The sequence below is a fragment of the Methylobacterium sp. 1973 genome (genome assembly GCF_040545035.1).
Lineage (GTDB): Bacteria > Pseudomonadota > Alphaproteobacteria > Rhizobiales > Beijerinckiaceae > Methylobacterium > Methylobacterium fujisawaense.
The window spans coordinates 164,158-384,655 of sequence record NZ_JBEPLA010000001.1; the positions used below are offsets into that span (position 1 = coordinate 164,158).

217 protein-coding genes and 2 tRNA genes (2 of these 219 running past the window's edge) are annotated in these 220,498 nt (G+C 70.8%); 99 read left to right on the top strand and 120 right to left on the bottom strand.

Features of this window, described 5'->3' with window-relative positions; genetic code table 11:
• Positions 1-440: the start of a marine proteobacterial sortase target protein gene (locus ABIC70_RS00825; RefSeq protein ID WP_354438619.1), read on the bottom strand. The gene continues 1,753 nt to the left of window position 1, outside the view; 440 of the gene's 2,193 nt are visible here — the first part of the coding sequence; its start codon is at positions 438-440; its stop codon lies off the left edge, out of view.
• 251 nt (positions 441-691) lie between these two features.
• Here ABIC70_RS00825 and ABIC70_RS00830 point away from each other — a divergent pair, with 251 nt between their 5' ends.
• From ABIC70_RS00830 to ABIC70_RS00865, 8 genes are all read left to right on the top strand, one after another.
• Positions 692-1,423 carry an NUDIX hydrolase gene (locus ABIC70_RS00830; protein ID WP_354438621.1) on the top strand — a complete coding sequence of 244 codons (732 nt, stop codon included), beginning with the start codon at positions 692-694 and terminating at the stop codon, positions 1,421-1,423.
• Between the two features lie 10 nt (positions 1,424-1,433).
• The gene (locus ABIC70_RS00835; protein ID WP_354438622.1) at positions 1,434-2,420 is read left to right on the top strand and encodes an SPFH domain-containing protein; all 987 of its coding nucleotides are present in this window, start codon (positions 1,434-1,436) and stop codon (positions 2,418-2,420) included.
• An 11-nt stretch (positions 2,421-2,431) separates the two neighbouring features.
• Positions 2,432-3,325: a hypothetical protein gene (locus tag ABIC70_RS00840; protein ID WP_354438623.1), complete on the top strand. Its 894-nt coding sequence runs from the start codon at positions 2,432-2,434 to the stop codon at positions 3,323-3,325.
• Positions 3,326-3,347: 22 nt separating this feature from the next.
• Entirely contained in the window at positions 3,348-3,893 is a 546-nt protein-coding gene (locus ABIC70_RS00845) for a GNAT family N-acetyltransferase (RefSeq protein ID WP_053611087.1), read from the top strand.
• A 461-nt stretch (positions 3,894-4,354) separates the two neighbouring features.
• Positions 4,355-5,407 carry an ABC transporter substrate-binding protein gene (locus ABIC70_RS00850; RefSeq protein WP_043760248.1) on the top strand — a complete coding sequence of 351 codons (1,053 nt, stop codon included), beginning with the start codon at positions 4,355-4,357 and terminating at the stop codon, positions 5,405-5,407.
• A gap of 4 nt (positions 5,408-5,411) precedes the next feature.
• On the top strand, positions 5,412-6,338 hold the full coding sequence (locus tag ABIC70_RS00855; protein WP_345822435.1) for an ABC transporter permease: 927 nt from the start codon (positions 5,412-5,414) through the stop codon (positions 6,336-6,338).
• On the top strand, positions 6,328-7,134 hold the full coding sequence (locus tag ABIC70_RS00860; RefSeq protein ID WP_179697676.1) for an ABC transporter ATP-binding protein: 807 nt from the start codon (positions 6,328-6,330) through the stop codon (positions 7,132-7,134). Before ABIC70_RS00855 ends, ABIC70_RS00860 begins: the two co-directional genes overlap by 11 nt.
• A 25-nt stretch (positions 7,135-7,159) precedes the next feature.
• The gene (locus ABIC70_RS00865) at positions 7,160-8,701 is read left to right on the top strand and encodes an amidohydrolase family protein (protein WP_342141411.1); all 1,542 of its coding nucleotides are present in this window, start codon (positions 7,160-7,162) and stop codon (positions 8,699-8,701) included.
• A gap of 22 nt (positions 8,702-8,723) precedes the next feature.
• On the opposite strand, the gene gudD is transcribed toward ABIC70_RS00865, so the two are convergent.
• The 3 genes from gudD to kdgD form a co-directional block, all read right to left on the bottom strand.
• Complete coding sequence (gene gudD, locus ABIC70_RS00870) at positions 8,724-10,073, bottom strand: glucarate dehydratase (RefSeq protein WP_354438624.1); 1,350 nt, start codon at positions 10,071-10,073, stop codon at positions 8,724-8,726.
• A 79-nt stretch (positions 10,074-10,152) separates the two neighbouring features.
• Entirely contained in the window at positions 10,153-11,508 is a 1,356-nt protein-coding gene (locus ABIC70_RS00875) for an MFS transporter (RefSeq protein ID WP_043386722.1), read from the bottom strand.
• 98 nt (positions 11,509-11,606) lie between these two features.
• Positions 11,607-12,521: a 5-dehydro-4-deoxyglucarate dehydratase gene (gene kdgD, locus ABIC70_RS00880; RefSeq protein ID WP_354438625.1), complete on the bottom strand. Its 915-nt coding sequence runs from the start codon at positions 12,519-12,521 to the stop codon at positions 11,607-11,609.
• A 108-nt stretch (positions 12,522-12,629) separates the two neighbouring features.
• Here kdgD and ABIC70_RS00885 point away from each other — a divergent pair, with 108 nt between their 5' ends.
• Positions 12,630-13,532, top strand: a complete 903-nt coding sequence (locus tag ABIC70_RS00885; protein WP_043357021.1) for a LysR family transcriptional regulator — start codon at positions 12,630-12,632, stop codon at positions 13,530-13,532.
• A 115-nt stretch (positions 13,533-13,647) separates the two neighbouring features.
• The gene (locus ABIC70_RS00890) at positions 13,648-13,935 is read left to right on the top strand and encodes an MTH1187 family thiamine-binding protein (protein ID WP_043357022.1); all 288 of its coding nucleotides are present in this window, start codon (positions 13,648-13,650) and stop codon (positions 13,933-13,935) included.
• A gap of 249 nt (positions 13,936-14,184) precedes the next feature.
• Here the strand turns inward: ABIC70_RS00890 and ABIC70_RS00895 are convergent, their stop codons facing one another.
• Complete coding sequence (locus tag ABIC70_RS00895; protein WP_043357024.1) at positions 14,185-14,358, bottom strand: metallothionein; 174 nt, start codon at positions 14,356-14,358, stop codon at positions 14,185-14,187.
• Between the two features lie 156 nt (positions 14,359-14,514).
• On the opposite strand from ABIC70_RS00895, the gene ABIC70_RS00900 reads away from it, so the two are divergent.
• Positions 14,515-16,833 carry an FdhF/YdeP family oxidoreductase gene (locus ABIC70_RS00900; RefSeq protein WP_354438626.1) on the top strand — a complete coding sequence of 773 codons (2,319 nt, stop codon included), beginning with the start codon at positions 14,515-14,517 and terminating at the stop codon, positions 16,831-16,833.
• 45 nt (positions 16,834-16,878) lie between these two features.
• The gene (locus ABIC70_RS00905) at positions 16,879-18,249 is read left to right on the top strand and encodes a pentapeptide repeat-containing protein (RefSeq protein ID WP_354438628.1); all 1,371 of its coding nucleotides are present in this window, start codon (positions 16,879-16,881) and stop codon (positions 18,247-18,249) included.
• A 62-nt stretch (positions 18,250-18,311) separates the two neighbouring features.
• Here the strand turns inward: ABIC70_RS00905 and ABIC70_RS00910 are convergent, their stop codons facing one another.
• Entirely contained in the window at positions 18,312-18,782 is a 471-nt protein-coding gene (locus ABIC70_RS00910) for a MarR family winged helix-turn-helix transcriptional regulator (RefSeq protein WP_043760232.1), read from the bottom strand.
• 123 nt (positions 18,783-18,905) lie between these two features.
• Positions 18,906-20,348, bottom strand: coding sequence for an L-seryl-tRNA(Sec) selenium transferase (gene selA, locus ABIC70_RS00915; protein ID WP_354438630.1), 1,443 nt, complete (start codon positions 20,346-20,348; stop codon positions 18,906-18,908).
• Positions 20,349-20,535: 187 nt separating this feature from the next.
• On the opposite strand from selA, the gene ABIC70_RS00920 reads away from it, so the two are divergent.
• From ABIC70_RS00920 to ABIC70_RS00935, 4 genes are all read left to right on the top strand, one after another.
• Positions 20,536-21,966, top strand: a complete 1,431-nt coding sequence (locus tag ABIC70_RS00920; RefSeq protein WP_179697668.1) for a mannose-1-phosphate guanylyltransferase/mannose-6-phosphate isomerase — start codon at positions 20,536-20,538, stop codon at positions 21,964-21,966.
• 130 nt (positions 21,967-22,096) lie between these two features.
• Positions 22,097-23,110, top strand: coding sequence for an SDR family oxidoreductase (locus tag ABIC70_RS00925; protein ID WP_354438632.1), 1,014 nt, complete (start codon positions 22,097-22,099; stop codon positions 23,108-23,110).
• 72 nt (positions 23,111-23,182) lie between these two features.
• Positions 23,183-24,022, top strand: coding sequence for an alpha/beta fold hydrolase (locus tag ABIC70_RS00930; RefSeq protein ID WP_354438633.1), 840 nt, complete (start codon positions 23,183-23,185; stop codon positions 24,020-24,022).
• A 437-nt stretch (positions 24,023-24,459) separates the two neighbouring features.
• Entirely contained in the window at positions 24,460-26,148 is a 1,689-nt protein-coding gene (locus tag ABIC70_RS00935) for a methyl-accepting chemotaxis protein (RefSeq protein ID WP_354438634.1), read from the top strand.
• 466 nt (positions 26,149-26,614) lie between these two features.
• Here ABIC70_RS00935 and ABIC70_RS00940 read toward each other — a convergent pair.
• The 7 genes from ABIC70_RS00940 to ABIC70_RS00970 form a co-directional block, all read right to left on the bottom strand.
• Positions 26,615-26,690 (bottom strand) — tRNA-Val (locus ABIC70_RS00940).
• Positions 26,691-26,751: 61 nt separating this feature from the next.
• Complete coding sequence (locus ABIC70_RS00945; RefSeq protein ID WP_354438635.1) at positions 26,752-27,471, bottom strand: aspartate/glutamate racemase family protein; 720 nt, start codon at positions 27,469-27,471, stop codon at positions 26,752-26,754.
• A 71-nt stretch (positions 27,472-27,542) separates the two neighbouring features.
• Positions 27,543-29,969 carry an endopeptidase La gene (gene lon / locus ABIC70_RS00950; protein WP_043357208.1) on the bottom strand — a complete coding sequence of 809 codons (2,427 nt, stop codon included), beginning with the start codon at positions 29,967-29,969 and terminating at the stop codon, positions 27,543-27,545.
• Positions 29,970-30,217: 248 nt separating this feature from the next.
• A complete protein-coding gene (gene clpX / locus ABIC70_RS00955; protein ID WP_043385521.1) occupies positions 30,218-31,489 on the bottom strand; it encodes an ATP-dependent Clp protease ATP-binding subunit ClpX in 1,272 nt (423 codons plus the stop codon).
• A gap of 186 nt (positions 31,490-31,675) precedes the next feature.
• On the bottom strand, positions 31,676-32,302 hold the full coding sequence (locus ABIC70_RS00960; protein WP_012322036.1) for an ATP-dependent Clp protease proteolytic subunit: 627 nt from the start codon (positions 32,300-32,302) through the stop codon (positions 31,676-31,678).
• A 127-nt stretch (positions 32,303-32,429) separates the two neighbouring features.
• On the bottom strand, positions 32,430-33,839 hold the full coding sequence (gene tig / locus ABIC70_RS00965; protein WP_043347496.1) for a trigger factor: 1,410 nt from the start codon (positions 33,837-33,839) through the stop codon (positions 32,430-32,432).
• Between the two features lie 131 nt (positions 33,840-33,970).
• Positions 33,971-34,055 (bottom strand) — tRNA-Leu (locus tag ABIC70_RS00970).
• Between the two features lie 148 nt (positions 34,056-34,203).
• On the opposite strand from ABIC70_RS00970, the gene ABIC70_RS00975 reads away from it, so the two are divergent.
• Positions 34,204-35,688: a multicopper oxidase family protein gene (locus tag ABIC70_RS00975; protein WP_354438637.1), complete on the top strand. Its 1,485-nt coding sequence runs from the start codon at positions 34,204-34,206 to the stop codon at positions 35,686-35,688.
• Here the strand turns inward: ABIC70_RS00975 and ABIC70_RS00980 are convergent.
• Positions 35,681-37,180: an NAD(P)H-hydrate dehydratase gene (locus tag ABIC70_RS00980; protein WP_354438639.1), complete on the bottom strand. Its 1,500-nt coding sequence runs from the start codon at positions 37,178-37,180 to the stop codon at positions 35,681-35,683. The two genes, ABIC70_RS00975 and ABIC70_RS00980, sit on opposite strands and share 8 nt — an antisense overlap.
• Before the next feature lie 194 nt (positions 37,181-37,374).
• Between ABIC70_RS00980 and ABIC70_RS00985 the strand changes: the two genes are divergently transcribed.
• Positions 37,375-37,713 carry a P-II family nitrogen regulator gene (locus tag ABIC70_RS00985; protein ID WP_003600526.1) on the top strand — a complete coding sequence of 113 codons (339 nt, stop codon included), beginning with the start codon at positions 37,375-37,377 and terminating at the stop codon, positions 37,711-37,713.
• 163 nt (positions 37,714-37,876) lie between these two features.
• Entirely contained in the window at positions 37,877-38,056 is a 180-nt protein-coding gene (locus tag ABIC70_RS00990; RefSeq protein ID WP_043347490.1) for a DUF2735 domain-containing protein, read from the top strand.
• A 196-nt stretch (positions 38,057-38,252) separates the two neighbouring features.
• On the opposite strand, the gene ABIC70_RS00995 is transcribed toward ABIC70_RS00990, so the two are convergent.
• Positions 38,253-39,287, bottom strand: a complete 1,035-nt coding sequence (locus tag ABIC70_RS00995; RefSeq protein WP_043347488.1) for a glutamine synthetase beta-grasp domain-containing protein — start codon at positions 39,285-39,287, stop codon at positions 38,253-38,255.
• A 335-nt stretch (positions 39,288-39,622) separates the two neighbouring features.
• On the opposite strand from ABIC70_RS00995, the gene glnA reads away from it, so the two are divergent.
• The gene (gene glnA / locus ABIC70_RS01000) at positions 39,623-41,032 is read left to right on the top strand and encodes a type I glutamate--ammonia ligase (RefSeq protein WP_238194911.1); all 1,410 of its coding nucleotides are present in this window, start codon (positions 39,623-39,625) and stop codon (positions 41,030-41,032) included.
• Positions 41,033-41,251: 219 nt separating this feature from the next.
• Entirely contained in the window at positions 41,252-41,890 is a 639-nt protein-coding gene (locus ABIC70_RS01005; RefSeq protein WP_354438640.1) for a VOC family protein, read from the top strand.
• A 164-nt stretch (positions 41,891-42,054) separates the two neighbouring features.
• Here ABIC70_RS01005 and ABIC70_RS01010 read toward each other — a convergent pair whose 3' ends face one another.
• Complete coding sequence (locus ABIC70_RS01010) at positions 42,055-42,678, bottom strand: ribonuclease D (protein WP_043760216.1); 624 nt, start codon at positions 42,676-42,678, stop codon at positions 42,055-42,057.
• 98 nt (positions 42,679-42,776) lie between these two features.
• Between ABIC70_RS01010 and ABIC70_RS01015 the strand changes: the two genes are divergently transcribed.
• On the top strand, positions 42,777-43,205 hold the full coding sequence (locus ABIC70_RS01015) for a cupin domain-containing protein (RefSeq protein ID WP_078947133.1): 429 nt from the start codon (positions 42,777-42,779) through the stop codon (positions 43,203-43,205).
• Here ABIC70_RS01015 and yddG read toward each other — a convergent pair.
• The gene (gene yddG, locus ABIC70_RS01020; RefSeq protein ID WP_051976168.1) at positions 43,202-44,116 is read right to left on the bottom strand and encodes an aromatic amino acid exporter YddG; all 915 of its coding nucleotides are present in this window, start codon (positions 44,114-44,116) and stop codon (positions 43,202-43,204) included. The two genes, ABIC70_RS01015 and yddG, sit on opposite strands and share 4 nt — an antisense overlap.
• 97 nt (positions 44,117-44,213) lie before the next feature.
• Here yddG and ABIC70_RS01025 point away from each other — a divergent pair, with 97 nt between their 5' ends.
• Positions 44,214-45,440, top strand: a complete 1,227-nt coding sequence (locus ABIC70_RS01025; RefSeq protein ID WP_043385537.1) for a glycerophosphodiester phosphodiesterase family protein — start codon at positions 44,214-44,216, stop codon at positions 45,438-45,440.
• Positions 45,441-45,612: 172 nt separating this feature from the next.
• Here the strand turns inward: ABIC70_RS01025 and ABIC70_RS01030 are convergent, their stop codons facing one another.
• The 4 genes from ABIC70_RS01030 to ABIC70_RS01045 form a co-directional block, all read right to left on the bottom strand.
• Entirely contained in the window at positions 45,613-45,852 is a 240-nt protein-coding gene (locus tag ABIC70_RS01030) for a hypothetical protein (protein WP_043347471.1), read from the bottom strand.
• Positions 45,853-45,873: 21 nt separating this feature from the next.
• Positions 45,874-46,305 (bottom strand): hypothetical protein, encoded by a 432-nt coding sequence (locus tag ABIC70_RS01035; RefSeq protein WP_081948722.1) that lies wholly within the window; start codon positions 46,303-46,305, stop codon positions 45,874-45,876.
• A 529-nt stretch (positions 46,306-46,834) separates the two neighbouring features.
• Positions 46,835-47,563 (bottom strand): acetoacetyl-CoA reductase, encoded by a 729-nt coding sequence (gene phbB / locus ABIC70_RS01040; protein ID WP_043347469.1) that lies wholly within the window; start codon positions 47,561-47,563, stop codon positions 46,835-46,837.
• Positions 47,564-47,677: 114 nt separating this feature from the next.
• Positions 47,678-48,862 (bottom strand): acetyl-CoA C-acetyltransferase, encoded by a 1,185-nt coding sequence (locus ABIC70_RS01045; RefSeq protein WP_043347468.1) that lies wholly within the window; start codon positions 48,860-48,862, stop codon positions 47,678-47,680.
• A gap of 325 nt (positions 48,863-49,187) precedes the next feature.
• Between ABIC70_RS01045 and phaR the strand changes: the two genes are divergently transcribed.
• Entirely contained in the window at positions 49,188-49,778 is a 591-nt protein-coding gene (gene phaR / locus ABIC70_RS01050) for a polyhydroxyalkanoate synthesis repressor PhaR (protein ID WP_043385545.1), read from the top strand.
• Positions 49,779-49,873: 95 nt separating this feature from the next.
• Complete coding sequence (locus tag ABIC70_RS01055; RefSeq protein WP_043385547.1) at positions 49,874-50,188, top strand: hypothetical protein; 315 nt, start codon at positions 49,874-49,876, stop codon at positions 50,186-50,188.
• A gap of 19 nt (positions 50,189-50,207) precedes the next feature.
• Here the strand turns inward: ABIC70_RS01055 and rpmF are convergent, their stop codons facing one another.
• Positions 50,208-50,396 (bottom strand): 50S ribosomal protein L32, encoded by a 189-nt coding sequence (gene rpmF / locus ABIC70_RS01060; RefSeq protein ID WP_003601373.1) that lies wholly within the window; start codon positions 50,394-50,396, stop codon positions 50,208-50,210.
• A gap of 225 nt (positions 50,397-50,621) precedes the next feature.
• Here rpmF and ABIC70_RS01065 point away from each other — a divergent pair, with 225 nt between their 5' ends.
• A complete protein-coding gene (locus ABIC70_RS01065) occupies positions 50,622-50,981 on the top strand; it encodes a helix-hairpin-helix domain-containing protein (protein WP_043385549.1) in 360 nt (119 codons plus the stop codon).
• A gap of 3 nt (positions 50,982-50,984) precedes the next feature.
• On the opposite strand, the gene ABIC70_RS01070 is transcribed toward ABIC70_RS01065, so the two are convergent.
• Together ABIC70_RS01070 and ABIC70_RS01075 are read right to left on the bottom strand one after the other, a co-directional pair.
• A complete protein-coding gene (locus ABIC70_RS01070; protein WP_274926329.1) occupies positions 50,985-51,668 on the bottom strand; it encodes a hypothetical protein in 684 nt (227 codons plus the stop codon).
• Positions 51,665-51,967 (bottom strand): hypothetical protein, encoded by a 303-nt coding sequence (locus ABIC70_RS01075; protein WP_043385555.1) that lies wholly within the window; start codon positions 51,965-51,967, stop codon positions 51,665-51,667. Before ABIC70_RS01075 ends, ABIC70_RS01070 begins: the two co-directional genes overlap by 4 nt.
• A gap of 140 nt (positions 51,968-52,107) precedes the next feature.
• On the opposite strand from ABIC70_RS01075, the gene ABIC70_RS01080 reads away from it, so the two are divergent.
• A complete protein-coding gene (locus ABIC70_RS01080; protein ID WP_043357361.1) occupies positions 52,108-54,987 on the top strand; it encodes a phosphoenolpyruvate carboxylase in 2,880 nt (959 codons plus the stop codon).
• A gap of 75 nt (positions 54,988-55,062) precedes the next feature.
• Entirely contained in the window at positions 55,063-55,434 is a 372-nt protein-coding gene (locus ABIC70_RS01085) for a thiol-disulfide oxidoreductase DCC family protein (RefSeq protein ID WP_043385558.1), read from the top strand.
• Between the two features lie 23 nt (positions 55,435-55,457).
• Here the strand turns inward: ABIC70_RS01085 and ABIC70_RS01090 are convergent, their stop codons facing one another.
• Positions 55,458-55,913: an NfeD family protein gene (locus ABIC70_RS01090; protein WP_043385561.1), complete on the bottom strand. Its 456-nt coding sequence runs from the start codon at positions 55,911-55,913 to the stop codon at positions 55,458-55,460.
• A gap of 8 nt (positions 55,914-55,921) precedes the next feature.
• A complete protein-coding gene (locus ABIC70_RS01095; RefSeq protein WP_179697653.1) occupies positions 55,922-56,902 on the bottom strand; it encodes an SPFH domain-containing protein in 981 nt (326 codons plus the stop codon).
• A 332-nt stretch (positions 56,903-57,234) separates the two neighbouring features.
• Here ABIC70_RS01095 and ABIC70_RS01100 point away from each other — a divergent pair, with 332 nt between their 5' ends.
• The 3 genes from ABIC70_RS01100 to ABIC70_RS01110 all read left to right on the top strand — a co-directional run bounded on the left by ABIC70_RS01100 (position 57,235) and on the right by ABIC70_RS01110 (position 60,568).
• Positions 57,235-58,329, top strand: coding sequence for a glycosyltransferase family 4 protein (locus ABIC70_RS01100; RefSeq protein ID WP_053609530.1), 1,095 nt, complete (start codon positions 57,235-57,237; stop codon positions 58,327-58,329).
• 113 nt (positions 58,330-58,442) lie between these two features.
• The gene (locus ABIC70_RS01105; protein ID WP_043760205.1) at positions 58,443-59,537 is read left to right on the top strand and encodes a glycosyltransferase family 2 protein; all 1,095 of its coding nucleotides are present in this window, start codon (positions 58,443-58,445) and stop codon (positions 59,535-59,537) included.
• Positions 59,534-60,568 (top strand): glycosyltransferase, encoded by a 1,035-nt coding sequence (locus tag ABIC70_RS01110; protein ID WP_354438645.1) that lies wholly within the window; start codon positions 59,534-59,536, stop codon positions 60,566-60,568. The genes ABIC70_RS01105 and ABIC70_RS01110 overlap by 4 nt, the downstream gene beginning before the upstream one ends.
• Positions 60,569-60,691: 123 nt before the next feature.
• Here ABIC70_RS01110 and ABIC70_RS01115 read toward each other — a convergent pair whose 3' ends face one another.
• Complete coding sequence (locus tag ABIC70_RS01115; RefSeq protein WP_043353351.1) at positions 60,692-60,874, bottom strand: hypothetical protein; 183 nt, start codon at positions 60,872-60,874, stop codon at positions 60,692-60,694.
• A gap of 177 nt (positions 60,875-61,051) precedes the next feature.
• On the opposite strand from ABIC70_RS01115, the gene ABIC70_RS01120 reads away from it, so the two are divergent.
• The 4 genes from ABIC70_RS01120 to ABIC70_RS01135 all read left to right on the top strand — a co-directional run bounded on the left by ABIC70_RS01120 (position 61,052) and on the right by ABIC70_RS01135 (position 66,789).
• A complete protein-coding gene (locus ABIC70_RS01120; protein WP_354438647.1) occupies positions 61,052-62,338 on the top strand; it encodes an efflux RND transporter periplasmic adaptor subunit in 1,287 nt (428 codons plus the stop codon).
• Between the two features lie 21 nt (positions 62,339-62,359).
• Positions 62,360-65,497: an efflux RND transporter permease subunit gene (locus ABIC70_RS01125; RefSeq protein ID WP_043385575.1), complete on the top strand. Its 3,138-nt coding sequence runs from the start codon at positions 62,360-62,362 to the stop codon at positions 65,495-65,497.
• 83 nt (positions 65,498-65,580) lie between these two features.
• The gene (locus tag ABIC70_RS01130; RefSeq protein WP_043385577.1) at positions 65,581-66,138 is read left to right on the top strand and encodes a DUF4337 domain-containing protein; all 558 of its coding nucleotides are present in this window, start codon (positions 65,581-65,583) and stop codon (positions 66,136-66,138) included.
• A gap of 123 nt (positions 66,139-66,261) precedes the next feature.
• Positions 66,262-66,789, top strand: a complete 528-nt coding sequence (locus ABIC70_RS01135) for a phosphate-starvation-inducible PsiE family protein (protein ID WP_043353367.1) — start codon at positions 66,262-66,264, stop codon at positions 66,787-66,789.
• Positions 66,790-66,855: 66 nt separating this feature from the next.
• On the opposite strand, the gene ABIC70_RS01140 is transcribed toward ABIC70_RS01135, so the two are convergent.
• Complete coding sequence (locus ABIC70_RS01140) at positions 66,856-67,374, bottom strand: TspO/MBR family protein (RefSeq protein WP_354438648.1); 519 nt, start codon at positions 67,372-67,374, stop codon at positions 66,856-66,858.
• 134 nt (positions 67,375-67,508) lie between these two features.
• On the opposite strand from ABIC70_RS01140, the gene ABIC70_RS01145 reads away from it, so the two are divergent.
• The 4 genes from ABIC70_RS01145 (at position 67,509) to ABIC70_RS01160 (ending at position 71,683) form a co-directional block, all read left to right on the top strand.
• Complete coding sequence (locus tag ABIC70_RS01145; protein WP_043385580.1) at positions 67,509-68,711, top strand: trans-sulfuration enzyme family protein; 1,203 nt, start codon at positions 67,509-67,511, stop codon at positions 68,709-68,711.
• A 92-nt stretch (positions 68,712-68,803) separates the two neighbouring features.
• The gene (locus ABIC70_RS01150) at positions 68,804-69,283 is read left to right on the top strand and encodes a hypothetical protein (RefSeq protein ID WP_078947130.1); all 480 of its coding nucleotides are present in this window, start codon (positions 68,804-68,806) and stop codon (positions 69,281-69,283) included.
• Positions 69,284-69,411: 128 nt separating this feature from the next.
• The gene (locus ABIC70_RS01155; protein ID WP_043350509.1) at positions 69,412-70,341 is read left to right on the top strand and encodes an AEC family transporter; all 930 of its coding nucleotides are present in this window, start codon (positions 69,412-69,414) and stop codon (positions 70,339-70,341) included.
• Positions 70,342-70,453: 112 nt separating this feature from the next.
• The gene (locus ABIC70_RS01160) at positions 70,454-71,683 is read left to right on the top strand and encodes an acyl-CoA dehydrogenase (RefSeq protein WP_354438651.1); all 1,230 of its coding nucleotides are present in this window, start codon (positions 70,454-70,456) and stop codon (positions 71,681-71,683) included.
• A 176-nt stretch (positions 71,684-71,859) separates the two neighbouring features.
• On the opposite strand, the gene addB is transcribed toward ABIC70_RS01160, so the two are convergent.
• On the bottom strand, positions 71,860-75,024 hold the full coding sequence (gene addB / locus ABIC70_RS01165) for a double-strand break repair protein AddB (protein WP_354438652.1): 3,165 nt from the start codon (positions 75,022-75,024) through the stop codon (positions 71,860-71,862).
• A gap of 261 nt (positions 75,025-75,285) precedes the next feature.
• On the bottom strand, positions 75,286-76,782 hold the full coding sequence (gene tcuA, locus ABIC70_RS01170) for an FAD-dependent tricarballylate dehydrogenase TcuA (RefSeq protein ID WP_043385585.1): 1,497 nt from the start codon (positions 76,780-76,782) through the stop codon (positions 75,286-75,288).
• A 116-nt stretch (positions 76,783-76,898) separates the two neighbouring features.
• Here tcuA and ABIC70_RS01175 point away from each other — a divergent pair, with 116 nt between their 5' ends.
• Positions 76,899-77,552, top strand: coding sequence for a GntR family transcriptional regulator (locus tag ABIC70_RS01175; RefSeq protein WP_043357372.1), 654 nt, complete (start codon positions 76,899-76,901; stop codon positions 77,550-77,552).
• A 13-nt stretch (positions 77,553-77,565) separates the two neighbouring features.
• Here the strand turns inward: ABIC70_RS01175 and ABIC70_RS01180 are convergent, their stop codons facing one another.
• From ABIC70_RS01180 to ABIC70_RS01215, 8 genes are all read right to left on the bottom strand, one after another.
• Positions 77,566-78,873: an MFS transporter gene (locus ABIC70_RS01180; protein ID WP_354438654.1), complete on the bottom strand. Its 1,308-nt coding sequence runs from the start codon at positions 78,871-78,873 to the stop codon at positions 77,566-77,568.
• A gap of 24 nt (positions 78,874-78,897) precedes the next feature.
• The gene (locus ABIC70_RS01185) at positions 78,898-80,280 is read right to left on the bottom strand and encodes a 2-hydroxycarboxylate transporter family protein (RefSeq protein WP_354438655.1); all 1,383 of its coding nucleotides are present in this window, start codon (positions 80,278-80,280) and stop codon (positions 78,898-78,900) included.
• A gap of 312 nt (positions 80,281-80,592) precedes the next feature.
• A complete protein-coding gene (locus ABIC70_RS01190) occupies positions 80,593-82,239 on the bottom strand; it encodes a porin (RefSeq protein WP_354438656.1) in 1,647 nt (548 codons plus the stop codon).
• Positions 82,240-83,234: 995 nt separating this feature from the next.
• Positions 83,235-84,887, bottom strand: coding sequence for a porin (locus ABIC70_RS01195; RefSeq protein ID WP_043357381.1), 1,653 nt, complete (start codon positions 84,885-84,887; stop codon positions 83,235-83,237).
• Between the two features lie 392 nt (positions 84,888-85,279).
• Entirely contained in the window at positions 85,280-85,969 is a 690-nt protein-coding gene (locus ABIC70_RS01200; RefSeq protein ID WP_043385596.1) for a hypothetical protein, read from the bottom strand.
• Positions 85,970-86,093: 124 nt separating this feature from the next.
• Complete coding sequence (locus tag ABIC70_RS01205) at positions 86,094-86,372, bottom strand: winged helix-turn-helix domain-containing protein (RefSeq protein WP_342142342.1); 279 nt, start codon at positions 86,370-86,372, stop codon at positions 86,094-86,096.
• 107 nt (positions 86,373-86,479) lie between these two features.
• Positions 86,480-87,088: a HupE/UreJ family protein gene (locus ABIC70_RS01210; protein ID WP_051045111.1), complete on the bottom strand. Its 609-nt coding sequence runs from the start codon at positions 87,086-87,088 to the stop codon at positions 86,480-86,482.
• A gap of 115 nt (positions 87,089-87,203) precedes the next feature.
• Entirely contained in the window at positions 87,204-87,743 is a 540-nt protein-coding gene (locus ABIC70_RS01215; RefSeq protein ID WP_354438657.1) for a PilZ domain-containing protein, read from the bottom strand.
• A 393-nt stretch (positions 87,744-88,136) separates the two neighbouring features.
• On the opposite strand from ABIC70_RS01215, the gene ABIC70_RS01220 reads away from it, so the two are divergent.
• The 6 genes from ABIC70_RS01220 (at position 88,137) to ggt (ending at position 95,454) form a co-directional block, all read left to right on the top strand.
• On the top strand, positions 88,137-89,624 hold the full coding sequence (locus ABIC70_RS01220) for an ABC transporter substrate-binding protein (RefSeq protein WP_354438658.1): 1,488 nt from the start codon (positions 88,137-88,139) through the stop codon (positions 89,622-89,624).
• A 13-nt stretch (positions 89,625-89,637) separates the two neighbouring features.
• Complete coding sequence (locus ABIC70_RS01225) at positions 89,638-90,582, top strand: ABC transporter permease (RefSeq protein WP_043385603.1); 945 nt, start codon at positions 89,638-89,640, stop codon at positions 90,580-90,582.
• Positions 90,583-90,796: 214 nt separating this feature from the next.
• Positions 90,797-91,711 carry an ABC transporter permease gene (locus tag ABIC70_RS01230; protein WP_342142339.1) on the top strand — a complete coding sequence of 305 codons (915 nt, stop codon included), beginning with the start codon at positions 90,797-90,799 and terminating at the stop codon, positions 91,709-91,711.
• Positions 91,708-92,736 (top strand): ABC transporter ATP-binding protein, encoded by a 1,029-nt coding sequence (locus ABIC70_RS01235; protein ID WP_502915930.1) that lies wholly within the window; start codon positions 91,708-91,710, stop codon positions 92,734-92,736. The genes ABIC70_RS01230 and ABIC70_RS01235 overlap by 4 nt, the downstream gene beginning before the upstream one ends.
• Positions 92,733-93,656: an ABC transporter ATP-binding protein gene (locus ABIC70_RS01240; protein ID WP_354438660.1), complete on the top strand. Its 924-nt coding sequence runs from the start codon at positions 92,733-92,735 to the stop codon at positions 93,654-93,656. The genes ABIC70_RS01235 and ABIC70_RS01240 overlap by 4 nt, the downstream gene beginning before the upstream one ends.
• A 196-nt stretch (positions 93,657-93,852) precedes the next feature.
• Positions 93,853-95,454: a gamma-glutamyltransferase gene (gene ggt / locus ABIC70_RS01245; protein WP_354438661.1), complete on the top strand. Its 1,602-nt coding sequence runs from the start codon at positions 93,853-93,855 to the stop codon at positions 95,452-95,454.
• A gap of 218 nt (positions 95,455-95,672) precedes the next feature.
• On the opposite strand, the gene prfB is transcribed toward ggt, so the two are convergent.
• Positions 95,673-96,801 (bottom strand): peptide chain release factor 2 gene (gene prfB, locus ABIC70_RS01250; RefSeq protein WP_100794053.1). Its coding sequence is split into 2 segments (ribosomal slippage): positions 95,673-96,731 and positions 96,733-96,801, totalling 1,128 coding nucleotides; the frame shifts between segments, so codons are not numbered across the junction.
• A 199-nt stretch (positions 96,802-97,000) separates the two neighbouring features.
• Here prfB and ABIC70_RS01255 point away from each other — a divergent pair.
• Positions 97,001-97,339, top strand: a complete 339-nt coding sequence (locus ABIC70_RS01255; protein WP_043385613.1) for a DUF3140 domain-containing protein — start codon at positions 97,001-97,003, stop codon at positions 97,337-97,339.
• Between the two features lie 21 nt (positions 97,340-97,360).
• Here ABIC70_RS01255 and ABIC70_RS01260 read toward each other — a convergent pair whose 3' ends face one another.
• The 4 genes from ABIC70_RS01260 to ABIC70_RS01275 all read right to left on the bottom strand — a co-directional run bounded on the left by ABIC70_RS01260 (position 97,361) and on the right by ABIC70_RS01275 (position 99,896).
• Positions 97,361-97,720 (bottom strand): hypothetical protein, encoded by a 360-nt coding sequence (locus ABIC70_RS01260; RefSeq protein ID WP_043357408.1) that lies wholly within the window; start codon positions 97,718-97,720, stop codon positions 97,361-97,363.
• Positions 97,721-97,833: 113 nt separating this feature from the next.
• Positions 97,834-98,046, bottom strand: coding sequence for a hypothetical protein (locus ABIC70_RS01265; RefSeq protein WP_020090818.1), 213 nt, complete (start codon positions 98,044-98,046; stop codon positions 97,834-97,836).
• A 134-nt stretch (positions 98,047-98,180) separates the two neighbouring features.
• The gene (locus ABIC70_RS01270) at positions 98,181-99,398 is read right to left on the bottom strand and encodes an LL-diaminopimelate aminotransferase (protein WP_043357422.1); all 1,218 of its coding nucleotides are present in this window, start codon (positions 99,396-99,398) and stop codon (positions 98,181-98,183) included.
• Positions 99,399-99,518: 120 nt separating this feature from the next.
• A complete protein-coding gene (locus tag ABIC70_RS01275; protein WP_236952783.1) occupies positions 99,519-99,896 on the bottom strand; it encodes a hypothetical protein in 378 nt (125 codons plus the stop codon).
• Positions 99,897-100,112: 216 nt separating this feature from the next.
• Between ABIC70_RS01275 and ABIC70_RS01280 the strand changes: the two genes are divergently transcribed.
• Complete coding sequence (locus ABIC70_RS01280; RefSeq protein ID WP_043761696.1) at positions 100,113-101,894, top strand: PHA/PHB synthase family protein; 1,782 nt, start codon at positions 100,113-100,115, stop codon at positions 101,892-101,894.
• Positions 101,895-101,976: 82 nt separating this feature from the next.
• Here the strand turns inward: ABIC70_RS01280 and ABIC70_RS01285 are convergent, their stop codons facing one another.
• Entirely contained in the window at positions 101,977-103,290 is a 1,314-nt protein-coding gene (locus tag ABIC70_RS01285) for an OmpP1/FadL family transporter (RefSeq protein WP_354438923.1), read from the bottom strand.
• A 413-nt stretch (positions 103,291-103,703) separates the two neighbouring features.
• Here ABIC70_RS01285 and ABIC70_RS01290 point away from each other — a divergent pair, with 413 nt between their 5' ends.
• The 3 genes from ABIC70_RS01290 (at position 103,704) to bioB (ending at position 106,114) form a co-directional block, all read left to right on the top strand.
• Positions 103,704-104,588, top strand: coding sequence for a fumarylacetoacetate hydrolase family protein (locus tag ABIC70_RS01290; protein ID WP_043357420.1), 885 nt, complete (start codon positions 103,704-103,706; stop codon positions 104,586-104,588).
• Between the two features lie 157 nt (positions 104,589-104,745).
• Positions 104,746-105,069, top strand: a complete 324-nt coding sequence (locus ABIC70_RS01295; protein ID WP_053610828.1) for a hypothetical protein — start codon at positions 104,746-104,748, stop codon at positions 105,067-105,069.
• Between the two features lie 31 nt (positions 105,070-105,100).
• Positions 105,101-106,114 carry a biotin synthase BioB gene (gene bioB, locus ABIC70_RS01300; RefSeq protein WP_043386070.1) on the top strand — a complete coding sequence of 338 codons (1,014 nt, stop codon included), beginning with the start codon at positions 105,101-105,103 and terminating at the stop codon, positions 106,112-106,114.
• A gap of 107 nt (positions 106,115-106,221) precedes the next feature.
• On the opposite strand, the gene ABIC70_RS01305 is transcribed toward bioB, so the two are convergent.
• From ABIC70_RS01305 to mnmA, 4 genes are all read right to left on the bottom strand, one after another.
• The gene (locus tag ABIC70_RS01305; RefSeq protein ID WP_053610827.1) at positions 106,222-107,709 is read right to left on the bottom strand and encodes a sensor histidine kinase; all 1,488 of its coding nucleotides are present in this window, start codon (positions 107,707-107,709) and stop codon (positions 106,222-106,224) included.
• Between the two features lie 210 nt (positions 107,710-107,919).
• The gene (locus ABIC70_RS01310; RefSeq protein ID WP_354438664.1) at positions 107,920-108,714 is read right to left on the bottom strand and encodes a TVP38/TMEM64 family protein; all 795 of its coding nucleotides are present in this window, start codon (positions 108,712-108,714) and stop codon (positions 107,920-107,922) included.
• A complete protein-coding gene (locus ABIC70_RS01315; protein WP_354438666.1) occupies positions 108,711-109,364 on the bottom strand; it encodes a class I SAM-dependent methyltransferase in 654 nt (217 codons plus the stop codon). The genes ABIC70_RS01310 and ABIC70_RS01315 overlap by 4 nt, the downstream gene beginning before the upstream one ends.
• A gap of 25 nt (positions 109,365-109,389) precedes the next feature.
• Entirely contained in the window at positions 109,390-110,544 is a 1,155-nt protein-coding gene (mnmA, locus tag ABIC70_RS01320; RefSeq protein ID WP_043760175.1) for a tRNA 2-thiouridine(34) synthase MnmA, read from the bottom strand.
• Positions 110,545-110,877: 333 nt separating this feature from the next.
• Here mnmA and ABIC70_RS01325 point away from each other — a divergent pair, with 333 nt between their 5' ends.
• The 8 genes from ABIC70_RS01325 (at position 110,878) to flbD (ending at position 119,006) form a co-directional block, all read left to right on the top strand.
• Entirely contained in the window at positions 110,878-112,365 is a 1,488-nt protein-coding gene (locus ABIC70_RS01325; protein WP_287091302.1) for a flagellar hook-length control protein FliK, read from the top strand.
• A gap of 95 nt (positions 112,366-112,460) precedes the next feature.
• The gene (locus ABIC70_RS01330; protein WP_043386058.1) at positions 112,461-113,150 is read left to right on the top strand and encodes a flagellar hook assembly protein FlgD; all 690 of its coding nucleotides are present in this window, start codon (positions 112,461-112,463) and stop codon (positions 113,148-113,150) included.
• A 91-nt stretch (positions 113,151-113,241) separates the two neighbouring features.
• On the top strand, positions 113,242-113,517 hold the full coding sequence (gene sciP / locus ABIC70_RS01335) for a CtrA inhibitor SciP (RefSeq protein ID WP_007569077.1): 276 nt from the start codon (positions 113,242-113,244) through the stop codon (positions 113,515-113,517).
• Between the two features lie 370 nt (positions 113,518-113,887).
• Positions 113,888-115,516: a flagellar basal-body MS-ring/collar protein FliF gene (fliF, locus tag ABIC70_RS01340; RefSeq protein WP_043347402.1), complete on the top strand. Its 1,629-nt coding sequence runs from the start codon at positions 113,888-113,890 to the stop codon at positions 115,514-115,516.
• A 25-nt stretch (positions 115,517-115,541) separates the two neighbouring features.
• Positions 115,542-116,600, top strand: coding sequence for a flagellar motor switch protein FliG (locus ABIC70_RS01345; RefSeq protein ID WP_043347401.1), 1,059 nt, complete (start codon positions 115,542-115,544; stop codon positions 116,598-116,600).
• Positions 116,597-117,208, top strand: coding sequence for a FliH/SctL family protein (locus tag ABIC70_RS01350; protein ID WP_043347399.1), 612 nt, complete (start codon positions 116,597-116,599; stop codon positions 117,206-117,208). Before ABIC70_RS01345 ends, ABIC70_RS01350 begins: the two co-directional genes overlap by 4 nt.
• Positions 117,209-117,218: 10 nt before the next feature.
• Positions 117,219-117,551 carry a flagellar motor switch protein FliN gene (fliN, locus tag ABIC70_RS01355; RefSeq protein WP_012321962.1) on the top strand — a complete coding sequence of 111 codons (333 nt, stop codon included), beginning with the start codon at positions 117,219-117,221 and terminating at the stop codon, positions 117,549-117,551.
• A gap of 93 nt (positions 117,552-117,644) precedes the next feature.
• A complete protein-coding gene (flbD, locus tag ABIC70_RS01360; protein ID WP_043386056.1) occupies positions 117,645-119,006 on the top strand; it encodes a sigma-54-dependent transcriptional regulator FlbD in 1,362 nt (453 codons plus the stop codon).
• 109 nt (positions 119,007-119,115) lie between these two features.
• On the opposite strand, the gene ABIC70_RS01365 is transcribed toward flbD, so the two are convergent.
• Together ABIC70_RS01365 and ABIC70_RS01370 are read right to left on the bottom strand one after the other, a co-directional pair.
• The gene (locus ABIC70_RS01365) at positions 119,116-119,400 is read right to left on the bottom strand and encodes a hypothetical protein (protein ID WP_354438669.1); all 285 of its coding nucleotides are present in this window, start codon (positions 119,398-119,400) and stop codon (positions 119,116-119,118) included.
• 102 nt (positions 119,401-119,502) lie between these two features.
• Entirely contained in the window at positions 119,503-120,813 is a 1,311-nt protein-coding gene (locus ABIC70_RS01370; RefSeq protein ID WP_043386053.1) for a KpsE/RkpR family capsule polysaccharide export protein, read from the bottom strand.
• A gap of 219 nt (positions 120,814-121,032) precedes the next feature.
• Between ABIC70_RS01370 and ABIC70_RS01375 the strand changes: the two genes are divergently transcribed.
• The 3 genes from ABIC70_RS01375 to fliP are packed head-to-tail and all read left to right on the top strand — an operon-like array spanning position 121,033 to position 123,339.
• The gene (locus ABIC70_RS01375) at positions 121,033-121,437 is read left to right on the top strand and encodes a hypothetical protein (protein WP_286962585.1); all 405 of its coding nucleotides are present in this window, start codon (positions 121,033-121,035) and stop codon (positions 121,435-121,437) included.
• Between the two features lie 55 nt (positions 121,438-121,492).
• Positions 121,493-122,560: a flippase-like domain-containing protein gene (locus ABIC70_RS01380; protein WP_274926341.1), complete on the top strand. Its 1,068-nt coding sequence runs from the start codon at positions 121,493-121,495 to the stop codon at positions 122,558-122,560.
• Positions 122,557-123,339, top strand: a complete 783-nt coding sequence (gene fliP / locus ABIC70_RS01385) for a flagellar type III secretion system pore protein FliP (RefSeq protein WP_446720942.1) — start codon at positions 122,557-122,559, stop codon at positions 123,337-123,339. Before ABIC70_RS01380 ends, fliP begins: the two co-directional genes overlap by 4 nt.
• A gap of 124 nt (positions 123,340-123,463) precedes the next feature.
• On the opposite strand, the gene ABIC70_RS01390 is transcribed toward fliP, so the two are convergent.
• From ABIC70_RS01390 to ABIC70_RS01405, 4 genes are all read right to left on the bottom strand, one after another.
• Positions 123,464-123,625, bottom strand: a complete 162-nt coding sequence (locus ABIC70_RS01390; protein ID WP_274926342.1) for a hypothetical protein — start codon at positions 123,623-123,625, stop codon at positions 123,464-123,466.
• A complete protein-coding gene (locus ABIC70_RS01395) occupies positions 123,622-127,008 on the bottom strand; it encodes a hypothetical protein (RefSeq protein WP_354438671.1) in 3,387 nt (1,128 codons plus the stop codon). Before ABIC70_RS01395 ends, ABIC70_RS01390 begins: the two co-directional genes overlap by 4 nt.
• 127 nt (positions 127,009-127,135) lie before the next feature.
• A complete protein-coding gene (locus tag ABIC70_RS01400; RefSeq protein WP_279901024.1) occupies positions 127,136-127,843 on the bottom strand; it encodes an invasion associated locus B family protein in 708 nt (235 codons plus the stop codon).
• A 102-nt stretch (positions 127,844-127,945) separates the two neighbouring features.
• Positions 127,946-128,122, bottom strand: coding sequence for a hypothetical protein (locus tag ABIC70_RS01405; RefSeq protein WP_164706345.1), 177 nt, complete (start codon positions 128,120-128,122; stop codon positions 127,946-127,948).
• Positions 128,123-128,498: 376 nt separating this feature from the next.
• Here ABIC70_RS01405 and ABIC70_RS01410 point away from each other — a divergent pair, with 376 nt between their 5' ends.
• Positions 128,499-129,944, top strand: coding sequence for a homospermidine synthase (locus ABIC70_RS01410; protein ID WP_043760165.1), 1,446 nt, complete (start codon positions 128,499-128,501; stop codon positions 129,942-129,944).
• A 227-nt stretch (positions 129,945-130,171) separates the two neighbouring features.
• Here the strand turns inward: ABIC70_RS01410 and ABIC70_RS01415 are convergent, their stop codons facing one another.
• From ABIC70_RS01415 to ABIC70_RS01425, 3 genes are all read right to left on the bottom strand, one after another.
• Positions 130,172-131,065 carry a transporter gene (locus ABIC70_RS01415; RefSeq protein ID WP_111473438.1) on the bottom strand — a complete coding sequence of 298 codons (894 nt, stop codon included), beginning with the start codon at positions 131,063-131,065 and terminating at the stop codon, positions 130,172-130,174.
• Positions 131,066-131,205: 140 nt separating this feature from the next.
• A complete protein-coding gene (locus ABIC70_RS01420) occupies positions 131,206-132,057 on the bottom strand; it encodes a metallophosphoesterase (RefSeq protein ID WP_354438672.1) in 852 nt (283 codons plus the stop codon).
• A 22-nt stretch (positions 132,058-132,079) separates the two neighbouring features.
• Positions 132,080-132,685 (bottom strand): cation efflux transmembrane domain-containing protein, encoded by a 606-nt coding sequence (locus ABIC70_RS01425; protein WP_182591268.1) that lies wholly within the window; start codon positions 132,683-132,685, stop codon positions 132,080-132,082.
• 189 nt (positions 132,686-132,874) lie between these two features.
• Here ABIC70_RS01425 and croR point away from each other — a divergent pair, with 189 nt between their 5' ends.
• The 6 genes from croR (at position 132,875) to ABIC70_RS01455 (ending at position 138,831) form a co-directional block, all read left to right on the top strand.
• Positions 132,875-133,348: a 3-hydroxybutyryl-CoA dehydratase gene (gene croR, locus ABIC70_RS01430; RefSeq protein WP_354438673.1), complete on the top strand. Its 474-nt coding sequence runs from the start codon at positions 132,875-132,877 to the stop codon at positions 133,346-133,348.
• Between the two features lies 1 nt (position 133,349).
• Entirely contained in the window at positions 133,350-134,177 is an 828-nt protein-coding gene (locus tag ABIC70_RS01435; RefSeq protein ID WP_354438675.1) for a TrmH family RNA methyltransferase, read from the top strand.
• Positions 134,178-134,587: 410 nt separating this feature from the next.
• Positions 134,588-136,177, top strand: a complete 1,590-nt coding sequence (gene crtI, locus ABIC70_RS01440; RefSeq protein ID WP_043350165.1) for a phytoene desaturase family protein — start codon at positions 134,588-134,590, stop codon at positions 136,175-136,177.
• Between the two features lie 47 nt (positions 136,178-136,224).
• Positions 136,225-136,644 carry a DUF2141 domain-containing protein gene (locus ABIC70_RS01445; RefSeq protein ID WP_043350167.1) on the top strand — a complete coding sequence of 140 codons (420 nt, stop codon included), beginning with the start codon at positions 136,225-136,227 and terminating at the stop codon, positions 136,642-136,644.
• Positions 136,645-136,648: 4 nt separating this feature from the next.
• Positions 136,649-137,626 carry an ABC transporter ATP-binding protein gene (locus ABIC70_RS01450; RefSeq protein ID WP_043350168.1) on the top strand — a complete coding sequence of 326 codons (978 nt, stop codon included), beginning with the start codon at positions 136,649-136,651 and terminating at the stop codon, positions 137,624-137,626.
• Positions 137,623-138,831, top strand: a complete 1,209-nt coding sequence (locus tag ABIC70_RS01455; RefSeq protein ID WP_043386036.1) for an ABC transporter permease — start codon at positions 137,623-137,625, stop codon at positions 138,829-138,831. The genes ABIC70_RS01450 and ABIC70_RS01455 overlap by 4 nt, the downstream gene beginning before the upstream one ends.
• 32 nt (positions 138,832-138,863) lie before the next feature.
• Here the strand turns inward: ABIC70_RS01455 and ABIC70_RS01460 are convergent, their stop codons facing one another.
• Entirely contained in the window at positions 138,864-139,316 is a 453-nt protein-coding gene (locus ABIC70_RS01460; RefSeq protein WP_236952780.1) for a cache domain-containing protein, read from the bottom strand.
• A 78-nt stretch (positions 139,317-139,394) separates the two neighbouring features.
• Complete coding sequence (locus ABIC70_RS01465; RefSeq protein ID WP_354438677.1) at positions 139,395-139,736, bottom strand: hypothetical protein; 342 nt, start codon at positions 139,734-139,736, stop codon at positions 139,395-139,397.
• Between the two features lie 543 nt (positions 139,737-140,279).
• Between ABIC70_RS01465 and ABIC70_RS01470 the strand changes: the two genes are divergently transcribed.
• The 4 genes from ABIC70_RS01470 (at position 140,280) to ABIC70_RS01485 (ending at position 144,815) form a co-directional block, all read left to right on the top strand.
• Positions 140,280-141,122: a type 1 glutamine amidotransferase gene (locus ABIC70_RS01470; protein WP_345822465.1), complete on the top strand. Its 843-nt coding sequence runs from the start codon at positions 140,280-140,282 to the stop codon at positions 141,120-141,122.
• Between the two features lie 105 nt (positions 141,123-141,227).
• Entirely contained in the window at positions 141,228-142,757 is a 1,530-nt protein-coding gene (locus ABIC70_RS01475; protein ID WP_354438679.1) for a phytoene desaturase family protein, read from the top strand.
• Positions 142,758-142,852: 95 nt separating this feature from the next.
• Complete coding sequence (locus ABIC70_RS01480) at positions 142,853-143,611, top strand: lysophospholipid acyltransferase family protein (RefSeq protein ID WP_075381265.1); 759 nt, start codon at positions 142,853-142,855, stop codon at positions 143,609-143,611.
• Positions 143,612-143,678: 67 nt separating this feature from the next.
• Positions 143,679-144,815 carry a glycosyltransferase family 2 protein gene (locus tag ABIC70_RS01485; RefSeq protein WP_075381264.1) on the top strand — a complete coding sequence of 379 codons (1,137 nt, stop codon included), beginning with the start codon at positions 143,679-143,681 and terminating at the stop codon, positions 144,813-144,815.
• A 45-nt stretch (positions 144,816-144,860) separates the two neighbouring features.
• On the opposite strand, the gene ABIC70_RS01490 is transcribed toward ABIC70_RS01485, so the two are convergent.
• The 3 genes from ABIC70_RS01490 to cutA all read right to left on the bottom strand — a co-directional run bounded on the left by ABIC70_RS01490 (position 144,861) and on the right by cutA (position 146,508).
• Complete coding sequence (locus tag ABIC70_RS01490; RefSeq protein ID WP_354438681.1) at positions 144,861-145,358, bottom strand: cupin domain-containing protein; 498 nt, start codon at positions 145,356-145,358, stop codon at positions 144,861-144,863.
• A 176-nt stretch (positions 145,359-145,534) separates the two neighbouring features.
• Positions 145,535-145,681, bottom strand: a complete 147-nt coding sequence (locus tag ABIC70_RS01495) for a hypothetical protein (protein ID WP_354438682.1) — start codon at positions 145,679-145,681, stop codon at positions 145,535-145,537.
• Between the two features lie 473 nt (positions 145,682-146,154).
• Positions 146,155-146,508, bottom strand: a complete 354-nt coding sequence (gene cutA, locus ABIC70_RS01500) for a divalent-cation tolerance protein CutA (protein WP_043350188.1) — start codon at positions 146,506-146,508, stop codon at positions 146,155-146,157.
• A gap of 143 nt (positions 146,509-146,651) precedes the next feature.
• Here cutA and ABIC70_RS01505 point away from each other — a divergent pair, with 143 nt between their 5' ends.
• Together ABIC70_RS01505 and ABIC70_RS01510 are read left to right on the top strand one after the other, a co-directional pair.
• Positions 146,652-147,419 (top strand): NAD kinase, encoded by a 768-nt coding sequence (locus ABIC70_RS01505; RefSeq protein WP_043350190.1) that lies wholly within the window; start codon positions 146,652-146,654, stop codon positions 147,417-147,419.
• Between the two features lie 2 nt (positions 147,420-147,421).
• Positions 147,422-147,904, top strand: coding sequence for a GNAT family N-acetyltransferase (locus tag ABIC70_RS01510; RefSeq protein WP_043761689.1), 483 nt, complete (start codon positions 147,422-147,424; stop codon positions 147,902-147,904).
• A gap of 12 nt (positions 147,905-147,916) precedes the next feature.
• On the opposite strand, the gene ABIC70_RS01515 is transcribed toward ABIC70_RS01510, so the two are convergent.
• The 6 genes from ABIC70_RS01515 to ABIC70_RS01540 all read right to left on the bottom strand — a co-directional run bounded on the left by ABIC70_RS01515 (position 147,917) and on the right by ABIC70_RS01540 (position 151,170).
• Positions 147,917-148,117 (bottom strand): hypothetical protein, encoded by a 201-nt coding sequence (locus ABIC70_RS01515; RefSeq protein ID WP_043350192.1) that lies wholly within the window; start codon positions 148,115-148,117, stop codon positions 147,917-147,919.
• 35 nt (positions 148,118-148,152) lie between these two features.
• On the bottom strand, positions 148,153-148,521 hold the full coding sequence (locus ABIC70_RS01520) for a DUF6481 family protein (RefSeq protein WP_043350195.1): 369 nt from the start codon (positions 148,519-148,521) through the stop codon (positions 148,153-148,155).
• Positions 148,522-148,644: 123 nt separating this feature from the next.
• Positions 148,645-148,854 carry a cold-shock protein gene (locus tag ABIC70_RS01525; protein ID WP_010683690.1) on the bottom strand — a complete coding sequence of 70 codons (210 nt, stop codon included), beginning with the start codon at positions 148,852-148,854 and terminating at the stop codon, positions 148,645-148,647.
• Positions 148,855-149,224: 370 nt separating this feature from the next.
• Positions 149,225-150,352 carry a beta-ketoacyl-ACP synthase gene (locus tag ABIC70_RS01530; protein ID WP_354438684.1) on the bottom strand — a complete coding sequence of 376 codons (1,128 nt, stop codon included), beginning with the start codon at positions 150,350-150,352 and terminating at the stop codon, positions 149,225-149,227.
• A gap of 7 nt (positions 150,353-150,359) precedes the next feature.
• The gene (locus ABIC70_RS01535) at positions 150,360-150,839 is read right to left on the bottom strand and encodes a 3-hydroxyacyl-ACP dehydratase FabZ family protein (protein ID WP_043350198.1); all 480 of its coding nucleotides are present in this window, start codon (positions 150,837-150,839) and stop codon (positions 150,360-150,362) included.
• A 22-nt stretch (positions 150,840-150,861) separates the two neighbouring features.
• Positions 150,862-151,170 (bottom strand): acyl carrier protein, encoded by a 309-nt coding sequence (locus tag ABIC70_RS01540; RefSeq protein WP_010683687.1) that lies wholly within the window; start codon positions 151,168-151,170, stop codon positions 150,862-150,864.
• Positions 151,171-151,472: 302 nt separating this feature from the next.
• Between ABIC70_RS01540 and ABIC70_RS01545 the strand changes: the two genes are divergently transcribed.
• A complete protein-coding gene (locus ABIC70_RS01545; RefSeq protein WP_043350201.1) occupies positions 151,473-152,591 on the top strand; it encodes an AI-2E family transporter in 1,119 nt (372 codons plus the stop codon).
• Between the two features lie 13 nt (positions 152,592-152,604).
• Here ABIC70_RS01545 and ABIC70_RS01550 read toward each other — a convergent pair whose 3' ends face one another.
• Positions 152,605-153,108, bottom strand: coding sequence for a thermonuclease family protein (locus ABIC70_RS01550; RefSeq protein WP_043386014.1), 504 nt, complete (start codon positions 153,106-153,108; stop codon positions 152,605-152,607).
• Positions 153,109-153,317: 209 nt separating this feature from the next.
• Here ABIC70_RS01550 and ABIC70_RS01555 point away from each other — a divergent pair, with 209 nt between their 5' ends.
• Entirely contained in the window at positions 153,318-153,578 is a 261-nt protein-coding gene (locus tag ABIC70_RS01555) for a hypothetical protein (RefSeq protein WP_043386011.1), read from the top strand.
• 46 nt (positions 153,579-153,624) lie between these two features.
• Here the strand turns inward: ABIC70_RS01555 and ABIC70_RS01560 are convergent, their stop codons facing one another.
• Positions 153,625-154,305, bottom strand: coding sequence for a L,D-transpeptidase (locus ABIC70_RS01560; protein WP_043349444.1), 681 nt, complete (start codon positions 154,303-154,305; stop codon positions 153,625-153,627).
• 171 nt (positions 154,306-154,476) lie between these two features.
• Here ABIC70_RS01560 and ABIC70_RS01565 point away from each other — a divergent pair, with 171 nt between their 5' ends.
• Positions 154,477-154,917, top strand: a complete 441-nt coding sequence (locus tag ABIC70_RS01565) for a VOC family protein (RefSeq protein ID WP_043386008.1) — start codon at positions 154,477-154,479, stop codon at positions 154,915-154,917.
• Here the strand turns inward: ABIC70_RS01565 and ABIC70_RS01570 are convergent, their stop codons facing one another.
• Positions 154,918-155,361, bottom strand: a complete 444-nt coding sequence (locus ABIC70_RS01570; protein WP_043349450.1) for a cyclic nucleotide-binding domain-containing protein — start codon at positions 155,359-155,361, stop codon at positions 154,918-154,920.
• A gap of 79 nt (positions 155,362-155,440) precedes the next feature.
• Between ABIC70_RS01570 and ABIC70_RS01575 the strand changes: the two genes are divergently transcribed.
• A complete protein-coding gene (locus tag ABIC70_RS01575; protein ID WP_354438686.1) occupies positions 155,441-156,256 on the top strand; it encodes a thioredoxin domain-containing protein in 816 nt (271 codons plus the stop codon).
• Positions 156,257-156,274: 18 nt separating this feature from the next.
• Here ABIC70_RS01575 and ABIC70_RS01580 read toward each other — a convergent pair whose 3' ends face one another.
• Positions 156,275-156,481, bottom strand: a complete 207-nt coding sequence (locus ABIC70_RS01580) for a hypothetical protein (protein WP_053609227.1) — start codon at positions 156,479-156,481, stop codon at positions 156,275-156,277.
• 243 nt (positions 156,482-156,724) lie between these two features.
• Here ABIC70_RS01580 and ABIC70_RS01585 point away from each other — a divergent pair, with 243 nt between their 5' ends.
• Positions 156,725-156,913 carry a con-10 family general stress protein gene (locus ABIC70_RS01585; protein ID WP_043349455.1) on the top strand — a complete coding sequence of 63 codons (189 nt, stop codon included), beginning with the start codon at positions 156,725-156,727 and terminating at the stop codon, positions 156,911-156,913.
• A gap of 147 nt (positions 156,914-157,060) precedes the next feature.
• Here the strand turns inward: ABIC70_RS01585 and ABIC70_RS01590 are convergent, their stop codons facing one another.
• Together ABIC70_RS01590 and ABIC70_RS01595 are read right to left on the bottom strand one after the other, a co-directional pair.
• A complete protein-coding gene (locus tag ABIC70_RS01590; RefSeq protein WP_354438689.1) occupies positions 157,061-157,558 on the bottom strand; it encodes a hypothetical protein in 498 nt (165 codons plus the stop codon).
• A gap of 346 nt (positions 157,559-157,904) precedes the next feature.
• Positions 157,905-158,708, bottom strand: coding sequence for a response regulator (locus tag ABIC70_RS01595; protein ID WP_043349459.1), 804 nt, complete (start codon positions 158,706-158,708; stop codon positions 157,905-157,907).
• Positions 158,709-158,881: 173 nt separating this feature from the next.
• Here ABIC70_RS01595 and ABIC70_RS01600 point away from each other — a divergent pair, with 173 nt between their 5' ends.
• On the top strand, positions 158,882-159,229 hold the full coding sequence (locus tag ABIC70_RS01600) for a NepR family anti-sigma factor (RefSeq protein WP_236952776.1): 348 nt from the start codon (positions 158,882-158,884) through the stop codon (positions 159,227-159,229).
• Between the two features lie 185 nt (positions 159,230-159,414).
• Here ABIC70_RS01600 and ABIC70_RS01605 read toward each other — a convergent pair whose 3' ends face one another.
• On the bottom strand, positions 159,415-159,591 hold the full coding sequence (locus tag ABIC70_RS01605; RefSeq protein WP_007568853.1) for a DUF1328 domain-containing protein: 177 nt from the start codon (positions 159,589-159,591) through the stop codon (positions 159,415-159,417).
• A 205-nt stretch (positions 159,592-159,796) separates the two neighbouring features.
• On the opposite strand from ABIC70_RS01605, the gene ABIC70_RS01610 reads away from it, so the two are divergent.
• Positions 159,797-159,973, top strand: a complete 177-nt coding sequence (locus ABIC70_RS01610) for a hypothetical protein (protein WP_164706346.1) — start codon at positions 159,797-159,799, stop codon at positions 159,971-159,973.
• A 228-nt stretch (positions 159,974-160,201) separates the two neighbouring features.
• Entirely contained in the window at positions 160,202-161,122 is a 921-nt protein-coding gene (locus ABIC70_RS01615) for an MBL fold metallo-hydrolase (RefSeq protein ID WP_043386003.1), read from the top strand.
• 13 nt (positions 161,123-161,135) lie between these two features.
• On the opposite strand, the gene ABIC70_RS01620 is transcribed toward ABIC70_RS01615, so the two are convergent.
• The gene (locus ABIC70_RS01620; protein WP_043349473.1) at positions 161,136-161,915 is read right to left on the bottom strand and encodes a DUF1499 domain-containing protein; all 780 of its coding nucleotides are present in this window, start codon (positions 161,913-161,915) and stop codon (positions 161,136-161,138) included.
• 67 nt (positions 161,916-161,982) lie between these two features.
• Positions 161,983-163,815 (bottom strand): AsmA family protein, encoded by a 1,833-nt coding sequence (locus ABIC70_RS01625; protein ID WP_354438692.1) that lies wholly within the window; start codon positions 163,813-163,815, stop codon positions 161,983-161,985.
• A 307-nt stretch (positions 163,816-164,122) separates the two neighbouring features.
• Here ABIC70_RS01625 and ABIC70_RS01630 point away from each other — a divergent pair, with 307 nt between their 5' ends.
• Positions 164,123-164,863: a CoA transferase subunit A gene (locus ABIC70_RS01630; RefSeq protein ID WP_053609231.1), complete on the top strand. Its 741-nt coding sequence runs from the start codon at positions 164,123-164,125 to the stop codon at positions 164,861-164,863.
• Positions 164,864-164,887: 24 nt separating this feature from the next.
• The gene (locus ABIC70_RS01635; RefSeq protein WP_043349486.1) at positions 164,888-165,550 is read left to right on the top strand and encodes a 3-oxoacid CoA-transferase subunit B; all 663 of its coding nucleotides are present in this window, start codon (positions 164,888-164,890) and stop codon (positions 165,548-165,550) included.
• A 269-nt stretch (positions 165,551-165,819) separates the two neighbouring features.
• Here the strand turns inward: ABIC70_RS01635 and ABIC70_RS01640 are convergent, their stop codons facing one another.
• The 17 genes from ABIC70_RS01640 to ABIC70_RS01720 all read right to left on the bottom strand — a co-directional run bounded on the left by ABIC70_RS01640 (position 165,820) and on the right by ABIC70_RS01720 (position 181,898).
• Complete coding sequence (locus tag ABIC70_RS01640) at positions 165,820-166,113, bottom strand: formate dehydrogenase subunit delta (protein WP_053609232.1); 294 nt, start codon at positions 166,111-166,113, stop codon at positions 165,820-165,822.
• A gap of 9 nt (positions 166,114-166,122) precedes the next feature.
• Positions 166,123-168,996, bottom strand: coding sequence for a formate dehydrogenase subunit alpha (fdhF, locus tag ABIC70_RS01645; protein WP_043349489.1), 2,874 nt, complete (start codon positions 168,994-168,996; stop codon positions 166,123-166,125).
• Between the two features lie 10 nt (positions 168,997-169,006).
• Positions 169,007-170,566 (bottom strand): formate dehydrogenase beta subunit, encoded by a 1,560-nt coding sequence (locus ABIC70_RS01650; protein ID WP_043760140.1) that lies wholly within the window; start codon positions 170,564-170,566, stop codon positions 169,007-169,009.
• On the bottom strand, positions 170,563-171,036 hold the full coding sequence (locus ABIC70_RS01655) for a formate dehydrogenase subunit gamma (RefSeq protein ID WP_010684574.1): 474 nt from the start codon (positions 171,034-171,036) through the stop codon (positions 170,563-170,565). Before ABIC70_RS01655 ends, ABIC70_RS01650 begins: the two co-directional genes overlap by 4 nt.
• A gap of 456 nt (positions 171,037-171,492) precedes the next feature.
• Positions 171,493-172,149 carry a glutathione S-transferase family protein gene (locus ABIC70_RS01660; protein WP_043349495.1) on the bottom strand — a complete coding sequence of 219 codons (657 nt, stop codon included), beginning with the start codon at positions 172,147-172,149 and terminating at the stop codon, positions 171,493-171,495.
• A gap of 97 nt (positions 172,150-172,246) precedes the next feature.
• The gene (locus ABIC70_RS01665; protein ID WP_043388082.1) at positions 172,247-172,711 is read right to left on the bottom strand and encodes a cytochrome c-type biogenesis protein; all 465 of its coding nucleotides are present in this window, start codon (positions 172,709-172,711) and stop codon (positions 172,247-172,249) included.
• Positions 172,711-174,711 carry a heme lyase CcmF/NrfE family subunit gene (locus ABIC70_RS01670; protein WP_354438695.1) on the bottom strand — a complete coding sequence of 667 codons (2,001 nt, stop codon included), beginning with the start codon at positions 174,709-174,711 and terminating at the stop codon, positions 172,711-172,713. The genes ABIC70_RS01665 and ABIC70_RS01670 overlap by 1 nt, the downstream gene beginning before the upstream one ends.
• A 10-nt stretch (positions 174,712-174,721) precedes the next feature.
• Positions 174,722-175,234: a cytochrome c maturation protein CcmE gene (ccmE, locus tag ABIC70_RS01675; protein ID WP_043388080.1), complete on the bottom strand. Its 513-nt coding sequence runs from the start codon at positions 175,232-175,234 to the stop codon at positions 174,722-174,724.
• A 184-nt stretch (positions 175,235-175,418) separates the two neighbouring features.
• Positions 175,419-176,909, bottom strand: coding sequence for a c-type cytochrome biogenesis protein CcmI (gene ccmI / locus ABIC70_RS01680; RefSeq protein ID WP_043760134.1), 1,491 nt, complete (start codon positions 176,907-176,909; stop codon positions 175,419-175,421).
• Between the two features lie 189 nt (positions 176,910-177,098).
• Entirely contained in the window at positions 177,099-178,517 is a 1,419-nt protein-coding gene (locus ABIC70_RS01685) for an ATP-binding protein (RefSeq protein WP_043349505.1), read from the bottom strand.
• A gap of 16 nt (positions 178,518-178,533) precedes the next feature.
• Positions 178,534-178,899 carry a PrpF domain-containing protein gene (locus ABIC70_RS01690; RefSeq protein ID WP_354438698.1) on the bottom strand — a complete coding sequence of 122 codons (366 nt, stop codon included), beginning with the start codon at positions 178,897-178,899 and terminating at the stop codon, positions 178,534-178,536.
• Complete coding sequence (locus ABIC70_RS01695) at positions 178,896-179,573, bottom strand: response regulator transcription factor (protein WP_012321897.1); 678 nt, start codon at positions 179,571-179,573, stop codon at positions 178,896-178,898. Before ABIC70_RS01695 ends, ABIC70_RS01690 begins: the two co-directional genes overlap by 4 nt.
• A 35-nt stretch (positions 179,574-179,608) precedes the next feature.
• Entirely contained in the window at positions 179,609-179,980 is a 372-nt protein-coding gene (locus ABIC70_RS01700; RefSeq protein WP_043354854.1) for a PepSY domain-containing protein, read from the bottom strand.
• A gap of 197 nt (positions 179,981-180,177) precedes the next feature.
• Positions 180,178-180,399, bottom strand: coding sequence for a hypothetical protein (locus ABIC70_RS01705; RefSeq protein WP_043354856.1), 222 nt, complete (start codon positions 180,397-180,399; stop codon positions 180,178-180,180).
• Position 180,400: 1 nt separating this feature from the next.
• Positions 180,401-180,760, bottom strand: a complete 360-nt coding sequence (locus tag ABIC70_RS01710) for a hypothetical protein (RefSeq protein WP_354438699.1) — start codon at positions 180,758-180,760, stop codon at positions 180,401-180,403.
• Between the two features lie 40 nt (positions 180,761-180,800).
• On the bottom strand, positions 180,801-181,322 hold the full coding sequence (locus tag ABIC70_RS01715; protein ID WP_182591279.1) for a hypothetical protein: 522 nt from the start codon (positions 181,320-181,322) through the stop codon (positions 180,801-180,803).
• 66 nt (positions 181,323-181,388) lie between these two features.
• A complete protein-coding gene (locus ABIC70_RS01720) occupies positions 181,389-181,898 on the bottom strand; it encodes a phage tail tip lysozyme (RefSeq protein ID WP_179697622.1) in 510 nt (169 codons plus the stop codon).
• A gap of 113 nt (positions 181,899-182,011) precedes the next feature.
• Here ABIC70_RS01720 and ABIC70_RS01725 point away from each other — a divergent pair, with 113 nt between their 5' ends.
• Positions 182,012-182,545, top strand: coding sequence for a GDSL-type esterase/lipase family protein (locus ABIC70_RS01725; RefSeq protein ID WP_043356586.1), 534 nt, complete (start codon positions 182,012-182,014; stop codon positions 182,543-182,545).
• A 39-nt stretch (positions 182,546-182,584) separates the two neighbouring features.
• On the opposite strand, the gene ABIC70_RS01730 is transcribed toward ABIC70_RS01725, so the two are convergent.
• Genes ABIC70_RS01730 through ABIC70_RS01785 form a run of 12 tightly spaced genes read right to left on the bottom strand, consistent with a single transcriptional unit; the run spans position 182,585 to position 192,839 of the window.
• Positions 182,585-183,841, bottom strand: coding sequence for a DUF2793 domain-containing protein (locus ABIC70_RS01730; protein WP_354438701.1), 1,257 nt, complete (start codon positions 183,839-183,841; stop codon positions 182,585-182,587).
• An 18-nt stretch (positions 183,842-183,859) separates the two neighbouring features.
• Positions 183,860-187,768 (bottom strand): baseplate multidomain protein megatron, encoded by a 3,909-nt coding sequence (locus ABIC70_RS01735; RefSeq protein ID WP_354438703.1) that lies wholly within the window; start codon positions 187,766-187,768, stop codon positions 183,860-183,862.
• Entirely contained in the window at positions 187,756-188,331 is a 576-nt protein-coding gene (locus ABIC70_RS01740; protein ID WP_354438705.1) for an NlpC/P60 family protein, read from the bottom strand. Before ABIC70_RS01740 ends, ABIC70_RS01735 begins: the two co-directional genes overlap by 13 nt.
• The gene (locus tag ABIC70_RS01745; protein WP_354438707.1) at positions 188,328-189,203 is read right to left on the bottom strand and encodes a phage/gene transfer agent baseplate hub protein; all 876 of its coding nucleotides are present in this window, start codon (positions 189,201-189,203) and stop codon (positions 188,328-188,330) included. The genes ABIC70_RS01740 and ABIC70_RS01745 overlap by 4 nt, the downstream gene beginning before the upstream one ends.
• 14 nt (positions 189,204-189,217) lie before the next feature.
• The gene (locus ABIC70_RS01750; RefSeq protein ID WP_354438708.1) at positions 189,218-189,859 is read right to left on the bottom strand and encodes a phage distal tail protein, Rcc01695 family; all 642 of its coding nucleotides are present in this window, start codon (positions 189,857-189,859) and stop codon (positions 189,218-189,220) included.
• A 43-nt stretch (positions 189,860-189,902) separates the two neighbouring features.
• Positions 189,903-190,475, bottom strand: a complete 573-nt coding sequence (locus ABIC70_RS01755) for a phage tail tape measure protein (protein WP_354438710.1) — start codon at positions 190,473-190,475, stop codon at positions 189,903-189,905.
• A gap of 9 nt (positions 190,476-190,484) precedes the next feature.
• Positions 190,485-190,688, bottom strand: a complete 204-nt coding sequence (locus ABIC70_RS01760) for a phage tail assembly chaperone (RefSeq protein WP_075382066.1) — start codon at positions 190,686-190,688, stop codon at positions 190,485-190,487.
• 14 nt (positions 190,689-190,702) lie between these two features.
• Complete coding sequence (locus ABIC70_RS01765) at positions 190,703-191,035, bottom strand: gene transfer agent family protein (protein ID WP_043387351.1); 333 nt, start codon at positions 191,033-191,035, stop codon at positions 190,703-190,705.
• A 5-nt stretch (positions 191,036-191,040) separates the two neighbouring features.
• Positions 191,041-191,451 carry a phage major tail protein, TP901-1 family gene (locus tag ABIC70_RS01770; protein WP_043349538.1) on the bottom strand — a complete coding sequence of 137 codons (411 nt, stop codon included), beginning with the start codon at positions 191,449-191,451 and terminating at the stop codon, positions 191,041-191,043.
• 11 nt (positions 191,452-191,462) lie between these two features.
• The gene (gene gp17 / locus ABIC70_RS01775) at positions 191,463-191,891 is read right to left on the bottom strand and encodes a tail completion protein gp17 (protein WP_043349542.1); all 429 of its coding nucleotides are present in this window, start codon (positions 191,889-191,891) and stop codon (positions 191,463-191,465) included.
• Positions 191,888-192,241 carry a head-tail adaptor protein gene (locus ABIC70_RS01780; RefSeq protein ID WP_043349544.1) on the bottom strand — a complete coding sequence of 118 codons (354 nt, stop codon included), beginning with the start codon at positions 192,239-192,241 and terminating at the stop codon, positions 191,888-191,890. Before ABIC70_RS01780 ends, gp17 begins: the two co-directional genes overlap by 4 nt.
• 34 nt (positions 192,242-192,275) lie before the next feature.
• Positions 192,276-192,839, bottom strand: a complete 564-nt coding sequence (locus ABIC70_RS01785; protein ID WP_043349547.1) for a head-tail connector protein — start codon at positions 192,837-192,839, stop codon at positions 192,276-192,278.
• A gap of 25 nt (positions 192,840-192,864) precedes the next feature.
• Between ABIC70_RS01785 and ABIC70_RS01790 the strand changes: the two genes are divergently transcribed.
• The 3 genes from ABIC70_RS01790 to dps all read left to right on the top strand — a co-directional run bounded on the left by ABIC70_RS01790 (position 192,865) and on the right by dps (position 195,343).
• Positions 192,865-193,635: a S1 family peptidase gene (locus ABIC70_RS01790; RefSeq protein ID WP_043760114.1), complete on the top strand. Its 771-nt coding sequence runs from the start codon at positions 192,865-192,867 to the stop codon at positions 193,633-193,635.
• Positions 193,636-193,761: 126 nt separating this feature from the next.
• Positions 193,762-194,685, top strand: a complete 924-nt coding sequence (locus ABIC70_RS01795; protein WP_078947095.1) for a S1 family peptidase — start codon at positions 193,762-193,764, stop codon at positions 194,683-194,685.
• A gap of 112 nt (positions 194,686-194,797) precedes the next feature.
• A complete protein-coding gene (dps, locus tag ABIC70_RS01800; protein WP_043353382.1) occupies positions 194,798-195,343 on the top strand; it encodes a DNA starvation/stationary phase protection protein Dps in 546 nt (181 codons plus the stop codon).
• Between the two features lie 248 nt (positions 195,344-195,591).
• Here dps and ABIC70_RS01805 read toward each other — a convergent pair whose 3' ends face one another.
• From ABIC70_RS01805 to ABIC70_RS01815, 3 genes are all read right to left on the bottom strand, one after another.
• Positions 195,592-196,884: a phage major capsid protein gene (locus tag ABIC70_RS01805; protein ID WP_354438711.1), complete on the bottom strand. Its 1,293-nt coding sequence runs from the start codon at positions 196,882-196,884 to the stop codon at positions 195,592-195,594.
• A gap of 26 nt (positions 196,885-196,910) precedes the next feature.
• On the bottom strand, positions 196,911-197,423 hold the full coding sequence (locus ABIC70_RS01810; protein ID WP_354438712.1) for an HK97 family phage prohead protease: 513 nt from the start codon (positions 197,421-197,423) through the stop codon (positions 196,911-196,913).
• Positions 197,424-197,516: 93 nt separating this feature from the next.
• A complete protein-coding gene (locus ABIC70_RS01815; RefSeq protein ID WP_053609249.1) occupies positions 197,517-198,710 on the bottom strand; it encodes a phage portal protein in 1,194 nt (397 codons plus the stop codon).
• A 30-nt stretch (positions 198,711-198,740) separates the two neighbouring features.
• Between ABIC70_RS01815 and ABIC70_RS01820 the strand changes: the two genes are divergently transcribed.
• Positions 198,741-199,718, top strand: a complete 978-nt coding sequence (locus ABIC70_RS01820; protein ID WP_354438713.1) for a hypothetical protein — start codon at positions 198,741-198,743, stop codon at positions 199,716-199,718.
• A 322-nt stretch (positions 199,719-200,040) separates the two neighbouring features.
• Here ABIC70_RS01820 and ABIC70_RS01825 read toward each other — a convergent pair whose 3' ends face one another.
• From ABIC70_RS01825 to ABIC70_RS01835, 3 genes are all read right to left on the bottom strand, one after another.
• A complete protein-coding gene (locus ABIC70_RS01825; protein ID WP_193376707.1) occupies positions 200,041-201,342 on the bottom strand; it encodes a DNA-packaging protein in 1,302 nt (433 codons plus the stop codon).
• Positions 201,308-201,946, bottom strand: coding sequence for a helix-turn-helix domain-containing protein (locus ABIC70_RS01830; RefSeq protein WP_043760106.1), 639 nt, complete (start codon positions 201,944-201,946; stop codon positions 201,308-201,310). Before ABIC70_RS01830 ends, ABIC70_RS01825 begins: the two co-directional genes overlap by 35 nt.
• A gap of 121 nt (positions 201,947-202,067) precedes the next feature.
• Positions 202,068-202,301, bottom strand: coding sequence for a DUF3761 domain-containing protein (locus ABIC70_RS01835; RefSeq protein WP_078947098.1), 234 nt, complete (start codon positions 202,299-202,301; stop codon positions 202,068-202,070).
• A gap of 495 nt (positions 202,302-202,796) precedes the next feature.
• On the opposite strand from ABIC70_RS01835, the gene ABIC70_RS01840 reads away from it, so the two are divergent.
• On the top strand, positions 202,797-203,888 hold the full coding sequence (locus ABIC70_RS01840; protein ID WP_170861828.1) for a sensor histidine kinase: 1,092 nt from the start codon (positions 202,797-202,799) through the stop codon (positions 203,886-203,888).
• A gap of 80 nt (positions 203,889-203,968) precedes the next feature.
• Positions 203,969-204,397, top strand: coding sequence for a SufE family protein (locus ABIC70_RS01845; RefSeq protein WP_043355266.1), 429 nt, complete (start codon positions 203,969-203,971; stop codon positions 204,395-204,397).
• 6 nt (positions 204,398-204,403) lie between these two features.
• Here ABIC70_RS01845 and ABIC70_RS01850 read toward each other — a convergent pair whose 3' ends face one another.
• The 3 genes from ABIC70_RS01850 to ABIC70_RS01860 all read right to left on the bottom strand — a co-directional run bounded on the left by ABIC70_RS01850 (position 204,404) and on the right by ABIC70_RS01860 (position 207,235).
• A complete protein-coding gene (locus ABIC70_RS01850) occupies positions 204,404-205,255 on the bottom strand; it encodes a DUF6456 domain-containing protein (protein ID WP_279900096.1) in 852 nt (283 codons plus the stop codon).
• A 93-nt stretch (positions 205,256-205,348) separates the two neighbouring features.
• Positions 205,349-205,585 (bottom strand): hypothetical protein, encoded by a 237-nt coding sequence (locus ABIC70_RS01855; RefSeq protein WP_052083757.1) that lies wholly within the window; start codon positions 205,583-205,585, stop codon positions 205,349-205,351.
• Between the two features lie 162 nt (positions 205,586-205,747).
• Positions 205,748-207,235 carry a PAS domain-containing protein gene (locus tag ABIC70_RS01860; RefSeq protein WP_052083755.1) on the bottom strand — a complete coding sequence of 496 codons (1,488 nt, stop codon included), beginning with the start codon at positions 207,233-207,235 and terminating at the stop codon, positions 205,748-205,750.
• A 525-nt stretch (positions 207,236-207,760) separates the two neighbouring features.
• Here ABIC70_RS01860 and ABIC70_RS01865 point away from each other — a divergent pair.
• On the top strand, positions 207,761-207,931 hold the full coding sequence (locus ABIC70_RS01865; protein WP_164706349.1) for a hypothetical protein: 171 nt from the start codon (positions 207,761-207,763) through the stop codon (positions 207,929-207,931).
• Positions 207,932-208,219: 288 nt separating this feature from the next.
• Here ABIC70_RS01865 and ABIC70_RS01870 read toward each other — a convergent pair whose 3' ends face one another.
• The 3 genes from ABIC70_RS01870 to ABIC70_RS01880 all read right to left on the bottom strand — a co-directional run bounded on the left by ABIC70_RS01870 (position 208,220) and on the right by ABIC70_RS01880 (position 210,968).
• Entirely contained in the window at positions 208,220-208,603 is a 384-nt protein-coding gene (locus tag ABIC70_RS01870) for a nuclear transport factor 2 family protein (protein ID WP_043760103.1), read from the bottom strand.
• A gap of 328 nt (positions 208,604-208,931) precedes the next feature.
• Positions 208,932-209,090, bottom strand: coding sequence for an STAS domain-containing protein (locus ABIC70_RS01875; protein ID WP_158498480.1), 159 nt, complete (start codon positions 209,088-209,090; stop codon positions 208,932-208,934).
• A gap of 186 nt (positions 209,091-209,276) precedes the next feature.
• Positions 209,277-210,968, bottom strand: coding sequence for a methyl-accepting chemotaxis protein (locus ABIC70_RS01880; protein WP_354438716.1), 1,692 nt, complete (start codon positions 210,966-210,968; stop codon positions 209,277-209,279).
• Positions 210,969-211,735: 767 nt separating this feature from the next.
• On the opposite strand from ABIC70_RS01880, the gene ABIC70_RS01885 reads away from it, so the two are divergent.
• The 3 genes from ABIC70_RS01885 to ABIC70_RS01895 all read left to right on the top strand — a co-directional run bounded on the left by ABIC70_RS01885 (position 211,736) and on the right by ABIC70_RS01895 (position 215,060).
• The gene (locus ABIC70_RS01885) at positions 211,736-212,089 is read left to right on the top strand and encodes a putative quinol monooxygenase (protein ID WP_051976024.1); all 354 of its coding nucleotides are present in this window, start codon (positions 211,736-211,738) and stop codon (positions 212,087-212,089) included.
• A 77-nt stretch (positions 212,090-212,166) separates the two neighbouring features.
• Positions 212,167-213,918 carry an LLM class flavin-dependent oxidoreductase gene (locus ABIC70_RS01890; protein ID WP_354438717.1) on the top strand — a complete coding sequence of 584 codons (1,752 nt, stop codon included), beginning with the start codon at positions 212,167-212,169 and terminating at the stop codon, positions 213,916-213,918.
• Positions 213,919-214,202: 284 nt separating this feature from the next.
• Entirely contained in the window at positions 214,203-215,060 is an 858-nt protein-coding gene (locus tag ABIC70_RS01895; RefSeq protein WP_354438719.1) for a DUF6662 family protein, read from the top strand.
• Between the two features lie 316 nt (positions 215,061-215,376).
• On the opposite strand, the gene ABIC70_RS01900 is transcribed toward ABIC70_RS01895, so the two are convergent.
• Positions 215,377-215,940 carry a TetR/AcrR family transcriptional regulator gene (locus ABIC70_RS01900; protein ID WP_354438720.1) on the bottom strand — a complete coding sequence of 188 codons (564 nt, stop codon included), beginning with the start codon at positions 215,938-215,940 and terminating at the stop codon, positions 215,377-215,379.
• Positions 215,941-216,051: 111 nt separating this feature from the next.
• Between ABIC70_RS01900 and ABIC70_RS01905 the strand changes: the two genes are divergently transcribed.
• The 3 genes from ABIC70_RS01905 to ABIC70_RS01915 all read left to right on the top strand — a co-directional run.
• Positions 216,052-216,750, top strand: coding sequence for a glutathione S-transferase family protein (locus ABIC70_RS01905; protein ID WP_075381235.1), 699 nt, complete (start codon positions 216,052-216,054; stop codon positions 216,748-216,750).
• Positions 216,751-217,303: 553 nt separating this feature from the next.
• Positions 217,304-218,218, top strand: a complete 915-nt coding sequence (locus tag ABIC70_RS01910) for a manganese catalase family protein (protein ID WP_043355261.1) — start codon at positions 217,304-217,306, stop codon at positions 218,216-218,218.
• 314 nt (positions 218,219-218,532) lie between these two features.
• Positions 218,533-220,498, top strand: the 5' portion of a protein-coding gene (locus tag ABIC70_RS01915; RefSeq protein ID WP_354438722.1) for a S9 family peptidase. 170 nt of this gene lie beyond the right edge of the window; only the first 1,966 of its 2,136 coding nucleotides appear in the window; it begins with the start codon at positions 218,533-218,535; its stop codon lies beyond the right edge, outside the window.

Consider the following 220,498-nt stretch of genomic DNA (forward strand, 5'->3'; position numbering starts at 1 on the left):
TCCTGCGCGGTCAGGGCCGCCGACTGCCCGGCCGCCTTCGCGGCCTCGTAGGCGCGCTTGGCCGCCGCCCGCTCGCGGATGTCGGCCACGATCACGCGGTTGCCGACGACGAGCTTCATCCCGTCGACGGCCGCGTCCTCCGGCAGGGGGTACACGTAGGTGCCCTCGACCCACTCCGCCGTGGTGTTGCGGAAGGCCTGGGTGACCGTGGCCCGGGCGGTCGGGCCGCTGACATCGACGCTGATGTCGGTGGCGAGCTGGACGGCCTCGGCCGGCGCGGCGCCGGCCGGCCCGCGCAGCGTCAGGCCGCCCCGCGCCGGCCCCGGCGCCGCGTGGGCCGAGGCGAGCATGATGAGGAGCGCCAGCAGCGCGAGGAAGAGCGGTGACAACGCGGCGTTGCGGAGGGGCTCGACCGCGGATCGTGGAGCGAAGAACGGCATCGGGGAAACCTCCTGCGCCGGCGGATCGGGGCCGGCTCGCCGCTGAAGCTCCCGCGCCCGCCCCTCTGCCGCCACGAGAAGCTTCGCCCTTTTCCAGGCTCGGCCCGCACCCGCCGGCCGCGCCGCGGCGGATCTGTGCGGAGCCGGTGCGGAGCTGTGCGCCCGGCGGCGCGTCCTGACGGATCCGCCGCCGCCTTGACATATGCGCAACCTGCGTCTTAGTTATGCTCAACCTGAGTAGAAATCGAGCGATGATCGAATCCGAGTTCGTGGCAGGCTACGATCCTGCGGCCTACGAGCGGCCCGCCCTGGCGGTGGATCTCGTCCTGCTGGGGATCCGGGCGGGGCGGCTCGCCGCTCTCCTGCTGCGGCGGAGCCAGCAGCCGCAGGCGGGCCTCTGGGCCCTGCCGGGCGGGTTCGTGGGCATCGCCGAAACCCTCGACGCCGCCGCGGAGCGCGTCCTGCGCGACAAGGCCGGGATCGGGCGGGCGCGGCTCGAGCAGCTCTACACCTTCGGTGCCGTGGACCGGGATCCGCGGATGCGCATCGTCTCGGTCGCCTATCTGGCGCTGCTGCCGGAGGCGGCCTTCGCCGAGGCCCTGGCGGGCGGCGCCGCGCTGACGGCGGCGACGCTGGTCGTGCCCTGGGCGGGCGAGGCCGGCGGCCCGGTCTCGGCCGTCACGGAGGACGGCGCCCCCCTCGCCCTCGCCTTCGACCACGCCGACATCCTGGCGCTCGCCGTGAAGCGGCTGCGCGGCAAGCTCGACTACACGGATGTCGGCTTCGCGCTGCTCCCGGAGCACTTCACCCTCCGCCAGCTCCAGGACGTGCACGCGGCGATCCGCGGCGCGCCCCTCAACAAATCCGCCTTCCGCCGCCGCATGCGCGACCGGGGCTGGATCGCGCCGACGGGCGCCCGCGAGGCCGGGACGGCGTTCCGCCCCGCCGAACTCTTCCGCTTCGACAGGTCGGGTCAGTTTTGAGGAGACCATCATGGCCACGGTCCGCAACATCGGTGTGATCGCCCAGCTCCGGAGCGAGGCGAGCAGCCACATCATCCGCTTCCGCAACGGCCGGGTCCGGCAGAGCGGGCGGGGGCTGGTCTTCTGGTTCCGGCCCGAGACCGCCAGCATCAGCGAGGTGCCGGTGGACGACCGCGAGATGACCCTGTTCGTCCGCGGCCGCAGCCGGGACTTCCAGATCGTCGTGGTCCAGGGGACGATCGGCTGGCACGTCGTCGATCCCGAGCTGCTGGCGAGCCGGGTCGACTTCTCGATCGACCTCCGCACCGGGCGCCTGCAGGGCGAGCCGATCGAGCGGATCGAGGCGCGCCTCGGCGGCATCGCCGGCCAGGCGGTGCTGCAATATCTCGGGGCGAGCCCGATCGGCGCCCTCCTCGACGCGGGGCCGGAGCCGCTGCGCGCCGTTCTGGAACGGGTGCTCTTCGCCGCCCCGGCGCTGGCCGAGATCGGCATCGCGGCCGTGGCGGTGCGGCTCACCAACCTCGCGCCGACGAGCGAGCTGGAGCGCGCCCTGCAGACGCCGACCTTCGAGGCCCTGCAGCAGAAGGCCGACGAGGCGACCTTCGCCCGGCGCGCCCTGGCGGTCGAGAAGGAGCGCGCCATCGCGGAGAACGAGCTCGCGACCAAGACCGAGCTGGCCCGGCGCGAGACCGTGCTGATCGCGCAAGAAGCCGAGAACGCCCGCGACCGCGCCGCCGGCGTCGCGGAGGCCCGCGGCCTGGAGGCCGCCGCGGAGGCCGAGCGGATCCGGCTCGTCGAGGGAGCCCGGGCCGAGGCGGAGCAGCGCCGCGCCGCAATCTACCGGGACATGCCGCCCGCCGTCCTGCTCGGTCTGGCGGCCCGGGAACTCGCCGGCAAGCTGGAGACCATCGAGCACGTCAACGTCACGCCCGACCTGCTGGCGGCCGTCCTCGGCGAGTTCCGCGGCGCGCTGCCCGCGCGGCTCGCGCCGCGCTGAGGAGGCCCGCCATGCCGGCCATCACCCCCCGGGTCGTCTTCGTGATCCGCGACACGGATTACGAGTTGCTCATCGCCCGGCACGCGACCCGCGGCCAGGTCCGGTTCTTCCTGGAGAGCCGGCGCCAGACGCTCGCGGAGGTCGAGGCGCGCCACGCCCAGTTCCAGGCCGTGCTCGCCGAGGCGCGGTCCGCCGTGCCCCTGGACTGGCGGCAGGCCCTGGTGCGGCGCCCCGACCTCGACCGCTTCCTCTTCGCCCCCGAGGACGTGGTCGTGGCCGTGGGGCAGGACGGGCTCGTGGCCAACGTCGCCAAATACCTCGACGGGCAGCCGGTGGTCGGCGTCAACCCGGCGCCCGACCTCTACGACGGCGTGCTGGCCCGGGCCCGGGTCGAGGCCCTGCGTGCCCTGCTGCCCGCCAGCGCGGCCGGCGCCGCGCCCCTGCAGCGGCGCACCATGGTGCAGGCGACCTTCGATGGCGGCGAGCGGCTGCTCGCCCTGAACGAGATCTTCATCGGCCACCGCAGCCACCAATCGGCGCGCTACCGCATCGACGACGGGGCGCGGGCGGAGGACCACTCGTCGAGCGGGCTGATCGTGGCCTCGGGCACCGGCCTGACCGGCTGGGCGCGCGCGATCAGCGAGGCGACGCACCTCACCGTTGAGGTGGGCATCGAGGAGGCGGCCTTCGGCTACTGGGTGCGCGAGCCGTTCCCGAGCGTCGCCACCGGCACCGACCTGCGCGGCGGCAAGTTCGCCGGATCGCCCCTCACGGTGGTGTCGCGGATGAACGAGGGCGGCGTGGTGTTCTCGGACGGGATCGAGCAGGATTTCGTCGCCTTCGACTGGGGGCGGCGGGTGAGCCTCGCGCCGGCCGACCGCACCTTCAACCTCGTGGCCGCGTAGGGCGGCGCCGACCGGGAGCCCGATGATCGCCATCCGGACCGACCGCCTCATCCTGCGGCGCTTCAGGCCGGACGACGCCGCCGACCTGTTCGCCTACCTGCACCGGCCGCGGGCACGCTGCTTCCTGAGCAGCCGCCTCGATACGCCGGCGGACGCGGAGGCGGAGGCCGAGCGGCGCGCCAGCGACGACGAGCACGTGGCCGTGTGCCTGACCGCGTGCGGCCGGCTGATCGGCGACCTGTTCTGCCTCCCCGAACCGCCCGACACCTTCTCGGTCGGCTGGAACTTCAACGCCGCGTATGGCGGCGCGGGCTACGCCCATGAGGCCGCGGCCGCTCTGTTCGGGCACCTGTTCTGCGAGCGGCAGGCGCGGCGCCTCTACGCCTATGTCGAGGAGGACAACGCCGCCTCGCACCGCCTGTGCGCGACGCTGGGAATGCGCCTCGAGGGCCTGTTCCGCGAGTTCGTCACCTTCGTGGACGACGATCAGGGCAACCCGATCCTCGAGAACACGATGCAGTACGCCATCCTGCGCCGGGAATGGGCAGAGCGCTCCGCGCGCGGCTGAGGCCGGTCCGGCACTGTCCAAAGACCCCGGCTGAATACGCCGGCGGCATTCAGCTGCTTTCGCGGGCGTCGGACCGGTCGAATCACGGCGCGAAGACGGTGTCCGTCATCACGAGCGCAGCGAAGTGACCCAGGGCAGCGCGACGTTCGGAGGCCTGGCGCTGCTGGATTGCTTCGCTCCGCTCGCAATGACGGCGGTGCAGTTCTTCGACAGCGGCGACGGGCAAGGCGCGCCGCCAATACGGTCGGTCCCTGCATCTGGCACGCTTCTTGGTTCGTCTTCACCAGCGCAGCGTCGCCCCGGCGGCGGCTAGAGGTTGGCGTGCCGTCGATGTGGTGAGGTGCCGGGCGACCGGATCTCCGCGACTGCCTTGAGCCTGTCCCGAGCTCCGATCCCTCCGTTTCAGCACCGGCACGCGCCGTCCGGCGGATCGCACGATCCGCCCTCTGAGGAGAGTCGATATGTGCGACCGTCACGGCGATTATCGCGTCCCGGATTTCACGCGGTTCAAGCCCAGCCGCAGGCGTTTTCTCGGAGGGACGGCCGCCGCGCTGACCCTGGCGGTGGGTCCGGGCCTGACCGGCCCGGCCGCGGCGGCCACCGGCATCCGCGCGACCCACGGCACCGGCTTCTGCAACCTGAACTTCTTCCTCGCCGAGGCGATGCAGCTTGCCAAGGATGACGGCCTGACCATCGACTTCGTCAACACGCCGACCTTCTCGGATCAGGTCACCTTCCTCGGCATGGGGCAGGTCGATGCCGGCGTGATGCCCTACACGAGCTTCATGGCGCTCTACGACGCGGGGGCCCCCGTGAAGATCGTGGCCGGCGGCGGCATCGAGGGCTGCGTGCTGGTCGCCCAGCCCGGCCTCGACAGCCCGGAGAAGCTCAAGGGCAAGACGCTCGGCACCTTCCAGCTCGATACGCTGGAGGTGCTGCCCTACGACTGGCTGAAGAAGAACGGCGTCGCCTTCAAGGACATCACGGTCCGCTACATGGGCTCGACCCCGGAGGCCGTGGAGGCGTTCCGCGCCGGGGCGCTGGACATCATCTCGACCATCGAGCCCTACGGCACCGCGCTCCTCACCGACGTGAAGGGCGCCGTGAAGCTCTCCGACGGCACCGACATCTACGGCAAGGGCTACACCGACTGCGTGCTGGCGGTCCGCAATGAGCTGATCGCCAAGAACCCGGCCGCCGTGAAGGCGCTGATCAAGGGCATGATGAAGGCCCAGGCCCTGGCCGAGGGCGATCCCCAGGCCGCCCTGAACAAGCTCGTCGGCTCCTACTACAAGACCTCGATGAGCAACGCCCAGCTCGCCATGGGCCGGCAGCCCTCGGTGGTGGACGCCCGCAACCAGACGCAGTTCATCCTCGACCGGACCGATTCCGTCGCCGAGATGGGCTACATCAAGAAGAAGCCCGGCCGCGACGCGATCGACTGGACCCTGCTGGAGCAGGTCATCGCCGAGAACCCGGATCTCTACGGCAAGCTCAAGCTGAAGTCGGCCTGAGCGGATGGCCGTCGATCTCGCCCGCGCCGCCGTCCCGCACATCCGGCCGCGCGTGCCCTTCGGTCAGCGCCTCGCGCTGCCCGACGGGCTCGTCCCGCTCCTGCAACGGACCGGCTGGATGCTGGTCTCGGTCGGCTGCTTCGCCGGCCTCTGGGAGCTGCTCTGGGCGCTCGGCATCGCCGACGCCAAGCTCCTGCCGCCGCCGCACATCTTCCTCGGCAACCTCGCCGAGCAGGCGCGCTTCTTCAACACCGCGCAACGCTGGCAGATCGGCACCGGGATGAATGCCGGCCCGAGCCCCGCCATGGCGGTGCTGATCACCGTGCTCGCCTCCACGGGCCGGGTTCTGGCGGGCCTCGCCCTGGCCGCGACCCTGTCGATCCTCGTCGGCGTGGCGATCCGCTACGTCGTGCTGTTCGAGCGGCTGACCCTGCCGACCATCACGCTGCTGGCCCCGGTCTCGCCGATCGCGTGGCTGCCGGTGGCGATCTTCATGTTCGGGATCGGCAACGCCCCGGCGATCTTCATGGTGTTCATCGCCCTGTTCTTCACGATGGTCCTCTCGACCATCCACCAGATCGACGGGGTCAACCGGAACTACATCAACGTCGCCCGGACCATGGGGGCGACGAAGCGCCAGATCTACGCGCGGGTGATCGTGCCGGCGATCCTGCCGGGGCTGCTCGCGGTTTTGCGCCTCAACCTGTTCGGCGCCTGGATGGTGGTGCTCGTCGCCGAAGCGACCGGCGTCGGCTACGGGCTCGGCCAGGTGATCATGCTGGCGCGCAACACCTTCAACCCGTCGCTCGTCTTCTTCACCATCACGCTGATCGGCCTCCTGGGCTTCGCCTTCGACCTGCTGTTCCGGCTGGTCCAGCGGCGGATGCTCTACTGGCTGCCGCGCGACGCGGGGTCCTCCCTTGGCCTCTGATCCCGCATCCCAGGACGCCGTCTCCTGCCGGGGCGTCGCCAAGGTCTGGGCGGCCGGCACCGCTCGCGCCCACGAGGCCCTGCGCGACATCGACCTCACCGTGCGGCCCGGCGAGTTCGTGGTGTTTCTCGGCCCCTCGGGCTGCGGGAAGAGCACGCTGCTCTACCTGATCGCCGGGCTCGAACCCGCCTCCGGGGGCGCGCTCCTGGCCTTCGGCGAGGCCGTCACCGGCCCGTCGCCGGAGCGCAGCCTGATCTTCCAGGAGACCTCGCTGCTGCCCTGGCTCAGCGTCTGGCAGAACGTCAGCTTCGGCCTGTCGCTGAAAGGCGTGCCGGAGGTCGAGCGCCGGAGTATCGCGCGGGCCGCCCTCCAGCGGGTCGGCCTCGCCGAGGCCTTCGACAAGCGGCCGGACGAATTGTCCGGCGGCATGCGCCAGCGCGTGGCCGTGGCCCGGGCGCTCGCCATGCGTCCCAAGGTCCTGCTGATGGACGAGCCCTTCGCGGCGCTCGACGTCCAGACCCGCCAGAAGATGCAGGACTTTCTGCTCGACGTCTGGCGCGACAGCGGCGCCTCGGTGCTGTTCGTGACCCACCACATCGACGAGGCGGTGGCGCTCGCCGACCGGGTGGTGGTGTTCACGGCCCGGCCCGGGCGGATCAAGACCATCGTCCGCAACGACCTGCCCCGCCCGCGCGACCCGTTCTCCCCCGAGGCCGAGGCGATGCGGCGGCACCTCACCGAGCTTCTGCGCGACGAGGTCGACCGGGCCTTCGCCGAGCAGGAAGCGCTCGTCTGACCCCCTCCCCAACACGGACACGACCATGGCCACATCGCTGATCCGCAGCCGGCGGATGATCACCCGTACCCTCGATCACGACCGTTGGGAGGAGATCGCCGACGGCGCGGTCCTGCAGAAGGACGGCGTGATCGAGGCGGTCGGCACCTACACGGACCTGCATGCCCGCTACCCCGACGCCCCCGTGATCGGCTCCGGCCGCGAGATCCTGCTGCCGGGCTTCGTCAACGGCCACCACCATGTCGGCCTCACGCCGGTGCAGCTCGGCTCCCCCGACATGCCGCTGGAACTGTGGTTCGTCACCCGCATGGTGGCGCGCAACCTGAACCTCTACCTCGACACCCTGTACTCGGCCTTCGAGATGGTCGGCTCCGGGATCACCACGGTCCAGCATATCCACGGCTGGATGCCCGGCAGCCTGGAGGAGGTCGAGGCGCGCTCCAACGAGGTGCTGCGCGCCTATCGCGACATCGGCATGCGGGTTTCGTACTGCTTCGCGGTCCGCGACCAGAACCGCCTCGTCTATCAGGCCGACTTGGATTTCGTGGCGAGCCTGCCGGCGCCGCTGCAGGACCCGATGAAGCGCTGGTTCGAGCGCTTCCAGATGTCCCTGGAGGACAACTTCTCCCTGTTCCGCAGCCTGCATGCCGGACAGGCCGGGGCGTCGCGGTCCAAGATCCAGCTCGCGCCCGCCAACCTCCACTGGTGCTCCGACGCGGCCCTCGAAGGGATCGCCGGCCTGTCCGAATCCTACGACGTGCCGATGCACATGCACCTCGTCGAGACCGCCTACCAGAAGGCCTATGCGGAGAAGCGCGGCGGCGGCACCGCCGTCGAGTATCTCGATCGGTTCGGCATGCTCGGTCCGCGCCTGACCCTCGGCCACGGGGTCTGGCTGAACGAATCCGACATCGAGCGGGTCGCGGCGACCGGCACCTGCATCTGCCACAATTGTTCGTCGAACTTCCGGCTGCGCTCCGGCGTGGCGGCGCTCAACCGGTTCGAGGCGAAGGGGATCAACACGGCGATCGGCCTCGACGAGGCCGGCATCAACGACGACCGCGACATGCTCCAGGAGATGCGCCTCGTGCTCCGCGCCCACCGGGTGCCCGGCATGGACGAGGCCGACGTGCCGAGCATGGCGCAGGTGCTGCGCATGGCGACCGTCGGCGGTGCCCGCACCACGCCCTATGGCGATAGCCTGGGCACGATCGAGGTCGGCAAGGGCGCCGACCTCGTCCTGATCGACTGGGACCAGATCGCCTACCCGTATCTCGACCCGGAGACGCCGCTCCTCGACGCCGTGATCCAGCGGGCCAAGACCGGCGGCGTGACCACGGTGCTGTGCGAGGGCGAGGTGCTCTACGCCGACGGCCGCTTCACCCGGGTCGACAAGGATGCCGCCCTGAAGGCGCTCCACGACGACCTGTCGCGGGCGCTGTCGGACGACGAGGTCGAGCGGCGCCAGCTCTCGAAGGCGCTGCTGCCCCACGCGCGGCGCTTCTACGCCGATTACATCGACCCGTCGCGGCACGAGCCGTTCTACCGCCCGAGCTCGCGCGTCTGACGGCGCGGGCCCGGGCCGGGCTTCAGCGGACCAGGCAGGGCTTCTTGTTGTCGAAGCTCCAGCCGGGGATCAGGAACTGCATGGCGGCCGCGTCGTCGCGGGCGCCGAGGCCGTGGTCGCGGTAGAGGGCGTGCGCCTCCTCCACCGCCGCCATGTCGAGCTCGATGCCGAGGCCCGGCCGCTCCGGCACCCGCACGAGGCCGCCGCGGATCGCCAGCGGCTCCTTGGTCAGGCGCTCGCCGTCCTGCCAGATCCAGTGGGTGTCGATCGCCGTGACGTTGCCCGGGGCCGCCGCGGCCACGTGGGTGAACATGGCGAGCGACACGTCGAAATGGTTGTTCGAATGCGAGCCCCAGGTCAGGCCGTGGTCGCGGCACAGCTGGGCCACCCGGACCGAGCCGGCGAGCGTCCAGAAATGCGGGTCGGCGAGCGGGATGTCGACGGCGCCGAGCTGGATCGCGTGGTTAATCTGCCGCCAGTCGGTGGCGATCATGTTGGTGGCGGTGGGCAGGCCGGTGGCGCGGCGGAACTCGGCCATGATCTCGCGGCCCGAGAACCCGCCCTCGGCGCCGCAGGGATCCTCCGCGTAGGCCAGCACGTGGCCCTGGCCCTTGCAGAGGCGGATCGCCTCGTCGAGGGACCACGCGCCGTTCGGGTCCAGCGTCACCCGCGCCTTGGGGAAGCGCGCGTGGATCGCGGTGACGGCGGCGATCTCCTCCTCGCCCCGCAGCACGCCGCCCTTCAGCTTGAAATCGTTGAAGCCGTACTGGTCGTAGGCGGCCTCGGCGAGCCGGGCGACGGCCTCTGGCGTCAGCGCCGCCTCGTCGCGCAGGCGGAACCAGCCGTCGCGGGCAATCGGTGCGCGATAATCGAGATCGGTGCGGGTGCGGTCGCCGACGTAGAACAGGTAGCCCAGCATCTCGACGGCGTCGCGCTGCTGGCCCTCGCCCAGGAGGGCGGCCACCGGCACGTCGAGGTACTGGCCGAGCAGGTCGAGGAAGGCGGATTCGACCGCCGTCACCGCGTGGATGGTGATGCGCAGGTCGAAGGTCTGCAGCCCGCGCCCGCCGGAATCGCGATCCGCGAAGCGCGTCCGCATGGCGTTCAGCACCGCGTTCCAGGCGCCGAGCGGCTGCCCGACCACGAGGTCCCGGGCATCCTCCAGGGTCTTGCGGATGCCCTCGCCGCCGGGGACTTCGCCGAGGCCGGTGGCGCCGGTGGAGTCCGTGAGGATCACGAGGTTGCGGGTGAAGTACGGGCCGTGCGCGCCCGAGAGGTTGAGGAGCATGCTGTCGTGGCCGGCGACCGGCACGACCTTCATCTCGGTCACGGTGGGCGTGTTGCGCGCGGCATGACGGCTGTCGTTCGGCATGGCGTCCTCCTCGAAGATCCCCGGCCGGCCTGAGCCGGGCGCGGGGCGGGTTCGGAACGGGGCCGGTCCGGCCCGCGGGTCAGTGGGCCTTCAGCTCGACGCGGCGGATCTCGCCGACCACCACGAGGTAGCAGAAGCAGGCGACGAGGGCGTTCAGGCCCACGAAGACCAGGGCGCCGTTGAACGAGCCCGTGCTCTGGACGATGTAGCCGATGGCGATCGGCGTGGTGATGCCGGCGGTGTTGCCGAAGGTGTTGAACAGGCCGCCCGAAAGGCCGCCGCTCTCCCGCGGGGAGGTGTCGGCGACGACCGCCCAGCCGAGCGCGCCGATCCCCTTGCCGAAGAAGGCGAGCGCCATCAGCCCGACCACGAGGGCATCCGCCTGGACGTAGTTGCAGCCGATGATGCTCATCGACAGCAGCATGCCGCCGACGATCGGGATCTTGCGGGCCGCCGTCAGGGAGAAGCCGCGGCGCAGGAGCAGGTCGGAGATCACGCCCCCGAGGATGCCGCCGATGAAGCCGCAGAGCGCCGGCAGCACCGCGGCGAAGCCAGCCTGGAGGATCGACAGGCCGCGCTCCTTGACGAGGTAGACCGGGAACCACGTCAGGAAGAAGTAGGTCAGCACGGTGATGCAGTACTGGCCGATATAGATCCCGAGCAGCATGCGGTTGGCGAGCAGCTGGCGCAGCGTCCGGCCGGCATCGCCCTGCCTGGTCCGGCTCTGCCCGTCCATGTCGAGCAGGGCGCCGCCGGCCTCGATGTAGTCCCGCTCCGCCTGATTCATGGACGGGTGGTTCTTCGGGCTGTCGACGACGCGCAGCCACACCACCGCGAAGGCGAGGCCGAGCAGGCCCATGCTGGTGAAGACGTGGTGCCAGCCGAAATTGTGGACGATCCACGCCATCAGCGGCGTGAACAGCACCGTGGCGAAGTACTGCGCCGAGTTGAAGAACGCCGACGCCATGCCGCGCTCCCGGGTCGGGAACCACGCGGCGACGATCCGGGCATTGGCGGGGAAGACCGGCGCCTCGGTGAGGCCGACGGCGAGCCGCAGGGCGAACAGCAGCACCACGGCGGTGAGGCCGGAGAAGAAGCCGACGGCCCCCTGGACCAGGGTGAAGCCGGACCAGAGGGCGACGGCGGCGGCGTAGACCCATTTGACGCTGTAGCGGTCGAGGAGCCAGCCGCCCGGAATCTGGGCTAGAACGTAGGACCACGCGAAGGCCGAGAAGACGTAGCCCATCTGGACCGGAGACAGGCCGAGTTCCTTGGCCATGTCGGGTCCGGCGATCGAGATGGTCGCGCGGTCGGCGTAGTTGATCGTGGTGGCGGCGAACAGCATCGCGACGATCAGCAGGCGGACGCGGGTGCGGCGACCCGCATCGGCGGCGTCGAGCAGGGTGCTCGCCGCGCCGCTCGAACTGGCACTCATGGACGTTCTCCCTGGCTCGTCGCCGCCCGGTTGATCCAGGAGGCGGGTCGTGGCCGCCGTTGGCTCGGCGGGTCTGTCGTTGGTCGTCTCGTGGGGGCTCAGCGGCGGTCGCCGATCAGCGCCGTCAGCTCGGCGCGCTCGGCCGCGTCCAATTCGGTCAGCGGCGGCCGGACCGGGCCGGCGTGGCGGCCGACGGCGCTCATCCCCGCCTTGACGATCGAGACCGCGTAGCCGCGCTTGCGGTTGCGGATCGCGATGTAGGGGAGGACGAAGTCGCGCAGCTCCCGGTAGACGGCATCGCGGTCCCGGCGGCGCACGCTGTCGTAGAAGGACAGCGCCCATTCGGGCAGGAAGTTGAAGATCGCCGAGGAGTAGGTGGTGACGCCCATCTCCAGATACGGCAGCGCGAAGGTCTCGGCGGTGGGCAGGCCGCCGACATAGGTCAGGCGGTCGCCCAAAGCGGCGTAGATCCGGGTCATCAGCTCGACATCGCCGACGCCGTCCTTGAAGCCGACGAGGTTCGGGCAGCGCTCGCACAGGTCGGCGAGCGTCTGCTCGTTGAGCTGGGCGTTGGCGCGGTTGTAGACGATGATCCCGAGAGAGGTCGCGCGGCAGACCGCCTCGATATGGGCGGCGAGACCGGCCTGCTCGGAGCCGACGAGGTAGGGCGGCAGCAGCAGAATTCCGTCCGCGCCGGCGGCCTCGGCGGCCCGGGCCATCTCGACCGCCAGGGCGGTGCCCTGGCCGGCGGGGGCGATGACCGGCGTGCGGCCGCGGGTCTCCGCGACGGCGGCGCGCAGGACCCGGTCGATCTCGGCGGGCGTCAGCGAGAAGAACTCGCCGGTGCCGCCGGCCGCGAACAGGCCCGAGACCTTGTAGTCGGCCAGCCGCCCGAGATTGTCCCGATAGGCGGTCTCGTCGAAGCCGAGATCGTCGCGGAAATGCGTGACCGGGAAGGACAGCAGGCCGGAGCCCAACACGCGCGCCATCTCGGCCGGGGTCATCCGCGCCATCGATTCCTCTCCCTGATGCGCACCGTTCGGTGTCGCGTCCGGGGTTAGGCGCAGGCTTTCGATGCGTCCAACGTTGATTTTGGCTGGATTATCCCGGATCCTGCATCAATGTTCGATCTCGGCCACGCCCGCAGCTTCATCGCCGTCGCCGAGGAGATGCATTTCGGTCGGGCCGCGGCACGGCTGAACCTGACCCAGTCGCCCCTGTCGCGGCAGATCCAGATGCTGGAGCAGACGCTGGGCGTGACGCTGCTCGAGCGGACCACACGGGCGGTGCGCCTGACCCCGGCGGGCCGGACCTTCCTGGCGGAGGCCCACCGGGTGCTGGCGGCGGCCGAGAACGCCGCGCGCATCACGCAGCGCGCCGACCGGGGCGAGAGCGGGGTGCTGCGCCTCAGCTTCACCGCCGCCTCGGCCTACCGGACGCTGCCCCAGGTCGTCGCCCATGTCCGCCGGACCCTGCCCGAGGTCGACCTCGTGCTGGAGGAGATGGTCTCGGACGAGCAGATCCTGGCTTTGGGCGAGAACCGCACCGATCTCGCGATCCTGCGGCCAAGTCCGGTCCTGCAGGATCCGAAATCCGCGATCGCGACGGCGCCGCTCGCACGGGAACGGCTGCTGCTCGCGGTCCCGCGCGGACACCGCCTGGCGACCGCCCGCACCCCGACCCTGCGGGATCTCGACGGCGAGGCCTTCGTGACGTGGTCGCCCCGGGGTGGCCGCTACTTCATCGACCTCCTCGACAGGCTGTTCGAGGCCGGGGGCGTGCAGCCGCGGATCGTGCAGCGGGTGAATCAGGTCCACGCGATGCTGGCGCTCGTCGGCGCGGGCATCGGCGTCGCGCTGGTGCCGGGCAGTGCCCGGGGCAACAGCATGGCCGATATCCGGCTCCGGCCGATCGCCCTGCCCGCCACGACCGGGCCGGAGCTGTGGCTCGCGTGGCGCACCGACAATGCCAATCCGTGCCTGCCTTCCGTGCGCGCCGCCGCGCTCGAAACCGGCGAGGCGTGACGGCCGGCTCGGCAGCGCCCTGGAAAGTCGATGCGGCCGGCGATAGCCTGCCGGCCCGCCCCGCGTCCGGTCGCAGAACCGTGCGGGGCCGCTTCCCCCGGATCAGGCAGGCACCATGAAAGTTTCGGCCGACCTCTGCATCGTGCCGATGGGCGTCGGCCCGTCGGTCTCGCCCTACGTCCGGGCGATCAAGGACATCATCGAGGCGAGCGGGCTCACCGCTACGATGCATCCCAACGGCACGAACATCGAGGGTGAGCTGTCGGAGATTTGCGCGCTGGCCGAGCGATGCGAGGCGAAGCTCGCCGAACTCGGCGTCCAGCGGACCTTCTTCACGCTGATCTTCTCGACGCGCCGCGACAAGGACCAGTCGATGGCCGACAAGCTCGCGGCGGTCTCCTGACCGCGAGGTCGGGCACGGACGCAGAGCCGCGGCCGATCAGGTCGGCAGGGTGACGACAGCCGAGCCCGCGCCGAGCGAGGCGCGGGTCCCCTCTCCCGTGCGGGAGAGGGACAGGATGAGGGGCGAGAGCTTTCCGGAAAGACCTGATCCCTCACCCCAACCCTCTCCCGCACGGGAGAAGGGGCGCGTCGCAGCTGTCTCGACCAAAGATGCCTTCTCCAGACCGTCGCAGCGCGATTGGGAGCGGCCTCAGCCGTGGCAGGCGCAGCCGGCGTGCTCGCAGCCGGCGTGATTCTTGTGGCCGTCCGCGCAGTCGTCGCAGCAATAGGCCTTGCCGTCCCGCGACACGGCCTTGGAGACCGGAATCACGCAGACGCAATCCTGGCACGCACACTTCACCATCTCGACGTCGACGCTGGCCATGGTTTCCTCCTCCGGCGGTCGGTCCGCGGCTCGACGTTAGATCCGCGCCATCGGCAAGGAAAGCCGTCCAAGAACGCGGTGACGCGCCCGTGATCCCATTCGCTCCCTCGTGCGTTCCCTTCGTCCGGTGATCGATGCGCCGGATGGGAGGACGGCATGGCCGATCAGAAGACCGACGACGTCCGGATCGAGCCCTATGACGGCCCGGCGGGCGGCTGGGGCTCGGCCCGCTCCCTCGTCGAGATCCTGACCCGTGAGGGCGTGCCGATCACCGGCTCGGCGATGCTGCTGAAGCAGAACAAGCCGGACGGCTACATGTGCACGTCCTGCGCCTGGGCGAAGCCCGCCAAGCCCCTCGCCTTCGAGTATTGCGAGAACGGCGCCAAGGCGACCGCCTGGGAGCAGACGCGGCGGCGGGCGACCCCAGACTTCTTCGCCGAACACACGGTGACCGAACTCCTCGGCTGGAGCGACTACGCCCTCGAAGAGCAGGGACGCCTCACCCATCCGATGCGGTACGATCCGGAGACGGACCGCTACCGGCCCGTCGCCTGGGCGGAGGCCCTCGCGGAGATCGGCCGGGAGCTGAAGGACCTGCGCGCGCAGGACCCGAAATCGGTGGTGTTCTACGCCTCGGGACGGGCCTCCCTCGAGACCAGCTACATGTGGGCGCTGCTCGCCCGGCTCTACGGCAACAACAACCTGCCGGATTCCTCCAACATGTGCCACGAGCCGACCTCGGTGGCGCTGCCGCAATCGATCGGCGCCCCGGTGGGCACGGTGCTGCTGGAGGACTTCGAGACCACCGATCTGATCTTCTTCTTCGGCCAGAATGTCGGGTCGAATTCGCCGCGGATGCTGCACCCGCTCCAGGAGGCGCGGCGCCGGGGCGCGCAGATCATCACCTTCAACCCCCTCCGGGAACGCGGGCTGGAGCGCTTCACCGACCCGCAATCGCCGGTGGAGATGCTGACGCGCTCCTCCACCAAGATTTCGACGCAGTATCATCAAGTGAAAGCCGGCGGGGATCTCGCGGCGCTCACCGGCCTGTGCAAGGCGCTGCTCGCCCTCGACCGGGCGGCGGACGCCCCCGGCCGGCCGGGGGTCCTCGATCGCGCCTTCATCACCGAGCACACCCACGGCTTCGAGGCCTTCGTCCGCTTCTGCGACGGGCAGGATTGGGCCGCCCTGGAGCGGCGCTCCGGCCTGACCCGGACGGCGCTGGAGGCGGCCGCCGGCGTCTACGCCCGCGCGAAGGCGGTGATCGGCATCTACGGGATGGGCCTGACCCAGCACCGCAAGGGCACCGAGACCGTCCGGATGCTCGTCAACCTGCTGCTTCTGCGCGGCAATATCGGAAAGCCCGGCGCCGGGATCTGCCCGGTGCGGGGCCACTCGAACGTGCAGGGCCAGCGTACCGTCGGCATCACCGAGAAGCCCGAACTGGCACCGCTCGACCGGCTGAAGGAACTCTACGACTTCGAGCCACCGCGGGAGAAGGGGCTCAACACGGTGGAGACCTGCGAGGGGCTCCTCGATGGACGCGTGAAGGCGTTCATCGGGCTCGGCGGCAACTTCCTGCGGGCGATCCCCGATACCGGCCGGATGGAGCCGGCCTGGCGCCGGCAACGGCTCACGGTGCAGGTCTCGACCAAGCTCAACCGCTCCCACCTCGTGAACGGCGCCGTCGCCTACATCCTGCCGTGCCTCGGCCGGATCGAGATCGACCGGCAGGCGAGCGGCCCGCAGGCCGTGTCGATCGAGAGCTCCACCGCGCAGTTCCATGGCTCGCGGGGGGTGGCCGATCCGGTCGGTCCGCATGTGCGCGCCGAACCCTGGATCGTGGCGGAGATCGCCAAGGCGACCCTGCCGCCGAATCCCCGCATCGACTGGGATGCCTGGGTCGCCGACTATGCGCGGGTGCGCGACGCGATCGAAGCGACCTACCCGAGCGTGTTCCACGACCTGAACGGTCGGATGTTCCAGCCCGGCGGCCTGCTGAAACCGCTGGGCGCCCGCGACCGCAAGTGGGAGACCGAGACCGGGAAGGCGAATTTCGCGGTCCCCGAGGGCCTCGAGGCCGATCCGGACCTTCCAGCCCGCGGCCCGGACGTGCTCGACCTGATCACCCTGCGGTCGAACGATCAGTTCAACACCACGGTCTACGGCTACGACGACCGCTTCCGCGGGGTGAAGGGCACCCGCGACGTGCTGTTCATGAACCGGCGGGACATCGCCCGGCTGGGGCTGAGGGACGGCCTCACCGTCGCCGTGGAGACCGAGGCCGAGGACCAAGTGCCGCGGCGCGTCGGCGGCCTGCGCGTGGTGGCCTACGACATCCCGGAGGGCAACTGCGCCGGGTATTATCCGGAGCTGAACGTGCTGCTACCGCTTTGGCACCATGACGAGCAGTCCAAGACGCCGGCCGCCAAGGCGATCGCCGTGCGGGTGGCTGCCGCGACCCAGGGCCCGTGAGCGGCGTGTCTGGCGTCCGGTCGCGCGTTCCGGCAAGGAACGACCATGGACCAAGCGACCCCACCCGATGCACGACCGGACACTCCGGTGGAGTCGCGGCTGCGCGCCCTCCTCGACCGGATCGCCGGCGGGGCGCCCCTGCATGAGCCGGGCGCGGACCTGTCGCAGCTGAGCGCCGGGCCGGACGCGCTCGCCGCACAGCCGGACGCCGGCATCGGCACGGACGTCGAGTCCGGCGGACTGGCGCTGGCCGGTGCGGACCTGTCCCGTGCCCGCATGGAGCAGGCCGACCTCTCCGGCGCCAACCTGCGCCGGGCACGCCTCGCCGGCGCCGTCGGACGCTCGACGCGCTTCACCGGCGCGATCCTGGAGGAGGCCGACCTGTCCGAGGCCGACCTCTCGGGGGCGGACTTCACCGGCATCGTCGCCGGTCAGGTGAAGTTCGCCGGGGCGATGCTGGAGGATGCCCGCTTCGGGCACGCCGCGATGCGCTTCGCCGACCTGTCCGGCGCCCTCCTGGACGGGACCGATTTCGCCGAGGCCGACCTCTGGGGTGCGGATTTCTCCGGGGCGGATGCGGACGACACGGTCTTCCGCGGGGCGCGGCTCGACGAGGCCAAGCTCACCGACGCCAATCTGACCCATGCGGATTTCGCCGAGGCGAGCCTGACCAAGGCGTCGCTCGCCGGCTCGCGACTGCGGGGGGCGCATTTCACCGGGGCGAAGCTCGACGGTGCCGATCTTTCGGGCGCGGATCTCTCGGACACCGACCTCGTACGGCTGAACCTCGGCACCTGCCGCCTGCGGCATGCCCGCTTCGCCGGCGCCTGGCTCAACGGAACGCGGATGAGCGTGGAGCAGCTCGGCGGGGCGGTGGGCGAGGAGGTGGCCGGCGCCTACGAGGCCGCCCAGGCGAGCTATCTCGCCCTGGAGCAGAACTGGAAGAGCATCGGAAGCCACGACGCGGCGAGCTGGGCCTACAAGCGCGGCCGGCGGATGGGCCGCTTCCATGCCGGCCAGCAGGCCCGCGCCGCCTGGGGCGCCCGGGACGGGGCCGGCTTCCTGCGCCACGGCTATCGCTGGACCGCGGACCGCTTCGTCGAGTGGCTGTGCGATTACGGCGAGAGCCTGTCGCGCATCGCCCGGGCCTTCGCCCTGCTGATCGTGGTGTTCGCGGGCCTCTTCGGGCTCACCGGCGGCCTGTTCATCCTGGAGGGGCCGGAGGCGGGGCCGACCTACAATCCCCTCGACCTCCTGAGCTACAGCGCGCTCAACATGATGACCGCCAACCCGCCGGAGATCGGCCTCAAGCCCACCGGCCGCGTCACCAACCTGCTGGTCGGCATCGAGGGCGGCGTCGGCATCATCCTGATGGGGCTCTACGGCTTCGTCCTGGGCAACCGCCTGCGGCGGTGAGGCCGATCGCTCCGGCGCGGCGCAAGCGGCTCATCGCGGCTCATCGCGGCTTCGAGGGCACCTCAGTCGCTCACGCTGAGCCGCTCGATGACGAGGCTGAGATCCTTGCGGAGGGCGCGGATCTCCGGCTCGCTGAGTTCGAGCTGGCACATCACGCTCTCGCGGACGGACACCGCGTCGGCGCGCAAAGCGGCGCCCTCGGGCGTCAGGGCGATCTCGACCTCGCGCTCGTCGGACTGGCGGCGGGTCCGGAGCAGGAAGCCCGCGCCCTCCAGGCGCTTCAGCACCGGTGTCAGCGTGCCGGAATCCAGACGCAGGCGCCGGCCGATCTCCGACACGGTGACGCCGTCCTGCTCCCACAGCACCAGCAGGACCAGATATTGCGGGTATGTCAGTCCGAGCCGCTCGAGCAGGGGCCGGTACGACTTGGTCATTCGATGCGCGGCAGCATAGAGCGCGTAGCAAAGCTGGTTATCGAGAAGCAGCGGATCCGTCTCCGGCTCCGCCTCAGCCGTATCGGCAATATACGCCATATCGTTCGCCCATCGCGGTCCACGCACCGCCACTCTCGACCGCGACCGCAGGTCCGTCATCATACCATAACACGGGATGCCGGCGCGCAAGATCCAGACGTGTGATCCGTTCTCTCAACAACCCTATGTGGTTCGTCGCCCGTCTTCGGCGCGCGTCAGCGCCGCCAGGGCGGCGAGGAAGCCGGCCTCGTCCTCCAGGGTCCGGAGGTCGAGGCGGACGGCCTCGTCGCTGATGCGGCCGATCACCGGCACCGGAAGCCGGCGCAGATCCTCGGCGAGCCGCCGGCACCGCCCGCCGCCGCCCCGTCCCCCCGGGGCGTTCGGCGTCAGGACCAGGGCGGCGCTGGGAAGCGTCTCCACCGGCAGGGCGCCGGATCCGATCTGACTGATGCAGTCGGCGACCGAGACCGTGGCCCGGCCGGCGACCCGCTCCGCCACCGCGGGGGCGAGGCGCTCGGCCTGTGCGGCGATCGCGTCCCGCTCGCGGGTGAGGAGCCGCAGGGTCGGCAGCTCCGCACGCAGCCGCTCGGGATGCAGATAGAGCCGCAGCACGGCTTCGAGGGCCGCGTAGGTCATCTTGTCGACGCGCAGGGCGCGCTTCAGGGGGTTCTTGCGCACGCGGGCGATCAGGTCCTTCCGGCCGGCGACGATGCCGCACTGGACCGCGCCGAGCAGCTTGTCGCCGCTGAAGGTCACGACATCCGCCCGCTCCAGGGCGGCCCGGACCGTGGGCTCGGGGGGCAGGCCGTAGGCCGCGAGGTCGACGAGGCTGCCGCTGCCGAGGTCGTCCGCCAGCGGCACGCCCCGCTCCCGGCAGAGGGCGTGGAGGGCGACGGGATCCGCCGCCGCGGTGAAGCCCGCGATGGCGTAGTTGCTCGGATGCACCTTCATCACCAAGCCGGTGCGGGGCCCGAGGGCCTCCGCGTAGTCGCGCAGGTGGGTGCGGTTGGTGGTGCCGACCTCGCGCAGGCGGCAGCCGGCCCGCACCATCACGTCCGGCACCCGGAACGAGCCGCCGATCTCCACGAGCTCGCCGCGGGAGACCACCACCTCCTTGCGCATGGCGAGCGCGTTCAGCACCAGCAGGACCGCCGCCGCGTTGTTGTTGACGACCACCGCGGCCTCGGCGCCGGTCAGGCGGCAGATCAGCGCCTCGACATGGTCGTCGCGCTCGCCGCGGGCGCCGGTCGCCAGATCGAATTCGAGGTTGCTCGCCTGCACCATCACGGCGGCCACCGCCTCCGCGGCCGAGCGGGGCAGCAGGGCGCGACCGAGATTGGTGTGGAGCACCGTCCCGGTCAGGTTGAAGACCGGCCGCAGGGACGGGCGGCGCTCGGCGGCGAGCCGCGCGGACGCTTCGGCCCGGATCACCGCCGCGTCCGGGACGGGGCCGCCCCCGGCCCGGATTCCCGCCAGAACCGTCCGGATGGCGTCCGTGAAGGCCGTCCGTCCGTAGGTCTCGAGTTCCGCGGGCGACGCGGCGCCGACGAGGCGCTCCACCGAGGGGATCCGGCGCGGGGACGGCACCGGATCGTCGGCCGGGGGGGTGGGGACGGGCGCATTCATGTCAGGTCAGAAATAACCATCCCCCGGCACGGAGCCAGTCCGTTCCGGCGCGGATAATGCGCGCAGGTTGTTCAGTCTCCGCCCCGACGGTAAGGGCAGATCTGGAAATCGGCGGCCGAGAGTCCATCGCACCCGCGCGGGGCGGGCTCGGCCGCGCCCCCGCCGAGCCCTCTCGGGAGACGCCGCCATGTCCCGATCTTCGATCCAGATCCACCCGATGATCCTGTGCGGGGGGACGGGGACGCGGCTGTGGCCGGCGTCGCGGGAGAGCATGCCCAAGCAGTTCGCCCGGCTGGTGGATGCCGAGCGCTCGACCTTCCAGGCGACGCTGGCGCGGGTGTCGGACGCGTCCGTCTTCGCCAGGCCCACGGTCATCGCCTCGGCGGAGGCCCGCTTCATCGTCGCCGAGCAGCGTGACCAGCTGGGTCTTGCCGCCGACATCCTGCTGGAGCCGCAGGGCCGCGACTCGGCCGCCGCCGTGGCGGTGGCCGCACTGCATGCCGCCGCCGCCGACCCGCAGGCCGTGGTGCTGATCCTGGCCGCCGACCATGTCGTGCCCGACACGGAGGCCTTCGTCGACGCGGTGCGGCGCGCGGCCGCCGGCGCCCAGGCCGGCTACACCATGACGCTCGGCATCGAGCCGGACCGGCCCGCCACCGATTACGGCTACATCCGCCGGGGCGAGCCGATCGCCGAGGCGCCCGGCGCGGCCCGGGTCGCCCGCTTCGTCGAGAAGCCCGACCGGGCCGGCGCCGAGGCGCTGATCACGGACGGCGCCCTGTGGAACTCGGGCTACTTCCTGTTCCGCGCCGACCTGATGCTGGCCGAGCTGGAGGCATTCGTCCCCGAGGTGCTGGCGGCCGCGCGCGCGGCGCTGGAGGCGGCGGTGACCGACCTCGACTTCGTGCGCCTCGATGCGGCGGCCTTCGCCCGGGCGCCCAAGATCTCGATCGACTACGCGGTGATGGAGCGGACCGCCCGGGCCGGGGTGCTGCCGGTGTCGTTCTCGTGGTCGGATGTCGGCACCTGGGACGCGGTCTGGCAGGTGCTGGACCACGACACGGAAGGCAACGCCGTGCGGGGCCGGGTGTCGCTGATCGGCACGAAGAACAGCCTCGTGCACAGCCAGGGCGAGGGCCTGACCGCGGTGGTGGGCCTGGAGGACGTGGTGGTGGTCTCCACCCCCGACGCGGTGCTGGTGGCCTCCAAGGCGCATTCGGGCCAGGTGAAGGATCTGGTCAACGCCCTGCGGGCCTCGGGCGCACCGGAGGCGGACGCGCATCTGCGGATGTACCGGCCCTGGGGCTGGTACCAGCGCATCGACATCGGCGAGCGCTTCCAGGTGAAGCGGATCCAGGTGGTGCCGGGCGGGCGCCTGTCGCTGCAGAAGCACTACCACCGGGCGGAGCACTGGGTCGTGGTGCGCGGCACCGCCGAGGTGACGATCGACGACCGGGTGGTGCTGGTCCACGAGAACGAGGCGGTCTACCTGCCGATCGGCTCGATGCACCGGCTGGCCAATCCGGGGAAGATCCCGCTGGAGCTGATCGAGGTCCAGGTCGGCTCCTACACCGGCGAGGACGACATCATCCGCGTCGAGGACATCTACGGACGCTGAGCGCGCAGGACCCGACGTCCCTGCGACCCGATCGCCCGCAGACGCGCTCGGAACATGCGGCCTCCCCGATCGATAGCACAGCGTGTGGCCGCTTCCGTGCGGCCGCGCCGGGCAGCATCGGGGATACCGCATGACGCATAAGCCGCTCCGCGCGCAGGTGATCGTGATCACCGGCGCCTCGTCGGGCATCGGCCTCGCCACGGCCCGTATGGCGGCCGAACGCGGCGCCCGGGTGGTGCTGGCGGCGCGCAGCGGCGACGCCCTGGCGCGCATCCGGGCCGAGATCGAGGGCGTCGGCGGCAAGGCGATCGACGTCGTGGCCGATGTCGGCCGGCGGGCCGACGTGCAAGCGGTCGCCGACCGGGCCGTGGCGACCTTCGGCGGTTTCGACACCTGGGTGAACGTCGCGGGCGGCTCGATCTACGGCCGGCTGCGCGAGATCAGCGACGCAGACCATGAGCGCCTGATCCAGACCAACTTCTGGGGCACCGTCTACGGGTCCCTGGTGGCGACCGAGCACCTGCGGCAGCACGGTGGCGCCCTCATCAACGTCGGCAGCATCGCCTCGGATCTCGCCTTCCCGTACCAGGGCATGTACGCGGCCTCGAAACACGCCGTGAAGGGCTTCACCGATGCCCTGCGCATGGAGCTGATGGACGAGAAGGCGCCCGTCTCGGTGACGCTGGTCAAGCCGGCCTCGATCGACACGCCCCTGCCCCAGCGGGCGCGCAACTACATGGACCGCGAACCGAGCCTGCCGCCTCCGATCTACCCGCCGGAGGAGGTCGCCAACGCCATCCTGCACGCGGCTGTGCACCCGCAGCGCGACATCATCGTGGGCGGGGCCGGCAAGGCCTTCGTGGCCGGCAAGGAATTCGCACCCGGGGCCTACGACCACCTCAGCTCGGCGATCATCGCCCTGCAGAAGCGGAGGGACGCGCCGCGCAATCCGGATGGCGCCCTGCATGCGCCGGTGGCGGCCGGCGAGACGCGGGGCGACCCGCCCGTCCCGGTCATGCGGACCAGCGCCTATACCCGTGCGAGCCTGCACCCCCTCGCCGCCGCGGTCGGTCTCCTCGGCGTCGGCGCGGTCACGGCCTTCGCGGTGCTCGGCCCATCGTCCGGGCGCCGGCGGCGCCTGTAAGTGGCCGCTGCCACGGAAGCTCTACCCGGCGCCGCTCGGCCGGCGCAGGGAGCCGGGGCCGATCCCCGGATCGTGCCGCGCCGGATCGTCGCTTTGGCGCAGGACCGGACGATCGCCTACGCGGAGACCGGCACCGGACCGGATCTCGTGGCGATCCACGGCACGTTGATGTGCCTGGAGGACGTCTGGCTCGGCCCCGTGCCGGCACTGGCCGAGCATTTCCGCGTGGTCGCCGTCGACCGACCGGGCCACGGCTTCAGCCGACGCCCGCGGGGCGCCGCCGCCGACATCTGGGATCAGGCCGCGAGCATCCGGGAAGCCGTGCAGCGCCTCGGCCTGCGGCGGCCGGTGATCCTGGGTCACTCGTTCGGCGGGGCCGTCGCCCTGGCGTACGGGATGCTCCATCCGGAGGAGATTGCCGGCGTCGTGGCCCTGGTGCCGATCTGCTTCCCGGAGCCGCGGCTGGAGCAGGTGCTGTTCGGGCCGCGGGCGCTGCCGTTCGGCGGCGACGCTCTGTCGGCCCTCCTGGCCGCGAGCAGCGACCGGATGCTCCTGCCGCTCCTGTGGAACGCGATGTTCTTTCCCGAGGCGATGCCGCCGCGCTTCGCCCGGGACTTCCCGTTCGATCTCGCGGGTCGCCCGGGGCAGATCACCGCCGAGGGGGAGGATGCCGGCTGGCTCTGGCCGGCGCTGACCCGCAGCGTCCTCGGCTACCCGTCGCTGCACCGGCCCGTCCGCATCCTGGGCGGCAGCGCCGACCTGGTGGTGAACACCACCCTGCACGGACAGCGGGCGGCCGGGATGATCCCCGGCGCGCGGTTCGAACGTCTGCCGGACGCCGGCCACATGCTCCATCATTTCCAGGCCGCTGCGGTCGTGCGCGCGGCCTGCGCGGTGCAAGCCTGCGCCTGACGCGTCCGGCGGCCCCGCGCGTGGCGAGGGTGCTTGAAGATGCTGCCCCGTGCAGATCCCGATCAGTCCACCGGACATGGCCCGATCACGGCCCGATCACGGCCCGCGACGGGAATGTTCCGATCCAACGACGCGCCGTTCACCTCGATCCAGCCCGTTATCGCTGCCCGTCGCTGCCCGTCGCCGCCGCCGTCGCTTTGACCGCCCGGCTTCCCGCGCAATAAATCTCAGCCGACCCGGAACTTTTCGCCTTCGCATGCGTCGGGCACGCGGATGCGGTGCCGCCAATCCCTGCGCGCGCCCGAAACCTCTTGCGCACACAAGTCGAAAATCGCGACACCAAGGAAAAAAACGCGCGATTAGGATTTTCTTTATCCGATACGCCGAAGATTGAGCACGTAATTCCAGCTCAATCACCTCGGATACTGGCGATCCACATGCCCCGCCTGACAATCGGCCGCAAACTGATTTTGTCGTCCGCCGTGACGGCCTTGTTCGCTACTGGCGTGATCTACAACCAATGGAACAGCGACCGTCGGATCGCGGAAGCGACCGACGCCGTCGCCCGGGAGCAGACGATCCTGACCGGGATCTCGCAGGCGCAGGTCGCCCTGAACCGGATCCAGCTGAGCTTCAAGGCCGTCGATCTGGCCCGGACCGCTTCCGAGGCCGACGCGGCCGTCACCCGGGCGGCCAAGGAAGCCGAGCAGGCGTCACGCGGCCTCGAGCGCCCGATCGCCATCGCGTTGAAGCCGCAGATCCTGCGTGACAGCGGGACGGCGTTGCAGGATCTGGCCGGCGCCGTGAGGACCTATGCCGACGCCGGACGGACGGACCTGCGCGGCGGCGCGGTCGATCCGGACGCGGCGAACGCGGCACGACGGTCGATCACGGAGCAGATCGCCCGGGCCGAGGGCATGATCGATCAGGCCGTGGCCAACGCGCGCGGCTTCACCGACAAGGCCATGGAGACCACGACCGAGCAGGTCAGCGCCGCGACGCGCTTCGGCCTCTTGGCGGGTGCGGCCATGCTGCTGAGCCTGCTCACGGCCGCGATCCTGCTGATGCTCAACATCCAGCGCCCGATCACCCGCTTGGTGGCGGTGCTGGAGCGCATGGCCGCCGGCGAGATCGACGCGGAGATCCCCGAAAGCCAGCGGGGCGACGAGATCGGCGCGCTCGGCCGCGCCGTCGACAACATCAAGACCATGGTCGCCCGCAAAGCCGCCGAGGAAGCGGAACTCCGGCAGATCGCCGATGCGGCCGCCGCGGCGGAGCGCCGGCGCACGATGGTCGAACTGGCCGACAGCTTCGAGCGGGCGGTCGGCGGCATCGTCAGCATGGTCTCTTCGTCCTCCACGGAGTTGCAGGCCACGGCGGAGCAGATGACCGCCAATGCGAGCCAGACGGCCGCGCAATCGACCACGGTCGCCGCGGCGGCCGAGGAGGCGGCGGCCAATGTCGGGACCGTGGCGGCAGCCGCCGAGGAATTGGGCACCTCCGTGCAGGAGATCGGCCGGCAGGTGGCCGGCTCGGCCGGGCTCGCCCAGGCTGCGGTGGCAGAGGCGGACCAGACCACGCGCCTCGTGCAGGAACTCAGCCAGGCCGCCGAGCAGATCGGCGCGATGGTGGGAATGATCTCGAACATCGCCGGCCAGACCAACCTGTTGGCCCTCAATGCGACGATCGAGGCCGCCCGGGCGGGAGAGTCGGGCCGCGGCTTCGCCGTGGTGGCGGCCGAGGTGAAGGAGCTGGCCAATCAGACGGCACGGGCCACCGAGGAGATCGGCCGGCGGATCGGGCAGGTGCAGGGCGTGACCGACCAGGCCGTTTCGGCCATCGGTGGGATCACGGGGCGGATCCGCGAGATCAACGACGTGGCCTCCAGCATCGCGGTGGCCGTCGAGCAGCAGAGCGCCGCCACGCAGGAGATCGTGCGCAACGTGGCGCAGGCTTCGAGCGGCACGGCCGAAGTGACCGGCAACATTGCGGGTGTGGCCCGCGCCTCCGAAGACACGGGCGCAGCCGCCGCGCACGTCCTCACCTCGGCGTCCGAGCTGTCGCAGCAATCCGAACATCTGTCGGCCGAGGTGCGGCGCTTCCTGACCACCGTCCGGGCGGCCTGAGCCAGCCCGGCAGGCCTCCTCGCGATGCCCTATCGGGTCGCGCCTGGCGGTGCGACCCGATCGGCCGAAGCGTAAGGCCGGCCTCGAGGTCGCGCTTCACACGACGTGCGCTGATCGGCCCTCGATACGCCAGACCGGCACATGGCTCTCAAACGGTTGCAATCATTGACGTTCGGACGCGCTGCCGCTCAGCCCACAGATCGATGCTCCACCCCGGGCCAAGTGGCGCGCGGACAGATGCGCAGGATCGAAAGGTGCGCATTGGCCCTAGGTCCTGCCGCAGAAGACGCCGTCGAAACCGACGCGCCGCCGGACCGCGCGTGATCCCCTCCGGGACCTCGTAACGAGGCCGGCTCGCCCCCTGGCGCGCTTTGCCGGCTCGGTGGCGTGGCGGTGCCGTCAGAACGGTCCCCGTGCAGGACGTGCGACCGGTGAAACGGCCAGCTCCGCGAAAGAGGGAGGTTTCTGGTGGGCGGTGAGGGACTCGAACCCCCGACCCTCTCCGTGTAAAGGAGACGCTCTACCAACTGAGCTAACCGCCCGGCCGGCGACCGTTACGGCATGGCGCCGGTGCGGTGCAAGGGGCTCCGTTTCGGATCGGCGTCAGGGATCGACGAGCCGCGCCGCCAGTGCCGGCGCCAAGCCAACGCTCTCCACGGGCTCTGGCCTGAACCGGACCGTCCCGGTCGCACCCGCTGCCAGAACCGCACGGGTTCCCGCCTCGACCGAGCAGATCAGCGGAACGGGAACCTGCGCCGCGATCCGCCGCGCCAGTCCCGCGAGGCCGGCACCCCCGAGAATGACGCGCTCGGCGCCGGACGCCGCGCAGGCGCGGCAGGCCTCGGCCAGGGTCGCCAGGGCGGCGTCCGGATCACGGGCGATGGCGCCACCGCTCGGAGCCACCGTGTGGAGCGCCGCCAGAGCATCGGACAGGCCGAGGGCCGCCACGAATTCCCGCAGCATCGGCGCCCAGGCCGCGCCCCCAGTGACGATGCCGAAACGGCCCGCCGCGGCGGCCTCGCGACAGGCGGCTTCCGCCATGCCGATGACCGGCACGCGCGACAGCTCCCGTAGGGCGAGGAGACCCGGATCGCCGAAGCAGGCCAGATACACCGCGTCGCACTCAGCCCCATGCTCCGCGAGGGCGTCGAGCGCCGCATGGCCGGCGATGGATGCGGCAGCCCGGCTCGCGATGTAACGCGCCCCGAAGCGGCCTGTGACGGCGCGCAGTTCCGCTTGGTCACCGAGTTGCGCACGGACATGGGCGGCGACGAGGTCGGTGACATGCGCGCTGGTGTTCGGGTTGATCAGCAGGACGCGCATCCAAGCCTCCACGCATGAAAAAGCCCCCGGGGCGCGAAGCTCCGGGGGCTCGTCTCATTCGGACGTCTTCGTCAGTGGGCCACGAAGGCGGCGCCGTCTTCCTCGGTCCGGGCAGGCTTGGCCACCGGCAGCGGCTCTTCCCACTCGATTGCCTCGGGCTGACGGACCAGCGCCTTCTCCAGCACCTGATCCATCCGCGAGACCGGGACGATCTCCAGCCCGTTCTTCACGCTGTCGGGCACCTCGGCGATGTCCTTGGCGTTCTCCTCGGGGATCAGCACCGTCTTGATGCCGCCGCGCAGCGCGGCGAGCAGCTTCTCCTTCAGGCCGCCGATCGGCAGGACCCGACCGCGGAGCGTCACCTCGCCGGTCATCGCGACGTCGCGGCGGACCGGGATCCCGGTCAGCGTCGAGATGATCGCGGTGGCCATGGCGATGCCGGCCGACGGACCGTCCTTCGGGGTCGCCCCCTCCGGAACGTGGACGTGGATGTCGCGACGCTCGAAGAGCGGCGGCTCGATCCCGAAGTCGATCGCCCGGGAGCGGACGTAGCTCGCCGCCGCCGAGATCGACTCCTTCATCACGTCCTTCAGGTTGCCGGTGACCGTCATCTTGCCCTTGCCGGGCATCATGACGCCCTCGATCGTCAGCAACTCGCCGCCGACCTCGGTCCAGGCCAGACCCGTGACCACACCCACCTGATCGTCCGCGTCGATCTCGCCGTAGCGGAACTTCGGCGGGCCGAGGAAGACCGGAAGGGTCTCCGTCGTCACCGCGACCGACTTGGTCTTGGTGATCAGGATCTCCTTCACCGCCTTGCGGATCAGGTTGGACAGCTCGCGCTCCAGGTTCCGGACGCCGGCCTCCCGCGTGTAGCGGCGGACCAGCATCATCAGCCCGTCATCGTCGATCGACCACTCGTGCGTCCCCAGCCCGTGCTTCTTCAGGGCGTTCGGGATCAGGTGCTTGCGCGCGATCTCGACCTTCTCCTCCTCGGTGTATCCGGCGATGCGGATCACCTCCATCCGGTCCATGAGCGGGCCCGGGATGTTGAGGGTGTTGGCCGTGGTCACGAACATCACGTTCGAGAGGTCGTAATCCACCTCCAGGTAGTGGTCGTTGAAGGTGCTGTTCTGCTCAGGGTCGAGCACCTCGAGGAGCGCCGCCGACGGATCGCCGCGGAAGTCCATGCCCATCTTGTCGATCTCGTCGAGCAGGATGAGCGGGTTCGAGGTCTTGGCCTTGCGCATCGACTGCACGATCTTGCCGGGCATCGAGCCGATATAGGTCCGGCGGTGACCGCGGATCTCGGCCTCGTCACGGACGCCGCCGAGCGACATGCGCACGAACTCACGACCCGTCGCCTTGGCGATGGACTTGCCGAGCGAGGTCTTGCCGACGCCGGGGGGACCGACGAGGCACAGGATCGGACCGGTAAGCTTATTCGCCCGCTGCTGCACGGCGAGGTACTCGACGATCCGCTCCTTGACCTTATCGAGGCCGAAATGGTCCTCGTCGAGCAGCGCCTGGGCGCCGAGGAGGTCCTTCTTGATCTTCGAGCGCTTGCCCCACGGGATGCCGAGCATCCAGTCGAGGTAGTTGCGCACGACGGTCGCCTCGGCCGACATCGGCGACATCTGGCGCAGCTTCTTCAGCTCCGCCGTCGCCTTGTCGCGGGCCTCCTTGGAGAGCTTGGTCTTCTCGATCTTCTCTTCCAGCTCGGCCAGCTCGTCGCGGCCATCCTCGGAGTCGCCCAGCTCCTTCTGGATCGCCTTCATCTGCTCGTTCAGGTAGTACTCGCGCTGGGTCTTCTCCATCTGCCGCTTGACGCGGGTCCGGATGCGCTTCTCCACCTGCAGCACGGAGATCTCGCTCTCCATGAGCGACAGCACGCGCTCGAGGCGCTGCGCCACCGTGGGGGTCTCCAAGATGCCCTGCTTGTCGGAAATCTTGACGAGCAGATGCGAGCCGATCGTGTCGGCGAGCTTGGACGGCTCGTCGATCTGGGTCACGGCGGAGACGACCTCGGGCGAGATCTTCTTGTTCAGCTTGACGTAGTTCTCGAACTCCGAGAGCACCGAGCGCGCGAGCGCCTCGGCCTCGACGCGGTCGCCGAGTTCGTCGTGCAGGGCCTCGGCGGTGGCCTCGTAGTACTCGTCCGAGCGGGTGAAGCCCGTGACCTTGGCGCGGCCGACGCCTTCCACCAGCACCTTCACGGTGCCGTCGGGCAGCTTCAGGAGCTGGAGGACGGAGGCAAGGGTGCCGATCTTGTAGATCGCATCGGTGGCCGGATCGTCGTCGCCCGCGTTGATCTGGGTGGCGAGCAGGATGTGGCGGTCGGTGCGGACCGCTTCCTCAAGGGCGCGGATCGACTTCTCGCGCCCCACGAACAGGGGCACGATCATGTGCGGGAAGACGACGATGTCGCGCAGGGGGAGGACGGCGTAGGTGCCCGTCGTGCCCGGGACCACCGGCTGGCGCGATTTCGACTGTGACATGCTGACTTCCTCTCAGGGACGCCCGGGTTCGGCACCTCCAAGCATGGAGCGCGCCTACAGCCAGGGGCCGACCGGGCCGCGAGGGTCGGAATTTCGAAAACTTTGCGGCTGGTGACGCGGACCGGACCTCGAAGGAGCGTGCGGCCACCGCGCTGAGCCTGAGGTGGCTGCGGGGCGCAGCGTTTTCAAGATGTTCCCCGCAGCGCGCCCGGCCGGAGCCGGGCGCTTAACGCAACCCTACCAAGCGCTTACGCGCTGACGCTGGCGGGCGCTTCCTTGTTGCGGTCGCCGTGGATGTAGAGGGGACGCGACTTGCCCTCGACCACCTCCGGACCGATCACGACCTGCTCCACGGACTCGAGGCCCGGCAGGTCGTACATCGTGTCGAGCAGGATCGTCTCCAGGATGGAGCGCAGGCCGCGGGCGCCGGTCTTGCGCTCGATCGCCTTGCGGGCGACGAGCGACAGCGCGTCGTCCTGGAACGTCAGATCGACGTTCTCCATCTCGAACAGCCGCTGGTACTGCTTGACCAGGGCGTTCTTCGGCTCCTGCAGGATCTTCTTCAGCGCGGCCTCGTCGAGATCCTCGAGGGTCGCCAGGACCGGCAGGCGGCCGACGAACTCGGGGATGAGGCCGAACTTCAGGAGGTCCTCCGGCTCGACCGAGCGGAAGATCTCGCCGGTGCGGCGGTCGTCCGGGGCCTGCACGGTCGCGCCGAAGCCGATCGAGGTGCCCTTGCCGCGCTGGGAGATGATCCGCTCCAGCCCCGCGAAGGCGCCGCCGCAGATGAACAGGATGTTGGTCGTGTCGACCTGCAGGAATTCCTGCTGCGGGTGCTTCCGGCCGCCCTGGGGCGGAACGGAGGCGACCGTGCCCTCCATGATCTTCAGGAGCGCCTGCTGCACGCCCTCGCCCGACACGTCGCGGGTGATCGACGGGTTGTCGGACTTGCGGGAGATCTTGTCGATCTCGTCGATGTAGACGATGCCGCGCTGCGCCCGCTCGACGTTGTAGTCCGAGGCCTGGAGCAGCTTGAGGATGATGTTCTCGACGTCCTCACCGACGTAGCCGGCCTCGGTGAGGGTCGTGGCATCCGCCATGGTGAACGGCACGTCGAGGATGCGGGCGAGCGTCTGCGCGAGCAGCGTCTTGCCCGAGCCGGTCGGCCCGATCAGCATGATGTTGGACTTGGCCAGCTCGACGTCGTTGTGCTTCGTCGCGTGCGCGAGCCGCTTGTAGTGGTTGTGCACGGCGACCGAGAGGACCTTCTTGGCGAAGTCCTGGCCGATGACGTAGTCGTCGAGGACGCGGCGGATCTCCTTCGGGGTCGGCACCCCGTCGCGGCTCTTCACCAGCGAGGATTTCGACTCCTCGCGGATGATGTCCATGCACAGCTCGACGCACTCGTCGCAGATGAACACGGTCGGGCCAGCGATCAGCTTGCGGACCTCGTGCTGGCTCTTGCCGCAGAACGAGCAATACAGCGTGCTCTTCGAGTCGTTGCCGCCAGTCTTGCTCATATCGGTCTCCGATTCCTCGCGTCCGCAGCCGGCAAGGGGGCGGACGCGCATCGTTTGAATGTAGGGGGCCCGTTTAAAGAAACAGTGTGCTGCGCGCCTTTGACCGAAGGGCCCGATCTCGGATGCAAACACGCTGCCGCGGCGGGATCAAGGCCGCGCCGCGGCGGTCAGGCGTCGCGGATCCGATCAGGCGGCTGCCGGCTCGGGGCGCTTCTCAATCACCTCGTCGATGAGCCCGAACTCCTTGGCCGCGTCCGCGGTCATGAAATTGTCGCGCTCAAGGGCGGTGTGGATCGTATCGTAGTCGCGACCCGTGTGCTTCACGTAGATCTCGTTCAGGCGCCGCTTCAGCGCCTCGATCTCGCGGGCATGGATCAGGATGTCGGTCGCCTGGCCCTGGAAGCCGCCCGACGGCTGGTGGACCATGATCCGGGCGTTCGGCAGGGCGAAGCGGTGGCCGGGCTCGCCGGCGGTGAGCAGCAGCGATCCCATGGAGGCGGCCTGGCCGACGCACAGCGTCGTCACCGGGCAGCGGATGAACTGCATCGTGTCGTAGATCGACAGGCCCGAGGTGACCACGCCGCCGGGGGAGTTGATGTAGAAGGAAATTTCCTTCTTCGGGTTCTCCGCCTCGAGGAACAGCAGCTGCGCCACGATCAGCGACGCGCCGTAATCCTCCACGGGGCCGGTGAGGAAGATGATGCGCTCGCGCAGCAGGCGGGAGTAGATGTCGAAGGCGCGCTCGCCGCGGCTCGATTGCTCGACGACCATCGGCACGAGCGCATTGTTGTAGACGTCGATCGGATCTCTCATCTCGTCCTGCCCAGGAGTGAGGCCCGGGGCTGCCGCGAATCAGGGCAGCCCCGGGCATGTCAGCGAACACCGGCGATGCTTAACCATCGCCTAACCCTTGCCCGCCGTCGCTCGGACAGGGCGGGACTCAGTCGGCCTTTGCCTCGGTCTTGGCCTCGGCCTTGTCTGCCGGCTTCTCGCCGGTCGTGTCGTCGTCATCTTCGTCTGCGAAAAGCGCCTCTTTCGAGACAGGCTCCTCGACGAGTTTGACCTGCCCGAGGACGTGGTCAACGACCTTCTCCTCGAACAGGGGCGCGCGGAGTTCCGCGAGCGCCTGCGCATTCTTCCGGTAGAAGTCCCAGACCTGCTGCTCCTGGCCCGGGAACTGCCGGACCCGGGCGATGAGGGCCTGGTTCACCTCCTCATCCGAGACCTTGATATCGGCGCTCTCGCCGACCTGCGCAAGCACGAGACCGAGACGGACGCGCCGTTCCGCGATCTTCCGGTACTCGGCCTGGGCCTTCTCCTCGGTGGTGTCCTCATCCTCGAACGTCTTGCCGCGCGTCTTGAGGTCCTGCTCGACCTGGGCCCACACCGCGGCGAATTCCTGCGCCACCAGGGACGGAGGCAGCTCGAAGGCGTACTTGCCGTCCAGGGCGTCGAGGAGGTCCTTCTTGAGGCGGCGGCGTGTGGCGGCTTCGAAGTCGCGGCCGATCGCCTCCGACACGGCCTCGCGGAGCTTCTCCAGCGACTCCATGCCCATGGACTTGGCGAACTCGTCGTCCACCTTGGCCTCGCCCGGCGCCTGGATCTTCGTGACCGTCACGTCGAACTCGGCGTCCTTGCCGGCGAGGTGCTCGGCCCCGTAGGATTCGGGGAAGGTGACCTTCACGAGCGGCTTGTCGCCGACCTTGGCGCCGACGAGCTGGTCCTCGAAGCCCGGGATGAACGAGCCGGAGCCGAGCTCCAGATCGATGCCCTCGCCCTTGCCGCCCTGGAACTCCTCGCCGTCGATGCGGCCGACGAAGTCAATGGTGACGCGGTCGCCGCTCTGGGCCTCCGCGCCCTCGTCGCGCTCGGCGAACGGGCGGCCCTGGCCGGCCATGCGCTCCAGGGCCTCGTCCACCTCCGCGTCGGAAGGCTTGGCGACGCGCTTGGTCAGGCTGACGTCGGAGAGGTCGGCGAGTTCGAAGCTCGGCATCACCTCGAGGGCGACCTTGAAGGCGAGGTCACCCTTGGCGTCCAGCGCCTTCTCGACCTCGGCCTGATCGCTCGGGAACTCGACCTGCGGCTCCAGGGCGAGCTTGAGGCCGTTGTCGGCGACGATCTGGCGATTGGCCTCGTTGACGGCGTTCTGCACCACCTCGGCCATCACGGAGCGGCCGTAGACCTTGCGCAGATGCGCTACCGGCACCTTGCCGGGGCGGAAGCCCTTGAGCTGCACCTTGTCCTTCATGCCGGACAGCTCGTTGGTCAGGCGCTCCTCGAGTTCCTGGGCGGCCAGCAGAACCTGAAACTCGCGCTTCAGCCCCTGGGCGTTGATCTCGGTCACCTGCATCGTCGTCGTCGCTCTTCAAAGAAACCTGGGTTCGCCGGGCGGGCCGGCGTCGTGCTCGCGCGGACCGGGATGCCGAGATGTCGGGTACGGGACGGAGGGTCCCGAGGGGACCGCTACCGCAGCAGACGTCCTGGTGCGGGCGGAGGGGCTCGAACCCCCACGTCTTGCGACACTGGAACCTAAATCCAGCGCGTCTACCAGTTCCGCCACGCCCGCGCGCGCCGACATCCGGCGCATCGCCGGCCGCCGGAAGCGCGCCCTATAGCATGGGCCGGCCGGCCCGCAGCAAAAAACTTACCCCTGTGGCGCGGGAGCCGACACGCCGCTATGGAGCGAACCCGTCGCGAGCCGCAGCCGAGATCCCATGCCGCCATCCCGCCCCGTGCCGCCGACCGATTCGCGCGCCGGCTCGCCGTCGCGCCGGAGCCTCCTCGCCACCGCCGCCGCCTTCGGGCTGGTGCCGGACGCGGCGCGGGCCCAGGCGCCGAGCCTGACCCCCGGCAACGGGGCGGCGTCTCCGGTGCAACCGGAACCGGCCGCCCTGCCGGCGGCCCCCGGCCGGGCTCGGTTCCGGCCGGAGCCCGCGCCCGAAACGCCGGTCTGGTGCTTCGACGGCAAGGCCCTGCCGCCCGTCGTCCGGGTCAAGCTCGGCCAGCCGGTGCGGCTGAAGGTCGAGAACCGGACCGACAAGCCGCTCGCTCTGCACTGGCACGGGGTGCGCAACGTCAACGCCATGGACGGCGTCGGCGGGGTGACCCAGGCGCCGATCCCGCCGGGCGGCGACTTCCTCTACGCGTTCACGCCGCCGGATGCCGGCTCCTACCTGATCCGGCCGTTGGTCGTCGGGGGGTCGAGCGAACCGTCGGGGCGCGGGCTCGCGGGCATGCTGGTCGTCGAGGAGGCGAATCCGCCCGCCGTGGATGCCGATGTCAGCGTCGTCCTGCAGGATTGGCGGCTCGAGGATGACGGCACGCTCATGCCCTTCGGGCAGGTTCCGCTCGCCGCCGCACACGGGCGCCTCGGCAACCTCGTCACGGTCAACGGCAAGCCGGTGCCGGGCATCTTCGAGGCCCGCCCCGGGGCCCGGGTCCGCCTGCGCCTCGGCAATGCCTGCAACGCCCGGGCGACGCGCATCAAGTTCGAAGGCGTCAAGGTCTACGTGGCGGCGGTCGACGGGCAGCCCACCGACACGTTCGAGCCGCTCCGGGCCACCCTGCCCTTCCCGCCGGGAACCCGCTACGACCTGCTCGTCGACCTGCCGGAGGAGGAAGGCGCCACCTGCGCGATCCACGCGCTGATCGGCAAGGGCCTCATCCTGGCCAGCGTCACCACGAAGGGCGCCAAGATCACCGAGAAGCGGCCGCCGATCGGGCCGATCGGCGAGAACAAGCGCCTGCCGGCCGAGGTCAAGCTCCAGAACGCCCTGCGCCGCGACGTCGTGATCACCGGCGGCGCCTTCGTGCCGAAGGACAAGGGAGGCGCCAAGGACGGTCCGGCGCCCGATTCCGTCTATACGGGCGATCCGCAGAAGATCTGGTCGGTGAACGGTGCGAGCGGCACCACGGGCCTCCAGCCGATCTTCTCGGTGAAGCGCGGCCAGGTCGTGGTGCTGGCCCTGCGCAACGATACCGCCTTTCCCCAGGCCCTGCACCTGCACGGCCATTGCTTCCGGCTGCTCCACCCCCTCGACGATGGCTGGGAGCCCTACTGGCTGGACACGTTCCAGCTCCTGGAGGGCAGGACCGCACGGATCGGCTTCCTGGCCGACAATCCGGGGCGCTGGCTGATCAGCGCCACGGTGCTGGAGCGGTTCGACACCGGCCTGTGGACCGTCTTCGAAGTCACCTGAGCGCGGATTCGACGAGGTCCCGGAGCACCGCCGGCATCAGCTCCGGGATGTCCTCGGCGATCAGGCCGGGACCGTGGCGCAGGCCGGCATCGCCGTGGAGCCACACCCCGGCGGCGGCGGCCTCGAAGGGGTCCATGCCCTGGGCCATCAGGCCGGCGATCAGGCCACCCAGCACATCCCCGGAGCCCGCAGTGCCGAGATAGGGGCTGCCGTGGTCGTTGATCGCCGCGCGGCCGTCCGGGGCGGCGACGACGGTATCGGCGCCCTTGAGGACCACGACGGCGCCGGTGAGTTCCGCCGCCGCGCGGGTCCGCTCGACCTTGTCGGCGCCGCCTGCCGCCGCCGTACCGTCGAAGAGCCGCGCGAACTCGCCGGCATGGGGGGTCAGGACGGCCCGGGCATCGCCATCCGCCAAATGGGCGGCGAGAAGGCGCGCCTGCCCGGCGAAGCTCGTCAGCGCGTCGGCATCGAGAACGAGGCCGCGCCCGGCCGCCGCCGCCACGGCGACGCGTTCCCGGGTGGGCTCGCCGGTCCCGAGTCCTGGCCCGGCCAGAACCACATTCAGCCGCTCGTCGGTGAGCAGGTCGTCGAGGTCATCGGCACTCTCGCAAGGCCGCAGCATGATCGCCGTGAGATGCGCGGCGTGCTCGGCGAGCGCCGCGGGCGGCGACGCGACGGTCACGAGCCCGGCGCCGACCCGCAGGGCACCGCGGGCGGCCAGCCGGGCGGCCCCGGTCTTCGTGGCCGGCCCGGACAGCACGAGGGCGTGGCCGCGGGTGTATTTGTGGCTCAATCCGCTGAGCCGCGGGAAGGCTCCGGCCCACAGGTCGGGCCCGTTCCGATGGAGCGGCGGGCCGACGGCCAGACCGGCCGCGAGCGCCTCCGGTCCGGTCCCGATATCCGCGAGGCTGAGTTGCCCGCAGAGGCTGCGCCCGGGTTGGAGCAGGTGTCCGGGCTTGAACGCCACGAAGGTCACGGTCTCCACCGCCCGGATCGCGACACCGCGCACCGCACCGGTATCGCCGTCGATCCCGCTCGGCACGTCGACCGCGAGCACCGGGACCCCGGCGGCGTTCACCGCCTCGACGAGCGCGCGGGCGGCGCCGTCGAGATCGCGCGACAGACCGGCCCCGAACAGGGCGTCGATCACGAGGTCGCAGGACGGCAGCGGGTTGCCGTCGGCCTGACGCACCGGTCCCGTCCAGGCCTCGGCGGCCAGGGCGGCGTCCCCTTTCAGCGCCGCACGCTCACCAAGAAGGACGAGGTCGACGCCGTAGCCGGCCTCCGCCAGCAGGCGCGCGGCCACGAAGCCGTCGCCTCCGTTATTGCCGGGTCCGCACAGGACGACCGTCTTTCCGCCCGCCGGCAGGCGAGCCCGAGCGCGGGCGGCGACCGCGGCGCCGGCAGCCTCCATCAGCCGGAGGCCCGGCACGCCGCCGTCGATGGCTGCCGCATCGACCCGCCTCATCGCCGCGACCGTCAACAACCGCATGTCCGCCCTCCCCTCTGCCCGTGCACCGATCAGCCCTGACTAAAAACGCGCCAAAAACCGGAGAAGCGCCTGAAGGATGTGCGTGGATCGCACATGAAATAGGCACTATGGTTGGGCACGCCGCGAAAACGGCATGGCGGAGGCGTCACGAGGATGTTAGAAATGCCCGGCACCGCAGCGCAGGCCCGAGCGGCATGAAGAAGATCGAAGCGATCATCAAGCCTTTCAAGCTCGACGAAGTGAAGGAGGCGCTCCAGGAGGTCGGTCTCCAGGGCATCACCGTCATCGAGGCGAAGGGTTTCGGCCGTCAGAAGGGCCATACGGAGCTCTACCGGGGCGCCGAATACGTGGTCGACTTCCTGCCCAAGGTGAAGCTGGAGATCGTTCTGTCCGACGCCCTTGTGGAGGGCGCCGTCGAGGCGATCCGCAAGTCGGCCCAGACCGGCCGCATCGGCGACGGCAAGATCTTCGTCTCGACCATCGAGGAAGCGATACGCATCCGCACCGGCGAGACCGGAACGGACGCGATCTGACGCGGGCCGTCCCGCTCCCGCAACGCTTCTCTGCCTAAGATTTCGCACTGCGCGAATGTCCGGCATCGGCGCGCTCCGCACTGGAGCGCCGCCTTCCACACCCCACATCATCGGGAACGGCTGGCCTGATCGGCCGCTTGAACCCGATGCAGGAGGATGTGCGATGGCCGCGACGGACCCGCGCGAGAGCGCCAAGATCTACGATCTGTCCGCGTTCCGGCGCTCGCGCCTGACCGCGCGGGCCGCTCCGGACGCGAAACCCGCACCCGTGCCGAGCCTCGGCGGCGGCGCGTGGTACCACGAGGCGGCGATCCGCGACGACGAGCGCCCGCGCCGATCCTGAGACCCGAAACTCGGGCGTTCCGCCCGTCCACGCACCCCGCGATACCCATACGTTACAGGGCCGCCGAGCGGAGCTCGCTATCCTGGAGCGCTGGCACGGGTCACGGACCGGCCCACCCGATCCGGAAACGGCGAAGCCGGACCCGAGGGCCCGGCTTCGTTCGTTCTGTGAGAAGCTCTGACGCTTCCGACGCGTCTTACGCGGCTGCAGCGGCCTCGGCCGGCACGGAAGCGATCGTCTTCAGCACCTGCGAGGCGATCTGGTAGGGGTCGCCCTGGGAGTTCGGACGGCGATCCTCGAGGTAGCCCTTGTAGCCGTTGTTCACGAAGGAATGCGGCACGCGTATCGAGGCGCCGCGATCGGCCACGCCGTACGAGAACTCGTGGATCGAGGCGGTCTCGTGCTTGCCGGTCAGGCGCATGTGGTTGTCCGGACCGTAGACGGCGATGTGCTCCTCGCGGGCGTTCTTGAACGCCTCCATGAGCTTCTCGAAATACGCCTTACCGCCGTGCTCGCGCATGAACGCGGTCGAGAAGTTGCAGTGCATGCCCGACCCGTTCCAGTCGGTGTCGCCGAGCGGCTTGCAATGGTACTCGACGTCGATGCCGTACTTCTCGCAGAGGCGCTGCAGGAGGTAGCGGGCCATCCACATCTCGTCGGCGGCCTTCTTGGAGCCCTTGCCGAAGATCTGGAACTCCCACTGGCCCTTGGCCACCTCGGCGTTGATGCCCTCGTGGTTGATGCCGGCATCGAGGCAGAGGTCGAGGTGCTCCTCGACGATCTTGCGGGCGACGTCGCCGACGTTCGAGTAGCCGACGCCGGTGTAGTACGGGCCCTGCGGCGCCGGGTAGCCGGAGGCCGGGAAGCCGAGCGGGCGGCCGTCCTTGTACAGGAAGTACTCCTGCTCGAAGCCGAACCAGGCGCCGGCATCGTCCAGGATGGTGGCGCGCTTGTTGGATTCGTGCGGGGTCACGCCGTCCGGCATCATCACTTCGCACATCACCAGCACGCCGTTCTTGCGGGCCGGGTCGGGGAAGTGGCGCACGGGCTTCAGCATGCAGTCGGAGCTGCCGCCCTCGGCCTGCTTGGTGGACGAGCCGTCGAAGCCCCACATCGGGAGCTGCTCGAGGGTCGGGAAGCTGTCGAATTCCTTGATCTGCGTCTTACCGCGGAGGTTCGGGGTCGGCGTGTACCCGTCGAGCCATATGTACTCGAGCTTATATTTGGTCATTCCGGTTCTCTCGTCCGTATCGATGCGCGACCTGGGCAACCCGGGAAGACGCGAACGGCTTGCCGCCTCGTCGACGGCTGCGGCCGCCTTCGCATGGATCGTGCCAGCAGGGCCATTGCCGGAGAACAACGGTGCCCTAGAAACGGTATGGCGCGATCACGGTTTCGAGATCGGACGCAATCGCGGACCGATCGTTCTATCCGGCCGCCGATTCCGGGGCCCGGCGGGTGGCAAGGCACGCCCGCGCCGGATATCAAGCCCCGCTTGCCGGCGCACGCGACCGCGTGCGGGTGCGCCCCGAGAGACGATTCAGAGATCCCTGGAGGATGCCCACGATGACCACTGCGGCCGAGGTGCTGAAGACGATCCGGGACAACGACGTGCGCTACGTGGACTTCCGGTTCACCGACCCGCGCGGCAAGTGGCAGCACGTCACGTTCGACGTGTCGCTCATCGACGAGGAGATCTTCGACGAGGGCACCATGTTCGACGGCTCCTCGATCGCCGGCTGGAAGGCGATCAACGAGTCCGACATGCTGCTGATGCCGGATCCGGTGACCGCCACCCTGGATCCGTTCTTCTCGGCCGCGACCATGTCGATCGTGTGCGACGTGCTGGAGCCGGCCACCGGCGAGCCCTACGGCCGCGACCCGCGCGGCACCGCCAAGCGCGCCGAGGCCTACCTGCAGCAGACCGGCATCGGCGACACGATCTATGTCGGCCCCGAGGCCGAGTTCTTCGTGTTCGACGACGTGAAGTTCGGCGCCGACCCCTACCGCACCGGCTTCGAGCTCGACTCCACCGAGCTGCCGACCAACGGCTTCACCGATTACGAGGGCGGCAACCTCGGCCACCGGGTGCAGACCAAGGGCGGCTACTTCCCCGTCCCGCCGCAGGATTCGGCGCAGGACATGCGCGGCGAGATGCTCGCGGCCATGCAGTCCATGGGCGTGAAGGTCGAGAAGCACCACCACGAGGTGGCCTCGGCCCAGCACGAGCTCGGCATGAAGTTCGACACGCTGACCCTGCTCGCCGACCACATGCAGATCTACAAGTACTGCATCCACAACGTCGCGCAGAGCTACGGCAAGTCCGCGACCTTCATGCCCAAGCCCGTCTACGGCGACAACGGCTCGGGCATGCACGTCCACCAGTCGATCTGGAAGGACGGCAAGCCGGTCTTCGCCGGCGACAAGTATGCCGGCCTCTCCCAGGAGTGCCTCTGGTACATCGGCGGCATCATCAAGCACGCCAAGGCGCTGAACGCCTTCACCAACCCGTCGACCAACTCGTACAAGCGCCTGGTGCCGGGCTACGAGGCGCCGGTGCTGCTGGCCTACTCGGCGCGCAACCGCTCGGCCTCCTGCCGCATCCCGTGGACCAAGAGCCCGAAGGCCAAGCGCGTGGAGGTCCGCTTCCCCGACCCGATGGCGAACCCCTACCTCGCCTTCTCGGCGCTGCTGATGGCCGGCCTCGACGGCATCCGCAACAAGATCGACCCGGGTCCGGCCATGGACAAGGATCTCTACGAGCTGCCGCCGCGGGAGCTGAAGAAGATCCCGACCGTGTGCGGCTCGCTCCGCGAGGCGCTCGCCAGCCTCGACAAGGACCGGGCCTTCCTCAAGGAGGGCGGCGTGTTCTCGGACGACCAGATCGACTCGTTCATCGAGCTGAAGATGACCGAGGTGCTGCGCTACGAGATGACCCCGCACCCGATCGAGTTCGTGCAGTACTACTCGCTGTAAGGGGATTGCGGGCCGGGCACGATGCCCGGCCCGGATCTCTCCCAGGCCGGGGCCTCTCGCGGGGCCCCGGCCTTTTTCTTGGGGACGTTCCGGAGTTACCCATCCCCTCCTGATTTTGCGGCGCCCATCAGCACGAAGGCCGGGTCGGGACCCGCGCGGCCCCGGGAATGCCCGGGCCGCCGGCCGCCCAGGCGCTAGCGGTCACACGGAGCCCGCCCGATGCTTACCCTCGACCACCTCGTCGTCGTCGCGCCCGATCTCGCGGAAGGCGTGGCGCATGTCCGGGATTGCCTCGGCCTGACGATGCCGGAAGGCGGGCGCCACCGCGAGATGGGCACCCGCAACCATCTGATGCGTCTCGGCGACGCCACGTTCCTGGAGGTGATCGCTGTCGATCCCGAGGCGCCGGTCCCGCCGCGGGCGCGCTGGTTCGGCCTCGGCGATGCCGCACGGGTGCGGGCCGACTGGGATTCGGGCCGGCGGCTGCGCGGCTTCGTCGCCCGCACGGACGATCTCGACGGCGTTCTCGCCGCCCATGGCGCGCTCCTCGGCGCGGCGGCGACGATGACCCGCGGCGACCTGTCCTGGCGCTTCGCGGTGCCCCCGGGCGGGGCGTGGCCGGCGGACGGGGCAGCGCCGTGCGTCATGGATTGGGGGCCACGCGGGAACCCGGCGGGGCGGATGCCGGATCTCGGCGCCGGTCTGGAGGCGCTCGTCCTGACACATCCGGATCCCGACGCCGTCACGGAGCTGCACGCCGCGCTCGGCCTCGCCGATCCGCCGCGGGTCGTGGCGGGCCCCGGCCCGCGCTGGACCGCCCGGATCACGACGCCGTCCGGCCCGCGGACGCTGACCTGAGCACGACGGACCCTCCTCGCCGGCCTGATCGGGTGGGTGACCGGCGAGGAGGGACTGGCCGGGACCCGGAAGCCCTGGCAGCCACAACTTACCAGCGACACATCGCGGTGCGGTGACAGGAAAGTCTCACTCCGCACAGGAAGTGTGCAGAATCCTCCGCCTCCTCAAGTATGCGCGAAGATGTCGGTCTCGGGCCAGCCGTCGAGGTCGAGGCGGGCCCGGGTCGGCAGGAAGGCGAAACAGGCGGCCGCGAGATCGCTGCGCCCTTCCCGGGCCAGCATCGCGTCGAGCCGGTCGCGGGCCGCGTGGAGGTGGAGCACGTCCGACGCCGCGTAATCGAGCTGGGCCTGCGACAGATTCTCGGCGCCCCAATCCGAGGATTGCTGCTGCTTCGACAGGTCGACGCCGACGAGTTCGCGGACCACGTCCTTCAGGCCGTGGCGATCCGTATAGGTCCGGGCGAGCTTCGAGGCGATCTTGGTGCAGTAGACCGGCATCGGCATCACCCCGAGCGCCCGATACAGGACCGCCACGTCGAACCGCGCGAAGTGGAAGATCTTGAGGATTTCCGGATCGGCCAGGACGCGCTTGAGCATCACCGGCTCCGGACCGTCTTGCGGGATCTGGACCACGTCGGCCGTCCCGTCGCCGGTGGAGAGCTGCACCACGCAGAGACGATCCCGATGCGGGTTGAGCCCGAGCGTCTCTGTGTCGATGGCCACCGCCCGGCCCGCATCGTAATCGGCGGGCAGGTCGCCGCGGTGGAGACGTACGGTGGGGCTCGGCATCTTTTTCGGACCTTACGGGTTTTTCGGCCGGTAGCATCGGCGTCCAGTGCCGGCAAGCGGCCGGCCGGACGCCGGCGCGGCGGATGGAGAGGCGGATCATGACGGCAGCCGAGGTGATCGCGACGCTGGGGCTGAAACCCCATCCCGAGGGCGGCCATTACCGCGAGACCTTTCGCGATCCCCGCACGGTGGAGGGGCGCTCGGTCGGCACGGCAATCTACTTTCTGCTGGATCTCGGCGAGGTCTCGGCGTGGCACCGGGTCGACGCCACCGAGATCTGGCACTGGCATGCCGGCGCGCCGCTCGTGATCACCACGAGCCCCAACGGGCACGACGCCACGGCCCAGCATCTCGGCCCGGATCTCGCCGCGGGGCAGCGCCCGCAATGCGTCGTGCCGACCGGCCACTGGCAGACCGCCACCAGCCTGGGCGCCTGGACGCTCGTCGGTTGCACGGTCTCGCCGGGCTTCGACTTCGCCGGCTTCGAGATGGCGCCGCCGGACTGGCGGCCGACGCCGCGGCGCTAGCCTCGCTTCGGCGCCGTCCGCGACGTCCGCACCGCCGTGAGCGCCCCCGCCACGATGAGCAGGCAGGCGACCGCCAGGGCGGGGCTCGGGCTGGCATAGCCCGCCGCCACCAGGATCAGCGTCGAGAGGACCGGCGCCGCGTAGGCCGTGACTCCGAGGAGCCGGACGTCGCCGCGCTTGCAGCCGATATCCCAGAGATAGAAGGCCGCCCCCACGGGCCCGAGACCCAGCAGGAGTACGGCGCCCCATTGCACCGCATCGGCCGGCCAGACCGTCGCCTCGAAGGCCAGATGGCACGCGAGGCTGAGCGCCGCCGTGGCGAGGCAGAACCCTGCGACCGCGTCGGTCGGCACCTGCCCGACCCGGGCCGAGAGCACCGAGTATCCGGCCCAGACGAAGGCCGCCGCCAGGGAGGCCGCGTAGCCCGGCAGCGCGCCCGCAGCGAAGGTGAGATCGGCCCGTCCGGCGAACAGGGCCGCGACGCCGGCGAGACCGAGGACCGCCCCGATGAGATGGCCCGGGCGCAACCCGCCCGAGCCCGGCAGGCGGGCCGAGAACAGGACGATCAGCAGCGGCCAGAGATAGTTGATCAGCCCGGCCTCGGCCGGCGGCGCGAGGCGCAGGGCGCTGAAGTAAAGGGCGTGGTAGCCGAACAGGCCTCCGACCCCGAGCAGCCAGACCGGCCAGGGCTGGATCAAGGCGCGGGCGCGGCTCGGCCGGACGATCCAGGTCGCGCAGCCGCACAGGCCGCCGATCAGGAAGGTCATGGCGGCGAGCTGGAACGGCGGCACCGTCCCGGAGGCGGCCGTGAACAGGGCGAGCAGCGACCACAGCAGGATCGCACCGAAGCCCGCGACAGTGGCGGTTGCGCTCTGCGTGCGCAGGGTCGAGATCGATGCAGGCGCGGTCATGGCGTGCCGCTATCACGCCGCTTCCGAGTCGGCGAGACCGGGGTCACGCCGCTGTCACCGTGGCCCTCTACCGGCGACCTGAAACGGGAGGTTCGCGATGCGTGCGTTCATGATCGGGCTGGGGCTGCTCCTGGGGCCGGGACCCGGCCTCGCCGGCGAGGCCGCCCAGCTCGGGCCGCGGCCCTTCTACCTCGTCGACCAGCTGAAGCCCGGCCCGCTCAAGGACACGCTCGCCGCCTGCGGAATCGACCGGACCTACACGCCCAGGGCCTTCTCGATCTCGCATCGCGGCGCACCGCTGATGTTTCCGGAGCATACACGGGAGGGGGTGCTCGCCGCCGACCGGATGGGCGCCGGGATCATCGAGTGCGACGTGGCCTTCACCAAGGATCGCCAGCTCGTCTGCCGTCACAGCCAGTGCGATCTGCACACGACCACCGACATCCTGGCCCGGCCCGAGCTCGCGGCGAAATGCACGCAGGGCTTCACGCCGGCCGATCCGGCCACCGGCCGCAAGGCCTCGGCCAAGTGCTGCACCAGCGACCTGACGCTGGACGAGTTCAAGTCGCTGAACGGGAAGATGGACGCCGCCGATCCGGACGCCACCAGCGTGACGGCCTACATGAACGCGACCCCGCGCTGGCGTACCGATCTCTACGCGGGCACCGGCACGCTGATGTCCCACAAGGAGTACATCGCGCTGGTGAAGGGGCTGGGGCGGAAGTTCACCCCCGAATTGAAGGCCCCCCAGGTGCCGATGCCGTTCGACGGCACCTACACCCAGGACATGTACGCCCAGCAGCTGATCGACGAGTACCGGCAGGCCGGCATCCCGGCCTCCGACGTCTATCCGCAGAGCTTCCAGCTGCGGGACATCCTGTACTGGCTGGAGAAGGATCCGGATTTCGGCCGCCAGGCGATCTTCCTCGACGACCGCGACGAGACCGCGAAGGGCTTCGACCCGGAGAAGCCCGCCACGTGGCAGCCCGGCATGGCCGAACTCGCGCAGAAGGGCGTGAAGATCCTGGCGCCGCCGCTCTGGATGCTGGTGCGGCCGGGGCCTGACGGGACGATCGAGCCCTCGACCTACGCCCGGGAGGCGAAGAAGGCCGGCCTGGGCCTGATCGCGTGGTCCCTGGAGCGCTCGGGCCCCCTGAAGGGCGGCGGCGGGTACTATTATCAGTCGATCAAGCCGGTGGTGACCGGCGACGGCGACATCCTGCGGCTGCTCGATGTCCTGCACGGGCAGGTGGGCGTGCTGGGCGTCTTCTCCGACTGGCCTGCGACCACGACCTTCTACGCCAACTGCGTCGGCGCGCCCTAAGGGGTGCGGCTCAGTCGGCCCACAGGGCCACGAGGGAGAAGACGCCGGCCATCATGAAGTTGACGATGAGGAAGCCGGTGATGATCAGGGCGAGCGTCATGAGCGTTGTCTCGGGGTGAGCGATCCGGAGAACCGGCAGCAGCCCCTCGGGGCGCTGCCGGGGATGGGCGTCTCAGAGCGGGGAGAGCAGCAGGACGAGATGACCCAGATGGCCGAAATCGAGCGGCTTCCAGCCGAACCATCGTTGAAGCGGCATGTAGATCACGCACTGCACCCCGGCACTTCCGAGCATCGCCAAGACGAACCATCCCCAGTCCTGCGTGACCATCCCGATCGTGGCCGCGAACATCGCCGTCGTGGCGAAGATGAACGTGCTGGCGTTCCCCGGCCGCGGCGTGATGACGTCCGACATCGTCGATCTCCCTGATAGCGGTCAGCGGGCGCGGCAGTTCGGGCCGTACCAAGTCATGGTCCGGCGATCCATGCCGCCATCGGACGAGGCGCCGCAGATGGGGAAGCGGGGGTCGCCGCTCCGCTGCAGGCTGGCGATCTTGTAGAGATCCTGCCGGGCCTCGCGGCGGCGGTTCTGCTCGGCGAGCTGCGCCTGCCAATACAGGTTGCTATTGGCCTGGGCGACGGCGCGCTGCTGATGGAGGCCCATCATGCACTCGGCAAAGCCGTCAGTGTCGGGCTCGAAGCCGAAGGCGTAGCACTGGTTCTGATCCATCGCGTGGCGCTCCTGCGGCGTGACGCAGGCGGCCAAGCCCAGGGCGCAGGCCGCGGCGAGACCGAGCTTCGCGACGGTGGGCAGCGTGCGGTTGAGGCTGCCCTCGCTCTGGCCGGCACGCGAAGCCGTATCGCGCAAAGAACTGTCCTGGCCGCCACCGATAAAATGATCGCCGAATTTACCGTGAAACCAGTTGTTCATGACGCCCGGGACCTCGATTTCTGTCGGCAGGACCATCCGCGAGCCGATGAAAGAAGGTCTATACGAGGCAGGTCGAATTGTTCGTGTCGCAGAACACGCGGGCGCCGGGGCCGATCGCTGCCCGCAATGCCCGTTATCCCGAAGCCGCGCGGAGACCGGGCAGGCCAGGTAGGACTTTCGTCAGGCTTGCCGGGTCGGATCGTCCGCGTCGCCGATCTGCGGGATCCGCGCGACGTCTGGCACTCGGGCGATCAGCGGGCGCCGCCGGACTCTCTCCGCGGCGACGGTCTGCACGGGCGAAGCGCGTCCCGATGGGGAACGGGCGGCGCGCCGGCTGCGCGGCGCACGCGATGAGGCGCAGCCCGAGGCGGCCGTCATCGAAGCGATCGGGCGCGAGAGGGACCGGCCGCGGGGGCCTCGGCCCTGCGTCGGGCGCGCCGGATCGATCCGGCGCGCCCGCTGGCGATCAGACGAAGTGCTGGCCGCCGTTGATGGTCAGCGTCGAACCGTTCACGAAGCCGGCCTCGTCGCTGGCGAGGTACTCGACCGCGTGCGCGATCTCGCTGGCTTCGCCCAGGCGACCCGTGGGAATCGTGGAGATGATCTTATTGCGGATCTCCTCCGGCACCGCCATCACCATCTCGGTGGCGATGTAGCCCGGCGCGATCACGTTCACCGTGATGCCCTTGGACGCGCTCTCCTGCGCCAGGGCCTTGGCGAAGCCGATCACGCCGGCCTTGGCGGCCGAGTAGTTGGTCTGGCCGGCCTGGCCCTTCTGGCCGTTGATCGACGAGATGATGATGATGCGGCCGAAGTTGCGGCTGCGCATGCCCTCGATCAGCGGACGCGTGCAGGTGAACATCGAGTCGAGGTTGGTCTTGATGACCGCCTGCCACTTGTCGAAGGTCATCTTGTGGAAGGCGCCGTCCCGCGTGATGCCGGCGTTGTTCACCAGCACCTCGATCGGCCCCAGCTCGGCCTCGACGGCCTTGATGCCGGCCTCGCAGCTCGCGAGATCGCCCACGTCGAACTTGAAGACCGGGATGCCGGTCTCGGCCTTGAAGGCGTTGGCCGCCTCGTCGTTGCCGCCGTAATTGGCCGCAACCCGATAGCCCTTGTCCTTGAGCCGCTTCGAGATCGCCGCGCCGATACCGCGAGTGCCGCCCGTGACCAGGGCGACGCGTCCTTGAGCCATTGTTTCCTCCTGTTCGCATCCCGTGATGCCGCGTGCGGATGGCGTCCGCACGCGAATTTTTGTGATCTCGGCCTTAAGTCTAAGTTGTCCAGCGGGGCTGACGCCCCGCTGCGCTCAGGTCCGCTCGATGCACATCGCGACGCCCATGCCGCCGCCGATGCAGAGGGTGGCGAGGCCCTTCTTGGCGTCGCGGCGCTTCATCTCGTGCAGCAGCGTGACGAGGACGCGGGCGCCGGACGCGCCGATCGGGTGGCCGATGGCGATGGCGCCGCCGTTGACGTTCACCTTCGCGTCGTCCCAGCCCATGTCCTTGTTCACCGCCAGCGCCTGGGCCGCGAAGGCCTCGTTGGCCTCGATCAGGTCGAGGTCGGAGGGCTTCCAGCCGGCCTTCTCCAGGGCCTTGCGGGAAGCCGGGATCGGGCCGGTGCCCATCACCTTGGGATCGACGCCCGCGGTCGCCCAGGACTTGATCTTGGCGAGCGGGGTCAGGCCGCGGCGCTCGGCCTCCGAGGCCGACATCAGCACGAGGGCGGCGGCGCCGTCGTTGAGGCCCGAGGCGTTGGCGGCCGTCACGGTGCCGTCCTTGGCGAAGGCCGGCTTCAGCTTGGCCATGGCCTCGATGGTGGCGCCGTCGCGGATGTACTCGTCGGTGTCGACGACGGTGTCGCCCTTCTTGCCCGGCACGGTGACGGGGACGATCTCGTCCTTGAAGCGGCCCTCCTTGCGGGCGGCCTCGGCCTTGTTCTGCGAGCGGGTCGCGAACTGATCCTGCTGCTCGCGGGTGAGCTGGAAGGCCTGGGCGACGTTCTCGGCGGTCTGACCCATGTGGTAGCCGTTGAAGGCGTCCCAGAGCCCGTCCTTGATCATCGTGTCGACGAGCTTGACGTCGCCCATCTTCTGGCCGCCGCGCAGGTACTGCGCGTGGGGCGAGAGCGACATCGACTCCTGGCCGCCGGCGACGATGACCTTGGCGTCGCCGTTGGCGATCTGCTGCATGCCGATCGCGACCGTGCGCAGGCCCGAGCCGCAGACCTGGTTGAGGCCCCAGGCGGTGGCCTTCTCGGGAATGCCGGCCTTGATGGCCGCCTGACGGGCGGGATTCTGGCCGGCGCCCGCAGTGAGGACCTGGCCAAAGATCACCTCGTCCACATCGTCGGGCGAGACCTTGGCCCGCTCCAGGGCGGCCTTGATGGCGGTCGCACCGAGCTCATGGGCCGGCACCGCCCCGAAGGCGCCGCCGAACGAGCCGACCGGCGTGCGCGCGGCCCCGACGATGACGATCTCTTCGCTGCCTGCCATGTGAACGTTCTCCTCTCGCGAGCCGGCGCGCCTTCCACGTTTTGGGGCGCGCTCTGTGCCGGCCCTGGGATGAAGGGCTTGAGATGGGCGAAGTCAAGGTTGTCTATCAAAGCGCCAAAACGTGCCGATGACGCGTCCGCGAAACTGAAATGGCGCTCCGGCCCCACACCCTCTGCATTATTCTGCGTTGAAGAGGTGCAGTTTGCTGTTTTCTGCGCCCGGGGAAGGCTTTAAGGATCGTGCTGCGGGCGCGAAGACAGCCCCGCCAGACTGCACCGCGCGTCTGCAACGCCCCCCGGTCCCGAGTCCAGAAAGGCCGTTCCCGATGGCGGATACCGTCAAGGCCACCCAGACCGTCATCAAGAAGTACGCCAACCGGCGCCTCTATCACACAGGTACCTCGACCTACGTGACGCTGGAGGACCTCGCCACGATGGTCCAGAACGGCGAGGATTTCGTCGTGTACGACGCGCGCACCGGCGACGACATCACCCGCTCGGTCCTCACGCAGATCATCTTCGAGCAGGAGAACAAGGCCGGCGCCGAGAACCTGCTCCCGGTGGCCTTTCTGCGCCAGCTGATCCGCTTCTACGGCGACAGCATGCGCACAATGGTGCCGAGCTTCCTCGAATTCTCGATGGCGAATTTTGCCAAGGATCAGGACGGGCTCCGCGAGAAATTCGCTCAGAGCTTCGGTCCGTCGGCGTTCCAGAACGCGATCGAGCAGCAGGTGCGCACCAACATGAACTTCTTCGGCGACGCCATGAAGATGTTCACGGGCTTCGGGCCGCCCGCCCCCGGGACGCAGCCGCCGGCGCCGACACAGCCCACGCCCTATGCCGGGGGCGAACTGGACGATCTCAAGCGCCAGATGCTGGAGATGCAGCAGCGGCTCGAAGCGCTGGCGAAAAAGTAAATTCCCGTCGGCGCGAGCGAACAAAGGGTTGACGATTAGTAAACACCGGCCCCACCTTTGCGACATCGGCACGGAAACGTGCGAAAGGTGTGCGCATGGTGCGTATCGGAACAGTCAGCCGTCTCGGCCCGACACAGGTCCGCTCCACCCGGCGCAAGCCGGTGTCGGAGCCGGACGCGTCTCCGGAGCCGGCCGAGACCGCAGCCCAGGCGCTGGTGGTGATCGACGGGGGGCGGTCCGAGGGGGAACCGGAGGGTCGGCCGGCGGATCGCGCGGGCCGAGGAAGACCCCGCGCCGGCTTTGTCGCCCAGCTGCTCACGGCCGACGATCCGACGCTGCTGCCGTCACGCCTGACACGGACCCAGATGGCCGCCGCGCGCTACGCGGAGGCCGCGCGGCGCCTCGCCTGAGGCGCCGCCTTCGCGAGGCTCAGGCCTCGGCGGACTTCACCTTGAGAACCTGACGGCCGCGATACATGCCGGTCTTCAGGTCGATGTGGTGCGGACGGCGCAGCTCGCCCGAATCCTTGTCCTCGACATAGGTCGGCGCCTTCAGGGCGTCGGCCGAGCGGCGCATGCCGCGGCGGGAGGGGGAAGTCTTTCGCTTCGGAACGGCCATGGCAGGATCCTTCGTGACGCCGCGGACAAAGCGGCGCGCGGGCGGCTCCTCAATCGAGGATCGCCACGCACACCGCGGGATACGGATGAGGGCGGGCTTATAACTCCGGCGCCGGCCCGTGGCTAGGGGTGCAGAACCACAACCGTTAAGCGCGGGTTCAAGCAGGCCGTCGCAGATCTGCCACGACGGCACCGCGCAGCGGGCCGCGTCCTTCGGGAGAACGCCATGGCTTCCTCCACCAAGACCCTCGCCCTTCTCGCCCTCCTGTCGAGCCTCGTGGCGGCCCCCGCGCTGGCGCAGGCGCCCCAGGCGCCGACGACCGCAGCGCCGACGGCCCCCGCGAAGCCCATGGCACCGAGCGCACCGGTGGCCGGATCGCCCAACGCCGCAAAGGGCGCGCTCATCGACCTCAACAGCGCCAGCACCGAGGAACTCGACGCCCTGCCGGGTATCGGCGCGGCGCGCGCGGCCGCGATCATCAAGGGGCGGCCGTATCGCGGGAAGGACGATCTCGTCTCCAAGAAGATCATCCCGAAGACCGTCTACGACGGCATCAAGGACAAGGTCATCGCCAAGCAAAAGTAGCCGCTACTCGGCGATCGCCCCCTGAGGCATGGAGAAGCCGGGGGGCGTCTTCGGGGCCGCGGCGGCCTTCGGCGCCGCGTGCCGGGGCGCCTTCTTGCGTGCCTCGGCCTTCGGCTCCTTCGGCGCCTTGACGGCGGGCGGCGTCTCGCAGGCGCGGAAGGTGAGCTGCGCCAGCGGCGTGCCCTCCTCGGTGACGATCGCGATCGGATCGGGGAAGGTCGGCAGCGTCGGCTGCCAGCGAATCGGGCCGCCGAGCATCGCCTCGATCCCCGCCGGGGCGCCGCCGCGCCGCAGCGTCGTGAAGTCAGGCCCGTAGGCGGTGGCGACCTTCCCGGCAATCACGACCTGGAGCACCTCGTTCAGTTCGGGCGTCAGCGGCCTGAGCGGGTTCGTCGTGCGGATCTGCCCGGACCGCGTGATCACCATCTTGAAGCCCTTGCCGCTCTCGAAGCGGGCCGCCTGGGTCCCACAGGGCTGCTCGAGGGCCGGGCCGGCCGCCGGCGTCGGGCTCGTCGCCTGAGGGGCACTCGGCTCCGGGGCGGGAGCCGGCGCAGCGGGCGCGGTCTGTGCCGGAACGTCCGGCGCAGGCGGCTTTCCGCCCGGCGCGGCCGAAACGGACTGCGCCATCGTCAGGTAGAGGGGGCCGGCCAGCAGCAGACCGGCCGCCCCGCGCAGGCTCACCGTCATCGGCTGCCTCCGGGCGGATCGCGGTGGAGCGCCTCGCTGCGCTGCGTCCTGTCGAGGGCGCGGATCGGTTCCAATTCCATCGCTTCCAGATCCAGCACTCGCGGATCGAGCACCTGTGCGCTGCGGTCGATCGGGCTCCTGCGGGGACCGACCGAGCCGATGAGCAGATCCTCGTCCTCAAGATCGAGGTCGGAGCCCATGCGCAGGGGCTCGCGCCGGCCGCGAGCCACCATCGCGGCGACGGCGACGACGGCGATGGCGAAAACCAGGATGGCCAGGATGATGAACAGGCGCTCCATAAGGCGGCAAGCTCTAACCTGCGGTTCAGGCCGCCGCCACCCCGTCGCGTGTCCGATCGCGTCCCCGATCGCGGCGGAACGCTCCTTGCGTGCGCCGCCGGACCGGGTAGATGCGGGCAGACCGGAGCCGGGACCGACCGATGCAGCACGAGCCGAGCCGCGAGCCCGAGGAACTGGAGGCGCACCTCCTCGGACTGATTGAGGCTGCCCGGGAACAGGCCCGGGAGGACCCGTTCCGCAATCCCGTCCTGGCGGTGACCCTGGCGATCACCCGGCGGTTCGACAGGAACGAGATCTCGGCAGGCGACCTGGACGGCCTGTTCGTGCGCCTGCGCGCCGAAGCCCTGGCGGCCCGGGCGGAGCGGCTGCGGGCCTATGTCGGGCTCGATGCCAGCCCCGAGGATCCGCAGGCGGGGATTCCCGCCCGTCTCGTGGCGGCAATCCCCGACCGGTCGGACAGCGTCGAGGCCTTCGCGGCCCTCATCCACCGCACCGCCTTCGCGGTGGTGTTCACCGCCCATCCCACCTTCGGCATGCCCCGGGCCGTCGCCGGCCTCCTCGCCGAGGCCGCGAGCCTGCCCGACGCTGCGGCCCGCGCCGGGCTGATCGAACGGGCGGCGACTTTGTCCACGCGGCCGGACGCGCCGATCACCCTCGACGTCGAGTTCGAGCAGGCCTGCGCGGCGGCCAATAACGGGCGGCTCGCCCTCGACGCCTTCAACGGCGCCCTGCTCGACGCCGCCCGCGCCCGCTGGCCCGACCGCTGGACCGAACTGACGCCCCGCCCCTTCGCCATCGCCAGCTGGGTCGGCTGCGACACGGACGGGCGGACCGACATCGGATGGTGGGACACCCTCCGCTACCGGCTGATCTCGAAGCGGATGCAGTTCGACCGGGTGATGCGCGATCTCCCCGCGAGTCCCGCTTGCCGGGAGGTCCGTGCCCTCGCCGAGAACGCGCTGGCGGCGGTGAACCGCCAGCTCACCGTGGCGCCGCGCCTCGGCGACCAGCCGTCCCTTGAGGCGGTGCACCGCTTCGCCCTGGCCCTCATCATCGAGCGCGAGCGCGCCCAGACCGACGCGGGCGCCCTCGTCGCCGCGCTGACCAAGGCCCTCGAGGCTGCCGACGACGGGGCCGACAGACGGCGGATCGCGGTCCTGCGCGCGGGCGTCGCGACGCACGGCCTGTCGAACGCCCTGCCGCATTTCCGGCTGAACGCCAGCCAGATCCACAATGCGGTACGCCGGGTGATCGACCTCGAAGGCGAGCCCACCGACGCGGCCCGGCGCCGGTCGCACCTCGCGACGATCCACACCCTGCTGAACGATGTCCGGCCGGTCGCCGTCGATTTCGGGGCGCTCGCGGCCGAGCGGGCCTCGGCCGCCCGGCTGATGATGACGATCGCCCAGATCCTCAAGCACGTCGACGGCACCCATCCGGTGCGCTTCCTCATCGCCGAGACCGAGACCGGCTACACCCTGCTGGCCGCCCTCTGGCTGGCGCGGCACTACGGCATCGCCGACAAGCTGGAGATCACGCCGCTGTTCGAGACGGCGAGCGCCCTCGAACAGGGCATCCGGGTGCTCGACGACGCCCTGCGCAACCCCCACTGGCGCCAGTATCTCAAGCGCATCGGCCGGCTGACCGTGCAGTTCGGCTATTCCGATTCGGGCCGCTATGTCGGCCAGCTCGCGGCGACCTTCTGGATCGAGCGGCTGCGGCTGCGCATCACCGAGATGCTGGTCCAGAACGGCCTGTCCGACGTCGAGCTCGCGATCTTCGACACGCACGGCGAATCGATCGGGCGCGGCGCCCATCCGACCTCCCTGCGCGACCGCCTCGCCTACCTCGCCCCCGAGGATGCGCGGGACCGCGCCCGCAAGGCCGGCATCCGGGTCCGGCTCGAATCGAGCTTCCAGGGCACCGACGGCTACCTGCTGTACGGCACCGAGGCGCTGGCCCGCGCCAGCGTCGCCCGCATCGCCGAGCACGTCTACGCGCTCGACGTGACGGAGGAGGATTCGTTCTCGGACTACGCCCTGAACGACCATCCCAAGGCGGCAGACGCCAAGGTCGATCCGATCTACGCCGAGCCGGATTTCGCCCTCGAATTCTTCACCGCGGCCCGCCAGGACATGGAGGCGCTGGTCGACGATCCGGGCTACGCCGCCCTGCTCGGCACCTTCGGCCCGAGCCTGATCGACCGGACCGGCTCACGTCCGGTGGCACGCCAGACCGACAATGGCGGCCCGGCGCGGATCACCCATCCGCGCCAGATGCGGGCGATCCCCAACAACGCGATCCTGCACCAGCTCGGCTTCCTGGCGAATTCCCTGCACGGGATCGGCCGGGCCGCCCAGCGCGGCCCGGACCTGTTCCGCGACATGCGCCGCGATTCGGTGCGCTTCTCCCGGGCCTTCCGGCTGGTGCAGCACGCCGCCTCGGTGGGCGACCTCGACGTGCTGCGCGCCTATATCGACACCCTCGATCCGGCCGTGTGGCTGGAGCGGGCGCGGCGCACGCAGAAGGATTTCCGCAGGGACGAGCTGGTCGTGATCTCCGGGGCCCTGGAGCGCCTCGATCTCGCCCCCGCGCTCCGGAACCTGTTCGGACGCCTGACCCGCGACTGGCTCGCCCTGCGCGCGGCCGCCCCGGACCTTCCCGCCATGTCGGCGCGGCTGACCCTGCTCCACGCCCTGCGGCTCGCGCTGATCCACCGGATCTGGTTCCTGGCGGTGCACATCCCGGGTTTCCGGCCCCAGGCGGGCATCTCACGCGAGCAGCTGCTGGAGCGCTTCCTGCGGCTGGACATCGACGGCTGCCTGAAGCTCCTCGACGCGATCTTCCCGATCACGCCGGATCCGACGCTCGGCCTGAACTTCGGCGAGCCGGCCGGCCCGCGGGACGTCGGCACCTACGAGGCGGAGCACGCCAACCTGTTCCAGCCGATCCGCCGGATGTTCGACCAGGTCCGCGAGATCTCCGGGATGATCCAGCACGAGGTCGGTGCGTTCGGATGACCGCGACGCCGTCCCGCAGGCCGAGGCCGGACGCGCAATCTGGCCCGACCTCGGCGCCGGCCTATATCGTCGACCATGGAACAGGTCGTCGTCTGGTTCGATGGAGGCTGCCCCCTCTGCCGGCGCGAGATCGCGCTGATGCGCCGGCTGGACCGGCGCGGCGCGATCACCTTCGTCGACGTGACAGAGGATGCGGACACCTGCCCGGCCTCGCGGGCGGACATGCTGGCGCGCTTCCATGCCCGCGAGGGCGAGTCCGTCCTCACCGGCGCCGCGGCCTTCGCGGCGATGTGGCGCGCGATCCCGGTTCTGCGCCCGCTCGGGCTCCTCGCGCGGTCGGGCCGCGTCCTGCAGGTCCTTGAGCGTCTCTACGGCGTGTTCCTGAGGGTCAGGCCCCGGCTGCAGCACCTCGCCCGGCGATTCGAACGGCCCCGGGCCTCAGCCTGAGGCGGGGATCCGCGGAGACGCGCTCACGCGGCCTCCACCTGCAGGATCGTCCCGCGAATGGCCGTCACCCGAACCCGTGCCCCAGCCGGCAGATCGGGTCCCTCGACCCGCCAGAGCGTATCGTCGAAGCGGATGCGGCCAGCCCCCTGCACGATCGGCTCGTCGAGCACGCCGGCGCGCCCGATGAGGCCCCTGTCGGCGCGGTTCAGCGCGGGAGCCGGCGGTCCGGCACCCCGACGCTGCAGGCGCGCCGCGACGGCGACCAAGCCGACGGCCAGCACCGCGAACAGCAGGGTCTGACCCTGCCAGGGCAGGGGCAGCGCGGCGGCGGCCACGCCCGTCGCGACGGCGGCGAGGCCGAGCCAGATCAGGAAGACGCCGGGCAGCAGGATCTCGGCCCCCGCCAGGGCCAGCCCGGCGATCACCCAGCTCCAGGCGGGCCCGAGAGCCGCGACGGCGTCGGCGACGGAGGCGGGCATCGCCGGCGTCAGGTCCGCGGCGGGGCGACGTTGGGCGGCGTTCCGGTGCGCCTGGGCGCCGAGGGACCATCGCCGAACACGGTGCGGGTGAGTTCACCGATCCCGCCCAGGGTGCCGGCGAGAGCCGCCGCCTCGATCGGCACCACGACCACCCGCTGGTTCGGCGCGGTGGCGATCGCCCGTACGGCCTCGACGTATTTCTCGGCCACGAGGAAATTCGCCGCCGCGATGTCGCCCTCCGCGATCGCCCGGCTGACCATGCCGGTCGCCGCCGCCTCGGCCTCGGCGGAGCGCTCACGGGCCTCCGCGTCGCGGAAGGCGGCCTCGCGCCGGCCCTCCGCCTCCAGGATCGCCGATTGCTTGCGTCCCTCGGCCCGGAGGATCTCGGCGGCGCGCTGCCCCTCCGCCTCCAGGATCGAGGCGCGCTTCTCGCGCTCGGCCTTCATCTGGCGGGCCATGGCCCCGGCGAGATCGGCCGGGAGCACGATATCCTTGATCTCGATCCGGTTGATCTTGACGCCCCAGGGCGAGGCCGCCGCATCCATCACCCGGAGCAGGCGTTCGTTGATCTCGTCACGGTGGGCGAGGAGCTGGTCGAGATCCATCGCGCCGACCACGGTGCGAATGTTGGTCATCGTCAGGGTGGTGGCGGCGAGGTCGAGGTTCGAGACCTCGTAGGAGGCGCGCGCCGCGTCGAGCACTTGGTAGAACACCACCGCGTCGATGGTGACGCCGGCATTGTCGCGGGTGAAGGCCTGCTGGCTCGGCACGTCGATCACCTGCTCCATGACGTTCACCCGCCGGCCGATCCGCTCGACGAAGGGGGTGATCAGTCCGAGGCCGGCATCGAGGCTGCGGGCGTAGCGGCCGAAACGCTCCACCGTGTAGACGTAGCCCTGTGGGACGATCTTCACGCCCGCGGCCAGGGTGATGACCGCCAGCGCCGCAACGCCCACCGCGAAGACGCTCAGCCCGAACGGCAGCCCCATCGACACCCTCTCCGTCCCGGCCGCGCGTCCGGCGCGCGAGACGCAGCCTAGCAGGCCGAGGCGCGCCTCGCGACCGCGGTCCTGGACAGCCGAGAAACGGGGCCGCCGCGGCCCGGCGTGAACGGGCCCCCATTCATTTCGATCATCTTTGGTTCAGGCCGCGGCGCTTAGGAAGTCGGCAAGCGTCGCGTTCGTCGTCGCTCCAGACCCTCCAACGCAACGCTTGTTGAAGAAACATTCGGCATGATCCCCGCCACCCTCGCCGCGGAAAGAAGTCCTTTCGCGCCGCTGCGGGCGGCAGAAATCCCCACCCAACCGGATCCGGTGCGCGCGTGAAGATCGCTGTCCTCGCACATCTGAAATACCCGATCGGCCAGCCCTATGCCGGCGGCTTGGAGATGCACACGCATCTCCTCACCGTCGCGCTGAAGCGGCACGGGCACGACGTCACGCTGTTCGCCAGCCGGGGCTCGGACCCGGCGCTCGATCCCGTGATGCTCTGCGATCCCACCGGGGACGCCCTCCTGGACCCGGACCGCGAGGAGGCGATCGACCGGGCGGAGCACGAGGCCTACCGGCGCATGATGGAGATGGTTGCGGCCGGGGGCTTCGATCTGGTCCACAACAATTCCCTGCACGCGCTGCCGCTGCGCGAGAGCACCCGGATCGGCCTCCCCTGGGTGACAGTGCTGCACACGCCGCCGTTCGAGTCCCTGGTCGCCGGCATCGTCGACGCCGATCCCGACATGGCCTTCCTCGCGGTCTCGCCGTCGCTGGCGCAGGAATGGGCGCATCTCGTCCCGAACGCGCAGGTGGTCGACAACGGCGTCGATCTGTCGACCTTCGTGTTCTCGGAAGAAGCCGACGTTCCGGCCTTCGCCTTCTGGTCGGGCCGAATCGTGCCCGAGAAGGGTCTGCACCTCGCCATCGACGCCGCCCGCGCCGCCGGGCTGCCGCTGACCTTCGCCGGCCCGAAGCTCAATCCCGGCTACTGGGCCGCCGAGATCGCCCCACGCATGGGGCCGGACCTGACGCATCTCGGCCATCTCGCGCACCGGGATCTGGCCCATCATCTCGGCCGGGCGCGGGTCGCGATCGTCTCGCCCCGCTGGGAGGAGCCCTTCGGCCTCGTCGTGGCGGAGGCGCTCGCCTGCGGCACCCCCGTGGCCGCCTTCCGCCGTGGCGCCATGCCCGACATCCTGGACGCGTCCTGCGGCCGCCTCGCCCGTCCGGACGATCCGCAGGATCTCGCAGTGGCCATCCGGGAGGCCGCCGGCCTGTCGCGCCGGGCCTGCCGCGACCGGGCCGAGGCGCTCTACGACGCCACCGCCATGACAGGACGCTACCTGGAAGCGTACGATGCGGTGATCGCGCGCTGCGCCGAGCGGGCGCGGCCCGCCCTGCGCGTCGCCGGAGGACGCGGCTGACCGGCGCAGATACGCGCGCCGTGCCGCATTTCCGCACCCGAGCCCGGAGCCCGGCGGCTCGACGCCCCGCCCCCGACCTCCGCGGCGCATGACGGTGCCACGGGAGACCTGACATGACCACGGACGCCGACCATCCGGCCCCCCTGCCCTGCGTCGTCTGCATTCCCGCCCGGAACGAGGCCGAGCGCCTGCCCCGCCTGCTCGCCTCCCTGGCCGCGCAGGAGGGCGTTTCGGCACGGGCGCCCCTCAGGGTTGTGGTTCTCACCAACAACTGCACGGACGGGACCGTCCAGGCGGTGCGGGACGTCGAAGCCTCGGGCATTCTCGCAACCCTCGCCCTCCGCCTGACCGACGTCGAGCTGGCCGGCGCTGAGGCCCATGTCGGCACGGCCCGGCGCATGGCGCTGGAGGCCGGGGCCGACTGGCTGGAGGCCGACGGACAGCCGGACGGAATCCTCCTCACCACCGACGCGGATGCCCGCCTGCCCGCCGACTGGGTGACGGCGAACCTGCGCGCGTTGGAGGCCGCGGACGTCGTCGGCGGCCGGCTCGTGATCGACGAGGACGGCACCGCGGATCCCGACCTCGTGGCCCTGCACGCACGCATCGAGCGCTACTGGTCCGGTGTCCGCCGCCTGGAGGATCTCCTGGACCCGCCGCCGCACGATCCCGCCCCCCGCCACGGCGACCATACCGGGGCGAGCCTCGCCGTTCCGGCCGTCCTGTACCGGTCGGTCGGGGGGCTGCCGGCGCTGCCCTGCGGCGAGGACAATGCCCTGGTCGGGCTCCTGCGCGCCAACGGGGCGCGCCTGCGCCACTGCCCGGAGGTGCATGTTCTGGTCTCGTCCCGCCATCAGGGGCGGGTCTCGGGGGGCATGGCCACCGAGATGCTGCGCCGCGCCCGTGTCCTTCACGGAGAGGCCTACCTGCTGCCGGAGGCCGCCCATTGGCAGGCGCTGATCCTGCGCCGGGCGGCGCTGCGCCGGGCCTTCCATCTGGACCCCGAGGCCCGCGTCGCAGCCTGCGGGCGGCTCGGGCTCGCCCCGGAGGATCTCGACTCCGTCGGCGCCTGCCCCAACGACATCGCCTTCGTGGAGCGGGCCGACCGCATCCTCGAATCCCGCAGCGCGCCGGCGCGGGAATGTGCCCTGGATCAAGCGGTCGCGGATCTCGACGCCCTCGCCCTTTCCCTGAAGGCCGCCGCGTGACCCGCGGCATCGGCTGGTACGTCCACCACCAGGGCGCCGGCCATCTCCAGCGCGCCCGGGCCGTCGCGGGGGCCCTGCCTCGACCCTGCACGATCCTCGGCACGCTCGCCGGCTTCGACACCGCCGGCCTCGACGTCGTCGACCTGCCCGATGATCGCCCCCTCGGCGCCGCGGCCTTCGACGGCCGGGACGGCGAGGCCGAGCGGCCGCAGGCGCTCCACTACGCCCCTCTGAACCATCCCGGCATCCGCGCCCGGATGGCACGCATCGCCGCCTGGGCGGAGCGAACAGACCCGGCCCTGCTCGTGGTCGACGTCTCGGTGGAGGTCGCGCTCCTGGCGCGCCTGCTGTCGGTGCCGACCCTGGTGGTGCGGCTTGCCGGAACGCGGACCGACCGGCCGCACCTCGAAGCCTTCCGCAGCGCCACGCGACTGCTGGCGCCCTTCCCCGCCGCGCTCGACGGGTCGTCCGTCCCGGACTGGGTCCGGGCCAAGACGCTGTATGCGGGCTTCCTCGGCGCTCCGGCCCAAGGGCTCACCGAGGGCAGCCGGGACATCGTGGTGGTGTTCGGCCGCGGCGGCACGGGGGGCAGCCTCGCGGATCTCGCCGCGGCGGCGCGGGCGGTGCCCGACCGGCCCTGGCACGTCCTCGGGCCGGTCTCGGGCAGCGGCGAGACGCCGGACAACCTGCACCTGCACGGCTGGGTCCCCGACGTCGAGGCGCGGGTGGCGCAGGCGGCGCTGCTGGTAGGGGGCGGCGGCGACGGTGTGGTCGCGCTCGCCGCCGCGCAAGCGAAGCGCTTCCTCTGCCTGCCCGAGGAGCGGGCCTACGGCGAGCAGACCGAGAAGGCGGAGGCGCTGGCGCGGCTCGGCGCCGCGATCGTCCATCCGGGCTGGCCCCCGGCCTCGGCCTGGCCGGGCCTGATCCGGGACGGCCTCGCCCTCGACCCGGCGGTGATCGGCGCCCTGCACGATCCGGATGCGGTCCGGGGCTGCGCAGCGGCGATCGAGGCGTTGGTGCGGCACCTCTGAATGATCGGCCCGCGACGGTCCGGGGCGGGCGTCCTTGCGGGCGCAGCGAGGCGGGAGAGCGAACTCCGTCTCTAAACGCCGCCGAAGCGAAGCTCGCTCCGGCGGACGTGTTTCAGGTTGGGCTCAGGAGATCAGATCGAGCTTCGCGGCCTCGATCCCGTCGGCGCGGATCGCGTCCGGCAGCGAAGAGAAGTCACGATATCCCGCCTCGCGCGCCATCGCGTCGAGGGCCGTCTGCTCGTCATCGGCCGCCCCGGTCCAGAGCACGGCGCCGCTCTTTGTCTGCCTAATCTGGAAAATGCTCATCGATCCCTCCCCGGTCGCGAAAAGACCTTCACGGTATTAACGTCGCCGTTCGTCGCCGGTTGCAGGGGGACCGAACGCAACAGCCGCGGTTCGTCGGCGCCAATCCCCTGCGGCGCGAGGCCCGGCGACGGCATCGCGCAATGGCGCTATTCTCATCCGCATCCAGGATGACTCGCCATGAAAACGCCGACCTGCCCGGCGAGGGAGAGACAAGATCAATCGAGCGCCGATTGTGAGGCCCCCGTCGTGAAGTATGTCCGTTGGCGCGCGTCCCGCCTCAGTCTCCTGTGCGGGCTCGCGATCCTCGCCGCGGCGCCGGCCCGGGCCGTCGAGACTGCCGCCGTTCCCGACGCGGCCGCCATCGCCCCCGCGGTGACTGTCGTGCCGGCCGAAAGCCGCGAGATCGTCGAGCGGGCCGTCGTCACCGGCACGCTGGTCCCCCGGGACGAGATCCTCGTATCCCCCGAAGTCGAGGGCCTGCGCATCACCGACCTGCTCGTCGAGGAGGGCGACCGCGTCACCAAGGGGCAGGTCCTCGCCAAGCTGTCGCTGGAGATGATCGCCACGCAGGAGGCCTCCAACGCCGCGGCGATCGCCCGAGCCGAGGCGGCCATCGTCCAGGCCCGGAGCCAGATCGTCCAGGCGGAGGCCGTCAACGTCGAGGCGCGGCAGTCCCTGGAACGCGCCCAGGCGCTGGCCAAGACCGGCAACGCCACCGCGGCCGTGCTGGAGCAGCGCGTCTCGGCGGCCCAGGGCGCGGAAGGGCGCCTCGCCGCCGCCAAGGGCGGTCTGCAATCCGCCCAGGCCGACCTCGCCACCGCCCGCGCCGCGGGCTCCGAGATCGCCCTGCGGCGGGCCCGCACCGATATCCGCGCCCCCGAGGCCGGGATCATCAACCGCCGCACCGCCCGGATCGGGGCCACCGCCACCGCGGCGGCCGAGCCGCTGTTCCGGCTGATCGCCCGGGGCGAGATCGAGCTGGAGGGCGAGGTGCCCGAGACGTCCCTGGCGCGCCTCCAGGTCGGCAATCCGGCGAGCCTCGACCTCGACGACGGCCGCCGCCTCGCCGGCACGGTGCGCCGGGTCTATCCGGAGGTCGACCGGGCGACGCGGCTCGGCAAGGTGCGCATCCGCCTCGGCGACGATCCGGCCCTGCGCATCGGCGCCTTCGCCCGCGGCAACGTGGAGATCGCGCGCCGTACGGGCATCGCCGTGCCGGTCTCCAGCCTGCTCTACGCCGCCGACGGCCGCGCCAGCGTCCTTGTGGTGAAGGACGGGCGCGTCGAGGCGCGGCCCGTGACCACGGGCCTCTCCGCCGAGGGCTTCACGGAGATCCGCGCGGGCGTCGCCGCCGGCGAGAGCGTCGTGGCCCGCGCCGGCAGCTTCCTGCGCGACGGCGACCGGGTACGCCCCGTGCCGGCACCCGCCAGCAGCACGCCGATCGCCGACGCGGCCCCGCGGTAGGACGAGTCGAAGGATCCGGCCATGCGCCTCAACGTCTCCGCCTGGGCGATCCGCAAGCCCCTGCCCTCGGTGGTCCTGTTCCTGGTCCTGATGATCCTCGGGCTGGTGAGCTTCCGCTCGCTGCCGATCACCCGCTTTCCCAACATCGACATCCCGATCGTCTCGGTGACGATCACCCAATCGGGGGCGGCCCCGTCCGAATTGCAGACCCAGGTGACCAAGTGGGTCGAGGATTCGGTCGCCGGCGTGAAGGGCGTCAAGCACATCCTCTCGACCATCACGGAGGGGACCTCGACGACGACGATCGAGTTCCGCCTTGAGGTAAACCAGGATCGGGCGACCAACGACGTCAAGGACGCCATCGCCAAGATCCGGCAGAACCTGCCGCGCACCATCGACGAACCGATCGTCTCCCGCGTGGAGATCGCCGGCCTGCCGATCATGGTCTACGGCGCCTCCGCGCCCGCCATGACCCCCGAGGACCTGTCGTGGTTCGTGGACGACGTGGTCGCCCGCGGCCTGCAGAGCGTGAAGGGCGTCGGCGGCGTCGAGCGCCTGGGCGGCGTCGCCCGGGAGATCCGCGTCACCCTGAAGCCCGACCGGCTGCTGGCGCTGGGCATCACCGCCGCGGACGTGAACCGGCAGCTGCGTCTGACCTCGGCCGACATGGCCGGCGGCCGGGCCGAGGTCGGCGGCCAGGAGCAGTCGATCCGGGCGCTCGCCGCCTCGGCGAGCCTCGAGACGCTGGCCAAGACCTCCATCGTCGTGCCGGGCAACCGCAAGGTCCGCCTCGACGAGCTGGCGACCCTGTCCGACACCGCCGAGGAACCCCGCACCTTCGCGCGCTTCAACGGCGAGCCGGTGGTCGCCTTCGCGATCTCCCGGGCGAGCGGCGCCAGCGACGCCGACGTCTCGGTGGGCGTCGCCAAGAAGATCGCGGCGCTCCATGCGGCGAACCCGAACGTGCGGTTCGACCTGATCGACACCAGCGTCGTCAACACGATCGGCAACTACCACTCGGCCATGATGGGCCTGATCGAGGGCGCAGCTCTCGCGGTCGTGGTGGTGCTGCTGTTCCTGCGGGACTGGCGGGCGACGCTGATCGCCGCCGTGGCGCTGCCGCTCTCGGTGCTGCCGACCTTCTGGGTGATGAGCGCACTCGGCTTCTCGCTCAACGCCGTGAGCCTGCTGGCGATCACCCTGGTCACCGGCATCCTGGTGGACGACGCGATCGTGGAGATCGAGAACATCGTCCGGCACATGCGGATGGGGAAGTCGCCCTACCGCGCGTCCCTTGAGGCCGCCGACGAGATCGGGCTGGCGGTCATCGCCATCACGGCGACAATCATCGCGATCTTCTCGCCGGTCTCCTTCATGGGCGGCATCGCCGGCCAGTATTTCAAGCAGTTCGGCCTGACCATCGCGGCGGCGGTGTTCATGTCGCTGCTCGTGGCGCGGCTGATCACGCCGCTGCTCGCCGCCTACTTCCTGCGCGACCACGGGCCGGACCACGAGCGGGACGGCTTCGTGATGCGCGGCTACACCCGCCTCGTCGCCTGGTCGGTCCGGCACAAGTTCATCACGCTGGTGCTCGGCATCGCGTGCTTCGCCGCCTCGATCGCCTCCACGGGCCTGCTGCCCGCGGGCTTCCTGCCGGCGGAGGACCAAGCCCGCACCCTGTTCGTGGTCGAGCTGCCGCCGGGCGCCCGGCTCCCGGACACGGTTCGGGTCACCGACCGCATCGAGGAGAAGATCCGCGCGCTGCCCGAGGTGAAGAGCGTGTTCGTGGACGGCGGCCGCCAGCTGCCGGCCAAGAAGGAGGTGCGGCTCGCGAGCCTGACCATCAACCTCACGCCGAAGAACGCCCGCCACAAGACCCAGAAGCAGGTCGACGCCGAGGTCGCGGCGATCCTGCGGGAGGAGCCGGACCTGCGGTTCTGGGCCCTGCGCGAGGGCGGCCAGCGCGATCTCGCGCTGATCATCGCCGGCCCCGACAAGGCCGTGGTGGCGGAGGTCGCCGCCAAGCTCCAGCGCGAGGCCCAGCGCGTCCCCCACCTCGTCAACGTCATGTCGACGGCGCCGCTCGACCGGACCGAGGTGCGGATCCGGCCGAAGCCCGCGGTGGCGGCCGACCTCGGCGTCAGCACGGACACCATCGCCGAGACGGTGCGGGTCGGCACGATCGGCGACATCGGCATGAACCTCGCCAAGTTCAACGCCACCGACCGGCAGGTGCCGATCCGCGTGCAGCTGCCCGAGCGCCTGCGCGGCCGGCTCTCCGATCTCGAGACCCTGAAGGTGCCGGTCAAGGGCGGGGCCGCCGTGCCGCTCGCCACCGTCGCCGATATCAGCCTCGGCCAGGGCCCGACCGGCATCGACCGCTACGACCGCGCCGTGCGCGTCGCCCTCGAGGGCGACATGCAGGGCACCGATGCGCTCGCCGAGCTGATCACCCAGGTGATGAACCTGCCGACGGCCAAGAACCTGCCGCCCGGGGTGACGATCAGCCAGACCGGCGACGCAGAAGTCATGGGCGAGGTGTTCGAGGGCTTCGCGCTGGCCATGGGCGCCGGCCTGATGATGGTCTTCGGCGTGCTGATCCTGCTGTTCGGCAACTTCCTGCAGCCGCTGACCATCCTGTTCTCGCTGCCGCTCTCCATCGGCGGCGCGATCCTGGCCCTGCTGATCTGCCACATGCCGATCTCGATGCCGGTGGTGATCGGCATCCTGATGCTGATGGGCGTCGTGACCAAGAACGCCATCATGCTGGTGGATTTCGCCGTGGAGCAGATCCGCGCCGGCGTCGACCGGAACGTCGCCATCGTGGATGCGGGCCGCAAGCGCGCCCGACCGATCGTGATGACCACCATCGCCATGGCGGCCGGCATGGTGCCGTCGGCGATGGCCTACGGGATCGGCGGCGAGTTCCGCTCGCCCATGGCGGTGGCGGTGATCGGCGGCCTGATCGTCTCGACGGTGCTGTCCCTGGTCTTCGTGCCGGCGATCTTCGTCCTGATGGACGACCTGTCGCGCCTGCTGAAGCGCCTGTTCGGCCGCTTCGTGGGCGAGCGCGACGACCCGGAGGATGCCACGACCTTCGACCCGGCCCATCCGGCCAACGACGGGCATCCGCTGCCGCCGCGGATCGCCGCGGAATAGGACCCACGCGACGCGGTGCATTGCGTCCCGCGCCGCGATGGGCTGTGACTCCCCCCATCGAATCAATGGAGACGCGCTAAACGATGTCGGGTGGTCACGGGGCGATCGAAGGGTCGAACAAGCGCGTGGCGCTGCTGATCTCGGTGCTGGCGCTGTTTCTCGCCTTCAGCGAGACCCTGGGCAAGGCGTCCCAGACGGAGTCGATCGGGGCCAATGTCGAGGCCGCAAACCAATGGGCCTATTTTCAGGCCCGCACCATCCGCTCCACGGTGCTGAAGACCGCCGACGAGGCCCTGGCCCTGCTTCCGCCGGGACCGAACCAGGACGCGATCGCCGCCAAGCGTGCCGAGTGGGCCAAGACCCTGACGCGCTGGGAATCAGAGCCCGCCACCGGCGAGGGGCGCAAGGAGCTGACCGCCAAGGCCCGCGCTTCGGAAGGCCGGCGCGACCTCGCGCTGCTGCGTTACCACCATTACGAATTGGCCTCGGCGGCCTTCCAGATCGGCATCGTGCTGGCATCGGCCGAGGTGATCACCGGCATCACCCTCTTGGTCTTCGCCGGCGGTTTCCTGGGTCTCGCCGGAGCCGCACTCCTCGGCTTCGGCTATCTCGCGCCGCATGCCCTGCCGTTCTTCCACTGAGGAATCGCCCCGCGAGTCAGCGGCGTAACGCCACCCTCGCGTCCGATTGATCGGCCGCGCCCGTCCATGGGCTGGACGCGCGCGCCGGAAGCTGATCGTTTCGGCACATTCCAGGGGGGAATGATGTCAGCTCATTCGGAAGACCAGGGCCGCCTGACGCGGCTCGCCAGCGCGATCTTCCTGCACACCGAGCACGCGATCTACGCGGCGCTCGGTCTCCTGCTCGCCCTCACCGCCATTGTCGCGCTGGTCGATGCCGCGGGGCTCACCTGGGAGGCCATGCGGGCGCTCGGCGGCGCCCAGCAGATCCTGGAGGTGATCGACCGGCTGCTGTTCCTGCTCATGCTGATCGAGATCCTGCACACGGTGCGGGTCTCGATGCGGTCGGGCACCCTGACCTGCGAGCCGTTCCTGATCGTCGGGCTGATCGCCTCGATCCGGCGCGTCCTGGTGATCACGCTGCAATCCTCCGAGATCATGCACGCCAAGGACTGGTCGCCCGAGAAGCAGGCGCTGTTCCAGGCATCGATGATCGAACTCGGCGTGCTGGCGGGGCTGATCCTCACGATGGTCTTCGCGATCTTCCTGCTCCACCGCGCCCGCGACGACGGGCGGCCGGCCGGCGAGGAGAAGCCCGCCGGCGAATCCTGACGCGGCTCACCCGCTCCGGGTCGCTTCGCTCCGCCCGCGATGACGGAGCGAAGGCCGCATGCGCGCTCAGTTCATCCGCAGGATCGCCGCGTTGAGGAGCGTCGCGAAGCCCACCCAGGCGGCGTAGGGCACGAGGAGCCACGCGGCGATCCGGTCGAACCGCCAGGACAGCCGGATGGTCCAGAGCACCATCACGAGCAGCATCGCGACGACAATGAGCCCCGCGCCGATCGCGTGGGCGGTGAAGAAGACGGGCGTCCAGGCGGCGTTGAGCACCAGTTGCACCAGGAAGGCCGCCAGGGCGAGCCACCAGCCCGTGCGGCTCGGTCCGGTGCGCGGCATGGTGCCGAGCAGCCGCCAGAGTGCGATCGCGATCATCGTGTAGAGGATCGTCCACGCGACCGGGAACACCCAATTCGGCGGGTTGAAGACCGGCTTGTTCAGGCCGGCATACCATCCCGGGATCTCGGCCTGGGTCGCTATCGAGCCGACCACCGCGGTGGCCGCCACCGGCAGGATCGCGGCGGCGAGCCGTAGCCAGCGCGACAGAGGCGCCCCCTGGGGGACGTGTATGGCGGCCGTCATGATCGTTCGTCTCCACCGGGCAGGGCTTGCGGGCGTGGCTTGCAGGCGCGGGTGCGGGCGCGGGTTGCGGGCGTGGCTTGCCGGGGCCCACGCGCCGTGGCACGCGGCCGTCTCCATCCGCCGAGAATCGCCAGATGTCACTGCCTAACGCGCCGCAGGGTCCATCGGATAGCCGCAGCGACGCTGCGCCGGGATTCACGCCCCGAACCCTCGCGGCCCAGGCCATGGGCCGGATCGAGCCCGGGACGCGGGCGGTGGTCATGCCGCTGCACGTCTCGACCACCTTCATCCGCGATCCCGACAACGGCTACAGCTCCGGCTACAGCTACGCGCGGCCCGACAACGCCACGGTGCGCGAGGCCGAATCCGTCCTGGCGATGCTGGAGGGTGCGGAGGCCGGCGCGCTGCTGTTCGGCTCCGGAATGGCGGCGGCGACCGCGGTGTTCGGCGCCCTGGAGCCCGGCGACCACGTGGTCGCCGGCACGGTCATGTACTGGGCGCTGAAGCGCTGGCTGCGCGAGGAGGCGCCCCGGCGCGGCCTGACGCTTACCTTCGTGGACACGGCCGATCTGGATGCCCTGCGCGCCGCGGTCGCGCCCGGCCGGACCCGGCTCGTCTGGATCGAGACCCCCGGCAACCCGCTCTGGACGGTCACCGACATCGCCGCCGCCGCCGAGATCGCCCACGCGGCGGGGGCACGGCTCGCCGTCGATTCCACGGCCGCCTCGCCGGTGCACACGCGTCCCCTGGAACGCGGTGCCGACATCGTGATGCACTCGGCCACGAAGATCCTGAACGGCCATTCGGACGTCGTGGCGGGCGTGCTGGCGGGCGCGCGGGCCGACGCGTTCTGGGATCGGATCCGAGGGATCCGGGCCGGCAGCGGCGGTATCCTCGGGCCCTTCGAGGCCTACCTGCTGATGCGCTCGCTCCGGACCCTGCACCTGCGGGCCGCGGCACAATCGGCGGGTGCCCTGCGGCTCGCCGAGCGCCTGAGCGGGCACCCACTCGTGACCCACGTCCTCTATCCGGGACTGCCGGACGATCCCGGGCACGCGATCGCCCGTCGTCAGATGCGGGACGGGTTCGGCTTCATGCTGTCGATCCGGGTGGCCGGCGGCGAGGCCGGCGCCATCGCCACGGCGGCGCGGGTGCGGCTCTGGAAGCGGGCGACCTCCCTCGGCGGCGTCGAGAGCCTCATCGAACACCGCGCCTCGGTGGAGGGCCCGGGCAGCCCCTGCCCGCCGGATCTCCTGCGCCTGTCCACGGGCATCGAGGACACGGAGGACCTGTACGGCGATCTCGACCAGGCTCTGCGCAGCGCCCACGAGGGCTGATTGTCGAGGGTGGTTGGTGCCGAACGGGTTCCTGGCGCGTTGTGCCGGCAGTTCCGACGGCGCACGCCGCCACAGATCGCGAGTCCGACGACATGACGACCCGTTTCCGCGCGATGGTCCCCGGCACCCTCGCGCTGCTAACCCTGGCGCTCGCCCCGCTCCCGGCGCGCGCCGACGCCGTCCCGAATCTCGATGTCGAGCGGACCTGCCAGTCGGCGCAGGTCACCAACACGTCCATCAGCGACAAGGCGAATTACGATGGCTGCCTCCGCTCCGAGCGCGAAGCGCGGAAGGAGGCCGAGCGGCACTGGAGCAGCTATACCCCCGCCGCCAAGCGCCAGTGCGAGGATCAGTTCAAGGCAGGCGGCTATCCGTCCTACGTCGAGATGGTGACCTGCCTGGAACTCGCCTCCGGCACCGTGCCGACGCAGAGCGACGTGGGCGGCCGCGCGGTGGGCGGTCCGGGCTCGCCGCGGGACGTGAAGGTGCAGCGCGAAGGCGCCGCCAGCCTCACCAAGGAGCCGCCCGCGAGCCAGCGCACGGATCCCATGAAGGTGCTGGAGAACAAATAGGCCCGCGCGTCGGAGACCGTCCCGGCCGCGGCGGGCGCCGACGAGCCATTCTCCCGGCGCCGAGGCATAGGACCGAGGCGGCGTGCTAAGGGCGGTCATCCCCGCCTTCCCGCACGCCGCCCGGATCCGTGAACGCCCTCGCCATCATCGCCCCGATCTTCGGGATCGTCCTGATCGGCTGGGCGGCAGCCCTCGCGGGCCTTCTCTCCGACAAGGTGAGCGACGGTCTGTCGGAATACGTCTTCGCCGTCGCCGTCCCGGCCCTGATCATCGCCACGCTGACCAAGCCCGGCATGAGCGGGACCGTCACATGGTCCTACTGGGTCGCGTATTTCGGCGGCGCCGCGATCTCGTGGTTCGTCGGCACGCTGATCGCCCGGCGGCGCGCCGGGATCGAGCGGCGGGGCGCCATTCTGCACGGCTTCGCGGCGAGCCAGTCGAACACGGTGTTCGTCGGCGTGCCGATGATCCTCCAGGCCTATGGCGAGGAGGGCGCCTTCCCGCTGTTCATGCTGCTCGCCGTCCACCTGCCGCTGATGATGGGCAGCGCCACCTTCCTGATCGAATCCGATTCCGGCCTGCCGGTCCTGGCGCGGATCCGGGGGCTCGCCCTGGTGCTGCTGCGCAACCCGATCTTCGTGGCGCTCCTGATCGGCATGGCGATGAAGGGGCTCGGTCTCGCGCCTGTCGGCACCGCCCGATCGCTCATCGACGCCTTCGCGGGCACCGCCTCCACCTGTGCGCTGGTGGCGCTCGGAGCCGGCCTGAAGCGCTACCGGGTGCTGTTCGACCTCAAGGGCGCCCTGGTCATCGCCCTCCTGAAGAACCTCCTGCACCCGCTGGCGGTCTGGATCCTGGCCTTCCACGTCTTCGCGATGCCGGCCGCCTATGCGGGCGTCGCGACCCTGTTCGCCGCCATGCCGGTGGGGATCAACGCCTACCTGCTGGCGGCGCGCTACAAGACCGAAACCGGGATGGTAGCGGCCTCCGTGCTGGTCTCGACCCTGCTGGCGCCGCTCACCACCCTGGCGTGGCTGATGCTCCTCGGCCGGGCATGACGGCGGCGCCCCGGCGTCACCGCGCGCGTTGGACGGGGCGTTTTCCGGGTCTAGGGTAGGCGCAAGCGCGGGTCCGCGAGGCCCGACGCATCCCTGCAGGCGAGGAATTTCGATGAACGCTCCGATGCGCCCTCCGGGCAGCGCCTCCCCGTCGGCCCCGGCCTCGCCCCGCTTCGTTTGGGACGATCCCTTCCTGCTGGAGGATCAGCTCACCGAGGATGAGCGGGCGATCCGCGATGTCGCCCAGAGCTTCGCGCAGGAGCAGCTCCTGCCCGGGATCGTCGAGGCCTACGCGAACGAGACGACCGATCCGGGCCTGTTCCGCAAGATGGGCGAACTGGGCCTCCTCGGCGTCACCCTGCCGGAGGAGTATGGCTGCGCCGGCGCGTCCTACGTCGCCTACGGGCTGGTGGCGCGCGCCGTCGAGGCGGTCGATTCCGGCTACCGCTCGATGATGAGCGTGCAATCCTCCCTCGTGATGTACCCGATCCACGCCTACGGCTCGGAGGAGCAGCGCCAGAAGTTCCTGCCGAAGCTCGCCTCGGGGGAATGGATCGGCTGCTTCGGCCTCACGGAGCCCGATGCCGGCTCGGATCCGGCCGGCATGAAGACCAAGGCCGAGACGATCGACGGCGGCTACCGGCTCACCGGCGCCAAGATGTGGATCTCGAACGCGCCCTTCGCGGACGTGTTCGTGGTCTGGGCGAAGTCCGACGCGCACGAGGGCGCGATCCGCGGTTTCGTCCTCGAGAAGGGCATGAAGGGCCTCTCGGCTCCGACGCTCAAGGGCAAGCTGTCCCTGCGGGCCTCCACCACCGGCGAGATCGTCATGGAGGGCGTCGAGGTCGGCGAGGACGCGCTGCTGCCGAACGTCTCGGGGCTGAAGGGGCCGTTCGGCTGCCTCAACCGGGCGCGCTACGGCATCTCCTGGGGCGCGATGGGCGCCGCCGAGGATTGCTGGCACCGCGCCCGCACCTACACGCTGGAGCGCAAGCAGTTCGGTCGCCCCCTGGCACAGACCCAGCTCGTCCAGAAGAAGCTCGCCGACATGCAGACCGAGATCGCGCTGGGCCTCCAGGCCTCGCTGCGGGTCGGGCGGCTGATGGACGAGGGCAAGATGGCGCCGGAGATGATCTCGCTGGTCAAGCGCAACAATTGCGGCAAGGCGCTGGACATCGCCCGCACCGCTCGGGACATGCACGGCGGCAACGGCATCATGGGCGAGTACCACGTGATGCGCCATGCCCAGAACCTCGAGACGGTGAACACCTACGAGGGCACCCACGACGTCCACGCCCTGATCCTGGGCCGGGCGCAGACGGGGCTGCAGGCGTTCTTCTGAGCCCCGGGGGACGCGCCTGCCAGCCGATCCCGCATCCTGAGGTGCAGCGGGACCGCCTCGAAAGCGGAGCCCAGGGATCGCGGCGCCGTGCGGACTCCGCCTTCGAGGCCTTAGCGGCGCTCCGGCGTCTCAGGATGCGGGCGCGGGCGGGATGAGTTCGGCCCGATGGGACGGCGTCACTCCCCGCCCTCCTCCCCGCCCAGCGACCATTCCAGCACCCGGGCGAGGTGATCGTAGGCACCGTACTTGCTGGCGTATTGCGGATAGGGGCGCGCCGTATAGGCGGCCTCGCCGGTCATGAACCGGGCGACCAGACCCCGCAGCCGCTCGGCGTGCTCGGCCACGATCGCCGCGACGGCGCGCTCCTCGCCTCTCGGCGGCTTCACCGGCACCGGCACGAAGGGCTTACGCCCGCCCGAGGCGTGGACGTAGAACAGGTCCGGCGTCACCGTCACGGCCGGCAGATCCGCGAAGGCGCCGTGCATGAGCATCGCGGCCTCCAGGGTGAGCTGCGGCGAGAAGCCGGAGAAGATCTGCTTGGCAGAGGGCGGCGTGCCGGTCTTGTAGTCGACGATGCAGGCAGTGCCGTCCGGGCGCAGCTCGATCCGGTCGGCCCGGGCGCGCAGCGTGAAGGTCTCCCGGCCCATCGGGATCACCCAGCGCCCGGAAACCTCGGGGTGGATCCGGCTCAGCCCGGGCCGGCGCTGCGTCTCCCAGTCGAGATAGGCCGCGGCCATGCGCTCGTAGCGCGGCCACCACTCGGCGTAGAGGTTCGGGTACTCCGCCTCGATCTCCGCGAAGGCGTTCACCGCGAGGTTCAGGAGGCGCTCCGCCGGATCCGGGGGCAGATCCTGCGGATGCCGGCGGGCGAACTCGGCGAAAACCTCGTGCACCAGGGAGCCGCGGGTCGCGACGCTCGGCGCCGCCGCCAGCGGATCGAGAGGGTCGAGCCCGAGCACGTGGCGGGCGAAGATGCTGTAGGGATCGCGCACCAGCGTCTCGATCTCGGTGACGCTGAGGGAGCGCGGAAACAGCGCCGGGTCCGGCTTGGGCGCGGGGCGCTTCAGCCGCGGCTCCGGCGGGGCGGCGTCGAGCCGGGCCGCGAGGCCGTTGAACCGGCGCCCGGCGTCCAGGACCGTCTCCCAGGTTGCGTCGCCCGAGAGCGCGCGCAGGCGCTGGATCAGCCGCGACGGCACGGTCGGCGCGCCTTCGCGCTTCAGGGCCCGGGTGATCACCGCGTCCCGGCAGCCCAGCGCCTGCACGAAATCGTGGGCCATCTGCCCGATCCGCCGCTCGGGCGGGTTGAGGCCGACCCGCTCGCGCATCGGCCGGTTGAGGAACGAATCGGTCAGCGTGCGCACCGGCCAGACGCCCTCGTCGAGCCCGCCGAGCACCACCCGGTCGACAGAGAGCAGGCGCGCCTCCAGCAGGCCGAGGATGCGCAGCCGCGGATGCGGCGCCTCGCCTGAGCAGGCGACGGTGCGTTCCCGGGCAAGCGACGTGAAGAAGGTGGCGTAATCGTCGAACCGACCCGGCATCAGGTCGGGCTCGGCCATCTCCAGATCGTCGAACAGGGCGTCGAGGCAGGACAGGGATCCGTCCGGCTCCTCCTCGGGGGCGTCCTCCGGCCCGGCGATCAGCCGGTCGCAGGCCTCCCGATGGCGTGCAGCCGTCGCCACGAGGTCGCACGCCACCGCCCCGTCCGGGCCCGGGAAATCCCGGAACACCAGATCCAGCCGGTCGAGCAGGTCCGCGGCCAAGTCCCAGTCGATATCCTTCAGGCGGCGCTTGGCCCGGGGTCGGCGCTCGGGCGGTCCGGCGCGCTCGGCGGCGAGGGCATGGCGCAGGCCGTCGAAACCCGGGGCCGGAACCGGGCCGCGCAGCAGCCCGATCTCCAGGGCCGCGGCACCCCGGACCACCTCCGCGCGTGGCAGATCAAGATGGACCATCGGGTGCGAGAGCAGCGCGATCAGCCGGGCCGGGATCGTGTCCGCCTGGCTGCGGGCGAGATCGGCGGCGAGTTCCGCGGCGAGCCGGGCGAGCCGCCCGGCCGGGCTTCCGGCCAGGGACAGGCCGGCGGAATCCTCGGCGACGATGCCCCAGCGCAGGAGTTCGACGGCGACCCGGCCGGCGAGCCCCCGGTCGGGCGTGATGAGGGCCACGGTGGCGCCGGGGGTCTGGAGGGTCTCGCGCAGCGCCAACGCAGCGACCAGCGCCTCCTCGCGCTCGTCGGCGGCCTCGGCCAGCGCCAGCCCTTCGAGGCCGCGCCGGGCGACGGTGTCGCGCTCGGCCGGGTCGAGGGCGGCCCAGGCGTCGGTCGTGTCGGCCGGCCGCAGAGCCTGCGACAGGAGCGCGGCCCGCGCAGCCTGGCCGGCATCGGGCGCGCCGAGGGCGACGATCTCCGCGCGGTCCAGGTTGAGGTTCTCAGGCCCGAGCAGCCGGTGCAGCACCGCCTGCGGGTGGCCGTGCGCGATGACGCGGGAAAAGCCCTCGCCGGTGTCGATGCCGTCCCAGCCGGCCGCGTCGAGGTCGAGGTCGAGCCCGGGCAGCACCACCGCGCCCCGCGGCAGCTTCGCTACGGCGGCGATGAGGCGGGCGGTGGCGGGGACCGAGCCGAGCGAGCCGGCGACGATCACGGGGTCCGGCGTCGCATTGCGCGACAGACGCCGCTCCTCGGCGAGCACGAGGCCGCGGGCGCGGGCGACGGGATCGGCGAGGCCCCGCTCGGACAGAAGCTTCGGCCAGTTCTCGGCGGCGATCTTCACGAAGTCGAGGGTCAGGCCGAAGTAGCGGGAATATTCGGCCTCGACGGCGGCGCCGATCTCCGACCAGGGCAGGCCCTCGACGGTGAGGGCGTCCATCAGCCGTTCGAGATCACCGGCGAGGCCGACCGCGTCGGCCGGGGAGGACGGCACGAGGAACGGCACCTCGGCGTCCAGCGGCAGCAGGGTCCGGTCGACGGTCTTGGCCCAGGCCTGGACGAGGCGGGCGAGGATCAGCCGGCGCTCCAGCGGAGGCATCGGCGCGCTCAGGGGATCGGCGTTGGCCTCCAGCAGCGGCTCGGCGGCGAGGTCGAGTTCCGCCTCGTCGGCCTCCCCGAGGGGAATCATCCGCGGCAGCAGGGTGGCCCGACCGGGCGCGTCCCGGCCAAGCCTCTCGGCCAGGATCGCGCCGAGCGCCCGGGCGGCGCGGCGGGTCGGCAGGTAGATCGTGACGGCGGCGAGCGCCAGCGGATCGTCCGCGACCGGCCCGACGAGCCGGCCGGAGAGCAGCGCCTCGGCGAGCGTCGGAAGAAACGGGACGCCGCGGGAGATGGTGAAAACGGCGTGTCGGGCGGGCATGGGCGGGCTTCTACGCCCGCCGAGGCGGCTCGGACAGGGGGCGCGGGGTCGAGATGCGGGGATCGGACGGGTCTCCCACGCGCCCTCCCCCCTCTGCGGGCGACCGGATTCACATCTCAGTCTGGCAGCGCGGGCACAGGAGGACGCGCGGGTCCCCTCCCCCACGCGGGAAAGGGGGGCGCGTCGGGCCCGGTCCGGGCCGATGGGCAAGCACCCTAGCCCCCACGGAAGACGGAGCCGGTCGCGCTCGGCCGAGGGTCCTCAGCCCCGCGCCCCCGCGGCGGCGCCGTAGCCGGCGCGGCGGCCGAACACGACGCCGGAGGTCAGCCCCGAGCCGCCGGGATAGCCGTTGAAGAACACGCCGCCCACCATCTCGCCGCAGGCGTAGAGGCCAGGGATCGCACGGCCGTCCTCGCGCTTCACGCCGCCATCGTCGCCGACCTCGACGCCGCCATAGGTGAAGGTGATGCCGCCGGTGACCGGGTAGGCCTTGAACGGCCCGGTCTCGATCGTCTGGGCCCAGTTCGACTTCGGCAGGGCGAGACCCTTCGTGCCGCGCCCGTCCTTGACGGTCGGGTCGAACGGCACGGTCCCGTCCACGGCGGCGTTGAAATCCGCGATGGTCCTCTTCGCGGCTGCGCGGTCGATGCCGTCGAGCCTGTCGAGGAGCCCGTCCAGGGTATCCGCCTCGACGAAATGCGCGTCGTGGAACCGGTACTCGCTGTAGAGCAGGTGATCGACCTTGGCGTCGAAGATCTGCCAGGCCACGTGGCCGGGCTGCTCCATGATCGCGCGGCCGAACTGGGCATAGGTATAGTTGCGGAAATCCTTGCCCTCGTCGACGAACCGCTCGCCGTTCGCGTTGAGCATCAGCCCCAGGAAGTAGCAGATCTTCCGGTAGTGCTTGCGCTCGCCGTGCGGCAGGTCGAGGTTGCCGTAATCGGGCGTGTGCAGGTCCATCGGCGTGGCGTGGCAGCCGCCGTAGAAGCCGTGGGCCTTCGCGCCGAGGTCCAGGGCCATCTGGAGCCCGTCGCCCTGGTTGTGCGGCGTGCCGCGCACCCGGGCCTTGTCCCAGCCCTCGCCGATGAAGCGTGTCCGCAGGGCGGCGTTCGACTCGAAGCCGCCGCAGGCGAGCACCACGGCCTTGGCGCGGAAGGCCCCCTGCGGCGTCTCCACGCCGACGACGCGTCCGTCCTCGACGGTCAGCCCGGTGGCCGGGCAGCCGTAGCGGATCGTACCGCCGGCCTCGGTGAAGGCCTCGAGCTCGGTCCGGGCGAGGCCGAAGCCCTCGTCGTGGGTGGCGAGCGTCAGGCCGCCCCAGAACACGAAGCGCCCCTCCTTCTCGAAGGATTGCCGAGAGTAGATCGGCTCGAACTTCACGCCCTGCGTCGCCAGCCAGCGCAGGGCCGCGCCGCTCTCGTCGATCAGGATGCGCTGCTCGCGCGACAGCGGCCGCCCGTCGTTGAAGCCGAGCAAGTCCTTCTCGAACGTCTGCGCCGTATAGGCGCCGAAATCGGTGCGCGGCAGGCGCGGATCCTCGGGGTCGGCCAGCAGTGGGATCAGGTCGTCGTTGCCCGCGTAGACGAAACGCATGGCGCCTGCCGTGTAGGCGGTGTTGCCGCCGGCGAGATCCTGCTCCGCCTTCTCGATCATCAGCACCGAGGCGCCGCGCTCCAGGGCGGCGAGCCCGGCGCTCATGGCGGCGTTTCCCGACCCGACCACCACCACGTCCCACTGCGCGTCGCCCGGGCGCTGCATGCCAACCTCCTCTTCGCCGTTCGGCCTCGCGTTATTGTATACGAGTGCATGCAATATGCCGCAAGCGTTTCGGCGGCGTCGGTTTCGGGCTATGGCCAAGCCGAGGAGAGCCGGGAATGAAGGCGAGCGAATCGGAGCGCTCCAGCGGCGCCGGCGCCTATGAGCGGCTGCTGCGGGCGATCGAGGAGGGCGAACTCGCGCCCGGCAGCCGCCTGCGCGAGGCGGAGCTGGCCGAGCGGTTTCAGATCAGCCGCACGCCGGTGCGCGAGGCGCTGGGCCGGCTGGAGGCGCAGGGCCTCGTCGCCCACGAACCGCACCGGGGCGCCAGCGTGGCGCAGCTCGATTACGGGCAGGTGAGCGAACTCTACGATCTGCGCGAGGTGCTGGAGGGGACGGCCGCCCGCCTCGCGGCGATCCATGCGAGCGCGGTCGAGACCGAGATCCTGGAGGAGATGGTCGCCCGGGACCGGACGCTGCTGGGGGACGCGCCGGCGCTCGCGCGGACCAACCGTCTGTTCCACCGGCAGATCCACGGAGCGGCGCGCAACCGCTTCCTGCAGAGCACGCTGGAGACGATGCGCCTGTCCCTGGTGCTGCTGCCGGGCGCCACCACGCTGGCGGCCCCCGACCGCGCCGCGGAGTCGCTCACGGAACATGCCGCCATCGTGGCGGCGATCCGGGCGCACGATGCAGACGGCGCAGAAGCGGCGGCCCGGGCGCATATCCGGGCCGCGTTCAAGGCCCGGATCCGGATCTGGCAGGAGAGCTGAGCGGCGATCGCCCTCAGGCGTGGGCGGGCACGCGCCCCAGTCCCGGCCGGCCCCGGAACAGCGCGAGCGTCGCGACGATGCCGCAGGCGGCCGCTGCCATGAGCCAGTAGCTCGGCGCCGCCCGGTCGCCGGTCTTCTCGATCAGGAAGGTGGAGACCATCGGCGTGGCCGTGCCGAACAGCGCGGTGGCGAGGCTGTAGGCCAGCGAGAAGCCGCTGGCGCGGACATGGGCCGGCACCACCTCGGAGAGGGAGACCACCATCGCGCCGTTGTAGACGCCGAAGAAGAACGAGAACCACAGCTCGACGGCGAGCATCTTGCCGAAGGTCGGATCGGCCACGAGCCAGTGCAGCGCCGGGTAGGTCGTCAGCAGCGACAGGGTCGAGATCGTCAGCAGCACCGGCTTGCGCCCGATCGCGTCCGACAGGGCTCCGCCCACCGGGAGCCAGATGAAGTTGGTGATCGCCACGAACAGCGTCACGATCAGGCTGTCGGTCTCGGTGAGCTTGAGGACGTTCCTGCCGAAAGTCGGGGTGTAGACGGTGATCATGTAGAAGGTCACCGTGGTCATCGTGGTCAGCATCATGCCGAGCAGCACGATCCGCCAGTTGGCGGCCACCGTGGTGAGGATTTCGCGGGTGGTCGGGTGGCGGGTCCGCTTGGCGAATTCCTGCGTCTCCTGGAGCGAGCGCCGGATGAAGAAGATGAACGGCACGATCAGGCAGCCGATCAGGAACGGGATGCGCCAGCCGAAATCGCCGATCTGCTGCTTGGTCAGGAAGGCGTTCAGCCCGTAGCCGATCAAGGCGGCGAACATGATCGCCACCTGCTGGCTCGCCGACTGGAACGAGGTGTAGAAGCCGCGCCGCCCGGGCGTGGCGATCTCGAACAGGTAGATCGAGACGCCGCCGATCTCGACGCCCGCCGAGAAGCCCTGGAGCAGGCGCCCGACGAGCACAATCAGCGGGGCCGCGACGCCGATCGTGTCGTAGCTCGGGCAGAAGGCGATGAGCACCGTGCCGCTCGCCATGATCGCGAGCGTGATGATCAGGCCCTTCCGGCGCCCGATCCGGTCGATATAGGCGCCCAGCACGATCGCCCCGAGCGGCCGCATCAGCGCCCCGAGCCAGAACGTGCCGAAGGTCAGGAGCAGCTCGGTGGTCTCGTTGCCCGCCGGGAAGAACGCCCGTGCGATATAGGTGGCGTAGAAGCCGAACAGGAAGAAGTCGAACATCTCCAGGAAGTTGCCGCTGGTCGAGCGGAGGATCGCTCCGATCCTGGACTTGAGGGTGGCCTCGACGGCCCCGGGATCACCGGCCATGACGACGTCCTTTCCGGGTGCCCGTCAGGCACCGATCCACTTCATGGCGATGATGGTGCCGGTCACGGTCAGCGCGCCGCCGATCCGGGTGGCGATCTGCGCGAAGGGCATCAGCGCCATGCGGTTGGCCGCCGTGAGGATCGCCACGTCGCCGGTGCCGCCCTGGCCGCTGTGGCAGGCATTCACGATCGCGGTCTCGATCGGGTACATCCCGAGCCAGCGCCCGACGAAGAAGCCCACGGTCATCAGCGTCGCCACGGTCGACACGATGGTGATCAGGTTCACCAGCGTGAAGGCGGCCATCAACTCGTGCCAGGGCGTCATCGCCACGCCGATGGCGAAGAGCAGCGGGTAGGTCATCGAGACCTGCACGAACTTGTAGACCACGAAGCCGCCCGCCTGGAGATGGGGCGACACCGCGCTGGCGAGCTTGGCGAACACGGCCAGGAACAGCATCGCCACGGGGGCCGGCAGGCCGACGAGGTGGTGGGCCATGACGCCGAGCAGGTAGAGGGTGATCGCCGTCAGCCCGGCCGCGCCGATCGTGGCGGGGTCGATCTGCCCGCGTGCGGCCTCGGACTTGGCCTGCGCATCGCTGGATTTCATCTCGTCCGAATCGGGCTGGAGCCGCCCCTCGCCGGTGAGGTGCGGGTAGCGCTTGCCGACGGAATTGAGCGTGCCCGACAGGATGATCGCCGTGAGCGAGCCCAGCATCACCGGCGGCAGAACCTGGGCGAAGACGACGCCCTGCTGCACGCCCAGGATCGCCGCGTAGCCGATGGAGAGCGGGATCGCCCCCTCGCCGACACCGCCGGCCATGATCGGCACGACGATGAAGAAGAACGTCTTGTAGGGGCCGAGGCCGAGGAGCGTGCCGACCAGCGTGCCGACCAGGGCCGCCGCCACCGAGCCGAGGGCGAGCGGCGCGAAGATCTTGAGGAAGCCCTTGATCAGGACCTCGCGATCCATCCCGAGGATGGAGCCGACGATGATCGTGGCGATGTAGATGTAGAGGAAGTTGGTGAACTTGGTGAAATCGGTGATCGCTTTCACCATCTGCGGCGGCACCAGGGCGTAGTAGACCAGCGCCGAGGGGATGAAGGTCGCGAAGATCGCGCCGGCCCCGATGTTCTTCAGGATCGGGATCCGCTTGCCGATCTCCGCGCAGGTGAAGCCGCCCATCACCAGGACGGCGATCATGGTCGGCCCGTCCGGCTTGATCTCGCCCTCCTGGACCAGAACGGTGAGGAGGATCGCCAGCACGACGAAGATCGGCAGCGGTATGATGCCGATCTTGAGGTCGATGAGGCGCCACCACACGTCCGGCCAGAACCGGGTCGCGCGCCCGTCTCGGGTACGGCCTTTCGACGGTGATGGGATCGGGCTCGTCGAAGCGGTGCTGGTCATGGCGTCCCCCCGGATATCTCGCCGCCTGCGGGCCGTTTCGCCTCTCGCCGCGCCGTCGCGGCCGCGTGATGGGACGCGGTCCGTCGAGTCCCGCACGGTCGGCGGAGATAAAGTGACATTCGGCGTATCAGCGTCGAGAATGGGCGGCAACGCGACCCGCGGAACAAAGGGCGCCACCTGTCCCGTAAGCCGGGATTAAAGACCACTCCCCATCGTTGTGCACATGACAATGGCCCGGCTGGGTGCCGGGCCTCGAAGTCGGCGGGCACGGCGGCAGGCGACGGGACCACGCGCCGCCACCGGCTTTGCCGATCAGAAGTCGCGCTGGACGCGGAAGCGGACCTGCGAGACCGAATCCTGCGTCACGGTGCGCGGGACGAAGGTGCCGGCGTTGATGCCGGCGACGTTGGCGTAGGCGGTGGGGCTCTTGTCCAAGTCGATCACGCGGCCGCTTTTCACGCCGACCTGGGTGTAGAAACCCTCGACGCCGATATCGAGATCGCGGACCGGTGACCAGATGAGGCTGGCGCCCGCCACGACCTGATAGGTGTCGCGCACGGCCTCGCTGAGCGCGTAGAACCGTGTCCCCGGCAACCCGACGGCGCTGGCGCCGAACCTGTTGGCGCCTCTCGGATTCGCCAGTCCGAAGATCGCGCCCTGCCCCAGCCGGGCGCTCCGATCGAAATCCTGCTCGCCGTACGATCCGAAAAAGGCCGAGCGCCATTCCGGCGTCCAGTAATGCAGAAACGACGCGACCGCCGAGAAGGCCCGCGACTCCCGCAGCTGGCCGGTGAACGGGTCGATCGTCGCATCCGAAAAATACTGATTGAATTTCTGTCCGTGATATCCGGCGCTGGCTTGCGTATAGCTACCGGCGAAGGCCGAATATCCGGCATAGATCTGCGCGCCATTGCTGTAGGCACTTTGCAGGTAGAGGGCGTCACCCAGCGCGATGAACGGGGTGTTGATCTTCAGGCCGCCCTGGACCGCCCAGCCATACGCGGTGCTGGTGTGCGGGATGCTGAGGTTGGAGCCGGTGCCGATACCCGCGCCGTTCTGCACGTTGCCGACGTTCAGCTCGTGGACGGCGGCCGAGACCTGAGCCGAGCCCCAGGCCTGGTCGAGGCGCAGGGCGCCGACGATGTCGGGCACGCGCGAGCGCTCAATCGCGTCGACGAAGCTGTACCGCGAGGGTAGACCGTCGGTGTAGCCGATGAACACCGGCGCGGGTGCGCTGGTTTGCGCGAAGTTCGCGAGCGTCGCATTGTTCTGGAGACCCGCCGGATTGTTGGTCGGCGAGAAGATCGGGCTGCGACGGTAGACCGGATCTTCCGCCGAGACCGTGGTGGACAAGCCGTTGCCGAACGTTGCCGTATAGGCGAGCAGGTTCGTCGAGGCGACGTCGGAGCCAGCGGTGGCACCGTAGATCTCGAAATCGTGGGCGTAGAAGTCGAAGAACGAGGATGCACGCCCGGCGGTCAGCCCTGCGAACTGGATGAACGCCTTGTCGGCATTCACGTGCTGCTGGTCGCGGCCGAACTGGTCGATGCCCAAGCCCGGAAAAGCGTTGCCGATGCGCTGCTGGGTCCCGGACGTGATGTAGCCCGTCCGCGCGATGGCATCGAGGCGCGCGAAGGCGCGGAGCGTGCCGTAGGCGGTCTGGGTGCGGGCATCGAGGTTGATGCGCATCTGGCCCTGAAATCCGGCCGTGTCGCCGAGGTTCGTGCCGAACTGCCGCCCGTAGCTGGTTCTGTAGCCGCCCTCGAAACGGGCGCGCCCCGAGAGCCGCAGGCAGGTGTCGGTGCCGGGGATGAAGAAGAAGCCGGGGCCGTATGCGCCGCAGACGCGGACATACGCGACGGGCACCGCCGTCCTGGCCGGCAGGTCGGCGGCCTCTGCGACACCCACCGTCGTGATCGCCGCCACGGCCCCGAGCAATACCGATTCCAAATAGTTCATTGAGACCCCCCGATCCCTCAATATTTACGACACAACGAAAGAGTAATTATCTCCCCCTTGGGAAACACGGAGTCCAATCCGGGTCTCCGTTCACTGATTTCGTCCCAAGCCGAGCAGATACGTCGACAACACTGTGCGCGTGATCATATCTGGGCAACAAGAAATCTCTCATTGGAGCAACAGTTTCGTTTTTGTTGTAGATCAGCAACATTTTATATTTTAATACTGAAGTCGTATTGGATTTTTACTTTGTTCATTCCGCAAAATAATCGAGTGTCTTCTTCCCGATGGAGGCCATCTCATCGATCAAAGACACCGCAGAGGCGCGCGAAATCCCTCCGTCCGAGGCGGCTGCAAACGCCAGTTCCGGACACTCCGCGTCGCCGGAGCAGCCGCGATGGACCGGGCCGAAGGCCGCTACGGACCCGCAGCGCGGCGTGATTCCGGGGCGCCGATTCGGCGTGCGAGCGGCCCTCGTCCGGGCCATCGATCAGGATTGAGAAGGGATCGCGGGCCCTGACCCGGCCCAGGGCACGGCCGGTTCATCCCGACACAGGGTCCCGGCTTCGCTCGCGGACGGGGCGGCGAGAGAGGGGATCGTGCGCCGATGGCGCGGCTCTCTCGACCCGGAATCCGCACTATCGCGAATTGCCGAAGCAGGCGGACCCGCGCTCCGCGTCGGCGTGGAGAGGCGTGCGGCCCGGACCCGAACAGGCGGCGGGACGGCCCGACGCCTCGGTTCGACGCATAGGGGAAGTTGCAAGCGAGATGGTGCCTGCGTGCGCCGGGACGGGCGCCGGAGGGCGGCCGAATTGCTTCGGCGCCGTTCTCGACAGGCGCGATTGTGGAGCTCGATCAGGCCGCGTGACGACGCGCCGCTTCGCGCGTCCAGAAGGGCGACCACAACGAAAAAGGCCCGGCCGAAGCCGAGCCTTGAGGTTCCTGAAGCACGGGGACCGTTGCCGAGACCGAAGCCCCGGCGCCGGTAAAGCGGCTTAGAAGTCGCGCTGGACGCGGAAGCGGAAGGTGGAGACGCTGTCCGACGTCGTGGTCCGCGGCACGAAGGTGCCGTTGTTGATGCCGGCGACGTTGGCGTAAGCGGTCGGGCTCTTGTCCTTGTCGATCACGCGGCCGTTCTTGACGCCGATCTGGGTGTAGAAGCCCTCGACACCGATATCGAGATCCTTCACCGGCGACCAGATGATGCTGCCGCCCGCCACGAACTGGTAGGTGTCGCGCAGCGCCTCGCTCAGGTTGTAGAAGCGCGTGCCCGGCGTTCCGACTGCGTTGGCGCCGAAGTTGATCAGGCCGAACGGGTTGGCGACCGCGTAGGCGATACCCTGAGCGGCGCGGGCCGCCCCCGAGAAGTTCATCTCACCGTACGACCCGAAGAAGGCCGAGCGCCACTCCGGCGACCAGTAGTGGAGGTACGCAGCCGTCGCGGAGAAGCTCGTCGACTGCTGCATCTGGCCCGTGAACGGGTTGAGCGTCGCGTCGTTGAAGAACTGATTGAACTTCTGGCCCTGGATCGTCGCCGCGTTCTGCGAGTACGAGCCGCTGAACGAGGAGTAACCGGTGTAGAGCTGAGCGCCGGAGCCGTAGGCACCTTGCAGGTAGAGGGCGTCGCCCGGCGCGATGAACGGCGTGTTGATCTTCAGGCCGCCCTGTACCGCCCAGCCGTACGAGTTGCTGGTGTGCGGGATGCTGATGTTCGAGCCGGTGCCGGTACCGGCGCCGTTGGCGACGTTGCCGACGTTCAGCTCGTGCACGGCGGCCGACAGCTGAGCCGAACCCCAGGCCTGGTCGAGACGCAGGGCGCCGACGACGTCGGGCATGCGCGAGCGCTGGATCACGTCGACGAAGCTGTAGCGGGTCGGCTGGCCGTTGGTGTAGCCGATAAACACTTCAGCCGGCGAGTTGGACTGAGCGAAGTTGGCGAGGTTGGCGTTGACCGTGGCGCCGGCCGGGTTGTTCGAGGCCGAGAAGATCGGGCTGCGGCGGAAGACCGGATCTTCGGCCGAGATCGTGGCGGACAGGCCGTTGCCGAGCGTCGCCGTGTAGGCGAGCAGGTTGGTCGAGGCGATGTCCGAACCCGCGGTGGCGCCGGCGAACTCGAAGTCGTGGGCGTAGAAGTCGAAGAACGACGAGGCGCGACCGGCCGTCATGCCGGCGAACTGGATGAACGCCTTGTCGACGTTCACGAACTGCTGGTCGCGGCCGAAGCTGTCGATGCCGAGGCCCGGGTAGGCCTGACCGATACGCTGCTGGGTGCCGGACGTACCGACGCCGGAATAGCCCGTGCGGGCGCCGGCATCGAGGCGGACGAAGGCGCGCAGCGTGCCGTAGGCGGTCTGGGTGCGGGCATCGAGGTTGATGCGCATCCGGCCCTGGTAGCCCGACGTATCGCCGCCGTTGGCATTCTGCCGTGAGTAGCTGGTCATGTAGCCGCCCTCGAACCGGGCGCGGCCCGAGATACGCAGGCAGGTGTCGGTGCCGGGAATGTAGAAGAAGCCGGCGCCGTACGCGCCGCAGACGCGGACGTACTCGATCGGAACCGCCTTCTTGACCGGGAGGTCGGCGGCATGAGCTGCGCCTACCGCCGCGAACGCAGCAGCAGACCCGAGCAATGAGCTCTTCAAGAGCTTCATAGACATCTCCAAAGCTTCGAGACCCAATGATGCGGACGTGCCCGGTTGTCCGGGTCTAGCCGCACGTTCTGTAGGTTTGGCCCGCGTCTTAGGTGGCAGGCTCCTGCGGGCTCTCGCTTGGCGATGCCCCCGTGCACGATCACCATGTGCGAACGGGTTTCGGCGAGCAACGAGGATTCGTGAGCGCCTTGGCAGTTCCAGAGTGATGTTGCGGTCCCGCAACATTCCCCGGGTGATTTAGTCGGCAACGGGTCGCGCAATGTGCACGAATGCTGTCCTGACAGGCCGATGTGCCGCGTCGACAGGCAGGACGCCGCCCGGCTCGGATCCCGGGCCGTGCGGCGCGTCAGCGTCTCGCGATTCGCCGGCGACGGGGCGCCGGCAGATTTTTCTCACATGGGCGGCGTCAGGCCGTCCTTGCCGACGGCGACCCGCCGGGCGGTGACGCGGCCGTCATCCCCGCGCGCAACGATCACGAAGACCTTGGCGCCGGGTGCGACGGCCGACGCGGTGGCAGGCTCGAAGCTGACGACCGGCGCCTGCGGCGGCACGAGGATCTGCAAGGACTGGCCCTGGCCGTAATCGACCGTGAGGGTCCGCTCCGCGCTGCCGCTGCTCGCCTTGACCGTCCCGTTGGTCATCGCGCTCTTCACGCGGGGCGCGTCCGGCGCGGTCGCATGCACGTCCGCCTTCACGGTGCCGTTCGTCATGGCGCTCTTCACCGGCGCCCCGGCCGCCGTGCGGTCGGGAATCATGTCCCAGTCGTAATGCCCCTCGCCGGTGCCGCGCATCGCCTCGGGGAACAGGACGACCTCGAGGGCCACCGGGGGCTCGCCCTTGGTGGCCGTGCCGATGAAGACGCCGTCCTTGATCGCGTCCAGGCTGGACGGGACGACCCAGGAAACCTTCGCGTCGGGGGCGAGCGCCACGGATTCCGACGCGCCGTCCAGGGTCTTCACGGTGAAGCCATCGCCGGAGACCGCTTCGACGGTGCCGCGCAGGCGCTCGATCTTCGGGGCCGCCTGCGCGCCGGTGACGACGGCCAACAGGCTCGCCAGGACGAGCGTCGGTAACTTTGTCATGTCGGGTCCTTTTCCTGCCGCCGGGATCGATGCGACCGGCGGGACGTGGGGCGGCGTGGGGCGAGGTCAGCCCCGGGGGGCCTGTGACATCGCACCCCGGATATCGCGCCCGGGCCCGGGGCGGTTACGTGTCCCCGACCTGCCCGAGCCGCCCCAGGAACGGGGCGGCCGCCGCCTCCGCGGCCGCCTCCACGGCCCGGTACCGGCGGACCACATCGGTTCCGAAGTCCGAGAGACGGGCGCCGCCTCCGGCCCGCCCGCCGGTCTGCGCCTCGACCACGGGCCGGCCGAAACCGGTGTTCATCGCCTCCACCAGCATCCACGCCCGCCGGTACGACATCCCGAGCGCGCGGCCGGCCGCCGCGATGGAGCCGTGCTCGGCGATCATCTCCAGAAGCCGCACCTTGCCGGGACCGAGGCGGTGCCCCGGCCCGAGATCGATGCGAATGCTCAGGCGCGGCCCTTCGCCTGCGGCGGAGGCGCGACCCGGGACCCTATCGGCCGCCGCACTCAGGCGGGCAGCACCAGAAGGGCGAGACCGGCCGCGGCAAGGCCGGCACCGAGGGTCGGCGCCGCCCGCGTCGCCCCGATCCGGGCCGCCGCGACGCCGAGGCCGATCCCGGCCGCGTGCAGGAGCGCGGTGGCCGCCAGGAAGCCGAGTCCGAAGGTCAGGCCTGTGGCGGTCTCCGGCATCTCGGTCCCGTGGGCGTAGCCGTGGAACACCGCGAAGACGCCGACCAAGCCGGCCAGGAGGGCGACCGGCGCGCGCAGGCCGATGATGGCGGCAAGGCCGAACACGACGATGGAGAGCGCGATCCCGACCTCGACATGGGGCAGCGCGAAACCAACCATGCCCAGGCCGGCCCCCACGCTCATCAGCGCCAGGAAGGACAGGGGCAGCGCCCAGAGTGCGCGTCCGCCGCGCAGGCTGGCGAGGAGGCCGACCGCCACCATCGCGAGCACATGGTCGGCGCCCATCAACGGGTGGAGGAAGCCTGCCTCCGCGCCCGTCGCGGCTCCGTGGCCCGGATGGGCGAGCGCCGCCTGGGGCAGCAGGATGAGCGCGGCCGGCAGGAGCGCCAGGGACGCGGCGGGTCGGGAGGAGAGCAGACGCTTCATCGGAAATCCTTCGCTGGATCTGCGAAGATGTAGCGCCGTTCCACCGCGGCTGCGAGGGGCCGGCGGCCATCGCCGCGGGGCGCCTCCCCGGATCAGGCCGCCCCGGGTCGGCGCGTCAGAACGACATCGCCTCGTGGACCGCAGCCGGCTCGAACGGCTCCGTGAAGGCGACCCCGACGCCGTGCGCGAAGTGGCGCATCACCGTCGCGGCCTTGTGCCCCACCTGGATGGTCGCGCCGAGCTCCAGTTCGTGGTCGACGAGCAGCGCCACCCCGGAGGCTGAAACGTTGAGCACATGCCCCAGGAAGGCCTGGCCCGAGGCCGTCGTGACCTGGACGATCTTCTGCTTCGGCACGATCCGCTTGTGGGCCCGGATCGGCTCCGGCTGCAGGTCCTGGGCGCGCGCCAGCGTCACGAACTGTCGGGCGAGGTCGGCGAGGATCGCGCGGCCACCCCGGACGCAGGCGACGAATTCCTGACCGGCCACTTGGGCGATGCGCGCTTCCAGCGTCCCGACATGGCGGATGCTGCAGGTCAGGTCCTCGCCGATCGCCAACAGCGAGGAGGAGCGGAAGCGGATCCCCTCCGTCGAGACGTCGGCGGTCACGGCGTAGAAGTCGCGACGGCGCTGGTTCCAGCACAACGCAGGCAACATGACGACGTGCCGCCGGACCATCACACCTGCATCATCAATAGGAATACACAGCCTGTCTTTTGCGGCCCAAAATTTTTCCGGGTTGTTCAGGCGATCTATAAAATTGGACTTATCTCAGGCCCTGTACAATCCCTCTCGATCCGGACCTTCGCATCGCGAACGCGGTCGGCGCCGGGCCTGCGGGGGGCGCCGATCGGATGCGGCGCCGGCCCGAGCCGGGAGACCCGGGCCGGATTGCCGCGGGAAACCGAATACAAGATGCAGATTGGTCGCATGGCATGGATGCTGCCTGGGATTGTGCATGCCAGGAGGCTGCGCGACAGTGTCGCCCGTCTCCCGGATCGGCTGCGGCCGATCCGTGCCGCCCTCTCCGCCTGCATCCGGACTGGTCTCATGTTGCGTCTCGCCGCCTGCCTCCTTGCCGGTTTCACCCTCGCCGGGCCGGCCGCCGCGCAGACCCTGCGCTACGGCATGATGGAGGATCCGGACGCCCTGGATCCGACGCTCGCCCGTACCTTCGCGAGCCGGATGGTCTTCGCCGCCCTGTGCGACAAGCTCGTGGATATCGGGCCGGACCTGAAGCCGGTGCCGCAGCTCGCCACCTCCTGGGAGCTGTCGCCGGACGAGAAGGCGCTGACCCTGCACCTGCGTCCGGGCGTGCTGTTCCACGACGGCGAGAAGCTCGACGCGGCCGCGGCCAAGTACTCCATCGAGCGGCATAGGACGATGCCGGGCTCGCAGCGCCGGTCGGAGATCGCGCCGATCGACTCGGTGGACGTGGTCGACGACCTCACCGTCCGCATCAACCTGAAGCAGCCCTTCGCGCCGCTGCTCGCGCAGTTCACCGACCGGGCCGGCATGATGGTCTCGCCGAAGGCCGCCGAGCGGCTCGGCGACAAGTTCGCCTCCGCGCCGGTTTGCGCCGGGCCGTACAAGTTCGTTGAGCGGGTGCCGCAGGACCGGATCGTGGTCGAACGCTTCCCCGACTACTGGAACAAGGACGCGATCCACATCCAGCGGATCGAGTTCCGGCCGATCCCCGACGCCACGGTCCGGCTCACCAATCTGCGGGCCGGGCAACTCGACCTGCTGGAGCGGCTCGCCCCCACCGACGTTCCGCAGGTGAAGCGCGACGCCAAGCTGAAGCTCGAGTCCACCACCGAACTCGGCTTCCAGGAGATCCTGTTCAATCCCAACAAGGCCGGCTCGCCGGTGGCCGATCCGAAGGTTCGCGCCGCCTTCGAGGCCGCCATCGACCGCAACGCCATCAATCAGGTCGTCTACAACGGCGAGTTCCTGGCCGGGAACCAGTGGGTCAACCCGAAGAACCCGAACTACGTCGCCGAATACCCGATCCCGAAGCGGGATGTGGCCAAGGCCAAGGCCCTGCTCGCCGAGGCCGGCAAGCCGAACCCGCAGATCACGCTCACCGTCTACGCCAACAGCGAGTCGCCGCAGGTCGGTCAGGTGATCCAGGCGATGACCAAGGAGGCCGGGTTCGACGTGAAGATCCAGGCCGTGGACTTCACCACGGCGCTCGATGCCGCCGACAAGGGCAATTACGAGGCGCAGCTCTATTCCTGGAGCGGCCGGTCCGATCCGGACGGGAACACCTACAGCTTCCTCGCCTGCAAGGCGGCGCTGAACTATCCCAAATACTGCAGCCCGGAGGCCGACGCGGCCCTCCAGGCAGAGCGCGGCACCATCGATCCGGCCAAGCGCAAGGCCGCCTGGAAGGCCCTGGCCGATCAGGTGCTGAAGGACCGGCCCGGCATCTACATTCTGCATCGCAAGCTGCTCTGGGCCTACAGCCAGAAGCTCTCGGGCTTCGTGCCCTATCCGGACGGGCTCGTGCGCTTCACCGGACTGAAGTTCAACTGACGCTGCGCGCCTGATGCTTCGATTTCTGGCCCGACGCCTCGCCCTGGCGATCCCGACCCTGATCCTGGCCTCGATGATCATCTTCGCCCTGCAGCAATTGCTGCCGGGGGACGTCGCCACCGCGCTGACTGGCGAGGAGCGCGACCCGCAGGTGATCGCCTTCATCCGCGAGAAGTACCACCTCGATGAGCCCCTGCCGGTACGCTACGCCTACTGGGCCGGCGGCGTGCTGCGGGGCGATCTCGGCGAGTCGATCCGGTTGCAGAAGCCGGTCTCCGAGCTGATCGTCGAGAAGCTGCCGGTCACCCTCGAACTCGCCTGTCTCGCCATGCTGGTGGCGCTGGCCATCGGCGTACCGATGGGTGTGCTCTCGGCGGTGAAGCGCGGGCAGGCCGCCGACACGATCGCCAACGGGATCGCCCTGTGGGGCCTCTCGGTGCCGAACTTCTGGCTCGGGATCCTGCTGATCCTGCTGTTCTCGGTGGAACTCGGCTGGCTGCCGGCCTCGGGCTACGTCTCGCCGTTCGAGAGCCTGTCGGACAACCTCGCCGCCATGGTGATGCCGGCCTTCGTGCTCGGCAACGCCATCGCGGCGGTGATGATGCGCCACACCCGCGCGGCGATGCTGGGCGTGCTCGGCTCCGACTACGTCCGCACGGCCCGGGCCAAGGGCGTCTCGCCCCTGCGGGTCACCCTGCGGCACGCGCTGCCGAACGCCGCGATCCCGATCATCACCCTGGGGGCGCTGGAATTCGGCCAGCTCCTGTCGGGGGCGGTGCTCACCGAGCAGGTCTTCTCCGTGCCGGGCTTCGGGAAGCTGATGGTCGATGCCGTGTTCAACCGGGATTTCGCCACCGTGCAGGGCGTCGTGATCTGCACCGCCGCCACCTACATCGCCCTCAACCTCGCCGCCGACCTGCTCTCGGCCGCCGTGAACCCGAAGCTCAGGCGGGCATGAGCGCAATGATTGCCCGCGCCTCGCTCTCGCAGTCTTCAGAGCTGCGACTTCGGGAGTTACAATTGAGTGCACAGAGTGAAGCGCGGGTCCCCTCTCCCGCACGGGAGAGGGAGCGCGTCGCATCTCGCACTGGCCGGCCTGAAACCGTCATGGGCTGGGCTGAAAAGCAGTGTGCGCGGATCATACTCATCGCTGCCAACCCCGCGAGCCCCCGATGAGCACCGGCACCCCCATCGCCGAAGCCACCGGCCTCGCGGCCCCCGCGGGCACGCCGGCCCTCATCCAGGAACCCGGCACCCTCGCGGCCTTCTGGCGGCGCCTGCGCGCGCGCAAGAGCGCCGTCGCGGGCCTCGTCATCGTCGGCCTGCTGATCCTCATGGCGGTCTTCGCCCCCTGGATCGCCCCCTACGATCCCACCGCCACCGACTGGGGCAACGTCCGCGGCGCGCCGAGCCTCGCGCACCCGTTCGGCGGCGACGAGGTCGGCCGCGACGTCCTCTCGCGGATCATCTTCGGCGCCCGCGCCTCCCTCGGCGCCGGCCTCGTATCGGTGGCGCTGGCGGTGTCCCTCGGCCTGCCGCTGGGACTGCTCGCCGGCTACGCGGGCGGCTGGATCGACGGGGCGATCTCGCGCCTTACCGATGCACTGCTCGCGATCCCGTTTCTGATACTGGCGATCGCGCTCGCGGCCTTCCTGGGCCCCAGCCTCGTCAACGCGATGATCGCCATCGGCCTCTCGGCGACCTCGACCTTCATCCGGCTGACCCGGGCGCAGGTACGCGCGGTGGCGGCGGAGGAGTTCGTGGAGGCGGCCCGGGCCATGGGCAACCCGCCCTGGCGGATCGCCCGGGTCCACATCCTGCCCAACATCGTGCCGGCGATCCTCGTGCAGGCGACGCTGACCATCGCGGCCGCCATCATCGCGGAGGCGAGCCTGTCCTTCCTCGGCCTCGGCCAGCAGCCGCCCGAGCCGTCCTGGGGCGCGATGCTCAACACCGCCAAGAACTTCATGGACGAGGCGCCCTGGATGGCGATCTGGCCCGGCCTTTCGATCTTCCTCGCCGTCCTCGCCTTCAACCTGTTCGGCGACGGCCTGCGGGACGCCCTCGATCCGAGGCAGCGCACATGACAGCGTCCATGACCAAGCCTCTCCTCGACGTCCGCGATCTCGCGGTCGCCTTCGACACCGACGGCGGCGCGGTCCACGCCGTCAACGGCGTCTCCTACACCCTGCACGAGGGCGAGACGCTGGGGATCGTCGGCGAGTCGGGCTCCGGCAAGAGCGTGCACGTGCTCGCCATGCTGGGCCTGATCCCGCGCCCGCCCGGCCGCATCACCGGCGGGCAGGTGCTGTTCGAGGGGCGCGATCTCCTCGCTCTGAAGGAGCGGGACCTCCGAAAGGTTCGGGGCGGCGCGATCGGCTTCGTGTTCCAGGACCCGATGAGTTCGCTCAACCCCGGCATGACCGTAGCGGCGCAGATCATCGAGCCCCTGCGCATCCATCTGGGCCTCGACGCCCGCGCCGCCCGCGTCCGGGCGAAGGAGCTGCTCGACCTCGTCCGCATCCCGAACGCGGGAGCGCGCCTCGACCAGTACCCGCACGAGTTCTCCGGCGGCCAGCGCCAGCGGGTGATGATCGCCATCGGCCTGAGCTGTCGCCCGAAGCTGCTGATCGCCGACGAGGCGACCACCGCCCTCGACGTCACCGTCCAGGCCGAGATCGTGGGCCTGGTGCAGGAGTTGAAGCGCGAGCTCGGCATGGCGATCATCTGGATCACCCACGACCTCGGCGTGGTGGCCGGCATCAGCGACACCGTGCAGGTGATGTATGCCGGCCGGATCCTGGAGCGCGGCCCGGTGGACGACATCTTTTCGGATCCCCGCAACGCCTACACGCTGGGGCTTCTGCGCTCCCTGCCGGACCTCTCCGGCGGCCGGGCTGGGCGCCGTCGCCTGCACCAGATCGAGGGGGCGCCCCCGGACATGCGCCACCTGCCGCCGGGCGATCCCTTCGCGCCGCGCAACGCCTACGCGACGCCCCGGTGCCGGGCCGAGATGCCGCCCCTGGCGCAGGCGCCCGGCGCCGCCCCCGGCCACCTCGTTGCCGCCTGGTACGACCTGCCGCAGCTTCTGAGCCGGGAGGCCGCGCGATGAGCCCGCAGGACTATCCGGTCGTCTCGGTGCGGGACCTGTCCAAGCACTATCCCCTGCGCTCGTGGTGGGGCGGCAAGGCCTCGGTGTTCCGCGCCGTCGAGGGGGTGAGCTTCGACATCCGTCCCGGCGAGACCCTGGGGCTCGTCGGCGAATCCGGCTCCGGGAAGTCCACGATCGGCCGGGCCGTGACGATGCTCAACCCGCCGACATCCGGCACGATCGCCTTCGAGGGCACCGACCTCGCCAAGCTCTCGGCGGGGGCGATGCGGAGGATGCGCGCCCGGATGCAGACCGTGTTCCAGGACCCCTACGCGGCCCTCAACCCGCGCATGACCGCCGGAGACTATGTCGCCGAAGCCTTCAAGCTGCACCGGCGGGACATGCGGAGCCCGGAGCGGCGTGAGGCCGTCGCGGCGCTGTTCCAGCGGGTCGGGCTCGATCCGCGGTTCATGGGGCGCTACCCGCACCAGTTCTCGGGCGGCCAGCGCCAGCGCATCTGCATCGCCCGGGCGATCGCCCTGAAGCCCAGCTTCATCGTCGCCGACGAGCCGATCGCGGCGCTCGACGTCTCGATCCAGGCGCAGGTGGTGAACCTGCTCCAGGACCTGCAGGACGAGATGGGGCTGTCCTACCTGTTCATCTCCCACGACCTGCGGATGGTCCGCTACCTCTGCCACCGGGTCGCGGTGCTCTGGCGCGGGCGGATCGTCGAGATGGCCGAGGCCGACGCCCTCTACGAGGATCCGCGCCATCCCTACACGCGCCGCCTGCTCGCGGCCGTGCCGGTGCCGCACCCGGCCGAGGAGCGCGCCCGGCTCGCCGCGCGGGACATCGCCGGCCACGACCAGCCGCCGGACGGGCCGCTCATTGAAGTGGCGCCGGGGCATTGGGTGGCGATGCCCGAGGGTCAGGGCGCGTGACAAGCGCACTTTCTCTTTCCCACCCTCCTCCCTCATCCTGAGGTGCGAGCGCAGCGAGCCTCGAAGGAGGGCTCCAGCGAGCCGCACGATCCCTGGAGCCCTCCTTCGAGGCCTCCGCTTCGCTCCGGCACCTCAGGCCGATTTTTGGATCAAGCAGCGTCGTCTCGTCGAGACGATCCATACAGCAGGACATCCCGTGAGAGACTTCTCCGCCCCCGGCCGCTCCCCGGTCTATGCCGCCAACGCCGCCGTCGCGACCTCGCACCCGCTCTCGACTCTCGCCGCCATCGAGGTGCTGCGCGCGGGCGGCAACGCCGTGGATGCCGGCATCGCGGCGGTCGCCGTGCAATGCGTGGTCGACCCGCTGATGACCGGCATCGGCGGCGACTGCTTCGCCCTCTACGCCCCCGCCGGCGCCACCAAGCCCCTCGCCATGGATGGTTCGGGCCGCGCCCCGGCCGCCGCCACGCCCGACTGGTACGCCGAGCACGGCGTCGCCATCACGCCGACCTCGCCGCACGCCGTCACGGTGCCGGGTGCCGTCGCAGCCTGGGACCTGCTCGTCCGCGAGCACGGCACCCGCTCGCTGGGTGAGCTCCTCCAGCCGGCGATCCGCTACGCGGAGGACGGGTTCGTGATCCAGCAGCGGGTCGGCTGGGACTGGCAGCGGGGCGCGGAGCGCGTCGCCGCCGATCCGCACGCCGCCGAGACCTACCTGCCCGGCGGGCAGGTGCCGGCCATCGGCAGCGTCCTGCGCCTGCCGAAGCTCGCGGCGACGCTCCGGCGCATCGCCCAGGAGGGCGCGCGCGGCTTCTACACGGGGCCGGTGGCCGAAGACATGGTGAGCCGGCTCAACGCGCTCGGCGGCCTGCACACCCTGGACGACTTCGCCGCTGCCCGGCCCGACATGGTGACACCCGTCTCAACCCGCTACCGGGGCTACGACGTCTACGAGTGCCCGCCCGCAGGCCAAGGCCTGGCGGCGCTGATGATGCTCAACGTGCTCACGCATTACGACGTCGGCGCCCTCTCGGACCTCGACCGGCTGCATCTCTTCGCCGAGACCTGCAAGCAGGGCTATCATCACCGCGACGTCCTGTTCGGCGACGCCGCCCTCGCCCAGGTGCCGATCGAGCACCTCCTCTCCGACGCCTGGAAGGCCGCCGCCCACGGGGCGATCGACATGGGCCGAGCCCGCGAGCCGGAGATCTATCCCGAGATCAGGCAGGAGATCGCCGAGGGCCGCGCCCACAAGGACACGGTCTATCTCTGCGTGGTCGATCGGGACGGCAACGCCCTGTCGCTGATCAACTCGATCTTCCAGGGCTTCGGCTCCGGCATCCTGGCACCCGAGAGCGGCGTCCTGCTGCACAATCGCGGCCTGTCGTTCCGCACGGAGGGCGGCCACCCGAACAGCGTCGGGCCCGGCAAGCGGCCGATGCACACGATCATCCCCGGCATGCTGATGAAGGACGGGCAGGCGGTCGCGCCGTTCGGCGTCATGGGCGGCCACTATCAGGCCATGGGCCATGTCGAGCTGCTCTCCGGGCTCATCGACCGCGGCCTCGACGTGCAGGAGGCGCTCGATGCCCCGCGCAGCTTCGCCTATGGCGGCAGCCTGGAGGTCGAGGGCGGGATCTCCGACGCGGTGATGGCGGGGCTGATCGAGCGCGGCCACCCGGCGATCCGCGCGCCGCTGCCGCTCGGCGGCGGCCAGATCATCTGGATCGACCGCAAGGCGGGCACGCTGGCGGCCGGCTCGGACCCGCGCAAGGACGGGGCGGCGCTGGGGTATTGAGGGGCGTGGCCGGTGGGATGCTCAAGGCCTTCCCACCCACCACCCTCATCCTGAGGTGCCCGCGTCAGCGGGCCTCGAAGGAGGGCTCCAACAATCGCAACGGTATCCGGAGGCCTCCTTCGAGGCCTCCGCTACGCTCCGGCACCTCAGGATGAGGTGATCGGATTGGACGCCTCGGGGACCGGAACGACAGTCGTTCGGATCCCCGGAGGTCGGGATCAGTCGATATCCTCGACCGCCTCGCCGCCGCCGTAGACCCGCTGGGCGAGCGAGGCCTCCATGAACGGGTCGAGATCGCCGTCGAGCACCTCGTCCGGATCGGTGGACTGGGTGCCGGTGCGCAGGTCCTTCACCAGCTGGTACGGCTGCAGCACGTAGGACCGGATCTGGTGACCCCAGCCGATATCGGTCTTGGACGCGGCCTCGGCGTTGGCCTTCTCTTCGCGCTTCTTCAGCTCCGCCTCGTAGAGGCGGGCGCGCAGCATATTCCAGGCGGTCGCCCGGTTCTTGTGCTGCGAGCGCTCCTGCTGGCACGCCACCACGATCCCGGTCGGATTGTGGGTGATACGTACCGCCGAGTCGGTGGTGTTGACGTGCTGGCCACCGGCGCCCGACGACCGGTAGGTGTCGATCCGGCAGTCGGATTCCTTGATCTCGATCTCGATCCGGTCGTCGATCACCGGATAGACCCAGACGCTGGCGAAGCTGGTGTGCCGCCGGGCGCTGGAATCGTAGGGCGAGATCCGCACCAGACGGTGCACGCCGGACTCGGTCTTGAGCCAGCCATAGGCGTTGTGGCCCTTGATCAGGAGCGTGGCGCCCTTGATCCCGGCCTCCTCGCCGTCGGTCATCTCGACGACCTCGACCTTGTACTTCCGACGCTCGGCCCAGCGGGCATACATGCGCTGGAGCATGTTGGCCCAGTCCTGGCTCTCGGTGCCGCCGGCCCCGGCATGGACCTCGAGATAGGTGTCGAATCCGTCGGCCTCGCCGGACAGCAGGGTCTCGACCTGCCGGCTCGCGGCCTCCTTCTCGACGGCCAGGATCGCCGCCTCGCCCTCGCGGATCGAGGATTCGTCACCCTCCATCTCGCCGAGCTCGATCAGCGTGGCGCCGTCCTCGAGGTCGCGCTCCAGCTTCTTGATCGCCGTGACGGCCTCGTCGAGCTGCTGGCGCTCGCGCATGACCTTCTGGGCGGCCTCGGCATCGTTCCAGAGGTCGGGGTTCTCGGAAGCCGCGTTCAGCTCCGCGAGGCGTTTATCGACTGTATCCCAGTCAAAGATGCCTCCTCAGCAGCCCTATAGACTGCTTGGCGGCATCCGAGGCTTGCTCGATCTCGGCGCGCATCTGGTTTTTCGGGAATGGGGTTTGGGGAAAGAATGGAGGCTCGTCGGGTCGGGGTGATAGCCCCCGGGACCCGGCCTGTAAACGCTTCCGCGTCGCGTCGCATGCCGCCCGTGCGGCGCCCGACCGCAGGGAAGGAGGCGAGCCGGCAAGCCTCGGGCGCGTTGTCGGGCACGAACGACAGGGCCCAGGAGGCAAGCGGATGGCGGACGACGATCACGCGGCGACGTGGGCGGACTTCAACGAGGCCGTCAACATGACGCCCGCGGCGCTGAAGAAGCACCTCGACAGCGAGGCCAGCAAGGAGGTCGGCCAGAAGAAGGGCGGCGGCGAGTCCACCGGCCACGCGATGGGCCGGCGCATCCTGGCGATCAAGGATACGAAGAAGGCCGACCTGACGGACGACGATTACGCCGCCATGCGCAAGGTGGTGGGCTACGTCCACCGCCATCTCAAGCAGGGCGGAGAGGCCCGGAAGGACCCCGACTCACCGTGGCGGTTGTCGCTGATGAATTGGGGCCACGATCCGCACAAGGATTGAGGCTCCGGAACGCCCGGCGGCTCAGTAGCGCGGCGGCACGATGTAGGACGGAGCGATCACGTACTCCTTCGGCCGCTTGCGCGCGCCGAACCGGCCCTCGGTGATCTGGTCGTTGTAATAGTCGAAGCCCGTATAGCCGAAACCGCCGCCGTTCATCACCTCGGCGACCGGGACCGCGGGCTGCGCGAGATCGGGACGGCCCGGCGGCACCACCACCTGGCAGCACCCCTCGGTCTCGAGAACGGTGGGCCCGTTCGGCGCGGTGAACACGAAGGCGCGGGGCTGGTACGGCGCGGGCGGGTAGGCGGCGTCGGAGGCCGAGGCGCCCTGCCCCGCCAGGAGGGCGAGCAGTCCGGCGGCGATCAGGGTCTTGGTGCTCACGCGATGCTCCGTCAGGGGGCCGGCCGGGCCGGCATCTGGCCTACAGTCTAGCTGATCGCGGGCGGCTTGTCCGGCCCATCCGAATCGACCGGTTACCGAAATGCCGGCGCAGATCAGCCGCGGGCGCGCAGGACCACCTGCGGGCTTGCCGGCACGGGCCGGCAATCCGTCGTGAAGGCGTTGACCGGCAACGGCTTCGAGTCGCACGCATATACGTCCGCCGGGCCGGGCGCGGGGATCGGATCCCGGGCGATGATCGGGTTCGGCGCACAGGCCGAGGCCGCGGCGGCGAGCAGCAGGGCGGCGATCAGGTTCAGGCGGCGCATGCGACACTCGGGACGCGGGAGGACCCCCGCACCTGACCCTGGCCATCGCGATCCGTCCTGACAAGCGCCGGCGCGGGGCGTCGGCGCCTTTGGCGGAGCCTGTCGCCCCGCGGCAACAATCCGCGCGGGGTCGGCTAGCCGGCCCGGACCATCGGCACGACGTTGTGCAGGGTCTTGTCGGTGCCGTCGAAGAACCGGCGGATGTTGCGCGCGGCCTGCCGGATGCGCTGCTCGTTCTCGACCAGCGCGATGCGGACATACTCGTCGCCGAATTCGCCGAATCCGATGCCGGGCGCCACCGCGACATCCGACTTCTCCAGCAGCAGCTTGGAGAATTCGAGGCTGCCCATCTCCCGGTAGCGCTCCGGGATCGGAACCCACGCGAACATCGAGGAGGCGGGCGACGGGATGGTCCAGCCGGCCTTGCCGAAGGATTCCACCAGCGCGTCGCGGCGCTTCCTGTAGATGCTGCGCATCTCGTGGATGCAGTCGTCCGGCCCGTTGAGGGCGGCGGTCGCGGCGACCTGGATCGGCGTGAAGGCGCCGTAATCGAGGTAGGACTTCACCCGGGTGAGCGCCGCGAGCAGGCGCTCGTTGCCCACCGCGAAGCCCATGCGCCAGCCGGCCATCGAGTAGGTCTTCGACAGCGAGGTGAACTCCACCGTGCAGTCGATGGCGCCGGGCACCTGCAGGACCGAGGGCGGCGGGTTGTCGTCGAAATAGACCTCCGCGTAGGCGAGGTCCGACAGCAGGATCAGCTCGTGCTGCTTCGCGAAGGCCACGAGATCCCGGTAGAAGTCGAGGCTCGCCACGTAGGCGGTCGGGTTCGACGGGTAGCAGACGACCAGGGCGACCGGCTTCGGGATCGAGTGGCGCATGGCCCGCTCGAGGGCCGGGAACATCGCCGGGGTCGGCTCGGCCGGCACGGAGCGGATGACGCCGCCGGCCATCAGGAAGCCGAAGGCGTGGATCGGGTAGCTCGGGTTTGGCACCAGCACGACGTCGCCCGGGGCGGTGATCGCCTGAGCCATGTTGGCGAAGCCCTCCTTGGAGCCCAGCGTCGCCACCACCTGCGTGTCGGGGTTGAGGGTCACGCCAAACCGGCGCTGGTAGTAACCGGCCTGGGCCTTGCGCAGGCCCGCGATGCCCTTCGAGGCCGAGTAGCGGTCGGTGCGGGGCCGCCCGGCCGTCTCGCACAGCTTGGCGATCACGTGCTTGGGGGCGTCGAGGTCGGGATTGCCCATCCCGAGATCGATGATGTCGGCGCCCTGCGCGCGGGCGGCGGCCTTGATCCGGTTGACCTGCTCGAAGACGTAGGGCGGCAGTCGCTTGATGCGGTGGAAGTCGGTCATGGGCGTGTCCATCGGCGCGTCCCGAATCTGGCGTCTTTCGTCTGGGCCGGTCGCGCGAACCCCATGCTCTAGCAGAGTTGCGGGCCGCCGCCGACCCACAAATCGGTGCTCAAATCGGTGCTATTGCGGCGGCGCCGGGGCCGGCTTGATGGTGGCCGCGGCGCCCTGCCCGGCACTCGCCGCCGCCCGGCCGCGGACCTCGTTGCGGCCGCGGGCGCTCTCCAGCTCCGCCTCCAGGGCCTTCTGGCCGGTGACCGACTTGGCCCGGACCGGGCGCTTCGGGGCGTCGACGCCCACCGGCATGAAGTCGGGCTGCGCCTTGCTGCGGGATTCCGCGACGAAATCCGGCGCGGCGACGGTCCGCGGCCCGTAGCCTGCATCGGAGGCCAGCGAGCGGACGACGTCGCCCGAGCAGGCCCCGAGCAGGCTGACCAGCAGCCCGAGGCCGGCCGTGCGGATCAGCGGCACGCTGCGGGACATGCGGGCGACAGGGTTCAAAATGGCACGATCCATCGTCACATGGGTTTGAAAAGAACGGCCGGATGTTTCGGCGACGTCCGCAACCGGGGTGGCGAAAGCTCTGGCTCGCTCCTTATTTTGTCGGAAACGAGGCCCGCGCGATCGGGTCGACAGACGAAACACAGGGAGGCACGTTTGACGAGTCCGCAGGCGCCGGATCGGACCGCCCCTCCGAAGTCGGTCTCGAACGGCGCGATGCCGGACGGCATGGCTGCTCCGATGCCGGATTTCGAGGCGCTGTCCCGCAATGCCGGACAGTTCGTCGAGGCGATGGGGCGCAATATCGCCCGCGCCCTCGGGCCCGAGGGACAGGGAGGCGCCCCCGGAAGCGAGATGAACGAGGCCGCCAGGGTCCTCGGGCAGGTGGCCGAGACCTGGCTCGCCGACCCGAAGCGGAGCGCCGAGGCCCAGGCCCGCCTGTCGCAGGCCTTCCTGTCGCTCTGGGGCTCGACCTACCTGCGCCTGCAGGGCCAGCCCGCCGACCCGGTGGTTCTTCCGGAGCCCCGGGACGCGCGCTTCGCCCATGCCGAGTGGTCGACCAACCCGTATTTCGACTTCATCAAGCAGGCCTACCTGCTCGCCGCCCGCTGGGCCGAAAGCCTCGTGGACGAGGCCGAGGGGCTCGATGCGCACACGCGCCACAAGGCGCAATTCTACCTGCGCCAGCTCACCAGCATGCTCTCGCCGTCGAACTTCCTGCCGACCAACCCGGAGCTGATCCGCCATACCCTCCAGGAGAACGGCGCCAACCTCGTCCGCGGCCTGAAGATGTACGAGGAGGATCTACAGGCGGGCGGCGGACATCTGCGCGTGCGCCAGACCGACCCGAGCGGGTTCGAGGTCGGGCGCAACATGGCGGTCACCCCCGGCGAGGTAGTGTTCCGCAACGATCTGATCGAGCTGATCCAGTACGCGCCCGCCACCGAGACCGTGCTGCGGCGCCCGTTCCTGATGGTTCCGCCCTGGATCAACAAGTTCTACATCCTCGACCTCAATCCCCAGAAGAGCTTCCTGAAGTGGATGGTCGACCAGGGCCTGACGGTCTTCTGCATCTCGTGGGTGAATCCGGATTCCCGGCATGCCGACAAGGACTTCGAGTCCTACATGCGCGAGGGGATCGAGGCGGCCATCGACGCGATCGGGGTCGCCACCGGGGAGACCGAGGTCACGGCGGCCGGCTACTGCGTCGGCGGGACGCTGCTCGCCGTGACGCTGGCCATGCAGGCCGCCACCGGAAACCGGCGGATCAAGAGCGCGACGCTGCTCACCACGCAGGTCGACTTCACCCATGCCGGCGACCTGAAGGTCTTCGCCGACGAGGAGCAGATCCGGCAGGTCGAGGCCCGGATGGCCGAGCAGGGCTACCTGGAGGGCGCCCGGATGGCGAACGCCTTCAACATGCTCCGGCCGAACGACCTGATCTGGCCCTACATCGTCAACAACTACATCAAGGGCAAATCGCCCTCGGCTTTCGACCTGCTGTACTGGAATTCCGACGCCACGCGGATGCCAGCGGCCAATCATTCCTTCTATCTGCGCAACTGCTACCTCGACAACACGCTGGCGCAGGGACGGATGGTGCTCGGCAACGTCCGCCTCGACCTCAAGAAGGTGCAGGTCCCGATCTTCAACCTCGCAACCCGGGAGGATCATATCGCGCCGGCCCTCTCGGTCTTCGAGGGCTCGAAGGTGTTCGGCGGCAAGGTCGATTTCGTGCTGGCGGGATCGGGCCATATCGCCGGCGTGATCAACCCCCCGTCCAAGCCGAAATACGGCTACTGGACCGGCGGCCCGGTCAAGGGGACGCTGGAGGACTGGATCAGCGCCGCGGTCGAGACCAAGGGCTCGTGGTGGCCGTACTGGTTCCAGTGGATCGAGGCGCAGGCGCCGGAGCGGGTGCCGGCCCGGAAACCCGGCGGGGATGCGCTCCAATCCCTCGGCCCGGCGCCGGGGACCTACGTGCGCATGCGGGCCTGAGGCGCGCCATCCGCGGCGAACCGGAGCGGGGCACCGCCCGTCGCGGATCGCCCGGGGGAGCCGGGCGCCCCGCGCAGGCGCATCACCATTTCCGCACGAGGGGCGCGGGGGCGGGGGCGGGCGGCGCGCCGAACACGTAGCGGAAGCCCACCGAGACGATGTCGGCGCTGGAATCCACCACCCCCGCGAAGGCGATGTTGCCGACGTTGTAGTCGCGGCCGAGGCCCGCCAGGATCCGCGACCGGTCCAGGAAGAAGTGCGAATAGGCGAGGTTCAGCGTCAGCTGCCGGCTCCAGCGGTAGCTGGCGCCCACCGAGGCGATGTAGCGGTCCCCGTCCGGCAGCCGCACCGAACGGTTGCGGAAGTCGATCGGCGATGTCTCGTAGGCGAAGCCCGTGCGCAGCGTCAGGTTCGGCGAGGCGTCATACTCGGCGCCGATCGCGTAGGTGAACCCGTCCTTGTAGTTGAGCGGCAGGGTGTTCACCGGCAGGCCGAGGGTCTTCGACACGATGCCGATGGTCCCGAGCCTCGACCAGTTGTCCCACTCGAAGCCGAGGTTCACCCGCGCCACCGGCGAGACCGCCTGGGTGAGGCCGACGCTCAGCTTGTCGGGGGTGTTCAGCCTCGCCCGGACCTGGCCGGCGAGCGGGGCCAGGGCGAGCAGCGGCACGCCGATCGAGCCGTCGATGTCGTGGTGCACCGAGGAGCGGTAGCCGATGCCCAGCACGGTCCCGTCGCGGGGCGTCAGCGTGGCGCCCGCGGTGAAGCCCACCCCCCAGGATTCCCCCTTGAGGAAGGAGCTCGGATAGGCGGTCGGCAGGAGGCCCGGGACCGGCAGCGCCTGCCGCAGGGTCAGGCGGAAATACTCGATGTTCGGCCCGGCCGCGATCGACAGCCATTCGTTGACCTTGAAGCCGATCACCGGGTTGATCGCCAGGGAGAAGATCCGCGACGAGCGTCCGTAGACCTCCCCGGCCCAGACCTGGTTGGGCTTGGTCACGAGCCCGAAGGGCGCGCCGGTCGAGAAGCCGAGCCACAGGCGGTCGTTCAGCTGGTACGAGGTCGCGCCCGCCGGCACGAGGGCGCCCTGACCGATCTCGCCCGAGCCGCCCAGCCGCGCGAAGCCCGGATTGGTGCCCGGCGCCGGGCGGATCTCCGAGGACAGGCCGATATAGGTGAAGTTCTGCTCCGCGACGAAGCCCGGGTTCATCGTGATGGTCGCGGGGTTCCAGAACATCGACGACACGCCGCCCGATCCCGAGGCCGCGCCCGCAAACGCCAGCCCCTGCGCCTGCGTGCTCTGCTCCCGCAGACCGAACGCCCCAGCCTGAACCTGCCCGGCACCGAGGATCATTGCCGTCGCCGCCAGCATTGCAGCGCGCACCGTTCCGCCCATCTCGTCCCCCAAGCGTTGTCGTTCTGGCGGGCGCCGAGGATTGTTAAAGCTTCATCAGGTGGCACCCTTTCGGGCATGGTGCCGGTTGCGGGGACTGAACCGCAATGACCAGGACGGCCTCAGGAGGCGAAAAGAAGATCCGTAGAGGCATCAGGATGCATTGTCCCATCGGGGCCGATGCCCGGCGAAGACCTGTTTTCGATAATTACGCACCCAACTTTTCCTCTTGCGCCGTGCCCTGAACAATAGATCCACTATCATCAGACCATGAACTTTTTTGCAGGCCTGTTGCTTGGCTGCGACACCCGGCGGGGCGCTGCGTGCGGACCGCCGGCCTTGCACCCGGGTCGAGGCCCGGCCATGGTCCCGGCGTCCGGCGCAGACCGGCACAGGGAAGGATGAGGAGTGCGGCCATGAAGCTCTTCCGGCACGGCCCGAGCGGCGACGAGAAGCCCGGCCTCGTGGATGCGAAAGGCGGCCTGCGCGACCTCTCGGGCATCGTGCGGGACATCGCCGGGCCGGCGCTGTCGCCCGATTCGCTGGCGCGCCTGCGCGCCCTCGATCCCGAGACCCTGCCGAAGCTGCCGCCGGACGTGCGCCTCGGCCCCTGCGTGGGCGGCACCCGCAACGTCGTGGCCATCGGCCTGAACTTCGCCGACCACGCCGCCGAGACCGGCTCGCCGATCCCGGCCGAGCCGATCATCTTCAACAAGGCGCCGTCCAGCCTGTGCGGGCCGAACGACACGGTGATCATCCCCAAGGGGTCGCACAGCACCGACTGGGAGGTCGAACTCGCCGTGGTGATCGGGCGGCGCGCCAGCTACGTCCACGCCAACGAGGCGCTGAGCTACGTGGCGGGGGCCTGCATCTGCAACGACGTCTCCGAGCGCGAATGGCAGATGAACCGCGGTCCGACCTGGACCAAGGGCAAGAGCGCACCGACCTTCGGGCCGCTGGGCCCCTGGCTGGTGACGCTGGACGAGATTCCCGACCTGAAGAACCTCGCCATGAGCCTCGACGTGAACGGCGAGCGCCGTCAGACCGGCTCCACCGCCACGATGATCTTCGACGTTCCCCAGCTCGTCGCCTACACGTCGCACTTCATGCTGCTGGAGCCGGGCGACGTGATCACCACCGGCACCCCGCCGGGCGTCGGGCTCGGCATGAAGCCGCCGCGCTACCTCAAGGCCGGGGACGAGATGGTCCTGCGGATCGACCGGCTCGGCGAGCAGCGTCAGCAGGTCATCGCCTTCGACGACTGGACCGCCAAGGTCTCCGCCGGCGAGCCGACGGACTGACTGGCCAAGCCGCCGCCCGCATCCGGGCGGCGGTGCCGGTTCCAGGAACAGACACCGGTATCGGTGATCGTCCCGCGCTTCGGCCGGACAAGACTGCGACATCGGATTGTCCGCAGGCCCGCGCGCAGGGTCGGAACCCGAGCCGCCGACGCGCAAGGTGATCGAGATCCGGGCCGACACCGTCAAGCAGGCGGTGCGGGACGAGCCCGACCGGATCCGGTGGATCGCGGCGCAGCCCAATCGCCTCGCGCGCCTGGTCGGGGCCGGCGGCCGGATCCTTGGGGCCTCCGATCAGACTGGATCCCTGACCGGGCGGGCGTCCTGCCAGCCGGACGGTCTCACGAGCGGCGTCGAGCGGGACCGGCACGGCCCGGCCCTCTCCCGGATACCGGGCCGCGAGACGTCGCGCGGCCTCGGTTGGCACGGCCTCAAAGTCCAGACCGATCCGTCCGCGGGGAGTTCGGGCACCCGGCCCGCTTGATTTCTGTCCGCCGATCCGGCTCAAACACCGGATGAGCGCGACTTCCCTTCCCGGTTCCCCGCAGCCCGACCTCGGCGACATCCGCCACGACTGGAGCGTGGCGGAGATCCGCGCGATCCACGACCTGCCGCTGATGGACCTCGTGTTCCGGGCGGCGCAGGTCCACCGCCGGCACAATGACCCGGCCGACATCCAGCGGGCGTCGCTCCTGTCCATCAAGACCGGCGGCTGCCCGGAGGATTGCGCCTATTGCCCGCAATCGGCCCACCACAAGGGCGCAGGCGTCGCCCGCGAGCGGCTGATGCCGGTGGAGACCGTGCTGGCCGAGGCCGCCGCCGCCAAGGCCGCGGGGGCCCAGCGCTTCTGCATGGGCGCCGCGTGGCGCCAGCCCAAGGACGGGCCCGAGTTCGACGCGGTTCTCGCCATGGTGCGTGGCGTGCGCGGCCTCGGCATGGAAGCCTGCGTGACGCTCGGCATGCTCACGCCCTCCCAGGCCGGACGGCTCGCCGAGGCCGGGCTGACCTCCTACAACCACAACCTCGACACTGGCCCGGATTTCTACGAGGACATCATCTCCACCCGGACCTACGACGAGCGCCTGCAGACCCTCGCGAATGTCCGCGAGGCCGGGATCGGCGTGTGCTGCGGCGGCATCGTCGGGATGGGTGAGGGCGTCACCGACCGCGCCGCGATGCTCCAGGTGCTGTCCAACCACGCCCCCCATCCCGAGAGCGTGCCGATCAACGCCCTGGTGGCGGTGCCCGGTACTCCGCTGGAGGACCAGCCGGCGGTCGATCCGTTCGATCTCGTGCGCATGTGCGCCACGGCGCGGATCGTGATGCCGCGATCCCGGGTCCGTCTCAGCGCCGGCCGCAAGAGCCTCACCCGTGAGGCGCAGGTGCTGTGCTTCCTCGCGGGCGCCAACTCGATCTTCTACGGCGAGCGGCTGCTGACCACCGCCAATAACGGGCAGGACGACGACGCGGCCCTGCTGGCCGATCTCGGCATCCGGGTCGGCGAACCGGTCCGGGCCGCGGCGGAATAGGCCCGCGGGCGCCTTTCCGTTCGCGCCTTGCCGCTTGGACCTTGCCGCTGGGACCTTGCCGCGCGCGCTGATGGGGTGGTGACGGCCGCCGCCCACGGCCGATCGCGTCAGCCCTCCGGCAGGACGATCCGGAAGCGCGCGCCGCTCAGCCCCTCGGCCTCGGAGGCATCGAGGGTGAGCGTGCCGCCGTTGATCCCGATCAACTCGGCGGCGATCGGCAGGCCGAGCCCCGTGCCGCCGGAGCGCATGGAGCCCTGGAACGGTGCGAACAGGTTCTCCCGGGCGCGCGCCGGCAGGCCGGGGCCGTTGTCGGCGACCAGGATCGTGATCCGGCCCGGCGCCGCGCGGGAGGCCACGACGCGGACCGCAGCCTCCGGCACGGCGGCCCCGTCGAGCGCCTGCACGGCGTTGCGGACGAGGTTGGCCAGCGCCCGCGCCAGTTGCTCCGGATCGGCCTGCACGCTTAGGTCGGCCGCCGCGACCTGCACGGAGACCGGATGCGCCGCCAGCGCGGCGAGATCCGGAAGCTCCGCGAAGATGGGCGCCAGCGGCGTGCTGGCCAGGAGCGGCGTCCGCTCGGAGACGCGCCCGTAGGCGAGCGTCGCCTCGCAGAAGCGGATCGCCCGGGCCAGCGTCCCCACGAGGCGCGGGGCCACACGCTGAACGGTCGGATCCTCGGTACCCTCCAGGCGATCGCCGAGAAGCTGCGCGCCGGTCAGCAGGTTGCGCAGCTCGTGGCTGATCTTGCTGACGGCGAGCCCGAGTTCGGCGAGCCGCCGCTTCTGGCGGAGCTGGTCGGCGAGGCTGCGCTGCATCCGCCCGAGCGCCCGCTCGGCCTGGCCGATCTCGTCGCTGCGGCGGGACGGGGCGATGATCCGCCCCGCATCCTCCGGATCATCCGCGAAGACCGTGATACTCGTGGCGAGCCGCCGGACCGGCCGCACGATGAGCACCTGCAGCACCACGAAGACGAGGCCCGCCGCGGCGGCCGCGATGATCAGCGAGGAGACCAGCAGGCGCAGGGCATAGTCGATCATGGCGGTGCGCAGCGGCGCCTCGTCGAGGAGGATCTCGACCCGGTCGAAGCCGATCCCCCCCTCCCCGATCACGCGGATCGGCTCGCGGACCGGCGCCACCAGGGTGCGCCACGCCCCCCGGATCGCCGACAGCGCTGTGACGTCGCGCAGATCGACGATGTCGGCGACCTGCTCGGGCATGGGCTCGATGGCGAGCAGGCGCTGGGCGCCACCGCCGCGAACCGCGATCGCCCGGGCATTCACCCCGGCCAGGAGCCGGCTCTCCAGCGCCTCGGAGACCGGCTCCCCGGTCCGGCCGTCGAGGACCAGGGCGGCGACCTGCGCGGCCGCCAGGCGGTCCGACATCCACTCGACCCGGTAATTGGCCACCGCCGGCACATAGGTCAGCACCTCGGCCACCACCACGAACGCGACGGTGACGAGGAACAGCCGCCCCGACAGGCCGAGGCGGGCCGTGCGCCGCTCCGGCAGATCGCGGCTCGGGGCGGACGCCGGCATCGCCGGTGCCGCGGCCTCATCGGACTCGACGGACACGCCGGTCACGCTCCGCGCGGGCATCGCGGATTCGGATCGGCGGAGGGCGGATTGAGAAAGCTCGAGCCGGGTCCGGCCTTCGCGGGATACATGTTCGCAAGCCACAGATTCGCAGGCGGCAATACAGGCTCTCGGCAGTGAGCACTATACGATATCCACCCGCAGGCGGTTGCATGTGCCCTAAGACACGGAAAAACACAGCCGGCGGAGGATTGCGTATCCCGGGCGTCGCTCTCAGCCGCGTCTGGCGCGCCGGCTCAGCAGCACGCTGACCAGGGCGAAGACGGCCAGCATCGCGAGGCCCGCCACCATCTTGGGCGTGACGAGGGCCCGCAGGGTCAGGGCGTCGTCGCAGCCGCCCGCCCCCGCCGCCAGGCAGGCCGCCTTGGCGGCTTCGTGGGCGGCGATGACGTCCTCGATGCCCGCTCCCGTGGTGGCGTACACGACGGCGCCGGGCAGCAGCCCCAGGAAGGTCGCGAGGACGAAGACCCGCATCTTCACCCCGAAGGCGGCGGGGGCGAGGTTGGTCACCCAGAACGGGAACAGGGGGAGGAGGCGCAGGACCGCGATATAGCCGAAGGCATCGCGCCGGAAGCCTTCGGCCAACCCGGCGAGGCGCGTGCCGCCGATCCGCCGGAGCAGGTCGGCCCCCGGCCCCCGGCCGATGGCGAACACGAGGGCAGCGCCCGTGGTGGCCGCGCAGACCGCGGTGAGCGCGCCCGGCACGATGCCGAACAGGAAGCCGCAGACCATCGTCAGGATCAGCGTGGCCGGCACCGACACGACCACGGCCCCGACATAGAGGCAGTAGGCCGCGACCAAGGCGCGGAGATAGCCGGCCTCGACGAAGCCGCGCAGCCAGATCCGCGAGGCGAGGAGTCGGTCGAGGCTCAGGAGCTGGGCGGCGCCGGAGACCACGACGATCGCCGACACCGTCAGGAGCAGCACCAGCGGGAGCCAGCGCCGCAGCCGCCTCCAGCGTCCGTCACGCCGCTCTTCGCCGACGGGCGCGTTCCCGGTCTCGATCACCCGGGCTTGCGCATCCGCAGGATCTTGAAGAACCCGCCCGGGAAGGTCGGCTTCAATCCCAGGACCTCGACGCCGTTGCGCCGGGCCCAGGCCTCGATCCGCGTCGCCTTGAAGTCCGACGACCAGCCGATCTTGGTGCAGAGCGGGGCCACGATCTCCTCGACCCGGGCGACCGGGCCGTCGCTCTGGCCGAAATGGTTGGCGAGCACGATGCCGCCGCCCGGCCGCACCACCCGCAGGAACTCGGACATCGCGGCCTCGGGATCCGGCACCAGGGTGATGAGGAACTGCGCCACCACCGCGTCGAAGCTCGCATCGGCGTAGCCCAGGTGGCAGACATCCATCACCTGCAGCCCCTTCACGTGGGACAGGTTCCGGCGCCGGACCTTGGCACGGGCGCGCTTGAGCATGTCCTCGGAGAGGTCGACGCCGCAGACGAAGCTCGATGTCGGATAGTAGCCCAGCGCCAGCCCGGTGCCGACGCCGGCCTCCAGGATCTGCGGCCCATGCTCGGCCGCCGCCTCGACGGCGGCGCGGGCCGCGGGCTCGGTGAGCTTGTCGTAGACCACGTCATAGACGGGGGCCCAGCGGGCATAGGCCTTGCGCATCAGGGCCGTGCTCGGCCCGGCCATCTGCGGCTCGCTCAGCATCGTTCGAAGGTTCCAGAGGTTGAGATCAGGCGGCCTCGCGGGGCCGGGCCGACAACGCGTCGACACGCCGGATGGTGCCGCCGCCCAGGACCCGGGCCCGGGGCCCGTCATCCGCGTAGATCGCGCAGGCCTGGCCCGGCGACACGCCGTCCTCGGGCTCGGTGAGAACGATCTCGGCCGTGCCGTCCGGCCCGACCGTGAGTGTCGCCGGGCGCGGCGGCCGGGTCGAGCGCACGCGCACCGCCACCGGCAGGTCGCGCACGGCCTCTGCCGGGCCCTCGCCGAGCCAGTTCAGGTCCGAGAGGCGGATCCGGGTCGTGGCCAGGGCTGTGCGCGGTCCGACCACCACCCGGGCCGCATCCGGCTCCAGGCGCACCACGTAGAGCGGTTCCGGCCCGGACAGGCCGAGGCCCTTCCGCTGCCCCACCGTGTAGTGGACGATGCCGTCGTGCCGGCCGAGGACGTGGCCGGCGAGGTCGACGATCTCGCCGGGCCGCGCCGCATCGGGGCGCAGGCGGGCGATCACGTCGCTGTAGCGGCCCTGCGGCACGAAGCAGATGTCCTGGCTGTCCGGCTTCTCGGCGAGCGACAGGCCGAGATCCTTCGCGAGCGCGCGGGTCTCGGTCTTCTCCATCTCGCCCAGGGGAAAGCGCAGGAATGCCAGCTGCTCCGCCGTGGTGGCGTAGAGGAAGTAGCTCTGGTCCCGGGCCGGATCGAGGGCGCGGTGGAGCGCCCGGCCGCCGCCCGGCAGCGCCCGGCTCGCCACGTAATGGCCGGTGGCCAGCGCGTCGGCGTTCAGGTCCCGGGCGAGGCCCAGCAGATCGCGGAACTTCACCGTGCGGTTGCACTCGACGCAGGGGATCGGCGTCTCGCCCGCGAGGTAGCTCTCGGCGAACTTTTCGATGACCGCGTCGCGGAAGCGGTCCTCGTAGTCGAGGACGTAATGCGGGATGCCGAGATGCTCCGCCGCCGCCCGTGCGTCGTTGATGTCCTGGCCGGCGCAGCAGGCGCCCTTGCGGTGGCTCGCCGCGCCGTGGTCGTAGAGTTGGAGCGTCACGCCGACCACGTCGAAGCCCTGCCGCTTCAGCAGTCCAGCGACCACGGAGGAATCGACGCCGCCCGACATGGCGACGACGACGCGCGTCTCGTGGGGGGCTTTGGGAAGATCGAGGGCGTTCATCGCGAGGGTCCGCAGCCGCCGGCCCGGAAGCTTCCTGGCTGCACGGGCCGTCTATAGCGGGACTTCGCCCGGCTTTCCAGGGCGGCCAGCGCCGACACCCGGCAGATCCTGCCGATCGGGCGGCAGGTTCGATCAGGGCCGCGCCGCGCGCCGCGGAAGAGCACTATATTTTTCAGTATCTTAGCGGGCCACCCCGGTGGCGCGCGGCTTGCTGCGGGCGGCCCAGAGGAGTCCGGTATGGCGAGCGGTGCGGCGGATCGTTTGGATGTCACCACCTGGATTCCGTCCGCGCGGAGTGCGTCTGCCCCGCGGTCAGGCTGGGAGGCGGCGGGCGTGGCCGCCCGGGCCGGGGATTCGACGCAGGATCGCTTCGGCGCCGCCCTGACCGCCGCCCAGGCCCGCGACGACGCGGCGGAGACGCGCGCCCGCACGGCCGACCTGCGCGACCTCGCCGCGTCGGCCCGCACCCGACAGGCCGATCAGCGCGATCAGGCCCAGGCCGCCCGGGCGGCCGGCGACCGTGCGCAGGATTCGGCGCGGCAGGCCGAGACCCGCGCCGCGGACCGGACGGCCGACCGCGCCCGACAGGCGGAGGCGGCGGCTCCGGCGGGGCGTACCGGCAAGGCCGACGCACCGCGCGCCGCCGCAGACGCACGCCCGGAAGCGCGGATGCCGGCCGCGGCGCGCGACGCACAGACGGGCCAGGCGAAACCCGCCGCACGACAGGGCTCCGAGGCTGCCACGACCTCATCGGATCGCGCCTCCGCCACAGGCGACACGGCGGCTCCCGAGGCGGCGCAGGCCGAGACGACGGTGCAGGCTGAGACGACTGCGCCGCAGACGGCCGAGCCCGCCGCCACGCCCGCCGGTTCGGACCCTGCCGCCTCGCTGCTGGCCCTCATCGCCGCGCTGACCGAGGGCGGCGCGGCGACCGGAACGGTCAAGACCGAGGCGCCCGCGGGCACCGGCGCGGCGACCGCGCAGGACGGCGGGACAGCGCTCCTTGGAACGGGCGCGGCCGTGGGCGCTCCCGGCAGCGGCGGGCCGGTCGGCAGCCCCGCGGGTGATGCCGTATCGGGCATCGCCGGCATCCCCTCCGGGGCGAAGGCGGCAGGCGCCGGCAACGAGCCGGGCTCGGTGGGGAAGAGCACCGTCCCGGTGGAGGGCCCGGCGGCCGGCGGCTCCGCGGTCGCGACATCGGACAAGGACGGCCAGGATTTCCTGACTGCCCTGGCCGATATGGGACAGGGCGCAGGTCCGCTCCCAGGCACGCCGCCGGCCCCGCAGGGCGGCCAGACGCCGCCGGTCCCGTCGAGCCCGGCCGTCGGCACGACGAAGGCCGCAGAGGGCACCGCTGCGCCGAACCAGACCGCCGCGCCGGTCCAGACCGATCCGCCCATCCCCATCGGCCAAGTGCCGATGACCATCGGCCTGCGCTCCCTGCGCGGATCGAACGAGTTCCAGATCCGGCTCGATCCGGCCGAACTCGGGCGCATCGACGTCAAGCTGGAGATCGACAAGGCGCATGGCCGGGTCATGACCCACCTCGTGGTCGACCGGCCCGAGACCCTGGCCCTGCTCCAGCGCGACGCCGGCCAGCTGCAACAGGCGCTGTCCCAGGCCGGATTCGACCCCTCGGGCGGCGGAATCAACCTGTCGCTGCGGGGCGACGGGAGCGCCCAGGGCGGCAGCGGCGGCCAGCAGGGGGATTCCCCCCGCGGCAACGGGGCGAACTGGTCCCAGGATCAGGCCGAGGCCTCCCAGGACATCGCCCCGATCCGCCTTCTGCGCGGCTACGGCGGCGTCGACATGAGAATCTAGGCGGCGCGCGCAAGCGCCCGCATCGCGAACCGACACAGACACAGACACAGCGCGCATCCAGGCCCGCGCCAGGGCGCAGCACCGGAGAGATCAGCATGACGAGCGGCATATCCAGCCTCACCAGCACGACGGCGACGAAGAGCGCGTCGTCGAGCAGCAGCAGCGGCAACTCCACCGAGATCGCCAGCAACTTCACGCAGTTCCTGACTCTGCTGACCACGCAGCTCAAGAATCAGAACCCCCTCGATCCGATGGACACCAATCAGTTCACCCAGCAGCTGGTCCAGTTCGCCGGCGTCGAGCAGCAGCTCAAATCGAACGACCGCCTCGACAGCATCCTGAGCGCGTCGCAATCGGCGAGTTCGGCCTCGGCCACGAGCTACATCGGCAAGACCGTGACGGCGGATGGAAGCGCGTCGCAGCTGTCCAAGGGCTCGGCCTCCTGGACACTGACGCCCGCCCGGGCCGCCTCCAAGGCGGTGATCTCGATCCTCGATTCCCAGAACAACGTCGTGGCCACGCAGAGCACGACGCTGACCGCCGGAAGCCAGGCCTACACGTGGAACGGCAAGACCTCCGCGGGCCTGACCGCGCCGGATGGGAACTATTCGATCAAGGTCTCGGCCACCGACGCCACCGGCGCCACCGTGGCGGTCGACACGAGCCTCACCGGCACCGTCGACGAGGTCGATCTCAGCGGGACGACACCGGTGCTGATCATCGGCTCCCAGAAAGTGCCGCTGTCCAGCGTGCAGACCATCGGGTTGTCCACAAGTGGCACTTAACGAATCACATCCGAGTGACTCGCTTCAACATCTCTTAAGCGGGCGCAAGTACCTTCAATGCTCGACAGGTCAGTCGAGTGTAGAGCGTATCATGACCGAACCGAGCCGCCCGAGAGTGAAGTACGTGATCGGGCCCGACGGCAGCCCCCTGACGATCGCGGATCTTCCGCCCCCGAGCACCCGTCGCTGGGTGATCCGGCGCAAGGCCGAGGTCGTGGCCGCGGTGCGCGGCGGCCTTCTCAGCCTGGAGGAGGCGTGCAAGCGCTACACGCTGACCACCGAGGAATTCCTCAGCTGGCAGTTCTCCATCGACCAGCACGGTCTCGCCGGCCTGCGGACGACGCGGATCCAGCATTACCGCCACTGATTATCCGACGCCTCTGTCGGGCGCCATCGTTCCGGGATGCTGCAGACGCCCCCGGAACCCCAACACGACCGAGGGTGCCGAAACCCGGCGCGTCGGCGGCTCTGGATGACGGGCTCCGCTTCGCAATCCTGGACTGACGCGATGGCCTCACTCCCGCAGCGACCACGTCGACGGCGCCGGTGGGGTGGATCGCCCGAATCCGAGAACCCACGAAGCCGCGTCCGGATTCCGGGCGCGGCTTCGTGCTGTTCCGGCGCCCGCCTTCGGAGCCCGGTTGCGCGGCATTAACGCCTCGCTAACCACGACCTGGGCAATTTCTGCCGAGCGGGCCGCCGGGGTCCGCCAGCGTTAGAGTGCAGCGAATCCTCCCGTGAAGCCGGTCCTCGATCTCGTCACGAAGTTCGGACCGGCCCGAATCGCCGCCATGGCGGCGGTGACGCTGACCCTCATCGGCTTCTTCGCGTTCATCATCCTGCGGGTCTCGCGCCCCGATATGGGCGTGCTGTTCTCCGACCTGTCGATGCAGGATTCGGCCTCCGTGGTCCGCGAGCTGGACAGCCGCGGAATCCGCTACGAGACCCGGGGCGATGCCGGGCAGACGATCCTGGCTCCCCGCCCCGACCTCGCCAAGCTGCGCATGGATCTGGCCGGCAAGGGGCTGCCGACCCAGGCCGGGGTCGGCTACGAGATCTTCGACAAGGGCGATGCGTTCTCGTCCACCAACTTCGTGCAGAACGTGAATCACCTGCGCGCCCTGGAGGGCGAGCTGGCCCGCTCGATCCGGGCGATCGGCCGGGTCCAGGCGGCCCGGGTCCACCTCGTCCTGCCGGAGCGCCGCCTGTTCGAGCGCGACCGGGAGAGCCCGAGCGCCGCCATCGTGCTGAAGCTGATGGGCGACCTCGACGCCGGGCAGGTTCGGGCGATCCGCCATCTCGTGGCCTCCGCGGTCGAAGGCCTCAAGCCCGACCGGGTCTCGATCGTCGACGAGCGCGGCCGACTGCTGGCGGACGGCGCCCGGGACGCGGGGACCGACGTCGCCAGCGGCTTCGAGGACCGGCAGGCCGCCCTCGAACGGCGCCTGCGCGGCCAGATCGAGGACGTGGTCGCCGGGATCGTCGGCACCGGCCGGGCCCGCGTCCAGGTCAACGCCGAACTCGACCTCAACCGGATCGAAAGCCGCTCCGAGACCTTCGATCCCGAGAGCCGCGTCGTGCGCTCCGCCCAGACCCGCACCGAATCGGCGGTTACCGGCAATGCCGAGGGGCAGGTCAGCGTCGGCAACGAGCTGCCCGGCGCCAATGGCGGCGACAAGGCGCCCACGCCGAAGGACGCGACGAACAAGAACGAGGAGACCACGAACTACGAGATCTCCCGCGTGACGAAGACCGAGATCGCCGAGGGCGGCCGGATCAAGCGCCTGTCGGTCGCCGTCGTCCTCGACGGGGTGTACGCCACCGCGCCCGACGGAAAGCAGACCTACAGCCCGCGCACGCCCGCCGAGATCGAGCGGATCACCGCCCTGGTCCGCGGCGCGGTCGGCTTCGACAAGGCCCGCGGCGACCAGATCGAGGTGGTGAACCTGCGCTTCGCGGAGGCGCCGAGCGTGCCGCAATTCACCGAGCCCACGCTCATCCAGTCGTTGCTCGCCCCCACCAAGGAGGACGTGCTGCGGATGGCCGAACTCGCCGTCCTGGCGCTGCTCACCCTCATCGTCCTCCTCACGGTGGTCCGCCCCCTGGTGCGCCAGGTGCTCGCGCCGGTGCCGGAGGCGCCGGCTCTGGCCGCGGCCGGCATGGGCTTTCCCGGCGACGCCGTGGTTGCGGGTCCGAGCGGGACCGTGACGGTCATCGACCGCGACAATCCGACCGCGCGGCTGATGGAGTTCGCCAAGATCAACGGCCAGGTCCAGGCCGAGACGGTCCAGCGCGTGGTCGACATGGTCCGGGCGAGCCCGTCCGAGACCGTCGAGGTGCTGCGCACCTGGATCCAGGAAGAGTGAAGCGTAGGGCGTCGAGGGCAACACGATGGCGGCAGGTGCGGGACAGGGTTTGGCGAACACGCTGGCGACGGCGGGCGGCGATTCGTTCGCGGCGATGCCCGGTCCGCAGCGCGCCGCCGCGCTCCTGCTGATGCTCGGTGAGGAGGAAGGCGCGCCGATCTGGCAGGCGCTCGAAGAGGAGGAGATCAAAAAGGTCAGCGCCGCGATGGTCCAGCTCGGCACGCTGGAGGCGACGACCGTCGAGAAGCTGATCATCGAGTTCGTGACGAAGCTCGGCAACAGCGGCGGCATCTCGTCGAATTTCGAGCGGACCGAGGCGCTGCTCCTCAAGATCTTCCCGAGCGACCAGGTCTCGCTGATCATGGCGGAGATCAAGGGCGCGTCGGGCAAGCGCGTCTGGGCCTCGATCGCCCAGGTCGACCCGGAGATCCTCGCCTCGTTCCTGCGCAACGAGTACCCGCAGACCGTGGCGGTGGTGCTGTCGCGGGTGCGGGCCGACTACGCCGCCAAGGTGCTCACCATCCTGCCCGAGGATTTCGCCATCGACTGCCTCAACCGGATGCTGCGCATGGAGACGGTGCAGAAGGAGGCGCTGCGCCACATCGAGGAGACCCTGCGGGTCGAGTTCGTCTCCACCATCGCCCAGACCCAGCGCCGCGACGCCCACGAGATGATGGCCGACGTGTTCAACGCCTTCGACCGGCAGACGGAAGGCCGCTTCCTCGCCGCCCTGGACCAGGCCAACCGCGGCTCGGCCAAGCGCATCCGCGAGCTGATGTTCACCTTCGAGGACCTGCTGAAGCTCGATCCCGGCAGCGTCCAGACGCTGATGCGCTCGGTCGACAACGACACCCTGTGCCGCGCCCTGAAGGGCGGCAACGAGAGGACCCGGGCCTTCTTCATGCAGCAGATGTCGACCCGGGCTGCCAAGAACCTCACCGACGAGATGGCCGCCCTCGGGCCGGTCCGGCTCAAGGAGGTCGACGAAGCCCAGGCGAAGATGACCGAGATCGCCAAGGACCTCGCCGAGAAGGGCGAGATCATGATCGCCAAGAATAGCGCCGAGGAGGAGCTGGTCTATTGAGCGCCCAATCCGCCCGGAGCGCCAAGCCGTTCCTGTTCGAGACCGATTTCCGCAGCGCCCGCCCGAGCGCCGAGGCCCAGCGCGCCGCCGAGGCCGCGCTCCGCGCCGAGGCCGAGGCGCATGCCCGCGGCCTGCAGGAGGGACGCGCCCAGGCCGAGGCGCAGGTCCAGGGGCGGCTCGCCGACGCCATGACCCGCCTGGCGCTCGCCGCCGCGGGCCTGATCGCCCAGGCCGACGCCCGCGACACCGAGCGCGAGGCGCAAGCGGTCGAGGTGGCCATGCTGATCGCCCGCAAGGTGGCGGGCGACGCCCTCGATGCCGCCCCGCTCGCCGGCATCGGCGAGGCGGCCCGGACGGCGCTCCAGCATCTGCGCGGCGTGCCGCACTTGGTGGTGCGGGTGCACGACAGCCTCGTCGAGGAGGTCGAGACCCTGGTGAAGCGCCTCGCCCGCGAGCGCGGCTACGAGGGCCGCCTCGTCGTCCTCGGCGACCCCGACATGGCGGCGGGCGACGCCCGCATCGAGTGGGCGGACGGCGGCATCGTCCGCGAGCGCGCCCGCATCGAGGCGGCGGTGCTGGACGCCCTCGGCCTGCCGACGAGCCTGTGAGGAGATCCTGATGTCCGACGATTTCAGCCTGCCCCAGCTCGGCGAGCACGACACCGACTACGCGGCGGGCTCGATCCGCGACGCGCCCACCACCCCGAAGACCGCCGCCGACCTGGAGCAGCTCTTCGACGTGCCCGTCATGGTCTCGGCGGTCCTGGGCTCGGCCCGGATGCCGATCGGCGACCTGCTGCGGCTGGCGCCCGGGGCGGTGCTCGAACTCGACCGGAAGGTCGGCGAGGCGATCGACGTGTTCGTCAACAACCGGCTGGTCGCCCGCGGCGAGGTCGTCCTCGTGGAGGATCGGCTCGGTGTGACGATGACCGAGATCGTCAAGGGTGAATGACCCGGGCGACCGAGAATGTGGCCCGGGCGCCGGCGACGGCCGCAGGCCAGTTCGGCGCGTAACCCGCGCCAGGATGTTTGAGAGGGACGAACCATGCGGCTTCTGATGATCGGGCGGCTCAATGGCGAGCTGATCACCGCCTCGAAGATTTGCATGCAGCGCGGCGCGTCGGTGACGCAGGCCGATGCCGTGCCGCAGGGCCTCAACGTCCTGCGCGCCCGAGGCGCCGACCTGATCATGATCGATGTCGGGCTGCCGATCCGCGAGCTCGTCACCGCCCTGGAGGCGGAGCGGATCCGCACACCGGTGGTCGCCTGCGGCGTGTCGGCGGACGCGTCGGCCGCCGTGGCGGCGATCCGGGCCGGCGCCAAGGAGTACATCCCCCTCCCCCCCGACCCGGAGATGATCGCCGCGGTGCTGGAGGCGGTCGCCACGGATCGCGCGGCCTTCGTCTGGCGCGACCCATCCATGGAGCGGGTGGTCAAGCTCGCCGAGCAGGTCGCGCGCTCCGAAGCCTCGGTGCTGATCACCGGCGAGAGCGGCACCGGCAAGGAGGTGCTGGCCCGCCACGTCCACCAGAAGTCCAACCGGGCGGGCAAGCCCTTCGTGTCGGTGAACTGCGCGGCGATCCCCGAGGCGCTGCTCGAATCCGAGCTGTTCGGCCACGAGAAGGGGGCGTTCACGGGGGCGGTCGCCCGACGGATCGGCCGGTTCGAGGAGGCCAATGGCGGCACGCTGCTCCTCGACGAGATCTCCGAGATGGACGTGCGCCTGCAGGCGAAGCTGCTGCGGGCCCTCCAGGAGCGGGTGATCGACAGGGTCGGCGGCACGGCGCCGGTGCGGGTCGACATCCGCGTGCTCGCCACCTCGAACCGCAACCTCGCCGAGGAAGTCCGGAAGGGCACGTTCCGCGAGGACCTGCTCTACCGGCTCAACGTCGTCGCCCTGCGGCTGCCACCCCTGCGGGAGCGTCCGGCCGACATCATCGAACTCGCCACCCACTTCGCCCGGAAATACGCCGCGGTGAACGGGATGCCGGTCCGCCCGCTCTCTCCGGAAGCCCGGACCCTGGTGCTGAAGAACCCGTGGCGCGGCAACGTCCGCGAGCTGGAGAATACCCTTCACCGGGCGGTGCTGCTCGCCTCGGGCGACACGATCGGCCCGGAGGCGATTCTCTCGCCCGACGGCGAGACTTTCGCGGCCGAGGGACCGGCCGCGCGCGCCGCGCAGGTCGCCGAGGCCGCCACCCGCGGGCTGGTGGGGCGGACCGTGGCGCAGGTCGAGTGCGACCTGATCCTCGACACCCTGGATCATTGCCTCGGCAACCGGACTCACGCCGCCAGGATCCTCGGCATCTCGATCCGGACCCTGCGCAACAAGCTCAACGAATACGTCTCGGCAGGGCTCGAAGTGGCCGAGCCCGGGAGCGTCCGGACGAGTGTCGCCTGCGGCTGACGCGCCAGGGGTCGCGGGACCGATCCCCGCTCAGGCGCGCTCCCGCTCGGCGGAAATCCGGCCCGGAATCGATGCGGATGGCGCTGTCTCGACGCGGTCGTGAACGGACCTAGCGCCGCCCGCTCTGCGCCGCCTTGTGGGCCTCGGTCTGGGCCGCGAAGGCCGCGTCGAGCTTGCGCAGCGACTCGTAGCGGGCCACGTCGCCCTCCACGTCGCGGATCGTCTCCTCGACCAGATGGCGCTGGAGGGCCACCCGCGGATCGTCGGCGGGCAGCGCCTCCCGCTCCTGCAGCCGGAGCACGGCCTGCCGCACCACCGTGTAGACCGCCTCGCGCTCCTGACGGGTCATCGACGGCTGGATCGCCTTCGCGACGAGATCGGAGAAATCCGACATGGCGTGTTAGCGTTCGCTCATTCTGGGACGCCCGAAAGGCCGGGCCGCCTCCCTCTACAGACCGCGCCGCCCCGGATCCAGATCCGGGAGCCGCGACCGCGGCTACATCCTCTGGTCGCGGATGCCTGCGAGCAGGAGCGCGGACGAACTCCAGATCACCAGGAAGCAGAAGAACGCCACCAGCAGGGTATGGCCCCGCTCGGGGTAGAGGCTGTCGGTGGGAAGGACCGGGGGCACGAAGGTGGCCAGGAAGATGTGCTGCTTGCTGGCAGAGACGCGGGCCCGGTCGAGGAGGGTGTGGGCTGATTCCTCGAGCTTCTCGGCGATGGTCCGTTCGACCAGCAGGCCCTCGTACTGGAGCAGCGCCTCGGTCAGGTTCTGCCCGCCCGCGCCGGCGGTGGCGCTCGTCATCTCGTCCTGGAGCGTCTTCATCTGCTGGTCGATGGCCGCGATGTTGGCCACCAGCGTCTGGATCGAGCGCGACCGCTCGTCCAGATTGGAGCCGCGCAGGACCTGCAGGTCGTTCTCGGCCTTCAGCTTGTCCTTCCGCAGGGACGTCAGGGCCGTCAGCGTTCCCTCCGCTGACTTGATCGGATCGATCACGCCCCACTGATTGCGGAAGGCCTGCAGCGCGAGATGCGCCTTGCGCAGGCGGTCCTGCGCGACCTTGGCGTCGGCCTCGGCCTGGGCGACCATGTCGGACTGCGCCCGCTTCGAGATGTCGTTGATCAGAGCCTCGGAGCGCAACACCACCGCGCGGGCGATGGTCAGGGCGTCCTCGGGCGTGAAGGCGCGCACGGACAGGCGGATCACGCCTGAGATCGAGTCGATATGCGCCTCGACGTGCTTGCGCCAGTATTTGGTGAGATCCTCGATCGGATCGGTCGGATCGAAGCGCGCCCAGAAGTCCGCCTCGGACCGCGAAAACATCTTGGAAATGCCGATGCTCTTCTCGAGAGCCTCGACCAGGGTCTGACTGTTGATGTAGTCGCGGACGATGAAGCTGTCCTGGCTGTTATGCTTCTGGATCAGGTTCGTGTACTGGCCGAGCGAGATGTTCTCCATCGGCTCGACATTGCCGCGCACCGCGAACTGGGCCTCCGCGACGTACTGGTTGGACGCGAAGGCGAACAGGTAGAGGCCGACCACCAGGGTGGGCAAAAGCACGAAGAAGCCGATCCGGCGGATGATCCGTGCGCCGTAGCTCGACGTGTCCTCCTGCCGCGGGCGCAGACCGGGCAGACGGGTCCAGTCCAGGCGCTCACGGACCGAGGCGACGAGCGCTCGTGCGGTGCGCTTCTCCGGCACCGGCCGGATCGTCTCCGCGCTCCGCCGCAACTCGGTCATCGTCGGTGCGGCGAACGTCACGATCTCGCCTTCGCGCGTGTCGTCCTTGACGTCGTCGAAGCTCATCCGCTCTTTGTTCCTGGGTCTGCGCCGGTTCCGCTGCCGCGGCGCCGGCCGAGGGGCGGCCCGTGCGCGATAACCGGAATCCCGTTCTTTTAGGCCCTTTTTATGGCACCCGGCTTGGCCGCTCCGCCCGTCGCTGCACCGCGGCGACAGGCACCGTAGCCCGCACCGGGTATCGCGTCCTACAGTCTCTGGATGATGACAGAACCCCATGTCCCGGGCGTGGATGGCCGCCCGACCGGCCGTTCGGCCAAGACCAAGCTCACCGAGATCGTCGTCGTCTGTTCCAAATGCGCCAAGCGGCAGGGTCTGCGCGGCCGAGACCTCCGTGCCCTGCTGAAAAAGGCCGGAAAGCAGGCCGTCCAGGACGGGGGAGCCGGCCGCCGGAGGAAGCTCTGTGTCGTGGAATCGGGCTGCCTCGGCCCCTGCCCCAAGCGCGCGGTGGCGGTCGCCACCGGCGCGAGCCTGGCTGCGGGCCGCGTTTTCCTGCTCGATCCCGCCGCCGGCCCGGCCGAAGCGCGTGCCGCCGTACTCGATCCCGTCCTGCCCCGCCGTGCAATCCCCGAATTCGGCCCCAATACCGCTCTAGCGGCGATACCATCCGACGAATCGCCGCCGGTCCGCTGACCGGCACAACCTGGAGCGCGCTCTTGCCCGCCTCTCGACGCGAGGCCCCCGCACCGTGACCGGCAACAACGTTTCCCGGAAGCGGCGGGCAGCCCACGCCGTGCTGCGTCGCCTCCCCTTGATCGGTACCCTGATCGGCCTCGGTCTCGCCGTCTGGCTCGTGGCGACCAACGATCTGGCCGCCGTGGCCACGGCCTTCGGGCGGATCGGCTTCGCGGGCTTCGCCGGCGTCACGCTGGTGCGGATCCTCGTGATCCTCCTCTGCGGCCTCGCCTGGGCGCGCATCCTCGACGGGCTGCCGCCCCCGGCCGGCCCGGCCTGTCTGATCCTGCGCTTCGTCCGCGAAGGCATCAACGTTCTGCTGCCCGTCGCCTCGGTGGGCGGAGACGTCCTCGGGGCACGCCTTCTCACCTTCTGGGGTGTTGCCGGGTCCCTGGCGGCGGCCTCGGTCCTGGCCGACCTGCTTTTCCAGGTCGGAACCCTCGCTTTGTTCGCCAGTCTCGGCGCGGGCCTCCTGAGCCGGGTCCAGGGCGCCGAAGCGGCTGCGCTCGCCAGCTGGACGCTGCGGACGCTGGCAGTGGCCGGTCTGGTGGTCGCGGCGTTCTTCGCCCTCCAGCGGATCGGCATCGTGCGGGTGATCGAGGATCGGCTCACCGCCCTCGGCCGGCGCTTCGTGCGCGAGACCGAGGCGCGCCCCGAGCCGCCCCGGCGGATCCAGGGGGCTCTGGACACGATCTGGGCGCCGAGCCGACGGGGCCACCTGGCCCAATCCTTCGTCCTGCACGCGCTGGCTTGGCTGCTCGGCACGGCAGAGGTCGCCGTCGTCCTCGCCTGCATCGGCGTGGATCATGTCGGCTTGGCCGACATCCTGGTGATCGAGGCGCTCAGCCAGGCGATCAAGGCCGCCGCTTTTCCGGTCCCGAGCGGCCTCGGTGTGCAGGAGGGCGGGCTCGTCCTGGTCTGCGGTCTGTTCGGCATCGATGCCGGCACCGCCCTCGCCCTTTCGCTCGCCCGCCGGGTGCCCGACGTGGTGCTCGGTCTGCCGGCGCTCCTCGTCTGGCAGAACCTCGAAGCGCGCCGGGCCGGGGTGCGTCCGGCCACACCCAGCTGCGACAATCCGTGACCCAGAATCGTCCCGTGCCGCCTCGCCCGGCGGCCCTTGTCCCGAAGCCGCGCCTGCAGCTGCTCGCCCTGGCCGGACTGGCCGGCGGTCTGCTCGCCACCGGCCCCGCCCTCGCGCAGAGCGTCACCCTCGATCTGGGCGCCGGCGGCACCACCGAGCGCGCCCTGCAGCTCGTGGCGCTGATCACCGTCCTGGCGGTGGCCCCGTCGGTGCTGGTCATGGCCACGGCCTTCACCCGCATCGTCGTGGTGCTGTCGATCCTGCGGTCGGCGCTGGGCACCCAGACGGCGCCACCGACCGCGGTGCTGGTCAGCCTGGCGCTGTTCCTGACCGCCTTCGTGATGGCCCCCACGGGCCGCGCGGCCTACAGCGCCGGCATCGAGCCGCTGGTCGCCGGCCGGATCACGCAGGCGCAGGCGTTCGAGCGCGCCTCGGCGCCGTTCAAGACCTTCATGCTGCGCAATGTGCGCGAGAAGGACCTGAAGCTGTTCCTCGACCTCGCCAAGGTGCCGGCGCCGAAGGGCCCGGAGGATGTCGGCCTGGAAATCGTGACCCCGGCCTTCATGATCTCGGAACTGCGCCGTGCCTTCGAGATCGGCTTCCTGCTGTTCATCCCGTTCCTGATCATCGACCTCGTGGTCGCGTCGGTCCTGATGGCCGTCGGCATGATGATGGTCCCACCGGCGACGGTCGCCCTGCCGTTCAAGCTGATCTTCTTCGTGCTGGTCGACGGCTGGACCCTGGTCGCCGGCTCGCTGGTCCAGAGCTACGGCGGATGACGGCAGCCGCGACCGGCCGTCGACGATCCGGGCGAATCCGGACGGCCTCCGCGGCGACACCGCAGGATCGCGCGATGGCGGGGATCGGTGCGCGGAGTCGCCTGACGGGCCGCGCGGCATCGGCCTAGACGCGGCCGGCCTGCGGCCCCTTCCGGGCGATCCCGCTCGACGTGCCGGCGCCCTGCAGGCCGCACAGGAACTCGCGCCGCTCGGCCTTCCGTTCGGGCGTGCAGACGCGACCGTCGTCGGTCGTCAGGAGGGCGTCCGGATCGACGGGCCGGCTCACCCGGGCGGCGCGCCGGGCGATCCGGCGCTGCTCTGCTGGCCGCCCGCCCCGCCTGCCTGCGGAGCCTCCTGGGACGCCTCGCCGCTCGCGCCGGGTGCGTCCGGCCCGCCGCGCGCGGGTGTGGCGGCGTCCGGGTAGCGCTTGCGATACTCGGCCAGGAACGCCGACAGGGTCTGGGCCTTCGTGGCGCGCGCGGCGATGTCCCGGAAGCCCGGCGCCCGGGTCGGGTCCATGCCGGTCAGGAGCGCGAAGGTGCGGGCGTCCGGGCTCGCCGCCATGGCCTCCGAGAACTTCGCCTTGAGCCGCTCCAGGCCGATGGCCTCGTGCGCGAGATCGTAGGCGATCGCGGCGCGGATCACGTCGGCGCGCGCCTGATCGTCCAGCGGCTGGCCGGACTGCCACGAATCGCCGAGCAGCGCCTCATGGGCCTCGCCGGCCTCGCGCCAGCGGCGTGCGCCCCAGTAGATGTCGGCGCGCAGCCGGTCGATATCCGGGCCGCTCTCGCCGTCGATCGTCTCCAGGGCGAGGTCGGTCCGGGTCAGGTCCGACAGGGCACGGGCGCGGATCAGGCCGCGGGCGCGCCTGAGCTCGCCCGGGAGCTCGGGCAGCTCGGTGGCGTCGAGGGCCTTGAGCGCCTCCATCGGCTTGTCGTCCATCAGCCGCACCGTCGCGAGCCGCGTCGCCACGGCGGACCGCGCCGGGCCGGTGAGGCGGTTGTCGATCTGGTACTTCAGCAGGTCGGCGGCGGAATCGAGGAGGTCGAGGCCCACGAGGCGGTCGGCCAGCCGGCGCACCACCGCGTCGCCGCGCCGCCCGATCGGGCTCAGCTCCCGGAAGTCGAAGAAGAGCGCCACAGCCTCGATCCCGGAGAGCTTGTCGCCCTTGTCGGTGAGGTACAGGTTCTCGAAGGCCATCTGCGCCTCCCGCGTCAGGGCCTCCGTGGTGGGGGCGTTGGGCGCGGAGGCATTGGCCCGGCGCACCACCGTGAAGGCGTCCCGCCACCGGCCCGCGTCGAGGTAGAGGCGGGCGAGGCCGGCCGTGATGCCGTCCTCGACCGGGCCGCCGTGCCAGGTCAGGGCGAGCCGCTCCAGCCGCTCGGTGGCGGCATCGAGGGCCAGCTTGCCGGAAGCCCGAGCCAGGAGCGCCCCCCTGAGGGCGGCCTCGCCCGAGACCGGCCGCACGGCTGAATCCTCCAGGCGGGCATAGGCGTCGAGGGCCGCCTCGGTCTGGCCGGTCGCCTCGGCCACGCGGGCGCGGACCAGGGCCAAGCGGTCCCGGATCCAGGGCGCCAGATGACGCTCTGCCTCGGCCCGGGCGGCGGCGGTCTCGGCATCGCCGTTCTCGATCGCCGATTCGGCCGCGCTCGCCCGGATCAGCTGCGCCACATCCGTGGGATAGCCGCTGGCCAGCGGCAGCACCTTGAGGAAGCCGGCTTCCGCCGCCTTCCAGTCGCCCGCACCCGCTGCCGCCATCGCCCGCCACAGGGCGGCCTCGCGATCATCGGCCAGGGTCGGCACGCTGAGGGCCTTCAGCGCCTCCGCGTTCCGGCCGATCCGCACCAGGGCCATGCCCCGCAGGATGGCCGTCTCGCGCTGGGAGGCCAGGAGCGGATCGTCGGCGGCCGCGATCTCGAGGACCGTGAGGCCCTCGTAGTCGAGGCCGTTGGCCAGATCCGCACGCGCCAAAGCGAGGCGGGCCGGACCGCGCTCGGATGGCGTCGCAGCGACGGCCGCGTCGAAGAGGCCGCGCAGGGTCTCGCGGACGTTGCCCATCCGGGCACGCTCCCAGGGCTCCTTCGCGATCGCAAGCGCACCCGCATCCGCGAGCACCGCTTCCGGCTTGCGGGCCGCCATGGAGGCGGCGAGACCGCCCTCACGGCCGATCGAGACGCTCTCGAGCTCGGGCCGCACGGCGAGATCGTCGGCGCCGGCCAGCACCGCAAGACCGTGCCGGCTCGGCAGGATCTCGAAATCGACGAAGCGGCGGCTCTTCGGGTTGCCGACCGGGCGCTGCGCGGCCGAGGTGACCACCGCGATCCGCTCGTTGTCGAGGGTGAGCCACGTCGCCGAACCGGGATGCGGCAGCGCCAGGGTGACGGCCATGCGGCCGGACGGATCGGGTTTGCGGACGGGATCGATCGTGTCGCTCGGACTCAGCGTCTCGCCCGCCGAGAGTTCCCAGGCGACCCCGCTGGCGGTGGTGACGGCGCTGAGATCGACGAGGCGTCCGGGCGGGACGGGAAACCGCATCACCGTGAGCGGGCCGCTCCGGGCGGGCGGCCCCATTGGCGCGAGCCCCTGGCTCGCCGGCGGCAGGGTCACCGGCTCGGCGGTCTCGAAGGCCAGGGTCGCGACGCCGCCGCGCTCGAACAGGACGGCCGGCGGCAGGGTTTGGAACGGGAAGACCAGGCCGCCGCCGGCACGGCGCTTCGGCGGTGCCTCGGGAGGCCGGGGCGGAGCGGCCGGCGCCGCCTGGCGCGGCGGGACCGGGACCGGCGGCGACGCTGTCGCAGCGGCTGGCCCCGGCACGTCGACGGCGGCCGTCGCCGGCTCCGGCGGCTTGCGCCGGACCACGTCCACGATGATGGCGCCGTCCTCGCGCTCGGTGCCGATCGTGAACCCGTCCTCGGGGGTGACGAGCAGGCTCGCCGAACTCGCGTCGATCTCTGTGGCCAGCTTGGCGATGCCCGGCCTCGGACGGCCGCGGGTCTCGCCCGTGTCGATGGTCCAGGCCCCCACGACCCGCACCCGCGTCGCCGGCCCCTCGGCGGTCACCGTTGAGACGGCCTCGGCGGGCAGGCGCAGCGACAGCCGCGTCAAGGTCGGAAGCCGCGCCAGTTCGAGCGCCAGCGGCCGGCGCACGGGTTCCGGGATGCGCGCCCTGAGCGCCTCCTCGGCGGCCCGGGCCCGGCGGGCGAGTTCGGCGATCACCTCCGGCGGGAGCGGCGGCGGCAGGCCGGACCAGCCCTCCGGCAGCAGGTCCACGAACACCCGCTCGCCGGCCGTCTGGACGTTGACCTGGTAAGGCCGCTGCAGGGCGAGCCGGAGGCCCGTCCCGTCAGGATCGCGGCGGACGCTGGCGACGAAAGCCGGCATGTCGTCGGCGAGGTGCTCGGGCCCGGCCGCGATCCGCTCGCCGTAGCCGACGAGCAGCACGCCGCCGGCGAGCTTGGTCTTGATCGCGACCGGCTTGTCGAAGGTGAACACGATCCGGCCGTAACCGCCGGCACCGTTGCCGCTCTCGCTGCCCTTCGCGCCGATCAGCCGTGCGGCCAGGACCGGGTCGATCGCCGCCAGAAGGGCAAGCAGCGCCAGCGACGCCGTCGTCAGCAGCCGCACGCCACGTCCTCGACCGACCCGGGGTCGCCCGCCCACCGATCCCATCGCCTCGCCGATCCGAACCCGGCGCGCGGCACTGGACGCGCCGCGGCGCGCGGCGCCACATCTCGGCGGGATCCTGCCGCGCTGCGGCTAACGCTGGCTTAACCGTAACCGGAAAAGGCGACGGGCCTCAGCCGCTGAGGGCGACGGCCCGGTCGAAGGCCTGGGGGAAACCCACCAGCGGCACCGAGACGGTGGCCGGTTCGGTGCCCCCCGCCTTCTGACCGGTCACGGTGAGCGCCTTGGCGGTGCGCATGCCGTCGAGGGCCAGCGTCGGGAAGCTGATCGCCACGATGCAGCCCTCGGCGCTGCAGGTCGTGTAGGGCGCGCCCTTGCCCAGGGTCTGCTCGTCGAGCTTGAAGGTCACGCCCGGCTCGATGGCGAGTCCGAAGGGCATGAGCACGATCCCCTCGGAGCGGCCGTTCGCCGGCGTCTGCAGCTCGATGCCGAACTTGCGCCGGCCGGTCTGCGAATCACCCTGTGCCTGGGCCACGATGCAGGTGACCTTCTCGTTCGGACGCGTGCAGGTCATCGTCCAGTCGCCGTAGCTCTCGCTGACGGTGCTGGCTCCGGTGGGCCACGCGGCGTGGACCAGCGCCGCCGCAGGCGTGGCGGCCGCCTCGGACTTCGCCGCCTCGGCGGGCTTGGCCGCCTCCGCGGGCTTGGCCGCCTTGTGGGGGACGGGCTTCGGCCGGGGCTTGGGACGGGCCTTGGCGGGTGCCTCGGCGGCCGGCGCGGCCTCGGGCTCGGCATCCTGTGCGCGCGCCGCCAGGATCGGGACCGCCGTGAGCAAGGTCGCGATCAGGCTGAGACGCAGATGCGCACGAAATGTCGGCATGGAATCACGATCCCCCGAAGCCATTGGACGGCAGAGCCGCCTAATGCCCTAGCCGGGGCGACGCAATCGTCCGGAGCATCGTCAGTGGGTCGGGGGCCGCCCTCAGAGCGGATTCGGGCCGCCGACGGCGCGGGCCAGGGCGCAGCGGCGCGCGAAGGCGGTCTCCGCTCCGTTGCGCAGGCCACGGGCGACCGCAAAGACGAGGGTGAGGAAGCCGGGATCACGGTCGGCGGTCTCGACGGCCGGGCCGGGGATCCGGGAGGTTATGAGCGCGAGCATGACGGACTCCAAGTGCGAGGGCCCGGGCGTTTCCACGCTCCCCAGTTCCCGCGGTCCTCTCGGTGACCTTGCTGCACTGCAATATGAGCCCTGCACGCGGAGCCTGCCATCCGTTCCAAGGCGGGGGGCGCATGCGTCGAGGTCATGGTTTCGACCCGCCGCGTGCAAGATGCCGTTAACGAAGGCGCGGATCCGCGCGGTTGACCGGCGACGGGCGAGCGGCCATTGAGCGCGCTTCCGGCGACTCGGCCCCTGGACCGCACCGGCACCGCTCCGGCGGCGCGGGCCTGTCGCTGCACTGTCACACGCGCGCCATAACCCGCCCGCGAGCCAGATGAGCGGACGCGCCCGGCATCCGCCAACGAGGATATCCCGCATGACCGATCAGCCGACCCGTCACCCGATCCACGGCCGGATCAGCGGCCCCATCGTGATGATCGGCTTCGGCTCGATCGGCCGGGGCACCCTGCCGCTCATCGAGCGCCATTTCGAGTATGACCGGGCCCGCTTCACGGTGATCGACCCGGTCGACACGCATCGCGCCCTCGCCGAGAAGCACGGCCTGCGCTTCGAGAAGGTGGCGCTGACGCCGGAGAACTACCGCGACGTGCTCACCCCGCTCCTCACCGAAGGCGGCGGCCAGGGCTTCTGCGTGAACCTGTCGGTCGACACCTCCTCGCGGGCGATCATGGAGCTGTGCCGCGAACTCGGCGCCCTCTACATCGACACCGTGGCCGAGCCCTGGCCGGGCTTCTACTTCGACAAGACCAAGAGCCAGGGCGACCGCACCAATTACGCCCTGCGCGAGAACATCCTCGATGCCCGCGAGCAGAAGCCGGGCGGCACCACGGCGGTCTCCTGCTGCGGCGCCAATCCCGGCATGGTCTCGTGGTTCGTCAAGCAGGCGCTCCTGAATATCGCCCAGGATACCGGCCTGGAGCGGCCGGAGCCCAAGACCAAGGCCGAGTGGGCCGCCCTGATGAAGGATCTGGGCGTGAAGGGCGTGCACATCGCCGAGCGCGACACGCAGCGCGCCAAGAATCCGAAGCCGCGCGGCGTCTTCGTCAACACGTGGTCGGTCGAGGGCTTCGTCTCCGAGGGCAACCAGCCGGCCGAGCTCGGCTGGGGCACGCACGAGACCTGGAAGCCCGACAACGCCCGCGAGCAGGAGAAGGGCTCGCGCTGCGCGATCTATCTGCTGCAGCCGGGGGCCGACACGCGGGTGCGCACCTGGGTCCCGACGGCCGGCTCGCAGTTCGGCTTCCTCGTGACCCACAACGAGGCGATCTCGATCGCCGACTACTACACGGTGCGCGAGGGCGATAAGCCGGTCTTCCGGCCCACCTGCCACTACGCCTACCACCCGGCCGACGACGCCGTGCTGTCGCTCCACGAGATGTTCGGCAAGGCGGCCAAGGTGCAGGAGCAGCAGCACATCCTCGACGAGACCGAGATCGTCGACGGCATCGACGAGCTCGGCGTGCTCGTCTACGGCCACAAGAAGAACGCCTACTGGTACGGCTCGCAGCTCTCCATCGAGGAGACCCGCCGGGTCGCACCGTACCAGAACGCCACCGGCCTGCAGGTGACCTCGGCGGTGCTTGCCGGCATGGTCTGGGCCCTGGAGAACCCGGAGGCCGGCATCGTCGAGGCCGACGAAATGGATTTCCGCCGCTGCCTGGAGGTCCAGACCCCGTATCTCGGCCCGGTCGTGGGCGTGTACACGGACTGGACGCCGCTCACCGACCGCCCGGGCCTGTTCCCGGAGGACATCGACACCAGCGATCCCTGGCAGTTCCGCAACGTGCTGGTGCACGGCTGAAGGCTCTGCCGCGCCCCGTCAGCCGGGGCGCGGATCCGCCGCCTGAACGGCAGCGCAATCCTGCACGCAAAAGGGGCCTCCGAGATCGACGATCTCGGAGGCCCCTTTTTTACGGGCGCCCCGTCCGGCCCCGTCGTCGTGCATTCGCCGCGCGGCAGCGGTCCGTGACCCGGATCCGCCGCCTGCGCCCGGGATGGCACCAGCCCGGACAGCGTCAGCCGGCTTGGCTACTCGGCCTGCCGCCGCGTCACGAGGGTGCGGCCCGGCTCGACCTCGTTCTTGTCCTGGTACAGCGGCACGATCGCCCGCAGCCAGCCGCGGACCTCGCGGCCGCCGTAATTGCGCTCGACCACGTCGTGGGTGAGGTAGGCCTGGAGGTTCACGGGTCCGAAATTGTAGCCGACGAGACCGCCCACCGCGATCTGCCCCTGCGGGCGGTAGCTCGCCACCCCGGTGGGAAGGTCCGTCGACCCGAACGCCACCGCGCCGACCTGCCACGCGCCGAACTTCTTCGTCATGGTCAGGTCGAGGTTCAGGTAGTCCGGGTACAGGGTGCCGCTGGGCGAGCGCGGGTCGAGGAAGACGCCGTAGAGCAGGTTCGCCGTGAGGTTCCAGCCCTGGCCGGTGTAGCTGACCGCGAAGCGGTGGGTCAGCGAGGCGGACTGGGTCAGGAAGCGCGTCTGGATCGGCAGGTAGCCGCCGAACAGGTAGCTGACACCCACATCCCCGCCGAGATCCCAGGCGAGCTGCGCGGCGAGCAATTGCTGGCCGACGCCGCTCTGGTAGGGCGCCCCCTGGCTGCTCGCGGCCGCGATCGGCTGGGTGAAGAAGAATTGCAGGCGCGCGCCCGCGACGTCCCAGGGCGTCGCCCACGCGAAGGTCGGCAGGTTGACGTTGGTCGCGGAATCCCGCGGGCGGGTGCCGCGCACGCCGAAGCTCGACAGGTTCACGAAATACAGGCCGACGGGAAGCTGATCGCCCACCGGCAGACCGACCGTCTGCCCCGGCTGCGCAGCGGAAGCCGCCCGGGCGCCCGTCGCCGTCGACGCGACGGAGATGGGAGCGGTGACGGCAAGAACCACCGCCGCGAACTCGCGTGACGTCAGGCTAAATCCGACCATGAGAACCCCGAACCAGGCCCCCGGGATGCGGGGCCGATCAGGGTTGGACGGGCGCTCGCTCCGACAACATCCCGCCGTTACGGCCAAGCCGTGCGCAACGGCACAGCCTCGACGGTCCGATCTCTTGGGACGGGACTAAATCACCGGTTCTCAACTTCCACGACGAAATCGCTGCTGTAGGTCGCGCCCTCCACCGGGTTCGAGACCCAGCGGCAGCGCCCGACCGCGAGGTCGTGGCCCGCGTGGAAATGCCCGGAGATCCACAGCGCCGGTCGCGCGGGATCGGAAAGGGCGTCGAGGGCCGTGCTGGCATAGAAGGCCGGCACCCACCAGGGAACGCCGGCCACGTCCCGGAACCGGTCCGCGGCCAACGGGCTCGCCGGGTGATGGGTCACCACGACGGTCGGACCGTCGTGCGGGATCTGCAGCGCCGCGTGCAGGGCGGCCCGCTCGATCCGGTGCTCCGCCATCGCGTCCGCGGGCTGCCAGGGGCTGCCGTCGGCCTTGCGGATCGCGCCGAGATATTCCCGCGAGCCCGTCACAGGATCGGTCATGCGGGCGGCCGCGTAGGCCACCGGATCGGCGGGCCGGTCCGGGGCATCCGGGGCGAGCCAGCGCCCGGCGAGGTTCCAGTCGCTCCACAGGGTGGTGCCGACGAAGCGGACGCCGTCGATGACGCAGCTCTGCGCGCGCTGGAGCAGATGGATCCGGGCACCCAGCTCGTTGAGCCGGGCGACCTCGTCTTCCAGGGCGGCGAGCAGCTCCGGTGCGGTGCGCCGGTCCCCGGTCGGGGCATAGCGCTCGTGGTTGCCCGGCACCAGCACGATCGGCCGCCCCTGGGCGAGATGCAGCAGGGCCGCGAGCCCCCGTTCGGGATGCCCTTCGTGGAGGTCGCCGGGGCAGGCGAGCAGGTCGAACGGCTCTGCGGGCGGCGCGATCAGGTCGAGGCGGCGTCGCTCCAGGTGCAGATCCGAGATGGGGAAGATGCGCATGATGGTCGCTGCTGAGGGGCCGCTATCGTGCGGCTCTGCGCTCGGCCGCGGCCGCCTTGAGGATGTCGGCGGCCGAGTCGGCGTTGAGGATCGCGATCCCGGCCGCCACGACGAGGTCGGGCCAGGGGGATGGGTGGAGGGCCGTCACGAGGCCGGCGGCGATGATCGCCAGATTGGCGTAGGCGTCGTTGCGTGCCGAGAGATAGGCCGCCCGGGTCAGGCTGCCCGAGCCGGAGCGATGCCGGGCGAGCATCAGCGCGCAGGTGAGGTTGACGGCCAGTGCCCCGAGCCCCGCGAGGGTCAGGGGCAGAGCGGCGGGGGCGGTGAAATCGGCGATCTTGCCGTAGGCCGCCCAGGCGCCCGCCAGCGCCGGCAGCAGCAGGATGCCCGCCATGGCGGTCCCGAGGCGGGCGCGGTTGCGCGCGCTCCAGCCGAGGCCCGCGAAGATCAGCAGGTTGATCGCGGCGTCCTCGAGGAAATCGAGGCTGTCGGCGATCAGCGCCACCGAGCCGATGGCGAGCGCCACCGCGATCTCGATGCCGAAATAGCCGAGGTTGAGCGCCGCCACGCGGGCGACGACCGGGCGCAGGGCGGGCCGCGCGGGCGGGGGCACATCATCGGCGATCACGGGACGCCTCTTCGCCGACGCGCACGGCTCTGTCGAGCGGCTGTTGAGAAAACCCTGTCGGCGGCTCAAGAAAGTTCGAGGCCCTTCAGCCTTTGTCCGGGTGGATTCGGCGCCGGGATCGTGCGACGCCGTTGCCGGAGCCGGCCGCACGAGACGAATGACCGGCCCGAACCGGAGGTCTGCCGCGTCATGCTGCCCGAACTGCGCGTGCTCTATTTCGAGGATCTCGAAGTCGGACTGTCGGAGACTCTGTCGAAGACCATCGCCTCGTCGGATGTGGTGGGTTTCGCCGAGATCACCGGCGACCGCAATCCGATCCACCTGTCCGAGCACTTCGCCGCGCGCACGCCCTTCGGCACCCGCATCGCCCACGGCCTGTACACGGCCGGGCTGATCTCGGCGGTGCTGGGCACGCGCCTGCCCGGACCGGGCGCCGTCTACATCTCCCAGACCCTGAACTTCCGCGCCCCGGTGCGGATCGGCGACGTCGTCGACGTCACCGTGACGGTGGCCGAACTCATGCTCGAGCGGCGGCGGGCGCGCCTCGCCTGCCGGTGCTCCGTCGGGGGCGAGACCGTCCTCGACGGCGAGGCGCTGGTGAAGGTGCCGACCAAGGCCGAGGCCGACCCGCTGGCGAACCGCACCGAGCGCGCCCAGGGCTGAGGTGACCCCGGCCCCGGAAGACCTCGGCGACCCGGACGATCCCCGCCTGGAGCCCTATACCCGGATGCGCGAGCGCGACCTCGTCGGCCGCGCCAGGCGCTTCATCGTCGAGGGCGAGGTGACGCTGCGGCTGCTCCTCGGCCGCCGCAGCCGGTTCCGCGCGGAATCGATCCTGATCGCCCCGGAGCGCTGGCCAAGCCTCGTCGCCGACGTCGCCGCCTGCCCGGAGCCGCCTCCGGTCTATTGCGCCAGCAAGGCGGTGATGAGCGCGGTCACCGGCTTCCCGATCCACCGGGGGGTCCTGGCCATCGGCCTGCGCGGCGCGGAACCCGCGGCGACCGCCCTCGTGCCGCCGCCGCCCGCACCCGCGCTGGTGGTCGGCCTTGCCGGCCTGACCAATCACGACAATGTCGGCGCCGCCTTCCGCAACGCGGCCGCCTTCGGGGCCGACGCGGTGATCCTCGACGGGGAGAGCTGCGATCCGCTCTATCGCAAGAGCATCCGGGTTTCGGCCGGGGCCGCGCTGATCCAGCCCTTCGGGCGGCTCCCGGCGGGGCAGGACTGGCTGCGGCTGGCCGACGCCCTCGACCTCCAGCCGTTGGCCTTCAGCCCGGGGGCGACCGAGTCCCTGGATGCCCTCACCGTGCCGGCGCGGGCGCTCCTGATCCTCGGCACCGAGGGGCCGGGCCTCGACGCGGCGACTCTGGCCCAGGCGCGGCCGCTCCGCATCCCCATGGCCGCCGGATTCGATTCGCTCAACGTCGCCACGGCGGCGGGCATCGCCCTGTTCACCATCGCCCGCGGCCAGGGGCGCCTCGGTCCGACGTGAGCGCGCGGCGCCGGCGGGTCGGGGCCCGGAATCCGATCTCGGCATCGCCGCCCTGGCCGGGCGCCCGATGCAGGGGGCGGTCGGCAGCGGGACCTTCGGGCGGAGGCCGGCCCCGGCATGGATGGTGTCGACGCCTGGGCCGGTGCTGAGGCGCAGGATGTCCGCCGACCGGCGGCTCCCGGATGATGGCCGCGTCTCGGCCCGCGCAGGTCCGCGGCCTGCGGGCCGGCCCGCCCTCGGGCGCCTCGGTGGCCGGGACAACGGCGGCCTTGCGCAAATCTTGCGAATGGGTGTCCCTGGTATGATTGTATACAGCGTTCTGCGCGCGACAAACGGCTGCAATTGCCGCGCGATGATGCCAAGCTAGCTTGGCCACATGGGTGTCGGGATTCTGTGAGGAGTCGGGGACGTTGCTTCAGTCTGGGGATGGGTTGCGAGCGCTGACCGGGCGCCGGGTGGCCGTGGTCGGGGCCGGGCCAGGTGGGCTTGCCTCTGCCCTGCTCCTGGCGCGGGCCGGGATCCATGTCACCATCTTCGAGAAGGATTCCCAAGTCGGCGGCCGGACGAAAACCGTTGAGGCGCCCGGCGGATACCGCTTCGATATCGGACCGACGTTCTTCCTCTATCCGCAGATTCTGGCGGACATTTTCGCGAGCTGCGGGGAGCGGCTGGAAGACCACGTCAAGCTCGAGCGGCTCGACCCGCAGTACCACCTCGTTTTCGAGGGGCAGGACGGCATTTCGGGGACGATCAGCGCCACGGGCGATGTCGGGCGCCTGGAGCAGGAGATCGCCCGCCTCGCGCCGGACGACGCCAAGAACGTCAAAGCCTTCTTCGCCGAGAACCGCACCAAGCTGAACTATTTCAAGCCGGTCCTCGAACAGGCCTTCCACACGTTGCGCAGCATGGCGAGCCCGGCGATGCTGGCTGCCCTGCCCTACCTGCATCCGGGCCGGAGCGTCGACCGCGACCTCAAGCGCCACTTCGCCGACCCGCGGGTGCGCCTCGCCTTCTCGTTCCAGACCAAATACCTCGGGATGTCGCCATTCCGGTGCCCGAGCCTGTTCACCATCCTGTCGTTCCTCGAATACGAGCACGGGGTCTACCACCCCGTGGGCGGTTGCGGGGCCGTCTCGGAGGCCATGGCGGGCTTGGCCGGCCGCATGGGCGTCGATCTCCGGCTGAACAGCACGGTCGAGCGGGTACTGTTCGACGGCAAGCGCGCCTGCGGCCTGGTGGCGGACGGCGAAACCTTCAACGCCGACGCGGTGATGATCAACGGCGACTTCGCCAAGGTCGTCCGCGCCCTCGTCCCGGAGCGGCACCGGCCGCGCTGGCGCGACGCCAAGATCCAGAAGGCCCGGCTCTCCTGCTCGACCTTCATGCTGTATCTCGGCCTCGAGGGGAAAATGCCCGACAGCCTCGGGCATCACACGATCCTCCTGGCCGACGGCTACGAGAAGAACATCCGCGAGATCACCGAGGGCACGCTGCCGATGCAGCCCTCCCTGTACGTGCAGCACGCGGGCTACACGGACGGCGGCATGGCGCCCCCCGGGCATACGGCCCTCTACGTTCTGGTTCCGGTGCCGAACCTCAAGGCGGGGATCGACTGGTCGACGCTGCGGGAGACCTACCGCGCGCTGATCCTGGAGCGTCTGAAGCTCCTCGGGATCGACGATCTCGAATCCCGCATCCGCTACGAGCGGATCATCGATCCGACCCAGTGGGAGGAGGATTTCGCCGTCCATGAGGGCGCCACCTTCAACCTCGCCCACGACCTGATGCAGATGCTGTATTTCCGTCCGCACAACCGCTTCGGACCGGGGCTGTACATCGTCGGCGGCGGCACGCATCCGGGCTCCGGCCTGCCGGTAATCTACGAGGGTGCCCGCATCTCGGCGCGGTTGCTGATCGAGGAACTGGCCGGCGCCCGCGCCGCCGCCACGGCGGGCATTCCCGATACGGCGCCCTTGGCGACCTCCGGCGAGGCCTCGTGAGCGCGGCGACGGATCGGAGGAGACACGGCCGCGGGCCGACAGGCCGCGTGACGATCGCCCTGTCGGCTTGGCTCTGCGCCGCAGCCCTGCCCGTCTCGGCCGCCGCCGTTCAGGTCGAGGTCGACGGGATCGAGCCGGGCGGCGGTCAGGTGCGCGTGGCGCTCTGTCAGGGCGGTCTTTCGGAGACGTCGTGCCTGCGGGGCGACGACTCGCCGGCGACGGCCGACCGGGCGCTGTTCACCTTCCGGGACGTTCCGCCGGGGACCTACGCGGTTGCGGCCTATCAGGACGCCAACGGCAACGGACGCCTCGACCGGACCGGCCTCGGCCTGCCGCTGGAGCCCTACGGCTTCTCGGGCGCCGTCGGGCGCCGGGCGCGGCCCGATTTCGCCGAGGCGGCCTTCGCCCTGCGGGAACCGGGCGCCGCCCTGCGGGTGCGCCTTGGCCGTGCCCTTCCGAGACGGTGAGACGATGGAGGGCCCCCTCGTCAGCCTCGTGGACGTCGGCCTCGACCTCCGCGGGCGACGGGTCCTGGACCGGGTCGATCTTGAGCTCGGGGCCGGCGAGACCCTCGCGCTACTCGGGCCGAACGGGGCCGGCAAGTCCTCGCTGATGCGCCTCGTCGCGGGGCGGTTGTGTCCGAGCGCGGGTTCGGTGCGCGTGGCCGAGGCGGACCCCTATCGCGCGGGACGCGCACGCCGCGCCATCGGCTGGGTGCCGCAGGAGATCGCCCTCTATCCCCGGCTGACCGTCTCGGAGAATCTCGGCGTCTTCGGGCAGCTCGCGGGGGTTGCCCGACGCGACCGGAAGGCCGCCGTGGAGGCCGCCCTGACCATGGCCGACATCGCCGACGTGGCCCGACGCCCGGTGGGCGTCCTGTCGGGGGGATACCGGCGCCGGGTCAACATCGCGGCGAGCCTGATGAACCGGCCCCGGCTGGTCCTCCTCGACGAGCCGACCAGCGGCGTCGACCTCGCCGCCCGGGCCGCGATCCACGCGGTGCTCGACCGCCTGAAGGCCGCCGGCACCGCGATCCTAATCGCCACGCACGATTTTGCCGAAGCGGAGCGCCTCGCCTCCCGGGTTGCGTTCCTGGCCCAGGGTCGGGTCGTGCGCGCCGGCCGGCTCGCCGATCTGCTCGCGCAATTGCGCACGGGCGCGCCCGAGCGGGAGCTGAGCCTCGCCGTCCCGGCGACGGGACCGGCCGAGGGTGTGCTACGCCGGGCCGGGTTCGCGCCCGCCGAGGCGGGAGGCCTCGTCTGGCGGTCTGTCGAGCGCTCCGGCCTCGACGGCGCGGCCCTGCTCGGCGCGCTGCGCGCCCAGGGCGTTCCCGTGGCCGAGATCCGGGTTCGGGCGCCACGGCTGGAGACGCTCTACCTCGACGCCCTCCGGCCGCGGGAGCTGACGGATCCCGCGGCCACGCCGCTCCGGGTCGGTGCAGCCGGATGATCGCCGCCGCCTTCCGCGTGATGCTCCTGACCCTCCTGCGCGACCGGGCCGCGCTGGTGATGGCCTTCGTGCTGCCGACGGTGATCTTCTCGATCTTCGCGGCCATCTTCTCCGGGGCGATCGGCGACCGGATCCGCATTCATCTCGGACTGGCCGATCTGGCCCACACCGCCGCCACCGAGCGCCTCGCCGACGCCCTTGCGGCCGATCCCTCGCTGCGCGTGACGCGCCTGCCCGCCACCGACATTGCCGCCGTGGCGCAGGCGGTTCGTGCGGGCGAGGTCGACGTGGCGCTGGTCCTGCGCGGCGACCTGATCGCCGCGCCTGCGGAAGCCGCATCCGGGTCTGTCGATCAACCGGTGGTGCTGGTGGAGAACCCCGCCAAGGCGTTGGCGACGCCGATTGCCCTGGGCCAGCTCCAGCGGGTCCTGAACGAGGCGCTGCCCGACGTGGTCCTGTCGCGGATCGTCGCCGACGTCGAGCGCACGGGCAAGATCGGCCCCGACGAGCGCCGCTTCCTCGACGAGGCCTTCGCGGAGCAGCGGGCCAAGAAGGAGCCGTTCAGCTTCGCCGCCCTGGTGGAGCGGCGCAGCACCGCCGCTGGCAGCGCCAATGCGCGGGTGAGCTACTATGCCGGTGCGATCACAGCGGTGTTCCTGCTCTTCGCCGCGATGCAGGGGGCGATGTCCCTGGTCGAGGAGCGCGAGACGGGCCTCGCCGAACGGCTGATGGCCGGTCCGGGCGGCCTGCCGGTGGTCGTGCTCGGCAAGTTCGCCTTCCTGACGCTGCAGGGTCTCGTCCAAGCCGGGCTGATCTTCCTGGCCGCCGCGCTGCTCTACGGAGTCGAGATCGGGCCGCACTGGCCGGCCTTCCTGGCCACCTGCCTGCTGGTCTCGGCGATGGCCGCCGGCCTCGCGCTCGCTGCCTGCGCGCTGGCTGGCTCGCGCCAGCAGGCACACCTCGCCTCGACCTTCGGAGTGCTGCTGCTCTCGGCGGTGGGGGGCTCCATGGTTCCGCGCTTCCTGATGCCGCCCTGGCTGCAGCAGGCCGGCTGGCTCACCCCCAATGCCTGGGCGATCGAGGCGTATCAGAGCGCGCTCGGCGAAGGGTTCTCCGCCGCAGCGCCGTCGCTCGCGGTGCTGGGCGCGCTGACGCTCTGCGGGCTCGGCCTCGCCCTCACCCTGGCGGCGCGGCGGACCGTGTAGGGCAGCCATCGGGCGCGCGGATCGGACCCGCGTTACTCGACGTAGACGCCCGCACCGATGACCGCGTCCGAACCGGCGACGTGCGTCGCGCAGACGTAGCTCCATTTCACGGTCGGGACGGACTGACCGGGCTTCGGGAACATGTAATCGACCCAGCCGGAACCGAAGCGGTCCACAACCTCGATGAAGTCCCTGTGGAACTGCTTCCGGTCGGCGTCGCGCTCGTCGAGAAGATCATGCCCCTCGCGGTTCGGATGCGCCGCATTGAACAGCACGATCCCCTTCATGTCGATGACGAACAGATAGACGTCCCCGTAGCGCCAGACGCTACCTTTCCGTCTAAACTCTCCGAACGCCCCGGCGCCGCGGTCTTCCAACGCCTCGGCCGCCCGGTTCACCAGGGCCTCGATCTCGGCCGCCTGATGGACGGGCGGAGTCGAGCGCGTCCGGAATGCGGGAAGCGTCAGGCCAATCACGAGCAACACCGGCCATATCAGCAGGGCTCTCCACATGTGGTCGCCTCACCGATTGAATCTGAGACGTCCCAGGCGATCCCGAGACGATCACGGCGCGCTGCGCCACGGCGATACGCCCAAGGCGGCAGGCGCGCCGAACTGCAGGTGCGGCCGCAGCACCGTCTCCAGCCCCGCCTGCCCGGAGAGGGGATGGCTGCGGGAGTCCGGCCGAACGGATAGCGGAGGGTCCACGCTCGTCCCGTCAGGATCTTGCCGGGAGCCCTCCGAGGTCATCGGATAATCCCGCCCGGTGCGCGTTGCCGAGGCGCGGACTTCGCCGACATGGCCGTGCCCCCTGAGAGCACAGCCGGTCCGCCTTCCGGAAACCGGCCGGCCCACGGCATCGGGCAGCGTCGCGAAGGCGAGGCAATTGCCGTTCAGCTCGATCATCGGATGACGGTCGTCGATCGCGGCACGCCTCGGCACGACCGTCCTGCGAGACCCCGCGCAGGCGCCCGCCTGCGCCGCGCGACGGACGGCCTCCGTGTCACGGACGAGGAGACCCCACCCCTCTCGGACACAGAGTTCGATCCCTGTGAAATCCGGCATTTCGCCCTCCAGCATAGCCCGATTTCAGTAATGATCTGATCGAAGATAAATCGTATGCGGGATTCTGCGCATCATTCATTTGGATGCGCCAACGAATAAATAATATTCGACAGCCCGAGGGATGGGCGGGAGCTCCGTCCCTTGGCCCGACCCTTGGCCCGTGCCGAGACCCGCGCCAAGACCCGTGCGCTCGGCATCCGTTACACCGTGGTCGTTGCCCTGTGCGTCCGGCCGGGGCGCTTCGACCCGGTCGCCTGCGACGGGCTCCGGGAGCCGCTCCGGGCTGCGGCATGCTCGGCCCGCGACGATCCGCGCCGTTTCCCCGCGGCTCCGCGAGCGCACATGCAGCTTCCCCGCCGCACGGCCCCGCTCAACGGAACTCCCATGCTCCGCCTGCTCATCGCCGACGGCAACGACCGCGCGGCCCGGGACCGGCACGTCGCGGCCACCGGCCGAACCTCGGCCGAGTCCTACGCGGCCGTGGTCCGGGATCTTCGACCGGAGATCAGCTGCCATCTCGTCAGCCCCGCCGATGCCGACGCCACCCTCCCGGCGACCCTCGCGGATGTCGACGGCGTGATCTTCACCGGCTCGACGCTCAGAGTTTCCGAGGGCACGCCCGAGGTGAGGCGGCAGCTCGTGCTGATGCGGGCCGCCCTGGACGCGGGGCTGGCGATCTTCGGATCGTGCTGGGGCGTGCAGGTCGCCGCCACGGTGGCGGGCGGGCGGGCCGCCGAGAACCCGCGCGGGCCGGAATACGGCTTCGCCCGCTCCATTACCCCGACCGAGGAGGGCCGGACCCATCCGCTCCTCGCCGGCCGGCCCGCCACGTGGGACGCCCCCGCGATCCACGCGGATGCGGTGCTCCAACCGCCGCCGGGCGCCCGCGTGCTTGCCGGGAACCGGATCCTCGGCATCCAGGCGATCGAGATCCGCCAGGGGGACGGATGGTTCTGGGGGACGCAGTATCATCCCGAACTCGACCTGGACGAAGTCGCCGCGATGCTCCGCCTGTGCGACACGGCCATCGTCGCGGCGGGCCTCGCGGAGGATCCGGAGACGGTGGCGGCCTATGCCGACGAGATCGCAGGCCTTCAGACAGGCGAGCCCGCAGCCGTGCGCCGGCTCGCATGGCGCCACGGATTGGGGCCGGAAGTGCTGGAGGCGGATCGCCGCCGCCGCGAGATCGGCAACTTTCTGACCCGGCTGTCCACAGGTGAGGATTGACCGAATGCGGCCGCGACCGGGTGGCGCGTTGACCCGCACGACCCCGGGGCTAGCTTCGCTGTCGCGGGTCACGTTCGTGGAAGGCCCGGGGAGCGACCCATCAGGATGAGCCAGGATTCAACGGTGGCCGTTATCGGCAGCGGACTCGGCGGTCTGGCGGCCGCGTGTGTCGCTTCCGCACGGGGACACCGCGTGACGGTCTTCGACAAGAACGGCTGGCTCGGCGGAAAGGCGGCGGTGCTCCACGAGGGCGGCTTCCGCTTCGACATGGGCCCGACCATCCTGACCGTGCCGCGGGTGCTGGAACGGATCTTTGCGGAAGCCGGCCGCTCGGTCCACGACTACATGGATATGCGCCGCCTCGATCCGCAATGGCGGTGCTTCTTCGATGACGGCACCCAGATCGACCTGATGCAGGACGTCGAGCGGATGGCCGGCGACATGGAGCGCTTCGCGCCCGGCACCGGCGAGGGCTACAAGAAGTTCCTCTCGATCTCGGAACACCTGCACGGCGTTTCGGAAAAGTTCTTCTTCTGGAAGCCGGTCGAAGACCTGTTCGACACGATCAACATCCGCGCCAACATGAACCCGGGCACGCTGCGCGACGTGCTCTCCCTGCGCATGCACGCCTCCGTCGCCTCGACGATCCGCGGCAAGGTCAAGGACGCCCGGCTCGCGCAGATGCTCGACCACTTCGTGCAATATGTCGGCTCCTCGCCCTATGGCGCGCCGGCGGTGCTCTGCGCCATCGCGCACATGCAGACCGCCGACGGCGTCTGGTACCCGATGGGCGGCACCCGCGCCGTGGCGGAGGGGCTGGCGAAGCTCGCCCAGGAACTCGGCGCCACCTGCAAGACCGACACCGAGGTGACCGGAATCGAGACCGCGAACGGCGCCGTCCGGGGCGTGCGGACCGCCCACGGCGTCACGCCCTTCGACGCGGTGATCTCCAACATGGATTCGGTCCGCACCTACCGCGAACTCGTCGGCGGCGAAGCGGCCAAGGTCTACGCCAAGAAGAACCCCGAGCCGGCCTGCTCGGGCGTGGTGCTCTATCTCGGCCTGAACAAGCGCTACGAGCACCTGAACCACCACGACTTCGTCTTCTCCCGGGATCCGGAAGAGGAGTTCAACTACATCTACAACAAGGGCGAGCCGGCCCCGGACCCGACCGCCTATCTGGCGGCGCCCTCCTCCACCGATCCGAGCGTGGCGCCGGAGGGTGGCGAGGCGCTCTACGTCCTCGTGCATACGCCGTATCTGCGCCCGCACCACGACTGGCGTCCGGACGGACCGCTGTTCCAGAATTACCGCCGGACGATCCTCGACAAGCTCAAGCGCACCGGCGGCATGCCGGACTTGGAGGAGCGCATCGTCGTCGAGCGCCACCTGACGCCGCAGGACATCCACGAGCGTTACAAGGTGCTGAACGGCGCGATCTACGGTCTCGCCTCCCACGGGCGAGTGATGGGCGCATTCAAGCCTGGAAACCGTTCGCGGCAGGTGCGCGGCCTCTACCTCGCGGGGGGCGCCGCCCATCCGGGGCCCGGCATGCCGATGGTGATGATGTCGGGCTGGATCGCCGCCGACGCGCACGACCAGGACGCCCGCGGCGCCCTGCGCGCCTCGGCGTGACGGCGACGCCGCCACCTCCCGCCTCCGTCCCGGGGGGCGAGAGAGGTACGCGCGGCGCCCCCTTGCCCCCGATCTCGCCCGGAATCCGCGCATTCATGGTGGCGTGGTTCGAGCGCTATATGCACCGCCACCTCGACGCCGTGCGGCTGCCCCTCTGGAGCACACCGCCGGCGACGAGCCATCCGGGCGCGATCGTGGTCTATTGCAACCACCCGGCGTGGTGGGACGCCGCGCTGATCGTCGTGCTGGCCGGCCGCCTCTATCCGGAGCGATGGAGCCGCGCCCCGTTCGACGCCGCGATGCTGGCGCGCTACCGGATCTTCGAGCGGATCGGCGCCTTCGGGGTCGACCTGGAGAGCCCGCGCGGGGCGGCGCAGTTCCTCACGGCCGCCCGGTCGATCCTGGCGTCCTCCGACGGCATGCTCTGGATCACCGCACAGGGCCGTTTCGCGGATGCCCGCGCACGGCCGCTGGCACTGAGGCCCGGCGTGGCACGGCTCGCCGAGATCGCCCCCGACGCCCTGTTCGTTCCCCTCGCCGTGGAATACACCTTCTGGGACGAGCGCGGCGCCGGCGCCTTCGTGGCCTTCGGTCCCGGGATCGGCGGATCCGAACTCGCCGCGCTTCCGCGAGACCAGCGGCTCGCGCGCCTGGAATCCGACCTGACCGCGACCCTCGACCGTCTGAGCGCCGATGTGATCAGCCGGGAACCCGGACGCTTCCGCACCCTGGTCTCCGGCCGAAAGGGCGTCGGCGGCCTCTACGATCTGTGGCGACGCGTGGCGGCCCGGCTCTCCGGGCGACGCTTCGATCCGGCGCATCGCGCCGCGGGCGGCCAGGATCGCGCCGGATGACCCCTTCCGCTCGCGCCCGGCCCCGTACGATCCCAGGTCGAGACCCGACACCAGCGCGGCGCGGACGATGACCGATTCGATCCTCACGGCCCTGGCCCTGCTCTGCCTGGTCACCGCCCTCCTGCCGGCCGTGCTGGCGGCGGTGAATCTCGCGGCTCTGCGCCGGCCCATGCCGGAGACCGGGACGGGCCTGGTCTCGATCCTGATCCCGGCACGCAACGAGGCCGGCAACATCGACGCCACCGTGCGGGCGGCGCTCGCCAGCACATCGGTTCCGGTGGAGGTGATCGTCGGTGACGATCATTCCACGGACGCGACCGCGGAGATCGTGCGCGCCGTCGGCGATCCGCGTCTGCGCCTCGTCTCGGTGCCGGCCCTTCCCGAAGGCTGGACGGGCAAGAACCACGCCTGCAGCCATATGGCCGGCCTCGCCCGCGGCGACCACCTGCTGTTCCTGGACGCCGACGTGCGCCTCGAGGCCGAGGCCGCGGCTGCCGTGGCGGCCCAGGCCCGTCGCACCGGCGCGGCGCTCGTCAGCGGCGTACCCCGGCAGCGCACGGACACGCTCGGCGAGATGCTGACCGTCCCGATGATCGACTTCCTGCTCCTCGGCTTCCTGCCGGTGCCGCTGATGCGTCGGCTGCCGGACCCGTCGCTCGGCGCGGCCTGCGGTCAGCTGATCTTGGTCGATCGTGCGGCCTACACGGCCGTCGGCGGACACGCTGCGATCCGCAGGTCCCTCCATGACGGCGTCCGCCTGGCCCGCCTCTTCCGTGCCGCGGGCTACCGGACGGATCTCGTGGCCGCCGCCGCGCTGGCGACGTGCCGGATGTACGATGGCTTCACCCAAGCCTGGGCCGGCTTCTCCAAGAACGCTCACGAGGGCATGGCCACGCCCCGCGCCCTTCCGGTCTGGACGCTCCTGCTCGGCTGCGGCCAGGTCCTGCCGCCGCTCCTCATTCTGGCCGGCCTGCTCGGGCTGGTGCCCGCCTCCGCCCTAGCCCTGGCCGCCCTGGCCTTGGCCCTGTCGCTGGCGACCCGGACGGCCGTCACGGTGGCGGTCCGGGCACCCTGGGCGACGATCCCGCTCCACCCGGCGGCGGTCGCGGTGGCCTTGGCGATCCAGTGGAACGTGCTCCTGCGCCGCGAGCGAGCCGGCGCGGCCACTTGGAAGGGGCGCAGCTATCCCGTGAGCGGCGGCTGACCCGCGCAGGCCGACGGAAGGCCACCGCCGGCCCAGATCACGCGTTCAGGGCTGGCACGGGTTGGTGTTGCGGGCCTTTCCGGAAGACGGCTTCAGCGAGACGATGAGCTGAACGTTCGGCACATCGCCGACCTGCCGGGTCAGGTGCCCGACATGGCCCTCCGCCCCCTGCGGCGTCGATCCCATGTCGGCGTTGAACTCCACCTCGCCGGGTCCCTGCTCGAGCACGCTCCCGTCGGTGGCCTCCACCGACCAGCGGCCCGACAGGGTGATCACCCATTGCGGCCCCGGCGCCGTGTGCCACGTGCCGACATAGCCGACGGGCAGGACCGCATACTTGATCGACGCCACCTCCCCCGGCGGAAATCCGACGTATTGCGGCGCTGCCGGAGGCGCGTAGCTCTTGAAGCTGAAATTCTTCAGGTCACAGTATTGGACATGGCTGTGACCCTTGTCGTCGGCATAGAGAACCCCGTACCGCAAGGCGGGCGGATCGGCTGAGGCGAGACCGGCCGGACCGGACGGCGCCGCCTCGATGGTCATCAACGGTTCCTTCTTCGGATCGCCGGCCGCCTGAACATTCAGAGGGCGCCCATGACCGACATCAGCAGAGCCGCAGCGGCGCGGTCTGCCATCCTGAACCATCCCATGGTTTCCCCTCGGCTTTGTCTCGGGCGCGACGCGCGCCGCAGCCCATTAAAATCGGCCGCCAGATTTTCTCAATCTTTTTCCCGCGCAACGACCTTCAGATGCTTTTCTTTATCTGAAACATCGATCTTTAATCTCGAACCTTTGCATGCAAACTTAGATCTGTTCACGACGCCGAGAAGCAAGGCAAAGGAAATACCCGGATGCACGCGCTCCATGCGGCGTCCGACGGCGCAGGGGGCTTGTCCACAGACGCCCGACAGCGAGGCCGGCAACCTGACGGGTCCGGCTCCGATCCGCGGCCGCAGATCGGGGCGAGGATCGCTCATCGCCCACAGACCGCCAGATGCAGGATCCGGTCGGAGGCACTGACGGATCCGACGGCTTCGGATGCCGGGCTCCCCATCGCGGGATACGCCGCCTCGTGGATCGCAGCGCACGACAGCGCGCCCCCGGCTTTCACCGCAACGGCAGCCGTCCTGTTCGCGGGAGCGCCGGCGGCTCTTGTCACCTTCGCCGGCGACAGCCTGCTCGGTGCCGGCATGGTCCATCGCCGCAACGCGGCGCCGGACCGCCCGGTCGTCCTGGCGCCGGTGGGCCGGCGCGTTCGTCCGGATCGGTGCCAAAGCGGTGTTCGCCCGGGTGCGGTGATCGCACAGCGGTTTGTCGTGCCGCGGCTCGGCCTATTGGATCAGGCCGACTGGGGCTCCGCTCCAGCCGAGCCGTCCGGCTGCGTTTCCGCCAGGATCCAGGCGGCGGTGTCGGCGTCCGCGCCGGCGACCGGCAGATGCAGGATGATCGGCGTGTCGTAGGGATGTCGCGCCTTCAGGGCGGCCGTCAGTGCGTCGGCGAGACCCTCACGGCTCTTGAGAAGGGCCGCGACCTCCGCGCCGCGCTCGACGGCGCCCTTCCAGCTGTAGACGGATTGCATGCCCGGCATCACGTTGATGCAGGCGATGAGACGCTCGCGGACCAGGGCCTCGCCGATATTCAGCGCAGAGGCGAGGTCGGGAAAGGTGGTGTAGACGAGGAGCGGACGCTCCATGCTATGCCTCCGATTGCGCATGTGCCGTCAGAGTGAGGCCCATGCCAAGCCAGGACGTCAACCGGGCGGTTCGCTCATCAGACTGGAGCCGTGACGTGAACCCTGAGGCGATTTTGACGCGCCTGCGCGGCTGCGCCTGAGCCATGGCGCTCTTCCAGAAGATCGCCTTCGTGGCGAGTCCGACCGGCCATGCCCGCGAGGCCGCCGCCGCCCTGATGCGTCGCTACGATCACGTCCCGCCCGAGGAGGCGGACGTCGTGGTGGCGCTCGGCGGTGACGGCCTGATGCTGCAGGTGCTCCACCGCTTCATGGACAACCCGAAGCCGATCTACGGGATGAACCGCGGCACGGTCGGCTTCCTGATGAACGAGTTTCGCGACGACGACCTTCTGGAGCATCTGGAGACGGCGCATCGCAGCGTCATCCACCCACTGGTGATGGACGTCCTCGACACCGAAGGCCGCTCACACCGGGCGCGGGCGATCAACGAGGTCTATCTGCTGCGCCAGACCCACCAGACCGCCAAGCTGAAGATCGCCGTCGACGGCAACGTCCGGCTCGACCTGCTGATCGCCGACGGCGTACTCGTCGCCACTGCGGCGGGCTCGACCGCCTACAACCTGTCGGTCGGCGGCCCGATCCTGCCTCTGGACGCCAAGCTGCTGGCACTGACGCCGATCTCGGCCTTCCGCCCCCGGCGCTGGCGCGGCGCGCTCCTGCCGGATTACGCCCGCATCCGGATCGACGTGCTCGACGCGCCCCACCGCCCGGTGGCGGCGGTCGCTGACCACACCGAGTTCCGCCGCGTCTGCACCGTGGAGACATCCCTCGACCGCGCCACCGAACTCGTGCTGCTCCACGATCCCGGCCACAGCCTCGACGAGCGCATCCTGCGAGAGCAATTCGGGTGAGCCTGGACATCAGACCTGCGCGGGCGACCGATCACGCGGCGATCACCCGCATCATCGTGCCGACCATCCGGGCGGGAGAGACCTATGCCCTCGACCGCGACCTCGGCGAGGCCGAAGCCCTCGCCTACTGGACCGGACCGGACCGCGAGACCTTCGTGGCGGAGGAAGCGGGGACGGTGGTCGGCACGTATTACCTGCGCGCCAATCAGGCGGGCGGAGGCGCCCACGTCGCCAATTGCGGATTCATGACGGGGGAGGCCGCGATCGGCCGCGGAATCGCCCGCGCGCTGTGCGCGCATGCCCTCGATCGGGCGCGGACGCGCGGTTTCACGGCGATGCAGTTCAACTTCGTGGTCAGCACCAACGTCCGGGCCGTCCGGCTATGGGAAAGCTTCGGCTTCGCCGTGGTGGGACGGCTGCCGGGCGCCTTTCGACACCCGGACCTCGGGCCGGTCGATGCGCTGGTGATGTTCCGGACGCTCTGAGGTGCGCCCGGATCAGGGCTGCGCAGCCGCGACGAGGTCGCCTTCGCGGATCGCCCGCTCGCCGGCCTTCGTGCGGATCCGGTAGCTCGGCTCGCCGGTCTGATCCTGCGGCATGAGCCGCAGGACCTCGAACACCTCGACCTCGCCCGCTTCGCCGGGGGTCCCGAGCCGGGGCCGGCAGACACGCTGGCCGATCTTGAACTTGTGGGACATGCCGGGCTCCTGGAGGGTGTTGCCGCTGCCGCGCCTCAGCGCTTCTTCTGCGCTTTCGCCTTGCGGGCGAGATAGCGAGCGTCGCGCTGGGCCTTCTGTTCGGCCTGGAGAGCCTTGGCGCGCTCCTGCGCGGCCAGCTGCTCGGCGTGCTTGCGCTCGATTTCCGCGAGACGCTCGGCCTCGGCCAGGGCAGCGGCGCGCTCGAGCTCGGCCTGACGCTGGGCGGCGCGTTCGGCCGCACGGGCCTCGCGGGCATCGACCACGGCGCGGCGGGCGGATTGGCGGGCCAGGACCGTGGGATCATCGGCAGACGGGCGCGCCCGGAACCGGGCCAGCATCTCGGACCGCGCCTTCGCGGCGGTCTCCAGACGATCGACGACACCCTGATTCTTCAAAAAGCTCACAGACACTCCTGGATCGGGCGCGGCGAAGGCCGTCGCCCACGAGAGAAAGGCAAGGAAAGAGAATGCAGATACGAAGAAGCCGCTCCAAGGGAGCGGCTTCGACAGAAACGCCTAGGACGGCGATCAGGCCGTCTGGAGCTGACCGGCGGACTGCTTGCCGCTGCGACGGTCGGTCTCCAGCTCGTAGGAAACCTTCTGGCCTTCGTTCAGGCTGCGCAGGCCGGCGCGCTCGACGGCCGAGATGTGAACGAACACGTCCTTGCCGCCATCATCCGGCTGGATGAAGCCGTAGCCCTTGGTCTCGTTGAACCACTTGACGGTTCCGGTGCTCATGGAAGTCCTTGATCTTCGCAGGCATAGTGAGGAATGGCACCCGCTCATGCGAGAAGGCGCCGGCATCGACCGATAGCGATAGGAAAGTCAGAACCGCCCTGCGAAGGCGTAACGGTCCAAGATATCCGGACACGTGCCGATACGGCTTAAATAAACCGCCGGCGGTTTTTTGGCAAGCGCAGGGAAATATTTCACCCGGCAACAGGCCCGCCGATGCGGGAAATTCTCAGCGGAAAATTCGGTTGAGCAACGCCAGAACGGCCGCGAGAACAACGAGATAAGGGAGTTCAATGCGGCGTGGGCGCATGAAGTCTGTGGTTCCGGCCGCACGAACTAGCGCCGTCGGCACGCAGGCACCGGACGGGCTTGCTCAGGCCGGAACGAGACGCAGAACACCCTCGCCGCGCCGATGGCCGACGGCGGTCACCGCGACCTCGCGGGCGCTGCCGCCGGCGACGAGGGCGGCCCCGAGCGCCGTTCCGAAGGGTGCCGCCACTTCGAGCCCGTGCCCGATCACGTCCCCGAGGGCGCGCAGCCGCGCGCCGGGCGCGAGACGGGCCAGCGCATCGTGCTCTTCCGCGGTGATCGGCGCGACTCCGGTGGCACCGGACAGGACGTGATCGGGGCCCGAGAGGCCGGCCTGTCGCCAGAGGGCCTCGAGGCTGTCGGCGACGCTGCCGGGCCTGCGCCGGGTCCGGTCGCTCGCCACCGTCTCAAGCCGGGCCAGGGCACGGGCACCGCGGGCGGCCGCATGCGCAGCCGATTCCAACATCAAGAACGCTGCGCAGCTACCGAGGATGAAGCCGCCCGCCTCGCCGCGCGCGAAGACCGAGCGGTAGGCGTCGCGGGCGAGGTAGCCGCCCATCTCGTGGATGACCAGAACGTCCGGCCGCTCGGCGCTGTAGGAGCCGCCGACCAGGATCGCATCGATCTGGCCCGAAGCCACCCGCGCCTGGGCGATCCGCAGGGCGTCGACCCCGGCGGATTCCTCGCCCATGAAGGTGCGCGAGGCGCCCGTCACCCCGTGCACGATGGCGATGTTGCCGGCGAGCAGGTTCGAGAGCTGAGCGAGGAACAGCGTCGGCCGGAGGTCGTTCTGCAGCCGCTCGTTCAGGTAGGCGCCCGGATCGGCGGCGTCCCGCAGGCCCGTGAGGATCGCCCCGTCCGCCACATAATCGCGCTCGCCGCCGCCCGCCGCCACGACGAGATGGAGCGCCTGCTTGAAGGCGGCCTCATCCTTCACGCCCGCGGCGTCGAGGGCGAGGCCGGCGGCGTAGACGCCGAGCCGCTGCCAGGCCTCCATCTGCCGCTGGTCGCTGCGCTTGGGAATCTGGCCGTCCCAGGCGATCGCCGGCGCCGGATGCACCGGGTAGGGCGCAAAGGTCTCGCTATCCGTGCGCGGAGCCGCCTCCCCGGCGAGGGCGGCCAAGTGGGCGTCGACGCCTTCACCCGCGCAGGAGACGAGGCCGAGGCCGGTGACGACGACGGGGCGGCTCATGGCTGACTCAGGGCTCGCGTTCGGCCGGCGCCGAATCGGGAAACAGGCCGATCGTCCGCGCCCGCTCGCGCATCGGCGCGTCGAGGCCGTCCGGGAACGGCATGGTGCGGAAGCGCAGCTCCGCGTCGCACAGCGCCTTGCCGTCGTGGCTGATCGCCGCCTTGGTGACCGCGTAGCCCGAGCCGTCATGCTCCAGGTGCGCCGTGACGAGGAGGTCCGCCCCGGGGCCCACGAAGGACCGGAAGCGGGCCTTGTCGACACCGGTGAGGAACGGCATCCGGGCGAAGTCGAGATGGGCAAGCACAAGGTAGCCGGAGGCCTGCGCCATCGTCTCGGTGAGGAGGACGCCCGGCACCAGGGGATGGCCGGGGAAGTGCCCTTCGAAGACCGGGCTGGCCATCGGCACCCGGGCGAGCGCCTCGATGCGGCCGGCGGCCCGATCGAGGAGCCGCACGGAGTCGATCATCTCGAAATATTCGAGGCGCATGATGGGTCGGATCGGCCTGCGTTCAGACCTTGGCGGCCTTCTCGGCCACGAGGCCGTCGATGCGCGCGCAGAGGTTCTTGAGGACGAAGTACTCCTCGGCCGGGACCTTGCCCTCGTTGACCTCCTGGGTCCAGCGCTCGAGCGGCAGCTTGATCCCGAAGGCCTTGTCCACCGCGAAGGCGATGTCGAGGAAGGCGAGGCTGTCGATGCCGAGGTCGTCGATGGCGTGGCTCTCGGGCGTGATCTTGTCCCGCGGGATGTCGGCGGTCTCGGCTATGATGTCGGCCACGCGCTCGAAGGTGGCGCTGCCGTGGGCGGGCTCGTCGGACATGTCTTCTCGCGGGCTGTTCGAATTCCGGATCGGTCGTGCGGGAGCCCCCTCGCCGCCCGGGCGGCCCGGCGGAAACGCCCCGTGCGGCCACCCTACGCGTATACGGGCCCTCGTACGCGGCCCCGTCGAATGGCGGCGACCTCTACACGAGGGTGTCAGGGGCGGCAACCGCGGCGCTTCCCCGGCGTTTCAGCGCCTGTCCACAAGCGTGCGCCGCCGGGTGCGCGGACGCGCATGTGCGCCGATCGCGCCGACCCTAGCTTGACGGCGAGAGGACCGCGCGTCCTCAGGAGAACAGACGGATGCCACCGATCACCAAGCCCGCCGCTCCGCCGGCGCGGATCGAGACGCCACCCCTCCCGCCACAGGAGCGGGCGCGCTCCCAGGGTGCGGCTCGCGTCCTGCTCGTGCTGACCCTGTCGGCCCTGGGTCTCTGGATCCTGCACGAGTTCCTGCCCGCGCTGGCCTGGGCGGTGGTGCTGGCGATCGCCCTGTGGCCAGTCTACACGCGGCTGGAGCACCGCTTCCCGCCGGGGAAGCACAACATCCTGCTGCCTACGCTGATGACGGCGGCGGTGGCGCTGGTCTTCCTGGCGCCGCTGGCGATCCTCGGCGTCCAGGCCGCCCGCGAGGCCCACGACGTGGCCGAGTTCGTCCGCAATGCCGAGGCGAACGGCATCCCGGCGCCGGAGTTCCTCCAGCACCTGCCCTACGGCGCCGCGCAGGCGACTGCGTGGTGGAACGACAATCTCGGCCACGCGCAGGCGGGCTCGGACCTGCTGCGCCGGTTCGAGAACAATTCCGTGCTCGGGGCGTCGCGCAATGTCGGCCGCGAGGTGGTGCACCGGATCGTGCTGTTCGGCTTCAGCCTCGTGGCCCTGTTCTTCCTGTTCCGCGACTGGCGGACGGTGCGGGACCAGTCGCTGACCGCCTGCCACCGGCTGTTCGGCCCGCGCGGCGAGCGCGTCGCCCGCCAGATGGTGGCCTCCGTGCACGGCACCGTCGACGGGCTCGTGCTGGTCGGGCTCGGCGAGGGCTTCGTGCTGGGGATCGTGTACCACTTCGCGGGGGTGCCCCACCCCGTGCTGCTCGGCGCCTTCACGGCGGTCGCGGCGATGATTCCGTTCGGAGCCGCCGTGGCCATCGCCATCGCGGCGCTTCTTCTGGTGGCGGCGGGTTCGGTGACGGCGGCTTTGGTGGTGGCTGCGGCGGGTTTCGTCGTGACCTTCGTCGCCGACCATTTCATCCGGCCGGCTCTGATCGGCGGCACGACGAAACTGCCCTTCCTGTGGGTGCTCCTCGGCATCCTCGGCGGCGTCGAGACCTTCGGGCTGCTCGGCCTGTTCGTCGGCCCGGCGGTGATGGCCGCCCTGGTCCTGCTGTGGCGGGAATTCACCGAGGGGCAGGACGCGACGGCCTGAGCCGCCGGACCCGCTAGTCGGCCGCGCTCGCCCCGGCCGTGGCCTCGACCCGGCGCCGATCCTGGCGCCAATCGGCCGGCTTCTCGAAGGTGCCGGCCCAGATGCCGCGGCGGGTCGCCCAGGCGTGCCCCTCGTGGCGGACATAGGTGGGCGTCACGTGGCGGCTGGCCAGCGCCAGGCCCTGGCCGACCATCCAGGCGGACAGATCCTCGCCATGGACATGGCAGATCCCGGTGACACGCCCGGCGACGGCTCCCTCCCGCCGCTCGCAGGTGACGACGCCGCCGTCGATCCGCGCGCGCAGGGCCTGCGCGGCCTCGCGGCCGCAGCGATATTCCAGGCCCTTGGCGCTCTCGCAGCTCTGCGCGGTCTCAGGGGCGTCGATGCCGTATAGGTGGATGCGCGTCCCCTGCACCTCGATCGTGTCGCCGTCGATCACGGTCGCCGGACCGCTGATCGTCCCGGCCGCGGCCGCAGGGCCGCACAGGAGGAGCAGGGCAAGCATCGGTCTGATCATCACGGAACTGTCCACGCGGGAGGCAAGGCGTCGAAGAAAAGCGGTGTGAGGGCCGTCACGCTGCACGACCAATGTGGCGAATTTGTCGGGCGACCGGAGGGACGGCGCTTCCCCGGCTCCGACTTTCTCCCGTCGTGGTTGCGAAAGCGTTCCGACCCTGCGTGCGGGCTGCGCCAAGGAACGGCGCCCCGGAGCCGTCGTTGTATCGCATGAGCTTTCTCAAGACCCTGCTCGCCGGCTTGGCCCTGAGCGCAGCCCTTCTCACCTGGATCGGCCTCGCGATCGGGCCGGAAGGACCGGCCGCCCGTACGAGCCCGGGGCTGACCACGGCCGCGGTCCTGGCGAGCGACGGCATGGTACGGGACGGCGCCCCGCGTGACCCGGCGCTGGATCGTGAGGGTCTCGGCCGTCTCGCGCGCCACGCCTCCGAAGAGGCGCGCGACGCCGCCTCTGTGAGGCCGGCCGGCTGACCGCCGCCTTTGCGCGTCGCAGCCGACGTCGGGGGAGCCAGACCGATCAGGTCCGGTATTGGCCGTTGCGCTTGACGAGAACGCGGGTTCCCACCGGCACGCGCTCGTAGAGGTCCGCGATGTCTTCGTTCAGCATCCGGACGCAGCCCGACGACATCTGCTCACCGATGCTCCAGGGCTCGTTGGTGCCGTGGATCCTGAACAGGATGTCGCGGTTGCCCTGGTACAGGTAGAGCGCGCGGGCACCGAGCGGGTTGTCGACGCCGCCCTTACGGGTCCGTGGCAAGTCGGGATGGAGCGAGACCATCGTGGCCGTCGGGCTCCAATCCGGCCAGACGCCCTTGCGTCCGACCCGGGCCTCGCCCTTCCAGGAGAAGCCTGCCTTGCCGACGCCGACGCCGTACTGCATCGCCGTGCCATCGGCCTGAACAAGGACAAGCTGGCGCTTGTCGATGTCGACGACGATGGTGCCGGGTTGCTCGGGGCCGTTGTAGCTGACCTGCTGCCGGCGATATTTGGGGTCGAGCCGCTGGGTATCGACGAGGGGAATGTCGAAGGGCTTGTCGGGCTTTGCGCCGATGTACCAAGCGGATTCGTCGTCCTGCGCGACCTGGACCGGACGGGTCTGACAGGCCGCCAGCGGCGCGATCGCCACCACGGCGAGGAGGATCCGCGAGAGGGCGATCCGGCGCAGGCGGCTCCAGGCCGATGGAAGCGTGGCGATCATAGGTCCTGTCGTGCGGGATACGGTCGTCGCGCCATGCCTACCGCCTCAGCGCCCGTGACGATGTAGCTTTTCCGCCGCAGCGGATCGCGTGCGGGCGGCTCGCGCGGCCACGGTTGCGCCCTAATTCAGAATCGCGGCAACGCTCTATTGCGGCCGGCGCGGAGGTGAAGGATGCCCGAGACCCAAACTCTTCCGACCGAGGCGACGACCGCACCCGAGGTCCCGCTCAGCCCGGCGATACACCTCGACCACTGTGTGATCCACGTCAGCGACTGGGCCCGATCCAATGCCTTCTACCGGGATGTGGTGGGCGCCGAGATCATCGAGCGCGGCCCAGGCTTCGCCTACCGGTTCGGCGGCGTCCAGCTCAACTGCCATGGCCCTGGCGTCGAGGCGGTGCCCGTGGCGGCCAAACCCGTCCAGCCCGGCAACAGCGATCTGTGCTTCCGCTGGTCGGGTCCGATCGAGGCGGCGATCGCGCATCTCGAGGCAGCCGGCATCGTGGTGGAACTCGGGCCGGTGGAGCGGCACGGCGCCGCGGGTCCCGGCCAGAGCGTCTATTTCCGGGATCCGGACGGGTCGCTCCTGGAATTCATCACTTACGCAGCGTGATCAGCCGCGGCTCTCGGCCAGCGCCTGATTGGTCTGCTCCAGCCGCAAGGCCAGGACGCGCATCAGGGCGATGCTGATCTGGGGAAACTGTGCGAGCAGTTCCAGGAAGACGCCCCGGTCGATGCGCAGGGCGGTCACCGCGGATTGCGCCGTCACGGTGGCGGACCGGGGCTGCTCGGCCAGGATGCCCATCTCGCCGACCAGGGCATCCTGGCCGAGCAACGCCAGCCGCACCGGGCCGGCGGGGCCATCGATGCTGACCTCCGCGGTGCCCGAGAGGATCACGTAGGCTGCATCCGCCACATCGCCGCGGGCGAAGAAGCGTTGCCCCGGCTCGAAATGCACCCGCTCGCTGGTGAAGGCCAGAAGCTTCAGGCGCGACGGTTCCACCTCGCGGAACAGCGGCACCTGCTTCAGGGAGGAAACCTCGGTGTCGAGGGTCATTCGGGGGCTCCGCGACGGGTCTCACGCCCAGGACGGCGGGGCCGGACGGGCCCGTATATCCATGCGGTTCGTCAGGCACTTGTCCAGCCCTGCACTGGACGCAACTTGGCGGTGTGGTCTCGGCGCCCTGCTGGCACTCGGCCTCATCCTGGGGTCGAGGCCGGCCGCAGCCCGGCTGGTCCAGGCCGATCTCGCCCGTGTCGCGGTCACGCCGCCCCCGGGGGCCCGCGTCCCGCTCGACCTTGCGGTCACCGATGCGCGCACCGGGCAGCCCACCACCCTGGGCAAGGCCCTCGACGGTCGGGCCGCCCTGCTGCTGCCCGTCGATTACACCTGCGGCAATGTATGCGACCCGATGGTGTCGATGTCGGTGGAGGCCCTCGCGGCGACAGGACTCCCGCGGGACGATTACGGGCTCGTCCTGGTCGGGATCGACCCGCGCGACGATCCCGCGGCCGCGCGCCGCATGCTCGCGGATACGCTGGGAGACCGGGATGCATCGGCTCGCCCCCGGGCTCTGATCGCCTCGGACACGGCCCTCGCGCGCCTCACCGGCGCCCTGGGCTATCAGGCCGTCTATGATGCCGGCACCGACAGCTTCGCCCATCCGGCGGCGGCCATTCTTCTCGCAGCCGACGGCCGGGTGGCACAGGTGCTGTCGCCCCTCGCCCTGACTGGGCGGGATCTCCGCCTCGCCCTGACCGAGGCCGGCGAAGGCCGGGTCGGCAGCCTCGCCGACCGGCTCACCCTGCTCTGCTACGGTTACGATGCCGCACGGGGTCTCTATACGCCGCTCATCCAGCGGATCCTGACGGGGGCCGGGATCGTCACCATCCTGGCGATCGCCCTCCTGATCGCCGCCCTGATCCGCCTCACGCACCGGCGGCAGGCTTGAGGGCGGCTTCGGCCTGGATCAGCGCTCGGTCGAGAGGCCCTGGCGCCCGGGAGCGGGCGCTTCGCGCTTGAGGCTGGCATTCAGATGGGGCGAGTCGGTGGGCTCCTCACGGGTGGTCGGCGTAGCGGAATCTTCCGGGGCCGGCATCGGCGGCATCGGCGGCGTGTTCGGCCGCTCCGTCGCCGTGCCCGGGGCAGGATCCTTGACCATGTTGCGGTTCGTCATGCGCGATACCCCATCTCATTCCGCGGTCGCACTGTCGCACCGCCTCCCGGACCAAGTGGCCGTGGCTCCGGTCATGCCGACACGGCCGCGGATGTCGACCAAGGTCGAACGTCGACCAACGCCCGACACAAGTCCGGGTTGCTGCCAAGCTTAGCTGGCGGAAGCTTGAGCAGGTCTCGGGATAGGAACCTTGGTTATTGCTGAAGGTTGTTGCGGGGTGAAGCGAAGCCTGAGGAGGAACTGATGGCATCCGGAAATTCGACCTCGAAGCGGGGCTTTGCCTCGATGAACCTCGAGCGGCAGCGCGAGATCGCCAGCAAGGGCGGCCGCAGCGTGCCGGCAGAGAAGCGGTCCTTTTCGCAGGATCGCGAATTGGCCTCGTCCGCCGGTCGCAAGGGCGGTCAGTCCACGGGGACAGGCCGGGCCGAGTGAGGCATCGGCTCACGCGTATCGCGTAGCGGCGCCGCGTCTTCGGACCGGCGCCGTTTTCGTTTCGGCAATGCCAACACGGCACACCAACGCAAAAGGCCCCGCCATGGTGACGGGGCATTTTACGTTACGGGATCCGGGGGGCAACGATCAGGAAATGCAACGCCCGGGGGTCATGCGGCGCGCCTCGGGCCCGACCAGGGAGCTCAGCGCCGTCTCGCAGCCTTCGCGGACCATACGCCGGGGCGGCTGACGCAGGATCGGCTTGATCTCCAGATCCTGAGCTTCCCCTGCGACCGGGGCAATCCGACCGTCGGCCTTCTGAACGCCCGCGACCCGCGTCGGGCTGAGCGCGATGGAGACCGGCCGCATCCCCGGCAGCGGAATCTGCGCCGTCTGGGCGGTGGGCACCGGGGGCACCCAACGATCCGCCGTGTCGCGCACGACCGGCTGGACGAGGACGGTGAGAAGAGCGGCAGGAGCACTCACGCCCAGGAGGAAACCAGACCGCAGCATTGCCCCGACCTCATGCGAGAGCTTGACAGGATGTTCGTATAACGCGCCCTGCAATCGCAGGTTCCTAGACTGTGGCGCGCCGACGTATCCTGAGTATTCGATGACAGCCCGGCCGTTGGTGCGGCGGCGCACGCCCGCAATCCACACCCTCCACATGTGGCCAAAAGGCCACCGCATCAGAAAAAGTGCGTTTGCTGGAACCTCCCGGTCCGGCATCCGTTTTCTCTACACCCGGCCACCTGGTCCTCCCCGCATTCCCCTTGTGCATCGGCCGGAACCTTCGCGACGGGCTGGAGACTTCTCCGGCCCGTTTTTTTGCGCCTGCATCCGGGATGTCCGGGTCTCCGGCACGGACAACAAAAAACCCCGGCGCAAGCCGGGGTTTTCGTCGTCATCGAGGCTCGGAGGCGGCCTGGGACCGGTTCAGCCCGGCGAGAACCGCCGAGCCCGGCTCAAGCCGTCGTCTCAGGCTGTCGTCTCAGGCCGTCTTGGCTTCGCGCCGACGGGCCGTCTGCTGGAAGAACAGCGCCTGGCTGATCACCGCCGAGACATTCGCCGGCTGGAAGGGCTTTGCGATGAGGAAGGCGGGCTCGGGACGCTCGCCGGTGAGGAACCGCTCCGGATAGGCCGTGATGAAGATCACCGGGACCTCGAAGGTCTTCAGGAGATCGTTCACGGCATCGAGACCCGAGGAGCCGTCGGCGAGCTGGATGTCCGCCAGGATCAGGCCGGGACGCTTACCCTCGCCGGCGATCTTGATCGCCTCGGTGCGGGTGCGGGCGACGCCGATGACGTTGTGGCCCAGACCCTCCACGAGGGCCTCGAGATCCATCGCGATCAGCGGCTCGTCCTCGATGATGAGGATCTCGGTCGCCATGTCGGCGGCAAGCTCGCGGCCGGCCTCGTCCACGAGGTCACGGACCTCGGAGACGTCGACGCCCAGGATGATGGCCGCATCTTCCTCGGAGAAGCCTTCGAGGCAGGAGAGCAGGAACGCCTGCCGCGGCAGCGGCGTGATCTGGCCGAGACGGACTTCCGCCGGGAGATCGTGCTGAACCTGCTCGCTGCGGCCGTTCACCGAGAGCGAGTTCCAGATCCGCGTGAAGACGCGGAACAGATCGGCCTTGATGTTGGTGCTCCGGCCGAGCGTGTCCGGTTCGTTGACGAGGGTCTCCAGGGTGGCAGCGACATACGCGTCGCCCGCCACTTGGCTACCCGTGAGCGCCCGCGCGTAGCGGCGCAGGTACGGCAGGTGCTGTACCACGAGTTGCGATGTCGACATTCGATCCCCTGTGCCTCGCCGTGTTGCCCGGCCGCGAACGCCTCGGTCCTTTACCGAAGTCCTGCCGGGGCCGGCTTGTGTCCTGCGCAGCCTACCGCCCAACGCGGAGGCCCGCACTCCGTTCCACCCCCCGGCGGAACCGATCCCGGCGGGCAGGCGTTGCCGCCGCAGCCATGGCGTATGTCGAGCCGCAGCACAATGCGGCCGAGCCGACTTCGGCAACAAGGGGCCTATTGATGGTGGACCAGGGAAAGGAGGGAGGTCTTCGCGCGCGCTATTCGCATGCCGAGACTGTCTCGAATCGCTCGTCGGAGGGCCAGGACGGCGCCGTCGATCAGCAACCTTTCGACACCCCTGACCAGACCACCGGCCACCGGACCAAGAATGGCCTGAGCGACCAGACCCGCAATCGTATCGCGACGCAGCTGCGCGCGATGTACGACACGGTCACGCAGCAACCGGTGCCCGACCGCTTTGCCGAACTGATCGCGAAGCTGGACAGCGCCGACCGCAAAGCCTGACGGTCGGGAGCCCTCGACCCCGGATCCAGCGGACGCCCATCCCGATACCCCCGCCTCGGCCAGACGGAACCGTCTCGAGCCCAGTATGCGGACCGACACGACGGAAAAAGCCGCCGCACGGGGCGGCGGCTTTTCATCGCGCCGTGCGCCGGCCCGGGATCGGGGCCGGCGTCTCCGGTCGTTCCTCAAAGTGTCGGCGAGCGGCCCCGCATCAGTCCCACGACCGCCGAGATCGCAAAGAGGACGATGGCCACGAAGAATACCAGCTTGGCAGCTTCCATCGCCGTGCCGGCGATGCCGCCGAAGCCAAGCAGAGCGGCCACGAGGGCGACGACGAGAAAAGTTACGGCCCAACCGAGCATCGTTCAGATCCTTCGAAAGTCTCAACGCGGGCGGGCCGCGTCGTTCTGAACACGAAAACGCCAAGGTTTCGCTCCGGTTCCGCCCCGATCGCGAAGTCCCCTGGGGAGCGGGGGGTTCGTGCGCTGTCCGCGTCAAGGGGTGACGGAACGAGACAGGGGCGCTAGCGTTCGAAGAGAGGTCTCCAGGCTCGATCCGGGATTTGCGATGCTGCAATCTGCCAAGAGTGCCGTTCGATCGAAGGCCGCCGCGCTGGCGGTGCGCCTCGCCGATCTCGTCGATAGAACCGGCGATGCCTTGCGCGCGGCAGCGCTCGGTCTCCTGCCGGCACCGGCGCCCGTACCGGTCCGCGTGCGCGCTCGACAGACCCGCCGCCAGGGCTGACGTCCTTCGTCGCGGCCTGGCCCGTAAGCGTCACGCCCAGACCGACGGCCGCCTCCAGGGGGCGAGGCCGGTGCAGGGGCGGTCATCCGGTCTCAGAGCGCGTCTGCGACATCGGAACCTGCCGGACGCGCGGGGAATGCCCGGACCGTCGGATCGCGGTCTCCGGGCCGATTGCCACGCGGCGTCGAACCGTCCAAGGAAGCGCCGTGTCGATCGCATGGGATCGCGATGGCGGACGCCGACGAGAACAGCCTGACCTTTGATCGTTCGATGCCCCCAGCCGGGCGGCTGGAGCCGGTCGCCCCGTTGATCCGCCGCCGGGTCGCGCCGAACGGCGGCCCCTTCACGGCGAGCGGCACCTGCACCTACGTGGTGGGCCAGGATCGCGTCGCGGTGCTCGATCCGGGCCCGGATGATCCGGTGCATATCGAGGCGCTGCTTCAGGACCTCGCTGGGGAGCGTGTGGAGGCCATCGTGGTCACCCACACCCACCGTGATCATTCTCCGGGCGCGCGGCTCCTCGCTGCCCGCACCGGCGCGCCGATCGTCGGATGCGGGCCACACCGGGCCGCACGCGCGCTCTCGGAGGCGGAAGCGCCGATGCTCGACGCCAGCGCCGACCGGGCTCACGCTCCCGAGCGGATCATGGCGGAGGGCGATTCCGTGTCCGGTCGAGGCTGGACCCTCGTGGCCGTCGAGACCCCCGGCCACACGATGAACCATCTCGCCTTCGCGCTGCCGGAAGCGCAGGCGCTGTTCTCGGGGGACCACGTAATGGCGTGGTCGACCACGATCGTGGCCCCGCCGGACGGCGCGATGCGGGCCTACATGGACTCTCTCGACAAGCTGCGCGGGCGCGACGAGACCGTGTACTGGCCGGGCCATGGCGGCCCCGTATGCGAGCCCGCCCGGTTCCTGCGCGGGCTGGCCGGGCACCGCCGCCAGCGCGAAGCGGCGATCCGCGCGCGGCTGGCGGCCGGCGACAGGCGGATCGCCGACATCGTCGCGGCGATCTACCAGGGGCTCGATCCCCGTCTCCGCGGCGCCGCGGCGCTGTCCGTCTTCGCCCATCTTGAGGATCTTGTCGGACGCGGGCGCGCGACCTGCGACGGCGCCCCCCGGCTGGACGGCACCTACGCGCCGGCCTGAGGGACGCGACGGGTCACTTCACCGCGAGGGCGAGGTTGGCGACGTCGTCGAGATAGGCCCGGATCCGGTCCGCGTTGCTGCCGAAATCGCGGCCGCTGAGGCGCGAGGCCGAGCGCACGTCGATCCGCGCCCCGTCCGCGCGGGGGCGGATGCGCACGGTGACGTCGCCGGGCAGGTTGAGGATCAGACCGCGGGCCACGGCCTCGATCCGACCGTTCCCGGTGCGTCCCCCCGGCCGGATCGCCTCGACGATCTGCCAGTGCCGCTTCAGCGCCGCCTGCCGGGCGAGTTCGAAGGCCTCGTCGGCGCCGATATCGAGGGTCAGGGGCGCGATCTGCGGATAGGCGCCGCGCTGGCGCTCGCGGATCGCGGGGCCGGGATCCGCCGGGTAGCGGCCGCCGCGCGCCGCGAAGGCCGCCCGCGAGCGCGAGAAGGCGGGTGGGTTGTCGATGTCGGTGGTGATGTCGGACAGCGCCGGCAGCCGCAGGCTGCGCAAGCCCAGGAAAGCGGGATAGCCGAGGACCGCCAGCGCGAGGATCAACCCTGCGAGGGCGGCCCCGAGACCGCGAGCCCCCTCGCGCCAGACCCGCACGAAGGCGAAGACCGCAGCCGCCGCGGCGAGCACCGCGACCCCGAACCCGGCCACCAGGGCCGCGAGCGCCGCGTCGGTGTCGGCACGCGGGTCCCGGACCAAGATCAGGGCGATGCCGGTGGCGATGACGGAGAACACGGCGAGCCGCCGGGCCAGAGGCCCTGCGCGGGTGACGGGTTCCTCGATGAGCAGGCGGCGCATGGGGATCATGACGGCGATCGGGATCCGATCTTAGAGCTTGGCCGGGGCCGGCGCCAACGCGCGACCGTCACGGCGCGAAGGCACGGACACTGCCGGGCAGGCCGAGGGTGGCGGGCAATTTGAGAGGATCGGGCAGCATCGCATCCCCGATCCGGCCGGCCGGATCGGACGGCTCGCTGTGGGCGGCCGTCTGAGCCGTCAGCGCGTTCAAGGGGCCCGTCACCGCGAACAGGATCCCGCGGGCGGAATCGCCGGGCGGCCGCAGAACGAGATCGCCCCTGGCGTCGAGTCGCCGTTCCGGCAGCGACACCTGGCCGTGAAGGGTGGCGCCGACACTCGGCCCCAGAAGACCCGACTCGGCGATCTCGCCGACACCGTCGACGAAGCGCAGCGTCACCACGGCCCGCTCGAACGCGGTCCGGCCGTTCCGGCGCGCCAGAGCTCCGGACGCCACGGCACCGTTGCGGTGGACGACGTCGGCGAGATCGAGGCCCGCGATGGCGCCGCCATCCATGGCAAGCGTGGCCCGTCCGCCGAGATGCGCCAGGAGGCCGACCGTGTCACGCGCCCTGGATTCGAGGGCGAAATGCCCCTGGACGGGCCCGACCACCCAGCGGGCCGCGCCGATCTCGCCGAGGAGCGCACCGAGATCGACGCGGTCGAGGCTCCCCTGGGTGCGCAGCTCCGTCGCGGCCGGATCGGTCCCGCTCGTCAGGTTCACGCGCCCCTTGAACGTGCCGTCCTGGATCCGGGCCCGGTTCACCGCGACCTCAAGGGCGGTATCCCGCACCAGGATGCTCGCCGCCAGATCCTGCACCCGAACGGCGCCGGCGCGGCCCTCCGCCGCCGACAGGCGGAGGTCGAGGTCGCCCTGCGTGAGCGGCGCCAGGGCGACGGATACCGGGGCGGGATCGAGGAGCCGGGTCAGATCCTCGACGAGGGGCGTGAAGTCGAGGGTCTCGGCCGCCAGGGTCGCCTGCACCGAGAGGCGCGGCGCCTTGCCGGGTCCGAAGGCGACGGCGCCGGCGCCTTCCAGCACGTTCTGACCGAGGCCGATGCGCAGGCTCGGCCACGAGATGGACCGCTCCGCCGTCTCGAACCGGCCGTCGATCGAGAAGGCGCCAGCGAGCGGCGCCAGCGGCACATCACGGCCGATCCAGGCCAGGCTCTCCGGCAGGGATCGCGTCTCGAACCGGACCTGCCCGGACAGGACGGGCAGCGCGTTCCCCTCCGCGGGCGGCGCCACCGTTCCGTCCGCCGCGAGGCTGCCGTCCGGCCACGTGACCTCCGCGGTGAACGGGCTGCGGCGGCGCTGGGCCAGCTCGGCCGGACGCAGGTGGGTCAGGGTGATCCGGGTCGGCACGCCCCGCCACGTGAAGCTGGCGCGGCCCTCGGCGGTCTTTCCCCAGAGCGGCCACGCGATGTCCAGGTCGATGTCCCGGGCCGTGTCGCCGGCGGCGAGGCGCGCGTCGCGCACGACGATCCGGCGTGGCCGGGCCGTCCCGCCGAACCGGGCCTGCTCGGCGAGGCGCGCGAGGGGGGCGTCCCAGCCGGCGGGGTCATCCGACAGCCGCGCACCCTCCAGGCGAAGCCCGCTCACGGCCGCGCGCCCGCCGAGGAGGCTCAGCGGGTCGAGGTCGAGGGTCAGGCGGCCCGCATCCGCCAGGACCGGTCCGTCGGAACCGGCGGCGAGCCGGACGCGGTCGAGGGTCAGGCGCGGCCAAGGCAGCACCGCGACGCTCGCGGGGCCCTGCAGCGTCAGGCCCAGGCCGTAGGCGTCGAAGGCGCGGCGCGCGTAGGCCGTGACCCGGCCGTCCTCCAGGGGCCAATCGCGCAGGCCGAGGCCGGCCGCGATCAGGCTCCCGAGAGCGAGGACGAAGATCGGGCGGCGCAGCGACATCATGCTCCGAAGGGGCGGCGGCTGTAACCGGAAGCCGGGCGCCGCGCCGGCCCCTCGGGCTGCCGCGGCCCGGCAGGGTCTGCACGTCGAGTGAGCAATTTAGCGTCCTTGGCCGGCTTTGTCTGCCGCGCCCGCGCAGGGCCGCCCTGCCCTCCCCAACGCAGTGCCGGTTACGGATCGCCCGCGTCCGCGCGGACCGGTGCGGCGCACCACTGGATTTCACGCGCGGAATCGGGGAGAGCAGGCGCGAGGACACGCACTTCCCAAGATTTCGGCCGGTCGGGTCCGGCGGGAAAAGGACGGTTCGATGAAGAAGGTCTACACGGATGCCGCCGCGGCCCTGGCCGGCCTCCTGCACGACGACATGATGGTGATGTGCGGCGGCTTCGGCCTCTGCGGCATCCCGGACGAGCTGATCGAGGCGGTGCGCCTCTCGGGCGTCAAGGGTCTCACCGTCGTCTCGAACAATGCCGGCATCGACGGGGTCGGCCTCGGCAAGCTTCTGGACACCCGCCAGGTCCGGAAGATGATCTCGTCCTACGTGGGCGAGAACAAGGAATTCGCCCGGCAGTATCTCGGTGGCGAGTTGGAGATCGAGTTCAACCCGCAGGGCACGCTCGCCGAGCGGATCCGCGCCGGCGGCGCCGGCATCCCGGCCTTCTTCACCAAGACCGGCGTCGGCACCAAGGTCGCCGAGGGCAAGGAGGTCCGCGAGTTCGATGGCGAGCATTACGTCATGGAGCGCGGCCTGTTCGCCGACCTCGCCCTGGTCCATGCCCATACGGGCGACACCGAGGGGAACCTGCGCTACCGGATGACCGCGCGCAACTTCAACCCGATGATGGCCACCGCCGCCAAGATGACGGTGGCGCAGGTCGAGCATCTCGTGAAGCCGGGCGAGATCGATCCGGACACGATCCACACGCCCGGCATCTTCGTGAAGCGCATCGTCGACGTGGGCGTGCGCGACAAGCGCATCGAGCAGCGCACGACGCGCACGCGCAACGATGCGACCCCGGCCGCCGCGGCCGGCGGCGGCACGCACTGACCGGACGGGAAGGGAGCGAGAACGATGGCCTGGACCCGCGAGCAGATGGCGGCGCGCGCCGCCAAGGAGCTGGAGGACGGCTTCTACGTGAACCTCGGCATCGGCATCCCGACGCTGGTGTCGAACTACATCCCCGAGGGCATGTCGGTGCAGCTCCAGTCGGAGAACGGCATGCTGGGCATGGGCCCCTTCCCCTACGAGGGTGAGGAGGATCCGGACCTGATCAACGCCGGCAAGCAGACGATCACCGCCCTGCCGACGACGAGCTACTTCTCCTCCGCGGATTCCTTCGGGATGATACGCGGCGGGCACATCAACCTGTCGATCCTCGGCGCCATGCAGGTGGCCGGCAACGGCGACCTCGCCAACTGGATGATTCCCGGCAAGATGGTGAAGGGGATGGGCGGCGCCATGGACCTCGTGGCCGGGGTGAAGCGCGTGGTCGTGGTGATGGAGCACGTCGCCAAGAACAAGGACGGCACCGAGAGCCCGAAGCTGCTCAAGGCCTGCGACCTGCCGCTCACCGGAACCCAGGTGGTCGATCTGGTGATCACCGATCTCGGCGTGTTCGCCATCGACAAGAAGGGCGACGGCGGCATGACGCTGATCGAACTCGCCGACGGCGTCACCGAGGACGAGATCCGCAAGAAGACCGAGGCCGACTTCACGGTCGCCCTCAAGAACTGACATCCGCAGGCCCGGCGACCGACGTCGCCGGGTCCGACGGGGCGATGGCCGCCCAGATCGGGCGGCCATCGCATGACGGCGCGGGCGCCCTTCAGAGGCGCCCGATGTCGGCGCACCTCGTCAGCGCCAGCCCCCCTTCACGCATCGGCACAGGCCAGACGCGAAACGCCCCCCTCTCCCGGTCGGAAGAGGGGGGCGTTTCGCGTGATCCTTCGCCGCTCGGCTCCGGCCGGGTCAGAGCACGAGCCCCTCCGACCTGTGCCGATCGGTCAGCCCGCGTCGCTGGCGCCCGCGCCCGCGAGCTGCGGATCCCGGGTCGCGGGCCGCACCGGGCTGTCGGCCGCCGGCTCCCCGCCCTGCAACGCCCGCCGCACGTAGCTGTCGACCCGGTCGCCCTGCTCCGGGAGGGCGGCCTCGAGATGCGCGATCATCTTGGGCGTCCAGAACGCCTTGATGTGCTTCTGGACCCCAGCGACCGCCTCCTCCTCCGGGTAGGACCGGAAGAAGGTGGCGATCTGGTTGGCCATGCGGACGAGCTTGTCCGCCTGCGTCACGGCACTCATCGGATACTCTTACTCCGCCGCGTCGAGCGCAGTGCCCTGGGAATTGGCGATCCGGGTCAGGGAGAAGTCCTCCTCGTAGAACTTCGCCTGCCAGTCGGACGGCCGGTTGGTCCGCCGGACCTGCACCGCCGTCACCTTGTACTCGGGGCAATTGGTCGCCCAGTCCGAGTAGTCGGTGGTGATGACGTTGGCGCCGGTCTTGGCGTGGTGGAAGGTCGTGTAGACCACGCCCGGCTGCATCCGCTCGGAGATCTTGGCCTTGAGGGCGATGTCGCCCGAGCGGCTCTCCAGGGCGACGAGATCGCCGTCGACGATGCCGCGCAGCTCCGCGTCGAACGGGTGTATCTCCAGCACGTCCTCCTCGTGCCAGCGCGAGTTCTCGGTGCGCCGGGTCTGCGCGCCGACATTGTACTGGGAGAGGATCCGGCCCGTGGTGAGGATCAGCGGGAACTTCGCCCCCGTCCGCTCCTCGGTGGCCACGAACTCGGTGATCATGAACCGACCCTTGCCACGGACGAACCGGTCCACGTGCATCATCGGCGTCCCGAGCGGCGCCTTCTCGTTGCAGGGCCACTGCACCGAGCCGAGCTCGTCGAGCTTGGCGTAGGACACGCCGGTGAAGCTCGGGGTGAGCGAGGCGATTTCGTCCATGATCTCGGACGGGTGGCTGTACTCCATCTTGTAGCCCAGCGCGTTGGAGAGCAGCACGGTGCCCTCCCAGTCGCCATAGCCGCCCATCGGGGCCATCACCTTGCGGACCCGCGAGATGCGGCGCTCGGCGTTGGTGAAGGTGCCGTCCTTCTCCAGGAACGAGGCACCCGGCAGGAAGACGTGGGCGTATTTGGCGGTCTCGTTCAGGAACAGATCCTGGACGACGATGCACTCCATCGCCATCAGGCCCGAGGTGACGTGGTGCGTGTCCGGGTCGGACTGCGCGATGTCCTCGCCCTGGATGTACATGCCCTTGAACGAGCCCTCGACGGCCTCGTCGAGCATGTTGGTGATGCGCAGGCCCGGCGCGTTGTCGAGCTTGGCGCCCCAGAGGGCCTCGAAGCTCTCGCGGGTGGCGTCGTCCGAGACGTGGCGGTAGCCGGTGAGCTCGTGCGGGAACGAGCCCATGTCGCAGGAGCCCTGCACGTTGTTCTGGCCGCGCAGCGGATTCACGCCGGCGCCGAGCTTGCCGATGTTGCCGGTGGCCATGGCGATGTTGGCCATGCCCATCACCATGGTCGAGCCCTGGCTGTGCTCGGTGACGCCCAGACCGTAGTAGATGCCGGCCGCACCGCCCTTGGCGTAGAGCCGGGCCGCCCCGCGGACTTCCGCCGGGTCGAGACCGGTGAAGGGCTGCTGGCTCTCCGGGGAGTGCCGCTCATCGGCGATGAACCGGGCCCAGGACTCGAACTCGGCGAGGTCGCAGCGCTCGCGGACATAGGCTTCGTCGATCAGCCCCTCGGTGACGATCACGTGCGCCAGCGAGTTGATGAAGGCGACGTTGGAGCCGGGCTTCAGCGGCAGGTGATAATCGGCCTTGATGTGGGGCGACTTCACGAGGTCGATCTTGCGCGGATCGGCGACGATCAGCTTGGCGCCCTGACGCAGGCGCTTCTTCATCCGCGAGCCGAAGACCGGATGGCCGTCGGTGGGGTTGGCGCCGATCACCAGGATCACGTCGGAATGCTCCACCGACTTGAAGTCCTGTGTGCCGGCCGAGGTGCCGAGCGTCGACATCAGACCGTAGCCGGTCGGCGAGTGGCAGACGCGGGCGCAGGTATCGACGTTGTTGTTGCCGAAGGCGGCGCGCACGAGCTTCTGGACGAGGTAGGCTTCCTCGTTGGTGCAGCGCGACGAGGTGATGCCGCCGACCGAATCCTTGCCGTACTTGGCCTGGATCCGCTTGAACTCGCTCGCGGCCCGGTCGATGGCCTCCTCCCAGGAGACCTCGCGCCACGGATCCGTGATCTTCTCACGGATCATCGGCTTGGTGATGCGGTCCTTGTGGGTGGCGTAGCCGTAGGCGAAGCGGCCCTTCACGCAGCTATGGCCCTCATTGGCCTTGCCGCCCTTGTAGGGGACCATGCGGACGACGCGCTCGCCCTGCATCTCGGCCTTGAACGAGCAGCCGACGCCGCAATAGGCGCAGGTCGTCACCTCGGCGTGCTCGGGCTGGCCGTACTCGTGGATCGACTTCTCCTGAAGGGTCGCGGTCGGGCAGGCCTGCACGCAGGCGCCGCAGGAGACGCATTCCGACTCGAAGAAGTTGGTCGGGCCGGCTGCCACGCGGCTGTCGAAGCCGCGGCCCGCGATGGTCAGCGCGAAGGTGCCCTGCACCTCTTCGCAGGCGCGCACGCAGCGGTTGCAGACGATGCACTTCGACGGGTCGTAGGTGAAGTACGGGTTCGACTCGTCCTTCGGCAGATACTTCTCGGCGCTCGGCTTGACGTGGTTGTCGCCGTCATAGCCGTAGCGGACGTCCCGCAGGCCGACGACGCCGGCCTGCGTCTGCAGCTCGCAATCGCCGTTGGCCGCGCAGGTCAGGCAGTCCAGGGGATGATCGGAGATGTAGAGCTCCATCACGCCCTTGCGGAGCTTGGCGAGCTTCTCGTTCTGCGTGTGGACGACCATGCCGTTCTCGGCCGGGGTCGTGCAGGAGGCCGGGGTGCCGCGCCGGCCCTCGATCTCCACGAGGCAGAGGCGGCAGGAGCCGAACGGCTCCAGGCTATCGGTGGCGCAGAGCTTCGGGATCTGCGTCCCGGCATGCATCGCCGCCGCCATCACCGAGGTGCCCGCCGGCACCGTCACAGACATGCCGTCGATCGTCAGCGTGACGGTCTGCTCCGCCACGCGGATCGGCGTGCCGTAGTCGATCTCCTTGATCAGGCCCATCGACGCCTCCTTACTCGGCCGCGGCCGGCAGATCGCCGGCGCGCCTGAAATCCTCGGGGAAATGGGTGATCGCGCTCATGACGGGCATCGGGGTGAGCCCGCCCATGGCGCAGAGCGACCCGTCGGTCATGACCTCGCAGAGGTCCTCGACCAGCTTGAGATTCGCATCCGGCCGGATGCCGGCGATGACCTTGTCCATGGTCTCGACGCCGCGGGTGGCGCCGATGCGGCAGGGGGTGCACTTGCCGCAGGACTCGGTGGCGCAGAACTCGAAGGCGAAGCGGGCCTGGGCGGCCATGTCGACGGTGTCGTCGAACACCACGATGCCGCCGTGGCCGACGAGGCCCTTCTTGGCCGCCATCGCCTCGTAGTCGAGGGGCGTGTCGAGGAGATGGTCGGGGAAGTAGGCCCCGAGCGGCCCGCCGACCTGCACGGCCCGGACCGGCCGACCCGAACGGGTGCCGCCGCCGAAATCCTCGATCACCTGCCGGAGGGTGATGCCGAAGGCCATCTCGATCAGGCCGCCGTGCTTGATGTTGCCGGCAAGCTGGATCGGCAGGGTGCCGAGCGAGCGGCCCATGCCGTAATCGGCGTAGGCCTTGGCGCCGTTCTCCAGGATCCACGGCACGGCCGTGAAGGTCATGACGTTGTTGACCAGCGTCGGCTTGCCGAGGAAGCCCTTCAGCGCCGGGATCGGCGGCTTGGCGCGGACGATGCCGCGCTTGCCCTCGAGGCTCTCCAGCAGCGAGGTCTCCTCACCGCAGATATAGGCACCGGCGCCGAGGCGCACTTCCAGGTGGAAGGTCTTGCCCGAGCCCAGGATGTTCTCGCCGAGCACGCCGGCGGTCACGCCGTTGGCGATGGCCTCCTTCAGGGTGGCAAACGCCTGCGGGTACTCGGAGCGCAGGTAGATGTAACCGCGGGTGGCACCAGTCGCGACGGCCGCGATGGTCATGCCCTCGATGAGGTTGAAGGGGTCGCCCTCCATCATCATCCGGTCGGCGAAGGTGCCGGAATCGCCCTCGTCGGCGTTGCAGACCACATACTTCTGGTCCGCCTTGGCGAGCATCACGGTGTTCCACTTGATGCCGGCCGGGAAGCCGGCACCACCCCGGCCACGCAGGCCGGAATCGCGCACCGCCGCGACGATGCCCTCGGCATCGAGCTTCAGCGCGGCCTCGAGGCCGCGATAGCCGCCATGGGCCCGGTAATCGTCCACGGAGACCGGATCGATCACGCCGCAGCGGTGGAAGGTCAGCCGCTGCTGCCGGGCGAGGTAGGGGATTTTTTCAGGATCACCGAGGCGCAGGGGATGGTCACCGCCGGTGGCGAGGCCGGCATCCAGAAGGGCGTCGATATCCGCCAGCTTGACCGGGCCGTAGGCGACGCGCCCCTCGGGCGTGCCGACCTCGACCATCGGCTCCAGCCAGAACAGGCCGCGGGAACCGGTGCGCACGATGGTGACGTCGAGACCGCGGCGCTCGGCGCCGGCGAACAGCGCGCGGGCGACCTTGTTGGCGCCGAGGCCGAGGGCGACGGCATCGCGGGGAATGTAGAGGGTCACGCTCACTGGCGCACCTCCGTCAGTGCAGCTTCGAGGGCGTCGGCGGTCAGGTGCGCGACGGGCTCACCGTCCACCAGCGCGGCGGGACCGTTGGCGCAGAGGCCGAGGCAGTAGACCGGCTCCACCGTGGCGCTGCCGTCGGCGGTGGTCTCGTGCCAGCCGCAGCCGAGGCGGCCGAGGATCTCGCGATGGAGCTTGTCGGAGCCCATGGCCTGGCAGGCCTCGGCCCGGCACAGCTTCACCTCGTGGCGGCCGGCGGGGTGGGCGCGGAAATCGTGGTAGAAGGTGATGCAGCCGTGCACCTCGGCGCGCGACAGGTTCAGCGCGTCCGCGATCAGCGGCACGGCGCCGGAATCCACGTAGCCGAACGTCTCCTGCAGCGCGTGCAGGATCGGCAGCGTGGCCCCTTCGAGATGGGTGTGTTCGGCGATGATCCCGGATGCGCGCTCCGCGCTCCAGGGCTCGTGACGCGCCATGGTTTCCAGCCCAGTCTGTTCCTGTTCTAATGCGAAGAGGAACAGAAATGCCGGTTGGCTTCAATCGCGCAGTCCGGTCGCTCGACAAAGGACGTTTGTCGAGCTGTAACCCGGCCGACCGCGCCTCGGCCGATCCCGGCTAATTCTTTGTCAGAAATTCATTTTTTGTATCGGAGTGGTGACGGACCACATCTGCGTGCGGCGCAACATGAGTTTGTGCCCTGCAATAAATTGCATCCACACGGTGAATCTGCTCGATCGTCCGCCTCTGCCTTTCCGAGCGGCGCGAGCCATGCACCTCCGCGACGCTGGCCCGTGTCCCGTCACCCTGGATCGTAGGGCGCGTGGGTCGCCTTCGTCCGGCGGCGACAGGGAGCGACCGAGGGCATCCGGGTTGCCTGCGCGCCCCGCTCGCAGGGACGACCTGCGCAGGCCGGAGGCCACGCAGGCGGCTCGTCAGAACTCCATCTCCAGTTCTTCGATCTCGTCCGGCTCGTCGGCAGCGGCTTCCGCCCATTCCACCATCAGCGGCCAGTGCAGGATCGTGTCGCGGTAGGCGGCGGCGCGGGGCGGCAGGGCGACGTCGTAGGTGCGGAAGCGGGTGCAGACCGGGGCATACATGGCGTCCGCCAGGCACGGTCGCGCTCCGAACAGGTACGGCCCGTCGTAGCGGTCCAGGCAATCGTCGAAGATCGTCACGATACGCTCGATGTCGGCCTTCGCGCCGTTGAACACCCGGAAGTCAGGGTGGAAGGCACGCAGGTTCATCGGCAGGGCCGAGCGGAGATTGACGAAGCCGGAATGCATCTCGCCGGAGATGGACCGGCAATGGGCGCGCTCCGCCGCGTTGCCGGGAAGGAAACCGGCCGCGGGAAAAGTCTCGGCGAGGTATTCGGCGATGGCCAGGGTGTCCCAGACGACCACGTCGCCGTGGCGCAGGCGCGGCACCAGGAACGACGGCGACAGGTGCAGCAGCTCCGCCCGGCTGGTGGCATCCGTGCCGGACAGGACCTCGGTCTGGAAGTCGAGACCGGCCATTCGGCAGATCAGCCAGCCCCGCAGCGACCACGAGGAATAATTGCGGCTCGAGATGGTGAGCGTAGCGGCCGTCATCGTCCTGCCCCGGGGCGCGTCGCCGATCATGCGGTCTGCGAAGCCCGATCCAAGACTCGTGCCGAATGGGGCGGGCGAATCGCTACCGCCCCCAATTCTAATCGCGTCGCAGCAGCGCCGCGACCTCCGCCTGCTCGGCGGCCGACAGAGTCCGGACCGGTGCGGGCGGCCGGCGGCGGGCGAGGCGCCACAGGCCGAAGCCGCCCAGCAGCACCGCCAGAACCGGGGTCAGCCAGAGCAGCAGGGTGTGCAGCGCGAAGACCGGGCGCAGCAGCACGAACTCGCCGTAGCGCGCCACGACGTAGTCGAGCACCGCCTTGTCGCTGTCCCCCTTCTGCAGCCGCTCGCGCACGATCAGGCGCAGGTCCTTGGCGAGCGGCGCGTCGGAATCGTCGATCGACTGGTTCTGGCAGACGAGACAGCGCAGCTCGGCCGAGATCTCCCGGGCGCGGTGCTCCAGGGTGGGATCCTTCAGCACCTCGTCGGGCTGGACCGCGTGGGCGGGAAGCGACGCCAGCAGGGCCAGCGCCGCCAGGGCCGGTCGGAGGGAGCGGCGCGCCATCATTCGGCCGGCACCGCGACGGGGAGCGGCCGCGCCTTCGCCTTGGCGGGGACGCCCACGCGCATCCGCCGGTCCGTCAGAGACAGGCCGCCGCCGACCGCCATCACCACCGCCCCGAGCCAGATCAGCAGGACCAGCGGCTTGTAGTAGAGGCGCAGGCCGACACCACCGTCCTGCCCGATCTCGCCGAGGCTCGCATAGACCTGGCTGGCGCCGATCGTCAGCAGCCCGGACTCCGTCACCGCCATCTTGCGGCTCGGGTAGAAGCGCTTGCCGGTCTCGACCTGGCCCACCTCGTCGCCGGCGCGGGTGCGGATCGTCAGGTAGGCGGCGGCCTCCTCGTAGTTCGGTCCCTTGCGCGGCGCGACCCGGTCCAGGGTGGCCGTGTAGGGCCCCGTCGCCAGGGTCTGGCCGGGCTTGAGGGTCGCCAAGCCCTCGGTGGCCCAGCCCTGCGCGGCGATGCCCAGCACCACCACGCCGACCCCGGCATGGGCGATGGCGGTGCCCCAGGCCGAGCGCGGCAGGCCGAAGGCGCGGCGCCCGATCTGGCCGAGCGAGCGGGCTCGGCTCGCCCCGTAGCCCCGGGCGCGGGTGACGATCTCCAGGGCGGAGCCGATCAGCAGATAGGCGCCGAGGCCGATCCCCACCGGCGCCAGGACCGGGCCGCCCCAGGTGAGGGCCAGGACCACGAAGCCGACGACCAGGGCCACCGCCAGCGCGGCGAAGAGGCGCTGGGCGGCGGCGAGCACGTCGCCGCGCTTCCAGGCCAGTGCCTGCCCCACGGGCACGATCAGCAGCAGCGGGATCGCGAGCGGCACGAAGGTGGAATTGAAGAAGGGCGGCCCGACCGTGATCTTCTCGCCGGTCAGCATCTCCAGCACCAGCGGGTAGAGGGTGCCGACCAGCACGGTGGCGCAGGCCGCCACCAGGAAGAGGTTGTTGAGGACGAGCGAGCCCTCGCGGGAGATCGGCGCGAACAAGCCGCCCTGCCGGAGCAGCGGCGCGCGCCACGCGAACAGCGTCAGCGAGCCGCCGATGAACAGCACCAGGATCGCCAGGATGAAGACGCCGCGGGTCGGGTCGGTGGCGAAGGAATGCACCGAGGTGATGACCCCGGAGCGGACCAGGAAGGTGCCGATCAGCGAGAGCGAGAAGGTCAGGATGGCGAGCAGCACCGTCCAGACCTTCAGGGCGTCGCGCTTCTCCATCACCACCGTGGAGTGGAGCAGCGCCGTGCCGGCGATCCACGGCATCAGCGAGGCGTTCTCGACCGGATCCCAGAACCACCAGCCGCCCCAGCCGAGTTCGTAATAGGCCCAATAGGAGCCCATCGCGATTCCGAGGGTCAGGAAGCACCACGCGGTCAGCGTCCAGGGTCGCACCGCCCGCGCCCAGACGGCGTCGATCCGCCCGTCGATCAGCGCGGCCACCGCGAAGGCGAAGCTGATCGAGAAGCCGACATAGCCGACATAGAGGAGCGGCGGATGGATCGCGAGGCCGGGATCCTGCAGCAGCGGGTTGAGGTCGTTGCCCTCGAGCGGCGCCGGGATCACGCGGGTGAACGGGTTCGAGGTCGTGATGATGAACAGCACGAACACGAAGGTGATCAGCCCCTGCACGCCCAGGGTGTTGGCCCGCAGCCGCGGCGGCACCGCGTTCTTGGCGGCGGCCACGCAGGCGCCGAACAGCGTGAGGATCAGCACCCAGAGGAGCATCGAGCCCTCGTGGTTCCCCCAGACGCCGGAGAGCTTGTAGATCAGCGGCTTCTGCGTGTGCGAATTCTCGACGACGTTCTGGACCGAGAAATCGGAGGTGACGTGCGCCCAGGTGAGCGCCGCGAAGGCGAACAGCACGCAGGCGAAGGCGCCGAGCGCCGCCTGCGAAGCGGTCTGGCGCAGGGCCGGATCGCCCGAACGTGCCGCCCAGATCGGCATCACCATCTGGACGAGGGAGATCGCCAGCGCGAGCGCGAGGGCGAAGTGACCGGTCTCGACGATCATGCGGGTTCCCTCACCGCTCGCTGCGGGGGCCGAGGGTGCTGTCCGCCGCCGCCGTAGCGGGTTTCGGCGCCGGGGCCGCCTTGTTCGGCCCCCCCTCCTGCCAGCGCCCCTGCGCCTTCAGCGCGTCGGCCACCTCGCGGGGCATGTAGGATTCGTCGTGCTTGGCGAGCACCGTGTCGGCGCGGAACTCTCCGCCGGGCTCCAGGACCCCCTCGGCGACCACGCCCTGCCCTTCCCGGAACAGGTCCGGCAACAGCCCCTTGTAGTGGACCGCGACGGTGGCGTTCGTGTCGGTGACGGCGAAATCGACCGTCTGGTCCGGGCCGCGCCTGAGCGAGCCGTCCTTCACCAGACCGCCGAGCCGCAGGCGCGTACCCGGGGCGATGGCCTGCTGGGCGATGTCGGTGGGCGAGCGGAAGAACACGATCGAGCCGCTCATGGCGTACAGGATCAGCCCCACGGCGAGCGCCAGCACGCTGCCGCAGGCGGCGATCAGGATCAGGCGGCGTTTCTTACGCGTCACGATACTTCCACCCCGCGGTCCGGCGCGCGGAGACCCGCCCCGACCGGAACCGTTCTCATTCTAGTCTTGAGGGTGTCGGCTCCAGGCGCCCGCGGGTCAAGGGCGGGCATCAGGACCGATTGTCGTACGGGCCCCGTCCCGCGCAGGCGGCCTCACGATTTCGCGGTGTCGCGGATCGGGCTTGTCAGGGATTCGGCTTGGCGGCGAGGTCCAGCTCCCGGGCGAGTCCGTCGAGCCGCGCCACCGCGTCGCTGTTGGCGGCCAGCGCCATCCGGGCGCGGTCGAGGGCCTTCACGGCCTGGTCGCGCTCGCCAAGCGCGCTGTAGGAGCGCACGAGGCGCATCCACTCGTCCGGCGTGCCGCCCCGCGCGGCGAGGCGCCGGTCGAGCCCCTCGACCATGCTGCGAATCGCCGCCTGCTGCTCCGCCTGCGGCATGGCGCGCACCGCCGCCATCGCGGCCTCCTTCTCGGCCTGCGCGGTCGGGCCGGCCTCACCCGACCCGGCGGGCCCGGGCGCCGCGCCCTCCGCGCCGAGTCCCACGGCGCGGGCGCCCTGCTCCACCTGGGCGAGCCCCTGCGGGTCACCCGCGAGGGCGGTCCGGGCCCGGGCCAGGGCGGCGGCCGCCTGATCGGGCTCGCCGAGGACCACCCGCGACCGGACGAGCCTCAGCCATTCGTCGGAGGTGCCGCCGCCGGCCTTGAGGCGGGCATCGAGACCGTCGACCATGCCGCGGATCGCCGCCTGCTGCTCGGCCGGGATCTTCGGGGCGGCCTGGGGCGTCGTCGGGGGCGGCGGCGGCTCGCCCTTGAGGCGGGCGAGGCTCTGCTTGACGATTCCGAGCCAGGGGGCGGTCGGCGGGCTGCTGGCCTCGAGTTCGGTGAGCTGGCGGATTGCCTCACCGGTATCGCCGGCCTGCTCGGCCGCCCGGGCCAGATAGAAGCGCGGCTTCGGGGCGTTCGGCTCCTTGGCCTGGGCCTTCTCGAACAGGGCCTTGGCCTCGGGCGAGACGGTGCCGTCGCCGGCCGCCGTGAGGGCTTCGGCTTGATCGGCGAGGGTGTCGGCGGTCTCGCCCTTCAGGCGCGCGATGTTGGCGTAGGCGCGGGCGGCATCGTCGAAGCGGCCGGTGCGCATGTAGACCGGGGCGAGCACCGCCCAGCCGCGGGCGTCGTTCGGGTCCCGGGCGAGGCGCGCCTCGATCTGCCCCACCGCCTTCATGAGTTCGTCGGCCCCGCCGCGGGTGGCCTGCCGGTCGGCTTCCGTCTGGGCGGGCAGTTCGGGCGAGCCGTAGAGGCCGTAGGCGATCAGCGCCACGAGGGGAATGGTGGAGAGCGCGAAGGCCGAGGCCGCCCGCCGCCGGCGCAGGCGCGGCTCGGCCGGGCGCGCGGCCTCGACGAGGCCGGCATCCTCGGCCTCGCGCTGCGCCTCGCGGCTTGCCCGGAGCAGTCGGCGGGCCGCCTCGGCCTTGGCGGTCTCGGCCTCGTCCGGAGCGATCAGGCCGCGTTCGAGGTCGCGGTCGATCTCGGCGATCTGATCCTCGTAGAACGCGGTCTCGGTGGCGAGCCCGCTCCCGCCCGCCTCGCCGGTCGGCACGGCGGCGCGCCGCGACATCGGCCAGAGCAGGCCGAGAACGGTCGCCGCGGTCATGGCCGCCAGAATGAACCAGATCGCCGTCATGGACCTTTCCGCCAACGAGCCGGACCGGCCCGCCCCTCCCCACGCCCTGTGGAGCCGGCAGCGTGATGCCACGACGCCTCCCGACGGCGGCACGGTGTCACGCAACTCTCCCACGATGACAAGGGCCTGGGCTGGGCCATGAGGCCGCGTCGGCCTCACACCGCCCCCTCGCGGAACTCGCGGACGGCCTCAGTGGGTCGCGGTGCCGACGGGCAGGTCGCCCGGCACCTCCAGCACCGCCCGCAGGCCGCCGAGCGCTCCCTCCTCCAGGGTGAACCGCCCCCGGTACAGGGCGGCGAGGTCGGCCACGATCGACAGGCCGAGGCCGGATCCGGGCTTCGATTCGTCGAGGCGCCGCCCCCGGCCGAGCACGGCCTGGCGGGCCTCCGGCGGCAGGCCGGGGCCGTCATCCTCGATGGCGACGACGAGGTGGGGATAATCGTCCTTGTCGACCGCCTCGGCCCGGATCGCCACCCGGCCGTGGGCCCATTTCGACGCGTTGTCGACGAGGTTGCCGACCATCTCCTCGAAGTCCTGGCGCTCGCCGCGGAAGCGCAGGCCGGGAGGCACGTGGACGTCGTAGGCGATATCCTTGTCCCGGTAGATCTTCCCGAAGGTGCGCACGAGGCCGGCCAGCGCCGGCTCCACCTCGGTCGAGGTGCCGAGCGTGCCGGCGAGCGCCGCGGCCCGCGCCCGGTCCAGATGGTAATTGACCTGATCGCGCATCACCGCAGCCTGCTCGCGGATCTTGTGCGTCAGCTCCTCGGGGGCATCGGAGGCGCCGACCTCGTTGACGATGATCGAGAGCGGCGTCTTCAAGGCGTGGGCGAGGTTGCCGACCTGGGTGCGGGCGCGCTCCAGGATCTCCCGGTTGGTCTCGATCAGGAGGTTCACCTCGCCGGTGAGCGGCGCGATGTCGCGGGGATAGGTGCCGGTGATGCGGTCGGCCTCGCCCCGGCGCACGGCGCCCAGCGCCGCACGCATCTTCTTGAGCGGCGCGAGGCCGAACCGGATCTGCAGCAGGGTTGTGATCGCCAGCGACAGGCCCAGCAGGCCGAAGGTGATGGTCAGCGAATTGCGGAACCGGTCGACGTCGTTGACGATCTCGTCGGCGGGACCCGCGACCCGGACCGTGTAGCGGCCCTCCTCGCCGAGATCGACGTCGCGCTCCATGATGCGCAGGAGGCGCCCGTCCTGCCCCTTGCCGTAGCCCTGGCGGATCTGGCCGACGCCGGCCTTGCCGTCCGAATCGGTGGCCGCCGGCAGCGGCACGCCGACCAGCGAGCGGGAGGTGCGCACGTCCCGCGGCTTCGCGTCAGGCTTGCCGACCTGCCAGTACCAGCCGGACAGGGGCAGGTCGAAGCGCGGATCGCCCAGCGAGAAGGTCCGGCTCTCGGGATCGTTGGGCGAGACGAGATCGGTGGCGAGGTTGTTGGCGAAGACGAGGAGCCGGCTGTCGAAGGAGCGCTCGGTGTTCTCGCGATAGAGGGTCGTAAGGATCCAGGCCGCGATCAGCAGGATCGCGGAGCTCGACAGGAACGCCGACACGGCGAGCCGCACCGCGATGGAGCGGCGGCGCAGGGAGAAGAGGCCGATGAGGTCGATCATGGGATGCGTCGGTCGCTCAGACGGGCGGCGGCGCATCGTCGAACACGGTGCCCCGCATCAGCGGGCGCGCCGTGCGGACGAACGCGCCGCGCGCGACCCGCCAGCCGTCGCCGACCACGACCTGCAACAAGGTGTCGTCGATGTCGGCATCCGGCCGCGCGGAGCGCTCCACCACACAGGTCTTCGACACCGACGAGACGCCCCCGCCCAGGCCGTTGGGCTGCCGCCCGAACGGGTCGGGACTGTCCATGGTGGAGAGGAAGACCGGCTCCCGGGCGGCGAGATCTCCCGGCACGTCCCGGCGGTGCAGCATCAGCGCCTTGCTGGTGCCGCCGCGCATGAAGACGGCCGGCAGCGTGCCGGAACGTGCGGCAGCGCTCACATCCGCGCCGGCGGCTGGTTGGGATCCACGAGATAGCCGAGGCCGCGCACGGTCTGGATCAGGTCCACCGCGAGCTTCTTGCGCAGGCGGCCCACGAACACCTCGATCGTGTTCGAGTCACGGTCGAAATCCTGATCGTAGAGGTGCTCGGTGAGTTCGGCCCGGGACACGACCCGGCCGGTATGGTGCATCAGGTAGGAGAGCAGCCGGTACTCGTGGCTCGTCAGCTTCACCTGGGCGCCGTCGACGAAGACCTTGCCGGAGCGTGTGTCGAGGGTGACCGGCCCACAGGCGATCTGGCTGGTGGCGTGTCCGGCGGCGCGGCGCAGCAGCGCCCGGACGCGGGCCATCAGCTCCTCCATGTGGAAGGGCTTGGTGACGTAGTCGTCGGCACCGGCATCGAAACCGTCGACCTTGTCGGACCAGCGGTCCCGGGCGGTGAGGATGATCACCGGCGTCTTCACGCCGGCCCGGCGCCACTTCTGGAGCACCGTGACGCCGTCGGCCTTGGGCAGGCCCATGTCGAGGATGATGGCGTCGTAGGGCTCGCTCTCGCCGAGATAGCCGCCCTCCTCGCCGTCATAGGCCTTGTCGGCCACGTAGCCGGCCTCCTCCAGCGCGGCCACGACCTGCCGGTTGATGTCCTTGTCATCCTCGACGACGAGCAGTCGCACGGCTTACTCCCCTCCGACACGGTTGCGGCGCCCGCTCAATACTGTCCCGCCACGGTGCCGGTGCGCGCATCCACGATCACGTGCACGAAATGCCCGTCCCGGCGCAAGGCGGTGAGCATATAGACGAGGCCGCCCTCGTGACGGCAGAGGCTCGCCCGCTGGATCTCGGCCCGGGGGATCACCGTGCGGGCCGCGCGGATCGCCGCCACGGGCGGGATCACCCGCCGCTCGCCGACCTCCTCGCGCAGGTCGGCGGGGGACAGGCAGCTCTCGATGCGCAGCGGCGCCTGGCTGGATACGGCGCCCGTCTGGGGGGCCGGCCCGTCATCCGCCATGGAGCCGAACCCGCCCGCGGCGAGGGCCGCGGCGGTCAGGCTGATGGCGACGAGGGCGATGGCGTAGCGCATTGGCGAACGATGTGCGCCCAGGGCACTGAATGCGTCCTGAATACGTAGCCGTGCGTCAACCCCGGCGGTTGTCGGCGTCGGTCCGGACATTCCCTTCGCGGTTGATCTGGCGGCGGACGGCATCGTGCCGACATGACGGCCGAGGCGGCGCCCGGTTCCACGCCGCGGGCCGCTTCGCACAGGCGCGTCGACCGCTGTCATGGCGACGGAGCCGGGGCGGGCCCGCAGGCCAGGGCGGCGCGGGCCGGCGGGTTGACCCCGCCGGGTCCCGCCGGCGCGGCCAGCGCGCCGCCGCCGGACCCGAGCGTCCAGGCGCGCCGGCCGACCGCACCGCCCTCGTGGACGGCGACCGTCACCGCCGCGGTGGCGGCCAGGGCGAGCCAGGCCCGGTCGAGAACCCTGTCCCAGCGCAGACGCATCTCACGCTCCCGTCAGCAGCTTCCAGAGGGCCCGCAGGGCCGGGACATGCGCGGCGAGCCACGCGACCTGATCGGAGAACCAGTGCGCGGCCGCCGCCGCGGCGACGAAGGCGAACACCATCGCGTGCTTCAGCCGCCGCAGGTAGCGGCGCAGCGCCCGGCGCTCGACATGCGCGTCGACCAGCTCGTCGAGGGCGGCGAGCCGCGGCTCGGTCTGACGCGCAAACCACGCGTGCCAGAAGGGCGGGAAGCGGATCGTCCGGGGCCGGCCGCCCAGCGCGACGCCGGGACCGGCCCCGTCCTCGGGGGGCTCGACTGCCCATCCCGAGGCCCTGCGGGTCGTGGTGCGGGCGGTATTCATGGCGTCGATCCCTGTTCCACGGGCTCCCGGGGCGCCGGCCTCAGCCGCGGCGCTTGTCCGGCTCGCGCAGTTGGGTCAGCGCCGGGGCGAGGACGTTGGCTGCGCTCGCCTGCGGATCGAGGGGCAGCGCCCGGAAGATCCGCGCGGCGACGCCCTCGGGCCCGCCCGCCTTCCGGACGACGTGCGCGGGGGCGGTCGCGAGCACGTGACGGGCGCCGGCGGCCACCACTGCGGCGCCGACATCGACGCCGACGGTCCGGCCCCGGGCGGCCCCGGCCACGGCATTCTGCCCGAACTCGGCCCCGGCGCGGATCGCGGCCTCGATCCGATCGCGGGTGAGCACCGAGGCGGCCCAGGGCGCGACCCGGGCAATGCCGGCGGTGACGGCGGCGGCGGCGAGGGGCACGAGGGCGGCGGTCACCGGCTGGAGCAGGCCGACCAGCCAGTCGCCCCACGGGATCGCCAGGTTGGTGGCGGAACGGGCGGCGGCCGGCTCGGCGAGCGCGGCAAGCGACAGGCTCGTGCAGGCGAGGGCGAGGCCCGCCCGGATATGGTGCATCATCGTCGATCTCCGTGGCTATGCGCGCGGCGGACCCGGCCGGCTCGGGATCGGGTGCGACGGGGCCGGTCAGGCCCGTCCGGGCCGCCGGGCCGGTGCCGGAGCGGCGGGACCGTCGCGAAGGGCGGCGAGCGCCCGGCGGGCCCAGGCGAGGCGGCGCGCGGGGGCGACGACGCCCGGTCGCTCGTAGCGCCGCCAGACCGTCTCGGTGGCGGCCGCGAGGGTCGTCGTGGTTCTCAGGGCGGCGAGGGCCGGCGCCTCGGTGGTGCGCAGCTCGGCGCAGAGATAGCCGTAGCCCGCTTCGGGATCGGCGGGATCAAGGCCGCGCGCCCGGCACCAGGCCTCCAGGGCAACGCGCCGGGGGCCGGTCCACTGGGCGAGCCCCCATCCGCCGCGGGAGCCGGGCACCGCGGGGGCGATCTCCTGGAGGTGGCGGAACCCGCCGGTCTCGTAGCCGAGATTGCCCAGGAGCCCGGCGGCCTGGACGTCACTCAGGCCGAGATCGCGCATCAGCCGCGGCCCGAGGCGGCGGCATGAGGCGGCGAAGGAATCCCGCGCATTCGGGAGGGGGCTCGACATGGGCGTGCTCCGGACGGTGGCGTGCCCGACCCCGCCGGGCTAAGGCGGCGCCGCCCGATCCCGGGCGCGGCGCCGATGGGGGACGTGTGGGACGCGGACAGGACCGGCCGCTCGTGTTCATCGGCGATTCGATCACCGCCGCCTGGGGCGTCGTGCGGGCCGAGACCTTCGCGCGACACGGCTTCGTGGCCCGGGGGGTGCCGGGCGAGACGAGCGCGCAGATCCGGGCGCGCTTCCTCCGGGACACCGCGGATGCGCGCGGCGTCCATCTGCTCTGCGGGATCAACGACATCGCGGAGATCGGCGGCCCGGTCCCGGACCGGGCGATCGCCCAGAACATCATCGCCATGGGGCGGATGGCCTTCGCGGCCGGTCTGCCGCTCACCATCGGCACCGTGATGCCGAGCGACTTCTGGGGCTGGCGCCCCGAGTTGCGCCCGGTGGCGCGGATCCGCACCCTGAACGGATGGCTGCGCGGCTATTGCGCGGCGGGCCCCGCCCGCCTCGTCGATTACGGGCCGGCGCTCGCCACGGCGGAGGGGGCGCTCCGGCGGGATCTCACCGACGACGGCATCCACCTCAACGGGGCGGGGTACGCGGCCGTGGAGCCGGTCATGCTGCGGGCCCTCGGCGCAGTCCCGGACTGACAGCGGACGCGGCCGCGACGGACCCGCAGGGTCAGGCGCTCACGCACCCAGCGCGAGCCAGTAGGTCGGCACCGCCCCGGCGCCCGCCACCGAACCGGCCGTCGCGCGACGGGTGCGGAGCGTGAACCCGGCGACCGCCACGTCGCTGACCTGCGCGACGTAGAGCGCGGCGCCGGCCCCGGCGACCGGCTGCGCCCAGACCCCGAGGCAGCTCCCCGGGAAGGCGGTGCCGAACGCCACCGCGACGTCCGCGTCGGCGGCGGTGACGAGCCCCCATTGCACGATCAGGCCGCCCGGGAGCCGGACCGACCCAGTCGCGCCGAGCACCTGCGCGCCGGTGGCGAGCGGCGTCCCGTCGGCGCGCTGGTAGTGGTGCACGCGCCAGCGGCCCGCCGCGTCCGAGGCGGCGATGCAGGTGTCGTCGGGGGCCGTGACGAGATCGGCCCGGGTCGGCAGCGCCAGCGCCTCGGGATCGTGGACCAGGGTCGCGGCCCCCGAGAAGCGCACGAAACGCTCCCGGTCGGCCGCGGCGCCGAAGCTCGCGATCCGTGCCGCGCCGGTGACGAGCACCCGCCGCGTGCCCGCACCGCCGAGGTCGGTGATGGGGGCGGCCGCGAGCGCCGTCTCGGCCGAGGCGAAGTCGATCCCGCCGGTCCGGGCCGAAGCGGTGAGCGCCGTGGCGAAGGCGGCCCCGTCGGGCGAGACCTTCAGGCTGAAGTCGTCGCTCCCGAGGGTGCCCAGCATCGCCCGCGCCGCGTAGCCGGTCTCGAAGACCAGAGCGGCGTCGCGGGCGGCGGCCTTGCGGTTGACGAACACCCGCATGTCGCCGCTGCCCGGCGTGGCGTCGTCCCAGGTCAGGAGCGCGGCATCGGCCTTGACGGCGAGGCGGTTGGTGGCGTCCGCCCCCGTGTTGATCCCGAGGCGGCTGACGCTCTGGATCGCCGTCAGCGTCCGGCTCAAGCTCGTCCAGGCCACGCCGTCGAAGACGTAGAGGTCGGCCTCGTCGATCAGCCAGGCGAGCCAGCCGGCCCGCGGCACCGCGCCGGTCCAGACCCCGTCGCCGTAGCGCACCACCTGTCCGGCGAGCCCCGCCCAGGCGCCCCCGGGCTCGGCGGCGACCACGAGGTAGCGGTCGCCCTCCGCGGGGCTCGGCGGCGGCGCGGTGAGGTCCTTGTCCAGGCAGGCCAGCTGGACGAGGGCGTCGAGAAGGCCGAGCGCCTCGTTGTGGGTGACGTGCTTCTGCGCCTGGCTGGCGGCGATCAGCGGCAGGCCGAGATGGGGCGTGGCGTCGGACATGGGGCAACTCCCGGGCGGTCAGGCCGTGCGGACGGGGATGCGGGCGCGACAGGCGGGGCCGGGGCCGGCGACCTGCCCGATCTGCGCCACGGCGACGTCGAGATGCGCCTGGGCCCCGCCGAAATCGGCCGCCTCGTCCGCGTAGAGACAGTGCTGGGCCTCGGCCCGGAGCGTGCGCAGGGCCGTGCCGGCGGCCGAGAACAGCGTCACCGCGTAGGCCTCCGGCTCGTCGAGCGGGATCTCGGCCGGCTCCCAGGCGTCGCCGTCGCGGCGGGCCCGGCGGATCCAGGAGAGCCGCACGCCATCCGCGCCGCGCCGCGCCCGCAGGTGGACCGGCCGCAGCGGCGTGAGCGCCGCGAGGCCGGCCGTGGCGGTGATCTCGGTGAAGGCCGGATCGGCCGGATCGCTGTCCGCAGGCCCGATCCGGTAGCGGAAGGCGCGGCCGACCTCGTCCAGCCGGTCGATCAGGGGCGTCACGGCGCCGTCGTCGAGGCGCACGATCAGGCTCCCCGCCGGGCTGACGCGCCCCGCCGCCGCCTCGCTTCCGGCGAGCCCGCGCAGGAAGCCGGACAGCCGGTAGGTGTCGGGCCCGGTCAGCAGCGCGTTCGCCGCGCAGAGCAGCTCCACGGCGCCATCCGCGCCGAGCAGGGCGAACAGGTTGCCCCCGGCGCGCATCGCGCCCTCCCCGATCGACGCGAGGGCCGCGCCGCGCCGCAGGGCGACGTCGAGATGCACATCCCGCTGGATCCGCCAGAGCGGGCCGGCCGGCAGCGCCGACAGGGTGCGCCCGAGGCAGGCCGGGTAGTCGACGACGCGGTGCAGGGCGAGCGGTCCGTCGCCCGCCGCGCGCCAGATCGCGACCGCGCCGGGCCAGGGTTCGGCCGCCACCGCGGCGTATTGCAGGACGGTCGGGCTGCCGCGGTCGATCGGCAGGTCGAGGGCCAGGGCGAGCGGCGGTCCCGGGAAGGCGGGCGGCGCCACCGCCGCCTGGGCCATCTGGCGAGGCAGCCCGCGCCCGGGTCCCGCCCGGGGCGGCACGCCGCTCGTCTCGATCCGGCGGCCCGTGGGCGCGTCGTCGATCCGGTCGATCCGGCGCAGGACCGTGCCGCCCGGCACCGCGCAGGGCACCGCCAGGAGGTCTCCGGGCTCCAGCTCGACCCGGCGCGGGCTCACGGTGAACACCGCGCTGTCGCGGGCCGCGATCAGCCGGTCGAGCAGCGCCTCGGCGAGCCCGTCGCCGGTCTCGCGGCGGGTGACGATCGCCGACTCGATCCGGGTCTCGCGCCGACGCAGGCCGGCGGGCCGCACGGCCGCCGCCGTGGCGCGTCGGTAATCCGGGCTCTCGGATTCGGTGATCCCGAGTTCCACGGAGCGCGGCAGGGCGCTCTCCTCGGCCCGGACCTGGTGCAGGACCGGCCGGTCCTCCGACAGCCGGACGAGGTCGGCCTCGGCCAGGGCCACGGGCCGGTCGCGGCGGGGACCGCGCAGGCGCAGGGTCCCGGCCACCGCCGAGACGTCGAGGCCGTAGACCTGCGCCAAAGTCTCCAGAGCGCCGCGTGCCGTGAGCGGCCGGTCGATCACATAGCCGTCGAGATAGGCGGCGGCCTCCACGGAGACCGGCGCGTCGAAGCCGAAATCCGCGAGGATCCTCAGGACTAGCAGGTCGAGGTCGCAGCCTTCGATCCGGCCGGTGATCCAGTGGCCCACCCGCCAGTTGGCGTTGTCGGCCCAGACGCCCCGCACCGTCGGGAAGGCCGGGAAGGGCCGCGCGTCCCAGGCCCAGACGAAGATCCCGTCGGGATCGACCATGCGGCCGCCATAGACCGGCGAGACCGGGTTGTCGGCCTCCCGGAAGCCCGGCACGGCCGGGTCGAACCGGGCGATCACGGCTTCCAGACCGCGGAGCTGGATCAGCTCGTCCCGCAGGGCCCGGGATTCCGGCGGGAAAGCGCTCTCGGAGGATTTCGGGTCCGGGAAGACGTTGGGGCCGTTGGTGCCCTTGTCCACCGCCGGCACGCCGATCTCGGTGAGCCAGATCGGCTTGCCGGCCGGCACCCAGGCGGTGCTGCGGGTCTCGACGCCGCCGTCGCGCTCCATGTGCGGGCTCGACCACCACGCGACGAGATCCTTGGCCCGGTAGAGCCACGGCTTGCCGGCGGCGCCGTCGGTGATCGGCCGGCGCGCCTGGGCGGCCCGGTCGTCCGCGTCGGCGTAGTACCAGTCGAAGGCCTCGCCGGACGCGCCGCGCGCCTTGAGATAGGCCCGGTCGGCGATGTCGCCCGTCACCGCGAGGTCGGCGTGGTCCGGGTCGTCGCGCCAGTCGGAGACGGGCGGGTACCAGTCGATCCCCACGGCGCCGATGTTCGGATCGGCGAAGAGCGCGTCCAGGGGGAAGCGCACCGTGGCGCCGCCGTCGCGGACATGGGCGCCGTATTCGGTCCAGTCGGCGCCGTAGACCAGGGTGACCGCCGGGCCGAGGCGTTCGCGGAGCGCGGCGGCGAGGTCGCGCAGGGCGTCCACGGCCGGGTAGCCGGCGGCGCCGCGCACGCGGGTGAGGCCGACGAGTTCGCTGCCGATCACGAAGGCCGCGAGCGGCACCCCGGAGGCCGCCCAGCCGGCCGCGAGGCCGGCGTAGTGGAGCAGAGCGGCACGGTACCCACCCGCGAAGAAGGCCGCGACCTGCGCGTCGGCCGCGGCGGTCCCGTCCGGACTTCCCGGGCAGCCCGGGGCCGGATCGCAGGTGATGCGGCCGCGCCAGGGATAGGCGGGCTGCGCGGCGCCGGGGACGTGCGGGTCGGGCAGCGCATTGCCGGCCGGCACGTCCATCATGACGAACGGATAGAGCGACACCGCGAGCCCCCGGCGCGCCAGCTCGACCACCAGCCGGGTCAGGCCCGCATCCGCGGGGGTGCCGCCATAGGCCGGGCTGCCGTCCGGCAGGGTCGAGACCCTCTCGGCCCGGTCGCGGGTGATCCCGGCGACGCGCCAATCCTCCGGCAGGGCGCGCTTGTGGGCGGCCTCGACCTTCGGCACGACCCGGCAGGATCCCGCCCGCAGGTCGGTGCCGAACCACGTCGCCACCACGGCGACCCGGCGCAGGTTCGGGCAGAGCGCCTGGAGGGCGTCGAGGGAGGCGACGACGTCGGTGCCGCGCTGGAGCTGGTGCCGGTTGGCGGCCTCGGTCCGGCCGAGCCCGAGATCGACGGTGACCCGGTCCGGATCGAGGCCGAACTCGCTGGCGCCGGGGATCAGGTCGACGGCCCGCACCCGGCCGAACAGGCCGTTGACCGGGCGGATCACCTCGAAGGCGAATTGCGGGACGCGGTTGCCGAAGGCGGCGAGCGGCAGGTTCTCGAACACCACATAGGCGAGGCCGCGATAGGCCGGCGCGGTCTCAGCCCCCTCCTTGGCGACGATGAGCGGGTCGGGCTCCTGGCCGGGGCCGCCGGTATGGACCCGAAGGTTCAGGCCGACCTGGTCGATCTCCTTGCCGTCCGCCCAGATCCGGCGGACGAAGGCGATCTCGCCCTCGCACAGACCGACCGCGAGGTTGGCAAAGTAGGTGTAGCGGGTCGTGACGGTCCTTTGGCCGCCCGTCAGGCCGCCCATGGCCTTGGCGGGCGCGACGGCGCGCTGCACCGCGGTGTTGGCGACCTCCAGCGGACGGGTCGCCCAGATCAGGGTGCCGCCGATCCGCGCCCGGCCGTAGACCCGCGGGATCGGATCGCCCTCGGTGGAGGTGAGCCCGGCCACGTCGGCGAGCCGCGGCCCTTCGACGAAGCGCGTAGACCGCCCGGACCCCGACAGGGCGCCGCCCAGCGCCGCGCCCGCGACCGAGCCGAGCGCCCGGCCGACCATGCCGCCGATCGGACCGCCGAGGGCGGTGCCCACCGCCGCGCCGGCCGAGGACAGGATCAGCGTCGCCATGACGGGGCTCCGAGATCGACCTGTTCGCCATCGACACGGCGGTCTCGATGCGCACCGCGGCCGGGCCGCAGGTCGGACTCGGCGACGCCGCGGCGGCCCGACGGGACGTCCGGAAACCGGAACACCCCCGTCACGTGCCGACGCCACCAGCCGGTGAGCGCCACCTCGGCGACCACCGCGCCGTCGTGGGCATGGATCATGGCGCCGTCGCCGGTGGCGATGGCGCAGTGGCGCGCCGGCAGGTGGCGGCGGAAGGCGAAGAGCAGGACGTCGCCCGCCCGCGGCGCCAGATCCGCCAGGGGTCCCGGCACCGGCACGAGGTGGCGGGCGGCCGCTTCGGTGAGGGGGTCGGTCCCGGGCGCGGCCGATTCCGCCCAGGTTCCCGAATAGGGGGGCGGCCCCTCCGGCTCGTCCCCGTAGAGCCCGCGCCAGACCCCGCGCAGCAAGCCCAGGCAGTCGCACCCTACGCCCCGGAGCGAGGCCTGATGCCGGTAGGGCGTGCCCAGCCACAGGCGCGCCTCGCCGAGCGCCGCAACACCGATATCCCGCCGCATCGCGCTCATCGGAACAGGCTCCCGCCGTCGAGGACGTGGTCGGAGCCCGGCACCGCGCGCATCACCGCGTCGTTGCCGGGCATGTGCGGGAAGCCCTGGAAATTGACCGCATTGGCGAAGCGGTCGCGGCACGTGGCGAGGCGCTTGTCGCACCCGGCCGTGAGGCTGAAACCGTCGCCGACGGCGACCGGCCGGGGCGGCACGGTCCAGAGCTCGATCAGGGACCCGAGCTGGAGGCGCAGATCCGCCGCGAGCCCGGCATTGGCCCCCGCAATCCAGGTGAGCCGCCCGCCGGTGAACAGGCCGTCCGCGAAGGCGCCGACGAGCGTCGCCGCGAGCGTGGCCGGCTCCGGCACGCCGGTCACCCGGCCGGTGGTCGTCCACGCGGCGCGGTCCACCCGGCAGCGCGCATCACCGAGATCGGCACCGCAGGTCGCCCGATAGATGCGGCCCCGCTCGGCACCGAGCCGGTGGGCGAGGCCGCGCAGCTCCGCCACGAAGGCGTCCCCGTCGCGGCGCACCTCGCCGATGGTGGCGACGTCGATGAGAAGCCGCGTCTCGGGGTTGGTCCAGTCCACCAGCCAGGTCTCCACCGCGGCGCCGTCGTAGAGGCCGCCGGCGATGTCCGCCTCGGTGAGGCCGAGGCTGCTGAGCGCCCCGGCCACGTCGCCGCCCGAGACCGCGAAGCCGAGTTCGGCGCTGGCCTCGGCCGCCTCCAGCCCGGTGCGGGCGGCGTGGACGAGGCCCGCGACGGTCAGGTCGCGGTCGTGGTCGGTGAAGCCGAGGGCGAGCCCGTCGCGCCGCCGGAGGGACCAGCAGCGGCACAGGGTGGTCACGCCGCCCGCGAGATGGGCCGCGAAGGCCTCCGGGATGTCGCGCATGGCCTCACGCCTCCTCAGGGCACGATCTCGACGAGCGGCACCTTCGGGATCTCCCCGGCCGTGAAGGCGGCGAGGTCGATGGTCAGCGCGTCGGTGTCGAAGCGGACCGGAACGTCGAAGGCGAAGCCCGCCGTCACCGCGGCGCCCGGGGGCGGGACTTGGCCGGAGGCGAAGGTGACGAGACCGGTGGTCGGATCGCAGGCGAAGGCGCCGGGCTCGATCTCCCGGCCCGAAACCGCCACCCGGACGCTGCCCGCCACCGGCTTGGCGATCCGGCGGCGATAGGGCGCGAGACCGGCGCCGTAGGTCTTCACCAGGGGGAAGGCGGTCGCGGTGCCGTCACCCGTGCCGAGAGGCTGGTCGAGGGGCCCGATCGGCCGGCCGGGCGGCCCGGAGCGGCCGTCGAACCGGTCGCGGAACCGGAAGCCGTAGAGCCGCCCGCGCCGCTCCTCGAAGAAGGCGAGCACGGCATGCAGCGCGTCGAGGCCGCGCATGCCGAACCCGGCATCGTAGCGGCGGCGGGAATCGGCCCAGCGGCCGTTCCGGTGCTCCCGGCCCGAGGCCAGGGTCACGATCTCGGTGAGCCGCTGCGGGCCGCCGCTCGCGCGCAGGGACACGTCGAGGGGGAACAGCACCTCGTGGAAGTCGTCGGCCATGGCGAACTCGGCGGTTGGAGCGGGGCGTCGGCGGCGGGATCCCTCACGTCGCCCGCTGGCCGCGCGCCACCGCCCGGGCGAGGCTCGCGGTCACCTGGGCCTCGGAGCGGCGGAAAGCTCCCGGGTCGGGAGTCGCGATGTTGACGGTCACGGAGATCGGCCGGGCCTGAGCGCCGCCCGCGGCGACGCCGAGCCGCCCGTCCGGACCGCGGCCCAGGGGCAGGATCGCCTCGGGGCCGGCCTCGCCCATGAGGCCGGCGCCCCCCGCCATGGGGAAGTAGGTCGGTGCGGCCACGACACCGCCGGCGGCGAAGGGCTGGACGCGGCCGCCCCGGAACACGCCGCCCCGGGCGAAGCCGGTCTCCGAGCCCGAGCCCAGCATCGCGCCGATGAGGCCCGTGACGCCCGATTGGATCGGCCCGGCCGCCGCCCGCGCCGCCACGCCGGCGAGGCGCGCCCCGATCGTGCCCAGCACCCCGTCGAGGCTGCGACCGGAGGCGGTCCCGCGGGTCAGGGCCGTGTCGAGGCTGCGGCCGAAAGTCTGCGCCAGGCGGTCGAGGGTCTCGAGCTGCCTGATCCGGTCGTCGGCCTGGGTGTCGGTCTCGCTCTCGGCCATCGGGGCGCCTCATGTCGGATCGGGATAGGCGGCGAGCAGCCGCGCGAAGGCGGCGCGGGTCAGCGGCTCCGGCCCGCCGCGCCGGCCGAGCGCGGCGGCGAATTCGCGCGGGGTCGCCGACCAGAAATCGCGGGGCCGCCAGCCCAGAGCGCCGAGGCCGAGGGCCAGGGCGTCGTCCCAGGGGAAGCGGCCCGGAGCCGGACGCGGCGGCAGATCCGCATCCGGCTCTAGGGAGGGTTTGCCGGGCCCGGCGCCTCCCCGAAGGCGGCCGCCAGGACGTCCCCCAGGGCGGCCGAGACGGCATCGAGCCCCCCCGCGAGGGGCAGCCGCGCCACCGCCGCGTCGTCGAGATCGTGGCCGCCGCCCCGCAGGGCGACGCCCAGAAGGGCGATCAGGTCGCGGGCCGAGACGCGGCCGCCCGCGAAGCGCGCGGCGAGGCCCGCAAGATCACCGGCCTGGAGCGCGGTCTCCAGCTCGGCCAGCGCCCCGAGGGTGAGGCAGAGGGTGTAGCGCTGCCCGCCGAGGTCGAGCGGCACCTCGCCGCGGATCCGGTTGGCCATGGGATTCAGGCCGCCGCGAAGGCGAGTGCGCCGCCGGATTCGAGGCTCATGTCGAAGGTCACCTCGCCGGCATGGTCGCCCCGGTATTCGAGGCTCGCGATCTGGAACGGTCCCTCCAGGGTCCCGAAGGCCGGGATCACGATCTGGAACACCTCGACCGCGCCCTCGAAGAACAGCAGCCGCAGGCGCGCATCCGACGCCTGGTCGCGGAACACGCCGGAGCCGGCGATCGCGGCCCGGCGCACCCCGGCGCCGGCCAGCAATTCGCGCCAGCGCCCGGCGGAATCGGCGTTGGTGACGTCGACGGTCTCGGCGTTGAGGGTGATCTGGCGGCTGCGCAGGCCCGCCACCGCCGTGAAGCCGCCCGCGCCGTCGCCGGCCCGGATCAGTAGGTCCTTGCCCTTCTGCGCGCCCATCGGCCTTCTCCTCACAGGGTCTCGGTGACGGCCTCGACCGTCAGGCTCGCGCGGGCCTCGCCGGTCCGGGCGTCGCGGTGGGCGCGGACGGCCCGCACCCGCAGGGTGACGAGCCGGCAGCCCGCAAGGGGGAGGACGGGCGGCGTCGCGGCGTCCTGCAGCAGGGCCGCCATCCGCGCCGCGGCGTCGAGGGCGGTGCGCACCGAGCCGGCCTGAGCGATCACCACGATCGCGTGGCTGTGCCGGTGGCGCTCGGCGCCGTCGACGGAATCGTCCGTGATCTCGGCGTCGCCGAACAGGGCGTAGACCGGGAGCGTGCCCCGCGGCGGCTCGTCGTAGAGCCGGACCCGGCCGCCCAGCAGGGCGGCCAGGGCGGCATCGGCGGCGAAGCGGGCGATCAGGCCGGCGCGGAGCGCCAGCAGCGGGCCCGGATCGCTCACGACCGGCCCTCCCGGGGCAGTTCCTCGACGTGGCAGATCAGGTCGCGGCCCCGCGCATCCGGCTCGGTGACGGCGCGGATCGCGAAGCGGCGGGGCCCGGCGGCGAGCCGCATGGTCGGGTCGAGCTCGGCCCGGCTCCGCAGGGTGACGCGGTAGGCGGGCAGCGTGTCGGTGCGGCCGCCCGCCGGGCGATCGGCCATCCCCGCCGGGGCTAGGGCCCCCCACAGGACCGGGCCGGCCACGTAGCGGCGCAGCACGCCCCCGAAGCCGTCCGGCTCTTCCAGGGGCCGTTCGAGCACGAAGCGGCGGCGCCGCGCGCCGAGGGGCGGGTGTTGGGACGAGGACGCCATCGGGCAAACTCCGGGAGCGAGCGTCACAGCCGTGTCAGAGCCGCATCCGCCGGAACGGCGCGGCGAGTTCGGCCGCGTCGGTACGGGCGGCATCGGGCTCGTCGCCGCGATGCTCGTAGCGGGCGGCGGCGAGACGCAGGATCGCGAGGCGCAGAGGCTCGGGGAGCGGCGGCCCGTCGCCGCCGTATCCCGCCGCGACCTCGATCAGGATCGTGCGGCCGGCGGGATCCGGCACGGCGGGATCGATGCGCAGCGACGGCGCCTCGCCCGGATCGGGGCCGAAGCGCACGAGCCCCGCGGCGAGGTCGGAGACGTCCCCCGAAGCCTCCGCGAAGCCGGCGCGGAGGAGCGCGACCAGGGGGCTCAGGGGCAGCGGCACTTGCCCGTCCGGCGGCCATGCGGACAGGGCGATCCGGTAGCGGCCCGGGATCAGGATCCGGCGGGTCTCGATCTCCAGGCTCGCGCGCGCCGCACTGATCAGGGCCTGGAGCAGCCCGTCCTCGTCGGCGCCCGCATCGGACTCGAACCGCAGGTAGGCGCGCAGGTCGGGCACGCCCACCGGCTCGACGGCGGCGGCCTCGATGCGTAACGGGATCATCGCGCGTCTCTCTGCAGGTGGTCCGATGCCGATCTCGAAGCGCCGCCCGGTGCGCCACCCGGCGGGGGGGAGCCTTGCGGCGGCCTTCGCGGCGGCCCTGGCGCCGATCCTGGCGTTCGCCGCCCTCCCGGCGCAGGCGGTGGTCGGCGGCACCGAGGCCCCGGCCGGCGGGGCCGTGATGGTCCTGTCGTCGAAGGGCGGCGTCTGCACCGGCGTGGTGCTCGCCCCCGACACGGTGCTGACCGCCGGCCACTGCCTCGCCGACGCAAGGGAGCACCGCGTCCATTTCCGCGACGCCGCCGGCGAACCGGTCCTCGTCGACGTTGCCGCGCAGGCGCTGCATCCGGGCTACGCGCCCGGCGCGGCCGCGGCCCGGCGGCGCTCCATCGACCTCGCGCTGCTGCGCACCGCGACGCCGCTGCCGACCCGCTTCGCGCCCGTGACCCTGAGCGCCGCCCCGGCCCGGGCGGGCGAGATCCTGACCCTGTCGGGCTACGGCGCGGCCAAGCCCGGCGATCCGCGCTCCACCGGCACCTATCGCAGCGTCGGGCTGCCGGTGATCGAGCCCTACGGGCCGAGCCGGGTCCTGGTCTGGCTGAAGGGCACGGGCGGCGGCGCCTGCCAGGGGGATTCCGGCGGCCCGATCGCGGGACCGGACGGGGCCGTCCTGGCGCTGTCGGCCTGGATCGGCGGCGCCTGCGGCGGCCTGACCCAGGGCATCCTGACGGGGCCGCAGCGCGGCTGGATCGATCGCGTGCTCGGTGGCTGGAACCGGACCGCGCGCTGGACGGAGTAACGTCACGGCGACGTGTGCGCAGGGAACCTCAGCTTGGCCGGGCACTTGCCTTGCTCTAGGCTCAACGCGCGCCGCCTCCCGCATCCGGCGCCCCCACCCGCGCAGTGCGCGCGCCCGGAGATCCCGATGTCCCCTCGCCCGATCCGGACGGCCGGCCCCCGCGAGCGCAGCCTGCGCGGCGGCCTGAGGGGCGGCTTGTGGGGCGGCCTGCTCGGCGTGTCGTTGCTCGGCGCCCTGACGGGCCTGCTCCCCACGCCCGCCGCCGCGGTGATCAACGGCGCGACGACGCGGGATCCGAACGGCGCGCGCAGCTTCGTGGTGCGCATCGAGAGCACCGAGGGCGAGATCTGCTCGGGGACGCTGATCGCCCCGGACCTCGTGCTCAGCGCCGCCCACTGCGTCATGCGCCCCGCCGGATACACGGTGATCAGCGTCGACCGGAGCTTCCGGCAGCACCGGACCCCGGTGATCGCCGCCTCCATGCACCCGGACTTCGTGCCCGGCACGACCCCCGAGGATCAGCCCGGCGTCGATCTGGCGCTGCTCAAGCTCGAGCAGCCGCTCGGCAACGACTACGTGCCCCTCGATCCCCGGGGCGCCGGCTCGATCAGCAACGGCGAGCCGGTGGACATCGCGGGCTTCGGCGTGGTGGCGGAGAACCGGCGGAACTCGGCGCGGGTCCTGCGTCTCGCCCATCTCGTGTCGATCGGCTCCCTGCAGGTCGCCAACCGGGTGACCGTCGTGACCGACCGGCGGCGCATGGCCGAGACCTCGGGCGCCGGTGCCTGCCTGGGCGATTCCGGCGGCCCGATCCTGACCGGAGGCCCCGGCGGCTACCGGATCGTCGGCGTGGTGAGCTGGTCGAGCGGGGCCCTGCAGCAGGGCACGCGCCGCACCGCCTGCGGCGGCTTCACCGCCGTGACGCCGGTGGCCGAGCATGCCGGCTGGATCGCCTCGCGCTCGGCGGAACTGCAGCGGATCCAGGTCGGCGAGGCGGCCTCCCGCGGCAACCGGTCGGACTGGATGGCGCGCCCCGGCCGCAACCGCTAGGCGCGCCCTGCGGCGAAACAGTCCCGCCGCCGCGGATCCGTCGCGGCTGCGGGAACCTGAGGCCGCACCGGCACTTTCGCATCCGAACCTTTTCGACTGACGGAGCGAAAGCATGGCCGAGAGCGGCACCAGCACCACACCCCGGACCCACAAGACCCGCAACGACACCGACTCGAACGCCAAGAAGGTCTCGATCGACGCCCTGAACGCACGGCTCGCGGACGGCATCGACCTCGCCCTGGCGATCAAGCAGGCGCACTGGAACCTGAAGGGCCCGCAGTTCATCGGTATCCACGAGATGCTCGACGGGTTCCGCACCGAGCTGGACGACCTCAACGACAAGGTCGCCGAGCGCGCGGTGCAGCTCGGCGCCACGGCCTTCGGATCGGCCCAGGTGGTCGCCGAGCGCACGAAGCTGCCGCCCTACCCGACCGGCATCTACGCCATCGCCGACCACGTCGCGGCGCTGATCGACAGCTATGCCGGCTACGCCAACGCCGTACGCGAGAACATCGACGAGACCGACGAAGCGGGCGATCCCGGCACGGCCGACCTGTTCACCGAGATCTCCCGGGCGGTCGACAAGCACCTCTGGTTCTTGGAGGCCCACGTCCAGGAGCCGACCGGCGCCCTGCGCGACGGCAATCCGGGCCGCTGAAGGCGCGCGGTCCTTCTGAAGGCGCCGGCCCGGGGGAACCCCGTCCGAGACCGGCGCCGTCCCGGACGCGTGCAGTCCCCCCTCCCCCTGTGGGGAGGGGCCAGGGGTGAGAGCGGCTTTGGACCGAGCGGTCCGGTTACGTCCGAACGCCCCCGGTCCCGGTTCTCCCTGACGGCGGAGGAGCGCGCATCGCGGATGAACCAGCGCGGCGATCCGAAAGCGCCGAGGGGGAGCGACGCGGCATCCCCTCAGGAGAATTTCAGCAGCTTGATCGCGTCGAAATCCTGCACCCCACCGCCGACGCGCTTGGTGGTGTAGAACAGCACGTAGGGCTTGGCCGAGTACGGGTCGCGCAGCACCCGCATCCCGGTGCGGTCGACCACAAGGTAGCCCCGGCGGAAATCGCCGAAGGCCACCGACAGGCTGTCCTTGGCGAGATCCGGCATCGCCTCGGCCTCGGTGACCGGGAAGCCGATCAGCGTGGCGGACCGGCCGGCGGCGAGCGGCGGCTGCCAGAGGTAGTTGCCCTCCGCATCCTTGAACTTGCGGATCGCACTCTGGGTGCGCCGGTTCATGACGAAGCCGGCATTCTGCCGGTAGGCCGCCCGCAGCCCGTAGACCAGATCGAACAGCACGTCCGCCGGGCTGGCGGACGGGAAGGCCCCGGCCGCCCCCGTGGCGATCGTGCCGAGCTTGCCCGGCACCCAGGCGGCATTGGCGACCGTGTCGTAGCTGAGGAAGCCCCGCGGGCGGCTCGCGCCGTTGCCGGACACGAAGGCGACGCCCTCCTGCTCGGCGAAGGCGGTCTCCACCTCAGCCGAGAGCCACGCGTCGAGATCCACCACGGCATCGTCGAGAAGCGTCTGGGTGGCGGCGGGCATCGCGTAGAGTTCCATAGCGGGGAACGCGATCTCCGACAGGGCCGGCGCGGCGGTCTCCGGTCGTGGCGCGGTCTCGGCGGCCCAGCCGGTGACCGGCGCGCCCACCGAGACCGCTCGCTTGTACTGGGATCCCGAGATCTGCTGCACGCTGGCGATCGACCGGATCGGCGAGACCTGGCCGAGACGCGTCAGCACGGTGCGCTCGATCGTGTCGGGGATGAGGTAGCCGCCATCCGGCCCGGAGCCGGCCGACAGGGCCTTGGCCTCCAGGCGCTTCAGGCCTGCGCTCTCGCCGGCCCGGACGTAGAGATCGAAGGCGGCCTTGTGCTCGTGCGCGGCCCCCGCCTCGCGGACGTCCGGCTGCCCGAGGGGCGGCCGGGCCCGCTCCAGGGCGATCCGGTCGAGGCGGGTGCGGGCGGCATCGAGGGCCGCGTCGATCCGGGCGAGCTTCTCCTCCGTGAGCACGTCTGCGCCGAGGCGGCCCTCGATCTGGTCGATCCGGGCGTCGTTCGTCTCCTTGAAGGCCGCGAAGGCGGCGGCGAGCTCGTCGAGGGCCGAGCGGACCGGGCCGCCCTCGGGTTGCGCGGCCTTGTTCTCCAGAAGAGGCAGGCCGCTCTTCGTCGCGAAGGCGGGATCGGTGTTCAGGGTCTGGGCGTCCATCGTGAGCCTCGTCGGCGGGGTGAAAGTCAGGACCGCGCGGCCAGCCGAGGCCGGGCGGCGGGTCTGGCGGTGCGGAGCGGGGCGATCAGGCCGGCGAGGCCGCGGATCGCGTCGGCCTCCGGATCCGGCTCGGGGCTCGGGCTCGCCCTCGCCCCCGGCTGCAGCGGGAAGGTCACGAGCGAGATCTCCCAGAGATCGACCTGCTGGAGCCGGCGCTCGCCGCCGGCGCCCTTCCGGGCGCGCAGCGTGCGGAAGCCGATCGACAGCCCGTCGAGGCCGCCGCCGCGCATCAGGGCGTCGACCTCCCGGGCGCGCTGCACCGCGAGGTTGAGCTGGCCTTCCGCGAACAGGCCGCGGCCATCCTCGCGCAGGGCGAGCCACCGGCCGATCGGCTCGGCGGGATCGTGCGCGAACAGGAGCCGCACCCCCGCGGCCCCACGCCGGGCGAGGCTCGCCGCGAAGGCGCCGGGCACCACCACGTCGCGGCCGAGATCGGGCACGCCGAAGAGGCTGGCATAGCCGGAGAAATGCCCGTCCATGGGGGGATCCTCGCGTGAAGCGGGTCGTGAGGGGACGTTCGGAGCTGCCACGGGCCCTCCCTCCCCCGCGCCGGGAGGAGGGAGACCTGCGCCTCACCGGGAACCCGGCTCCTGCGGCATCGCGGGCGGGTAGCCCACCGCCTCGCGCTTCTCTGCCACCGACAGGAAATCGGCGGCCTCGACCCGGCGCCACAGGGATTCCCGCTCCACCGCCAGCGCCTCGATCCGATCGAGGTCCGGCTCCAGGTCGACGAGGCCGAAGGCGGGCTCCAGCCAGCCGGCCAGCGCCTGCGCGGTGCGGGTGGCGAGGGGGATCAGGGTCTGGCGGTAGAGGGCGCGGTTGGCCTCGGCGTAGTTGGCGTGGGTGTTGTCGCCGGGCAGCCCCAGCAGCAGCGGCGGCACGCCGAAGGCCAGGGCGATCTCCCGGGCCGCCGCGTTCTTGGCCGCGACGAAATCCATGTCCCGCGGCGACAGCGCCAGGGGCTTCCAGTCCAGGCCGCCCTCCAGCAGCAGGGGACGGCCGGCATTGGCGGCCCCCTGGTAATTCGCCTCCAGCTCCGCCTTCAGCCGGTCGAATTGCGGTTCGGACAGCGACGCCCCGGCGAAGACCAGGGCCCCGGACGGCCGGGCGGCATTGTCGAGGAGCGCCTTGTTCCAGGCGCTCGCGGCGTTGTGGATGTCGAGGGCCGCGGCGGCGGCCGCGATCGGGGCGAGGCCGCCGGTCTCGTCGTCCGGGTGGAACAGCGCCAGCGCCAGGATCGGCGCCACGGCGGCCCCGGGCTCGGGCAGATCGAACCGGCGGCTGCGTCCGCCCGCCGTGTAGAGATAGGCCGTCGGCCAGCCGTCCGGGCCCGGCAGCATCCGCATGCGCCCGGGCCGGAGAGCCTGGAGCGCCGCGATCCGCCCGTCGAGGCTCACCGCCTCGAGATAGGCCGTGCCGCCGAGCAGGAGGTCGGCATAGACGGTTTCAAGCAGGTGCGTGCCGCTCTCCCGAGGGTTCGGCCGCGCCAGCAGCGCCAGGAGGTCGCCCGCCCGCTCGGCCCCGGGGCCGGTGGCGATCAGCGGCAGGCTCGCGGCGCTCTCGGCGACGAGCCGCACCGCCCGGTGGACCACCGGGTTGGCCTGGTAGCCGGCCCGGGCGAGGGCCGCCGGATCGCGGGGCGTCCAGCTGGCCCGGCCCTCGGCATAGAGGGCGAAGGCCGGGGCCGCGGCGGCCTTGGTGGCGAGCGCCGGGCCGCCGCTGGCGCGGCGCGCCACCCGCGCCAGCCGTTCGAGGAGGGTCGACATGCCGGTCCGTTCCTGAGCTATGGTCACGCGATGCAGCCCCGGTTCCCCACACGGCCCCAGGCGCGGTTCCGGGCGCGCTTCCGCGCCGCCCGTTTCGGCGGCCTCGTCGCGGCGCTCCTCGCCGCGCCCGCCCGGGCCGGGGATGCGCCCGGGCCCGCGCCCCTCTGGCCGGAACCCGATGGAACCCTGATCCTGGCGCGCCCCTTCGGCCGGTCCGAGATCAGCCTGCGCCTGTCCCGGCGGGTCGCCGGAGCGGTGGACACCCTGACCTGGGACGGCGTCACGTTCCTGGCCGATACCGAACCGGGCGATGCCCTGCAGGCGCGGGCGGAGGTCGGGTCCGGACGCGGCTGCCGCCGGGCGAGCGAGGCGGGCACCCCGCAGGACCCCACCGGCGAACCCGCCGCCCGCCGTCTCCGCGCCCTGCGCGCCGGACGGAGCTGGGCCGAGACCGAGACCCGCATGGCCTGGGACGGGCCGTCCGATCCCGCCGACGAGCCCCCGTCAGACTGCCCGACGGGCGCCGCGGCCGCGGCATTGCCCGCGCCGATCCTGCACAAGCGGATTGCCCTCGGCCTGCCCGGCCTCGGCAACGCCGTGGAGGTGCAGGCCCGCTTCGACCTGGCCGAGGCCGCGGCGGCGCTCCGGCTCGAACCCCTCACCGCCGCCGTGCCGGCGGAATTCTCGTCGGCCTGGCGCTTCGACCCGGCCAGCGGCGGGATCGCGCCCCTCGATCCCGAACCGGGGGAGCGGCCGGACCCCGTGATCCTGGCGACGCCGGAGGGCTCGCACGCCCTGGCGGTCTGGGCGCCGGGCCCGCCGGAGCAGGAGCCCGACGCGCCGCGACCCGGCTTCGCGGTCGACGCCGAGGCCGGAGCGAACCGCCTGAGCTGCCGGTTCCGGGTGGCGCACGCCGCCGCCGGCGCGCATGCTTTCGCCTGCTATGCCCTGGTCGGCTCCCTGGCCGACGTCCGGGCCGCCCTGCGGACCCTGACCGCGCCTCCGTGACGGCGCCCCCCGTGCTGGACCGTCCGGATTGCAGGACCCGCCGAGGGCCCGGGGTCCTGGATGCCGGGCGCGCCTGCGGCGCCCCCAGCTGACGGCAAGGATCGTGCCCCCAGGATGCGCGGCCCGATCCACCCGCCGCCGTCGCACAAGCGGAAAGAATTGTGGTGGGGATTCCCAGCACGGGACGGCACGCCGTGGCAGGACAGCTACAGCTTTGGCGCACGACATTGTGTATACAGGATGCAGTTCGTTCCAGAGACCACGAACCACCTCCGGCGCGCTTCTCACGGAAGCGCGCCGAATTGTTTTCTCGCCGCCGCGGTCATAGCCGCCGGATCCGCGGCTCGGCCTGCGGGCCAAGCATCAGATGCGTCAGCGCCCAGACGAGGGCGTCGAGCCGGTCGGGCGAGGCCCCGCCGGACAGGCCGTCCGGCCCGAAATCGCACAGTTCGTCCTCCAGCGCCGGGAACGCCCCGACATGGTGGACCAGTCCGCGAGCGTAGAGCAGCGAGACCGGCTCGGCGCGGAGATACTTGCCGCGCGTAGCGTGCACCCGCGTGACCGGCACCGCGGGGTCGCACTGGCTGAGCACGGCGGCGGCCATCTCGCCACCCTGGTTGACCTCGACCACGAGGGCGTCGGCCTGGAGGCGGTGATAGAGCGCCAGCGCCGCACCCGCCCAGGCCTGCGGGGTGGCACGGGCGAGGCTCGCATCGGCCAGGACGTAGGCGTGCCCCCCCGCGCGCCCGGCCGCCACGATCCCGCAGGCATCCGAGCGCGCCCCGGAGGCGGCCGGGGGATCCACCGCCACGACGATCCGGCCGAGATCGGGCGCGGCGGCGACCCGACCCGCCTCCAGCGCGGCGCGGTTCCACAGGGCGTCGTCCCGGTCGGCGATGAGCTCGCCGTCGAGTTCCTGACGGCCGAGCCGGGTGCCGGCGTAGCGCCCGACCACTTGGTCGAGGAAGTCCGGCGCGAGATGCGCGGCGTTGTCATGCGTCCGGGCACGGCTCACCACCGTGCGCGGATCGGCGAGCAGGCGGCGGATCAGCGGCACCGGCCGGGGGGTCGTCGTCACGCAGTTGCGCGGCCGGGCGCCGAGGCGCAGGCCGAATTGCAGCATGTCGAAGGCGGCGTCCGGCCGGCGCCATTTGGCGGCCTCGTCGCACCACGCGGCGCCGAATTGCGGACCGCGCAGGGCGTCCGGCTCCTCAGCCGAGAAGGCCAGCGCGACCGCACCGTTGCTCCACTCGATGCGGCGGCGGCTCGGCGACCAGACCGGGCGGGCGCGCCCCCGCGCCGGCAGGCCGAGGAGTCCCGAGGGACCGTCGACCATCACGTCGCGCACGTCGAGATGGGTCTCGCCCACGAGCGCGATCCGTCCGATCGGGTCCTCGGTGAAGGCCGGATCGCCCCGGGCGAGGGCGTCGACCCACTCGGCCCCGGTGCGGGTCTTGCCGCTGCCGCGGCCGCCGATCACCGCCCAGGTGGTCCAGGGCTCGGGCGGCGGCAGCTGATCGGGCCGGGCCTGATGCAGCCAGTCGCCGGCCAGGGCCCGGAGCAGGTCCTGAGGCAGGGTCCCGAGGAAGTCAGGCAGCCGTCCGGCCGCCGACAAAGCCAGCATAGCGTCGCGCGATCTCCGCGCGCAGGGCGGGCAGGTCGGGTTCGCTCCCATCGCCCCCCTCCTCCCCCGCGCTCCGCGCCCTGTCCGCATCCACCGTGTCGAGGAGCCGCTTGAGCCCGCCGAGGTCGCGCAGGATCCGGGCGGAGTCGCGCGCGGCCGGCCCCACCCCGCTCAGCGTCGCGTCGAAGGCGGCGATCTGCCGGAGGATGTGGGCGCGCAGATGCGTCCGCAGGGTCGCCGGATCGGTCGCCGGGTCGCCGCGCCGGATCAAAGTCGGCGGCAGATCCGCCCCGAAGGCCGAGGCCAGCATCGCGGCATCGAGCCGGCCGAGTCCCAGGATCTCGGTGACGTCGCCGGGATCGGCGCCCGGGGTGCAGAGCAGGCGGATCAGCGCCGCCCGACGCGCCGCCGGCCACCGCGCCGTCAGGAGCCTGGGCCGATGCTTCCGCGGTCTCAGCCAGCCGGCCCGGACGTTCCAGGTGCGGACCGTGCTCGGATGGACACCGAGGCGGGCGCTGATCGCGTCGAACGGCAGATCGGTCTCTCGGAGAAGCTTCAGGGCCTCGGCGCGGCTATCCGCCCTGCTGGGAGGAGGTGGCCACATCGGCGTCTCTCCGCACACGTCTCGACCGTGCCGTGTTGATACACGGGCAGCGCGACGGTGTCAAGCGCAAATTCCTATTCTTGGCCCGGAATAGGATTTAAGGCAGAGCTCGCCCTGGGCTTCAGCCTTCCCACCGGGCGACGCCGCCGTGGCGGGAGCAGGTGCCGCGATGGGTATGGCTGAAGCTCCACGTCCCGTCCCGGCACTTGGCGGTGGCGCCGGCCGGTTTGGCGCCGTCGAGGCTCTTGGCCGGTTGATGGACCTCGGATCCGTCCCGGCTCCGGTAATGGCCGTGCCGGTCGAGGTTCCGGTCGTCCGGTTCGGAGAAGGGCCGCGCGGTCGCACTGCCCGCCATGGCGAGGAGGAGGCAGCCACCGAGGGCGCACCGGCGGACGGTGCCCCGGCGGAAGGCTCTGGGCCGCAGCGTGATCCGCCACCGGCTGGCGTCGCCACCGGCGCCTCTCCGGCGGAGGATGGGAACGGTTGCGATCGGGCCAGGCAGCACGGCGCCCTCAAGGTTGTGTCAAACATCATCAGACACAACCAGAGCATCGCGTCACGAACTATCTAAAGTTATCTCATCGTCACTCACAGGTTGTCGCTCCCGCGTGATGGCCGGTCTGCCCGACCGGCTCGCCGGCGCGTGCGGTCCGGCCGTGCGCCCCGGTTCGGGCGCACAGGGCGGCGGGGCGCGGAACGGGCTCGAAAGGTATCGCGGCTATCGTCGCCGAAAGTGCGCTGTTGAAGGCGGTGGAAGACCGGAACGGCCGTCCGGTCGACACGTTGACCGGCGCCATCCGCACGCAGGCATCGCCTTTTACGCAGTTCGTCAAAGTGAATCGGGTACAGAATGGTCGGTGAGCCACCAGGGTCCGGCGCGGCACAACCGCCGGATAACGGCCCCTCGGGGGATCCTGGTCGGGGTCCGGCACAGGGGACCGCGGAAGCCGCTGCCCTGAGCGACAGCTTCAAGCGATTCGCCGACGTCGTGCCCCTGATGATGTGGCGCTCGGACGAGGCCGGTCACGCGATCCACCACAACGAGTGCTGGCTGGAATTCACCGGACGCCCCCTCGAGGCTGAACTCGGGCTCGGCTGGCGCAGCGGACTGCATCCCGAGGATTTCGACCGGCATGCCCGGATCGTCGCCGAGGCCTTCGAGGCGCGGGCGCCGTTCACCGTCGAGTTCCGGCTGCGGCGGCACGACGGCGAGTACCGCTGGCTGCTCGACACGGCCCGCCCCCTCATGGAGGATGGCCGGTTCCAGGGCTATCTCGGCTCCTGCTTCGACATCACCGACCGCAAGCACGCGGAGGAGCATATCGAGCACGCGCTGGCCGAGAAGGAGGCGCTGCTGGCCGAGGTCTACCACCGGGTCCGCAACAACCTCCAAGTGATGGTCAGCCTGATCGGCCTCTACGGCCGGGCGGCGCCGGATGCCTGCCGGGGCAGCTTCGAGGCCCTGGGCCAGCGGGTCCGGGCGATCGCGCTGGTGCAGCAACATCTCCATGAGGCGCCGCACATCGCGTCGATCGACCTCAAGGACTACCTCCACCGCCTCGCCTCCGGGCTCGGGCAGCTCCGGCGGGCCGGGCGGATCAGCGTCCATGTCGGCGGCTCGGGGAACGGCCTCGTGGAGCCGCGTACCGCCAACGCCCTCGGGATGATCGTCGCCGAGATCGTCGCCGAGTGCCTGGACGCCACGGCCGAGCACGTCGCCTGCTCCATCGCCATCGACATCGAGTCCGGCCTCCCGGCGCGCCTATCGATCGTCTCCGGGGTGAGCGAGATGGCCGATTCCGGCCGGTCGAACGTCCCGAAGCTCGGCCCCCGCCTCATCGCCGCCTACGCGGCCCAGGCCGAGATCAGCGTGTCGGGCGATGCCAGCCCGGGCGATCCCCTGTGGCTGACCCTGCCGCCGACCCGCCCCGCCGCGCAATGAGCGACCGCGTCGCCGGGCCCCGTCGCCATGACGGCGCGGTCGGCCTATAGCGGCGTGGACCCTACCGGACCCGGCCGAGCATGCTTCCTCCGATCGACACCATCATCGAGAATTTCGAGATCGTCGAAGACGACGACATGCGGCTTGAGTATCTGATCGAGCTGGGCCGCGCCCTGCCGCCGATGCCCGAGTCGGAGCGGACCGAGGCGAACCGCGTCCATGGCTGCGAGAGCCAGGTCTGGATCGACACGAAGGCGGAGCCGTCCGACGGCACGCCGCGTCTCGTCCTCCACGGCTTCAGCGATTCGTTCATCGTCCGCGGCTTCGTGGCGCTGATGGTGGCGCTCTACACCGGCAAGACGCCCCGGGAGGCCGCCGAGACCGACGGCCTCGACCTGTTCCGGCAGCTCCGCTTCGGCGCCCACGTGACCTCGAAGCGCTCCAACGGCGTGCGGGCGATGGCGGAACGCATCCACCGCGACGCGGTCCGGCTCGCCGCCGGGGCCTGAGGGGCCTCACCCCCGCCAGAGGCGCAGGCGGCCCCGATTGGGCCCCGTCGCCTCCCGCTCCAGCCCGTAATGCTCGGCCAGCCGCCCCAGGGCGATGCGGGCCACGACCTTGGCCGAGCGGGCCGGCCAGCGCCGCTCGGCCTCGATCCGCTCCAGGCCCTTGAGGAAGCCGCAGAGGTCGATCAGCAGGCCCGACAGGTCGCTCCCGACCGCATCGAGGGCCCCGCGCACCCGTTGCCGGGCCGCGATCACGTGGTCGGCCGCGCTGGCCGGGTCGCGGGGACCGCCGCCATCGACCCGGGGGGCCCCGAAATCCGAGCCCATGCGCGGCAGCAACGCGGCGGCGGTCATGTCCCGCCGCAGCCGCTCTCCGGCCTCGAACGCCGCCGCGTCGATGAGCGGCGTGCCGTCCCGGTCGCGGCGGCGCACCATCCAGGCCAGGGGGTTCTCGGCAGCGTTGCGGAGGGTCGGCCCCGCACCACCCCCCTCCACGACGGCGAGGTCGTGGTGCTGGGCCGCGAAGGCCAGATCGCCCGGCATGGCCTGCCGGCGCAGGCGCGCCCGCCCGGCCTCCGTGATCGTCAGCCGCGTGCCGGCCGCGTTCCACGTCGCCAGATCGGCCGCGGCCAGAGCCCGGCCGGCCGCGGCCGCGAAGCGCCCGCCCCCCACCGAGACACCGCCGCCGCCGCGCCGGATCACCAGTGCATCCTCAACCAGGGGATCGGGCCGCGCATCGGCGCCCGCCTCGCCCAGTCGCGCCAGAAGGCGGCACGCATCCGCCGGCAGATCCCCAGGTCCGGCGCCGCGCGGCCGCGCCTGCACCGAAGCCACGCGGCGACCCTTGAAAGGTTTGTTCATGCTTTGTTCCGTATGGTTCACCGCGGACGCGCCGAAGCCGCACCATATCAGGAAAAATCAGAATTTCAAGGTTTTTTTACCTACAACTCTCAGCTATCGCGCCGCGGTCTTTCGCGCGGCACGGGTCGGTGCCCGATGGAGGATCTCGGCGATCTCGTCCTCGGACTTGTCCCGGACCTCGTAGCCCATCGCCTCGAACCGCTCGATGAGCGCGGCGCTCTCGGCGGCGGAGCGGGCCGCCCAGACGGCGAGGAGGTCGTTCACCCGGTCCAGATCCGCCTCGGGGTGATCGTCCTGCGCATCCGGCGACGGATTGGGGATCGCGACCATGGCGGCACCTCGGGATCGAACCGGCGACCGTGTTCGACGCCACGGCCCGTCATGCAACGCCCGAGGTCGGACGTGGCTCCCGCGGTCCCGCAACCGAAAGCCGGGTCGCTCGGGCCGACGACGGTCCGCCCGGGGCAGGAACCGGATGGCCGGCGGACGGCGCTATTCGGTCTGAGCGCGGTCATCCCGGTCGGCGTTCGCCAACGGGGCGACGGCTGTGAAGACGACGCCCTCGGCGCGGTAGTCGATATCGACCCGCCCACCGATCTCCGTGGCCAAAACGCGCTTGATCAGCTGGGTTCCAAAGCTCGTCTGCCGCGGGGCCACGACAGGGGGACCTCCGCGCTCCTGCCAGCGAATATGGAGGAGCGGAGGCTCTTTCCCGCCCTGAACGCTCCACGCCACGTCGACCACACCCGCGGCGACAGACAACGCGCCGTACTTGGTCGAGTTGGTCGCCAGCTCATGGAGTGCCAGGGCGTAGGCGACGACAACCTGTGGAGGCAGGCGCAGATCCGGTCCCGAGAGCTGAAAGCGGTCGCCGTCTTCGACCCCGAAGGGAGCGAGCGAACGCATGATGAGGCCCTGCATCGAGACGCTGCCGAAATCCTCCGTGATCAGAAGGGTATTGGCGGCCGACATTGCCTGGATGCGCGCCGTCAGCGTCGCGGCGGCGTCCTGCAGCGAGTTGGCGCGCCGCATGGTCTGTGAGACGACGGCTTGCAGCGAGGCCAGCGTGTTCTGCATGCGATGGTGGAGTTCGCGGGTCAGCAGCGCGCGATGGCTCTGAACCGCCCGACGGTCCGTGATGTCCTGCGATGTTCCCGTGATCAGGATCGGCGTCCCGTCGGCCCGGTAATGCGCCTTACCCCGAATCTGGACCCATCGCTCCTGACCGGCGGGCGTCGTCAGGCGATACTCGGCGTCGAGAAGCGACCGGTTCGCGATCGCCTGCTCGATCGCGTCCTGCTGGACCGCACGATCGTCCGGGTGGATGGAGGCGCGCAGTTCTTCGAGACTCAGCGGCTCGTCGGGCTGGCGTCCGCAGATCGCCTTGCAGCTGTCGGACGCTGTCAGATGCCCCGTGTCGAGGTTGATGCTCCAGCTTCCAAGCTGCCCCGCCTCGAGGGCAAAGCGCAGGCGCTCCTCGCTCGCCTGCAACTCGACATTGCGCCGCGCGACCTCCGCCTCCAGATCAAGGCGGTCGCGCTGGAGGCGAACCAGACGTTCACGCTCCAGGGTGACATCGAACTGGGACGCAAAGAAGTAGGTGAGCTGACCGTCTTCCCCGAACACGGGAGAGACGAGGAGGCGGTTCCAGAATGTCGAGCCGTCCTTCTTATAGTTCAGGAGGTCGAGTTCGATCGGCGTCCTGCTGTCGATCGCGCTCCTCAAGCGCGCGACGTCCGCGCGGTCGGTCGCAGGTCCCTGCAGGAAGCGGCAGTTCCGCCCGATGATGGCGTCGCGTCCATAGCCCGTCAGCCGCGTGAAGGCCGCGTTGGCGAAGACGATCGGGTTGTCGTCTTGTCGCGGGTCGGTGATGAGCATCGGCATGCGCGTGGCGCGAACGGCCGACGAGAAAGGGTCTGGTCCGGCGCCCGCCCGCGTCAGCTCGCGAATGATGCGGGCTTCTTCCTCATAGTCCGGCACCTGGGCACGTCCTGAACACATCAGACCTCAAGCGCTGCCGTATAACGCGTCGGCGCCTGCGCATGAAGAGCGCCGAAGACCGTTGAAGCGCCCATCCACCTGAACCGGATTGCTCGGGACCAGGGCGAGGCGCGCTGCTCCCGGGAAGGCATGACAGCCTTCCCTAGGCCCCCATGGGTGGGGAACGGAGCGACCGCTCGGGGTGGGTTTCCCCCGGTCCGCCTTCGGGCAAGAATTCAGGGCCGCGGACATCGTCGCCGCGCCTGTTTCCGGCCCGAAGCAGAATCTCGCGATCCCCGCTCCGTGCCGTCCCGATTTGACGGTCTGCGATGATGGAACGGGGTGAGAGAATTGTTCCGGATGGTCTCGCGGGACATCCAAATCAGACCGGTGGCGGTGGGCAGCCGCGACCATCCCCATGATGAACCGGCATCAGGCGCGGGGCCGGGATCACCGCGCGCCGGATCGAACAGCGGTCGGGTGACGTTCCTTACCGCCTACCCGGTCCAAACAGGAGGAACGCTCATGCGTATTGGCTATCTGCTGCCGCTCGTCGGCCTGCTCGCGCTCACGGCCTGCAAAGACGAGAAGAAGGCCGAGACCCCCCCGCCTCCTCCGCCGCCTGCCAGCACCGCACCGGCAAACCCTGCGCCTCCGGCGACGACGACCAACCCGGCCCCAGCCAACAAGCCGTAGCCAACGGGCCTCAAAGGCGGCGGGCCCTGCCACGCATCCCAGCGCCACAGGGCCCGCCGATCGCGACCGGGGCTGACGTCATCGCCCCGGTCGCGAGGCTCATACCCGAACCGAACCCCCTGGATGGACTGCCAGGGGTGGGTTCCGACCCGTCCGCCCCCGCGCAGCCCTGTGCGGAAGCGGACGAGGCCACCCATCCGCTCACGACCCGCCGCAGCGCCCGCGCGACGCGCCCGCATGCCGGCCTCGAATCGTGCGGCACGCCGATGCGGAGGCGAGTGTCGCCGTTCAAAACATCCCGTTGGGGTTGGCTGAGGCCTCAGGCAGGATCTGCAGCACGTCCCAGTGCTCTACGATCCGGCCGTTCTCATCGAGACGGAAAAGGTCCACGGCCGCGTAATCGTGGTCGCCCGGCCAGTGCTGATGGCAATGCAGCACGACCATATCGCCCTCGGCAATTGCCCGCTTCACCGACACCCGCTTCCCCGGCCACTCACGCGCCATGCGCTCGAAATAGGCGATGAAGCCGTCTTTGCCCGTGGCCACATGCGGGTTGTGCTGGATGTAAGTGTCGCCGGCATACCGCTCGATTGCTTCACGCGGACGGCACTCATTGAACATCAGCTCGTAGAACGCGATCACGTTTGCCTTATTTCGCATGAGATCTACCATGCGGCCTTCCTCTACAACGACAAGGCCAGTCTTTCGCCCCCGACAGCCAGTCGGATCGAGGGCGTCTTGATCGTGGCCGTCCGCGCCCGGTGATTGGGAGCATGTCGGCCTAGGGCAGGCAAGTGCCCGCGCCCCCTTCCAAGCCGCTCTCGCAGACAGACCGACGGATCGCCGCGCTCTGGACGCTCTGGCCATCTCCCGTAAGCCGGACAGGAATCGTGCGCCGAATGCCCCCTCGGGGCCGGGAGCGATCCGATTACCGTAAGCAGCGCGCCGGGCGAGCATCCTCACGAACCGCCAGCCCGCGCGCGGATAGCCTTCGGTCGGATCAAGGGCCGCCGACCGCGCAGGCCGCCCCGGGCTTGTCGTGCGGGCCGATCCGCTCGACCCGGCTTGCCGTCGCCGCGTTCATGCCGACCACAGGGAGCGCGATGCCGTGGCGACGGAACGTCCGCACCACCCGGTCGAGGGCGTCGAAGGCCGACATATGCCCCAGGAGAGCCGCCTGGAGGTCGCGCCTGACCGCAGGATACCGTTTGGGCGAACGATCACAGCCGCCTTACCGGCCTCCCCCTGCCGCGGGACGGTTGAGACGGCGGGGCGTGCCAGGGCGTCTGAGGTGGACCGGCATCGGCGTGGCAGACGGGCGTCGATCCCCGCGGCCCCTCCCCCACTAAGCGGCGCGGACCTCGTCCAGGAATTTGCGGACGGCTCGGCTCAGCCCATCGGACCGGACGGCGAGGGTGCGCGCGGCACCGAGAACCTGCGTCGCAGCCGATCCTGTTTCGCCGGCGCCCTCGCGCACCGATCCGATGTGATCCGTGACCTGCCGGGTCCCGTGTGCGGCCTCCTGGACGTTCCGCGCGATCTCGCGCGTGGCCGCGCCCTGTTCCTCGATCGCCGAGGCGATGTGGGTGGCGATGCCGGACATGTCGTCGATCGTGCGGCTCACGCCCTGGACCGCCTCGACCGCGCCGCGCGTGGCGGACTGGATCGCACCGATCCGCGCGCTGATCTCTTGCGTCGCCCGGGCTGTCTGCTCGGCCAGTGTCTTGACCTCCGCGGCCACCACGGCGAAGCCGCGCCCGGCCTCCCCCGCGCGGGCCGCCTCGATGGTGGCGTTGAGGGCGAGCAGATTGGTCTGGCTCGCCACGCCCGAGATCAGGCCCGCCGCAACGCCGATCCGGTCGGCACTGTCGGACAGCTCCTGAATGATGGTGCCCGTCTCCTGGGCGCGCGCGATGGCCGTGCCGGCGATCGCGACCGAATGCGTCACCTGTCCGCTGATCTCCTGGACGGAGGCCGCCATCTCGTCGGTCGCGCTCGCAACCTGCTGCACGTTGCCGGACGTTTGTTCGGCGGCAACCGCGACGCTGACCGCGAGCGTATTGGTCTGCGCCGCGATCTCCGTCATCGATGCGGCGGTCGCCTCCATCTCGGTTGCAGCCGCGGTCAGCTCGCCCGTGAGCGCACCCGCCTCCCGCTCGAAATCACGCGTGATGCGGTCGAGGAGTTCGGCCCGGCGCATCTTGGCGGCATCGGCCTCGGCCTGCAGCGCGGCCAGCCGCCGAGCCTCGATCCCGGCCTCCTTGAACACCTGCACGGCGTCGGCGATCTGGCCGATCTCGTTCGCCTCGCCCTGGTGCGGGATCGCGACGGCGAGATCCCCAGCCGCCAACTGCCGCATCGGTTCCAGCACGGCCCGGACACGGGCGGCGATGCTCCGCACGATCAGGGTTCCGAGGATGGTGGCGACCACGAGCGCCAGGACGCCGATGGCGAGCATGAGCCGCTTGGCCTTGGACGCGGTCGCAACCCCCTGCGCCACGGCGTTCTCGCCCTTGGCATTGTTGAGGGCTACGATCTCTTCGAGAGCCTGGGAGGCCGCCTTGATGTGCGGGCGGACGCCGACGAGGCTCTCGCGCAGCGCCAAGTCCTTATGCCCGGTCCGCGAGTATTCCAGCACGGCGGGGATCGCCGCGAGATAGCTCTGCCATTCACGGCGGAACCCGTCGAAGAGTTCACGCTCGCGCGCGTCGCCGATCAGCGGCGCGAAGTTGCGCATCGCCGCGGCCGTGGCCTCTGTCTTCTTTGACAGGGCGGCCTCCTCGGCCTGCATGCGGGCAGCGTCGGTGTAGAGGATGTGGTTGACGACGCTGACGCGCACATCGATGACGTCGCCGCGCAGTTCGCCGGCATATCGGACGCTCGGCAACGTGTTGGTGCCGAGGTGGGCTTGGTCATCGGCGAGGGTGCCGACCGCGTGGAGACCCAGGCCGTCGACGAGAAGCAGACAGCCGATGAGCAGGCCCAGGACGCCGACAAGGCGGTGCTTGATCGAAAGTCTGGAGAACCAAATTCTCATGGCCCGAGCGCAGCCCCGACATCTACACCGATGAAAATAGCGATCGATCTTAAATTTTCCCTTAAAATATCAAAATGCGAATGAAAATATCAAATATCAATACTAAATTTTACGACACGACAATCGCGTGTCATCTTCCTGATCGGGACCGACATTTGGCGTAATCGAGGCCGTATCATGCGGTCGAAAGTGCCGGAGGCAGGAAGTCCGCGCCGGATGGATTTCCATCGTCCGCATCTAGCCGAACACGATCCGAAGGTATCAGTCGGCTCTGAGCCGGCCCGACATCCCTTCCCGAGCCGTCCGTGAGGTCCTGGCTCGGTTCAGGGCGCTCCGCCTGCCCCGTCGGACGGGACGCAGGCCCACACGACAGCCACCCGTCTCGGCTGGTCGGCGGGCAGGCCTCGGTTCGACAACCGCCCCACCCATGCCGGCGTCGCGACGGCCAGCCCGCCAACCCGAGCCGGCTGTCGCGATGCCCGACGCGGGTGGCGCCTGCGGGACCGGCGCAGGAATCCGCATCGTCGCACCCGCCCGACAGCGGCGTAGCACGTTCTTTTGCGCCCATGGCCGTTTGAAGAGCAGTCTTTTATCCCGCCCGCTGACATGCAAAATTTAAATCTTAATGACGCGGCCCGTATTGCAATAATTTCCCTAATGTAAGAAGCGAAAGGCCGATCAAATCGGACTTACTGCGAAACGATCTCACTCAGAGACCAGTCGATTGTGATCGCACACGCACGATAGCCTTGCCGGAGGGCCACGCCATGACCCGTCAACCCGCGTCTCCCTCCGACAGAGCCTCGGCTGCCGGAGCGCATCGTGGGCCGACCCACGGTCTCGTCGTAACCCTGGAGGCGAAGAACGGGCAGCAGGAGCAGGTCGCGCAGACGCTCCACGCCGCCTTCACGACCGCCATCCGCGAGGGCGGCACCGCGACGTGGTACGCCTACCGCATCTCGGAGACGCGCTTCGGCATCTTCGACACGTTCTTCGACGAGGACGCACGCAAGTCCCATCTGGATGGGGAGGTCGGCCGCTTGCTGAGCCGCATCGGCGAGGAAATCCTCGTCGGCCCGCCAGACTTTCGGGCCATCTCGATCCTCGCGTCCAAGATCTAGCGTCGCAAGGCCCGCCTCAAACACGCGCGCGGCTTCCGTCCGCGACACCGCCCTCCTTCCGGCCGATGGATAGAGTTATGCTGATCGATCAGCGAGCGACGCGACCGCACATCTTCCTCAGTGCCTTCGACATGCACTGCGTCGTCCACCAGAACCCGGGCATGTGGCGGTATCCGGGAGACCAGACGCACAATTACAAGGATATCGAATACTGGATCGAGCTGGCCCGCGTGCTGGAGCAGGGCGGTTTCGATGCGCTCTTCATCGCCGACGTTCTCGGCTTCTACGATGTCTATGGCGGCAACCGCGATGCGGCGTTGCGTACGGCCGCGCAGGCGCCGGTCGGCGATCCGCTCATGACCATCGCGGCCATGTCGGCAGCCACGACCCATCTGAGCTTCGGGGCCACCGTCTCGCTGACCTACGAGCTGCCCTACAAGTTCGCGAAGACGATGACCACCTTGGATCATCTGACGAAAGGTCGTGTCGCCTGGAATATCGTGACGTCTTACCAGCAGAGTGCGGCCGTCAATCTCGGACTCGACACGCAAATCGCCCATGACGAGCGCTACAACATGGCCGATGAGTTCATGGAAGTCTGCTACAAATTGTGGGAAGGCTCCTGGGAGGACGACGCGGTGCGGCGCGATGTCGAGACCGGCCTCTACACCGACCCCTCCAAGGTTCACGACATTCGGCACGCGGGCAAATACTACAAGGTCCCGGGCGCACATCTGTGCGAGCCCTCCCCGCAGCGCACGCCCTTCCTGTTCCAGGCCGGCGCCTCCGCCCGGGGACGGAAGTTCGCCGCGCGCCACGCCGAGGCGGTCTTCCTCATCGGCACCAATCCCAAGGACACTCGCACCGTCGTCGATCAGTATCGGATGCTGGCGGCGGAGCAGGGCCGCGATCCGCGCAGCCTGAAGATCATCATCATGCTGACGCCGATCGTGGCGGAGACCGATGCAGCCGCCCAGGAGAAGCTCGCGTTGATCAAGTCGCGCGCGCAGGTCGATGCGGCCCTGGCGCTCTGGGGCGGCTGGACCGGCATCGACCTCTCCGGCGCGGATCCGGACAAGCCCCTCGATCAGTTCCAGGGGGACGGCATCCGGGCCTTCAGCGATATGCTGACGCGCGTGGACAGCGAACTCGTCTGGACGCCGCGGCGGCTCGCCGAGTGGCTCTGCGTGGGCGGGATGAGCGCGAGCTGTGTCGGGTCCCCCGGGACGATCGTCGATCATCTGGAAGAATGGCTCGACGTCGCCGACGTCGATGGATTCAACATCGCCCGGGTGACGAATTACGGCACGTTCGAAGATTTCCGGGATCTGATCACCCCGGAGCTTCGGCGCCGCGGCCTGATCCCGGAGGATCGACCCGCCCGTCCTCAGACAGCCCGGGAGCGGGTCTACGGTCAGAGCCGCCTGCGCGACGATCATCCCGGCGCGGCCTTCAAGATTGGCGCGGCCCAGGCGTCGGCTCGGCGCAGCGCGGGCCCGATTACGCTGCGCACCTCACCCCGCAACGTCGGCCTTCTGGTCACGCTCAAGGCAAAGCCGGAGACGAAGGAGCAGCTGGAAACGTGGCTGCATGACATGCAGCAATTCGCCGAGGATGAGGCGGGCACGATAACCTGGTACGCCTTCCAGATCGACGACCTGACCTACGGCATCTACGACACGTTCCTCAGTCATGAGGGACGGGAGGATCACATCCACGGTCAGATCGTCAAATCATTGCGAACGCTGCAGCACGACATGCTGGAGAGCCCGCCCGACATCCGGCCCCTCGATCTCCTGTCCGTGAAGAGCTTCGCGCCGGGCCACTGAGAATCGGTCCGCGTTCGGCAATCCCGCCGGCGCAGCAGACGTCGTGCTCCCCCCGGCCGACGAACCTCGCGCCTGTCCGGGACCGCCTGAATGAAAGGCATCGAACGGCGGCAAGGCACGTGAGCCGGGCCGCCCCTCTCCGCGAGCCTTGGCTTTTGACGGCCCGTCATCGCAACGCCTAATACGTATAGCACAGGCTATAATGATGGGTCATGGCTATGCGGCAGACGTCCGCCCGACATCGGTCGCCGGTGTCAGGCCCCCTCCTGTGCGGGCTCGCGGTGATGCTCGGGCAGCTCACGGCACCGGCGCTTGCGCAGACCCTTCCCACCGCCGCCGAGAACCTGACGCCCGGCGACCTCGACAGCGAGCATCTGTTCGGGTTCACGGAAGGCAGCGACCTCGGCGTACCCGGGGAAGTCGAGCTGGAATGGGAGACGAGCGGGCGCCTGGGCAAGCGCCTGGGCCGTTTCCTGGCCGTCGACAGCGGGCTCGCTCTGAAGGTCCCACTCACCCGCGACTTCCGCCTGGCGCCGGGGATCACCTTCAACGCCTACGATATCGGCGTGCCCGGCGACCCGACCCGGACCACGGGCGGGTTCAACGGCGGCTTCCTCGAAACCCGTCTGCGTCTGCTGGACCGCCGCACCGCGCCCTTCGGCCTGACCCTCAACCTCGTGCCGGGATACGGGACCGTAGACGGGGGATCAGGCGCACCGGCCAGCAGCTTCGGCACCGAGGTCGGGCTTTTGGCCGACCGCGAGGTGATCCCTGACATGCTGATCGCTGCGGTCAACGTCGGCTTCGCATTCTCATCGGTCCGGATGAACGCGACGGACTCGCGCGTGGCTGGGTCAGGCGTCGAGGTCGCCGGCGCCCTGGCCTACCGCGTGCAACCGGGTTACTTCCTCGGCGGCGAGGTCCGTTATGCCTGGACCTATGATGGCCTGACGCTGGACCGGCTCGCGGGTCAGGCCGCGTATCTCGGGCCTACGGCCTATGTGACCCTGTCGCCGCATGCCTGGGCCTCATTCACCTGGAGCTTCCAGATCGCCGGGCAGTCGGCGGGTGAGCCCGGTCCGCTCGATTTGTCCAGCTTCGACCGTCATCAGATGCGACTGCGTGTCGGTTACAGCTTTTGATCGCGGCCAGGGCAAACGCGCAGCGAGGCTCCACCCACGCCTTCGCGGACAAAGGTGACGCCGTTCACCCTTGTTGTGCCGCGTGATGCCGCCCGCGCACCCCGCCGGGTTCGTCGCACGGCCGACGAACAGCTCCTCGGGAGATCGGAGATCTATCGGACGTCCGACTCGGGCCGGGAGGGCAATAGCCGCTTTGGGTGGATCTCAGCTGCTCCGCTTTCGAACGGCAACGCATCGACGCGGACCTCGCCTTGCCACTCGCTGACGCCCCACCCCGGCCTCTCGGCGCGTCCGGTCATAGGATACGCGACCCAAGTCACGGGATAAGGCCGCTCTCCCGGTAAGCCGCAATGACATCGGTGTAGTGGGCGACTTCGTCTCGGCCGTGCGCGATCATCTGCGCGCCCGATACCGCCGCGAAGATGGCCTTCGCCCGCCGCCGGATCTCCTCCGGGGCATCCCCCTCCCCCGAGGCCAGGACCCGCGCGATCCAGCGCTCGTTCATCTCGCCCCACCGGACGACTTCGGTCCGGACCTCGGCAGGGAGGTCGTTCCGTTCCGCCGCCAGCATCCCGGCCAAGCACATGCGGTTGCCGTTCAGCAACGTGTCCCGGAACACGTCGGTGTACCGCCGCATCACGGTCGTGCGGTCCGTGGCGTCGTTCAGGACCTCGTCGAGGTAGCGCTCGTAGCGATCGATGTAGCGCCTCACGATCGCCTCGACCAACGCACCTTTCGTCGGAAAGTAGTAGTGGATGCTGGCGCTCTTGATCCCGACCGTTTTGGCGAGCTCACGGAAGCTGAGTCCGCTGTATCCGAGATCCTGCACGGTCAGCCGCGCGGCCTCCATGATCCGGTCCCGCATCGTGTCGCCACTCATCTCGGCCCCCCTGCTACCTGACGCCAGATAGGCTTTGACAGGCGATGCGTGAAGCTCCTATTCCGACCGCACCTACCTGACGCACGGTAGGTGCCCGTGGAGGACGCTACGATGACGGACAAGCCCCGCCTCTTCACCTCGCCCTCGGCCTTCCCCAACCCCCAGCGCGTGCGCCTCTTTCTGCACGAGAAGGGCATCGCCGATCAGTTCGATGAGGTCATCTACGACATGGCCCCCGGTGGAGAGCAGCGGGGCTGGCAACACCTCAAGATGAATCCCTGGGGCGAGACGCCGACCCTACGCCTCGCCGACGGCGAGATCCTGTCCGAGACGACCGCCATCGTGCGCTACCTCGACCAAGCCTTCCCCGGCCGCCGCATCCTGGGCGAAACCCCAATGGCGCAGGGCCTGGACGCGATGTGGGACAGCCGCATCTGGGTCCACATCCTCTATCGCATCACCACGATGTTCCACGTCCTGCACCGTGGGCTGGGTCCGAAGCTCGAGCTGACGCACAATCCGGCCTGGGGTGAGCACTGCCGCAAGGAGGCGCTGGCTCACGCGGGGCTCGTGGACCGGCACCTGTCGGACGGCCGCGCCTGGATGTTGGGCGGGGATGCGCCGACCTTCTCGGACATCACGCTGGCGACGGCGGTGGCTTTCTCGAAATTCCCCGTCTGCGCCACGCCGCTGGACGAGCGGTTCGAGCACCTCGATGCCTTCTGGCGGCGATGGCAGGAGCGCCCGGCGTTTCGAGCGGCCTACGCCGATCGCAGCAGCGGCGTGCCGGAGCTGGACGACCGTCAGTAATCCCGGCGCGTGATACGGCGGTGATGGGGACCGGCCCGATCGCGAATGCCTCGGCGATCGGGGCCGATCTACCCTCCCAAGGGAACGGCGAAGCGTCCGCTCCGGACGTGATGTCTGCAATTCCGGGTGTGGAACGGCACCTGGCGGCCGCTTTCCACCGCGAGCCGAAGTTGACGGATGCGGGGCTGCTTTCGGGCTCGGCCGACGGCCGTCCCGGCGGCCGGCATGGGTCGGAGGCGGATGCCCCCTTCGGCGCGACGCGCCAGGGGCCGCGCCCCGATCCAAGCCGAAGCTGCCGGCTGACCGACAAGGGGCCGCGCCCCGGAAGCGGCGACGGCGTTCCGCACGGCCGACAGGGGGCGAAAGCGGGCCGGCCGGTGCGGATGGATATGCGACGGGCTGCTTCTCAGCTGCCACCGTATCGAGGCGGAATTCGTAATCCCGCCTGGCGTAATTGCCAGATCCCGCACCTGTCGATCTGCGAGGCGACAGGAACAATCATCCGCCCGAACAGATGCCATCTTGCGCACACCGCGCAAACGGAGCTGCTCGCATGTTCATGAAGCTCGACCGCCTTCAGGCTGAACTGCCCCAGCCGAAGAAGCCCGATCCCAACGCCGCTGCCGCCCTGCAGGAGCTGCTCGGCGGAAAATACGGCGAGATGTCGACGCTCGGAAACTACATGTTCCAAAGCTTCAACTTCCGCAACAAGTCGAAGCTGCGCCCTTTCTACAGCCTGGTATCGAGCATCTTCGCGGAGGAACTCGGGCATGTCGAGCTGGTCTCAACCGGCATCGCCATGCTGAACAACGGTCCGGGTGACGACACCGAGGAGGTCGACGTCTCCAAGGCCCCCTTCCACGACATGCAGGACATCCGGCTGGCCGGCAGCTTCCTGTCGAACGGCGGCGGCGCGACACCTGTCAACTCGAACGCCCAGTCGTGGAACGTCGACATGGTCACGACCACGGGCAACATCATCATCGACCTGCTGCACAACTTCCACTTGGAGTGCGGCGCCCGCCTGCACAAGCTGCGCGTCTACGAGACCCTGACGGACCCGACCGGTCGCGAGGTCTGCGGCTATCTCCTGGTGCGCGGCTCGGTCCACGCCCACGCCTACGCGCTGGCGCTCAAGAAGCTCACCGGCGTCGAGATCGAGAAGATGCTGCCCACGCCGAACATCGTCCTCGACAAGATACCGGAATGCCAGAAATACCTGCAGGAGGGCTCGCACCGGCGCCTCTACCGGTTCAGCCCCGACGACTACAAGGAAGCGGCGGGCGTGTGGTCGAACGACGAGGTGGCGCTGCCCGGCGATCCGCCCGGCAACCTGGAAGTGGTGGACGGTCTGCCCGAGGGTGGCAAGATCCCCGAGCTCGACGGCAATTACGGGGCATTCGCGCCCAACTACGCGCCCCAGGAGATCTTCGAGATCGCGAGCAAGCTCTACAAGAAGAGCCGTTGAACGGACGACGGTGGATGGAGATCGCCCCGCGGATGCGACGCCGCGGGGCGCGGAGGCTCTCTCGGAGGCTCTCTGCCGCTCGGACGGCCGAGCCGCTCGGACGGCCGAGCCGATGGCGTTCAGACCCCGGGCGCGGTGCGCCCGGCCCGGATGCCCCTGGACGACGGGGTGACGCAGATCCCGGGATCACCGCGCCGTTCCGCCCCGCAACACAGCCCTCGCCCTGCCGCCTTGCGCCCCGGGTGCCTTGCATCCCGGCGCCGGGCGGGACACATCCCGTCACCCGAACGTGACGGGACCCGACGGGAGAGACAATGACGGAGATCGGCCACGGCTTGCTCGCTCACCGGTCCGGCGCGCCGGTCGCCGAGGTCCGGCCGCGACGCTTCAGCGTCCACGGGCAGGAGATCACCGACGATTACGCTTGGCTGAAGGCCGAGAACTGGCAGACGGTCCTCAAGGACCCGTCGGCGCTGCCTGACGACATCGCCGCCTACCTGAAGGCCGAGAACGCCTTCGCCGAACAGGCGCTCGCCGGGAGCACGGAGCTGCGGCGGCAGCTGGTCGCCGAGATGCGCGGGCGCATCCAGGAGGACGAGAGCGGCGTCCCGGAGCCGGACGGGCCCTTCGCCTACTACACCCGCCATCGCGCGGGCGGCCAGCACCCGCTGATCTGCCGGCGGCCGGCCACGTCGCCCGACGTGCCCGAAACGGGGCCGGACCCGGACGAGACGATCCTCATCGACGGCGACCGCGAGGGCGAGGGCCTGCCGTTCTTCGAGATCGCCGCCGCGGTGCATTCCGACGACCACCAACGACTCGCCTGGAGCGCCGACACCAAGGGCTCGGAACTCTACACGATCCGGGTGCGCGACGTCGCCACCGGCCTCGATCTCGACGACCGGGTCGACGCGACCTCCGGCGAGGCGGTCTGGGCCGCGGACGGGGCGAGCTTCTGGTACGTGGCGGTGGACGCCAACCACCGGCCCGCGAAGGTCATGCGGCACCGCATCGGCACGGGGCAGAGCGAGGACGAGACCGTCTACGCGGAAGCCGATGCCGGCTACTTCGTCCATATCGGCAAGACCCAGTCCGGCGCCTTCCTCGACGTGACGGTGAGCGACCATGAGACCTCCGAGGTCCGGCTCCTCGACCGGCACGCGGAGGACGCCCCCTTGCGCCTCGTCGAGCCGCGCACGCCGCTGCTGATCTACGGGGTCGAGCATCGCGGCGACCGGCTGTTCATCCGCACCAACGCGGACGGCGCCGAGGACTTCAAGATCGTCACCGCGCCGCTGGACGATCCGGGCCGCGCCCGCTGGACCGACCTCGTGCCGCACCGGGCCGGGGTGATGATCCGCCACCTGCACCTGCTCACCGGCCACCTGATCCGTCTGGAGATCGAGAACGCCAAGCCGCGGATCGTCGTGCGCGACTTGGCCGACGGCGCCGAGCACACGGTGGCCTTCGAGGAGGAAGCCTATTCCCTCGGCCTGCGCGCCGGCCTCGCCTTCGACACGGCCACGATCCGCTTCGTCTACGCGTCGATGACGACCCCGTCGGAGACCTGGGACTACGACTGCGCGGCCCGCACGCGGGTCCTGCGCAAGCGTCAGGCGGTGCCGAGCGGCCACGATCCGGCCGCCTACGTGACCCGGCGGCTCTTCGCCACCGCGCCCGACGGCGCGCAGGTGCCGATCTCGCTGCTGCACCGGCGGGATCTCGTCCTCGACGGCAGCGCGCCGCTGCTGCTCTACGGCTACGGCTCCTACGGCACGCTGATGCCGGCGGCGTTCCGCACGAACCTGCTGAGCCTCGTCGACCGCGGCTTCGTCTACGCGATCGCCCATATCCGCGGCGGCACCGAGAAGGGCTGGCGCTGGTACCTCGACGGCAAGCGCGAGAAGAAGCCCAACACCTTCACGGACTTCATCGCCTGCGCCCGGGCCCTGATCGCGGCGCGCTACACCGCCGAGAAGCGCATCGTCGCCCATGGCGGATCGGCGGGCGGGATGCTGATGGGGGCGGTGGCCAACCTCGCGCCGGAGCTGTTCGCCGGGATCGTCGCCGACGTCCCCTTCGTCGACGTGCTCAACACCATGCTCGACGCGGAGCTGCCCCTGACCCCGCCGGAATGGCCCGAATGGGGCAACCCGGGGGAGAGCGAGGCCGCCTTCCGGACGATCCTGTCGTACTCGCCCTACGACAACGTCGCCGCCAAGGACTATCCGGCGATCCTGGCGCTCGGCGGGCTCACCGACCCGCGGGTGACCTACTGGG

Excerpts from the sequence above, each read along its gene's own strand:
- ABIC70_RS00830 (WP_354438621.1), top strand. The coding sequence starts at position 692 with ATGATCGAATCCGAGTTCGTGGCAGGCTACGATCCTGCGGCCTACGAG.
- ABIC70_RS00835 (WP_354438622.1), top strand. The coding sequence starts at position 1,434 with ATGGCCACGGTCCGCAACATCGGTGTGATCGCCCAGCTCCGGAGCGAG.
- ABIC70_RS00840 (WP_354438623.1), top strand. The coding sequence starts at position 2,432 with ATGCCGGCCATCACCCCCCGGGTCGTCTTCGTGATCCGCGACACGGAT.
- ABIC70_RS00845 (WP_053611087.1), top strand. The coding sequence starts at position 3,348 with ATGATCGCCATCCGGACCGACCGCCTCATCCTGCGGCGCTTCAGGCCG.
- ABIC70_RS00850 (WP_043760248.1), top strand. The coding sequence starts at position 4,355 with ATGTGCGACCGTCACGGCGATTATCGCGTCCCGGATTTCACGCGGTTC.
- ABIC70_RS00855 (WP_345822435.1), top strand. The coding sequence starts at position 5,412 with ATGGCCGTCGATCTCGCCCGCGCCGCCGTCCCGCACATCCGGCCGCGC.
- ABIC70_RS00865 (WP_342141411.1), top strand. The coding sequence starts at position 7,160 with ATGGCCACATCGCTGATCCGCAGCCGGCGGATGATCACCCGTACCCTC.
- gudD (WP_354438624.1), bottom strand. The coding sequence starts at position 10,073 with ATGCCGAACGACAGCCGTCATGCCGCGCGCAACACGCCCACCGTGACC.
- ABIC70_RS00875 (WP_043386722.1), bottom strand. The coding sequence starts at position 11,508 with ATGAGTGCCAGTTCGAGCGGCGCGGCGAGCACCCTGCTCGACGCCGCC.
- kdgD (WP_354438625.1), bottom strand. The coding sequence starts at position 12,521 with ATGGCGCGGATGACCCCGGCCGAGATGGCGCGCGTGTTGGGCTCCGGC.
- ABIC70_RS00885 (WP_043357021.1), top strand. The coding sequence starts at position 12,630 with ATGTTCGATCTCGGCCACGCCCGCAGCTTCATCGCCGTCGCCGAGGAG.
- ABIC70_RS00890 (WP_043357022.1), top strand. The coding sequence starts at position 13,648 with ATGAAAGTTTCGGCCGACCTCTGCATCGTGCCGATGGGCGTCGGCCCG.
- ABIC70_RS00895 (WP_043357024.1), bottom strand. The coding sequence starts at position 14,358 with ATGGCCAGCGTCGACGTCGAGATGGTGAAGTGTGCGTGCCAGGATTGC.
- ABIC70_RS00900 (WP_354438626.1), top strand. The coding sequence starts at position 14,515 with ATGGCCGATCAGAAGACCGACGACGTCCGGATCGAGCCCTATGACGGC.
- ABIC70_RS00905 (WP_354438628.1), top strand. The coding sequence starts at position 16,879 with ATGGACCAAGCGACCCCACCCGATGCACGACCGGACACTCCGGTGGAG.
- ABIC70_RS00910 (WP_043760232.1), bottom strand. The coding sequence starts at position 18,782 with ATGGCGTATATTGCCGATACGGCTGAGGCGGAGCCGGAGACGGATCCG.
- selA (WP_354438630.1), bottom strand. The coding sequence starts at position 20,348 with ATGAATGCGCCCGTCCCCACCCCCCCGGCCGACGATCCGGTGCCGTCC.
- ABIC70_RS00920 (WP_179697668.1), top strand. The coding sequence starts at position 20,536 with ATGTCCCGATCTTCGATCCAGATCCACCCGATGATCCTGTGCGGGGGG.
- ABIC70_RS00925 (WP_354438632.1), top strand. The coding sequence starts at position 22,097 with ATGACGCATAAGCCGCTCCGCGCGCAGGTGATCGTGATCACCGGCGCC.
- ABIC70_RS00935 (WP_354438634.1), top strand. The coding sequence starts at position 24,460 with ATGCCCCGCCTGACAATCGGCCGCAAACTGATTTTGTCGTCCGCCGTG.
- ABIC70_RS00945 (WP_354438635.1), bottom strand. The coding sequence starts at position 27,471 with ATGCGCGTCCTGCTGATCAACCCGAACACCAGCGCGCATGTCACCGAC.
- lon (WP_043357208.1), bottom strand. The coding sequence starts at position 29,969 with ATGTCACAGTCGAAATCGCGCCAGCCGGTGGTCCCGGGCACGACGGGC.
- clpX (WP_043385521.1), bottom strand. The coding sequence starts at position 31,489 with ATGAGCAAGACTGGCGGCAACGACTCGAAGAGCACGCTGTATTGCTCG.
- ABIC70_RS00960 (WP_012322036.1), bottom strand. The coding sequence starts at position 32,302 with ATGAGAGATCCGATCGACGTCTACAACAATGCGCTCGTGCCGATGGTC.
- tig (WP_043347496.1), bottom strand. The coding sequence starts at position 33,839 with ATGCAGGTGACCGAGATCAACGCCCAGGGGCTGAAGCGCGAGTTTCAG.
- ABIC70_RS00975 (WP_354438637.1), top strand. The coding sequence starts at position 34,204 with ATGCCGCCATCCCGCCCCGTGCCGCCGACCGATTCGCGCGCCGGCTCG.
- ABIC70_RS00980 (WP_354438639.1), bottom strand. The coding sequence starts at position 37,180 with ATGCGGTTGTTGACGGTCGCGGCGATGAGGCGGGTCGATGCGGCAGCC.
- ABIC70_RS00985 (WP_003600526.1), top strand. The coding sequence starts at position 37,375 with ATGAAGAAGATCGAAGCGATCATCAAGCCTTTCAAGCTCGACGAAGTG.
- ABIC70_RS00990 (WP_043347490.1), top strand. The coding sequence starts at position 37,877 with ATGGCCGCGACGGACCCGCGCGAGAGCGCCAAGATCTACGATCTGTCC.
- ABIC70_RS00995 (WP_043347488.1), bottom strand. The coding sequence starts at position 39,287 with ATGACCAAATATAAGCTCGAGTACATATGGCTCGACGGGTACACGCCG.
- glnA (WP_238194911.1), top strand. The coding sequence starts at position 39,623 with ATGACCACTGCGGCCGAGGTGCTGAAGACGATCCGGGACAACGACGTG.
- ABIC70_RS01005 (WP_354438640.1), top strand. The coding sequence starts at position 41,252 with ATGCTTACCCTCGACCACCTCGTCGTCGTCGCGCCCGATCTCGCGGAA.
- ABIC70_RS01010 (WP_043760216.1), bottom strand. The coding sequence starts at position 42,678 with ATGCCGAGCCCCACCGTACGTCTCCACCGCGGCGACCTGCCCGCCGAT.
- ABIC70_RS01015 (WP_078947133.1), top strand. The coding sequence starts at position 42,777 with ATGACGGCAGCCGAGGTGATCGCGACGCTGGGGCTGAAACCCCATCCC.
- yddG (WP_051976168.1), bottom strand. The coding sequence starts at position 44,116 with ATGACCGCGCCTGCATCGATCTCGACCCTGCGCACGCAGAGCGCAACC.
- ABIC70_RS01025 (WP_043385537.1), top strand. The coding sequence starts at position 44,214 with ATGCGTGCGTTCATGATCGGGCTGGGGCTGCTCCTGGGGCCGGGACCC.
- ABIC70_RS01030 (WP_043347471.1), bottom strand. The coding sequence starts at position 45,852 with ATGTCGGACGTCATCACGCCGCGGCCGGGGAACGCCAGCACGTTCATC.
- phbB (WP_043347469.1), bottom strand. The coding sequence starts at position 47,563 with ATGGCTCAAGGACGCGTCGCCCTGGTCACGGGCGGCACTCGCGGTATC.
- ABIC70_RS01045 (WP_043347468.1), bottom strand. The coding sequence starts at position 48,862 with ATGGCAGGCAGCGAAGAGATCGTCATCGTCGGGGCCGCGCGCACGCCG.
- phaR (WP_043385545.1), top strand. The coding sequence starts at position 49,188 with ATGGCGGATACCGTCAAGGCCACCCAGACCGTCATCAAGAAGTACGCC.
- ABIC70_RS01055 (WP_043385547.1), top strand. The coding sequence starts at position 49,874 with ATGGTGCGTATCGGAACAGTCAGCCGTCTCGGCCCGACACAGGTCCGC.
- rpmF (WP_003601373.1), bottom strand. The coding sequence starts at position 50,396 with ATGGCCGTTCCGAAGCGAAAGACTTCCCCCTCCCGCCGCGGCATGCGC.
- ABIC70_RS01065 (WP_043385549.1), top strand. The coding sequence starts at position 50,622 with ATGGCTTCCTCCACCAAGACCCTCGCCCTTCTCGCCCTCCTGTCGAGC.
- ABIC70_RS01070 (WP_274926329.1), bottom strand. The coding sequence starts at position 51,668 with ATGACGGTGAGCCTGCGCGGGGCGGCCGGTCTGCTGCTGGCCGGCCCC.
- ABIC70_RS01075 (WP_043385555.1), bottom strand. The coding sequence starts at position 51,967 with ATGGAGCGCCTGTTCATCATCCTGGCCATCCTGGTTTTCGCCATCGCC.
- ABIC70_RS01080 (WP_043357361.1), top strand. The coding sequence starts at position 52,108 with ATGCAGCACGAGCCGAGCCGCGAGCCCGAGGAACTGGAGGCGCACCTC.
- ABIC70_RS01085 (WP_043385558.1), top strand. The coding sequence starts at position 55,063 with ATGGAACAGGTCGTCGTCTGGTTCGATGGAGGCTGCCCCCTCTGCCGG.
- ABIC70_RS01090 (WP_043385561.1), bottom strand. The coding sequence starts at position 55,913 with ATGCCCGCCTCCGTCGCCGACGCCGTCGCGGCTCTCGGGCCCGCCTGG.
- ABIC70_RS01095 (WP_179697653.1), bottom strand. The coding sequence starts at position 56,902 with ATGGGGCTGCCGTTCGGGCTGAGCGTCTTCGCGGTGGGCGTTGCGGCG.
- ABIC70_RS01105 (WP_043760205.1), top strand. The coding sequence starts at position 58,443 with ATGACCACGGACGCCGACCATCCGGCCCCCCTGCCCTGCGTCGTCTGC.
- ABIC70_RS01115 (WP_043353351.1), bottom strand. The coding sequence starts at position 60,874 with ATGAGCATTTTCCAGATTAGGCAGACAAAGAGCGGCGCCGTGCTCTGG.
- ABIC70_RS01120 (WP_354438647.1), top strand. The coding sequence starts at position 61,052 with ATGAAAACGCCGACCTGCCCGGCGAGGGAGAGACAAGATCAATCGAGC.
- ABIC70_RS01125 (WP_043385575.1), top strand. The coding sequence starts at position 62,360 with ATGCGCCTCAACGTCTCCGCCTGGGCGATCCGCAAGCCCCTGCCCTCG.
- ABIC70_RS01130 (WP_043385577.1), top strand. The coding sequence starts at position 65,581 with ATGTCGGGTGGTCACGGGGCGATCGAAGGGTCGAACAAGCGCGTGGCG.
- ABIC70_RS01135 (WP_043353367.1), top strand. The coding sequence starts at position 66,262 with ATGTCAGCTCATTCGGAAGACCAGGGCCGCCTGACGCGGCTCGCCAGC.
- ABIC70_RS01140 (WP_354438648.1), bottom strand. The coding sequence starts at position 67,374 with ATGACGGCCGCCATACACGTCCCCCAGGGGGCGCCTCTGTCGCGCTGG.
- ABIC70_RS01145 (WP_043385580.1), top strand. The coding sequence starts at position 67,509 with ATGTCACTGCCTAACGCGCCGCAGGGTCCATCGGATAGCCGCAGCGAC.
- ABIC70_RS01150 (WP_078947130.1), top strand. The coding sequence starts at position 68,804 with ATGACGACCCGTTTCCGCGCGATGGTCCCCGGCACCCTCGCGCTGCTA.
- ABIC70_RS01160 (WP_354438651.1), top strand. The coding sequence starts at position 70,454 with ATGAACGCTCCGATGCGCCCTCCGGGCAGCGCCTCCCCGTCGGCCCCG.
- addB (WP_354438652.1), bottom strand. The coding sequence starts at position 75,024 with ATGCCCGCCCGACACGCCGTTTTCACCATCTCCCGCGGCGTCCCGTTT.
- tcuA (WP_043385585.1), bottom strand. The coding sequence starts at position 76,782 with ATGCAGCGCCCGGGCGACGCGCAGTGGGACGTGGTGGTGGTCGGGTCG.
- ABIC70_RS01175 (WP_043357372.1), top strand. The coding sequence starts at position 76,899 with ATGAAGGCGAGCGAATCGGAGCGCTCCAGCGGCGCCGGCGCCTATGAG.
- ABIC70_RS01180 (WP_354438654.1), bottom strand. The coding sequence starts at position 78,873 with ATGGCCGGTGATCCCGGGGCCGTCGAGGCCACCCTCAAGTCCAGGATC.
- ABIC70_RS01185 (WP_354438655.1), bottom strand. The coding sequence starts at position 80,280 with ATGACCAGCACCGCTTCGACGAGCCCGATCCCATCACCGTCGAAAGGC.
- ABIC70_RS01190 (WP_354438656.1), bottom strand. The coding sequence starts at position 82,239 with ATGAACTATTTGGAATCGGTATTGCTCGGGGCCGTGGCGGCGATCACG.
- ABIC70_RS01195 (WP_043357381.1), bottom strand. The coding sequence starts at position 84,887 with ATGAAGCTCTTGAAGAGCTCATTGCTCGGGTCTGCTGCTGCGTTCGCG.
- ABIC70_RS01200 (WP_043385596.1), bottom strand. The coding sequence starts at position 85,969 with ATGACAAAGTTACCGACGCTCGTCCTGGCGAGCCTGTTGGCCGTCGTC.
- ABIC70_RS01210 (WP_051045111.1), bottom strand. The coding sequence starts at position 87,088 with ATGAAGCGTCTGCTCTCCTCCCGACCCGCCGCGTCCCTGGCGCTCCTG.
- ABIC70_RS01215 (WP_354438657.1), bottom strand. The coding sequence starts at position 87,743 with ATGTTGCCTGCGTTGTGCTGGAACCAGCGCCGTCGCGACTTCTACGCC.
- ABIC70_RS01220 (WP_354438658.1), top strand. The coding sequence starts at position 88,137 with ATGTTGCGTCTCGCCGCCTGCCTCCTTGCCGGTTTCACCCTCGCCGGG.
- ABIC70_RS01225 (WP_043385603.1), top strand. The coding sequence starts at position 89,638 with ATGCTTCGATTTCTGGCCCGACGCCTCGCCCTGGCGATCCCGACCCTG.
- ABIC70_RS01230 (WP_342142339.1), top strand. The coding sequence starts at position 90,797 with ATGAGCACCGGCACCCCCATCGCCGAAGCCACCGGCCTCGCGGCCCCC.
- ABIC70_RS01235 (WP_502915930.1), top strand. The coding sequence starts at position 91,708 with ATGACAGCGTCCATGACCAAGCCTCTCCTCGACGTCCGCGATCTCGCG.
- ABIC70_RS01240 (WP_354438660.1), top strand. The coding sequence starts at position 92,733 with ATGAGCCCGCAGGACTATCCGGTCGTCTCGGTGCGGGACCTGTCCAAG.
- ABIC70_RS01255 (WP_043385613.1), top strand. The coding sequence starts at position 97,001 with ATGGCGGACGACGATCACGCGGCGACGTGGGCGGACTTCAACGAGGCC.
- ABIC70_RS01265 (WP_020090818.1), bottom strand. The coding sequence starts at position 98,046 with ATGCGCCGCCTGAACCTGATCGCCGCCCTGCTGCTCGCCGCCGCGGCC.
- ABIC70_RS01270 (WP_043357422.1), bottom strand. The coding sequence starts at position 99,398 with ATGACCGACTTCCACCGCATCAAGCGACTGCCGCCCTACGTCTTCGAG.
- ABIC70_RS01280 (WP_043761696.1), top strand. The coding sequence starts at position 100,113 with ATGCCGGACGGCATGGCTGCTCCGATGCCGGATTTCGAGGCGCTGTCC.
- ABIC70_RS01285 (WP_354438923.1), bottom strand. The coding sequence starts at position 103,290 with ATGGGCGGAACGGTGCGCGCTGCAATGCTGGCGGCGACGGCAATGATC.
- ABIC70_RS01290 (WP_043357420.1), top strand. The coding sequence starts at position 103,704 with ATGAAGCTCTTCCGGCACGGCCCGAGCGGCGACGAGAAGCCCGGCCTC.
- bioB (WP_043386070.1), top strand. The coding sequence starts at position 105,101 with ATGAGCGCGACTTCCCTTCCCGGTTCCCCGCAGCCCGACCTCGGCGAC.
- ABIC70_RS01305 (WP_053610827.1), bottom strand. The coding sequence starts at position 107,709 with ATGCCCGCGCGGAGCGTGACCGGCGTGTCCGTCGAGTCCGATGAGGCC.
- ABIC70_RS01315 (WP_354438666.1), bottom strand. The coding sequence starts at position 109,364 with ATGCTGAGCGAGCCGCAGATGGCCGGGCCGAGCACGGCCCTGATGCGC.
- mnmA (WP_043760175.1), bottom strand. The coding sequence starts at position 110,544 with ATGAACGCCCTCGATCTTCCCAAAGCCCCCCACGAGACGCGCGTCGTC.
- ABIC70_RS01330 (WP_043386058.1), top strand. The coding sequence starts at position 112,461 with ATGACGAGCGGCATATCCAGCCTCACCAGCACGACGGCGACGAAGAGC.
- sciP (WP_007569077.1), top strand. The coding sequence starts at position 113,242 with ATGACCGAACCGAGCCGCCCGAGAGTGAAGTACGTGATCGGGCCCGAC.
- ABIC70_RS01345 (WP_043347401.1), top strand. The coding sequence starts at position 115,542 with ATGGCGGCAGGTGCGGGACAGGGTTTGGCGAACACGCTGGCGACGGCG.
- fliN (WP_012321962.1), top strand. The coding sequence starts at position 117,219 with ATGTCCGACGATTTCAGCCTGCCCCAGCTCGGCGAGCACGACACCGAC.
- flbD (WP_043386056.1), top strand. The coding sequence starts at position 117,645 with ATGCGGCTTCTGATGATCGGGCGGCTCAATGGCGAGCTGATCACCGCC.
- ABIC70_RS01365 (WP_354438669.1), bottom strand. The coding sequence starts at position 119,400 with ATGTCGGATTTCTCCGATCTCGTCGCGAAGGCGATCCAGCCGTCGATG.
- ABIC70_RS01370 (WP_043386053.1), bottom strand. The coding sequence starts at position 120,813 with ATGAGCTTCGACGACGTCAAGGACGACACGCGCGAAGGCGAGATCGTG.
- ABIC70_RS01395 (WP_354438671.1), bottom strand. The coding sequence starts at position 127,008 with ATGGGATCGGTGGGCGGGCGACCCCGGGTCGGTCGAGGACGTGGCGTG.
- ABIC70_RS01400 (WP_279901024.1), bottom strand. The coding sequence starts at position 127,843 with ATGCCGACATTTCGTGCGCATCTGCGTCTCAGCCTGATCGCGACCTTG.
- ABIC70_RS01405 (WP_164706345.1), bottom strand. The coding sequence starts at position 128,122 with ATGCTCGCGCTCATAACCTCCCGGATCCCCGGCCCGGCCGTCGAGACC.
- ABIC70_RS01410 (WP_043760165.1), top strand. The coding sequence starts at position 128,499 with ATGACCGATCAGCCGACCCGTCACCCGATCCACGGCCGGATCAGCGGC.
- ABIC70_RS01415 (WP_111473438.1), bottom strand. The coding sequence starts at position 131,065 with ATGGTCGGATTTAGCCTGACGTCACGCGAGTTCGCGGCGGTGGTTCTT.
- ABIC70_RS01420 (WP_354438672.1), bottom strand. The coding sequence starts at position 132,057 with ATGCGCATCTTCCCCATCTCGGATCTGCACCTGGAGCGACGCCGCCTC.
- croR (WP_354438673.1), top strand. The coding sequence starts at position 132,875 with ATGCTGCCCGAACTGCGCGTGCTCTATTTCGAGGATCTCGAAGTCGGA.
- ABIC70_RS01450 (WP_043350168.1), top strand. The coding sequence starts at position 136,649 with ATGGAGGGCCCCCTCGTCAGCCTCGTGGACGTCGGCCTCGACCTCCGC.
- ABIC70_RS01455 (WP_043386036.1), top strand. The coding sequence starts at position 137,623 with ATGATCGCCGCCGCCTTCCGCGTGATGCTCCTGACCCTCCTGCGCGAC.
- ABIC70_RS01465 (WP_354438677.1), bottom strand. The coding sequence starts at position 139,736 with ATGATCGAGCTGAACGGCAATTGCCTCGCCTTCGCGACGCTGCCCGAT.
- ABIC70_RS01470 (WP_345822465.1), top strand. The coding sequence starts at position 140,280 with ATGCTCCGCCTGCTCATCGCCGACGGCAACGACCGCGCGGCCCGGGAC.
- ABIC70_RS01475 (WP_354438679.1), top strand. The coding sequence starts at position 141,228 with ATGAGCCAGGATTCAACGGTGGCCGTTATCGGCAGCGGACTCGGCGGT.
- ABIC70_RS01480 (WP_075381265.1), top strand. The coding sequence starts at position 142,853 with ATGGTGGCGTGGTTCGAGCGCTATATGCACCGCCACCTCGACGCCGTG.
- ABIC70_RS01485 (WP_075381264.1), top strand. The coding sequence starts at position 143,679 with ATGACCGATTCGATCCTCACGGCCCTGGCCCTGCTCTGCCTGGTCACC.
- ABIC70_RS01490 (WP_354438681.1), bottom strand. The coding sequence starts at position 145,358 with ATGACCATCGAGGCGGCGCCGTCCGGTCCGGCCGGTCTCGCCTCAGCC.
- ABIC70_RS01495 (WP_354438682.1), bottom strand. The coding sequence starts at position 145,681 with ATGGAGCGCGTGCATCCGGGTATTTCCTTTGCCTTGCTTCTCGGCGTC.
- cutA (WP_043350188.1), bottom strand. The coding sequence starts at position 146,508 with ATGGAGCGTCCGCTCCTCGTCTACACCACCTTTCCCGACCTCGCCTCT.
- ABIC70_RS01505 (WP_043350190.1), top strand. The coding sequence starts at position 146,652 with ATGGCGCTCTTCCAGAAGATCGCCTTCGTGGCGAGTCCGACCGGCCAT.
- ABIC70_RS01515 (WP_043350192.1), bottom strand. The coding sequence starts at position 148,117 with ATGTCCCACAAGTTCAAGATCGGCCAGCGTGTCTGCCGGCCCCGGCTC.
- ABIC70_RS01525 (WP_010683690.1), bottom strand. The coding sequence starts at position 148,854 with ATGAGCACCGGAACCGTCAAGTGGTTCAACGAGACCAAGGGCTACGGC.
- ABIC70_RS01530 (WP_354438684.1), bottom strand. The coding sequence starts at position 150,352 with ATGAGCCGCCCCGTCGTCGTCACCGGCCTCGGCCTCGTCTCCTGCGCG.
- ABIC70_RS01535 (WP_043350198.1), bottom strand. The coding sequence starts at position 150,839 with ATGCGCCTCGAATATTTCGAGATGATCGACTCCGTGCGGCTCCTCGAT.
- ABIC70_RS01540 (WP_010683687.1), bottom strand. The coding sequence starts at position 151,170 with ATGTCCGACGAGCCCGCCCACGGCAGCGCCACCTTCGAGCGCGTGGCC.
- ABIC70_RS01545 (WP_043350201.1), top strand. The coding sequence starts at position 151,473 with ATGCCACCGATCACCAAGCCCGCCGCTCCGCCGGCGCGGATCGAGACG.
- ABIC70_RS01550 (WP_043386014.1), bottom strand. The coding sequence starts at position 153,108 with ATGATCAGACCGATGCTTGCCCTGCTCCTCCTGTGCGGCCCTGCGGCC.
- ABIC70_RS01555 (WP_043386011.1), top strand. The coding sequence starts at position 153,318 with ATGAGCTTTCTCAAGACCCTGCTCGCCGGCTTGGCCCTGAGCGCAGCC.
- ABIC70_RS01560 (WP_043349444.1), bottom strand. The coding sequence starts at position 154,305 with ATGATCGCCACGCTTCCATCGGCCTGGAGCCGCCTGCGCCGGATCGCC.
- ABIC70_RS01565 (WP_043386008.1), top strand. The coding sequence starts at position 154,477 with ATGCCCGAGACCCAAACTCTTCCGACCGAGGCGACGACCGCACCCGAG.
- ABIC70_RS01570 (WP_043349450.1), bottom strand. The coding sequence starts at position 155,361 with ATGACCCTCGACACCGAGGTTTCCTCCCTGAAGCAGGTGCCGCTGTTC.
- ABIC70_RS01580 (WP_053609227.1), bottom strand. The coding sequence starts at position 156,481 with ATGACGAACCGCAACATGGTCAAGGATCCTGCCCCGGGCACGGCGACG.
- ABIC70_RS01585 (WP_043349455.1), top strand. The coding sequence starts at position 156,725 with ATGGCATCCGGAAATTCGACCTCGAAGCGGGGCTTTGCCTCGATGAAC.
- ABIC70_RS01595 (WP_043349459.1), bottom strand. The coding sequence starts at position 158,708 with ATGTCGACATCGCAACTCGTGGTACAGCACCTGCCGTACCTGCGCCGC.
- ABIC70_RS01600 (WP_236952776.1), top strand. The coding sequence starts at position 158,882 with ATGGCGTATGTCGAGCCGCAGCACAATGCGGCCGAGCCGACTTCGGCA.
- ABIC70_RS01605 (WP_007568853.1), bottom strand. The coding sequence starts at position 159,591 with ATGCTCGGTTGGGCCGTAACTTTTCTCGTCGTCGCCCTCGTGGCCGCT.
- ABIC70_RS01610 (WP_164706346.1), top strand. The coding sequence starts at position 159,797 with ATGCTGCAATCTGCCAAGAGTGCCGTTCGATCGAAGGCCGCCGCGCTG.
- ABIC70_RS01615 (WP_043386003.1), top strand. The coding sequence starts at position 160,202 with ATGGCGGACGCCGACGAGAACAGCCTGACCTTTGATCGTTCGATGCCC.
- ABIC70_RS01620 (WP_043349473.1), bottom strand. The coding sequence starts at position 161,915 with ATGCGCCGCCTGCTCATCGAGGAACCCGTCACCCGCGCAGGGCCTCTG.
- ABIC70_RS01625 (WP_354438692.1), bottom strand. The coding sequence starts at position 163,815 with ATGTCGCTGCGCCGCCCGATCTTCGTCCTCGCTCTCGGGAGCCTGATC.
- ABIC70_RS01630 (WP_053609231.1), top strand. The coding sequence starts at position 164,123 with ATGAAGAAGGTCTACACGGATGCCGCCGCGGCCCTGGCCGGCCTCCTG.
- ABIC70_RS01635 (WP_043349486.1), top strand. The coding sequence starts at position 164,888 with ATGGCCTGGACCCGCGAGCAGATGGCGGCGCGCGCCGCCAAGGAGCTG.
- ABIC70_RS01640 (WP_053609232.1), bottom strand. The coding sequence starts at position 166,113 with ATGAGTGCCGTGACGCAGGCGGACAAGCTCGTCCGCATGGCCAACCAG.
- fdhF (WP_043349489.1), bottom strand. The coding sequence starts at position 168,996 with ATGGGCCTGATCAAGGAGATCGACTACGGCACGCCGATCCGCGTGGCG.
- ABIC70_RS01655 (WP_010684574.1), bottom strand. The coding sequence starts at position 171,036 with ATGGCGCGTCACGAGCCCTGGAGCGCGGAGCGCGCATCCGGGATCATC.
- ABIC70_RS01660 (WP_043349495.1), bottom strand. The coding sequence starts at position 172,149 with ATGACGGCCGCTACGCTCACCATCTCGAGCCGCAATTATTCCTCGTGG.
- ABIC70_RS01665 (WP_043388082.1), bottom strand. The coding sequence starts at position 172,711 with ATGGCGCGCCGCTCCCTCCGACCGGCCCTGGCGGCGCTGGCCCTGCTG.
- ABIC70_RS01670 (WP_354438695.1), bottom strand. The coding sequence starts at position 174,711 with ATGATCGTCGAGACCGGTCACTTCGCCCTCGCGCTCGCGCTGGCGATC.
- ccmI (WP_043760134.1), bottom strand. The coding sequence starts at position 176,909 with ATGACGGCGATCTGGTTCATTCTGGCGGCCATGACCGCGGCGACCGTT.
- ABIC70_RS01685 (WP_043349505.1), bottom strand. The coding sequence starts at position 178,517 with ATGATCGACCTCATCGGCCTCTTCTCCCTGCGCCGCCGCTCCATCGCG.
- ABIC70_RS01700 (WP_043354854.1), bottom strand. The coding sequence starts at position 179,980 with ATGCGCTACGCCATCGCCCTCGTCGCCATCAGCCTGACCGCCGCGGCC.
- ABIC70_RS01705 (WP_043354856.1), bottom strand. The coding sequence starts at position 180,399 with ATGCGTCTGCGCTGGGACAGGGTTCTCGACCGGGCCTGGCTCGCCCTG.
- ABIC70_RS01710 (WP_354438699.1), bottom strand. The coding sequence starts at position 180,760 with ATGAATACCGCCCGCACCACGACCCGCAGGGCCTCGGGATGGGCAGTC.
- ABIC70_RS01715 (WP_182591279.1), bottom strand. The coding sequence starts at position 181,322 with ATGATGCACCATATCCGGGCGGGCCTCGCCCTCGCCTGCACGAGCCTG.
- ABIC70_RS01720 (WP_179697622.1), bottom strand. The coding sequence starts at position 181,898 with ATGTCGAGCCCCCTCCCGAATGCGCGGGATTCCTTCGCCGCCTCATGC.
- ABIC70_RS01730 (WP_354438701.1), bottom strand. The coding sequence starts at position 183,841 with ATGTCCGACGCCACGCCCCATCTCGGCCTGCCGCTGATCGCCGCCAGC.
- ABIC70_RS01735 (WP_354438703.1), bottom strand. The coding sequence starts at position 187,768 with ATGGCGACGCTGATCCTGTCCTCGGCCGGCGCGGCGGTGGGCACCGCC.
- ABIC70_RS01740 (WP_354438705.1), bottom strand. The coding sequence starts at position 188,331 with ATGAGCGCGATGCGGCGGGATATCGGTGTTGCGGCGCTCGGCGAGGCG.
- ABIC70_RS01745 (WP_354438707.1), bottom strand. The coding sequence starts at position 189,203 with ATGCGCGACATCCCGGAGGCCTTCGCGGCCCATCTCGCGGGCGGCGTG.
- ABIC70_RS01750 (WP_354438708.1), bottom strand. The coding sequence starts at position 189,859 with ATGGCCGACGACTTCCACGAGGTGCTGTTCCCCCTCGACGTGTCCCTG.
- ABIC70_RS01755 (WP_354438710.1), bottom strand. The coding sequence starts at position 190,475 with ATGGCCGAGAGCGAGACCGACACCCAGGCCGACGACCGGATCAGGCAG.
- ABIC70_RS01765 (WP_043387351.1), bottom strand. The coding sequence starts at position 191,035 with ATGGCCAACCGGATCCGCGGCGAGGTGCCGCTCGACCTCGGCGGGCAG.
- ABIC70_RS01770 (WP_043349538.1), bottom strand. The coding sequence starts at position 191,451 with ATGGGCGCGCAGAAGGGCAAGGACCTACTGATCCGGGCCGGCGACGGC.
- ABIC70_RS01780 (WP_043349544.1), bottom strand. The coding sequence starts at position 192,241 with ATGGCGTCCTCGTCCCAACACCCGCCCCTCGGCGCGCGGCGCCGCCGC.
- ABIC70_RS01785 (WP_043349547.1), bottom strand. The coding sequence starts at position 192,839 with ATGATCCCGTTACGCATCGAGGCCGCCGCCGTCGAGCCGGTGGGCGTG.
- ABIC70_RS01790 (WP_043760114.1), top strand. The coding sequence starts at position 192,865 with ATGCCGATCTCGAAGCGCCGCCCGGTGCGCCACCCGGCGGGGGGGAGC.
- ABIC70_RS01795 (WP_078947095.1), top strand. The coding sequence starts at position 193,762 with ATGTCCCCTCGCCCGATCCGGACGGCCGGCCCCCGCGAGCGCAGCCTG.
- dps (WP_043353382.1), top strand. The coding sequence starts at position 194,798 with ATGGCCGAGAGCGGCACCAGCACCACACCCCGGACCCACAAGACCCGC.
- ABIC70_RS01805 (WP_354438711.1), bottom strand. The coding sequence starts at position 196,884 with ATGGACGCCCAGACCCTGAACACCGATCCCGCCTTCGCGACGAAGAGC.
- ABIC70_RS01810 (WP_354438712.1), bottom strand. The coding sequence starts at position 197,423 with ATGGACGGGCATTTCTCCGGCTATGCCAGCCTCTTCGGCGTGCCCGAT.
- ABIC70_RS01815 (WP_053609249.1), bottom strand. The coding sequence starts at position 198,710 with ATGTCGACCCTCCTCGAACGGCTGGCGCGGGTGGCGCGCCGCGCCAGC.
- ABIC70_RS01820 (WP_354438713.1), top strand. The coding sequence starts at position 198,741 with ATGCAGCCCCGGTTCCCCACACGGCCCCAGGCGCGGTTCCGGGCGCGC.
- ABIC70_RS01825 (WP_193376707.1), bottom strand. The coding sequence starts at position 201,342 with ATGCTGGCTTTGTCGGCGGCCGGACGGCTGCCTGACTTCCTCGGGACC.
- ABIC70_RS01830 (WP_043760106.1), bottom strand. The coding sequence starts at position 201,946 with ATGTGGCCACCTCCTCCCAGCAGGGCGGATAGCCGCGCCGAGGCCCTG.
- ABIC70_RS01835 (WP_078947098.1), bottom strand. The coding sequence starts at position 202,301 with ATGGCGGGCAGTGCGACCGCGCGGCCCTTCTCCGAACCGGACGACCGG.
- ABIC70_RS01840 (WP_170861828.1), top strand. The coding sequence starts at position 202,797 with ATGGTCGGTGAGCCACCAGGGTCCGGCGCGGCACAACCGCCGGATAAC.
- ABIC70_RS01845 (WP_043355266.1), top strand. The coding sequence starts at position 203,969 with ATGCTTCCTCCGATCGACACCATCATCGAGAATTTCGAGATCGTCGAA.
- ABIC70_RS01850 (WP_279900096.1), bottom strand. The coding sequence starts at position 205,255 with ATGAACAAACCTTTCAAGGGTCGCCGCGTGGCTTCGGTGCAGGCGCGG.
- ABIC70_RS01855 (WP_052083757.1), bottom strand. The coding sequence starts at position 205,585 with ATGGTCGCGATCCCCAATCCGTCGCCGGATGCGCAGGACGATCACCCC.
- ABIC70_RS01865 (WP_164706349.1), top strand. The coding sequence starts at position 207,761 with ATGCGTATTGGCTATCTGCTGCCGCTCGTCGGCCTGCTCGCGCTCACG.
- ABIC70_RS01870 (WP_043760103.1), bottom strand. The coding sequence starts at position 208,603 with ATGGTAGATCTCATGCGAAATAAGGCAAACGTGATCGCGTTCTACGAG.
- ABIC70_RS01875 (WP_158498480.1), bottom strand. The coding sequence starts at position 209,090 with ATGTCGGCCTTCGACGCCCTCGACCGGGTGGTGCGGACGTTCCGTCGC.
- ABIC70_RS01880 (WP_354438716.1), bottom strand. The coding sequence starts at position 210,968 with ATGAGAATTTGGTTCTCCAGACTTTCGATCAAGCACCGCCTTGTCGGC.
- ABIC70_RS01885 (WP_051976024.1), top strand. The coding sequence starts at position 211,736 with ATGACCCGTCAACCCGCGTCTCCCTCCGACAGAGCCTCGGCTGCCGGA.
- ABIC70_RS01890 (WP_354438717.1), top strand. The coding sequence starts at position 212,167 with ATGCTGATCGATCAGCGAGCGACGCGACCGCACATCTTCCTCAGTGCC.
- ABIC70_RS01895 (WP_354438719.1), top strand. The coding sequence starts at position 214,203 with ATGCTCGGGCAGCTCACGGCACCGGCGCTTGCGCAGACCCTTCCCACC.
- ABIC70_RS01900 (WP_354438720.1), bottom strand. The coding sequence starts at position 215,940 with ATGAGTGGCGACACGATGCGGGACCGGATCATGGAGGCCGCGCGGCTG.
- ABIC70_RS01905 (WP_075381235.1), top strand. The coding sequence starts at position 216,052 with ATGACGGACAAGCCCCGCCTCTTCACCTCGCCCTCGGCCTTCCCCAAC.
- ABIC70_RS01910 (WP_043355261.1), top strand. The coding sequence starts at position 217,304 with ATGTTCATGAAGCTCGACCGCCTTCAGGCTGAACTGCCCCAGCCGAAG.